The organism is Bartonella sp. SL317 (assembly GCF_059687655.1).
Window position 1 is genome coordinate 1,182,400 of record NZ_CM185144.1, and the last position, 230,686, is coordinate 1,413,085.

Annotated in this window: 172 protein-coding genes, 3 tRNA genes, 1 other RNA gene and 13 pseudogenes (2 of these 189 running past the window's edge); 111 read left to right on the forward strand and 78 right to left on the reverse strand. The window is 37.0% G+C overall.

All coding sequences use genetic code 11. From position 1 onward, the window contains the following. The 3 genes in view from AC6ER9_RS04970 to AC6ER9_RS04980 are tightly spaced (at most 9 nt apart) and all read right to left on the reverse strand, a layout consistent with a single transcriptional unit that may run on beyond the window. Nucleotides 1-647, reverse strand: partial view of a metal ABC transporter solute-binding protein, Zn/Mn family gene (locus tag AC6ER9_RS04970; protein WP_497073713.1) — the 5' portion only. 271 nt of this gene lie to the left of the window's left edge; only the first 647 of its 918 coding nucleotides appear in the window; it begins with the start codon at nt 645-647; the stop codon falls past the left edge of the window. 9 nt (nt 648-656) lie between these two features. Then, entirely contained in the window at nt 657-1,529 is an 873-nt protein-coding gene (locus tag AC6ER9_RS04975) for a metal ABC transporter permease (protein ID WP_497073714.1), read from the reverse strand. A 5-nt stretch (nt 1,530-1,534) separates the two neighbouring features. Then, nucleotides 1,535-2,287, reverse strand: a complete 753-nt coding sequence (locus AC6ER9_RS04980; protein WP_497073715.1) for an ABC transporter ATP-binding protein — start codon at nt 2,285-2,287, stop codon at nt 1,535-1,537. A 679-nt stretch (nt 2,288-2,966) separates the two neighbouring features. Between AC6ER9_RS04980 and nrdH the strand changes: the two genes are divergently transcribed. From nrdH to nrdF, 4 genes and pseudogenes are all read left to right on the forward strand, one after another. Next, on the forward strand, nt 2,967-3,191 hold the full coding sequence (gene nrdH / locus AC6ER9_RS04985; protein WP_005774163.1) for a glutaredoxin-like protein NrdH: 225 nt from the start codon (nt 2,967-2,969) through the stop codon (nt 3,189-3,191). Further along, on the forward strand, nt 3,191-3,589 hold the full coding sequence (nrdI, locus tag AC6ER9_RS04990) for a class Ib ribonucleoside-diphosphate reductase assembly flavoprotein NrdI (RefSeq protein ID WP_497073716.1): 399 nt from the start codon (nt 3,191-3,193) through the stop codon (nt 3,587-3,589). Before nrdH ends, nrdI begins: the two co-directional genes overlap by 1 nt. Then, on the forward strand, nt 3,571-5,721 hold the full coding sequence (nrdE, locus tag AC6ER9_RS04995) for a class 1b ribonucleoside-diphosphate reductase subunit alpha (protein ID WP_497073717.1): 2,151 nt from the start codon (nt 3,571-3,573) through the stop codon (nt 5,719-5,721). Before nrdI ends, nrdE begins: the two co-directional genes overlap by 19 nt. Nucleotides 5,722-5,732: 11 nt before the next feature. Beyond that, a pseudogene (nrdF, locus tag AC6ER9_RS05000) lies at nt 5,733-6,706 on the forward strand (class 1b ribonucleoside-diphosphate reductase subunit beta). Here the strand turns inward: nrdF and prmC are convergent. The 4 genes from prmC to secA form a co-directional block, all read right to left on the reverse strand. Beyond that, nucleotides 6,703-7,569: a peptide chain release factor N(5)-glutamine methyltransferase gene (gene prmC, locus AC6ER9_RS05005; protein WP_497073718.1), complete on the reverse strand. Its 867-nt coding sequence runs from the start codon at nt 7,567-7,569 to the stop codon at nt 6,703-6,705. The pseudogene nrdF and the gene prmC overlap by 4 nt on opposite strands. Then, complete coding sequence (gene prfA, locus AC6ER9_RS05010) at nt 7,566-8,642, reverse strand: peptide chain release factor 1 (RefSeq protein ID WP_497073719.1); 1,077 nt, start codon at nt 8,640-8,642, stop codon at nt 7,566-7,568. Before prfA ends, prmC begins: the two co-directional genes overlap by 4 nt. A 214-nt stretch (nt 8,643-8,856) precedes the next feature. Beyond that, complete coding sequence (locus AC6ER9_RS05015) at nt 8,857-9,354, reverse strand: Fur family transcriptional regulator (RefSeq protein WP_497073720.1); 498 nt, start codon at nt 9,352-9,354, stop codon at nt 8,857-8,859. After that, entirely contained in the window at nt 9,293-12,010 is a 2,718-nt protein-coding gene (secA, locus tag AC6ER9_RS05020; RefSeq protein ID WP_497073721.1) for a preprotein translocase subunit SecA, read from the reverse strand. The genes AC6ER9_RS05015 and secA overlap by 62 nt, the downstream gene beginning before the upstream one ends. A gap of 422 nt (nt 12,011-12,432) precedes the next feature. Between secA and AC6ER9_RS05025 the strand changes: the two genes are divergently transcribed. The 3 genes and pseudogenes from AC6ER9_RS05025 to mutT all read left to right on the forward strand — a co-directional run bounded on the left by AC6ER9_RS05025 (nt 12,433) and on the right by mutT (nt 15,306). Beyond that, nucleotides 12,433-13,386: a peptidylprolyl isomerase gene (locus AC6ER9_RS05025; RefSeq protein ID WP_497073722.1), complete on the forward strand. Its 954-nt coding sequence runs from the start codon at nt 12,433-12,435 to the stop codon at nt 13,384-13,386. A 140-nt stretch (nt 13,387-13,526) separates the two neighbouring features. Continuing rightward, nucleotides 13,527-14,757: pseudogene (gene argJ / locus AC6ER9_RS05030) on the forward strand (bifunctional glutamate N-acetyltransferase/amino-acid acetyltransferase ArgJ). 135 nt (nt 14,758-14,892) lie between these two features. Continuing rightward, nucleotides 14,893-15,306 (forward strand): 8-oxo-dGTP diphosphatase MutT, encoded by a 414-nt coding sequence (mutT, locus tag AC6ER9_RS05035; protein WP_497075282.1) that lies wholly within the window; start codon nt 14,893-14,895, stop codon nt 15,304-15,306. 1,264 nt (nt 15,307-16,570) lie between these two features. Here the strand turns inward: mutT and AC6ER9_RS05040 are convergent. The 4 genes from AC6ER9_RS05040 to AC6ER9_RS05055 form a co-directional block, all read right to left on the reverse strand. Further along, nucleotides 16,571-17,434, reverse strand: coding sequence for a C40 family peptidase (locus tag AC6ER9_RS05040; protein ID WP_497075283.1), 864 nt, complete (start codon nt 17,432-17,434; stop codon nt 16,571-16,573). 157 nt (nt 17,435-17,591) lie between these two features. Then, on the reverse strand, nt 17,592-18,959 hold the full coding sequence (locus AC6ER9_RS05045) for a leucyl aminopeptidase family protein (RefSeq protein ID WP_497073723.1): 1,368 nt from the start codon (nt 18,957-18,959) through the stop codon (nt 17,592-17,594). A gap of 13 nt (nt 18,960-18,972) precedes the next feature. Continuing rightward, nucleotides 18,973-19,917, reverse strand: a complete 945-nt coding sequence (coaA, locus tag AC6ER9_RS05050; RefSeq protein ID WP_497075284.1) for a type I pantothenate kinase — start codon at nt 19,915-19,917, stop codon at nt 18,973-18,975. A gap of 177 nt (nt 19,918-20,094) precedes the next feature. After that, nucleotides 20,095-21,084, reverse strand: a complete 990-nt coding sequence (locus AC6ER9_RS05055; RefSeq protein ID WP_497075285.1) for an asparaginase — start codon at nt 21,082-21,084, stop codon at nt 20,095-20,097. 220 nt (nt 21,085-21,304) lie between these two features. Here AC6ER9_RS05055 and hslV point away from each other — a divergent pair, with 220 nt between their 5' ends. Together hslV and hslU are read left to right on the forward strand one after the other, a co-directional pair. Then, on the forward strand, nt 21,305-21,886 hold the full coding sequence (gene hslV / locus AC6ER9_RS05060) for an ATP-dependent protease subunit HslV (RefSeq protein ID WP_497073724.1): 582 nt from the start codon (nt 21,305-21,307) through the stop codon (nt 21,884-21,886). Continuing rightward, nucleotides 21,887-23,197: an ATP-dependent protease ATPase subunit HslU gene (hslU, locus tag AC6ER9_RS05065; protein WP_497073725.1), complete on the forward strand. Its 1,311-nt coding sequence runs from the start codon at nt 21,887-21,889 to the stop codon at nt 23,195-23,197. Between the two features lie 18 nt (nt 23,198-23,215). Here hslU and AC6ER9_RS05070 read toward each other — a convergent pair whose 3' ends face one another. From AC6ER9_RS05070 to rpsO, 3 genes are all read right to left on the reverse strand, one after another. After that, a complete protein-coding gene (locus AC6ER9_RS05070; protein ID WP_497075286.1) occupies nt 23,216-24,211 on the reverse strand; it encodes a class I SAM-dependent methyltransferase in 996 nt (331 codons plus the stop codon). Between the two features lie 73 nt (nt 24,212-24,284). Next, nucleotides 24,285-26,480: a polyribonucleotide nucleotidyltransferase gene (gene pnp, locus AC6ER9_RS05075; RefSeq protein ID WP_497073726.1), complete on the reverse strand. Its 2,196-nt coding sequence runs from the start codon at nt 26,478-26,480 to the stop codon at nt 24,285-24,287. Between the two features lie 249 nt (nt 26,481-26,729). Beyond that, nucleotides 26,730-26,999 carry a 30S ribosomal protein S15 gene (gene rpsO / locus AC6ER9_RS05080; RefSeq protein WP_005774142.1) on the reverse strand — a complete coding sequence of 90 codons (270 nt, stop codon included), beginning with the start codon at nt 26,997-26,999 and terminating at the stop codon, nt 26,730-26,732. A 316-nt stretch (nt 27,000-27,315) separates the two neighbouring features. Between rpsO and AC6ER9_RS05085 the strand changes: the two genes are divergently transcribed. Further along, a complete protein-coding gene (locus tag AC6ER9_RS05085; RefSeq protein ID WP_497073727.1) occupies nt 27,316-28,944 on the forward strand; it encodes an MFS transporter in 1,629 nt (542 codons plus the stop codon). Nucleotides 28,945-30,315: 1,371 nt separating this feature from the next. Here the strand turns inward: AC6ER9_RS05085 and truB are convergent. The 24 genes and pseudogenes from truB to AC6ER9_RS05205 all read right to left on the reverse strand — a co-directional run bounded on the left by truB (nt 30,316) and on the right by AC6ER9_RS05205 (nt 55,889). Next, on the reverse strand, nt 30,316-31,278 hold the full coding sequence (gene truB, locus AC6ER9_RS05090) for a tRNA pseudouridine(55) synthase TruB (RefSeq protein ID WP_497073728.1): 963 nt from the start codon (nt 31,276-31,278) through the stop codon (nt 30,316-30,318). Between the two features lie 4 nt (nt 31,279-31,282). Then, nucleotides 31,283-31,687 carry a 30S ribosome-binding factor RbfA gene (gene rbfA, locus AC6ER9_RS05095; protein ID WP_497073729.1) on the reverse strand — a complete coding sequence of 135 codons (405 nt, stop codon included), beginning with the start codon at nt 31,685-31,687 and terminating at the stop codon, nt 31,283-31,285. Nucleotides 31,688-31,810: 123 nt separating this feature from the next. After that, nucleotides 31,811-34,345, reverse strand: coding sequence for a translation initiation factor IF-2 (gene infB / locus AC6ER9_RS05100; RefSeq protein ID WP_497073730.1), 2,535 nt, complete (start codon nt 34,343-34,345; stop codon nt 31,811-31,813). Beyond that, on the reverse strand, nt 34,342-34,977 hold the full coding sequence (locus AC6ER9_RS05105; RefSeq protein WP_497073731.1) for an RNA-binding protein: 636 nt from the start codon (nt 34,975-34,977) through the stop codon (nt 34,342-34,344). Before AC6ER9_RS05105 ends, infB begins: the two co-directional genes overlap by 4 nt. Further along, the gene (nusA, locus tag AC6ER9_RS05110) at nt 34,978-36,609 is read right to left on the reverse strand and encodes a transcription termination factor NusA (protein ID WP_497073732.1); all 1,632 of its coding nucleotides are present in this window, start codon (nt 36,607-36,609) and stop codon (nt 34,978-34,980) included. It lies immediately after the preceding gene. A gap of 47 nt (nt 36,610-36,656) precedes the next feature. Next, nucleotides 36,657-37,307, reverse strand: coding sequence for a ribosome maturation factor RimP (gene rimP / locus AC6ER9_RS05115; protein WP_497075287.1), 651 nt, complete (start codon nt 37,305-37,307; stop codon nt 36,657-36,659). A 127-nt stretch (nt 37,308-37,434) separates the two neighbouring features. Next, nucleotides 37,435-38,136 carry a tRNA (guanine(46)-N(7))-methyltransferase TrmB gene (locus AC6ER9_RS05120; RefSeq protein WP_497073733.1) on the reverse strand — a complete coding sequence of 234 codons (702 nt, stop codon included), beginning with the start codon at nt 38,134-38,136 and terminating at the stop codon, nt 37,435-37,437. After that, complete coding sequence (gene metK / locus AC6ER9_RS05125; protein ID WP_497073734.1) at nt 38,133-39,401, reverse strand: methionine adenosyltransferase; 1,269 nt, start codon at nt 39,399-39,401, stop codon at nt 38,133-38,135. The genes AC6ER9_RS05120 and metK overlap by 4 nt, the downstream gene beginning before the upstream one ends. Nucleotides 39,402-39,532: 131 nt before the next feature. Then, nucleotides 39,533-39,946 carry a helix-turn-helix domain-containing protein gene (locus AC6ER9_RS05130; RefSeq protein ID WP_497073735.1) on the reverse strand — a complete coding sequence of 138 codons (414 nt, stop codon included), beginning with the start codon at nt 39,944-39,946 and terminating at the stop codon, nt 39,533-39,535. Between the two features lie 147 nt (nt 39,947-40,093). Continuing rightward, complete coding sequence (gene lnt, locus AC6ER9_RS05135) at nt 40,094-41,728, reverse strand: apolipoprotein N-acyltransferase (protein WP_497073736.1); 1,635 nt, start codon at nt 41,726-41,728, stop codon at nt 40,094-40,096. Continuing rightward, nucleotides 41,691-42,701 (reverse strand): hemolysin family protein, encoded by a 1,011-nt coding sequence (locus tag AC6ER9_RS05140; protein WP_497073737.1) that lies wholly within the window; start codon nt 42,699-42,701, stop codon nt 41,691-41,693. Before AC6ER9_RS05140 ends, lnt begins: the two co-directional genes overlap by 38 nt. Nucleotides 42,702-42,785: 84 nt before the next feature. Continuing rightward, nucleotides 42,786-43,277, reverse strand: a complete 492-nt coding sequence (gene ybeY / locus AC6ER9_RS05145) for an rRNA maturation RNase YbeY (RefSeq protein ID WP_497073738.1) — start codon at nt 43,275-43,277, stop codon at nt 42,786-42,788. A 2-nt stretch (nt 43,278-43,279) separates the two neighbouring features. Further along, nucleotides 43,280-44,377: a PhoH family protein gene (locus tag AC6ER9_RS05150; protein ID WP_497075288.1), complete on the reverse strand. Its 1,098-nt coding sequence runs from the start codon at nt 44,375-44,377 to the stop codon at nt 43,280-43,282. A 162-nt stretch (nt 44,378-44,539) separates the two neighbouring features. Next, on the reverse strand, nt 44,540-45,916 hold the full coding sequence (gene miaB, locus AC6ER9_RS05155; RefSeq protein WP_497073739.1) for a tRNA (N6-isopentenyl adenosine(37)-C2)-methylthiotransferase MiaB: 1,377 nt from the start codon (nt 45,914-45,916) through the stop codon (nt 44,540-44,542). Nucleotides 45,917-45,947: 31 nt separating this feature from the next. Continuing rightward, on the reverse strand, nt 45,948-46,439 hold the full coding sequence (rimI, locus tag AC6ER9_RS05160) for a ribosomal protein S18-alanine N-acetyltransferase (protein WP_497073740.1): 492 nt from the start codon (nt 46,437-46,439) through the stop codon (nt 45,948-45,950). Nucleotides 46,440-46,442: 3 nt separating this feature from the next. After that, nucleotides 46,443-47,126: a tRNA (adenosine(37)-N6)-threonylcarbamoyltransferase complex dimerization subunit type 1 TsaB gene (gene tsaB, locus AC6ER9_RS05165; RefSeq protein WP_497073741.1), complete on the reverse strand. Its 684-nt coding sequence runs from the start codon at nt 47,124-47,126 to the stop codon at nt 46,443-46,445. A 642-nt stretch (nt 47,127-47,768) separates the two neighbouring features. Continuing rightward, nucleotides 47,769-48,797 carry a YeiH family protein gene (locus AC6ER9_RS05170; RefSeq protein WP_497075289.1) on the reverse strand — a complete coding sequence of 343 codons (1,029 nt, stop codon included), beginning with the start codon at nt 48,795-48,797 and terminating at the stop codon, nt 47,769-47,771. A gap of 48 nt (nt 48,798-48,845) precedes the next feature. Continuing rightward, nucleotides 48,846-49,450 (reverse strand): annotated as a pseudogene (recR, locus tag AC6ER9_RS05175) (recombination mediator RecR). Between the two features lie 30 nt (nt 49,451-49,480). Next, nucleotides 49,481-49,804, reverse strand: a complete 324-nt coding sequence (locus AC6ER9_RS05180; RefSeq protein ID WP_497073742.1) for a YbaB/EbfC family nucleoid-associated protein — start codon at nt 49,802-49,804, stop codon at nt 49,481-49,483. A gap of 14 nt (nt 49,805-49,818) precedes the next feature. Further along, nucleotides 49,819-51,753, reverse strand: coding sequence for a DNA polymerase III subunit gamma/tau (locus tag AC6ER9_RS05185; protein ID WP_497073743.1), 1,935 nt, complete (start codon nt 51,751-51,753; stop codon nt 49,819-49,821). Nucleotides 51,754-51,975: 222 nt separating this feature from the next. Then, nucleotides 51,976-52,073, reverse strand: an RNA gene (ffs, locus tag AC6ER9_RS05190) — signal recognition particle sRNA small type. A 1,228-nt stretch (nt 52,074-53,301) separates the two neighbouring features. Further along, the gene (locus AC6ER9_RS05195; RefSeq protein ID WP_497073744.1) at nt 53,302-53,709 is read right to left on the reverse strand and encodes a hypothetical protein; all 408 of its coding nucleotides are present in this window, start codon (nt 53,707-53,709) and stop codon (nt 53,302-53,304) included. Nucleotides 53,710-54,297: 588 nt separating this feature from the next. After that, a complete protein-coding gene (locus AC6ER9_RS05200) occupies nt 54,298-55,161 on the reverse strand; it encodes a prephenate dehydratase (protein ID WP_497073745.1) in 864 nt (287 codons plus the stop codon). Further along, nucleotides 55,158-55,889: a 3-deoxy-manno-octulosonate cytidylyltransferase gene (locus AC6ER9_RS05205; RefSeq protein WP_497073746.1), complete on the reverse strand. Its 732-nt coding sequence runs from the start codon at nt 55,887-55,889 to the stop codon at nt 55,158-55,160. Before AC6ER9_RS05205 ends, AC6ER9_RS05200 begins: the two co-directional genes overlap by 4 nt. 104 nt (nt 55,890-55,993) lie before the next feature. Between AC6ER9_RS05205 and AC6ER9_RS05210 the strand changes: the two genes are divergently transcribed. Next, entirely contained in the window at nt 55,994-56,557 is a 564-nt protein-coding gene (locus AC6ER9_RS05210; RefSeq protein WP_497073747.1) for a c-type cytochrome, read from the forward strand. Nucleotides 56,558-57,222: 665 nt separating this feature from the next. Here AC6ER9_RS05210 and AC6ER9_RS05215 read toward each other — a convergent pair. Together AC6ER9_RS05215 and AC6ER9_RS05220 are read right to left on the reverse strand one after the other, a co-directional pair. Further along, the gene (locus AC6ER9_RS05215; RefSeq protein WP_497073748.1) at nt 57,223-57,387 is read right to left on the reverse strand and encodes a hypothetical protein; all 165 of its coding nucleotides are present in this window, start codon (nt 57,385-57,387) and stop codon (nt 57,223-57,225) included. A 1,409-nt stretch (nt 57,388-58,796) separates the two neighbouring features. Beyond that, entirely contained in the window at nt 58,797-59,591 is a 795-nt protein-coding gene (locus AC6ER9_RS05220) for a molybdopterin-synthase adenylyltransferase MoeB (protein ID WP_497073749.1), read from the reverse strand. 87 nt (nt 59,592-59,678) lie between these two features. On the opposite strand from AC6ER9_RS05220, the gene gshB reads away from it, so the two are divergent. The 19 genes and pseudogenes from gshB to AC6ER9_RS05315 all read left to right on the forward strand — a co-directional run bounded on the left by gshB (nt 59,679) and on the right by AC6ER9_RS05315 (nt 88,749). Continuing rightward, a complete protein-coding gene (gshB, locus tag AC6ER9_RS05225; RefSeq protein ID WP_497073750.1) occupies nt 59,679-60,617 on the forward strand; it encodes a glutathione synthase in 939 nt (312 codons plus the stop codon). Between the two features lie 145 nt (nt 60,618-60,762). Continuing rightward, on the forward strand, nt 60,763-61,809 hold the full coding sequence (locus AC6ER9_RS05230) for a substrate-binding domain-containing protein (RefSeq protein WP_497073751.1): 1,047 nt from the start codon (nt 60,763-60,765) through the stop codon (nt 61,807-61,809). A 71-nt stretch (nt 61,810-61,880) separates the two neighbouring features. Then, nucleotides 61,881-63,341, forward strand: a complete 1,461-nt coding sequence (gene pstC, locus AC6ER9_RS05235) for a phosphate ABC transporter permease subunit PstC (RefSeq protein WP_497073752.1) — start codon at nt 61,881-61,883, stop codon at nt 63,339-63,341. Next, a complete protein-coding gene (gene pstA / locus AC6ER9_RS05240; protein ID WP_497073753.1) occupies nt 63,338-64,627 on the forward strand; it encodes a phosphate ABC transporter permease PstA in 1,290 nt (429 codons plus the stop codon). The genes pstC and pstA overlap by 4 nt, the downstream gene beginning before the upstream one ends. Nucleotides 64,628-64,678: 51 nt before the next feature. Then, the gene (gene pstB, locus AC6ER9_RS05245) at nt 64,679-65,437 is read left to right on the forward strand and encodes a phosphate ABC transporter ATP-binding protein PstB (protein WP_497073754.1); all 759 of its coding nucleotides are present in this window, start codon (nt 64,679-64,681) and stop codon (nt 65,435-65,437) included. Between the two features lie 21 nt (nt 65,438-65,458). Next, entirely contained in the window at nt 65,459-66,181 is a 723-nt protein-coding gene (gene phoU, locus AC6ER9_RS05250; RefSeq protein WP_497073755.1) for a phosphate signaling complex protein PhoU, read from the forward strand. A 587-nt stretch (nt 66,182-66,768) separates the two neighbouring features. After that, nucleotides 66,769-67,605: a cell wall hydrolase gene (locus tag AC6ER9_RS05255; RefSeq protein ID WP_497073756.1), complete on the forward strand. Its 837-nt coding sequence runs from the start codon at nt 66,769-66,771 to the stop codon at nt 67,603-67,605. A 177-nt stretch (nt 67,606-67,782) separates the two neighbouring features. Further along, nucleotides 67,783-69,030 carry an aminopeptidase gene (locus AC6ER9_RS05260; protein ID WP_497073757.1) on the forward strand — a complete coding sequence of 416 codons (1,248 nt, stop codon included), beginning with the start codon at nt 67,783-67,785 and terminating at the stop codon, nt 69,028-69,030. Nucleotides 69,031-69,325: 295 nt separating this feature from the next. Then, complete coding sequence (mutM, locus tag AC6ER9_RS05265) at nt 69,326-70,201, forward strand: bifunctional DNA-formamidopyrimidine glycosylase/DNA-(apurinic or apyrimidinic site) lyase (RefSeq protein ID WP_497073758.1); 876 nt, start codon at nt 69,326-69,328, stop codon at nt 70,199-70,201. A gap of 86 nt (nt 70,202-70,287) precedes the next feature. Beyond that, entirely contained in the window at nt 70,288-71,682 is a 1,395-nt protein-coding gene (locus AC6ER9_RS05270; protein ID WP_497073759.1) for a M20/M25/M40 family metallo-hydrolase, read from the forward strand. Beyond that, nucleotides 71,675-72,295: a ribonuclease D gene (locus tag AC6ER9_RS05275; RefSeq protein ID WP_497073760.1), complete on the forward strand. Its 621-nt coding sequence runs from the start codon at nt 71,675-71,677 to the stop codon at nt 72,293-72,295. Before AC6ER9_RS05270 ends, AC6ER9_RS05275 begins: the two co-directional genes overlap by 8 nt. A 1,665-nt stretch (nt 72,296-73,960) precedes the next feature. After that, nucleotides 73,961-74,281 (forward strand): hypothetical protein, encoded by a 321-nt coding sequence (locus AC6ER9_RS05280; protein WP_497073761.1) that lies wholly within the window; start codon nt 73,961-73,963, stop codon nt 74,279-74,281. 1,992 nt (nt 74,282-76,273) lie between these two features. Beyond that, nucleotides 76,274-77,106 (forward strand): annotated as a pseudogene (locus tag AC6ER9_RS05285) (outer membrane protein). A gap of 337 nt (nt 77,107-77,443) precedes the next feature. Then, complete coding sequence (locus tag AC6ER9_RS05290; protein ID WP_497073762.1) at nt 77,444-78,271, forward strand: outer membrane protein; 828 nt, start codon at nt 77,444-77,446, stop codon at nt 78,269-78,271. Between the two features lie 385 nt (nt 78,272-78,656). After that, nucleotides 78,657-79,481, forward strand: a pseudogene (locus AC6ER9_RS05295) (outer membrane protein). Between the two features lie 167 nt (nt 79,482-79,648). Then, nucleotides 79,649-80,533 (forward strand): outer membrane protein, encoded by an 885-nt coding sequence (locus AC6ER9_RS05300; RefSeq protein WP_497073763.1) that lies wholly within the window; start codon nt 79,649-79,651, stop codon nt 80,531-80,533. Nucleotides 80,534-83,395: 2,862 nt separating this feature from the next. Continuing rightward, on the forward strand, nt 83,396-84,916 hold the full coding sequence (locus AC6ER9_RS05305) for an outer membrane protein (protein ID WP_497073764.1): 1,521 nt from the start codon (nt 83,396-83,398) through the stop codon (nt 84,914-84,916). 248 nt (nt 84,917-85,164) lie between these two features. Further along, nucleotides 85,165-88,080 (forward strand): isoleucine--tRNA ligase, encoded by a 2,916-nt coding sequence (gene ileS, locus AC6ER9_RS05310; protein ID WP_497073765.1) that lies wholly within the window; start codon nt 85,165-85,167, stop codon nt 88,078-88,080. A 177-nt stretch (nt 88,081-88,257) separates the two neighbouring features. After that, nucleotides 88,258-88,749, forward strand: a complete 492-nt coding sequence (locus tag AC6ER9_RS05315; RefSeq protein WP_497073766.1) for a hypothetical protein — start codon at nt 88,258-88,260, stop codon at nt 88,747-88,749. Between the two features lie 911 nt (nt 88,750-89,660). On the opposite strand, the gene AC6ER9_RS05320 is transcribed toward AC6ER9_RS05315, so the two are convergent. After that, nucleotides 89,661-90,107: a nucleoside deaminase gene (locus AC6ER9_RS05320; RefSeq protein WP_497073767.1), complete on the reverse strand. Its 447-nt coding sequence runs from the start codon at nt 90,105-90,107 to the stop codon at nt 89,661-89,663. A 269-nt stretch (nt 90,108-90,376) separates the two neighbouring features. Here AC6ER9_RS05320 and AC6ER9_RS05325 point away from each other — a divergent pair, with 269 nt between their 5' ends. The 8 genes from AC6ER9_RS05325 (at nt 90,377) to lpxK (ending at nt 101,398) form a co-directional block, all read left to right on the forward strand. Next, nucleotides 90,377-91,777 (forward strand): pseudouridine synthase, encoded by a 1,401-nt coding sequence (locus AC6ER9_RS05325; protein WP_497073768.1) that lies wholly within the window; start codon nt 90,377-90,379, stop codon nt 91,775-91,777. Continuing rightward, the gene (rsmD, locus tag AC6ER9_RS05330) at nt 91,758-92,324 is read left to right on the forward strand and encodes a 16S rRNA (guanine(966)-N(2))-methyltransferase RsmD (protein WP_497073769.1); all 567 of its coding nucleotides are present in this window, start codon (nt 91,758-91,760) and stop codon (nt 92,322-92,324) included. Before AC6ER9_RS05325 ends, rsmD begins: the two co-directional genes overlap by 20 nt. Before the next feature lie 777 nt (nt 92,325-93,101). Further along, nucleotides 93,102-93,548 (forward strand): SRPBCC family protein, encoded by a 447-nt coding sequence (locus AC6ER9_RS05335; protein WP_497073770.1) that lies wholly within the window; start codon nt 93,102-93,104, stop codon nt 93,546-93,548. Between the two features lie 1,671 nt (nt 93,549-95,219). Beyond that, a complete protein-coding gene (locus AC6ER9_RS05340; protein ID WP_497073771.1) occupies nt 95,220-96,551 on the forward strand; it encodes a TldD/PmbA family protein in 1,332 nt (443 codons plus the stop codon). Further along, entirely contained in the window at nt 96,538-97,341 is an 804-nt protein-coding gene (locus AC6ER9_RS05345) for a 3'(2'),5'-bisphosphate nucleotidase CysQ (protein WP_497073772.1), read from the forward strand. The genes AC6ER9_RS05340 and AC6ER9_RS05345 overlap by 14 nt, the downstream gene beginning before the upstream one ends. Before the next feature lie 48 nt (nt 97,342-97,389). Further along, nucleotides 97,390-97,635, forward strand: coding sequence for a DUF4170 domain-containing protein (locus AC6ER9_RS05350; protein WP_497073773.1), 246 nt, complete (start codon nt 97,390-97,392; stop codon nt 97,633-97,635). Between the two features lie 1,419 nt (nt 97,636-99,054). Beyond that, nucleotides 99,055-100,377: a lipid IV(A) 3-deoxy-D-manno-octulosonic acid transferase gene (gene waaA / locus AC6ER9_RS05355; RefSeq protein WP_497073774.1), complete on the forward strand. Its 1,323-nt coding sequence runs from the start codon at nt 99,055-99,057 to the stop codon at nt 100,375-100,377. Then, nucleotides 100,367-101,398: a tetraacyldisaccharide 4'-kinase gene (lpxK, locus tag AC6ER9_RS05360; RefSeq protein ID WP_497073775.1), complete on the forward strand. Its 1,032-nt coding sequence runs from the start codon at nt 100,367-100,369 to the stop codon at nt 101,396-101,398. The genes waaA and lpxK overlap by 11 nt, the downstream gene beginning before the upstream one ends. Nucleotides 101,399-101,417: 19 nt before the next feature. Here lpxK and AC6ER9_RS05365 read toward each other — a convergent pair whose 3' ends face one another. Further along, nucleotides 101,418-101,654, reverse strand: coding sequence for a DUF2093 domain-containing protein (locus tag AC6ER9_RS05365; RefSeq protein ID WP_142415857.1), 237 nt, complete (start codon nt 101,652-101,654; stop codon nt 101,418-101,420). Nucleotides 101,655-101,762: 108 nt separating this feature from the next. Next, entirely contained in the window at nt 101,763-103,631 is a 1,869-nt protein-coding gene (gene mutL / locus AC6ER9_RS05370) for a DNA mismatch repair endonuclease MutL (RefSeq protein WP_497073776.1), read from the reverse strand. 272 nt (nt 103,632-103,903) lie between these two features. Here mutL and AC6ER9_RS05375 point away from each other — a divergent pair, with 272 nt between their 5' ends. Together AC6ER9_RS05375 and lldD are read left to right on the forward strand one after the other, a co-directional pair. Continuing rightward, complete coding sequence (locus AC6ER9_RS05375) at nt 103,904-104,992, forward strand: 2'-deoxycytidine 5'-triphosphate deaminase (RefSeq protein WP_497073777.1); 1,089 nt, start codon at nt 103,904-103,906, stop codon at nt 104,990-104,992. Nucleotides 104,993-105,856: 864 nt separating this feature from the next. After that, on the forward strand, nt 105,857-107,008 hold the full coding sequence (lldD, locus tag AC6ER9_RS05380; RefSeq protein WP_497073778.1) for an FMN-dependent L-lactate dehydrogenase LldD: 1,152 nt from the start codon (nt 105,857-105,859) through the stop codon (nt 107,006-107,008). A 1,903-nt stretch (nt 107,009-108,911) separates the two neighbouring features. On the opposite strand, the gene AC6ER9_RS05385 is transcribed toward lldD, so the two are convergent. The 4 genes from AC6ER9_RS05385 to AC6ER9_RS05400 form a co-directional block, all read right to left on the reverse strand. Then, nucleotides 108,912-109,139 (reverse strand): hypothetical protein, encoded by a 228-nt coding sequence (locus AC6ER9_RS05385; protein ID WP_497073779.1) that lies wholly within the window; start codon nt 109,137-109,139, stop codon nt 108,912-108,914. Then, nucleotides 109,136-109,798, reverse strand: coding sequence for a gene transfer agent endolysin BgtA (gene bgtA / locus AC6ER9_RS05390; RefSeq protein WP_497073780.1), 663 nt, complete (start codon nt 109,796-109,798; stop codon nt 109,136-109,138). The genes AC6ER9_RS05385 and bgtA overlap by 4 nt, the downstream gene beginning before the upstream one ends. 1,270 nt (nt 109,799-111,068) lie before the next feature. Continuing rightward, nucleotides 111,069-111,144, reverse strand: a tRNA-Thr gene (locus AC6ER9_RS05395). Between the two features lie 1,886 nt (nt 111,145-113,030). Beyond that, nucleotides 113,031-113,354, reverse strand: coding sequence for a hypothetical protein (locus AC6ER9_RS05400; protein WP_497073781.1), 324 nt, complete (start codon nt 113,352-113,354; stop codon nt 113,031-113,033). Nucleotides 113,355-113,535: 181 nt separating this feature from the next. On the opposite strand from AC6ER9_RS05400, the gene AC6ER9_RS05405 reads away from it, so the two are divergent. The 12 genes and pseudogenes from AC6ER9_RS05405 (at nt 113,536) to AC6ER9_RS05460 (ending at nt 121,249) form a co-directional block, all read left to right on the forward strand. Further along, nucleotides 113,536-114,963 (forward strand): amino acid permease, encoded by a 1,428-nt coding sequence (locus AC6ER9_RS05405; RefSeq protein WP_497073782.1) that lies wholly within the window; start codon nt 113,536-113,538, stop codon nt 114,961-114,963. Nucleotides 114,964-115,002: 39 nt separating this feature from the next. Further along, nucleotides 115,003-115,683: an energy-coupling factor ABC transporter ATP-binding protein gene (locus AC6ER9_RS05410; RefSeq protein ID WP_497073783.1), complete on the forward strand. Its 681-nt coding sequence runs from the start codon at nt 115,003-115,005 to the stop codon at nt 115,681-115,683. Next, nucleotides 115,680-116,319: pseudogene (locus tag AC6ER9_RS05415) on the forward strand (energy-coupling factor transporter transmembrane component T family protein). The gene AC6ER9_RS05410 and the pseudogene AC6ER9_RS05415 overlap by 4 nt, the downstream one beginning before the upstream one ends. A 16-nt stretch (nt 116,320-116,335) precedes the next feature. Continuing rightward, nucleotides 116,336-116,902, forward strand: coding sequence for a biotin transporter BioY (locus AC6ER9_RS05420; protein ID WP_497073784.1), 567 nt, complete (start codon nt 116,336-116,338; stop codon nt 116,900-116,902). Between the two features lie 93 nt (nt 116,903-116,995). Further along, nucleotides 116,996-117,277, forward strand: coding sequence for a hypothetical protein (locus tag AC6ER9_RS05425; RefSeq protein ID WP_497073785.1), 282 nt, complete (start codon nt 116,996-116,998; stop codon nt 117,275-117,277). 325 nt (nt 117,278-117,602) lie between these two features. Next, entirely contained in the window at nt 117,603-117,890 is a 288-nt protein-coding gene (locus tag AC6ER9_RS05430) for a hypothetical protein (protein ID WP_497073786.1), read from the forward strand. A 325-nt stretch (nt 117,891-118,215) separates the two neighbouring features. After that, nucleotides 118,216-118,497, forward strand: a complete 282-nt coding sequence (locus tag AC6ER9_RS05435) for a hypothetical protein (protein WP_497073787.1) — start codon at nt 118,216-118,218, stop codon at nt 118,495-118,497. 325 nt (nt 118,498-118,822) lie between these two features. After that, on the forward strand, nt 118,823-119,110 hold the full coding sequence (locus AC6ER9_RS05440; protein WP_497073788.1) for a hypothetical protein: 288 nt from the start codon (nt 118,823-118,825) through the stop codon (nt 119,108-119,110). Nucleotides 119,111-119,437: 327 nt separating this feature from the next. Next, nucleotides 119,438-119,746 (forward strand): hypothetical protein, encoded by a 309-nt coding sequence (locus AC6ER9_RS05445; RefSeq protein WP_497073789.1) that lies wholly within the window; start codon nt 119,438-119,440, stop codon nt 119,744-119,746. Nucleotides 119,747-120,105: 359 nt separating this feature from the next. Then, nucleotides 120,106-120,678, forward strand: a pseudogene (locus tag AC6ER9_RS05450) (lysozyme); the annotation flags it as partial. Nucleotides 120,679-120,733: 55 nt separating this feature from the next. After that, nucleotides 120,734-120,901 carry a hypothetical protein gene (locus AC6ER9_RS05455; protein ID WP_497073790.1) on the forward strand — a complete coding sequence of 56 codons (168 nt, stop codon included), beginning with the start codon at nt 120,734-120,736 and terminating at the stop codon, nt 120,899-120,901. 128 nt (nt 120,902-121,029) lie between these two features. Then, nucleotides 121,030-121,249: pseudogene (locus AC6ER9_RS05460) on the forward strand (hypothetical protein). 13 nt (nt 121,250-121,262) lie between these two features. Here AC6ER9_RS05460 and AC6ER9_RS05465 read toward each other — a convergent pair. Both AC6ER9_RS05465 and AC6ER9_RS05470 read right to left on the reverse strand, forming a co-directional pair. After that, on the reverse strand, nt 121,263-122,558 hold the full coding sequence (locus AC6ER9_RS05465; RefSeq protein ID WP_497073791.1) for a hypothetical protein: 1,296 nt from the start codon (nt 122,556-122,558) through the stop codon (nt 121,263-121,265). A 374-nt stretch (nt 122,559-122,932) separates the two neighbouring features. After that, a complete protein-coding gene (locus AC6ER9_RS05470) occupies nt 122,933-123,175 on the reverse strand; it encodes an ATP-binding protein (RefSeq protein ID WP_497073792.1) in 243 nt (80 codons plus the stop codon). An 81-nt stretch (nt 123,176-123,256) separates the two neighbouring features. Between AC6ER9_RS05470 and AC6ER9_RS05475 the strand changes: the two genes are divergently transcribed. Together AC6ER9_RS05475 and AC6ER9_RS05480 are read left to right on the forward strand one after the other, a co-directional pair. Beyond that, nucleotides 123,257-123,520, forward strand: coding sequence for a hypothetical protein (locus tag AC6ER9_RS05475; RefSeq protein ID WP_497073793.1), 264 nt, complete (start codon nt 123,257-123,259; stop codon nt 123,518-123,520). 13 nt (nt 123,521-123,533) lie between these two features. After that, nucleotides 123,534-123,835, forward strand: a pseudogene (locus tag AC6ER9_RS05480) (XRE family transcriptional regulator). Between the two features lie 160 nt (nt 123,836-123,995). Here AC6ER9_RS05480 and AC6ER9_RS05485 read toward each other — a convergent pair. Then, nucleotides 123,996-124,071: transfer RNA gene (locus tag AC6ER9_RS05485), tRNA-Phe, on the reverse strand. Nucleotides 124,072-124,471: 400 nt separating this feature from the next. Here AC6ER9_RS05485 and AC6ER9_RS05490 point away from each other — a divergent pair. The 3 genes from AC6ER9_RS05490 to AC6ER9_RS05500 all read left to right on the forward strand — a co-directional run bounded on the left by AC6ER9_RS05490 (nt 124,472) and on the right by AC6ER9_RS05500 (nt 128,965). Continuing rightward, nucleotides 124,472-125,635 (forward strand): phosphoserine transaminase, encoded by a 1,164-nt coding sequence (locus tag AC6ER9_RS05490; RefSeq protein WP_497073794.1) that lies wholly within the window; start codon nt 124,472-124,474, stop codon nt 125,633-125,635. A gap of 375 nt (nt 125,636-126,010) precedes the next feature. Then, nucleotides 126,011-127,300 carry an adenylosuccinate synthase gene (locus AC6ER9_RS05495; protein WP_497073795.1) on the forward strand — a complete coding sequence of 430 codons (1,290 nt, stop codon included), beginning with the start codon at nt 126,011-126,013 and terminating at the stop codon, nt 127,298-127,300. 240 nt (nt 127,301-127,540) lie between these two features. After that, nucleotides 127,541-128,965, forward strand: a complete 1,425-nt coding sequence (locus tag AC6ER9_RS05500) for a hypothetical protein (protein ID WP_497073796.1) — start codon at nt 127,541-127,543, stop codon at nt 128,963-128,965. Nucleotides 128,966-129,149: 184 nt separating this feature from the next. Here the strand turns inward: AC6ER9_RS05500 and rpoH are convergent, their stop codons facing one another. The 3 genes from rpoH to AC6ER9_RS05515 all read right to left on the reverse strand — a co-directional run bounded on the left by rpoH (nt 129,150) and on the right by AC6ER9_RS05515 (nt 132,647). Beyond that, on the reverse strand, nt 129,150-130,034 hold the full coding sequence (gene rpoH, locus AC6ER9_RS05505) for an RNA polymerase sigma factor RpoH (protein ID WP_497073798.1): 885 nt from the start codon (nt 130,032-130,034) through the stop codon (nt 129,150-129,152). Nucleotides 130,035-130,182: 148 nt separating this feature from the next. Further along, a complete protein-coding gene (locus tag AC6ER9_RS05510) occupies nt 130,183-131,187 on the reverse strand; it encodes an RluA family pseudouridine synthase (RefSeq protein ID WP_497073799.1) in 1,005 nt (334 codons plus the stop codon). 29 nt (nt 131,188-131,216) lie between these two features. After that, nucleotides 131,217-132,647: an aldehyde dehydrogenase family protein gene (locus tag AC6ER9_RS05515; RefSeq protein WP_497073800.1), complete on the reverse strand. Its 1,431-nt coding sequence runs from the start codon at nt 132,645-132,647 to the stop codon at nt 131,217-131,219. A 465-nt stretch (nt 132,648-133,112) separates the two neighbouring features. Between AC6ER9_RS05515 and AC6ER9_RS05520 the strand changes: the two genes are divergently transcribed. Next, nucleotides 133,113-135,707, forward strand: coding sequence for a DNA translocase FtsK (locus AC6ER9_RS05520; RefSeq protein ID WP_497073801.1), 2,595 nt, complete (start codon nt 133,113-133,115; stop codon nt 135,705-135,707). 1,086 nt (nt 135,708-136,793) lie between these two features. On the opposite strand, the gene AC6ER9_RS05525 is transcribed toward AC6ER9_RS05520, so the two are convergent. Genes AC6ER9_RS05525 through AC6ER9_RS05535 form a run of 3 tightly spaced genes read right to left on the reverse strand, consistent with a single transcriptional unit; the run spans nt 136,794 to nt 139,113 of the window. Further along, nucleotides 136,794-138,137: an MATE family efflux transporter gene (locus AC6ER9_RS05525; protein ID WP_497073802.1), complete on the reverse strand. Its 1,344-nt coding sequence runs from the start codon at nt 138,135-138,137 to the stop codon at nt 136,794-136,796. Continuing rightward, entirely contained in the window at nt 138,125-138,739 is a 615-nt protein-coding gene (locus tag AC6ER9_RS05530; RefSeq protein ID WP_497073803.1) for a hypothetical protein, read from the reverse strand. Before AC6ER9_RS05530 ends, AC6ER9_RS05525 begins: the two co-directional genes overlap by 13 nt. A 29-nt stretch (nt 138,740-138,768) precedes the next feature. Beyond that, complete coding sequence (locus AC6ER9_RS05535) at nt 138,769-139,113, reverse strand: hypothetical protein (protein WP_497073804.1); 345 nt, start codon at nt 139,111-139,113, stop codon at nt 138,769-138,771. Nucleotides 139,114-140,321: 1,208 nt separating this feature from the next. On the opposite strand from AC6ER9_RS05535, the gene AC6ER9_RS05540 reads away from it, so the two are divergent. Beyond that, nucleotides 140,322-142,028 (forward strand): PAS domain-containing sensor histidine kinase, encoded by a 1,707-nt coding sequence (locus AC6ER9_RS05540; protein ID WP_497073805.1) that lies wholly within the window; start codon nt 140,322-140,324, stop codon nt 142,026-142,028. A gap of 18 nt (nt 142,029-142,046) precedes the next feature. Here the strand turns inward: AC6ER9_RS05540 and mscL are convergent, their stop codons facing one another. Next, nucleotides 142,047-142,460: a large conductance mechanosensitive channel protein MscL gene (gene mscL / locus AC6ER9_RS05545; RefSeq protein WP_497073806.1), complete on the reverse strand. Its 414-nt coding sequence runs from the start codon at nt 142,458-142,460 to the stop codon at nt 142,047-142,049. Nucleotides 142,461-144,175: 1,715 nt separating this feature from the next. Here mscL and AC6ER9_RS05550 point away from each other — a divergent pair. Both AC6ER9_RS05550 and AC6ER9_RS05555 read left to right on the forward strand, forming a co-directional pair. Continuing rightward, nucleotides 144,176-145,258 carry a quinone-dependent dihydroorotate dehydrogenase gene (locus tag AC6ER9_RS05550; RefSeq protein ID WP_497073807.1) on the forward strand — a complete coding sequence of 361 codons (1,083 nt, stop codon included), beginning with the start codon at nt 144,176-144,178 and terminating at the stop codon, nt 145,256-145,258. Nucleotides 145,259-145,391: 133 nt separating this feature from the next. Beyond that, a tRNA-His gene (locus AC6ER9_RS05555) sits at nt 145,392-145,468 on the forward strand. 942 nt (nt 145,469-146,410) lie between these two features. Here the strand turns inward: AC6ER9_RS05555 and AC6ER9_RS05560 are convergent. Further along, complete coding sequence (locus AC6ER9_RS05560) at nt 146,411-146,914, reverse strand: hypothetical protein (protein WP_497073808.1); 504 nt, start codon at nt 146,912-146,914, stop codon at nt 146,411-146,413. Nucleotides 146,915-147,597: 683 nt separating this feature from the next. On the opposite strand from AC6ER9_RS05560, the gene AC6ER9_RS05565 reads away from it, so the two are divergent. Then, complete coding sequence (locus tag AC6ER9_RS05565) at nt 147,598-147,792, forward strand: hypothetical protein (RefSeq protein WP_497073809.1); 195 nt, start codon at nt 147,598-147,600, stop codon at nt 147,790-147,792. Nucleotides 147,793-148,410: 618 nt separating this feature from the next. On the opposite strand, the gene AC6ER9_RS05570 is transcribed toward AC6ER9_RS05565, so the two are convergent. Both AC6ER9_RS05570 and AC6ER9_RS05575 read right to left on the reverse strand, forming a co-directional pair. Beyond that, a complete protein-coding gene (locus AC6ER9_RS05570; protein WP_497073810.1) occupies nt 148,411-149,631 on the reverse strand; it encodes an MFS transporter in 1,221 nt (406 codons plus the stop codon). 10 nt (nt 149,632-149,641) lie between these two features. After that, nucleotides 149,642-151,063: a coproporphyrinogen-III oxidase family protein gene (locus AC6ER9_RS05575; RefSeq protein ID WP_497073811.1), complete on the reverse strand. Its 1,422-nt coding sequence runs from the start codon at nt 151,061-151,063 to the stop codon at nt 149,642-149,644. 328 nt (nt 151,064-151,391) lie between these two features. Between AC6ER9_RS05575 and AC6ER9_RS05580 the strand changes: the two genes are divergently transcribed. From AC6ER9_RS05580 to edd, 12 genes are all read left to right on the forward strand, one after another. Then, nucleotides 151,392-151,751, forward strand: coding sequence for a restriction endonuclease (locus AC6ER9_RS05580; RefSeq protein ID WP_497073812.1), 360 nt, complete (start codon nt 151,392-151,394; stop codon nt 151,749-151,751). 117 nt (nt 151,752-151,868) lie between these two features. Continuing rightward, nucleotides 151,869-153,116, forward strand: a complete 1,248-nt coding sequence (hemA, locus tag AC6ER9_RS05585; protein WP_497073813.1) for a 5-aminolevulinate synthase — start codon at nt 151,869-151,871, stop codon at nt 153,114-153,116. A 5-nt stretch (nt 153,117-153,121) separates the two neighbouring features. After that, nucleotides 153,122-153,625, forward strand: coding sequence for a GNAT family N-acetyltransferase (locus AC6ER9_RS05590; protein ID WP_497073814.1), 504 nt, complete (start codon nt 153,122-153,124; stop codon nt 153,623-153,625). Between the two features lie 4 nt (nt 153,626-153,629). Beyond that, the gene (locus tag AC6ER9_RS05595; protein ID WP_497073815.1) at nt 153,630-154,682 is read left to right on the forward strand and encodes a Gfo/Idh/MocA family oxidoreductase; all 1,053 of its coding nucleotides are present in this window, start codon (nt 153,630-153,632) and stop codon (nt 154,680-154,682) included. Between the two features lie 14 nt (nt 154,683-154,696). Continuing rightward, complete coding sequence (locus tag AC6ER9_RS05600; RefSeq protein WP_497073816.1) at nt 154,697-155,833, forward strand: MFS transporter; 1,137 nt, start codon at nt 154,697-154,699, stop codon at nt 155,831-155,833. A gap of 552 nt (nt 155,834-156,385) precedes the next feature. Further along, nucleotides 156,386-156,778 carry a hypothetical protein gene (locus AC6ER9_RS05605; RefSeq protein ID WP_497073817.1) on the forward strand — a complete coding sequence of 131 codons (393 nt, stop codon included), beginning with the start codon at nt 156,386-156,388 and terminating at the stop codon, nt 156,776-156,778. 325 nt (nt 156,779-157,103) lie between these two features. Continuing rightward, nucleotides 157,104-157,226: a hypothetical protein gene (locus AC6ER9_RS05610; protein WP_497073818.1), complete on the forward strand. Its 123-nt coding sequence runs from the start codon at nt 157,104-157,106 to the stop codon at nt 157,224-157,226. Nucleotides 157,227-157,373: 147 nt separating this feature from the next. Further along, nucleotides 157,374-158,801: a glutamine synthetase family protein gene (locus AC6ER9_RS05615; protein ID WP_497073819.1), complete on the forward strand. Its 1,428-nt coding sequence runs from the start codon at nt 157,374-157,376 to the stop codon at nt 158,799-158,801. Nucleotides 158,802-158,812: 11 nt separating this feature from the next. Next, nucleotides 158,813-160,096 (forward strand): NAD(P)/FAD-dependent oxidoreductase, encoded by a 1,284-nt coding sequence (locus AC6ER9_RS05620; RefSeq protein WP_497073820.1) that lies wholly within the window; start codon nt 158,813-158,815, stop codon nt 160,094-160,096. Between the two features lie 120 nt (nt 160,097-160,216). Beyond that, the gene (gene zwf / locus AC6ER9_RS05625; protein WP_497073821.1) at nt 160,217-161,689 is read left to right on the forward strand and encodes a glucose-6-phosphate dehydrogenase; all 1,473 of its coding nucleotides are present in this window, start codon (nt 160,217-160,219) and stop codon (nt 161,687-161,689) included. 10 nt (nt 161,690-161,699) lie between these two features. Beyond that, nucleotides 161,700-162,452: a 6-phosphogluconolactonase gene (gene pgl, locus AC6ER9_RS05630; protein ID WP_497073822.1), complete on the forward strand. Its 753-nt coding sequence runs from the start codon at nt 161,700-161,702 to the stop codon at nt 162,450-162,452. A 58-nt stretch (nt 162,453-162,510) separates the two neighbouring features. Further along, nucleotides 162,511-164,334: a phosphogluconate dehydratase gene (gene edd / locus AC6ER9_RS05635; protein WP_497073823.1), complete on the forward strand. Its 1,824-nt coding sequence runs from the start codon at nt 162,511-162,513 to the stop codon at nt 164,332-164,334. 63 nt (nt 164,335-164,397) lie between these two features. On the opposite strand, the gene folD is transcribed toward edd, so the two are convergent. Continuing rightward, nucleotides 164,398-165,297 carry a bifunctional methylenetetrahydrofolate dehydrogenase/methenyltetrahydrofolate cyclohydrolase FolD gene (folD, locus tag AC6ER9_RS05640; RefSeq protein ID WP_497073824.1) on the reverse strand — a complete coding sequence of 300 codons (900 nt, stop codon included), beginning with the start codon at nt 165,295-165,297 and terminating at the stop codon, nt 164,398-164,400. Between the two features lie 327 nt (nt 165,298-165,624). On the opposite strand from folD, the gene AC6ER9_RS05645 reads away from it, so the two are divergent. Next, nucleotides 165,625-167,502 carry an AsmA family protein gene (locus tag AC6ER9_RS05645; RefSeq protein WP_497073825.1) on the forward strand — a complete coding sequence of 626 codons (1,878 nt, stop codon included), beginning with the start codon at nt 165,625-165,627 and terminating at the stop codon, nt 167,500-167,502. A gap of 312 nt (nt 167,503-167,814) precedes the next feature. On the opposite strand, the gene AC6ER9_RS05650 is transcribed toward AC6ER9_RS05645, so the two are convergent. Beyond that, nucleotides 167,815-167,955: a hypothetical protein gene (locus AC6ER9_RS05650; protein ID WP_497073826.1), complete on the reverse strand. Its 141-nt coding sequence runs from the start codon at nt 167,953-167,955 to the stop codon at nt 167,815-167,817. Nucleotides 167,956-168,156: 201 nt separating this feature from the next. On the opposite strand from AC6ER9_RS05650, the gene AC6ER9_RS05655 reads away from it, so the two are divergent. Together AC6ER9_RS05655 and AC6ER9_RS05660 are read left to right on the forward strand one after the other, a co-directional pair. Beyond that, nucleotides 168,157-168,900, forward strand: coding sequence for a 16S rRNA (uracil(1498)-N(3))-methyltransferase (locus AC6ER9_RS05655; RefSeq protein ID WP_497073827.1), 744 nt, complete (start codon nt 168,157-168,159; stop codon nt 168,898-168,900). Nucleotides 168,901-168,968: 68 nt separating this feature from the next. Further along, nucleotides 168,969-170,342: a glutamate--cysteine ligase gene (locus AC6ER9_RS05660; protein WP_497073828.1), complete on the forward strand. Its 1,374-nt coding sequence runs from the start codon at nt 168,969-168,971 to the stop codon at nt 170,340-170,342. A 1,117-nt stretch (nt 170,343-171,459) separates the two neighbouring features. On the opposite strand, the pseudogene AC6ER9_RS05665 reads toward AC6ER9_RS05660, so the two are convergent. Continuing rightward, nucleotides 171,460-171,569: pseudogene (locus tag AC6ER9_RS05665) on the reverse strand (DnaJ domain-containing protein); the annotation flags it as partial. 588 nt (nt 171,570-172,157) lie between these two features. Continuing rightward, nucleotides 172,158-172,394, reverse strand: a complete 237-nt coding sequence (locus AC6ER9_RS05670; RefSeq protein WP_497073829.1) for a hypothetical protein — start codon at nt 172,392-172,394, stop codon at nt 172,158-172,160. A gap of 813 nt (nt 172,395-173,207) precedes the next feature. On the opposite strand from AC6ER9_RS05670, the gene AC6ER9_RS05675 reads away from it, so the two are divergent. Then, nucleotides 173,208-174,563 carry a cation:dicarboxylate symporter family transporter gene (locus AC6ER9_RS05675; RefSeq protein WP_497073830.1) on the forward strand — a complete coding sequence of 452 codons (1,356 nt, stop codon included), beginning with the start codon at nt 173,208-173,210 and terminating at the stop codon, nt 174,561-174,563. Nucleotides 174,564-174,570: 7 nt separating this feature from the next. Here AC6ER9_RS05675 and AC6ER9_RS05680 read toward each other — a convergent pair whose 3' ends face one another. After that, nucleotides 174,571-175,449 carry a methyltransferase domain-containing protein gene (locus AC6ER9_RS05680; protein WP_497073831.1) on the reverse strand — a complete coding sequence of 293 codons (879 nt, stop codon included), beginning with the start codon at nt 175,447-175,449 and terminating at the stop codon, nt 174,571-174,573. Between the two features lie 199 nt (nt 175,450-175,648). On the opposite strand from AC6ER9_RS05680, the gene AC6ER9_RS05685 reads away from it, so the two are divergent. Both AC6ER9_RS05685 and grxC read left to right on the forward strand, forming a co-directional pair. Further along, the gene (locus AC6ER9_RS05685; protein ID WP_497073832.1) at nt 175,649-176,434 is read left to right on the forward strand and encodes a ComF family protein; all 786 of its coding nucleotides are present in this window, start codon (nt 175,649-175,651) and stop codon (nt 176,432-176,434) included. 49 nt (nt 176,435-176,483) lie between these two features. Next, nucleotides 176,484-176,738, forward strand: a complete 255-nt coding sequence (grxC, locus tag AC6ER9_RS05690) for a glutaredoxin 3 (protein WP_497073834.1) — start codon at nt 176,484-176,486, stop codon at nt 176,736-176,738. A gap of 39 nt (nt 176,739-176,777) precedes the next feature. On the opposite strand, the gene ubiG is transcribed toward grxC, so the two are convergent. Continuing rightward, nucleotides 176,778-177,521 (reverse strand): bifunctional 2-polyprenyl-6-hydroxyphenol methylase/3-demethylubiquinol 3-O-methyltransferase UbiG, encoded by a 744-nt coding sequence (ubiG, locus tag AC6ER9_RS05695; protein WP_497073835.1) that lies wholly within the window; start codon nt 177,519-177,521, stop codon nt 176,778-176,780. Nucleotides 177,522-177,711: 190 nt separating this feature from the next. Here ubiG and AC6ER9_RS05700 point away from each other — a divergent pair, with 190 nt between their 5' ends. Both AC6ER9_RS05700 and tmk read left to right on the forward strand, forming a co-directional pair. Then, a complete protein-coding gene (locus tag AC6ER9_RS05700) occupies nt 177,712-178,968 on the forward strand; it encodes an aspartate kinase (RefSeq protein ID WP_497073836.1) in 1,257 nt (418 codons plus the stop codon). 558 nt (nt 178,969-179,526) lie between these two features. Next, complete coding sequence (tmk, locus tag AC6ER9_RS05705; RefSeq protein ID WP_497073837.1) at nt 179,527-180,186, forward strand: dTMP kinase; 660 nt, start codon at nt 179,527-179,529, stop codon at nt 180,184-180,186. 836 nt (nt 180,187-181,022) lie between these two features. Here tmk and nhaA read toward each other — a convergent pair. Then, complete coding sequence (nhaA, locus tag AC6ER9_RS05710) at nt 181,023-182,372, reverse strand: Na+/H+ antiporter NhaA (protein WP_497073838.1); 1,350 nt, start codon at nt 182,370-182,372, stop codon at nt 181,023-181,025. 149 nt (nt 182,373-182,521) lie between these two features. Further along, nucleotides 182,522-184,228: an aq_1923 C-terminal domain gene (locus tag AC6ER9_RS05715; protein ID WP_497073839.1), complete on the reverse strand. Its 1,707-nt coding sequence runs from the start codon at nt 184,226-184,228 to the stop codon at nt 182,522-182,524. A gap of 350 nt (nt 184,229-184,578) precedes the next feature. On the opposite strand from AC6ER9_RS05715, the gene AC6ER9_RS05720 reads away from it, so the two are divergent. From AC6ER9_RS05720 to AC6ER9_RS05755, 8 genes are all read left to right on the forward strand, one after another. Continuing rightward, on the forward strand, nt 184,579-186,351 hold the full coding sequence (locus AC6ER9_RS05720) for an SLC13 family permease (protein WP_497073840.1): 1,773 nt from the start codon (nt 184,579-184,581) through the stop codon (nt 186,349-186,351). Between the two features lie 582 nt (nt 186,352-186,933). Continuing rightward, nucleotides 186,934-187,605, forward strand: a complete 672-nt coding sequence (locus AC6ER9_RS05725) for a DUF2659 family protein (RefSeq protein WP_497073841.1) — start codon at nt 186,934-186,936, stop codon at nt 187,603-187,605. A gap of 4 nt (nt 187,606-187,609) precedes the next feature. Further along, the gene (der, locus tag AC6ER9_RS05730; protein ID WP_497073842.1) at nt 187,610-189,034 is read left to right on the forward strand and encodes a ribosome biogenesis GTPase Der; all 1,425 of its coding nucleotides are present in this window, start codon (nt 187,610-187,612) and stop codon (nt 189,032-189,034) included. A gap of 729 nt (nt 189,035-189,763) precedes the next feature. After that, the gene (locus tag AC6ER9_RS05735) at nt 189,764-190,198 is read left to right on the forward strand and encodes an AtpZ/AtpI family protein (RefSeq protein ID WP_497073843.1); all 435 of its coding nucleotides are present in this window, start codon (nt 189,764-189,766) and stop codon (nt 190,196-190,198) included. 7 nt (nt 190,199-190,205) lie between these two features. Further along, the gene (locus AC6ER9_RS05740) at nt 190,206-190,964 is read left to right on the forward strand and encodes a F0F1 ATP synthase subunit A (RefSeq protein ID WP_497073844.1); all 759 of its coding nucleotides are present in this window, start codon (nt 190,206-190,208) and stop codon (nt 190,962-190,964) included. A 50-nt stretch (nt 190,965-191,014) separates the two neighbouring features. Continuing rightward, nucleotides 191,015-191,245 carry a F0F1 ATP synthase subunit C gene (locus AC6ER9_RS05745; RefSeq protein WP_005773968.1) on the forward strand — a complete coding sequence of 77 codons (231 nt, stop codon included), beginning with the start codon at nt 191,015-191,017 and terminating at the stop codon, nt 191,243-191,245. 123 nt (nt 191,246-191,368) lie between these two features. Beyond that, nucleotides 191,369-191,935, forward strand: a complete 567-nt coding sequence (locus AC6ER9_RS05750; RefSeq protein ID WP_497073845.1) for a F0F1 ATP synthase subunit B — start codon at nt 191,369-191,371, stop codon at nt 191,933-191,935. Nucleotides 191,936-191,946: 11 nt separating this feature from the next. Further along, nucleotides 191,947-192,441 (forward strand): F0F1 ATP synthase subunit B, encoded by a 495-nt coding sequence (locus AC6ER9_RS05755; protein WP_497073846.1) that lies wholly within the window; start codon nt 191,947-191,949, stop codon nt 192,439-192,441. Between the two features lie 1,467 nt (nt 192,442-193,908). On the opposite strand, the gene glyS is transcribed toward AC6ER9_RS05755, so the two are convergent. The 4 genes from glyS to AC6ER9_RS05775 all read right to left on the reverse strand — a co-directional run bounded on the left by glyS (nt 193,909) and on the right by AC6ER9_RS05775 (nt 200,038). Next, the gene (gene glyS / locus AC6ER9_RS05760; protein ID WP_497073847.1) at nt 193,909-196,131 is read right to left on the reverse strand and encodes a glycine--tRNA ligase subunit beta; all 2,223 of its coding nucleotides are present in this window, start codon (nt 196,129-196,131) and stop codon (nt 193,909-193,911) included. Continuing rightward, nucleotides 196,131-197,072, reverse strand: coding sequence for a glycine--tRNA ligase subunit alpha (locus AC6ER9_RS05765; RefSeq protein WP_497073848.1), 942 nt, complete (start codon nt 197,070-197,072; stop codon nt 196,131-196,133). Before AC6ER9_RS05765 ends, glyS begins: the two co-directional genes overlap by 1 nt. 100 nt (nt 197,073-197,172) lie before the next feature. Continuing rightward, entirely contained in the window at nt 197,173-198,867 is a 1,695-nt protein-coding gene (locus AC6ER9_RS05770) for a tetratricopeptide repeat protein (RefSeq protein ID WP_497073849.1), read from the reverse strand. A 94-nt stretch (nt 198,868-198,961) separates the two neighbouring features. Further along, on the reverse strand, nt 198,962-200,038 hold the full coding sequence (locus tag AC6ER9_RS05775) for a polyprenyl synthetase family protein (protein WP_497075290.1): 1,077 nt from the start codon (nt 200,036-200,038) through the stop codon (nt 198,962-198,964). Between the two features lie 180 nt (nt 200,039-200,218). On the opposite strand from AC6ER9_RS05775, the gene AC6ER9_RS05780 reads away from it, so the two are divergent. The 7 genes from AC6ER9_RS05780 to AC6ER9_RS05810 all read left to right on the forward strand — a co-directional run bounded on the left by AC6ER9_RS05780 (nt 200,219) and on the right by AC6ER9_RS05810 (nt 207,072). Next, nucleotides 200,219-201,007, forward strand: a complete 789-nt coding sequence (locus AC6ER9_RS05780; protein ID WP_497073850.1) for a tRNA1(Val) (adenine(37)-N6)-methyltransferase — start codon at nt 200,219-200,221, stop codon at nt 201,005-201,007. A 187-nt stretch (nt 201,008-201,194) separates the two neighbouring features. Further along, nucleotides 201,195-202,043 carry a S49 family peptidase gene (locus AC6ER9_RS05785; protein WP_497073851.1) on the forward strand — a complete coding sequence of 283 codons (849 nt, stop codon included), beginning with the start codon at nt 201,195-201,197 and terminating at the stop codon, nt 202,041-202,043. Between the two features lie 236 nt (nt 202,044-202,279). Next, nucleotides 202,280-203,188: a 4-(cytidine 5'-diphospho)-2-C-methyl-D-erythritol kinase gene (locus AC6ER9_RS05790; protein ID WP_497073852.1), complete on the forward strand. Its 909-nt coding sequence runs from the start codon at nt 202,280-202,282 to the stop codon at nt 203,186-203,188. Between the two features lie 193 nt (nt 203,189-203,381). Beyond that, nucleotides 203,382-204,023: a ribonuclease HII gene (gene rnhB, locus AC6ER9_RS05795; RefSeq protein WP_497073853.1), complete on the forward strand. Its 642-nt coding sequence runs from the start codon at nt 203,382-203,384 to the stop codon at nt 204,021-204,023. Then, the gene (locus AC6ER9_RS05800; protein ID WP_497073854.1) at nt 204,020-204,982 is read left to right on the forward strand and encodes an L-threonylcarbamoyladenylate synthase; all 963 of its coding nucleotides are present in this window, start codon (nt 204,020-204,022) and stop codon (nt 204,980-204,982) included. The genes rnhB and AC6ER9_RS05800 overlap by 4 nt, the downstream gene beginning before the upstream one ends. 2 nt (nt 204,983-204,984) lie before the next feature. Continuing rightward, a complete protein-coding gene (locus AC6ER9_RS05805) occupies nt 204,985-206,394 on the forward strand; it encodes an FAD-binding oxidoreductase (protein ID WP_497073855.1) in 1,410 nt (469 codons plus the stop codon). A 150-nt stretch (nt 206,395-206,544) separates the two neighbouring features. After that, complete coding sequence (locus AC6ER9_RS05810) at nt 206,545-207,072, forward strand: DUF6101 family protein (protein WP_497073856.1); 528 nt, start codon at nt 206,545-206,547, stop codon at nt 207,070-207,072. A 983-nt stretch (nt 207,073-208,055) separates the two neighbouring features. Here the strand turns inward: AC6ER9_RS05810 and purD are convergent. After that, entirely contained in the window at nt 208,056-209,330 is a 1,275-nt protein-coding gene (gene purD / locus AC6ER9_RS05815; protein ID WP_497073857.1) for a phosphoribosylamine--glycine ligase, read from the reverse strand. Between the two features lie 89 nt (nt 209,331-209,419). Here purD and ubiA point away from each other — a divergent pair, with 89 nt between their 5' ends. Further along, a complete protein-coding gene (gene ubiA, locus AC6ER9_RS05820) occupies nt 209,420-210,424 on the forward strand; it encodes a 4-hydroxybenzoate octaprenyltransferase (protein WP_497073858.1) in 1,005 nt (334 codons plus the stop codon). Between the two features lie 549 nt (nt 210,425-210,973). Here ubiA and pdxH read toward each other — a convergent pair. After that, nucleotides 210,974-211,597, reverse strand: a complete 624-nt coding sequence (pdxH, locus tag AC6ER9_RS05825; RefSeq protein ID WP_497073859.1) for a pyridoxamine 5'-phosphate oxidase — start codon at nt 211,595-211,597, stop codon at nt 210,974-210,976. Between the two features lie 325 nt (nt 211,598-211,922). Here pdxH and AC6ER9_RS05830 point away from each other — a divergent pair. The 8 genes and pseudogenes from AC6ER9_RS05830 to AC6ER9_RS05865 all read left to right on the forward strand — a co-directional run bounded on the left by AC6ER9_RS05830 (nt 211,923) and on the right by AC6ER9_RS05865 (nt 220,540). Continuing rightward, a pseudogene (locus tag AC6ER9_RS05830) lies at nt 211,923-212,821 on the forward strand (DnaJ C-terminal domain-containing protein). Between the two features lie 128 nt (nt 212,822-212,949). Beyond that, on the forward strand, nt 212,950-213,768 hold the full coding sequence (gene fabI, locus AC6ER9_RS05835; RefSeq protein ID WP_497073860.1) for an enoyl-ACP reductase FabI: 819 nt from the start codon (nt 212,950-212,952) through the stop codon (nt 213,766-213,768). Between the two features lie 146 nt (nt 213,769-213,914). Next, entirely contained in the window at nt 213,915-215,003 is a 1,089-nt protein-coding gene (gene aroC, locus AC6ER9_RS05840) for a chorismate synthase (protein WP_497073861.1), read from the forward strand. Nucleotides 215,004-215,018: 15 nt separating this feature from the next. Beyond that, nucleotides 215,019-216,121: pseudogene (ribB, locus tag AC6ER9_RS05845) on the forward strand (3,4-dihydroxy-2-butanone-4-phosphate synthase). A 7-nt stretch (nt 216,122-216,128) separates the two neighbouring features. Then, nucleotides 216,129-216,383 (forward strand): exodeoxyribonuclease VII small subunit, encoded by a 255-nt coding sequence (locus AC6ER9_RS05850; protein WP_497073862.1) that lies wholly within the window; start codon nt 216,129-216,131, stop codon nt 216,381-216,383. A gap of 240 nt (nt 216,384-216,623) precedes the next feature. Continuing rightward, nucleotides 216,624-218,530 (forward strand): annotated as a pseudogene (dxs, locus tag AC6ER9_RS05855) (1-deoxy-D-xylulose-5-phosphate synthase). 16 nt (nt 218,531-218,546) lie between these two features. Next, nucleotides 218,547-219,293, forward strand: a complete 747-nt coding sequence (locus AC6ER9_RS05860) for a TlyA family RNA methyltransferase (RefSeq protein WP_497073863.1) — start codon at nt 218,547-218,549, stop codon at nt 219,291-219,293. After that, nucleotides 219,290-220,540: a class I SAM-dependent RNA methyltransferase gene (locus tag AC6ER9_RS05865; RefSeq protein WP_497073864.1), complete on the forward strand. Its 1,251-nt coding sequence runs from the start codon at nt 219,290-219,292 to the stop codon at nt 220,538-220,540. Before AC6ER9_RS05860 ends, AC6ER9_RS05865 begins: the two co-directional genes overlap by 4 nt. A 575-nt stretch (nt 220,541-221,115) precedes the next feature. On the opposite strand, the gene tldD is transcribed toward AC6ER9_RS05865, so the two are convergent. Both tldD and AC6ER9_RS05875 read right to left on the reverse strand, forming a co-directional pair. Further along, nucleotides 221,116-222,540, reverse strand: coding sequence for a metalloprotease TldD (tldD, locus tag AC6ER9_RS05870; RefSeq protein WP_497073865.1), 1,425 nt, complete (start codon nt 222,538-222,540; stop codon nt 221,116-221,118). Between the two features lie 110 nt (nt 222,541-222,650). Further along, complete coding sequence (locus AC6ER9_RS05875) at nt 222,651-223,190, reverse strand: invasion associated locus B family protein (RefSeq protein WP_497073866.1); 540 nt, start codon at nt 223,188-223,190, stop codon at nt 222,651-222,653. A 410-nt stretch (nt 223,191-223,600) separates the two neighbouring features. Here AC6ER9_RS05875 and cyoE point away from each other — a divergent pair, with 410 nt between their 5' ends. The 4 genes from cyoE to rnhA all read left to right on the forward strand — a co-directional run bounded on the left by cyoE (nt 223,601) and on the right by rnhA (nt 227,181). Further along, nucleotides 223,601-224,518 carry a heme o synthase gene (gene cyoE, locus AC6ER9_RS05880; protein ID WP_497073867.1) on the forward strand — a complete coding sequence of 306 codons (918 nt, stop codon included), beginning with the start codon at nt 223,601-223,603 and terminating at the stop codon, nt 224,516-224,518. A gap of 184 nt (nt 224,519-224,702) precedes the next feature. Further along, nucleotides 224,703-225,749: a 4-hydroxy-3-methylbut-2-enyl diphosphate reductase gene (gene ispH, locus AC6ER9_RS05885; RefSeq protein WP_497073868.1), complete on the forward strand. Its 1,047-nt coding sequence runs from the start codon at nt 224,703-224,705 to the stop codon at nt 225,747-225,749. After that, the gene (locus AC6ER9_RS05890) at nt 225,749-226,708 is read left to right on the forward strand and encodes a homoserine kinase (protein WP_497073869.1); all 960 of its coding nucleotides are present in this window, start codon (nt 225,749-225,751) and stop codon (nt 226,706-226,708) included. Before ispH ends, AC6ER9_RS05890 begins: the two co-directional genes overlap by 1 nt. Nucleotides 226,709-226,713: 5 nt before the next feature. Further along, nucleotides 226,714-227,181, forward strand: coding sequence for a ribonuclease HI (gene rnhA / locus AC6ER9_RS05895; RefSeq protein WP_497073870.1), 468 nt, complete (start codon nt 226,714-226,716; stop codon nt 227,179-227,181). A gap of 28 nt (nt 227,182-227,209) precedes the next feature. Here the strand turns inward: rnhA and AC6ER9_RS05900 are convergent, their stop codons facing one another. Next, entirely contained in the window at nt 227,210-228,088 is an 879-nt protein-coding gene (locus tag AC6ER9_RS05900) for a protein-disulfide reductase DsbD domain-containing protein (RefSeq protein ID WP_497073871.1), read from the reverse strand. A 71-nt stretch (nt 228,089-228,159) separates the two neighbouring features. Between AC6ER9_RS05900 and AC6ER9_RS05905 the strand changes: the two genes are divergently transcribed. Then, nucleotides 228,160-228,744: a YqgE/AlgH family protein gene (locus tag AC6ER9_RS05905; RefSeq protein WP_497073872.1), complete on the forward strand. Its 585-nt coding sequence runs from the start codon at nt 228,160-228,162 to the stop codon at nt 228,742-228,744. A 403-nt stretch (nt 228,745-229,147) separates the two neighbouring features. On the opposite strand, the gene AC6ER9_RS05910 is transcribed toward AC6ER9_RS05905, so the two are convergent. Then, nucleotides 229,148-230,686, reverse strand: partial view of an EAL domain-containing protein gene (locus AC6ER9_RS05910; protein WP_497073873.1) — the 3' portion only. Its footprint extends 1,347 nt past the window's final position; the window shows 1,539 of its 2,886 coding nt (coding positions 1,348-2,886); the start codon falls outside the window, past its right edge; the stop codon is at nt 229,148-229,150.

Here is a 230,686-nt window from a genome sequence, read left to right on the forward strand (position 1 = left end):
GCAAGGATAGTAAAGCCATATTCTTTGGCAAAATAGCCAAAGGCATCATGGGATGTGATAATGACACGTTTATCTTTAGGGATTGTGGCAATTTTTATTTTTAGAGTATCTTGTGCTGTTTTAAGTTTTTTGATGTAGGATTCGGCATTTTTATTGTAGTTGGTGCAGGATTGTGGATTAATTTTGCAAAAAGCAGCGGCGATATTCTTCACATAGATTTCGACATTGGGAATTGTTTGCCAAGCATGTGGATCAAGAGCGCTGTGATGGTGATGGGCATTATATTCTTGATTTTTCATTTCAAGAGGAGTGATGTTTGCACTAACCGCAACGAGAAGTGCTTTTGTCCCGCTTGCTGTAATAAGACGGTCAATAAACCCTTCTAAATGAAGTCCGTTGATAAAAATAATTTTAGCATTTTTAAGAGCTTGTGCATCATGGGGTGTCGGTTCATAATTGTGGGTATTTGCATTAGGACCCACAAAAGTGGTTATAGAGATATGATCGCCTCCTACATTTTTTACGAGATCTGCGAGAATAGAAAAGCTTGCCACAACTTTAATTTTATTATGTGCAAAAGCAGAGAATGGAGAAAGGGTAAGCAATAAAGCACCAAGCAGAAAAATTTTTTGAGTAAATCTAGACACAGCTTTTCCTTAAAGTGAGGAGGAAGTATAAAAGAGATGGGGAAACCATGTGACAATAAAACCACGTGGACTTATCAGACAAGAAACAAGATAAATAAATCCCGCGGCAATGATGATAGCAGGGCCGGAGGGAAGTGAAAGATGAAAAGAAAGCAAAAGGCCACATATGCTAGAAATGATTCCAAAAAGAATGGAAAGCACGCAGATAGGGACGAGCCGAGAAAACCAAAAACGAGCTGTAATTGCTGGAATCATCATAATGCCAACGGAAAGTAATGTTCCTAGTGATTGAAACCCCCCAACCAGATTCAACACCACGAGTCCAAGCAATGAAATATGAACATATTTACTCAATGGAGAGAGTGATTTAAAAAAGAGAGGGTCAAAGCTTTCTAAGACGAGTGCACGCCAGAAAATAAAAAGGCTGCAGAGTGTGATGAGCATTATGATGCTGATCAACCAAAGGGTTTGTGTATCAATTGCCAGAATCGATCCGAATAAGAGATGAAGTAGTTCAATAGTTGAATTTTTCAGTGAGATAATGATGACACCTGCTGCCAGCGCAATAAGGTAAAAGACGGTCATAGATGCATCTTCTTTCTGAAGACTATTTCGTGAAATTAAAATGGTTGCTAAGGCAACAATAATGCCAGCGAAAATACCACCAATTGTCATAGATATGAGGGAGAATCCGAAAATGAGAAAAGCAGTTGCAACACCAGGAAGAATAGCATGAGAGATAGCATCTCCTGTTAAACTCATTCCACGGAGCATCAAAAAAACACCAACAGGACAAGCGCTAATAGAGAGGAGAGTAGAACCAATAAGGGCGTTTTGCATAAAGTGAAAATCAACAAAGGGGGCAAGAAAAAATGCATACACGTAGATTATAACCTGAGACAGAGAGAATCATTAATAGGAGGGAGATTCTTTTGTGCACGAACACACGAAGAGTTGGATGTGAAAGAAGGCATGGCATGGTGAATTGTGTTGTCGAGAAACTGTGTTGTTTCTCCATAAAAAGCATTTTGTTGATTAATTTGAATCATTTGAGGAAAAAACTCTTGCACGATGAGAGGATCATGGAGGGCTGTCAGAATTGTGCGTCCTTGCTGTTGCCAATATGTAATCAGAGTAAGGAGATCTTTTTGGGTATGACGATCGACGCCATTGAAAGGTTCGTCAAGCAAAATGATATCGGCATCTTGTACAATGATACGTGCAAAAAGAGCGCGTTGTAATTGCCCACCTGATAATGTCTCAAGCGAACGGGTGGCAAGTGCTGTGAGTCCAACCATTTCAAGCGCATTTTGAATCTTAGAATCATAAGGACGCTGGTTTTTCCACAATCCACAAAAAGACCATAGTCCTGTTGTTACAAGTGTTTTCACATCAATTGGAAATGTTTGATCTATATCACATTGCTGAGCAAGATAAGCGATGCGGCTTTTTTTCGGTTTTGTAATTTTTCCTTTAAGAGGTTTAATCAACCCAGCGATGGCTTTTAGCAATGTTGATTTTCCAGCGCCGTTATCACCCGTTATTGCGATCAATGAACCCGCTTTTAACTTTGCTGAAAAGCCCTTAATTGCTATTCTATTTCCATATCCTAATGTTGCTTTATTGAAGTGCAGATCCATAATTTGTACCATCTTTACTTATTATTTTAGAGATTATGTAATAATATAACGTTTGTCAATAAAACGTTATATTATTACATCATTTTAAGTGTTGAATATTTTAGTGGGAAGATCGTGGACAATTCAAAATAATGGTCGAATTTTTCTTGACGAAAGAGAGAGTGTGTATACTATATATAGTATCAAAATGATTGGTGATTCTAAATAAGCACAAGAGAGGGTGTCAGTGTGTTTCGTTTGGTATCTAATTTATTTCCAACGTTATCGTAAAAGTTTGTTAAGCAAGGGTATAGTTGTGTTCTTGCTGCACTGTCTCTTTTGGAAGAATTTCTTTTCATTTTTGTAATTGATTTTTGCCGTAAAAGAGTAAAATAGAGCTCTTTAAAACGGTGGTTTAGGACGTTCGTTTTTTAGATAGCAGGAGGGAATTGTTTGCCAAGCAAAAGATTGTTTTATAACTGGGGAACTCCATTTAAGTTATAGAATAGTCTTTTATTCTCATCATAGTCTTTTAAGTTATTTGATGAGGGATTCTGTTATGTTCAGGAAGCTGTGTGTATTTGAAGATAATCACACGTTTTGCGTACAATTTCTGTTGGTTGTTATTCTTGAGTACCTATAAAATTATGAGATTGACTCTTTTAGAGTTGATTATTTTGGATTGTGAAAGTTGGAAAAAATGTCGATCACTATTTATAGCAAACCATCTTGTGTTCAATGTGATGCTACCCGTCGCGCGTTTGATGCAAAAGGCATTCATTATCGTGTTGTTGATATTTCCTGTGATGAACAAGCGTATAGTTTTGTTCAATCTCTGGGGTATCGTCAGGTCCCTGTCGTTGTTTGTGGTGAGAATCATTGGTCTGGTTTTAGGCCAGATATGATTAGTGGTCTTTGTGCTTAATGGGGCTTATTGTTTATTATTCGAGTGCAACGGGTAATACAGAACATTTTGTCTCGCAGCTTGGTCAACGACTCTTCAAAATTGATAAAAGAAAACCCTCTGCATTAGTTGGTGAACCTTATGTACTGGTGATTCCTACGTATGCAGATGGGGAAGGAAGAGGGGCAGTGCCCAAAGCCGTTATTCATTTTCTTAATGAAGCTGAGAACCGCAAGTTAATTCGTGGTGTCATTGGTGGTGGGAATCGTAATTTTGGTTGCTATTATAATTTAGCCAGTAAGATCATTGCTGAAAAATGTTGTGTCCCTTGCCTTTATCATTTTGAGCTGCGTGGAACTGATGAAGACGTTATTTGTGTAAAAAAGGGATTGGAAAGATTTTGGAAACAATTGGTATAAAACAGTCGCAGAAATCTGATCAGATTACTGATTATCATGCGCTGAATGCAATGCTTAATCTTTATGATGAAAATGGCCATATCCAATTTGATATAGATAGGCTTGCTGCACGGCAATATTTTCTTCAGCATGTTAATCAAAATACAGTTTTTTTTCATAACCTGAAGGAAAAAATAGATTACTTAATAGAAGAAGGTTATTATGAAAAAGCTTTATTTGAGCTTTATGATTTTTCTTTTATTAAAAAGCTTTTTAAACGTGCTTATGCATTTAAATTTCGTTTTCCGACCTTTCTAGGCGCATTTAAATACTATACCAGCTATACGCTAAAGACTTTTGATGGGAAGCGTTACCTTGAACGTTATGAAGATCGTGTTTGTCTTGTGGCTTTATATTTGGCACAAGGGAATAAAGCTCTTGCTGAAAGTTTTTTAGACGAGATTATTACAGGGCGTTTTCAACCTGCAACGCCAACATTTTTAAATGCTGGAAAAAAACAACGTGGTGAATTGGTTTCGTGCTTTTTACTCCGTGTTGAAGATAATATGGAATCGATAGGTCGTGCGGTTAATTCGGCTTTGCAGCTTTCAAAACGCGGTGGAGGTGTAGCGCTTTGTTTAACCAATTTGCGGGAGGCTGGAGCACCCATTAAGCAAATAGAAAATCAATCATCCGGTGTTCTACCCGTGATGAAACTTTTGGAAGATTCTTTTTCTTATGCCAATCAGCTTGGGGCACGCCAAGGGGCTGGAGCTGTTTATTTGCATGCACATCATTTAGATATTATGAAGTTTTTGGATACAAAGCGTGAAAATGCTGATGAAAAAGTGAGAATCAAAACGCTTTCTCTTGGTGTGGTTATTCCTGATATTACTTTTGAGCTTGCACGAAATAATGAGGATATGTACCTCTTCTCATCGTATGATATTGAGCGAGTGACAGGAAAACCCTTTAGCGATATTTCTTTAACAGAACATTATCGCTCTTTTGTTGATAATGCAAAGATTCGTAAAAAGAAAATAAGTGCACGCGTTTTTTTTCAGACATTAGCAGAAATTCAATTTGAGTCTGGTTATCCCTATATTTTATTTGAGGACACTGCCAATCGATCGAATCCGATCGCTGGGCGTATCAGTATGAGCAATTTATGTTCAGAAATTTTGCAGGTGAGTGAGGCAAGTGAACTGGAGACGGATTTAACCTACCGCACAATTGGAAGTGATATATCCTGTAATCTTGGATCAATGAATATTGCTAAAGCAATGGAAAGTCCTGATTTCGGACAGACTGTGGAATCTGCTGTTCGTTCTCTTACGGCGGTTTCGGATATGAGCAATATTGCTTGTGTGCCTTCCATTGCGAAAGGCAATGCTGAAAGTCATGCGATTGGTTTGGGGCAAATGAATTTACATGGGTTTCTAGCGCGTGAAAAGATCTATTATGGGTCTCTAGAAGCGATAGATTTTACGAATATCTATTTTTATATTGTGACCTATCACGCCATACGAGCTTCCAACTTAATTGCGCGCGAACGTCAAGAAGTATTTGCAGGATTTGAAAAATCAGCTTATGCAGATGGACGTTTTTTCGAAAAATATATTGAAAAAGAATGGAAACCGCAATTTGCGCTTGTGCAAGAACTTTTTGCACGGAATAATATTGTTATTCCAGATCAAAAGGATTGGCAGGAACTCAAAGAACGCGTTATTGAGTATGGGCTTTATAACCGAAATTTACAGGCAGTTCCCCCTACGGGATCTATCTCCTATATTAATCATGCTACCTCTTCGATTCATCCAATTGCTTCAAAAATTGAAATTCGCAAAGAGGGAAAAATTGGACGCGTTTATTATCCCGCTCCTTATATGGATAATACGAATTTAAATTTTTACCAAGATGCTTATGAGATTGGTCCTGAAAAAATTATTGATACCTATGCTGCTGCGACACAGCATGTTGATCAAGGTCTTTCATTAACACTGTTTTTTCCTGATACCGCGACCACACGTGATATTAATCGCGCACAAATTTATGCTTGGAAAAAAGGTATAAAGAGTATTTACTACGTACGGTTGCGGCAAGTCGCATTGAGTGGCACAGAGGTCGATGGCTGTGTTTCGTGCAGTTTATAGGAGGTCATTATATGACAAAGATTACAACTAAAAATCCTATTGTATCTGCTGTTAATTGGAATAGATTACACGATGAGAAAGATCTTGAAGTATGGAACCGCTTAACTGGAAATTTTTGGTTGCCTGAGAAGGTTCCACTGTCGAATGATATTCCCTCATGGTCAAGTTTAACCGAAGATGAACGTAAATTAACCATTCGTGTTTTTACGGGACTAACGCTTCTCGATACCATTCAAAATACCGTAGGCGCCATTTCATTGCTTGCTGATGCAATCACAGAGCATGAGGAAGCTGTTCTGACGAATATTGCCTTCATGGAAGCGGTTCATGCACGGTCTTATTCCTCTATTTTTTCAACCCTTTGTTCGACGGTAGAGGTTGATGATGCATTTAGATGGTCAGAAGAAAATATTCATTTGCAAAAAAAAGCGAGGTTAGTCCTTGAGCGTTATGAGGCCAATGATCCACTTAAGAAAAAAATTGCTTCAACTTTGCTGGAAAGCTTTTTATTTTATTCTGGTTTTTATTTGCCTATGTATTGGGCCAGTCGCGCTAAGTTGACCAATACAGCAGATCTCATTAGATTGATCATTCGTGATGAAGCGGTCCATGGTTATTATATAGGCTATAAATTTCAATTAGGCTATGCAAAGCTTGATGAAGCCAAAAGACAAGAAATTAAAGATTTTGCTTTTAACTTGCTCTTTGATCTTTACAATATCGAGTGCAAATATACTGAAGATCTTTATGATGCTCTTGGATTGACGGAAGATGTGAAAATTTTTCTCCATTATAATGCCAACAAAGCTTTAATGAACTTGGGTTTTGAAGCGCTTTTCCCCCAGAGGTTTGTCGTGTTAATCCTGCTATCTTGGCATCTTTATCACCAAACTCTGATGAAAATCATGACTTTTTTTCAGGGGCAGGTTCTTCCTATGTCATTGGCAAGGCGGTTGCGACCACGGATGATGATTGGGAATTTTAATGCCTGCATGCAAACAGAAGTGCGCGGGGTATCCTATTTAAATCTTTGCGTATTTCTAAACATTGAAAACCATTTTTTTCAAACAAATCGCAAACTTCTTTTTCTTGAGAATAACCAATTTCAACAGCAATATAACCGTTTTCTTTTAAGTAGTTAGCGGCACCATGGGCGAGCTTTCGATAAAAGTCAAGCCCATCTTCCCCTCCGATCAGAGCGCGCAATGGATCATGTAAGCGAACTTCTTTTGCAAGTCTTTTGATATCTTTTGCAGGAATATAGGGTGGATTGGAAACAATGAAATCAAAGCGACCTGTGACAGAATCAAACCAATTGCTGAGAAGAGGGGTGAAGCGATGGATTACTTCAGCATTTTTTGCATTTTTTGTCGCTGTTTTAAGGGCATCTTCAGAAATATCGACCGCTACTGCGTAAGATTGGGGAATTTGTTTAAGAATGGCAATCGCAATAGCACCACTGCCTGTTCCCATATCAAGGAGTATGGTTTTTTTCGAATTTTCGACCTGTTTTTTGAGGAAAGGGAGAACAAGATCGATGAGTGTTTCTGTATCCGGACGGGGTTCTAACGTTCCTTGAGACAATGCGAAAGGTATACCATAAAATTCTCTCATTCCTATAATGCGGTAGACCGGTTCGCCTGCAATTCGCCGTTGTACAGCCTGTTCTAGTTGTCTCATATGCTCACAAGACACATGCATATTGGGGTTAGAAATTCTTTCAGCAGTATTTGTTCCTGTTATCCATTCAACGAGTATTTTTGCATCGAGATCAGCTTCTAAAATTCCTTTTGTGCGCAATTTTTCTCGCACTTGTTGGATGACATTTTTGAAAGAATATTGGCTCAATGATTATCCATTTCCATCAGCAGTGTTGTTTGATGATCTGAAATGAGTGCATGAATAAGCTCATCAAGATCTCCTTCTAAGATTCGATCAAGCTTATAGAGGGTCAGATTAATACGGTGATCTGTGACGCGCCCTTGTGGAAAATTATAGGTACGAATACGCTCAGAGCGATCACCAGAACCAACTTGGCTTTTACGAGAAGCTGAACGTTCATTTTCCGCTTTTTGTCGTTCAATATCGAACAAACGTGCCCGTAAAATTTGAAGGGCTCGTGCTCGGTTTTGATGTTGTGATTTTTCTGCTTGTACGACCATAATTCCAGTTGGAATATGCGTGATACGAACAGCTGAATCCGTTGTGTTGACATGCTGTCCTCCTGCTCCAGATGCGCGCATTGTATCGATACGAATATCTTCCGGACGAATATCAATATCAATTTCTGCAGCCTCTGGAAGCACTGCAACGGTAGCAGCTGATGTATGGATACGTCCACCGGTTTCTGTTTCTGGGATACGTTGCACACGATGGACACCGGATTCATATTTCAATTTAGAAAAGACACCTTTTCCTGAAATGCTCGCAATAATCTCTTTGTATCCGCCAACGTCCCCCTCACTGAGTGAAATAACCTCTACTTTCCAATTGTGAGCATGGGCATAACGTTCATACATGCGGAAAAGATCACCAGAAAAAAGTGCAGCTTCTGAGCCACCTGTTCCTGCTCGAATTTCAACAATAGCACTTTTTTCATCAGCAACATCTTTAGGCAACAATAGAATTTGGAGCTCTTTTTCAAATTGTTCTACTTTTTTATATAAAGATGGCAGCTCCTCTTGGGCAAGGCTCCGCATCTCTATATCTGTTTTTTTATCGTTGATAATCGTTTCTAATTCTGTAATTTCTCCGTAAAGAGTATTTAATGCGCGTATAGAGGAAATAACGGGCTGTAGTTCTGCATATTCAGAAGCTAATTTGACATATGTTTCAGCATTTGGATTGGTCGTCATTTGACTTTCAATTATTTCAAAGCGCTTTTCAAGTTGTTTTATGCGATCTTGTGGCAAAGAAACCATGATAATATTGGCCTAATTTTTCATAATACAATTTTTATAATATTTTATTGCCATGCTTTTGTGTTATAACACTGACAATAAATTAGCGTATAGCATCATACAAAAAGGGGTAATAAAGCAGAAAAACTTTTTTGCCAATGAAAACTATTCTATTTTTGAGGTAAATTTTTATAAAATTCGATTTGCTAGAACGATTTCATCTCATAATATATCATCATCTCTTTAAGAGCTTTTTTCCATAAAGTTCAAGGCGATGATGAATGATATTATAGCCAAGGGATTTTGCAATTTCCTTTTGTAGCTTTTCAATAACATCAGAATGAAACTCGATAACTTGTCCTGTTTCTATATCAATGAGATGATCATGATGTTGCCCATCTGCTTGCTCAAAACGAGAGGGCCCACCATTAAAAGTATGGCGATGAATTGTTCCATTTCCTTCTAATGTTTTCATGGTTCGATAAACCGTTGAGAGTGAAATGCTCGAATCTATATTGTTTGCACGCTGAAAAATTTCAAATGCATTGGGATGATCATTTGTATCAGACAAAATATCAAGGATAATACGCCGTTGACGCGTTACCCTTAACCCAGCTGCACGCAATTCTTGCTCATAGTTTCGCTTTTTATTCATCTTCATTGTTGGCTTTTCAAACAAAGGCTCCATGACAGTGTTTGTATTTTTTCTCCGAACCGCAAGGACAACGCTCATTGCGTCCAACCTTTCCCCATGTGGTTACATCGTTGGGGTCACGGTCTTGTGGATTAACAAACCTATTTTCTTGTGCTCGTGCCCATGAGGGAGGTCCCTTTTCTGGATTTTGATCATTAAAGACAGAAGAATCAGCATCCGTCTGCTCAGACATGGTTGGTTCTGTGGGGGATTGAATAATTTCAAAGCGCATAAGCTTAGATGTGACAATTCGGCGCAAATTTCTTAACATATTTTGAAAAAGTTCAAATGACTCTGTCTTGTATTCATTAAGTGGATCCCGCTGCGCATAACCACGAAAACCAACAACAGAACGCAAATGGTCTAAACTCATCAGATGTTCACGCCATAAAGTGTCAATCGTTTCAAGCAAGACTGCTTTGTGAAAATAAGCCATAACCTCTGGAGTATAGCGTTCAGTACGCTCATCTTCAAGTTTTGTAACAGCCTCTGAGATACGCTCTAAAATTTGGTCCTCGGCAATTCCATCTTCTTTTGCCCATTCTTCCACTGGAAGCTCAAGATTGAAAAGTTCTTGAAGTTCTCCTTCGAGAGCTTTTATATCCCATTTTTCAGAATATGTTCCAGAGGGAATATAAGTCTCTACAAGATCTTCAACGACTTCATCGCGCATTTCATGGATCATTTCTGATAAATCATCTGCGTTCATGACCTCCATACGCTGTTCAAAAATAACCTTGCGTTGATCATTCATGACATCATCATATTTTAGCAGATTTTTACGAATTTCAAAGTTTCGTGCTTCGACCTTTTTTTGTGCTTTTTCAAGAGCTTTATTAATCCACGGATGAATAATAGCTTCATTTTCTTTCAATCCAAGTTTTTGCAGCATACTATCCATACGGTCTGAACCGAAGATGCGCATAAGATCATCTTGAAGAGAGAGAAAGAATTTTGAGCGACCAGGATCTCCCTGGCGACCGGAACGTCCACGAAGCTGATTATCAATACGACGGCTTTCATGACGTTCAGTCGCGATAACATAAAGTCCTCCAGCCGCTAAAGCTTTTTCTTTAAGTTGGTTGACATCTTTTTTGATTTCTTCAATTTTAGCTGTTCTCTCTGGTCCTTCGGGGATATCCTGTAATTCTTGTCGGATGCGCATTTCAACATTACCACCAAGCTGTATATCCGTACCGCGCCCTGCCATGTTAGTTGCGATGGTAAGAGCGCCAGGAACGCCTGCTTGCGCAATGATATATGCTTCTTGCTCGTGATAGCGAGCATTTAAGACTCTAAAATCGGGAATGCCCTCTTTTCGTAAACGCTCTGCTAATTGTTCTGACTTTTCAATAGAGGTTGTTCCAACAAGAATAGGCTGCTTTTTTTCGTGCGCTTGACGGATATCACGCACAATTGCTCGATATTTCTCTTCTGCTGTTCGATAAATTTCATCATCTTCGTCAAGGCGTTGTACGGGTAAATTGGTAGGAACTTCGACAACGTCAAGACCATAAATATTTCTGAATTCTTCGGCTTCTGTTGTTGCCGTTCCAGTCATTCCAGATAATTTTCTATACATACGAAAATAATTTTGGAAAGTAATAGAAGCAAGAGTCTGGTTTTCTGGTTGAATAGCAACATGCTCTTTAGCTTCTAACGCTTGATGAAGGCCTTCAGAATAACGTCGTCCGGGCATCATACGACCTGTAAATTCGTCAATAATAACGATTTCATCATTGCGAACAATGTAATCTTTATCGCGAACAAACAGTTTATGGGCTTTTAGAGCATTATTAACATGATGAACGATAGCAACATTTTCTATGTCATAAAGACTTTCACCTTTAAGATAGCCTGCTTGTTCGAGCATTTTTTCAATTTTTTCAGTACCAACTTCGGTAAAGGTCGTTGTTTTTTGCTTTTCATCTATTTCATAGTCCTCTGGACTTAAGGCTGGAATAAATGTATCAATAAGATTATAAAAGTCTGTACGATCTTCTAGAGGACCAGAAATAATAAGGGGGGTACGTGCTTCATCAATGAGGATCGAATCCACTTCATCGACAATTGCGTAATGATGTCCTCGTTGAACCATTTGACTATGATCGAAAGCCATATTATCACGCAAATAATCAAAACCTAGTTCATTATTTGTTGCATAGGTGATGTCACATGCATAGGCTTGTCTGCGGGCATCACTATCAAGGTCATGAAGAATTACACCCGTTGTAAGCCCTAGAAAACTAAAAATTTTTCCCATTGTTTCAGCATCACGACTGGCGAGATAATCATTTACTGTCACAACATGAACGCCTTTACCTTCTAATGCATTGAGATAAATCGGTAAAGTTGCCATTAATGTTTTACCTTCACCGGTACGCATCTCAGCGATACCACAGTCGTGAAGAACCATTCCACCAATAAGTTGTACGTCAAAAGGACGCATATCGTAAACACGTTTTGCGGCTTCACGAACTGTTGCAAACGCTTCGGGTAACAATAAATCAACAGTTTCACCTTCACGAAGACGTTTACGAAAAGCATCTGTTTTTTGGCAAAGCTGCTCATCACTTAATTTTACGAATTGTTCTTCTAAAGCATTAATTTGTGCAACTTTTTGGCGGAGTGCTTTGAGACGTCGCTCATGCGCTGAACCAAAAAATTTACGTGCAAAAACACCTAAATTGACCATCTCTGGCCCTTTCTTTTAATTGTTGTCACTCTTGCTGGGTAATTCATATGCTTTCCCCATACTCTACATTTTCTTTAAGCTTTCTTATATCATAAAATGCAGATGGTACCATTATACTTTCTGGTGTGCAATTTTTCACTTTAATTGTAAAGTAGAGATAAGAAGCGAAATGCGCTATGTCAACTTTAGGTATGCTGTTTAGCTGATACAATATAAAATAATTAAAGATACAATATGTCATTTTCACTATTATCATATGTTTTATCTGCATTAGATAGGGTTGGAGAAACCGAGATAAAAGGACAATTTTATACTTTATTAAAATAAAATTATTCATTTATTTCTCTATGTTTAAAGATTAAAGTGTTATGGTAAAGAAAATTGGAATCTTGAACCTGCCTTCATTTTTAAGGAGTATATTTATGAAATTTAACTTTATCACGCTGTTTTTAGCATCAACTTTATTGGCAAGTACAAGTTTAGGGGTTAGAGCCCAGGAAAATTTGAATTCATCGTCGAATGAGTTAAAGGCTTTGGAGAAAGCTTCTGAAAAAGCCGTTTCTCCTTCTCATGTTATGGCTGTTATTGATGGGAAAGATATTACAGCGGGTAAATTGGATGATTTAGCGCTTGAAATAAATCCTAATTTAGCACGTTTTCCTGATGAACAACGCCGTATGATGGTTTTAAAAGCTTATTTGGATATGCAAGCACTTGCAAAAGCAGCAAGAAGCAAAGGTCTTGATAAGACAGAAGCTTACGATGAACGTATGGCAGTTATGCGTGACAATGTTCTGCAACAGCTTTATTTTAAACAGACGATTGTTGACAAAATTTCGGATGCTGATTTGGAAGCTCTTTACAAAAAGGAGATTGCTGCTTTACCTAAAGAGGATGAAGTTAAAGCTCGTCATATTTTGGTCAAAACGAGAAAAGAAGCAGAATCTATCATTAAGCATTTAAATAAAGGCGAAAATTTTGAAGAGATTGCAAAGAAAAGTTCAACAGATGGTTCTGCTGCTGTTGGAGGTGATCTTGGTTATTTTAGCCATGGTCAAATGGTCAAGCCTTTTGAAGATGCTGCGTTTGGTTTAAAAGTTGGTGCATACACGAAACAGCCTGTTGAAAGTCCTTTTGGTTGGCATATTATTAAATTAGAAGATCGTCGTGTAAAACAACCTCCTGCATTTGATGATGTTAAAGAGATGTTGCGTGCACAGTTGATAAAAAAGCGTTATCAAGAACTCATTGTTGATTTGCGTAGCAAGATAGATGTGAAATATCCTGATCCTAATGTTGCAAAAATCATGGAATCGCTTAATCAAAATGGGTCGTTGCTTCCCGATGAGACATCCGATGAAGAAGATACGGAATAATAAGGAAAATAAGTAGATAGTCTTTTTAATAGAGAGTTTGCTAGGTTTATTTTTTTAAATCAGCAATTCTCTATAAAAGATTATTAATCTTGCAATTATTTTATTTGTTTTTATAAAACGCATTTTATAGAAGGCATATTGTGATTTTTAAAATATCTCCTTTGGCACCCCAAAACATCCAAGAGCTTTTCCCATTATCGGGTGTACGGATGGCAACAGCTAAAGCTGGGATTAAATATAAAGATCGTACAGATCTTCTTTTTATTGTATTCGATACCCCCGTGAGTGTGGCAGGTGTTTTTACACGTTCAAAATGTTCATCTGCCCCTGTAGAGCACTGTCGTGCATCGCTTTCCCATGGGGTTGCAAGGGGTGTTGTTGTGAATTCTGGAAATGCAAATGCTTTTACGGGTAGAAAAGGAAAAAATACAACCGATGAAATCATCTGTGCCGCAGCAAACACTTTAAAGGTGAGAAAAAATGAAATTTTTATAGCTTCTACAGGTATTATTGGGGAGCCAATGGATGCATCGGGTATTATAAATCTTTTACCCAGTATGGCAGAGACAGCAGAAGAGAACAATTGGTTGGAAGCTGCAAAAGCCATAATGACAACGGACACATTTCCAAAACTTGCTACGCGTACTTTTGATTGCGGGGGAGAGTATTAGCATTCATGGAATTGCAAAAGGTGCTGGTATGATTGCACCGGATATGGCAACAATGCTGTCGTTTGTGGTGAGTGATGCGACGATTCCTTCGGATATACTTCAATCCATGTTATCAGAAGCCGTTGAGGGTTCTTTCAATTCGATTACTGTTGATAGCGATACCTCAACTTCAGATACGCTTATGGTATTTGCGACAGGAAAAGAAAGTTTTGCTCCCCTTACAAGTCAATCTGATCCACGTTATAAGATTTTTTTGAAACAATTGGGTTCACTTCTGCATGAACTTGCGCTCCAAGTTGTGTGTGATGGTGAAGGTGCGCGTCATTTAATTGAAGTGAATGTGAGTGGTGCTACCACCAACAATGCAGCGAAAACGATTGCTTTATCCATTGCAAATTCACCGCTTGTAAAAACGGCTATTGCCGGTGAAGATGCAAATTGGGGGCGAGTCGTTATGGCAGTTGGAAAGGCCGGTGTCGAAGTTGATCGGGATCTGTTGACGATTTGGTTTGGTGAGCATCGTGTGGCAGTGAATGGCGAACGAGATCCTGCGTATTGTGAAAAGACAGTAGGTTCTTATATGCAAGGTCAACACATCACAATTCGTGTTGATATTGGTTTGGGTGAGGGCACAGCAACGGTTTGGTCTTGCGACTTAACAAAAGAGTACGTTATGATCAATAGCGATTATAGAAGTTAACGAATGCACTCTCTAAATATTTAATGGCTGATTATTTTTTAAAAAGAATGGAATATATGAATTCTTTTTAAGGTAAGGGAATATGATAAAAAGACAGTTCTATTCTCATGGGAGAGCGATATGAGTATAAGCGATATAGGTATCAAAAATTCCCTTCTTCTTGTTGTTGCCTGCGCACTGTTAGATCAAAATAATCGTGTTTTGCTTACCAAACGTCCTGAAGGAAAATCGCTGGCTGGTTTATGGGAGTTTCCAGGTGGAAAGGTTGAGCAAGGTGAAACTCCAGAAATCTCACTGATTCGTGAGCTAGAAGAAGAGCTTGGTGTGTATGTTCAGGCAAATAATTTACACCCTTTAACATTTGCGAGTCATAGCTATGAAAAATTTCACCTCTTAATGCCATTGTACCTTTGTAATCATTATAAAGGAGTTGCGCAAGGACGAGAGGGGCAGAGTTTAGAATGGGTTTTTATGAATGATCTTGATAAATATCCTATGCCTGATGCTGATAAACCATTGGTACAGGTATTAAAAAATCATCTTCTTTAATATGTTATAAGAAGAAAATATTGTTTAAATATAAGTATTGATTTATAAATTTTTATATTAACTGGGAAAGCCCAATCTCGTAAAATCTATTTATCCTCAATCAATCAAAACCATGTCTTTTGCATACTCCAAGCAGAGAGAGCTACGTGGATGAAATTATTTAAGAAAGACATGAAGTTCATTCTGAAAGAACGCTCTCCAACAGTCAAGGGGGTGTCGCAACATTAAGAATTTACCCAATTTATAATGGTGGTGTTAAATGTTTCATAAGCATAAAGATAGTAATGGATTTATACTTTTACGTATATTGTTGTGAGTTAGGCTTGGAGAGTACTGAGAGATATCAGGAGCATTTATTTCATGAAATATCGATGATAGGAGAAATTTCAAAGGATTCTTTAGAAGAAAATGCTTTGAATTTATTATGAGAGATTATTTTACATGACCAATAATTTAAGCGCCATCGTAATACAATGTAGTATAATAACATATTGTTTTATATCAGTAAATTTTTTTCTCTTGATGCTTTACGGTTATTCAATCAAAAAAGTTTCAATAACGTACAAAAGGTGATGTGTAATGTGAAAAACTATTTAAAAACGAATAAAATATACACTTTATTTCTCTATGGGCTTATAATGAACTATCTGATATTTTTATGAAAATTATATAGTGATCTGTCAATAAATTTTTATACTATTTAAAGATAGGTGGATATTCATAGAAGGTTCTCAATAAATATTGAATATGAGCTTTTGAAAAAATCAAAAGACATTTCTTTTGAGCAAGGAAGGCATACCCTTTGCTAATACAAGCGCCATGGCGTTGCATATTCACGAGCTTGTTTTTAAGACATATCTCTCAACATACCCAAGTCCCTTTCGCATTGGCGCTTGTGAAGGGCATAACGTTAAAGCCTCTATGGAAATAATAATAAAATAGCACCATCCTCTTAATGCTTAATATTCAAAGAGCATGCTGGTGCTATTTATGCTTTGATAGCCTCAATTTTGCGACAGCCTTTATATATTCGAAAGCATTCATAAGAGCTATTTTTCTTCTTAATCGTTTTTATTCATACACCACCCTTGCTTGTGATGCGCTAAGCGGATGATTTTGATGAATTCAACATCAAACAAATTTAAAATGAGATAATCTTACGCTATTTAAAAATCTTTCTCCGGATCAATGATAGATAATTATTATCAATCAATTTACTCTATAATTAAAATATTCAATAAATTGTTTTTATAGGAAATCTATATTAAGTTTCCTGAATTGGACGGCGTTTTGCGATGGGATATTTACCTTTTTTAGCGATACGGGTAATTGCCCCTTCCAATGGTTCTATCATAACGTCCATAGAAAAACCATTTGCGTGGATAATATTTTCATGATCAACCATAATAGCAACATGACCTTGCCAAAAAATCAAATCACCTCGTTGAAGTTTATCCGTATCTGTAAGAGGTTTGCCTATAGTTTCTCGCTGCATATCAGTATCACGTAAAACGATTTGATCAGTCATCATCATAGAGAGCTGGATGAGTCCTGAACAATCAATTCCAAAACCGCTGACACCACCCCAAAGATAAGGTGTCCGGATAAACATTTCAGCAACCGTAACATAATCTTCGTACACGCGTCCAATGGGACTAAGATGATTGCTAATGATTGCTTTTCCATTTTCAAGAATAGAATACAGCGTATCACGGACTTCAACTTCATCAACAACAGTCACTTTACTTCCCATGGATAAAGGATACTCCATTGGTCCACGCAAATCAGCTTGAAAATATTGAAAAGTACGTGGGATTGAAACGATATGTGTTTGCTGTACGGTTGATGTACAAAGCGCTTTTGTATCAATATAGCCAACATAATTATCTTTGAGGGATTGCGCCCACGACATAGTTTCTCCGTGTTCAAAGATAAGAAGTTCTTCTCCAAATAAACACTCTGTTTGCATTTCACTTTTTTTATTGTTTTCTTTAAACAGTCCAGCGACAGGGATATTAACACGTTTTTTTTCACCTTGCACAAAGCATTGTGCCGTAACTTCTGTTTCAAGACGTTTGTCTGCTAAATCTTCTCTAAATGCGTGTAATCTTGGATCTTTAGAGATCATTGCTTGACCTTTCATTTTATCTTTAAATGGGCCCATGATAACTTTGCAGGAAAAACTTCCCACCTTTAAATAAAATGCAAAACATAATTTAAAGTGATAAGACGATTCTTCTGAAACCTCAGAATTGTCCATCTTTGTGGAAATTTTGTGTCTAATTTTAGCTTTTAAAAATATTATAAAGGGCACGAATAGTTTGCGCTGATCCCCCCACGGGGTATCCTGGTTTTTCTTTTGGAACCCACCCAAAAAGATCGAAATGCGCAAAATGTTTAGCTTTTTCAACAAAAGAATTAAGAAATAAAGCAGCGACTATAGAGCCAGCAAAGCTATTTCCAGTTACATTGTTAAGATCAGCGATGGGTGATGATAACATCTCCTGGTAAGGTTTCCAAAGGGGCATTTGCCAAAGAGGATCAGAAACAGCGTGAGCAGATTCAGAAATTTGTTGTGCCCATATTGAATCATTACAATAAAATGCGGGAAGATCTGGTCCTAGTGCGATACGCGCTGCCCCCGTTAAAGTAGCCATGCAAAGCATGAATTCTGGACTCTCTTCATCACCATAGGCAAGTGCATCAGCAAGGACAAGTCGTCCTTCAGCATCTGTATTACCCACTTCAACATTTAAGCCTTTACGACTTTTAAGAATATCACCTGGTCGGTAAGCATTTGCAGAAATTGCATTTTCTACTGCTGGAATCAAAATACGTAGACGGAAAGGTAATTTTGCATCCATGATAAGTTTAGCTAATCCCAAAACGTTTGCTCCACCCCCCATGTCTTTTTTCATAAGCAACATGTTATTGGCTGATTTAATATCCAGTCCCCCTGTATCAAAAGTTACACCTTTTCCTACCAAAGTTATTTTAGGATGATGTTCTTGCCCCCAGTGTAACTCAATCAGCCGTGGTGCAGTGCTGCCTGCTCGTCCTACAGCATGAATCATCGGAAAGTTATGGGTTAAGAGCTCATCTCCACAGATACTTTGGACATGAGCACCATAGATTTTTCCTAGTTTTCGTGCTTCTTCCTCGAGTGTATCAGGATTCATATCATTGGCTGGAATATTAATAAGATCACGGACGAAAAAGACAGCTTCATAAATGCGTTGGAGTTCATTAAGATCAACGGCCTCATTAACATGAATGGATAATGATTTGAAAGAAGAGTTTTGACGATAACGATTAAATTGATAGCTTCCCAGTGCCAATCCAAGATAGGCATTTATTTCATCAGAGGTTTCACCTTCTAAATGCCATTGACCAGCAGGAAGTTTTTGAGCAAGCAAGCCTGTGATAAAGGGATCGCTCCCATTACCAATTCCAAATAAAACTTTTTTTAAATGTCCCGTTTCGTGAGGAACAAAGAGTATTTGGCCTGCTTTTCCAGTAAAATCATTAACTTTTATCCATGCTGTTGTTGAGGCATCAAGTGATAAGTTGGCAAGATTGCTTTGGTTTACCAAGATGATAGGGCAACTGTTATCAATACGTATTGAGCTAAAATGAATGGCGTTCTGGTGCATAGTTATGAGATCCTTATAGTCGTCTAAGTGCGACATACTCGACCAAATGATTTTTTCCCTTTCGTAGAATGAGATTAGACCGTGGTCGTGTTGGCAATATGTTTTCTTGTAAATTTTTTAAATTGATCGTTTGCCAAAGATCATCAGCGATTTTTGAGGCTTCTTTTTCATTAAGAAGGGCATAACGATGAAAATAGGATTCAGGATTTTGAAAAGCTGTTTTACACAAACGTTTAAAGCGCTCTAAATACCAGTGACGAATGACTTCTGTTTCGGCATCAACATAGATTGAAAAATCAAAAAAATCTGACACGAAAGGAATGACTTTTCCATCTTTAGGAAGATCACTGACCTGTAATACATTAATACCTTCAACAATTAAAATATCAGGACGATCAATGGTAATTGTCTGGTTTTCTAGAACATCATAGGTCATATGCGAATAAAGAGGGGCAGGGACATTCCCAATACCTGCTTTTATAGCCGAAAGAAAGCACAGCAACTTTTTAATGTCATAGGAATCAGGAAAACCTTTACGATTCATACGATTTTTTTGCTGTAAGATCGCGTTAGGATAGAGAAAACCATCCGTTGTGATGAGATCCACTTTAAGGCTAGATGTCCAACGTTTCAACAATTCTTGAAGAATACGAGCAGTGGTTGATTTTCCAACCGCTACAGAACCAGCAATTCCAATAATAAAAGGCGTTTTTTTACTCTCTTCTTGGTGGAGAAATTGCTGACGTTTGTGAAAAAGTTCCTGTACTGCTTCAACATGGCATGAGAGCAGACGGGATAAAGAAAGATAAATACGTTGGACTTCTTCAAGGTCGATGGGATCATCAATAGAGCGTAAACGCTTAATTTCATCAAAAGTCAAAGTAAGGGGTGTGTCCGCACGAAACACTGACCATTCTTGTGCAGTAAAGACGCGATAAGGGGAATATCGGTCAGAAATGCATTTGACCAGATTATCTTCCTGATTAATTTTTTGTATAGTCGTATCAATCATTTATATTTGTCTATATTTTGTGCCGCAGCAATCAATTAAGAACGGACAGGTGAATAACTTTGTGTTCAAATAAATTTTGTTTTGTATGCTCTCTTCTTCTTTAAGATAATAAATCATTTCTTGCTAGCTTATCGTCCAGTTATTCCAGTGTGCACGAATTTGTGTTAATGAGAGACCTTGTGCTAAAAAAGCCCATAAAAGGAGGCGCGCTTTTACGGCAGATAAATAACCAGACATGAGAGCACCAGAAGCAATCATATCTATTTCTGAGCCTTTATAGCCATAGGTTATACGAGTTGTTGAGCCATTACAACAACGACTAGCAATAATGATGGGTATTTTTTGTGCATATTGTTGTACAAGATCTGCTTCTTGAAAACTACAATGTCCTGCACCAAAACCAGCGATAACAAGTCCAGCATAATCCCCACTTTCAAGGCAAAGTTTCATTAATTTTGCATCAGATGATAAAGAGGAATGGAGGAGTGCAATTTGATGATCATGATTTTGGGGAAGTTCAAACGTTGTCGGGAAAAATTTTCGATCATTAAAATAAATGAGTTTTCCTTCTAAAATAGTTCCTAAAGTGCCTGCGAGGCCTGATTGAAATGTTTCAATTTTGACGGTATGGCTTTTATAGAGCCAATAAGGTGAATGAATTGTATCATTGATGACAACGAGAACGCCTCTGTTACGACTTTGTGGGGAAGCTGCAACACGTGTTGCTGCTAAAATATTAGCAGGTCCATCAGCGCCTGCCTCAAGAGGGGTGCGCATAGCACCGGTTATGATGAGTGGTTCAGCTTCCTTCCAATAAAGAGAAAGAAAAAAAGCTGTTTCTTCTAGAGTATCAGTTCCTTGCGTTAAAACAATCCCTGTTGCACCAGCCTTTATTTGCTGTTTTCCCCACTCGATTATTTCAAAAAGAATTTTAAAAGATAAAGATCCACTTGGTATTTGCATTAATGTTTGTGCATGAATATCAGCAACGCTATTTAAGTCAGGAACACTTTTTATGAGGGTATCTGAAGTTAAAGTTGGCTGCATGTGACCAAAACGATCAGCAGTCATTGCAATTGTTCCACCTAAGGTTCCTATGGCTATTTTTTTCATCATTTTCCTCTAAAAGGCACAAACTGTTTATAGAAAGCTACTTAGCAGTAATTTACATTGACAACAATGATATCATTTTTTCAATTTTAATAAATTGAGTTATGCTGAATCATTGTGTTTTGCTTTATGTGTTCTTAAATAGAACAATAGTAATTGAGTTTAATATTGTATGCAAAGCAATCAATATTAAAAAATAAAGTTAATATTAAGGAGCCTCCTTATGACAGAACATAAGCCAGACATAATGTATGGTACAACAATTATTACGGTACGAAAAGGTAACAAAGTGGTGATGGCTGGCGATGGTCAGGTTTCTCTTGGACAGACGATTATGAAAGGCAATGCACGTAAAGTTCGTCGTCTTGGGAAAAGTGGAGCGGTTATTGCTGGTTTTGCAGGTGCTACGGCAGATGCCTTCACATTATTGGAAAGGCTAGAAACAAAGCTTGAGCAATATCCTGATCAGCTTATGCGTGCATGTGTAGAGCTTGCGAAGGACTGGCGAACAGATCGCTATTTGCGTCGTCTTGAAGCAATGATGCTCGTGGCTGATAAGAAAGTAACTTTGGCTCTAACAGGGCTTGGTGATGTCTTAGAACCAGAAGATGGGGTTATGGCTATTGGTTCTGGAGGAAATTTTGCTCTTTCAGCAGCACGAGCACTCATCGACTTGGATTTGGATGCCGAAACGATTGCTCGTAAAGCGATGGCGATTGCCGCTAAAATTTGTGTTTACACCAATGATCATTTTACAATTGAAACATTGGATGCAGAATTATCTTCTTTAGAGAAAGCTATTTAAATGTGTGTTGTATTTTCCCCTCGTGAAACTGTTTCTGAACTTGATCGTTTTATTATTGGCCAAAATGATGCCAAACGTTCTGTAGCTATTGCACTGCGCAATCGGTGGCGTAGACAACAGCTTGATGAGCCGATGCGTGAAGAAGTTATGCCAAAAAATATTTTAATGATAGGGCCGACAGGTGTTGGTAAAACAGGGATTGCACGTCGATTAGCAAAACTTTCTGGAGCACCCTTCGTGAAAGTAGAAGCGACTAAATTTACTGAAGTTGGTTATGTGGGGCGCGACGTTGAACAAATTATTCGAGACCTTGTTGAAATTGCTGTTTCCCTTGTGCGTGAAAAAAAACGCGATGAAATAAAAGAAAAAGCTCACATGAATGCTGAGGAGCGTGTTTTAGATGCCCTTGTTGGTAAAACAGCAAGTCCTGCTACCCGTGATAGTTTTCGCAAAAAATTGCGTGAAGGTGAATTAGATGAGAAAGAGATTGAAATAGAAGTCGCCGATAATAATAGCAATAGTGCTTCAACCTTTGATATTCCTGGTATGCCTGGGGCGCAAATGGGGATTATGAATTTATCCGATATTTTGGGCAAAATGGGTAGTCGTACAAAAGTCCGTAAAACGACAGTAAGGGATGCTTTTAAACCGCTCATTGATGACGAATCTGAAAAACTCCTTGATCAGGAACAAATTATTCAAGAAGCGCTGCGTGTTGCTGAAAATGACGGTATTGTTTTTATCGACGAGATTGATAAAATTGCATCCAGAGATGGAGGCGCAAGTGCCGCAGTTTCACGTGAAGGTGTTCAACGTGATCTTTTGCCTTTGGTTGAAGGAACAACAATTGCGACAAAATATGGGCAAATTAAAACAGATCATATTCTTTTTATCGCCTCTGGTGCATTTCATGTTTCCAAACCCTCTGATTTATTACCGGAGCTTCAAGGGCGTTTGCCTATCCGCGTAGAACTCAACCCTTTAACAAGGGAAGATTTACGACGCATTCTAACAGAACCAGAAGCGAGTTTGATTAAACAATATATTGCTCTTATGGCAACAGAAGAGGTCCATTTGGAAATTACCGATGATGCAATTGACGCTTTAGCAGATATTGCTGTGGATTTAAATGCAAGGATTGAAAACATAGGGGCACGTCGCTTGCAAACGGTGATGGAGCGTGTTTTGGATGAGATTTCTTTCACGGCGCCCGATAAAGCTGGAACATCGTTTAAAATTGATGCTGCTTATGTGAAAAAATCTATTGGTGAACTTGCTGCTGATATCGATCTTTCCCGTTTTATTCTTTAGAGGTATCGCTTGTTTTGCTTATCTTTGTGCTTGGATAATTTTAAAGCCATGGGCTTGTTCATGTATCAACACTGTACGGAAAATATCTTTTAAGAGTGTTTCATAAGGGAGATGGCGGTTTGCAACAAGAAGCAGACTGCCATTTGGTTTTAGGCATTTTGCAGCATTTATAATAAAGTGTTTTCCTAAGGAAACATCTGTTTTTTGTTGTGTATGAAACGGTGGATTTGAAATGATTGTGTCATACATATTTGTGATAGGCTCATGTACAAGGTCATGCCAATAAAAGTGTATTGAAAAAGGAACTTTTATGGGATTAAGGTGCTGTTTTGCTGCTTTCAAAGCATTGTAATCGGCTTCATAAAGATCGAGAGTTTCCAGCTTTACATTGCTTTTAAGGGCAGCGTGAGAAAGATAGCCCCAGCCCGCTCCAAAATCAGCCGTTTTCCCAGAAATAATTTTGAGCATATAAGAAGCAAGTGCCGAAGATCCTAGATCAATACGACCGTGTGAGAACATACCAGGAGTGGTTTGAAAGTTATCAAAAGAAAGCGGTGGTGAGCGCCATTGGTCAATATTCTGTCGCTCTATTTTTTGAGGAACTTGTAGCCAAAATACAAGACCATGATTTTTAGACAATTTATCGGTAACGGGAACAATATTTTTAACCCATTTCATCATTGAAGCAGCACCAGCCGTTTTATTCCCACTGACCACAATCCATCCATTGGGTTTAACGCATTCTAATAAATCAAGAAAACAATTTTGGTTAAAACCACGATATTTTCCCAACTGTAAAAGTGCTCCATCATAGATCAAAGTTTTATCTATTTGAGGAGAGCAGTGAAATTTCGTGTCGACAAATTTTAAAAAATCTGGTCGCCAAGGCGTGATAATTTTTAAATTTTTGGCCCATTTTTGAGCAGGGATTTCCGTTAAACCGAAACTTATCCAACATTTGTTTGGATCTGGATAAGGGAGTGCTTGATTTTCAAAAGGTAAAAATAACAACACATATGGTTCTTTCAAAGAAAAATGCCACTCCAATGTTGGGATGGCATTTCATGATTACGATAAGAAGAAAAGATTACGCTTCTTTTTTCTTCCGACGGCGCTTATTTTCAGATTGTTTTTTTTCATCCATGCACTTTTCTTCTTTCACCGATTGATCATCGGTAATTTCCTTTCCGGTTTCTTGATCAATAACCTTCATTGATAAGCGAACTTTTCCACGCTCATCAAAGCCCATGAGTTTAACCCAAACTTTATCACCTTCTTTAACAACATCTGTTGTTTTTGTGACGCGTTCTGATGCCAGTTGAGAGATATGAACGAGTCCATCACGAGAACCAAAGAAGTTTATAAACGCACCAAAGTCTGCAGTTTTTACAACTGTTCCTTGGTAGATAGCGCCAACTTCGGGCTCATCGACAATAGAATGAATCCAGCGTTTTGCTGCTTCAATGGTTTTAGCATCAGCAGAAGCAATTTTAATGGTACCATCATCTTCAATATTAATTTTTGCTCCAGTTTGTTCCACAATTTCTCGAATAACCTTACCACCAGAGCCGATAACATCACGGATTTTATCGACAGAAATATTCATCACTTCAATTCGTGGAGAAAATTCACTCAGTTCAGCTCGTGCGCTGGTTAAAGCTTTTGCCATTTCGTTAAGAATATGGATTCGGCCACCTTTGGCTTGTTCCAGTGCGATTTTCATAATCTCTTCGGTAATACCGTCAATTTTGATGTCCATTTGCAAAGCAGTAATACCATTTTCTGTTCCTGCGACTTTAAAATCCATATCTCCAAGATGATCTTCATCGCCTAAAATATCAGACAGAACCGCAAAGCGCTCTCCTTCTTTAATCAAACCCATGGCAATACCTGCAACGGGGCGTGCTAAAGGAACACCAGCATCCATGAGAGCAAGTGATGTGCCACAAACCGTTGCCATAGAAGAAGATCCATTGGATTCAGTAATTTCTGAGACAGCACGAATGGTATAAGGAAAAGATTCTTTTGTTGGTAGCATGGGGTGAATGGCTCGCCATGCCAATTTACCGTGTCCAATTTCACGACGACCAGGAGAACCAAGGCGTCCTGTTTCACCCACTGAAAAAGGTGGAAAATTGTAATGGAGAAGGAATGTTTCCTTGTACATCCCTGTTAAGGCATCCACATATTGTTCATCTTCACCAGTCCCCAATGTCGCAACAACAATCGCTTGGGTTTCTCCGCGGGTAAAGAGTGCTGATCCATGTGTGCGGGGTAAAATACTTACTTCTGATTGGATAGGGCGCACGGTAGAAAGATTGCGTCCATCAATACGCCTTTCTGTATCAAGAATATTTCCACGAACAATTTTTGCTTGTAACTGTTTAAATACGGTTGCAATTTGATCTGTATTAAATTGACAGTCTTCTTCCGTTTCTGGCATAAATTTATTGATGATTTCTGTTTTTAATGCATCAATTGCGGTATAACGTTCTTGCTTATCAGTAATTGTGTAAGCTTTTCGTATATCCTGTTCTGCCATTTCCTGCATCGCTTTTTCAAGTTCAGAAAGATCTTCCGGAACAAAATCACGAGGATCTTTTGCAGCAACTTCAGCAAGCTTGATAATGGCATCAATGACAGGTTGAAGGCCTTTGTGACCAAACATCACAGCACCCAACATGATATCTTCCGGCAATTCTTGTGCTTCTGATTCAACCATCAATACAGCACTTTCTGTTCCAGCAACCACAAGATCAAGTTTTGATTCAGGCATTTCATCGATATGAGGATTGAGAACATATTGTCCGTTACAATAGCCAACGCGGGCACCCGCTATAGGTCCCATGAAAGGCACCCCCGACAGAGTCAATGCGGCAGAGGATGCAACCATTGCAAGGATATCGGGATTATTTTCAAGATCGTGCTGTATAACAGAAACAATGACTTGTGTATCATTTTTATACCCCTCAACGAAAAGGGGACGAATTGGACGATCAATCAAACGTGAAATCAAAGTTTCATTTTCACTTGGCCGACTTTCTCGTTTTAAATAGCCCCCAGGTATTCGACCAACAGCATAGGATTTTTCTTGATAATTAACGGTAAGTGGAAAAAAGTCCTGGTCTGGTTTTGGGTTTTTGGCCGATACAACGGTTGCTAAAACAATCGTTTCTCCATAGGTAGCAATCACTGCGCCATCAGCTTGACGCGCTATTTTCCCTGTTTCAAGGGTGAGCGGACGCCCAGCCCATTCAATTTCTATCTTGTGCGTTTTGAACATTTTTTATCCTTAATGACCAGTATTTAAATCTTTGATTGCTCACATTCTGGTTTTGCGTAGCATATTTTCAAGCTCTAGGATGGACAACAAGTTACTTTCATCTTTTTTGTGAGAAGAGAGGGATAAATCGCCTTAAATGTGAAATGATGAGCAGTCCTATCCCATAATAACGTGTCAGTTTTTTAAGTTTTTTGACTAAAAAAACATGTTGAAAAATGGGTGGTCTTTTTATACCACCCAATTTCTCTTTTAGCGACGCAAACCTAACTTTTTGATAAGTGTCTGATAACGATTTTGGTCAACTCCTTTAAGATAATCAAGAAGACGCCGGCGTTGAGACACCATCTTTAAAAGACCACGACGCGAATGATTATCTTTTTTGTGAGATTTAAAGTGGTTTGTTAAATTAGAAATACGTTCAGAAAGTACAGCAATCTGCACTTCTGGTGATCCTGTATCACCAACTTTATTTGCGTATTCTGCAACAAGAGCTTGTTTACGTTCAGCTGTAATCGACATCGTATCATCCTTTCAAAAAACGAAGAAACATAAAGCCACCCATAGCCGAGATGTCGTTCAGCTAGGGTCTACGAAGAAATAAGAAGAGTTGAATACTCTTACCTATTTTCGCTCTTATATAGGAAAGAAGGTTAAAATACTAGTCCTTTACAGCATTTTGAGATCTTTCTTTAAATAAAGGCTTTTGTTTTGAAATATTGATTTAAATAAAGTTTTATGAGAGTTTTTAAAGAATTATGCATCCTTTTGATACAAAGATTATAAGAGAGAGTGTGTGTGGTAACAAAAGTAATAAATACCGATTTGGAGGGAAAAGATGCAGAACATTTCAACATTAAGACTTTTTCGTAATTCGGTATTTCGAAATTTGTGGTCATCTACTCTTATTTCTAATTTAGGGGGACTGATACAGGCTGTTGGAGCAGGGTGGTTAATGGCGTTAATTAGTTCTTCGCATTCCATGGTTGGGCTTGTTCAAAGTGCGACAACGTTACCACTTGTTATGTTTTCTTTGATGGCAGGGGCATTAGCGGACAATTTTAATCGGCGTCAAATTATGTTGTGCGCACAGATTATGATGATGGTCATATCCATGAGTTTAGCTGTTTTAGCTTATATGGGACTTTTAACACCTTGGCTTTTGTTATGTTTTACGTTTTTAATTGGATGTGGCACAGCTTTTTATAATCCTTCTTGGCAAGCAACAATAGGAGATATTGTAAGTAGGGAAAATATTCCTGCTGCTGTGAGCTTGAATAGTGTTGGTTTTAATTTGATGCGAAGTGTTGGTCCTGCTATTGGGGGGGGCATCATTGCAACTTTGGGGGCATCTGCTGCTTTTTTGTTTAATGCTATAAGCTATATTCCTCTTATTGGTGCATTATTTTTCTGGAAATCGAATTATGAAAACAATTCATTGCCAAGAGAAAGACTGTTAGGGGCTGTCTCAGATGGTTTGCGTTATGTTGCGATGTCACCTAATCTCTTGAATATTATGGTTCGAGCGTTCTTTTTTGGCATAGGGGCTATTTCGATTTTAGCTCTTTTACCGATTGTGGCGCATAAAGTTCTGGGAGGAAGTGCCCTTCTTTATGGTACATTGCTTGGTTGTTTTGGGCTAGGAGCCATGACAGCAGGGATTACTAATGCATTTATACGGCATCATTTTCGTCCAGAAACCATTATTGTAAGTGCATTTATTGGTTTTGCTTTTTCTTGCTTTTTATTGGGAATAAGTCGTTCACTGATTTTAAGCCATATTGCTTTATTTCCTGCAGGCTTATGTTGGGTTTTGGCATTATCATTGTTTAATACATCTGTACAACTCTCTACACCACGATGGGTTGTAGCACGTGCTTTAGCGCTCTATCAAACGGCATCTTACGGGGGAATGGCTGTTGGAAGTGCAATTTGGGGCGCTTTAGCGGATGGTTATTCTCCAACAATTGCTTTGAGTATTTGTTCTCTATTCTTGATTTTTGGTGCTCTTGCGGGGGTAAAATTTAGAATTCAAGAAATTCCTGAGATAGATTTAAATCCTCTTGATCATTTTAGAGAGCCGGAACTCTTACTGGACCTAAAAGCAAGAAGTGGTCCGATCATGATAATGATCGATTATCAAATTCATGAAAATGATCTGGAAGAGTTTCTCAAAGTGATGACGCATCGACGCCATATTCGTTTACGTGATGGGGCGCGTCAATGGGTCCTTTTACGAGATCTTGAAAGACCTGAATATTGGACAGAGGCTTATCATATGCCCACATGGGTAGATTATTTACGTCACAATCATCGTCGTACAAAAGCGGATGCTGAAGTTAATAAGCGTTTGCGTCATTTAAATTGTGCCCCTAACGGTATAAGGGTGCACCGCATGATTGAACGACAGACAATACCTCAAGCCAATGAAATGCTTTTAAAAGCCTCTTCTGATCATCTTCCTTAAGGTGAGAGAAGTTTTTTTGTAAAGTATTAAATATGGTTATATTCTTTTGATCAATTGGTTAGTATAAGCACAAAAAATGAGTGATTTAATTATTAACCTATTCATTTATAATAATGTTTTATCATTTTTTTATATTAAATGATTATCTCAAAAATCTGAATCTTCTCTCACTTTAAATCTATTGATCTTATTTATATTGAAGTAATAAAAACCATTTTCTTGTACGTTACAAGTGAAGTAAGTATGATAAACACGATAGAAAAAGAAGGACTTTTGGTGAACGATGTTAATTGCCAAGGGGTTATTACTATCTTTTAAATCGAAAAATGGGATTATGATACCAGTTTGTATTTTTTCTTAAGTCTAAAAATGAGTGATGAGCAGTGAATTTTATGCACTTTAAAAACGCTGTTGTAAAATAGGCTGCGAGTGCAGAGAGAAATTTTTCTTAAATGTGTGAGGGAGAAGCACAACAGTTTTCTGTTTTGAGCTGTTTTACTTTGAATGAAGGATAACCCTGTTCAAAAAACGAGAACAATAAAAGTATCAGACAAGGCGCTATCTTCATTATTTAAAAGATAAAGTTGAACTAAAGGTGCGAAAATAACTCATTACCTTTAGAGTTTCATATTTTTCCAAAATGAATCTGTCTTACTTTCTCAAATAGATATATGCTTGGCTCATATTTGGTATAGAAAGTTAGAACTATTTACAAAATACTGAGTCATTTTAATTTTTTTTCAAACATACGGTAGAATTGGGGTTAAATATTGATTTACAAACAAGAGCAAAAATACAATTTTATCGGGTAAACAATGTTACGAAACAAAAAAATATATCAGCAATAGATTGGAGAGATATATCAATTTTTATTCGATACAAAAAATGATAAAATACTAATCTTTAAAATTGCTTATTCTTTACAGATGTTTTTACAAATCTTTTGCATAATATTTATAACGATGAGAGTGATAGCCGATTGTAAATATCATTATACTTGTATTTAAGTTTTAGGTTTTGAATCTCTTTATTTTAAATAAATGCTTTTAGAAAAAACAGATTATGTAGGTGTATATTATAATAATAATTTGTCGTATTTTATATTGAATGTAAGAGTCCAAATCATTTTTTTATACATTCCGAGGGTGGGGATAAAAGCGACAGAGAAAGAAAGGCTCTTATTAAATCGTATTTTAAATGCAAGGGATGTTGCAACATTAGGGGAAAGTGTATGGTGGTTTTATCTATAGCACGATCTTTAAATTTTGATCTGAATGAGATGAGTGTAGAGAAATGAAAAGCACCATATTTCTTTTAATTTGATAGAGAGCAATATCTTTTAACAAGAGCATAGCTATAAGAAAGAAACACTTAAATTGTGAAAATCCGCTTTGGTTTAAATAAACTTTTGTCGAGAGTGCCAATAGCAAGAAATTGTTCCTTATAGAGGAGACAAACCTCTTCTTCATCAAAAAGTGTTGTATGAGCACATAAAGGAATAGAATGTCCTCTCATAACTTTCTGTGCTTGGGTTTCAGTAAGCGGATAATGAGGGAGACAATCTAATGCAGCTCCCGTTTCAATGAGAAGTTCATCGAGTGTTGAGAAGTCTTTTTCAAAAAAACGCTCATTTTCATCTGTGGTATTTTTATTGAGCGATATTGCTGTTTTTAGTTCATCCCATGTAATGAGATCCTCTTCATCAAAAGGAGCAACGGCAATACGTCTTAAGTCAGCGATATGCCCATAGCATCCCAAATCCCGTCCCATATCACGTGCTAGCGAGCGTACATAAGTTCCTTTTCCGCAAGTTATTTCAAAGACAGAGCACTCTTTGCTAGGCATTTCTATTAATTTAAAAGTTTCTATTTCCACTTCACGAGGCGCAATTTCAACGACTTCCCCTTCACGGGCGAGATCATAGGCACGATTTCCAGCAATTTTGATGGCTGAAAATTGTGGAGGTGTTTGCAAAATAATACCAGTATATTGAGGAAGAAGAGCAAGTATTTCTTCTTGTGTTGGACGTTTGAAAGATGTTTTCGTTATTTCTCCTTCTAGATCATCTGTTGAACGCTCTTGCCCCCAAGCAATATGAAAACGGTAAGTTTTTTTGCCTTGCATCACGTAAGGAACAGTTTTGGTTGCTTCACCCAAAGCAATGGGAAGAAGACCAGAAGCAAGAGGATCAAGCGTCCCAGCATGTCCTGCTTTTTGTGCATGAAAGAGCCATTTGATTTGTGAGACAGCTTCTGTTGATTTCATTCCTTTTGGTTTATCAAATATGACCCAACCAGAAACAGGACGCCCTTTTTTCTTGCGTTGCCGTGCCATTTCTTTAATCCTCATCTTTATCACGATGAAGATCGCGCGCAACCTCAGGCGATCGGAGGAGGGCATCAATTTTTGAAAAGTTATCAAAACTATTATCAAGTCTAAAACGCAGCTCTGGCATATATTTCATTTGTCGCAATGCATGACTAATTTCTCCACGGAGAAAACGGCTATTTTTATTAAGAGTATCAACAACATCAGTATGAGAAGCATCTTTAAGCGTGCTGAGAGGTGATACAAAGCAAGTAGCAATTTTTAAATCTGGTGACATGCGTACTTCAGAAACAGAAATGACAATATTTTTTAAAACATCATCAAGCAAAATATTACGCTGTAGTATATGCGCGACTGCATGACGTACCTGCTCTGCTACTCTAAGCTGCCGTTGTGATGGCCCTGCATTTCTCATCGAAGCTTTACCCTTACTCCAAGCTCTCTTTTTTGACCATCCAAATAAGGAAAAAAGAGACACAGTGTATAGAATTTCAATAACTTTACTCTGTTTTAAAATGAGCAAAGTTATTGGATTATTTTATAATGTGCGATTAATATGTTCGATACGGAAGGTCTCAATGATGTCTCCTGCACGCATATCTTCATAATTTTCAAAGGCTATTCCGCATTCTTGACCACTCTGCACTTCATTGACTTCATCTTTAAAGCGTTTGAGTGTTTTTAATTTTCCCTCGTGAATAACGATATTATCGCGGATAAGGCGAACACCGGCTCCTCGTTCTATTTTACCTTCTGTAACACGACATCCAGCAACTTTTCCGATTTTTGTAATGTTAAAGACTTCTAGAATTTCGGCATTACCAAGGAAAGTTTCACGCTGTTCTGGTGAGAGCAACCCAGACATAGCCGCTTTGATATCATCCACAAGATCATAAATGATGTTATAATAACGAATTTCAATTCCTTGTGTTTTAGCAAAATCACGCGCTTGTTTATTGGCGCGAACATTAAACCCAATGACAGCTGAGTTAGAAGCTTCGGCAAGAGAAATATCACTTTCGGTAATTCCTCCCGCACCAGAATGTACAACACGTGCACGAACCTCATCATTTCCTAGTTTTTCCAATGCTGAAGCGATTGCTTCAATGGATCCTTGCACATCTCCTTTGATAATAAGAGAAAATTCCTTAACACCAGTCGTTTGCAATTTTGTCATCATCTGTTCAAGAGAACCACGCGAACCGGTTTGTCGAGCAACAGCTTTATCCCGCGCTAATCGCTGACGGTATTCAGAAATTTCGCGTGCTTTTGCTTCATGCGTGACAACAGCAAAACGGTCTCCAGCTTGGGGTGTTCCTTGCATGCCTAAAATTTCAATTGGTGTAGAGGGAACAGCTTCTTTGACATGGCGACCATGATCATCAATCAAAGCACGCACACGCCCCCATTCATTTCCTGCAACGATAATATCAGAAGGATGCAATGTCCCTTTTTGAACAAGAACGGTTGCAACAGATCCACGTCCGCGATCCAATTTAGCTTCAATGACAACGCCCTCTGCAGTTCGATGAGGATTTGCTTTCAGATCAAGCATTTCAGCTTGAAGAAGGATAGCATCAAGAAGTTTATCAAGGTTTTGACCCGTTTTAGCAGAAACTTCAACGTCCAAAGTTTCACCCCCCATTGTTTCAACAAATACTTCGTGTTGTAGAAGCTCTGTACGTACTTTTTGTGCATTCGCAGCTGGTTTATCAATTTTGTTGATTGCAACAATAATAGGCACACCAGCAGCTTTAGCATGATTAATTGATTCAATTGTTTGCGGCATGACACTATCATCAGCGGCGACAACGAGAACTGCAATATCGGTAACACGAGCTCCACGGGCACGCATAGCCGTAAATGCAGCATGTCCCGGTGTATCAATAAAGGTAATTTTTTGACCGTTTTGTTCTACTTGATAGGCCCCAATATGCTGGGTGATACCACCCGCTTCACCAGAAACAACATTGGCTTTGCGAATAGCATCTAGAAGAGAAGTTTTTCCGTGGTCAACATGGCCCATAATAGTTACAACAGGGGGACGTTGCTGCATGTTTTGGGGATTATCTGTTATGTTAAAGATACCTTCCTCTACGTCAGATTCTAAAACACGTTTCACTGTATGGCCAAATTCAACAGCGATGAGTTCGGCAACATCTGCATCAATAACATCGCCAGGCTTCATCATGTGTCCTTGTTTCATCAAGAATTTAATGACATCAACGGAACGCTCCGTCATACGTTGTGCGAGCTCTTGAATGGTAATTGTTTCAGGAAGAACAACTTCACGAGAAATTTTTTCTCTTGGTTCTTGGTTTTGTGCACGCTTAAACTTTTCTTGTCTGCGTCGCATTGCAGCCATTGAGCGTCCACGCGCACTTCCTTCTTCGTCCAGTGCACTATTAAGAGTTAGTTTTCCACGGCGCCGTTCATCAGCTCCTTTGACAACTTTTGGTGCACGTATTTCTGATTTACCAGGATTAGCACGACGGCTATGGTTATACCGCTCCTCCTCTTTATCTTCATCTATTTTGCGCTTTTCAATCGCTGTTGTATTTTTAGGCGCAACAGGAATCTTTACCTGTTCAATGAGAGGGGGTTCAGAGAGAACAGGTGAAATGTGTACCGGCTGTTTTTCTTCTTCTTGTTTGTGTTGTATTTCTTTTTCTTTAATTTCTTTCTGTAAAATTTCTTCACGCTCTTTAGCACGTTTTGCTTCTTCTTCGGCTTTTTCTCGCGTTATTCTTTCTTGGATATGTGCTTCTTCTAACGCGCGAAGTCTCGCTTCCATTTCAGCCGATGAAAGATTACTTTTAGCGACAGATTCTTGAGGTTTTTTTCCCTCAAAACGCGGTTTAGTGCGCTGGGAGGCTACATGCGGCTTTGTAATGGGCTGAAGGGTTTCAGTTTTTTCATCAGGTCGCGTAATTTTACGTCGTTTGGTTTCGACAACGACAGCCTTCGTACGGCCATGGCTAAAATTTTGTTTGACCGTGCTTGTTTCCAAGGCAGACCGCTTGAGAGTTAGTGTCTTCTTGCCTGTTATTTTGTCGTTGTTATTTTCACTCATTGTACTTCCTTCACGGCTTGAGCCGTCATCTCACCGAGCTTACTATCTTTGATATCACGATAGCTGATCAATTTATATGTTGTTTTGAGAAATCCTTCAGCAGCCTTTGTGTCCAATAAGGCTGCATGCATGACAGGATTAGAGCCAAAAGCCACGCGCATTTCATCACTTGTAAATAAAGATATGGTTTTTATTGTCCGATTTGTTTGTTGTTGTATTGTATGGATAGCTTGTGCAATTTTTCGTTTTCCATCTTCTGTTGTTTCTTTAGCATGAAGTACAAGAATAACTTGACCGGAGCGGATAGCAGCGTCAACCTTCATTGCTCCCATGACAACAGCTCCCGCTTTTCTTGCCAAAGAAAGGCTTGAAAGAGCTGCTTTGAGTAGAAGCGTATCAACAATATGCGCAAGATTAGGTACAACCTCAACATCTGTTTTAAAATTTTTATGAAAAGCTTTCTGTTTGATCGCTCTCTCAATAACAGAGTGATGGGCAGAAACCCAAACGCCACGCCCTGGTAAATTCGCTTTAAGATCAGGAACAATTTGATTATTGGGACCAACAACAAAACGGATCAGCGTTTGTGCTGAAGCATTTTGTCTGGTCACAATGCAAGTTCGTTCATTCATTTAAAGTGTATCCACATCCAAATCATCTGTTTTTTCATTTTCTGCAGAATTTTCATCTTCTACAGGACTTTCTGTAACAAGATCAGCCGGATCTATCCAGCCTGCTTGTACACGTGCGGCTAAAACCATAGCTTCTGCATCCGCGCGTGTAATGTCAAAGGGGGTTAAAATACCAGAAAAATTCTTTGTTTGACCTTCTTTGCGTTCTCTCCAACCAGCCAAATCATCAACGGCATAGCCTGCAAAATCTTCTATTGTTTTTACACCATCCTCACCTACAGCAACCAGCATAGCACTTGTCATTCCAGGAAGTGTTCGTAATTCGTCAGAAACGCCAAGATTTTTGCGTTTTTCATCAAGTTCTTTTTCTTTATGATCGAGATATTCGCGCGCCCGATTTTGAATTTCAGCAGCGGTATCATGGTCAAAACCATCAATGGAAGCAATTTCCTCAAGATTAATATAGGCGATTTCTTCAATAGAAGAAAAACCTTCTGATGCCATAACTTGTCCGATCATTTCGTCAACCTCTAAGGCTTCCATAAACAATTTACTTCGTTCAGTAAATTCTTTTTGACGATTTTCAGATTCTTCCTTTTCAGTTAAAATATCAATGTTCCATCCTGTTAGTTGCGAAGCTAAACGAACATTTTGTCCCCGTCGTCCAATAGCAAGGCTAAGTTGGTCATCCGGCACAATAACTTCAATCCGTTCAGCATCTTCATCAAGGATGATTTTAGAAACTTCAGCAGGTTGCAATGCATTAACAACAAATGTTGCAGCATCAGGCGACCAAGGAATAATATCAATTTTTTCGCCTTGTAACTCTGCAACAACAGCTTGTACACGGCTTCCTCGCATTCCCACACATGCGCCAACAGGGTCAATGGAACCATCGCGTGAAACAACAGCGATTTTGGCTCGTGAACCTGGATCACGAGCAACCGATTTTATTTCTATAATACCATCATAAATTTCTGGAACTTCCATGGTAAAAAGTTTGACCATAAATTGAGGATGTGTGCGTGAAAGGAAAATTTGTGGTCCACGTGTTTCACGGTGTACATCATTGACAAAGGCACGAATACGATCTCCATAGCGGAAGGATTCACGGGGGATTAATTCATCACGGCGTACAATAGCTTCACCACGTCCTAAATCAACGATAACATTCCCATATTCCACACGCTTGACTGTACCAGAAATAATTTCACCAACTTTATTTTTAAATTCTTCATATTGCTGATCACGCTCTGCGTCGCGTACTTTTTGTACAATAACCTGTTTAGCAGATTGTGCTGCGATACGTCCAAAATCCATAGGAGGTAAAGGATCAGCAAAAAAATCACCAATTTTTGCTTCTGCTTGACGTCTGAGCGCATCTGACAAAGTAATTTCCGTTGTATAGTCTTCAACGACATCAACGATTTTAAGCAGGCGTTGTAATTTAATTTCACCTGTTTTGACATTGATTTCAGCACGGATATTAGTTTCTTGACCATAACGAGAACGTGCTGCTTTTTGAATCGCATCAGCCATTGCAGAAATGACAATTTCACGGTCGATTGACTTTTCACGTGCAACAGCATCTGCAATTTGCAGAATTTCAAGCCTGTTAGCGCTTGTAGCCATCAATTTTCTCCTTCTTTGTGCCACACGACGGGTATTCCCCAGTGATATTATTTTTTGGAATTGAGCGTCTGTATTGAGTCGGTAGGATTATCTTCGTCAATGAGTTGTTGACTTAAATCTTTATTTTTTTTCAATGCATCGCGAATAAGCTCATCGGTAAGCACTAAATGCGCATTCATGATATCACAAAAGGAAATAGAGGTATACATGGCTTCTCCGTAAGCAGCTTTATCAGTATTTAAAATAAGTCCATCTTTCGTGATATTGGTAAGTGTTCCACGAAATTTTCGACGCCCATCAATGGCTATTTTGGTTTCAATTTTTGCAAGATGCCCCTGCCAATGAAAAAAATCAGATTTTCTTACCAATGGACGATCAATCCCAGGGGATGAAATTTCTAAATGATATTTGCGTTCAATCACATTTTCCACATCAAGGAGAGGGGAAACAGTTCGACTAACAGTTTCACAATCTTCTACGGTCAGAGAACCATCAGCCCGTTCAACCATAATTTGAAGTGTTAAACCATTTTGTCCAAGAAGCTTTACACGAACCAAACGAAACCCTAAAGGTTTCAGCAGTGGCATGACAAGAGTCCCAACCCGTGCTTCAATACCATCTTCTTCAAACAGGCGAGGTTCGTCAAGATTGCTTATTTTTTCCGTTTCGTTCATACATTTTATCCACGTTATTTTCATCAGTTTTATGATATTAAAAAAGAGCGGGTCCAACGACCCACTCTTCATCATAAGACCAAGAATTTAGCTATTAATACTCGTAAATTCAAAATTTTTCAAGTTGTTTATGAGAAAAGCATTTTATCGTTTATTTCTTGCTAAAGGTAAGGTAGGCAGGCGTTCGTCCTTCGCGCAAAGCTTTTGCTTCATAGCGGGTTCCTCTCCATAGCGGATAAGGGGTTTTCCAGTCTTGGGGGCTTTCTGCTTTCCACTCAAAGTGATCATGATGTGCACAATGATAAAGGGTCCAGTTTATATAACTGTCTATATCGCTAGCAAAACGAAAATTTTTCCCTACTTTAAGAACGCGAGCAAAACGGTTAAGATTTTTTATGTTGATGAAACGTCGTTTCCAGTGTTTCTTTTTCGGCCAAGGATCAGGATAGAAAAGATCTATTCCATCAAGCGAGTTATCCGGAAGCCAATCAAGCAGGCGTGTAGCATCATCATTATAGAGGCGAAGATGATTTTGATAGTGTGTATGCTGTTCAAGGGACAACAATATTTTAGCCATGCCATTGATAAAGGGCTCGATGCCGATAAAACCGGTTTGTGGAAAATATTCCATTTCATGGAGTAAATGTTCACCGCCACCAAAGCCGATTTCAAGTCGAATTTCTTTTACTTTACTCGTAAATAAGGATGTAAGGTTTAGGGGAGGAGGGACATTTAAATCAATATTCAAATTGGGCAGAAGTATTTTCAGACGTGCAAGTTGACTGTTTCGTAGCTGCTTTCCTTGTCGGCGTCCAAAAAAGGCTTCACTTTTGCGTGTATTATACTTAATCATGGTATTTTGATCATTGTTTGAAGCGTTTTCACGAGATCAGTTTTTTCCCATGAAAATGAACCATCATGCTTTGGCTTTCGCCCAAAGTGACCGTAAGCAGCTGTTTTTGTGTAGATTGGTTTATTAAGATCAAGATGTTTTCGAATTCCAGTAGGGGAAAGGTCCATTATTTTGCGAATAGCCGCTTCAATAATCTTCTCATCGACTTTTCCTGTTCCATGAAGGTTAAGATAAATCGATAAAGGTTGTGCAATACCAATTGCATAGGAGAGTTGAATGGTGCATCGTTCTGCTAAATGAGCCGCAACAATATTTTTAGCAAGATAACGTGCTGCATAGGCTGCGGAACGATCAACTTTTGTTGTATCTTTTCCTGAAAATGCACCGCCTCCATGGGGAGCTGCACCTCCGTAAGTGTCCACGATAATTTTACGTCCTGTTAATCCGGCATCGCTTTGCGGACCACCAATGACAAATTTTCCTGTTGGATTAATATACCAACGACATTGAGCTGAAATAGGGATATCATGTAAAGCTTGACGAATATAAGGTTCAATTACTGTAAAGACTTTATTGGAATCCCAACTTTCATCGAGGTGCTGCGTTGAAAGAACGATAGATGTCACCTCTATTGGTTTTCCGCCTTTATAGCGTATGGTTATTTGGCTTTTAGCATCTGGTCCTAATTTTCCAGTTTCGCCTTCTCCTTTATGGCGGGCTGCGGCAAGAAGTTTGAGAATCTTATGCGCATAATAAATTGGTGCAGGCATGAGGTCAGGCGTTTCACGGCAAGCATATCCAAACATGATACCTTGATCACCTGCTCCTTCTTCACCATTCCGATCTGTAGCATTATCAACACCTCTTGCAATGTCAGCGGATTGAGGGCGTAAAAGAACATCAATTTTCACAGTTTTCCAATGGAATCCTGCTTGTTCATAGCCAATGGAACGAATAGCACGGCGCGCTGCTGTACGAAAACGCGTAGGATTAATGAGAGGAAAGCCAGTCTCATCATAGATAAATTCTTTATTTTTATCTTTTTTTAAGAGTGTATTAGGAACACGCACTTCACCGGCGATAACAACACGGTTGACACTGACGAGAGTTTCACAAGCAACACGGACTAACCACGGATCAGTACCAGTCTTTTGTGCTTCTTTATAGATCATATCAACAATTTCATCGGAGATACGATCACAGATTTTATCAGGATGCCCTTCCGATACCGATTCGCTCGTAAAAAGATAATCTTGATGCGGCATAGGAACTCCTTCAAAAAAGAAAACCAACAATTCAACTAATTACCTACTAAAGCTGCTACGGTTTACCGAAACCACAGCAACTCGACAATGCAAATTTATATGAATAAGAAAGAAAAGATATAATTTTAATTTTATAGCTTATTTGTCAAATCTTCCTCAGAAAGTGCTTTTGCCAAGTCAATGATTTTTCGACGCACTTTAGCATCAGATATATTTGTAAAAGCCCGCATGAGCTGAATACCTTCGCTACTAGAACAAAAGTCCATAAAATTGTGATCACTTTCAGCAAAACCTTCTACTGGTTGAGAGGTAAGTCCCTTATCAAAAAAGTAAGAAACAGGAACATCCATAATTTCTGCTATTGCTTGAAGGCGACTAGCACCAATACGGTTTGTTCCTTTTTCATATTTTTGGATTTGCTGAAAAGTAATGCCTAATTTTTCACCTAGTTTTTCTTGAGTAAGTCCTAAAATATTACGACGTAAACGGATACGAGTTCCAACATAGATATCTATAGGGTCAGGTTTTTTTCTAGTTTCGGTCATAATGCAACTCTTTATTTCCAGCACTTTTCTTCTAAGCCAACATCAGATTTATACGAAGTTGATTTATCATATAATTAAATAATTATGTAATATTTTTCCCAATATTACTGGTACACGCAACATAATACCGTACAAGGAGAACTTGAATCATTTAAGTTGTTTTGTAAACCGAAAACCAATATAACACAATAGCATAAGGATGAATAAGATAAAAGTAGAGAAAGTTCTACATGTATTGTTTCCTATAGGGATAATGGGTGATGGAATCGGTAAGTCAATAATGCCCACAGCATTTTGTTGAAGAGCTGCAACGATTCGTCCATAAGAATCAATAACAGCTGATATTCCATTATTCGCTGCTCGTATGAGTGGGATACCTAATTCAATAGCACGAAGCTGTGCTTGTTGAAGATGTTGATAAGGTCCTGGTGTTACACCAAACCATGCATCATTTGTAACATTAATGATTGCTTGAGGCGGTAAGCCTTTAAAAGTCATTTCATGGGGAAATATTGCTTCATAACAAATCAAGGGTAAATAAGAAAATCCGTTTGGCATTGTAACAGTTGTACGCACATGTGCAGCACTATATCCACCAATATTATCAGCGAGAATATGCAAACCAATTTTTTTCAATAAATTCTGATAGGGAAGATACTCACCAAAAGGGACCAAATGAAGTTTATCGGAAGTGTATAAAATATCACCTTCAGCATTAATGACAGCAATTGTATTAAAATATTGTGTTTGGGAATGAGGGGGATCATCACTAGCGCGTACAGCTCCGATAATAGCCCATTGTTTAGGTTTTAAAAGAGAAGCAATGTGCATCGTGATAGGTGAGTTATCATAGAGAAGGTAAGGAACGGATGCTTCAGGCCAGACGATAAAATCAGGTTCTGGATTTTGACCAGTTATTGGTGTTGCACTCAGATTCATATGTGCTTCCAACATAGCTTCTCGTGTATTATCGCGCAATTTTATATTTTGTGGGATAGAAGGTTGAACAATGCGCACCCAATAATGATTTTTGGAATCATCAGTTATGTTTTTTGCTGTATGGAGACGATAAAACCCAAAACCACAGTGAATGAATATAAGTGATAAGCAAAGAGAAAGAGCAACCTTCTTTTTTTCATTTGTTAATAAAACTGTTGGCAAACTGTAGGTTAAGACAGCAAGAATATTCATCCCGTAAAGTCCCACAATTGCATCAGATTGCATGAACATCGGGGTTGGCATGGCTGTATAGCCAAGAGCATTCCATGGAAATCCTGTAAATAAGAACGCACGTAACCACTCGGCTAATCCTAGAGCAAAGGCTAAAACAAAAAAACGTGCTATTCCTTTTGTCCATAATAAACCAACAATGAAACCAGAAAAAAACCAATAAAGAGAAAGGTAGAGAGGAGGAAATACAATGGCTAGTGGTACGGCCCAACCAAAAGAATCTGGATCTGCCAACAAAGCATTGCAGAGCCACCAAAGTCCGCAAATAAAATAACTAAAACCAAATGTTCCACAACTTAAAGCATAGGTAAAAAAATATTTTTTATTTTTTGGGGAGGGACGTATTGAGTCGAGTAAAACAATAAAAATAGGAAAAGTTAGAAAGCAAAGAGGTGTTAAATAAAAGGGTGGAAGTGCAAAGGAAGTAAGAGCACCACATAGAAATATCCATGCCTGTCTCTTCCAGCCGGTAACAGAGATCAAAAAAACGATGAAATTATTTAAAGGCGCTCGACTATTCTTTAGGGATGGCATTGTTTTCAAGATTCTCATTTTCTGGAATGCGAAAAATGCGCAACCGCTTAATTCGGCGTTTATCAGCTTCTAAAATACGGAATTTATAGCCAGGGACAGCTTCGATAACTTCACCTTTTGCAGGAATACGATCAAGAATGGAGACAATTAAACCACCAATAGTATCAACCTCATCACCATATTCCCCTACAATAAAATCAGGTCCAAGAGCTTTTTCTACATCTTCTAGTTCGGTTCTTGCATCAACGAGCCATTTATTGTTGTGTTCGCGTACGATAGCATTGTCAACATTATCATGTTCATCTTCAATATCACCAACGACCAACTCAACAATATCCTCCATTGAAACGAGACCATCTGTTCCCCCATGTTCATCAATAACTAAAGCCATTTGTGTTCGTGTGGTTTGCATCCGTGTTAAGAGTTTGCTTGCAAGCATAGAACTGGGAACAAAGAGAACGGTTCGGATCAAATCTAATTCACCGATTGGGGTATGTAAATCTGTATGTTTTAATTGCTGTTCGTTTTTTGTTGGACTGATAATAAAGCAAGACATATAGTTCAAAATATCGCGGATATGGATCATGCCGCGCGGATCATCTAAAGTTTCAGCATAAACAGGTATGCGAGAATGACCAAATTTTGCGAAACATTTAAGGGCTTCTCCAAGAGAAGTGTTTATTTCTAATGCTTTGATTTCAGAACGAGGTATCATAACATCATCCACACGTGCTTCACGCAAGCGTAAAATATTATGCAACATAGTACGTTCTTCAGGTGAGAAGAGGGCAGTATCTTTTTCATTGTTAGTTGCAAGTGCAACGGTAAGATTATCGCGCAGTGATGTAGGTGCACAATTACGACCCCGTAAGAATGAAAACAAATGATTTATCAGGGAATATTTTTCTGTATGATTCGTCTGTTGAGAGGGATCTTTTTCATTATTAGAAGAAGTTTGACGACTATTTTGTGTATTTGTTTTGTTTGTCATGGTTTTGCAATCTTCTAAACTTTCTTTTTATAACAGGTGAATGAAGGGCTTTAATTGGTATGCTCGTAACATTGATTTTAAAAGTTAAATTTTATCATTTATAGATAATTCAGTATAAGGATCTTTTATGGAGAGCTTTTGTAGAATTTCTCTTTCAAGCGTTTCCATTTGATGTGCTTCATCATCGGTTTTATGGTCATAGCCAAGCAGATGCAAGACACCATGAACGATCATATGTGTTAAATGGTCTTGAAATATTTTTCCTTGTTTTTCTGCTTCGAGAACAACAGTTTCTCGCGCGATGATAACATCACCCATCATGGGGCCAGGAGGATTTCCAGCTTTAATTGGAAAAGCAGGAAAGGACAATACATTGGTAGATTTGTTTTTACCACGCCATTGTGCATTGATTTGTGCCATATGTTCATCATCCGTAAAAAGCAGGCTAATCTCGCTTACAACATTTTCCAATGAGACATGATGCATTGTCGTCGTTAATGCTTTTTCGGTGATATTATAAAGCATTTTCTCATCATTCCACCCTGCGCTTTTAACCATTATATCAATAGTAATCATGATCAATCAAATTCATTTTTTAATGTATTGCACGCGAGTGATTTTTTTTTATTTTGTATTTCAGAATCACGATCATAGGCATGAACGATAGCAGCAACAAGCGGGTGGCGTACAACATCTTTTTCATCAAAACGCACAATTGCAATATTTTCTACATTTGAAAGAATACGGATTGCTTCAATGAGACCTGATTTTTGGCCTATAGGCAAATCAATTTGGCTTACATCACCGGTAATAATCATACGTGTTCCTTCTCCAAGACGTGTGAGGAACATCTTCATTTGCATCGGTGTGGTATTTTGTGCCTCATCGAGAATAACGGCAGCATGGGCAAGCGTTCGCCCGCGCATAAAGGCAAGAGGAGCAATTTCTATGACACCAGAAGTTAAAATGCGTTCTATTTTTTCAGCAGGCATCATATCATAAAGAGCATCATAAAGTGGTCGTAAATAGGGGTCGACTTTTTCTTTGAGATCACCGGGAAGGAAACCCAGATGTTCTCCAGCTTCAACAGCAGGACGTGAGAGAATAATTCGCTCAATGATACCACGTTCTAGAAGCATTGCAGCATGAGCAACAGCAAGATATGTTTTTCCTGTTCCTGCTGGTCCTACACCAAATACAAGTTCAGTATGCTCCATCGCGCGTATATAAGCATCTTGTGTTGGAGTCCTTGCATGAATAATTTTTTTATGGGTACTCAACTTTGCTGGTATGGATTTCGGTACAGATTTTTTTGTTATTGTATCTTCTTTCTGCTTTTGTGGTATACTCGCCATAGCAATTACCCCTTTTATATCTGATAAAGCGAGCTCTTGATGTGTTTTGGCACGTTCATAAAGCTGCTGCAATATATATTGCGCACGTTTTATAACAGAAATATTTCCATGGATTAAGACTTCATTACCACGCGGATGAATACTAAGGCCGAGTTTTTTTTCTATATAAGCGAGATTTTCATCAAATTTACCAAAAACCACTTTTGCATATTTATTATTTTCGAAAATTAAAATAACTTGACTCGTATCTGAAGCGCTTTCTTGGTCCAAAGGATCAATTTTTTTTATGTCAGCATTTATTTTTTCAGTTGAAGCTTTCAGCCTATTCTCCATATCTATATAAATATTACATATTTTTCTGAGTAAACTTTATAAAAGACAAGTTTTCTTTCATAAAAATTCATATTTTAGATTTAATCATTTCCTTTAAAAATAAAAGAGTTTTCCAAAATATTTATTATGAACAAGGTTTTATAGGCATATTTATTTACTTGTCACTTCACCGACAAAACTGTTTGAGCTTGTATTTTTAATATGAATTTCTATCACACTACCTGTAGAGGCTTCTGTATCCACAACCACAGGTAAAAGCCAAGGAGACCGCCCCACCATTTGCCCTGAGTGACGCCCAGGTTTTTCAATAAGAACATCCGTTTTTTGACCAACCTTAGAACGCAAAAATGCATTTTGTTGCTCAAGAAGAAGGACTTGTAAATGTTGAAGACGAGCATCTTTTACAGATTCATCAACATGATTTTTCATTGTGGCTCCTACGGTTCCAGGACGGGGGGAATATTTAAAGGAATAAGCTGAACTGTATTGTACGTGTTGAATAAGTTTAATGGTTTCTTCAAAGTCTTCATCTGTTTCTCCTGGAAACCCTACAATAAAGTCGCCTGAAAAGGCAATATCCGGTCGTGCAGCGCGAATTTTTTCGATAATATGAAGATAATGAGCGCTTTTATGTTGACGGTTCATGGCTTTTAAGATGCGATCTGAACCGGATTGTACAGGCAGATGCAGGTAAGGCATTAACATATCAAGATCTCGATGTGCGGCAATAAGGCTATCATCCATGTCACGCGGGTGGCTGGTTGTATAACGCAGACGCTTTAAACCATCGAGTTTTGCAAGATGATAAAGAAGATCGCCAAGACGCCAAGTTTTACCATCAGCACTTTGTCCATGCCAACCATTAACATTTTGTCCAAGAAGCGTAATTTCTTTAACACCCGCTTCAATGAGTTGACGGGCTTCTTCGGTAATTTGTTCGACAGAGCGCGATATTTCAGCACCGCGTGTGTAAGGAACAACACAAAAAGTGCAAAATTTATCACACCCTTCCTGGACTGTTAAAAAGGCGCTAACACCCCGCTTTCTGACTGCACGTTTATTATGCGGCGGTAAATGAGCAAATTTATCTTCAACAGCATAATCCGTTTCGATAATTTTTTTGCCTTGTTTGGTTTTTTCTAATAATTCTGGCAAACGGTGATACATTTGCGGACCAATAACAAGATCCACTATTGGAGCCCGACGCAAAATTTCACTTCCCTCAGCTTGTGCAACACAACCTGTTACACCAACTGTCAATGGTTTATCAGGTGCTCGTTCTTGACGCATAACACGCAAGCGACCCAAATCAGAATAGAGTTTTTCTGCTGCTTTTTCGCGAATATGACAGGTATTAACAAGAATAAGATCGGCATCATTGGGTGTTTGTGTTGTCACATAGCCTTGAGCACTGAGACTATCAGTCATTCGTTGGCTATCGTAAACATTCATTTGACACCCATAGGTCTTGATAAAAACCTTTTTAGGAGCAACAGGAGGCGTATTTTTAGGATTTACTTTATTCATAGTATCTGTCTAAATGTTTTTTACATAAATCTCAATCTATTTGCTTAAAAGTTTTTTGCATAATGATTGCATCACCGCGACCATTTTTTGACGGATAGTAGGCAAGACGTTTAGAAATTTTTTGAAATTCGAAGCGTTTATAAAGATGTAAAGCAGAAAGGTTTGTGGATTCAACTTCCAAGAATAATTTTATAGCGTGCTTATCGCGAAGATAGCGAAGTGTATGATCGATAAGCAAAGTACCCATTCCTTGTTGACGATGATGAGGATGGACTGCAATTGTGATGATCTCTGCTTCATCAAGAATGAGACGGGATAGGCAAAAGCCTACAATTTGATCAGATTGATCAATGAGAAAGACTTTGTATCCAAAGATAGAGTGATCTGTTAAAAAGTTATCAAAAGCTTGTTTTCCCCAAGCAGGGGTAAAACAATATTGATGAATTTGGTGGAGAGAAACACTATCATTAACGTGTAGTGGAGCAATTCCAAAATGCTTTTTTGTCAATGAAACTTCGGACATATTTTATTTTCTTGGTAAAGCAAAATTGGTTTGTTGTTTTGCATCAGCACTGCGTAGATAGAGGGGACGAGGTGAGTTTTGTGGTTGTTTGTTTGCAGCAAGATAAGCATAGTTCACAATATCTGCTGCTTCGCAAGGGATTTTTTCTAGGATAATTTTTTCGTTTATTTTATAGTTTTTGATGTTCTCCATAACGATATCAGCCGCTGGACCAGTCAGTTGGGTTTTGTGGGGTAAGTCTTCGAGGATATTTTCAAGTGTTTTTAGTCTTGGTTCTCCCAAAGGAGTGAGATCATGATGGAAATTTTGATGGTAGAATCTCTCTCTTCCTGCTTCAATGACAACAGTAATTGCTGATGCAGTATTTGTACGGGTTGTAACTTGTGCTGCTAAAGCTTCAAGTGCACTCACTCCAATAGCTGGTACTTCAAGTGCTAATGCCAAAGCGCGTGCTGTAGCAACACCAACACGGACACCAGTAAACGATCCAGGTCCAACATTGACAGCAATACGCTCAACTTGATCAAGTGTCATATGAGTTTGTGTCATTATTTGTGTAATCTGCCCAATAAGTCTTTCAGCATGCCCTTTATTCATGCGCTCATTGATATGCGCAAGAACAGACTTATGATGAACGAGCGCAACAGCACAATAAATTGAAGCAGTATCGATAGCAAGAATAAGCATAAAATATTTTAATTGAATAAGACAATAAACAAAAGCTCTGTTGTATTTTAATCTTTTGTATCGTTGTATAGTTCATTTGTAAGAAAGTTGCTAGTACCAGTGAGAAACAATTTATAGAATAGGATAAGATGTTGATTTGATTCTTATTTATTTTTGTTATTAATATATCGATTTTGTACACGCTGTAAGATTCTAATTATACCCTTCATGGGGAATAGGGGCGTAAAAGGGAGTTGATGTGTCTTAAGAGTTTTTTTACCAGTATGTAAATGAGCAGCTTACATATGCTTTATTCTGTTTTGGGTGTTTTGCTTTTCGTAAGCGTTTTGACCTTATTAAAAAGTATATTTTGTCAATTTTTGATAAAAATTTTAGCTTTATGAAAGCAATGATGAAAGAAATTATATTATTTTTATGTATAATGTATTTTGATCTTCCTCTATTGCAAATCATTATGGCTTGAAAAGCCAGTTTGATAATCCTCATTGCATATCGAATATCACGGCTCTTCCAATTTTTCGTGTAGAATAATGGGCAATTTTCTTAAGTTTTATTGGTTTTATGAAAGAGCTGATTCAACATTGGTGTGTCTCTGGAGTAATTGTATGGTTATGCTCCGTTGAAAAAAGAAATAATAATATTTTAAAATCTTATATGATTTAGATCGTTCAATTGTATCATGATAAGGCTACAAATACCGAGAATAATTATGGAGCAGATTGAAGTAAAAATAACGCGCCATCCTGTTTTTTTTAATGAGTGTATATCAACGCCTAATCCTAATGCGGCCATTGAAATGACCGTGAACAATTGAGTAATAAATTTAATAGAACTGAGAGCTGTTTCAGGAATAAGACCACTTGAGCGGATCAGCATCATCGTAATAAAACCAATAATAAACCAAGGAACGAGAGTGCCTAAGCGAAAGTGTATTTGTTCTGATCTGTGATAGATGAGTGATAGGGCAAAAATAACAGGACCTAACATGAGAACGCGTACTAATTTAACAACAGTTGCAATTTGAACGCTGGCAAGAGAGACAGATGCGGTTGCTGCCAAAACTTGTGGTACAGCGTAAACCACCATGCCGGCAAGTATACCATATTGGTTAAATGATAAATTTAAAAGTGGATGTGCAAAAGGGAGACATAAAATAATAAGAATCCCCAAAAGAGCCGTAAAAGCAATTGATGCAGCAATCTCTTCATGTTTTGCTTTAATGACAGGGGCAACGGCAACAATGGCGGAGTTCCCACAAATAGCATTTCCGCAAGAAACCAGCATTGCCAAATGCTTAGAAAGACCGAAAACGCGACCGATGATAAAGCTTAAAATAATGGTTACAAATATAACGAATACAATGCTTGCAAGCAAACGCCAATCAGCGGAAAGCACAGCATGAATGCTAATGATTGTTCCTAAAAGAACAATAGCAACTTCAAGAAGTGTTTTGGCACAAAAAGTTATACCTTTTTGAAAATATGTTGGCATCGCAAGACAATTACGGATAACAGATCCTAAGAGAATTGCTAAAACAAGACTTTCAAGCCATGCTTGCCCAAAAAGCTGTTTTTCTAAAACTTCTAAACCATATGCTAAAGCTGATATAAGTAAACATACTAAAATACCAGGGAAAAAGTCGTTTAGAAGTGAGAGGTTTTTCTTCAGTATTTGAATATTCCTCATTATTAAAGAATTAAAGATTTAAATAAAAAACTTTTATAGGTTTGTTCTTGCTTGTACGGCTGCCGCTAAAGTGCCATCATCAAGATAATCGAGCTCGCCTCCTACAGGAACGCCATGAGCAAGTCGCGTAATTTTAACTGAAAAATTGGAAAGCTGATCGGTTATGTAGTGAGCGGTTGTTTGTCCTTCAACAGTTGCATTGACAGCAAGAATAACCTCCGTAATTGGGTTTTGTTCAACACGTTGTATTAAGGTGGCAATGTTGAGTTCGTCAGGACCTATTCCATCTAAAGGGGAGAGTCGTCCGCCTAATACATGATAACGTGCTGCTAAAGTTTTTGCGCGTTCAAGAGCCCACAGATCAGCAATGTCCTCCACAACAATGATTGTGGTATCATCACGTCGCGAATCTGTACAAATTGAACAAGGATTAATGGTATCGACATTTCCACAAACAGAACAAATGCCGACTTTTTCTATAGCGCCTTGTATTGCTGCTCCTAAAGGCTCCAGCAAAGTTTCCTTTTTTTTATAAGATGAAGTGCAGCACGACGCGCTGAACGTGGACCAAGACCTGGTATACGTGCTAAAATCTGAATGAGACGTTCAATCTCAGGTCCTGCAATGTATTTAGACATATTTTTATCTCACGGAAAAAATCCGATTCATTAAAATGGAAGTTTGAAACCTGATGGGAGTGGTAGTCCTGCTGTTATGCTTTTGGTTTTTTCTTCTATCAGGTTTTCAACTTTTGCTCTTGCTTCATTATAAGCTGCCATAACGAGGTCTTCAAGAATCTCAGCTTCTTCAGGATTGAGTAATGAAGGATCAATTTGAATTGCTGTTATAACATTTCTGCCATTTAAAGTAATCTCGACAAGACCACCCCCTGCAGCACCCATAGCTTGTATATTAGCCATTTCCGCTTGCATTTTTTGCATTTTTTCTTGCATGTCTTTGGTTTTTTTCATCATACTCATCATTTCACGCATAGGTATAGGTATCCTTATTCATCATTGTTATCATTTTCAAAGAGATCTGTATTTTTAAGTGTATAGGGGGGTAAATCAAGACCATTTTCTTCTTTATTGAGCCGAATATCGACAATTTTTGCTTCTGGGAAATGGTTGAGGATTTTCGCGATATCAGGATCTGTCTCTGCATTGGAAAAAAGAGTCTTTTGCATCGCGATACTTTCTTCTTGTAAGGTTGGACCGCCTCCTTCATTAACAAAAATTATCACATAGCGTTTTTCAGCCCATTGAGAGATCTTTTTTTCGATATCATGAGCAAGAAATTGAGGGGTATTTTCAGAAAGTCTTAAGGTAATATGCCCATTTTCAAAAGAAACAGGATGAACAAATTCTTTAACAAGGAGTTTGAAAGGCACGTCATTATGCTGTTCGGCTAATTTAACAATATCGTGTAAAGAATTAATCACGAGAGTTTTAGGTTCAGTAACCTCTCCTGTTGTTTGTGTGACAGAATGCGATAAAGTTGCATTCTTTTCAGAAAGATCAGTAGATTGAGAAGTCTCAAGAGTTTCTGTTATTTCAGGGGCGTTGGTGCCTTCAAGAGTTTTACTTTTAACGAAATCCTCTGGTTTTAAGGAGTGGTCTAATTGGTCTTTCAAAGATGTCGTTAAATCTGTTTTGTTTGGTAATGCATTTGAAACGTTTGAGGAGGCAGGGACATCAATTGTTGTTTCTTTTGTTATATTATTTGGACTTATTGATTCTTGATGAGAGGGGTTTGCAACAAACGTGAGAGGTGTTTTTTCTTGCGTAAGCTTTTTTAAAGCTTCATCAAGAGTGGGGAGATCAGCTGTGTGAGCAAGACGAATTAAAAGCATTTCAGTTGCTTGAAGTGGCCGTGCAGTTTGATTAACTTCTTGTAAGCCTTTGAGTAACATTTGCCAGTTTCGAGATAAAACAGGAACGGAAAGTTTTTTTGAAAAGTCTAAGCTTCTCAGACGTTGCTCTTCAGTCAGTGAAAAATCTTCCACTATTTCTGGTGTAAAACGTAAACGTGTAACCAGATGATTAAAATCAGCTAATTCTGTCAATATCGTAAGAGGATCAGCGCCTGCATCATATTGATTGCGTAATTCATGTAATGCATGGACAACATTACCCTTCATGATAAATTCAAAAAGATCAATAATACGTGCTTGATCTGCTAATCCTAGCATTGTACGCACTGCAGTGGCATTAACATTGCCATTGCTATGGGCAATGGCTTGATCAAAAATGGATAATGCATCACGGACAGAGCCTTCTGCGGCACGAACAATCATAGAGAGTGCTTGATCTTCTACTTCGACCTTTTCATATTGCGCAATTTGGCGCAAATGCGCACTCAAAGCTTTTGATTCAATCCGTCGTAAATCGAAACGTTGACAACGCGAAAGAATGGTAATAGGAACTTTGCGAATTTCTGTTGTGGCAAAAATAAACTTTACATGGGACGGTGGCTCTTCAAGAGTTTTCAACAAACCATTAAAGGCCTGCGTTGAGAGCATATGAACTTCATCGATAATATAAACCTTATAGCGCGCAGAAACAGGACGATAGCGTATTTGTTCAATAATTTCACGAATATCGTCAATGCCCGTATGAGAAGCGGCATCCATTTCTATAACATCAATATGACGTCCTTCTATAATCTGTGTGCAATGTTCACCAAGGGAGTCTAATAAAGTTGTTGGTTGATCAATATCTTTTGTTTTATAATTGAGCGCACGTGCCAAAATGCGTGCTGTTGTCGTTTTACCTACGCCGCGAATCCCTGTTAACATCCACGCTTGGGCAATACGACCTTTTTCAAAGGCATTGGTGAGAGTACGCACCATAGCTTCCTGACCAATGAGGTCAGAGAAGTTTTGAGGCCGATATTTACGAGCAAGAACACGATAGGCTGTTTCTACCGGTGCGTTTTCCATGAATGTTTCCAACTTCGAAGTTCTTCATGCGCACATTTTGATCATACACAAAGCATAGGTCAATAGTGCACTCTCATATAAAAGGATTTTTTCTCAATCAAATTATCTTTTATGGGATCATTGGCTAAAAAATGACAAAATCCGTTTACTTGCTGCACAAAAATGCCACTCTAAAGGTTAAATATATGCTAAAAGGTAGCACGAAATAACCTCTTCAGCAAAATAGGAGGCCGGCACGATGACCCGTACCAGAACTCGTTGGGGCTGCTTCTTTCCAGACCTGACCCAGTTGGCGAGTAGTTCGTCCACCACCAACCTCCCAAGTTTATATTGTCGATTTGGCATGAAAAATCAAGCTCAGAAACGAAAAATATCATAAGAACGAGAAATAATTTTTCTTTACGTTTAATTTAGGACATATAAACAACAAAGAAGACAAAGAAATACCATTTTCCACAGTAGAGTAGTCTTCAGATGATATTCAGTATAAAATATTTGCTTCGTTTAAAGTAATCAGGACGCATGATTACGTTCATTTTTCAAACCTGTAAGAGTTTTAGGGTAGATATTTCTGTTCTAAAATTACGAAATTAAGTCATGAAAAATTTGCAATAAAAAAAGCAAATAAAGCATAGAGATCACGCATGCGTTAAAGTAAGGAAGTTAGATGAAGAGTGCTGTTTTATGGATAATTTAAAATATTGATTGAATGATATTATTCCCTTATGCAAAATAGAGCACTCCAAACAGAACTTGATGTTATCTATTCATATATTTTTTAAGAAATATTTTTCTATGCTTCTAACACTATTTTACAACATTGCTCGTAAATAGTATACATACTGCCCTGAAGTGTAAACCCAGTGTAAATCTATTGTGCATTACCATCTGATTAATAATATAAAAATAGCTGGTCCCCTCATACTATTTACAACTCCCAATGTTGTGATCTCTTGCATTTTAAAGGATTTATAAGAGGCATTTTTATCTTTTTTCAATCGTTTTGACTCATACATCGCTTCCATTTATAGCTTTAAATAAAGAGATTTTTTCATAAGAAGAGAAAAGCGAGATAAACGGCTTCATATGCTTGAATGAATATGATTTAAAATAGAATTTAGTTTTTAGCACGAATAGCTCTGAAAAATGTGGTGCGGGTTGTCTGTATAGATCACAGTACGCGGTTATATGTTGGAATAGCTCTGTTCATTTTTCTAAGTCATTATATTGAGTAAAATGATAAACACACCTAATTTAAAAAATGTTACTATTCTTCTTAGTCTAAATGGTTTGTGTAAATGCATTTTATGATGCTTTAAGATGAATCTATTACGAAGGTAGAGCTTGTTTTACTGATTCAAAAATTAGCTTGATGGTAAAGAATACAGAACAATTTAAATTGCTACAAAAATTCTTTAACCATTTACTTTCTATCTCAATAAAAACTCTTCTCAAAATCCAGTTTTAATAATTCATCATGTGTTTGATTTTTAAAAAACTAAAAAGCAAGATAATTGGCTGAAACTTAGCTGTTGATGAGAAATATTATTAATCATAATCTCCTGTATCACAGTTTGTTCCAATAACTTTTTCCTTCGTAATATTTTTAAAAATATAATTCCCTGATGAAGGAAAGCTGACCTGAAGAGATTTTATATTTTTCAATGTAAAGATCTTCTTTTCTTTATCATGGGTTATTTTTTCATCATCATCCGCAACAATTTTCAATTTGTCTAAATCTGAAGGAACAGAGTACGATAAAGTAAAGGATACCTTTTTCGGATTAAATACCTCGCAAGAATATTCAGCTCCTTGATGGACGATATCGGAGGGGATAATCGTAACACTTTCATCTGGCGCAAAATCCCACTCTCTCTCGCCAAATCCAGCAAACGCAACACTAGAGCATGCGAGAATATTGGCAGCTAATAACCCTTGCGTGAAGATTTTTTTCATTATCCTCTCCTTTTTTCTTAAAGCTTAATGAAGCATAAATCAGTTTTTATAAATAGGAAAGTTCAAACGTCATACAAAGAATATGATTAAATGGCGAATATGATTAAAGGACATCTTATAGTTTTATAAAAAGAACGTTAAAAATCCGCTGAATTCAAGAGATTTGAATGATTTATCCTCTCAAATGTACTCTGATGATAAGTTGAGTTGTCTTTATGAGCTAATTTAGAAGTTCGTTATTTTTATTGGAATAAACTGCTATAGGAAATGAGATGTTTTCTGAAAGATATTTCTTTGTGAATGATAAAAAATGGAAAATATAAGTGCTTTCATTTTCGCTTATTGTTTTTCTTTACAGAGCTCTTTGTATGCGTTGAATTGCTATTTATCATAATGTCATGTGTTAAAAACATTATCGAAGTGATTTTATATTATGTTATTGGATGTTATGACTCTTTTTCTTTCTGCTTTAGCTTCATAATAAAGCGCGTTTAGCATAAAAAATGCGTTTCTCTAAGACACATTGCATGATAGGGCTCTTAGGATGTTTTTCGATATCAGCAAAAAATGATGGTGTTTTTGTTGCTTCTATACATGCGACGTTCGATCATTTTTTGCTGGATAAGTACCGATAATACGCAATTCGGCAGAAAAGAACAACAATTCTTCTAAGGCAAGTTTCATCATGGGGTCTTCAGGATGCCCTTCAATATCAACAAAGAATTGTGTTGCATTAAAATTTCCACCAATTTGATAGCTTTCTAATTTTGTCATATTGATGCCATTCGTTGCAAATCCTCCCATGGCTTTGTAGAGAGCAGCAGGGACATTACGCACTCGAAAAAGAAGACTGGTGATAATTTTTTCACCATTTGTAGGTTTGGGGACATGTCGTTTAGATCGTGAAAGAATGACAAAACGAGTAATATTATGAGGATTATCTTCAACATCTCTTTCAAGAATATCAAGCCCATAGAGTTCTGCTGAGATCAGAGGTGCTAAGGCTGCTTGTGAACGTTTAGCGCTTTTTTTAACAAATTTTGCAGCTCCAGCCGTGTCTTCAGAAACAACAGGTTTCCAACCATTATTTCGTATGATTTTTCGGCATTGTGCAAGGGCATGCGTATGGCTGTGAACGGTTTTAATTTCGTCATGGGCAACACCGGGCAAAACCATGAGTTGAAAATGGATAGGTAAAAAATATTCATCAACAATATAAAGAGATGATTGCGGTAAAAGATGATGAATGTCTGCAACGCGTCCAGCAAGAGTATTTTCAATAGGGATCATAGCAAGATCAGCTTTCCCACTTTCCACTAAATGAAGGGCGTCTTCAAAGGTAGCAGAGGGAACAGCTTCCATATGAGGAAACATATTGGAGCAAGCAATATGGGAATTAGCACCGTATTCCCCTTGGAAAGAGATTTTATTGTTTTTTTTGAGTGTTTTCATGCTAAAATCTTACGTACTCTATCGAGATCACGTTGTGTGTCCACACCTAAAGGAATCGTATCGACTATTTCCACATCGATACGCATATTATGTTCTAATGCACGTAATTGTTCAAGTCTTTCACGCATTTCAAGTGTAGAGGGTTTGAATGATACAAATTTCTCAAGTGCTTCGCGCCGATAAGCGTATAGTCCAATATGATGATAAAGAGGACCATCTCCATAAGGGGCTGTGGCGCGCGTGAAATAAAGAGCTCGCAGGCGATTTTGAGAAAGTGGTGTACCAATAATTTTGACGACATTGGGATCTCTTTTTTCATCTTCCTCGATGATTTGAGTTCCCAAGGTTGCAATATCGGTAAAACTATTTTCTAAAGGACGTAGCGCACTGATGATTTCATGAGGCATTATTGTTGGGAGATCACCTTGTATATTCAAAATAGCATTATAACGTTGTTCAGGGTCAATGCGCATTAAAGCCTCATAAATGCGATCAGAGCCAGACTTATGATCATCTCGTGTTATGAGATATTCATGTCCATATTCTGCAACTGCTTTAGCAATATCGTTATGATCTGTGGCAACGATTGTACGCCCTATTGCTGCTTTTTTAGCTTGTTCTACGACATGAACAATCATCGGTTTTCCTGCGATTTCAGCGAGGGCCTTTTGAGGAAGACGGGTTGAGCCTATACGGGCAGGAATAAGAATAATCGGTTCAAGAGCCATTGCAAGATTCCAAATGTCGCCTATGATACATTTATGATGTTGTGTGTTATAAAGAAAAAGCTTAAACTGAAAATGGTAATGAAACCGTGAACATTTGAGTTTTTATGAAACGCTCGAGAGCTGTCTATTTTATTTGCGCGTGTTTATGTGTGTTTGTCATTGTTGTGGGAATTTCTACACTCAGTGATATCGTTTATGACCATTCCACATCCGTTGAATATCGTCATACCGTTGCTCAGAATAATACATTTAAAGAAGAACAGAAAGAGCCCGTAGTTTCTCTATCACTTAATGATCGCCTTCAGCAAGGAAATCTTGAAAATGGGCGTAAAATTTTTCGTCAATGTGCCATATGCCATACTTATGGACGCAATCAAGCAGGGCGTGTTGGTCCAGTTCTTTGGGAGATTGTTAATCGTCCTTTGGCATCAACAGCAGGTTTTGCCTATTCACGGGCATTGCGTGCGCATTCTGATCAAAAATGGGATTTTGTAACGTTAGATCGTTATCTGCATTCTCCACGTCAAGCGTTTCCTGGGACCATTATGTCTTTCCGTGGCATTAAAAATGACCAAGATCGTGCCGATCTTTTGCTTTATTTACGTAGTTTATCTGATCATCCTGTTCCCATACCAATGGATAATAATAAAGCAAGCGAGCCAAACTGACTTATATTATAGATACTCATTTTAGAAAGAAGTTTTATTTTTTATAATTTAGTTTCAAGGTGTTATAAAAAATATGAATTGGTTTGTTTGTTAAAATTAGGATTCTATCTAACTATGTTAGAAGTTAAAAAGAGCGCCTTATTATTCTGTAATGTTTATTCTATGATGATACTAAGAGTGACGGATAACTTAACAGTCATATTTGTAATTGTGCATTTTACATCGAATGAGTTTATTGGAGTACGATGACACAAATATAAGTTAAAGGGCAATGATGTGGGAATAGGTGGTGAAAGTCTGGAAGATATTTTCCATTAGGTCTTCTGATAAGCTTGATCAATGATCCTTTTTTTTCTTTTAACAGTAATAATTGTTATTCTTTTTCCCATTATATTTTTGTTCACAAAGAATGATTTTTTAGAAGAAATAACGACGGTAACGCGTTATCATAATATGTGCACAAAGTTAGTAAATACATAGTTTTTATCTCCATATTTATTGCAATGAAATTTTCATTATAACTGTTCACTGTTTAACAGAGATTTATTGATTGATATTCTCTATTTGCTCAATGGTATAGGGTTTTTATAATATACATTATCGTCAATCGTATTACTCTTTTTTCTTTTTATTCTCTTTTGCTAAAGGGGATTGCTGATGAATTTTTAAGTATTGTTTCTTATAGGGATATCTCTCAAAGCACCTAGGCCTATTTCATGGCGCCGACTATGAATGGTATAAAGATAAAGCCATTGAGTACTGCCATCTTTACGCTTATGAAGGAGAAAACCGACATCATCACACATTTTGCCAGCTTTTGAGTGTTGCAAACCACTCCTTGGCACGTAAGGCGGCTTATAAGAGCTATTTTAAGTCCTTTCTTATACAGTTTTATCCCTACACTCATTTCGCTTGTAATGCGCATAATGCGTAAGCAAGTGATTTTGATTGATTCAAAGTCAACAGGTTTGGAGTAAGAAGATCTTACGATATTCGGGTTTCTCATTTAATATGCAAAGCAGTGAATTATCTTTATAAGTTAATATTTTACCTTATAGAAAAAATGCTATTTTTTATGATACTGAGGAAGAGTTTGAACAAATTTTCATTATAACCGGTTTTTATTCGTTTTTATTTACAACAAAATTGTATAGCTGGATGTTGTGACTACATGCGTAGTATTCTTGATAATATAGTTGTTGGGAATGAAACTTTAGCATTTCCTTTTTATTTTCAAAAGAAGAGAAGTATTTTTTAAAGAAAATGTATTCTATTGATATTAAGATGGTTTTTAAGAACCTTTTGCTTCACTTTTTCCCCATGTGCTTGTAAGCAAGATTATTGTTGAAGGATTATTAATTTATGAGCTACAGTTTCTTACTTCTGAATGTAATGATTGTGTGATTAAAGTCCTGCATGAGGTTGTTTTCGCTTCTTCTAGGCATCATTATTATCCCCATGTGTTTTTCTTGTGAATAGAGACAGCCGATTATTTTTATAGATACAATAAGCATGTAACAATTTGTTTTTAATGATAATTTGCTGTTTTGTATGTTGAATGAAAAACTCGAATAATGAAAAACTCGAATACTGTGGAATTCTCCCATTTCAAATTTGTTGACTTTGAATCAATCAAAATCATTTGTTTGCACGTCATAAGTGGGGTTGGCATGTGGTAAAAAGGATAGAAGAAAGGACTAAAAATAGCTTTTATAAGCCGCCTTACGTGCCAAGAGCTCTATTGTAATATTGGGATTTGCAAAGTGTGTGATGGTGCCAGCTTGCTTCTAAGCTGCATGATGAATAGATACATTTTCTCTTGAAGTTATGGTGCAAGTACAGATCATTGAACTTTTATAGCATCGATAACGAAAATATGATTTAAATTATTTATTTATAGATTATGGTTTGAAGCAAGTACTTTCATGTGAAGCAATTTTTATGTCTGAAGAGCCAAATGAAAATGATTGAGTAGAATTCTGCGGATTGTATTTTTATCCACCTTGAAAATTCTTTACACAAGAACATTGATGGCAGCTTCGTTTGCACAAGTCTTTAATTATTTGACATGAAATGACGCTGATAATTCATGATAGAGGAGATTTTTCTACAAAAGATCTTTAATGTGATAAACTTAATCATTCCCATTATTTACAGCATTTTGATGATTTTCGGTAAAACATTAGTGTTACAGTTTCAATATATATCACGAGAGGCTTGAAAATGAGTAGGGATAAAATCATGGTTCTCCATGATTATTCATAGCTATGGTATTTTCTCTGGAATTTGATCTTTTATAGGTAATAACATTAAATTGCGCTAATAGCCCATTATAGAGAAGAATCTTCCCTACGAGTGGTTCTCCGATGTTTGTGATTATTTTAATCGCTTCCATGGCTTGTAGGGTTCCAATAACGCCGGGTAACACACCAATGATTCCAGCTTCAGCACATGTTGGGATCGTATCGGGTGCTGGAGGAGTGGGGAATAAGTCGCGATAGTGAGGGTTATTGTCCTTATACGGCATAAGGACGGTTAGTGAGCCATTAAAACGCTCTACAGCGCCACTTATTAAGGGCTTTTTGCATTGGGCAGCGTGATCAGCAAGAAGATAGCGTGTGGTAAAATTATCACTTGCATCAACAATGATTTGGTAGGCATTAAGCAGTTTATCCACATTACTTTTTTCTAAGCGTAGGGTGTGTTTTTCAACCACAACATGGGGATTTATTGCTTTTATAGTGGTTTCAGCACTGTCTGTTTTGTTTTGGTTTATTGTATTTGTGTTATGAATAACTTGACGTTGTAAATTGGAAAGTGAAACAGTATCGTTATCGACAATTCCAAGGGTCCCAACACCTGCGGCAGCCAAATAAGTTAAGACAGGTGCCCCAAGACCACCAGCACCCACCACAAGAACACGCGCTTTTTTGAGCTTTTGTTGCCCCGCACCACCAATTTCAGGTAAAATGATGTGGCGTGCATAGCGTTCGATTTCTTCGTTATTGAATTTTGTCTCTGTTTCTTGTGTCATGAATTTTCTCTTGTCATCGTTCTTTTATTGTTTACTAAGTTTATGATGCATAGACCAGTCTGCTTTTAGAATAGGGAGGATTTATTTATGAAAATTGCCATTCAGATGGATCATATTTCAACGGTTCGGATTCAAGGAGATACAACATTTGCACTCGCTTTAGCAGCGCAAGAACGCGGACACTCTCTTTTCCATTATACACCAGATCGTTTATCTTTGTGCGATGGTTGTGTGATTGCACGACTAGAGCCATTAACGGTCTATGATAAAGAGGAAAATCATTATCAATTAGGAAAGCCTGTTCGTACAGAATTAAGAGATATGGATGTGGTTCTTTTGCGTCAAGATCCGCCTTTTGATCTCAACTATATCACCACGACACATTTGTTAGAACGTATTCATCCTAAAACACTTGTTGTGAATGATCCGGCATGGGTACGCAACAGTCCAGAAAAAATTTTTGTGACTGAATTTTCTGATTTGATGCCAGAAACATTAATTACCAAAGATATTGAAGAAATAACAGCTTTTAGAGAGACATTTGGCGATATTATTGTGAAACCACTTTATGGAAATGGGGGCGCTGGTGTTTTTTATTTAAAAAAAGATGATCACAATTTAGCATCGTTGTTGGAAATGTTTTCAGATATTTATCGCGAACCTTTCATTGTTCAGCGTTATTTAGAGGCAGTACGAAAAGGAGATAAACGGATTATTTTGCTTGATGGCACACCTGTTGGAGCCATTAATCGAGTTCCGACAAAAACAGATGTGCGCTCTAACATGCATGTTGGAGGTCGAGCAGAAAATGTTGCGTTAACAAAACGTGATTATGAAATTTGTGAACGCATTGGTCCAGCCTTAAAGAAACGTGGTCTTCTTTTTGTAGGGATTGATGTGATTGGAGATTATATAACAGAAATCAATGTAACGTCTCCTACGGGAATTCGTGAAATTAAGCGCTTCTGCGGTACAGATGTTGCTCATCTGTTTTGGGATGTTGTTGAGTTAAAATGTTCAAAGTAATTTGTTTGACAAAAAGCCAAAACATGGTTTTGTAAAAAAATGATCTATGTTGTTTTTTTATATTTGTTATGCTGCAAATGTGAATTAAAATAACCGTATGATATACATTAAGAGGCTTTGTTCTCAATTTTTAAGGAGTTTATAGATGAGCAGGGTATTATCAATTGGTGTGGGATTGATTTTTGTATTACTGCTGTCCGTAAATGGAGGCAAGGCACGCGATCAAATACAGATTACTGGCTCATCTACAGTTTTACCTTATCAAAAGATTGTTGCTGAGACATTTGGAGAAGTTTATCCGCATTTTAAGGTTCCGGTTATCGAATCGGGTGGGACAGGAGCTGGTATTAAGGAATTTTGCCATGGGATTGGGGAGAACACTGTTGATATCGTTAATGCTTCGCGGATAATGAAGCCTAGTGAATTACAGTCTTGTTTTGATGCTGGTGTGAAAGACGTTGGGGAAATACGTATTGGGTATGATGGCATTGTTTTTGCAACGGATATTAAAGGTCCTGATTGGAAATTACAGCCGATAGATGTTTATAAAGCCTTAGCTGCTCGCGTTATTATAGACGGAAAGTTGCAGTCCAATGATGTTTCGAAATGGAGTGCTGTCAATAGTGCTCTTCCTAATTGGACGATAGAAGCCTATATTCCTGGAGAGAAGCATGGAACTCGGGAAGTTTTTGAGGAAAAATTACTTGCTGTGGGCTGTAAAGAGAGTGGGGCAGTTGAGGTGATGAAGTCTTTAGGAATGGATGATAAGGAGATACACGCTGCTTGTGTCGTGGTCCGTAAGGATGGAAAAGCGGTTGATATTGATGGTGATTATTCTGAAACATTTGCGCGTCTAACTTCGAATAAAACAGGGGTTGGTATTTTGGGTTTGTCTTTTTATCAAAATAATGCTGATAGGCTAAAGGTTGCCGATATTAATGGTTTTGCGCCAACCGTTGAGACAATTTCTAGCGGACAATATCCAGTTTCTCGACCACTTTTTTTCTATATTAAGAAAGCACATTTAGATATTGTTCCAGGTTTGCGAGAGTATGTTGATTTTTTTCTTTCTGATCAAATGATTGGTCCGGATAGCCCTTTGGCTGAATATGGTTTGGTTGTTGCTCCTGAAAACGAGCGTCAAGCACAGCGTTATGATTTTTCTGCTGGTCGGGTAATGATGTTGAAATAATTTTGAGGAATAATTGGGTTTCCGGAGCTAAGCGTTTTGGGTGCTATTTTTTATAAAAACTGAAAGATAAAATGCGCATTTCCTTCATCGTTTTTTTGTTATTGCTTTTTGGGCTTTGTGGTTTTTGTATTTCTTATATGAAAGCCCGAAGTCTTGAATACAAACAACATAAAATGCATTCTCGGGCGTATTACTATGGCTGGTGGACTTTTTTGATTACCGTTATTCCAGCTTTTATTTTTTTAATTTTATGGGATTCGGGGAGTACAATTTATTTAGAATATAACGCCTCTCGAGAGCTTGGGGCTTATAGTGCGCATGTAACAGCACCTGTCAATCATGATCTGCTTTGGGAGGCACTTCGAAGTCTTGTTAAAATGATTCATCGTTTTGAAGGGGATCTTTCCATTGCATCCTATAAGGAAGTGCAAGCACAATTACTTGCGAAAGGATTAATTTTACCTCATGAGACATCGGAGGATATGTTCAAAATAGCACGGTCATGGATGTTTTCTTCTGAAAAGCTTCAATTTATTGGCCATGGTTTCCTTTTTGCTATTGCTTCCTTTGGTTTTATCTGTGGAATAGTACAAATTGCACCTCATCAACGTGCGCGCAATAAGGTTGAATCTTTAATTATTATTGGCTTGGCTTGTGCTTCTATCGTTGCTATTTTGACGACAATAGCCATTGCACTTTCTCTGTTCTTTCAGACAATAAGCTTTTTTCAGTCTGTGTCCTTTTCAAATTTCTTTTTCGGAACGGTTTGGGATCCACGTTTTTCCGCGAGTGGTTCAAGCGATGAAGGAGGACAATTTGGCTTAATACCGCTCCTTGCGGGTACACTTTATATCGCATTTGTTGCTATGCTTTTTGCTGTGCCTATAGGTCTATTTTCAGCTCTTTATATGGCCGAATATGCTTCTGCGCGATTGCGAGCAATTGTAAAACCGTTATTGGAAGTTCTTGCTGGTATCCCAACCATTGTTTATGGTTTTTTCGCTTTGAAGGTTGTCGGACCATTTTTACGTGATCTGTCTGCTTCTCTCTCAGATGGGGGTGGTTTTATTATGGCACAAAGTGTTTTGACCGCTGGCGTTGTGATGGGAATTATGTTGATACCTTTTGTTTCCTCTTTATCGGATGATGTTATTACGGCCGTTCCACGCATTTTACGTGAAGGTTCTTATGGTTTAGGAGCAACACAATCTGAAACAATAAAAAAAGTTGTTATACCCGCAGCACTTCCAGGGATTATGGGAGCCATTTTATTGACGGCATCGCGTGCAATTGGGGAAACAATGATTGTTGTATTGGCAGCAGGTGTTGCTGCAAACTTAACACTCAATCCTTTCGAAGCAATGACCACCATGACGGTTAAGATTGTTAATCAATTGACCGGTGATTTTGAGTTTAATTCTCCCCAAACTCTGGTGGCTTTTGCCTTGGGGATGACACTCTTTGTGATGACACTCTTGATGAATATTCTAGCTCTTTATATTGTGCGTAGATATCGGGAACAATATGAATGAATGAAAAAATTTTTCCTCGTCGCAATATTAGCCTTAAGCGTCGACATTGGGCTGAACGTCGTTTTCGTGCCTATGGTTTGAGTGCTATTTTTATTGGTTTATTTTTTTTATTTGCGCTTTTATGGTCTATCCTTAGTCAAGGCTATACAGCTTTTTTTCAAAGTGAAATGACATTATCGGTTTATTTGGATGAAAAAATCATTGATCCAAGTGGTCAACGTCAAATAAACCCACAAGTCCTAATAACAGCGAATTATCCACTTCTGGTACGAAATGCTTTAGCAAAAAAACTTGATGTAAATCAAAATGATCGAGCCTCTCTACGGGACATTAACCGTATGTTTTCAAAAGGTGTCCGTGTTCAACTGCGTGAAATGGTAATAAAAAATCCAAAATTAATTGGCACAATGCAAAAAGTTAAAGTTTTAGCAGCGGCAGATATTGATTCTGCTTATAAGGGGCAGATTGATCTGCATGTAGCAGAAAAAAACCGAAAAGTTTCTAATCAACAGGTGGAATGGATAAAACGTTTAGCGCATGATGGTACGCTTTATAAGACATTTAATATTGGTTTTTTTACATTTGGTGCTTCAAGTCGTCCTGAGACTGCGGGATTGGGTGTTGCGATCATTGGTTCTCTTTATATGATGGGCATCGTTTTATTGGTTTCACTCCCGATGGGCATAGCAACAGCTCTTTATTTGGAAGAATATGCACGTAAAAATAAATTTACAGATTTTATTGAAGTGAATATCAATAACCTTGCCGCTGTTCCTTCGATTGTCTTTGGTCTTTTAGGACTTGCTGTTTTTATTAATTTTTTAGGATTACCCCGTTCAGCCTCTTTTGTTGGTGGTTTTGTTTTAGCGCTCATGACTCTTCCCACGATCATTATTGCAACACGTTCTGCTCTGCGTGCTGTTCCTCTCTCTATTCGTGCGGCCGCTTTAGGGTTGGGGGCATCAAAAACACAAATGATTTTTCATCATGTTGTTCCTTTAGCTGCACCTGGTATTTTGACAGGCACAATTATTGGGGTAGCTCAAGCTTTGGGTGAAACAGCCCCATTGCTTTTGATTGGCATGGTTGCTTTTGTTGTTAATATTCCTACAACTCCCATGGAGCCGGCAACAGCTTTGCCGGTTCAAATTTTTATGTGGGCAGGTGAAGCAGAACGCGCTTTTGTTGAAAAGACATCGGGGGCTATTATTGTATTAATGATTTTTCTCGCGATCATGAATATTTCTGCGGTTTTTTTACGTCGACGATTTGAACGTCGCCAGTAATTTTAATAAAATAATAACTTCGATAAGATTTTCGTAAGGTGAGTTTTTGTCATGAAGATTAAAATGTGTGGTCAGGATGTAAAGGTTTCTTATGGAGACAAAGAAGCTCTTCACGGTGTTACTCTTGATATTCCTGAACATCAAGTCACTGCTTTGATTGGTCCATCAGGATGTGGAAAGTCGACTTTTTTGCGTTGTTTCAACCGTATGAATGATACGATTGAAGGGGCTAAAATAACGGGTCTTATTACTTTAGATGGGGAGAATATTTATGACCAGAAGATCGATGTTGTAGAATTACGTGCCCGTGTTGGAATGGTTTTTCAAAAGCCTAGTCCTTTTCCAAAGTCTATATTTGAAAATGTTGCTTATGGTCCACGCATTCATGGTTTAGTGAAAACGCGCTCTGAGCTGCATGATGTGGTTGAAAAGAGCTTGAGGCAAGCTGGTTTGTTTGAAGAAGTAAAAGACCGTCTTCATGATCTTGGAACAAGTTTATCCGGAGGACAACAACAACGTTTGTGTATTGCGCGTGCCATTGCGGTTAGTCCTGAAGTTATTTTGATGGATGAGCCTTGTTCAGCTCTTGATCCCATTGCGACGGCACGAATTGAAGAGCTTATTGATGCATTACGGCAAGATTATACAATTGTTATTGTAACACATTCCATGCAACAGGCAGCCCGTGTTTCTCAATATACGGCCATGTTTCATTTAGGGCATTTAGTAGAAGTTGGTGCAACTGAAATAATCTTCACCTCACCCAAAGAACAACGGACACAAGATTATATTACGGGGCGTTTTGGATAGGTGAATTGAGGAGTGTAAAATATGTCTATGAACCATATTGTTCGTTCTTATGATGCAGAACTAAAGTATCTAAAAGCAAGGATTACAGAAATGGGGTGCCATGCAGAAAGAATGATTGAACGTTCTGTTGCATCGGTTGTCTGTAGTGATCTTCAACTAGCAACAACAGTGATTGCTGATGATATGTTTTTAGATGAAGCAGAACGTGATATTGATGAAAAAGCGGTTGCTATTATTTGCAAACGTCAGCCGGTGGCTGTAGATCTGCGAGAAATTATTGGAGCCATTCGTATTTCTTCTGATCTTGAGCGCATTGGGGATATGGCCAAAAACATTGCTAAGAGGACTGTTGCCCTTTCAGAAATACGTCAATCTGCTTCCTTTTATTATGGGCTTGAAACAATTACATCTTTAGCACTCAATCAATTAAAAGAAGTCTTAAATGCTTATACGAGTCGCCTATTAGAGCGTGTTGATGCTGTGCGTGAGCGTGATGAGAAGATTGATGCTTTGTATACCTCTCTTTTTCGTGAGCTTTTAACGTATATGATGGAAGATATGCGCAATATTACGGTTTGTACGCATTTATTGTTTTGTTTAAAGAATATTGAAAGAATTGGTGATCATGTTACCAATATTGCTGAAATGTTGCATTATATTATAACGGGTCATCATATGTCTTCTGATCGTCCTCGCGATGACCTTACGTATAAAGTTGGTGTAGGTGAGAAGAAAATAGATTAAATTTTTCTTAAGTATCTAAAATAAGTTTGTAGATAAATTAAGCATTTTCGTAAAATATAGCTATAGAAAGAATATAATAACCATATTATGAAAAAAACAAAAGGCCACCACGAGGTCGTATAGCAGGGTATTGACTCTTGATTTGACATATTTGTATATTGAATGATATCATCGTTCGTATTGTGATCAGAGGGGATTTTTTCTGTTCATTTTGTTAAACTTTATATTAAGGGGATAGCTGTATTATTTTTATCAATATTGATGCTAAGAGTTTTGATGTTTCAATTTTTTTCGTATGTAGAATGAATGGGTTGTTTTTGAAAGTATCTTAATTTTATTGCGATGAAAATGTGAGGGGTATTATGGGTTGTGTTTGGCTATTAGGAATGACAGTATTGGTCTATAAATTGATATTTTTTTATTATTTATTTCACACAGATAGTTTTTGATTACCACTTGTATTAAAATTTTACTGAGTGATGACGATTAGTTGTATACTTTTTTGAGAGATACATTTAAAGCTTATTTCAAAGTGTGAAATAGCTCAGAGATTATAGGCCAGAGATTATAGGAATGTTTTGCATAAGATGAAAAAAAAATGTTGGGATGTTTTTGTTGCTTGTTGCGTATTGCCGTTGGTTACTGTGGGGTGTGCTGCAAATCATTTAGATGCGGGAAAAGTAAATAATAAGAGAACAAAAACAGTTTCATATCCATTGACAGAGCGCCAATGCCTTATGCGTGCGATGTACTTTGAATCAAATCGCTCAAGTCGTGAAGGAATGATTGCTGTTGGGACAGTTGTTATGAATCGTGTTAATTCAACTGCTTATCCCAAGACAATTTGTGGTGTTGTTGGCCAATATAAGCAGTTTGCTCCTGGCGTTTTAACGCGTCCTATGAGGGAGAAAGCATCTGTTGCTCGTGTAAGAGAGGCCGCTGACGCTGTTTTACGGGGGGAGCGAGATAAGAAGGTTAAACACGCTAAGTTTTTTCATACCGCAGGTTTGTCTTTTCCTTATAGAAACATGCACTATGTTCATGTTGCAGGGGGCAATGCTTTTTATGAAAAACGATCACGTGATGGATCACTTCAAGTTCCTACCAATAATCGTCCTTATGATGTTGCTTATGCTTTTGCTCAAGAACGTTCTGGTCATGTTCCAAACTTTATCGATGAAGGCTTAGAAAGTAAGGGAATAAAGGTAGAAAAAGGTGTATCTTCTTCGACAGAAGTAGCACAATCCAAGGCGGTACAGCTTAAGTCTTTTGCTATGGTTCGGCTTGATAAAGTTCCCATTCCAAGCTATGCACCTCAACATTTAGTTCAGAAAGAAGAAAATAAAGCGATTATGGCATTACCTTCATCCGATCAGTTAAATGCAATTGTTGCAATGTTAGAAAAGCGTCGTAGAAACTGGTAATTTTTTTCGCGACCAAAGAAGGAATATACAGCTATTGCGGCTTATGCATTAAGTAAATCCTTTAGCGATAGTGATACGTATAAATATACGTAGAGAAAATGAGCTCAAAGGCTTTGGAAAAACAATTTAGAATATGACAGCGTAAGGAACCTATTTATTTAAAGAAGGGTATTGGTAATGTATTTTGATATTCATGAGACAATTTCTCCTGAATTGCTTAATCGTCTTGCAGAAGTTACGGTAAAAGTAGGGCTTAATTTACAAGAGGGGCAGGATCTTGTTTTGACGGCTCCAGTTTCAGCATTACCTTTTGTTCGACGTATTGCCTATCATGCTTATAAGGTTGGTGCTGGTGTCATTACACCAATTTTTAGTGATGATATGTTATCGCTTACACGTTTTGAAAACGCCCATACGGCTAGTTTTGATTGTGCTCCTTCTTGGCTTTATGAAGGAATGGCGAAGGCTTTTGAAAATGGAGCTGCACGTTTAGCAATTGCTGGTGATAATCCTTTGCTCCTTTCCAATCAAGATTTTGATAAAGTTTCACGTTTGAATAAGGCAACTTCGCTGGCTTATCAACCTGCTCTCAAAAAAATATCAAATTTTTCTATCAATTGGTCGATTGTTGCTTACCCAACAATAGGATGGGCTGAAGCGATGTTTCCTTCTTTACCACTTAATGAGGCGGTAAAAAAATTAGCCGATGCAATTTTTTCTGCTTCACGTGTTACAGGAGAAGATCCGGTGCAGGCGTGGACTGTTCATAATGAAACTTTGAAGAAACGGTCATCTTGGCTTAATGAGCAGCGTTTTTCTGCTTTGCACTTTACAGGACCAGGGACTGATTTAACGGTTGGTTTGGCAGATGATCATGAATGGCAAGGGGGGGCGTCCGTTGCTCAAAATGGTGTTATTTGCAATCCCAATATTCCAACAGAGGAAGTTTTTACAACGCCTCATGCTCATAAGGTTGAAGGATTTGTTCGCTCAACAAAACCACTTTCCTACCAAGGAACATTGATTGATAATATTGAAGTGCGTTTTGACGCAGGGCGTATTATTGAGGCTCGTGCATCAACAGGTCAGGAAGTTTTACAGCAAGTTTTGCAAAGTGATGAGGGGGCAAGTCGATTGGGTGAAGTTGCTCTTGTGCCTCATTCTTCACCTATTTCTAAGAGTGATCTTCTTTTTTATAATACCCTATTTGATGAAAATGCAGCTTGTCATATTGCTTTAGGGCAATGTTATTCCAAATGCTTTTTAGATGGTGCATCATTGACACCAGAAGAGATTGCAGCACGTGGGGGTAATAAAAGCGTTATTCATATTGATTGGATGATTGGCTCTGGTGAAATTGACATAGATGGCATTAGGCAGGATGGTGGAAGAATTCCTATCTTTCGTAAGGGTGAATGGGCTTAATTCTGTTATGGTGTAAACACGTCATTCGAGATAGGGGATGTGTAGGCTTTCTGGACACGTTACGTATTTTTAGAGTACGTGTTGGATGTTCAAGGCAGGGCTTGAGAATGATCTTTTGTCAAGTGAATCACATGATTAAGAAGCTAAGAGAGCTCTATTCGATGAGGATTTGGGGTGTTTACCAGATAGGATGGGGATCTTCGCTCTTTAAGGATGGAGAGGTAGTCAATTTATTGGTGATATGATTGGAAAGTGCATCAATCATTAAAAAACGCATAATTATTAAAGGGGACTGATGCCAGAGCTTCCTGAAGTGGAGACAGTTCGTCGTGGACTTGAATCTGTTGTCACTGATGCAACGATAATCTCTGTTAAACTTAATCGTAGAGATTTGCGTTTTCCTTTTCCTGAGGCTTTTTCTGAGCGTCTTATTGGCAGAACAATTATAGAACTTGGTCGGCGTGCAAAATATTTATTATTCCATCTTTCTCAGGATGAAACAATTTTAAGCCATTTAGGAATGTCGGGCTCATGGCGTATAGAGAATGATCTTTTGAGAAAAGATTTTTCAAAGACGAGCAAATTGGTTAAGCATGATCATTTCATCATGGTTCTTCAAGCCAAGGATGGTGAAGTTTATCATCTTATTTATAATGATGTGCGTCGCTTTGGGTTTATACTTTTAGTTGATACAGACAAGCTTTCTGAACATCCGCTTTTAAATAAGTTAGGGCTTGAACCTATGAGTAATGCATTTTCTGGTCATTATTTACAAAAGGCTTTTGTTAATAAAAAAATGTCTCTCAAAGGGGCTTTACTTGATCAGTCTATCGTTGCGGGTCTTGGGAATATTTATGTTTGTGAGGCGCTTTGGTGGAGTCGCTTATCTCCACAGCGTTGTGCATTTACATTGGCATCAAAAAAACTACATGCACGTGAACTTGCAGATTCTTTAGCACAGAATATACGCAATGTAGTTTCTGAAGCTATTTTATCTGGTGGCTCTTCTTTACGTGATTATACGCATGTAGATGGTTCACTTGGTTATTTTCAACATGCTTTTTCGGTTTATGGACGAGAAGGTAAGGAATGTTTGGAATGCGGAACGCCTATACTCCGTATTTTACAGGCTGGGCGTTCAAGTTTTTACTGCTCACAATGTCAAAAATGAATAAGGTGTCTTGCAAAATCCGATAAGAAGCTTAAAGTCAAGATCTGACAATTATACGAAAATACAAGGCTTGAGAGGTTTTTTTTATGCTGAATAAAGTACTAACACATCTTGATGGGAATATAGAAAAGAGCCTTGAGCGCCTTTTTTCTCTTTTACGTTTTCAATCGGTTTCTACAGACTCTGCTTATAAGGATGAATGTCGTAAAGCAGCTGATTGGTTAGTAGAAGACTTAAAAAGCATTGGTTTTGAGGCTTCACGGCGTGATACACTGGGGCATCCAATGGTTGTGGGGCATCATCTAGGGCCTTCAGAGGATTGTTTACATGTATTGTTTTACGGACATTACGATGTTCAACCTGTTGATCCGCTAAATTTATGGGAAGATGATCCGTTTAATCCTTCCTTAAAAGAGAGAGATGGAGAAAAAGTTATTTGTGCTCGCGGAGCTTCTGATGACAAAGGTCAGTTGATGACTTTTATTGAAGCATGTCGTGCATATAAGAAAGAAACAGGACAGCTTCCTGTTAAGATTACTATTTTATTTGAGGGAGAAGAAGAATGTGCTTCCCCTTCTCTTATTCCTTTTTTAAAAGCAAATAAAGATGAACTTAAGGCAGATTATGCATTGGTTTGTGACACATCAATGTGGAACGCGGATACACCATCTATTGCTCTTTCTCTTCGGGGGGTTATGGCAGAAGAGATTATTATTACTGCAGCAAATCGTGATTTGCATTCCGGTTATTTTGGAGGAGTAGCAGCCAATCCCATTCGTATTTTAACTAAAATTTTGGCAGGACTTCATGATGAAAATAATAAGGTAACACTTCCTGGTTTTTATGATGGCGTAGAAGAAACACCTCCACATATTTTACAATCATGGAATGAGCTTGATTGTACTGCTGAAAGTTTTCTTGGTCCTATCGGTCTTTCTGTTCCAGCTGGTGAAAAAGGTAGGAGCATTTTAGAGCTTGTATGGGCACGCCCTACCATGGAATTTAATGGTATTAGTGGGGGATATGAAGGGGAAGGGATGAAAACGGTTATTGCTTCTCAAGCGAGTGCAAAAGTATCATGTCGTCTAGTCCATAAGCAAGATCCAGAGAAAATACGCCAAGCATTGCGTGATTATGTACGCGGTGCGATTCCTGCTGATTGTACGGTTGAATTTAAGAATCATGGCTCTTCTCCGGCACTTCAGCTTTCTGATACTTCATCTTATACCAAAGCGGCGAAGGATGCTTTATCACAAGAGTGGGAAGTTCCTGCTGTCTTGACAGCCATGGGGGGCTCGATTCCAATTGTTGCAGATTTTCGGTCAATTCTTGGTATGGAAACTCTTTTGGTTGGTTTTGGACTGGCTGATGATCGTATTCATTCGCCTAATGAAAAGTATAATCTAAAATCATTTCATAAGGGGCAGCGGTCTTGGGCACGTATTCTTACTGCTTTAGCAAATAGGAGGGTGAATGGCTGAGATTCGCGTTCATCAAGGTGATTTGCCAAACTTAGATAATTATAACACTGATGCCATTGCGATTGATACGGAGACTTTAGGGCTTCAACCACATCGTGATCGTTTATGTGTTGTTCAGATTTCTTCTGGAGATGGGACTGCTGATATTATACAGATTGCTAAAGGACAAAAGAGTGCGCCTCATTTGGTCAAGCTTCTTAAAGATAACGCAGTCACCAAGATATTCCATTTTGGACGTTTTGATCTTGCTATTTTAGCGCATACATTTGGCGTGATGCCGGAAGCCGTTTTTTGCACAAAGATTGCTTCAAAACTCACGCGTACTTATACAGATCGTCATGGATTGAAAGAAATTTGTAGTGAATTGCTAAATGTAAATATTTCTAAACAGCAACAATCTTCCGATTGGGCGGCAGAAACGTTATCACAGGCACAAATTGAATATGCTGCGTCGGATGTGTTATATTTGCATCGTTTAAAAGTTATATTTGAAGAACGTTTGAAACGCGAAGAGAGAGAAAGTGTTGCCAAAGCATGTTTTCAATTTTTGCCTATGAGAGCCAAGCTTGACCTTTTAGGGTGGTCTGAAGTTGATATTTTTGCGCATAGCTAACTTTAAACGTTTGCTTTTAAATAGATGAATTACTAATGCAAGAGGACAAAATACCTACATTATCGGCATTTTGTCCTCTTATTTTTTTGATGAGAGCCTTTTATAACAGAGTTACGTTATTTTAGTGGAAGTTTAGGCAATAAAAATGCATTTACGGTCGCATGTTTTTTTAGGCTCATTCTTTTTTGTGCCCATGTTTTTTATGTTTATAACGGTCTTTATTTGAAAAAAACAATTGTGAGGAGCGGTTTGGAACATACGCTAGGATTGGAGGGCTTCAATCTCTGAAATCGGTATATGGCTTAATTTTCAGAGAATATGAAGGAATCAATATAAAACTGATTTCCACTCTTACCATCCTTATATTCTGCTTTATGCTTTTCAAAAGTATTTAAAATAATATCTATTAAGTTACGGATATGACACATTTTTTCACGCTCTTTAATGGTATAAGTATTTGATTTATAATAATATAGTGTTATTCAACTTGAATAGGAAACCTGAATATTATAAGATTCTCTCATTCCCAATCTGTTCCATGTTGAATCAATTAAAACCATTTGCTTGCACAGAACAAATGGGGTGAGTATGTGGATAAATTTGTATAAGAAATGACTAAAAATACCTCTTATGAATCGTCTTACGTGTCAAGATTTGGTCCACACATTTTAGGGCTGGAAAATAGTGTGATAGTGCCGGCTTGTTACTCCATAAGCATAAAGATGGAGACTCTTTAAATGGGGAGACACTCTCTTCCATGTAAAACAGAATATATTTATGTTGCACATTAACGTACTTTTTTAAAAGAAATCTTTCTTAAGGCACGTCACACCCATTTCATGGTGGCATTCATGAATAATATAACAATAAAGCCCCTAATAATATGATATAAAATTTATTGAGCATTCCTATCTTTATGCTTGTGGAGTAACAAGCCAGTACCGTCACGTGACTTTGCTCCCCCAAATGTTGTAATCATTCTCGCTGTTTTTAATATTAAAGGCATTCATCAGAAGTATTTTTAGCCTTTTCTTGAGTGTTTTTTATTCATACACGCATCCACCTTGTAACATGCAAAAAATGGCTTTGGTTAATTCAATATGGAACAGATTGGGAATGAGAGAATTTTTGGTATCTAGAAGTATAACTTAATATGAATGATACTAAATTATCTTTATAAACCAATATGTTTTGTGTTTAATATATAAAGATTACCATGATTACACTAAACAATGCAAAGAATAACTTCCTAGAAAAATGTGTGAGAAATAAGTTAGCAGGAGCGTACTTTTTTATTTATGACATGTAAGCGAATAATTGTGCTTACATGTCATAAGTGGGTTTGAAATGAGAGAAGCTTACGATACTCAAAGCGCTCATTTAATTGGGGGGAGTTTTGAACTATATTTATAAATCAATATATTGATGTAATATTTGTGTCGTTTTCCCCCAAATGGTACTTTGTGCTTTTATTTATTAGCAAACGAATGATTTCTATGTTGGCTAAGCAGGCAAATTTGTATCTATTTAAACATTAAAATTCTCTAACACTTTGTTTTTTTTAGTAATTTCACTTTTTACTTATAAACATGCTATTTTTTCTGGAAATTGGCAATAAAGACACTAGGTAAAACCCATTATGGATATTTTAATGAGGTTAATTTTATGAATATAAAATATTTTATAACAACTTTTGCCACGTTTACTTCGATTTCTGTCGCTCAGAGCGCTTCTTTTTTAGCGTCTCAAAACCTTATACAGAGAGCATCTTCAGTGGCTTCTTCTATAGACTTTTTTTCAGCTAAACAGGCAAGTAAGGTTTTATCTGAAGTTTTTCAAATGGAACTTCCTTACATAAATAATAGCGAATGTGTAACAGCTGCTCAGTTAGCACCTGTGTCATATTCTGATAAAAACAGAGGTCCTAAAAAAAGGGTAGGTAAAAAAGTACGTCCAAGATTTTCACGAGGCCCAATGAGTTTCTAAAAAGTGAGAAAATAACATTGAGAACTTTCTTCTAAATTAAGAGCTTGGACTATGCTCGAGAGCTGAAGAGATGTTTTTTATCCCTTGAAAAGGGGGAGAGCTGTTTTTTTGCAAAGAGTAATGTGATTCTACACGGTAGAGATGCAACACACTGTGTATAAAGTATATTGATTTATAATGATTATTCATTGTGTTGCATATTGAATGAGAATACAGAATATCGTAAGTTTTTCTCATTTCAAACATGTTTCATGTTGAATGTATCAAAACTATTTTTTTGTATTTTACAAGCGTGATGAGGTGTGTGGAGTAAAACAATACAAAAAAGGATTCAAAATGCTTCTTATGAGGCGTCTTTAAGGATTAGGGATTGACGCAATTAAGGATTGGCAAAGTGCTGGGCGGGTACCGGTTCGCTCTTTCAGAAGTGTAAAGATAGGGCCGTGGATTTACCCTTATATCACTCATGTCTGCTGTCGTGAAATGGGGGTGGGGGCCTTAAGAGATGTCTCTTTAGAGGATGTCTTTTAACAACAAGTGTGCGAATACGCAACCTACAGGCGTTCTGACATCGGATAAAGATAGGGGTAGGGGGATTTCAGTGAAAACTGTATAATGGCAATCGCTTGTTACAAATTTATCGCTCTCTTACAAATTTCATGGGTTTAATAAACTTAGAAATTGAGCTTTTAAAGACGTAAATACCATTTAAGCGTGGCATTTAAACCGCTGTGAGGAGTCATTATTTTAAGGAAAGGATGAATCAGAGCAGAATGAGGTCCATAGAGTCTTCAGTTCAGTAAATCACATGAGCGAGAAACCAAGACAAACTCATTTGATAAAAATCTGGGTTGTTTAGAGAAAGAATCTGAGACAATAACGCGTTCCAAATCGAATAAGACGCCATGTGTGAAGGGATAACAAGATTTTTTAACTTAAACTTTTTATTTTTTAGGTATGCTTAAGTTGCACAATTAAAAACAATGCATTATTTGCCTATAATTCAATCATAGATATTTTTTTTGCCAAATTATTTACTCAATTGATGATTTTAAGAGCAAGGCTTATTTTAAAAACTTTAAGAAATATTTTTCATTTTTTCAGTGTTCGGAAGAGCTTATATATAAGTTTCAATTTTTATCATATTATTTTATCATATTAGTTGTCTGTTTTGAGGCGTTTTTTCAATTAAGTCTACAAAAGAATATGAAATAGAGAGCCTAAAAATAATTCTAAAGCTCTGAATAAGGATTTTCTATAAGGTTGAGAGAAGCAGTAAAATGGCAAGTAGATCAAAAGAATAAATACCTAAAGTCAAAATAAAGAGCAGGTGTGAGGAAATTTTATATGATCTTATTGCATAGGGTTATTCGGTATCTTGTTTATGGACGATACAAGCATCCTTTTTATAAAAAACAAAACAATTATATAGCCTTCACATTTGCTCATGTGAAGGGTGAAGCTAAAAACGTTATTTGTATAAATTTATTTGTATGAACCTAAATAGAAGGTTTGCATTTAACTGTTCTCAATAGTGTAATCGGTCCTTACTATTCTTAATATTGAGAGTGTTCATAAGAAGCATTTTTAGCTCTTTCTTAAACGATTTTATTTCCTTGTTCATTTGTGACGTACATGGAGGCAATTTTCGTTGTTTTAATATAAAGTGCTCAAAATGAAAGCATCTTCAATATAACAGACAAATTAATGTAAAAATTTCGTTATAAATCAGAACGTTATCTTTTTATAACGCGTAGCACCTGCTTTACATGGGAAATGATGCAATTTTTAAAAAATTTATAAAGACGAGAGAAAATTATTTGTGCATGGGCATCGTATCGTTCTTATTCATGAAAGATCAAGCAATTAAGGGCGCTGTGATTGGTTTTTTGTTTTTTTTATGAGTGTATCATTTTTGCTACAGATATCTAAAGCTTGGGCTCTATATGAAATAACGTGTTCAAATAAATATTTCAGCTATGGAGAGAAAATATGAATATGAAATGGTTAATAACAGCCTCTGCTTTTGCGTTTGTTTCAGTTTCAGCAGCGCAGGCAGCAGATGTTGTTGTTCCCCGAGTCCAACACCCGTTGCTCCTGTTATTGTTGCGCCAACTTTTTCTTGGACTGGTTTTTACTTTGGTGGGCAGATTGGTGGTTTTTCGGGTAAAACAAAGATGGATATTCTCGCTAAAGGACAAAAAATTCCATTAAGTAATGATTATTTGCCTAAACTATCTGGCTTTATAGGGGGGCTTTACGGAGGTTCCAATATTGATCTTGGCAACGGCCTCATTTTAGGTGTCGATACAGATATCATGTGGTCTAATAAAGATGACACGAAGACAGGAAAAACATATGTTATTGCTCCAAGACAAATCAATTATATTCAGAAGGTATTAAAAGAATCTGGAATTAATATTGGTAAAGATGCGCTTAAAGCTGGTGCTAAACGGACACACAGTTTCACTTTTAAAGAAAAGTGGGCTGGTGCGACACGTGTGCGTATTGGTTTTGCTGCTGAACGTATTATGCCTTATGTTGCGGGGGGTATTGCCTATACACAGCTTCAAGATACTGCATTGATTTCAATAACAGACAAAGATTCAAACAAAGTTATAGCTTCTGGTACTTTGTCTGATGAAACAAAGACTCTTGTTGGCTACACCCTTGGTGCGGGTGTTGATTTAGCAATGACCAATCATGTTATTGTCCGTGCGGAATATCGTTATTCAGATTTTGGTAAAAAGAAATTCTCAAATGATAAATATGAAACTTCTTACAAAACCAATGATTTCCGTGTAGGTGTTGCTTATAAATTTTAACAGGTGATCTGTTAAATAACGAAGAGGCTCTGTCAAAGACAAGGGTCTCTTGTTATTTTTGTTGCTATATTATCACACCCTCCATGTTTATTGTGGATGTGAAAAGGTATTTTTTAGATTTTATTAAAAGTATTTTAATAAACAGCAAATAAGATTAATATTTTAAATCAATAAGTTATTTATATATACAGTTTCCATTCTCTCGTATAAAACGAGGTTATGAAGTGTTTTTATCTTCAGCAAACTCTTCATTTCCTGTGACTGTATCATTTTTACTACAGCTTTTCTGCATTTAATCTTGTAGCACTGTCTCATAAATAAATTAGGAGCAAAGTTTATGAATATAAAATCTTTAGTAACAACTTCTGTCATTGCTATAGCAGCAGCTTCTGCAGCCCAAGCTGCTGATGTTATCGTCCCTCATGAAGCAGCCCCAGCAGCAGTTATTGCAGCAGCCCCTTCATTTTCTTGGACAGGTTTTTATATCGGTGGTCAAGTTGGAAACTTTTCAAGTAAAGTTGATACATTTGATTCACAATCAAAAAAGAAAACGACAGATAAAGACTCGAGACTTAAACCTTCTGGTTTCATGGGCGGTATCTATGTAGGTTCTAACGTCGATCTTGGCAATGGCCTCATTTTAGGTGTTGAAACCGATGCCGTTTGGGCAGGTCGCAAAGAAACAAAAGCCTCTTCAGAAGTCATTGGATCAACGAACCTTGCAGGTTTCCAAGATAAGCTTACAAAACTTAAAGCTACGGGAAAAGTTGATGAAATCACGGGGAATGACAAGCGTGTAGAGAGCAGCTTTCTAAAAGAAAAATGGTCTGGTGCTACACGTGTCCGTATTGGTTTTTCAGCCATTGATCGCATTATGCCTTATATTGCTGGTGGTGTTGCTTATACGCAGCTGCAGCTTGCCAGTTCTCTTAAGGCAGAAAAAACTGATGGTACTGAAGTCGCTTCTGCTAAAGTATATGATAAATCAAAAACCTTGGTTGGTTTCACCATTGGTGGTGGTGTTGACTTCGCAATGACAGACAATGTTTTGTTGCGTGCTGAATACCGTTACTCAGACTTTGGTAAAAAAGCATTTGAAAAGGACGGGGATAAAATCTCTTACAAAACCAATGACTTCCGTGTAGGTGTTGCCTACAAATTCTAATTTCGTAAAAAACGAAATGATGAATATAAAATAATTTATTATGAGGCTCTGTTTTAAACGGAGCCTCTGTTTTTTTCTATTTCTATCTTCTCTACAAACTCTGTCCTTATTGGGGGTGTAAAAAGGGTATTATTCAGATTTTCTTAAAAAAGATTTTCATAAACGATAGTCAATAATGACGCTGTAAGATCAATATCTCTTGTGTGTTCATAGCCTGCAACTTCTGGTGCGAACTAAGTTATAAAGTGTTGTAAGGGTATGGAAGCTGTGCAGTGATTTTATCTTCAGCAAGCTCCCCCTTTCCTGTAACCGCGTCATTTAAAAGGCAGCTTTTCTCTGTGTAATTTTGTAGCATTGTTTCATAAATAAATGAGGAGAAAAGTTTATAAATATAAAATCTTTAATAACAACTTTTGTCATTGCTATAGCAGCAGTTTCTATAGAATAAGCTGCAGATGTTATCATCCCTCGTAAAACAGCTCCAGCAGTTACTACAGCAGCCCCATCATTTTCTTAGGCAGGTTTTTATCGGTGGTCAAGTTGGAAATTTTTCAAGTAAAGTTGCGGCATTTGATTTAGAGACAAAAGAAAAAACGACAGATAAAGATAGGCTCCCTAAACTTTCAGATTTCATGGGGACGTCTCTGTAGGTTCTAACATAGATCTTGATCATGCCTTATTCTAGGACTTGAAACCGATGCCGTCTGGACAGAGCGAGGAGACAAGAAGACAACCTCAAAGATCTTTACATTTGATGAATTTGATGATTTGAATGATAAATGTGAAGATGTTGGTGTTATACTGGATGAAAATCAAAAGTTTAAAGAAGGCGACACGGTAGTGTAGAGTATTGGTCTCAAAGAAAAATGGTCTGGCGCTATACGCGTTCGTATTGGTTTTGCAGCTGTTGATTGCGTTATGTCTTATGTTGCTGGGGGGATTTCCTATGCGCAAATACAAGGTGTTGGTGGAGTTTTAGGAACAAAAAAGCAGGTAGATGGTAAACCAAGTAAAGAAGTCTTTGCGACAGTACTTGATAAAACAAAAACAATGGTTGGTTTTACTCTTGGGTGTTGGTGTTGATTTCGTAATGACAGACAATATATTATTACGTGCAGAATACCGTTACTCAGACTTTGGTAAAAAAGATGATCTTAAGCTAGGCTATAAAACCAATAATTTCCGTGTCCGTGTCGCTTACAAATTTTAGGCCTGTAAAATAAAATGATTAATAAAAAATAAATCTCTAAGAGTTTTTATCAAAAATAATTCTTTTATTTTATTTCCTTTTTATTTGTACGACTGTGACATTTTTACTACAGCTTTTCATCCTGTAATCTTGTAGCACTGTCTTATAAATAAACTAGGAGCAAAATTATGAATACAAAATCTTTAATAGCAACTTCTGTTGTCGCTTTGGTTTCCGCTTCTGCAGCACAAGCTGCTGATGTCATGATCCCTCATGAAACAGCCCCAGCCGTCATCGCAGCAGCCCCTTCATTTTCTTGGACAGGTTTTTATATCGGTGGTCAAGTTGGAAACTTTTCAAGTAAAACTAAAGTGACTATTCCAGGAGAAGACAGAAATCTTTTCAAAAAAGATAATACACCTAAGCCTTCTGGTTTCATGGGAGGTATTTATGCAGGCTCTAACATAGACCTTGGAAATGGCCTCATCCTCGGTGTTGAAACTGATGCCGTTTGGGCAGATCGTGAAAAAACAAAAACAGCACGTGAGTACACTCTTAATCCTACGGAAGCAGCAAGTTTTAATGCTGCCCTTAGAAAAGCTAAGGTTGAATTAGAAGGTAACCAAGCGTTTGAAGCAGGGGACCAGCTAACGGAAACGCACAGCTACAAAGAAAAGTGGTCTGGTGCGACACGCGTTCGTATTGGTTATGCTGCTTTTGACCGTATTATGCCTTATATTGCTGGGGGTATTGCCTATGCGCAGGTACAGGGCATTCAATCCGTTTCAGGAAAAGGCCAAAGAGACAAGCCTGTTCAGGCGAAAAATGCGGGGCAGGAGCCAGAAAAGAGTATGCAAACTGTAGATTTGACTGGTGGTACTTGGGCTGATGACACGAAGACAATGGTTGGTTTCACCATTGGTGGTGGTGTTGACTTTGCAATGACAGACAATGTGCTGCTGCGTGCTGAATACCGTTACTCTGATTTTGGTAAAAAGAAATTCGCAACCGATACACGTGAATTCCACTACAAAACCAATGACTTCCGTGTAGGTGTTGCTTACAAATTCTAATTTCATAAAAATAAAATTAGAAAAACAGAAAAAATACGAAGGCCTCGTTTAACGGGGCCTTTATTTTCTCTCTATTTGATCTCTCTTAATTTCTTTATATTTATATTATTTTGCGTCATAAGACTTTAAAAGAAAAAGTTTTTATATCATAGAGATGATAAATGGGTGTATATACATATTGATTTTAGAATGACTGATTTATAAAATTTTATAGTGCTACGACTATTCTACGAAACAAGTGGAAAGCGTTTCGTGAATCTCAGAAGTAGAAAAGATTATAATCAGTAATTCACTTTGATCTTCTTTTGTATACTATATTCCAGATGAGAGTGAGCGTATGATCTAATCCATTCATCATTATAACCAAAAGACAGTCTCTGTTAGAAAAATATGAAGTTTTAAAAATAGAAACCAGTTTCCGACTTTACCCTCTTTTTTGTCACTCAGCTTTATAGTTTTCAAAAGCACCTCGTATCTTTTAAATAATAAAGATTGTATATTTTTTTCAATATCTTACGCTTTTATTGACTATGTTCTTTAAAGGATATGATACATTGATTTATAATGATAATCTAGCGTTATCCAACTTGAATTAAAAGCTCGAATACCGTCAATTTCTCTCATTTCAAATCTATCTACACAGAATCAATCAAAGTTATTCATTTGCACGTCATAAGCATGGTAGGCATGTGGGGAAAACTGTACAAGAAAGGCATGCTTTTTCATAAACTGTCGAGAAGTTACAAGGTATTAATTTATAAAGATAATCTAGCGTTATCCAACTTGAATTAGAACTCCGAATACCGTCAGTTTCTCTCATTTCAAATTTATCTACACAGAATCAATCAAAGTTATTCATTTGCACGTCATAAGCGCGGCAGGTGTGTGGGGAAAACTGTACAAGAAAGGCATGCCTTTTCATAAACTGTCGAGAAGTTACAAGGTATTAATTTATAAAGATAATCTAGCATTATCTAACTTGAATTAAAAGCTCGAATACCATCAATTTCTCTCGTTTCAAATCTATCTACACAGAATCAATCAAAGTTATTCATTTGCACGTCATAAGCGGGGTAGGCATGTGGGGAAAACTATATAATAAAAAAGATTTTTATGAATCGTTTTAAATGCCAAGGTTTGTCGCCACTATTCTAGGGTTGGTAAATATAACGATGGTGCTGGCTTTTTCTTTCACTAGCGTAAAGTAAAGATGGTGGAGCTCAATAGATTTTATATTATTGGAGCTTTATCGGTATACCCTTCATTCATGGGGTTTGATGTGAAAAGAGGGTGATAACCTTGAGAGATGTTTCTTTAAAGCAAACCCGTGAATATGCAATACCCTATATTCTGTTTGGGGCGTTTTGTTTTACGTGCAGGTTGTACCCCCGTTAAAGACAGCAATAAACAAAAGCGTGAGGCAATAAGCGATCTCCATTATTTAAAAGACATGAGATGTTCTTGAAAGTCATAAAGCTGAATTAAAAAGTGATAGTAAAGATGGAAACTGGTTTTCATTTTTAAAATTTCATATTCTTTTCAAAGTAGGCTGTCTGTCTATTTCAGAGATTACATAAACAGAGAGATACGCAATATCCCTGTCCATATCTGGTATATAAAAGCTGGAATTGCTCGAACAGCATTGAATCGTTTCAATCTTTGTTTCAAATATGCTACTGCATTAGGATTGGTATTGAGTAAAAAGAAACAACAAAAGCACGTATTTTTTTTAGGAAAACAATGCCATAAAAAACAAAATATGCCAGTATATGAATTGGAGAGATATAAAATACTTTATAAAACATCAATCATAACACAACTGCTTTTACATCTGCTTATCCTTACAGGTGTTTGTACATGTTTTTTTTACATTATATATACGTGAAGATAAAATTTATGGGAATATATGAAACACCCCTCATACAAAATAAAATTCCCCAACAAAATACACTTGTGTTTCATATTTAAACACTGCCTCTAAAGAAATATTTGCTCAAAGCGCATTACATCCACTTCATGACAGTTCCATAAATGCTGTAAGACTTCTCCCCCTCAATATAATATAAAACCCATCAAGCTCCATCGTCTTTACGCGTAGGAAGTAATAAGCTGGCATCATAACATACTTGTACTAGCTTTAAAATGTCGCAGACCAAACCTTGGCTCTTTTCGACAGTTTATGAAAGGGTATGCCTTTCTTATACAGTTTTTATCCATATGACAGTCCCGCTTTTGATATGAAAGCCAAGTGATTTTGACTCATTCAGTATAAATAGTTTTGCAATGAGAAAACCCGATGTGCTTTGTATTCAACGTGCAAAACAATAAGTTGATTATTATCAATCAAAGTGATGTGTCTGGATGAAAATATTTCCACAAAGAATCTAAAATTTTTTTGTAATGTTGGACCTTAGGCTTTTGGATTTCTTAATTTAAGATACAAAATACTCATAGCTAAAGTATCAAAGAGATAGCATGCTGGCCAATAGGTAAAACTTTAATGATGTTTAATCTTAAAAAAGACAATGATTTGTTTCACTTTTTTGCGCTAGCATTGATTTTGCAATGCCAGAAAATGTTTTATTGTATACAGCATATCGTCATTTAGATTTCTATAAAAAGAAATTTGTAAAGAGTATAGTCCTTAACAGTCATGCGAAAATTTAATGCAGATGAATCCAATAGTAGGACACATATCTAGTGTAATTTAGTTTAGAAACTCTCATTGAATACAAAATTAAATGGTTCAGAAGTCTTATTTTCAAAATTTTTGTATTTTTTTGTGAGTGTGTCATTTTTGCTACAGATCTTTCAAAAAAGATGTTCTATATACATACCATTTTGGATATTTGGAGAGATTTTATGAATACAAAACGTTTAATAACAGCGTCTATTTTTTCTTTAATTTCAGCGTCTACAGCGCTTGCTGCCGATGTGATGATGCCTCGTCAGTCAGCACCATCGACTCCCTCTACCATTGTTGCACCTACTTTTTCATGGACAGGTCTTTATTTAGGTGTACAGGCTGGTGGTTTTTTAAGCAAAGGTGATATGGCTATTGTTGATCAAGAAAAGAGTTTCCCACTAGATAAAGAGTTCTCTCCTAAACTCTCTGGTTTTGCTGGTGGTTTCTATGCAGGCTCTAATATTGATCTCGGTGATAACTTTATTTTTGGTGTCGATACGGATTTAACGCTATCTGGTAAAAAACACACAAAGACTATTAACATAGGTGAATCTGATAACGCTACAGTAGAGAGTGCAGTCGTAAGATCCCGCAGATCAGCACCTTCAGCACCTTCAGTACAAACAGTGTCTCTAAGAACAGTACCATCAGCAGGGACAGGATCATCAGTAATGTCTGGCCCAACACGACCATCTTCAGGACAAGCAGGAGAAATGCAAGGAATATCAGGATCGGCATTACCACCAGCAGGACCAAGATCAGAAACAACATCTGGCGCACCAGCAGGGTCTAGAGCTTTAGTGACACCTGTAGCAACACCCGCCACTGGCACTTCAACGTCAACGACAGTATCAGGGAGCAGTGAGCCAATTACATTCACAATATCCTCTAACTCAGGGACAAGCCCAGTACAATTATCACCGGAATCATTAGGGCGATCAGATACAAGCGGGATGTCGGTGGGCCGTGTAAGTGTATCGCAGTCGGCGGCTAGACCATCTTCCAGCACAGGAGTAGGATTAGCAGGGGAGGCATCGCGCTCATTGGGAAAACCAGATACAAACCGAAGAGTCATTACAGGAGGGCGAACATTAAATAGTCCACCGCTTATTCTGGGTAGATCAGCTGTCTCTGATTCAGGGGCAGGCGCTTCCAGTGGAACGAGTGGAGCTCAAAGCGGAGGTCATCATGGTATCCGTGGTGGGCGTTCTAATCCGCATGGAGTACAAAGCACTCAAGCAGCGAATAAGGATGATTCCAATACATATGGTATAGAACAAATGAAAAGAATGGCTTCTGAACTTGGTCTTGATCAAGAGGATGAAGTTGAAGCTTTAAATCATACTTTCAAGCAAAATTGGGGTGGTGCTACACGAGTACGGATCGGTTTTGCTGCTGATCGCTTTATGCCTTATGTTGCTGGTGGTATTGCTTATGGGCAGTTCCAAGATACTGTATCGATATCCGTTAAGGGTGACGATGGAAATGTCGTTTCTTCTAAGAATTTAACCGATGAAACTAAGACAATGATTGGTTACACTCTTGGTGGTGGCGTTGATTTCGCGATGTTGGATAACGTGATTGTGCGTGCAGAATACCGTTACTCTGATTTTGGTAAAAAGAAATTTGCAAATGAAAAACTTGAGGTTAACTACAAAACCAATGATTTCCGTGTTGGTGTAGCTTATAAATTCTAATCTGTTTTACGAGTAAATTTCTAAGAGGCTTCACTATTGGTGGAGCCTTTATTTTTTTAAGCTCATTTTTTGGTTTCTTTTTTTGTGAATTTCATGATAAAGCCCATAAAGTGTGATGATATATTTTCTTGATTGCTGTTTAATACGAATGATAAGCTGGGCTTTCCCTATAGATAAAAACGAAGATTGCAGGATTCAGGGAAGTTATGCAAAAATGAAATCGTAAAAGTGGACAGGAATATTTCACAATGACTGTGAAAAATGAAACAATAGATTATTCAAAAACTCTTTATCTCCCACAGACAAATTTTCCTATGCGTGCAGGGCTTCCACAAAAAGAGCTTGAATTGATGGCGCGTTGGGAAAATATGGGGCTTTATGCGCAATTGCGTCAACAAGCAAAAGATCGTCCATTTTATATTCTTCATGATGGTCCGCCTTATGCAAATGGTCATATTCATATTGGACATGCTTTAAACAAAGTTTTAAAGGATGTGGTTGTTCGTTCATTCCAAATGCGGGGCTTTAATGCCAATTATGTTCCTGGTTGGGATTGTCATGGGCTTCCAATTGAATGGAAAATTGAGGAAAAGTATCGCGCACAAGGAAAAAATAAGGACGAGGTTCCTCTTAACGAGTTTCGTCAAGAATGTCGTGAATTTGCACAGCATTGGATGAGCGTTCAAAGTGAAGAATTTAAACGCCTTGGTGTCGTGGGAGATTTTAATACGCCTTATACGACAATGGCTTTTCAAGCAGAAGCACGCATTGCGCGTGAATTGATAAAATTTGCGATGTCGGATCAGATTTATCGTGGTTCCAAGCCTGTGATGTGGTCTGTTGTGGAGCGTACAGCTTTGGCAGAGGCAGAGATTGAGTATCATGATCATGAATCAGAGGTGATTTGGGTTAAGTTTCCTGTTTTTGAAACAAATTCTGATGATTTATATGGGGCTTATGTCGTTATTTGGACAACAACACCGTGGACCATTCCTGCTAACCGTGCGGTGAGTTATTCTTCGCAAATTTCTTATGGACTCTATGAAGTTGAAAGTGCTGAAAATGATTTTGGTCCTCAAGCGGGAGAAAAGCTTCTTTTTGCAGATGCGCTCGCTATGAGTTGTGCAGAAAAAGCTAAACTTGTTTTGAAACGTTTGCGTATTATTTCCGCTGATGAATTGAAAACTCTTGTTCTTTCTCATCCCCTTAAAGGTTTGGCTGGAGGATATAATTATAAGATTGCACTGCTTGAAGGCGCTCATGTAACAGAAAGTGCTGGTACAGGTTTTGTCCATACAGCACCAAGCCATGGGCGTGAGGACTTTGAAATTTGGAATGATTATAAATCTTTATTAGAGAAAGCGGGGATTGATTCATCAATACCCTTTCCTGTTGATGATGCAGGGTTTTATACGAAAGATGTTCTTGGGTTTGGACCGGATCGAGAAGGGGGGCCAGCACGTGTTATTGACGATAATGGAAAAATGGGTGATGCCAATAAAGAGGTCATTAACGCTTTAATTAATGCAGATCGATTATTTGCACGGGGGCGTTTAAAGCATTCCTATCCCCATAGTTGGCGCTCGAAAAAACCCATTATTTTTCGCAATACACCGCAATGGTTTATTTCAATGGATAAAGATTTTGGAGATGGTTCAACTTTACGCAGTCGGGCTTTGGAAGCTGTTTCAAAAACGCGTTTTGTGCCATCTTCTGGGCAAAACCGCCTTGCTTCTATGATAGAAGATCGTCCTGATTGGGTTCTATCACGGCAACGTTCTTGGGGAGTTCCTATTTGTATTTTTGCCAATGAGGATGGTGTTGTTTTAAAAGATGAAGGCGTGAATGAGCGTATTTTACGGGCTTTTGAAGCAGAAGGGGCAGATGCATGGTTTGCTGAAGGAGCGCGTGAACGTTTTTTAGGTGATCGTGCGCATGAGCCTTGGGGGCAGGTTTATGATATTTTGGATGTTTGGTTTGATTCTGGAGCAAGTCATAGCTTTGTGTTGGAAGATCGAGCGGATTTAAAGTGGCCGGCAGATGTTTATTTTGAAGGCTCTGATCAACATCGTGGTTGGTTCCAATCTTCTCTTTTGGAAAGCTGTGGGACACGTGTTTGTTCTCCCTATAAAACAGTGGTTACACACGGTTTTACTTTGGATGAAAATGGTAAAAAAATGTCTAAATCCTTAGGCAATACGGTTGTTCCACAAGAGATCATTAAAACATCTGGTGCTGATATTTTTCGTCTTTGGGTGATGACAACAGATTATTGGGAAGATCAGCGTTTAGGTAGGACAATTCTTCAGACAAATGTGGATTCATATCGTAAATTGCGCAATGCAATTCGCTGGATGCTTGGAACTTTAGCGTATGATGAAGGGGAAGAAATACCTTATGATGCACTACCAGATCTTGAGAAACTTATCTTACATCGGCTTTTTGAACTCAATCAACTGATTAATCAAGCCTATGATGCGTTTGATTTTAAAAAGATCATGCGTGCATTATTGGATTTTTCAATCATTGAGTTATCAGCATTTTATTTTGATATCCGTAAGGATTCTCTTTATTGTGACGCGCCTTCATCACAAAAACGTAAGGCTTCCTTACAGGTTGTTCGTGAAATTTTTGAGCATATGGTCATATGGCTTGCTCCAATGTTGCCTTTTACGATGGAAGAAGCTTGGTTGGAGCGTTATCCAGAAAGTCAGTCTGTGCATTTAGAACAGTTTCGCTTGGTCCCAGAAGAATGGCAAAACCAGTCTTTAGCTGAACGTTGGAAAAAAATTCGGCAGGTTCGTAAAGTTGTGACAGGTGCTTTGGAGCTTGAGCGCGCAGATAAGCGTATTGGATCTTCGTTAGAAGCAGCGCCCATTGTTTTTATTTCCAATCCAATTTTACGAGAGGCATTAGAAAGTGTGGATATGGCGGAGATTTGTATCACCAGTGCTTTCACAATTACGCAGGAGCCAATGCCTTCCGATGCTTTTACTTTGAATGATGTTGAAGGTGTCGGTGTCTTGCCAGAGAAAGCGGTGGGGAAAAAATGTGCTAGGTCATGGCGTTATACACAAGATGTCGGGAGTGATCCGTCTTATCCGTATGTCTCTGCCCGTGATGCAGCGGCTTTGCGGGAATTAAAAGCTCTTGGTAAGATTTAAAATTTTAGATAAAGGGAAAGAAATGCAAGTAGACTTCCCATATTGATAAATATAGTTTTTTGTGCTACGAGGTGAATACCGTTATTTTATCTTCAGGGGGGAAATTTGTGTATGGATCGTTCTCTCATAAATAGCGGGAGTATTAATCAGCCATATACTTAGGAGATGGAATAGGCAGTGAGAAAACGTGAAGTAAAAATATTTCCAATAGGAATTTTAAGTATAGGCTTTATTTTAACAGGGTGCAATTTATCTGCTCCTACCTATGGGACAAGTAAACCGGTTTCGATACAGTTTTTTGAAGATGTTGCTAATATTGCTTCATTAACACCAGTCAATAACAGCAGTCAGATTGTTATGAAGCCCCGCCCAGAACTTGTGATACCAAGTCCTAGCTCACGCAAATTTTTGCCGCTGCCACAACAAGATAGATCTGTCAATAAAATAGCAGCATCGAAACAGCATCAGGGAAATCCTTCTTTTCCTCACAAAGGATCGTCAGTTACGAGTACTGGTTTAGAAAATCCTTCACAGTTAAGTGCAAAACAACGACAAGAATATTTACGTCGTCAAAGAGCACAAGTTGGAAGTCCAAAATACCGTCGCTATCTTACGGAACCGCCTTTAAGTTATCGCCAACCAGCAAAGACTGCTCCTGTTGGTCGATAGAAGAAAGACGAAGGATTAAAGGGATATGCGGTATTCTTCCAAAACTTATGATACCAAGTTTGCACTTACAAAGAGCTTTTTTGTAAGAAGATCGTTATTTTTATGAAGTCGTAATATAGAAAATATAGCAATAGTATCGAGAGAGTGGTTTTGCATTTCTTTAACAAGAAGCCTTTCTCAAGGATCTCAAACCCATTTTACACCGTCACTGGTGTAGATGGTAAATGATAAATTTACAGTGCACCTCTATCTTTACGCTTGTGAAGGAGAAAGATGGTGTTATCCTTTTCTTCTGGCTCTTAATATCTAATAGGCCTTGGTTAAGATAATTCATGAAAAGGCATTTTTAGCCCTTTTTGTGCAATTTTTACCCATACGATAGCCCTGTTTATGATGTGTAAGCAAGTAAATTTGATTGATTCAATATAAACAGATTGAGAATGAGAGGATCTTACGATATTCGGATCTCTAGTCCAATATAAAACGCTAAATTATCATTATAAATAAATGCGTTATATAAAAAGTTCATTATCCCTCATCTTTATGCTTATGCAGGAGAAAGCTGGTGTTATTATTGTATTTTCCAGCCCCTAATGTTGCGACAGTTCTATTTGAGAACATCCATAAGAGATATTTTTAGTTTTTTCTAAATTGCTTTTTATCCAGATATAATTCTATTTGTGGTGTGTGAGAAAGAGATTCTTATTGATTCAATGTCATTTGAAATAAACGTATATCTACGATATTTTAGACTTTATATTTTATGTACAAAATAATGGATAATTTATAAATGAATGCATCATTTAATAGAAGCAATATGTAGTGTTGAAAGAGAAAAAATGCTTCGAAATAGCTTTTTTAAGAAATAGGATAGTTCTTAAAGAGTGAAAGTTATGGATGAAGAACTGTTTTTAGGATCGTTTTTGGATAAAAAAATCTTTAAGTAATTGAGCGGCTTCTTTTTCCTTAAAACCAGAATAAACCTCAGGTTTGTGATGACAAGTTGGTTGTTGATAAAAACGTGGGCCATTTTCTATAGCGCCTCCTTTGGGATCATTTATTGCATAATACAGACGTCGTATGCGTGCGAATGAAATGGCAGCAGCACACATAGCACAAGGTTCAAGTGTTACATAAAGATCACAATCAGGAAGCCTTTCGCTTTGCAGTGCTTCACAAGCCATACGGATGGCACGCATTTCTGCGTGTCCTGTAGGGTCATAGGCAGATTTTATAAAATTACCAGCGCGTGCGATGATAGCTTTTCCACGTGTAATGACAGCACCTACGGGAACCTCATCTTTTTTTGCAGCCCATTGCGCTTCCAAAAGGGCTATTTCCATGGGCGTTAAAGTCATAATGTTCTTTCTACTGAAATCATAGAGAATTTTAAGGTTTTTCGATAAGGAATGCTATGGAATGAATAATTTATTATTTTTTTATAATGAAAGGAATACCTTTATTTTTTAAAGTGTTTAAAACAAACTTGAAAGTCAAGGGATACATTATTGCTGTTATAAGGATAGAAAATGATAAATGATTGTGCTACTTGCTCGTTGCAGATAAGCGGTATGGTGCATGTAAATAATTTTCTGAACATACCGACAAAGATTGGTTTGAAACGCAAATGAATGAAAATAATGAGAGTGAACGGATTGCTAAAAGGTTAGCGCGTGCTGGCGTTGCTTCACGTCGAGATGCAGAAATGATGATTGTTGCAGGTCGTGTTTCTGTGAATGGTACAGTCGTGAAAACGCCTGCGTTTAATGTTAGCCGCTCTGATGTTATTAAAGTTGATGGCAAACTTTTACCCCCTATAGAACGAACGCGTTTATGGCTTTACCACAAGCCAGCAGGGCTTGTCACCACGAACCGTGATCCGGAAGGCAGACCTACAGTGTTTAGCAGTTTACCAAAAGAAATGCCGCGCGTTCTTTCTGTTGGAAGGCTTGACATTAACACGGAAGGGCTTTTGCTTTTAACCAATGATGGTGGCTTAGCGCGTGTATTAGAGCTTCCTGTAACAGGGTGGGTTCGTAAATATCGCGTCCGTGCCCATGGAAGAGTAAAGCAAAGTGCGCTGGATAACCTAAAAAATGGTATTGCGATTAATGGTATTTTCTATGGTTCAATTGAAGCCTCAATTGAACGGGAACAAGGGGCTAATATATGGCTTTCTGTCGCTTTGCGAGAAGGGAAAAATCGTGAAATAAAGAATGTTTTAGGGGCTTTGGGATTATCAGTTAATCGATTAATACGTGTTTCTTATGGTCCATTTCATCTCTCTGATTTAGAAGAAGGAGCCGTACAAGAATTAAAAGGTCGGATGTTACGAGATCAGTTGGGAGAGCGTTTGATTATGCAAGCCAATGCAGATTTTGATGCTCCTATTCTGAAACCCTTTTCAAATTCTCCAGTTGTTGCCGAAAAGAAAAGCCAGAAGGATGTTTCTGTTGCCAATGATGGTTGGGTTTTTTCAAGTGAAAAAGCGATACGACGCAGATCGAAAGATGGTTCTGTTGAGCATGGTCGCGCACGATTAAACGCAAAATCTTATGAAAATGTGAATAAGGGAAAAAGTGAGGAAGGAAAAGCAGAGAGGTTTCTCCCACGTTCTCGTCGTGCTAATGTTTGGATGGCTCCTGGTGCACGCCCGCAGAGTGCACGGAAGAAGTCTTCCTATAGTAAAGATAAATCGCATGATCATAAAAGTGATTTGACTGATAAAAAATCTTTTTATCGGGGCAAGGAAAAACGAAAAGACAATCACGTGCTGAAAGAGAAGGGGGGAGGTGTTGTTCAAAAAGGTGGCAAAACATCTTATGATGAAACGCGTACCTTTGGTAAGAAAGATCGCTTTTTAAAGGATAAAGAGAAAATGATAAAAGGTGATCTTGATGCGCGTTCTTTTGAGAGAAAGAAAAAGGTAGGATCGTTTAGTGGTGCTATGAAAAAGTCTAAACCACATCGTGATGGTGCAAAAACTTCGAAGCGATTTGGAGGGCCACGTGCGGATCATCGGCGGTAAATTTGCTGGGCGTGTTTTGTTTTCGCCTATTGATCAGTCGATTCGCCCAACGAGTGATCGTACGCGAGAAAGCCTTTTTAATATTCTTTCTAGCCGTGAAGAACAATTTTGGACCAATAAACGCATTCTTGATCTGTTTGCGGGTACTGGTGCTCTCGGCATTGAAGCACTTTCACGTGGAGCAAAGTCTGCTGTTTTTGTTGAGAACTCGGTTGAGGGGCGTGGGATTCTTCAAAAAAATATCGAAGCCTTTGAATTACAGTCGATAGGACGGATTTTGCGTCGTGATGCAACCAAACTTGGTAATATTGGAACAATGCTTCCATTTGATGTTATCTTCGCTGATCCTCCTTATAGCCGTTGTTTAGGTGAACGGGCTTTTGTAGAAGCTTTACGAGGGGGGTGGGCAAAAGCTGATACACTTTTCATACTTGAAGAAAAGAAAGATACAATGATTTATTTACCTGACGTTTTTTATCTAGATGATGAGCGTTTTTATGGTGAAACAGCAATACGTCTTTATAAATTACGATTGCTTACATCTTGAGAAAGCTTTTTTTATCCGATAGGATGAAAAAAGCGCTTTTTTACAGTTTTTTTTATTTTATATGGTTTCTTTAAAGGTTAAGGAGAAAATCAATAAAAGATTCTAATGTGAAAGAAAGTAATGGATTTTGATTTCATGATATTTTTGGGAGTTTTTTATAGCTCTAAGAGAAAACATTTTCGATATATGCTCTTTAATAATTAGAGAGATGTTCTCTAATCTTTTATCTAATTCAAAATTACTTTGAGGTGTAATATTATTGTATCTTAGTTAGTAATATATCTTGTTACTCGTTTTTATAAGTTATGGGCTATTTTATTAATTTCGGATAGATTACAAGTTCCAATGCGTTGTCAAGGCTTGAATGTTTCATGAACTATCGATGCATATTTCTTCTCCAATAGGAAATATATTGCGCGATAACAGTTATGATACTTTTTTGTTTCAGTTTTTCGATAGCACCTTAATTATCAATGGGTTATCAACAATTGAAAGTTTTAAGCAGTGTCATCTATATTGATATCTTAAATAATGCGTAGATTCTATCTTTGTTATTGTATGAACTTAAAACAGATATTTTTATTTAAGGCAGACAATAGTATTCATTTATACTGAACATTTGTGTGTTTATTTTATTAATATCGCTTGTTGAATTAATCATGACCTATTAAGGATATTTGAGAAGATTAAATATCTTATCATTATGCAGCTTTAAGCATAATTTATATATTACTCTTTTTCACGACAGATCAATGATTTTAAAAAGGGGAGATTATCATGTTTAAATGGATATATAGTGAAGAAATTAGTACACAAGCAAGTGCAGAGCAGATTTGGTCTATGTGGGAAGACGTAGCAACATGGCCTTTCTGGGATCATGAACTTGAATGGGTAGAACTTTCTGGAGCTTTCACAGAAGGGGCTGTGGGACGTATGAAACCTAAAAAAGGACCAACAGTAACTTTTACACTTGATAAAGTTATAAAAAATGTTTGTTTTTCTGATTATGCTAAACTTCCTCTTACACGCATGAGTTTTGATCATGAATATATTTGTTCAAAAAAATCTGGTTCTTCAAATAACAAAATTCGTCATACTGTAACAATGTCTGGCTTACTTTCTCCTTTCTTTGGAATGATTATTGGATCAAAAATTAAATTACATCTTCGCGATGCAATGATTGAAATGAGCAGACGTGCTCTTACTGAAAATAAAGCTATCTGATGTGTCTTCATAAAGAAGTTAATCTTGTAAAAAAGATGCAAAAAATTATAGTTTTGTTAGAATGAAATCGGTTATGCGTATATCACAAACCAAAGAGTTTTTAGTTAGCCGTTGAAATCGTGTCAAATCATCTTACGGGATTAATTTTTCCTTAAAGATTGTATAAGATTCATTGAACTTTATTGTATATATAAAAGCTTATAAGATGACTTTTGCATTGAAAATAAGAGTGTTTTAGAAGTTCACTGCTGCTCTTATGAAGCTGTCGATTGGTATTATCATGTAATATTTTCAGTTTCTAATAGTGCCACAACTTTTGCATTTTAGGGTATTCAGAAAAAGCATTTTGACTTTTTTGCAATAATTTTGATTCACACAAACCCTATTCATGATGTGTTAGAAAATAGTTATAATTTACTCAACGTGGGTATTTTAAATGGAGAAAACTTTATGTATTGGGCCTTTTTGCGCAAATGACAAAATAATAAATTATGATTATAAATCAAAGTATTGGTTTGAAAATCACAAAGGATTTTTTTGATCACTTTTTAGAGAGTACAGCTCTAAAAGATAAAATAGACACATACTTCATCTTCCTAAAAATGAATCTCATATTTATACGTTTTGTTTAAATGTTTTAAAAATTAAATTTTTTAAATACGTGGAGATATCACAGTTTCTACAAACGTTTTTGTATCTATTAAAACAATTATAAGTAATAAGGTTGCCAAAACTAATTGAGCAAATGTACTCATTACAAACTGAATTGAGAAATAGATACAAAGTTAAGTTTCATATAAAACTTTTATTACTTATCATTTTATGACGATGTCATATTTTTTTAATGGAGGGGTGAGAGGGAAAATCTTAAATCAAAATCTGTCCCATATCTTAGGATTTTTATTTCAAAAAAGAAAATTCTGTAAAATTATGCCTGCTTAATAACAAAGTAACAGATTAACAATGATTCATGAAAAAAGATGAAAGATCCTCGTCTAGACACACTCAACTTGAAAAGAACGTTATGATTATAACTTATTTTTAACAAATATAAAAAAAGGCGTTCTCTGTGACATTACTTATCATGGATAAAGAAGTTTATGACAGCTCATTTTGTTGAAATTATTTAATGAAAGAAAATATTTTTTACGCTGTTGATATTTTGTTTTATTGACAAGATTATTGTTCTCTTATGAGAGAGCTTATAGAAATAAAGAAGCATCCAAAAACATAGGTCTTTATTTATACTTGCTTGAGAATTAAAGAAAACTATAGGAATGAGGAAAGTTATTTGACCCTCAAAAGGGCATAAAGCGTGTGTTTTAGGTCGTTTTATGCTTTTTGAATTTTTAAGGATTTTTGCTTAAATCCAAGTCTTATTGTTAAGTCTTCTATTGATTTACGAGGTTTTCTGTTGATCTGATTGTAAGTGCAGATTTAGCTTTTAAAACGATAAGGATCCATGAGAAATCTTGAAACTGAAAAGATTTTACGACATATTGCACCTTTTCATACAGAAGCTAAAGGGAAATGATTTAATGCATTAAAAGAAAAAAATGCATGAAGCGTGCATAATTTTATAAATGAACATACAAGAATTATATTCTGATTTGTACAAATCAGTCAGAGTGTTTATCAAGATGAATAATAAAATATTTTAGGGAGTCTATAATGACTAACAAGAACCAGATTGAAAAAGCTGTGTCATTGGTTGAAGCAGCAAAGCGTTCTGGGGCGGATGCTGCTGATGCGGTTATTGTTCATGCACATTCCACCAGTGTATCTGTTCGTTTTGGGAAAGTGGAATCAACAGAAGCAGCTGAGAGCAATGATTTTACTCTAAGGGTTTTTGTTGGAAAAAAAGTAGCAAGTGTTTCTGCTAATTTAGCGTTTTATCCGCAAGAACTCGCAGAACGTGCTGTTGCGATGGCTAAAGCTTCTCCCGATAATTTATTTGAAGGTTTAGCAGATAAAGAGTGCTTGGTTAAGAATCCTAAAGATCTTGATCTTTTTGATGATTTTGTACCGAGCAGTCATTTTTTAACAGAAGATGCTTTAAAAACGGAAGCAGCAGCTCTTGATATTAAAGGCGTAAGCAATTCTGGCGGCGCTGCAACAGCTTATGGCCGTAGTGGGTTTATTCTTGTGACCAGCGATGGTTTTTGTCAAGCCTATCGCTCCAGTTGCTTTTCACGTTCTTGTAGTGCTCTTGCAGGGGAAGGGACACAGATGGAGCGGGATTATGATTATACAACGGCCTTACATTTTTCTGATTTAGAGGCCGCAGAAACTGTAGGCAAAAATGCAGGGATTGGGGCTGTTAGACGTTTAGGAGCAGTTCGTGCAGCGACAGGGGGTGTTGATGTTATTTTTGATCCACGTACAGCTCGTGGGATTGCAGGACATATCGCATCTATGGTCAATGGAGCCTCTGTGGCTCGTAAAACGAGTCTTTTACAGGATTTTTTGGGCAAGTCAGTCATGAAGTCTAATGTTAATGTCACCGATCAACCTTTGCGATTACGTGGAAATGCTTCCCATCCTTTTGATGGTGAAGGGGTAGAGGGGCAAACACTTAATATTATTGAAAATGGTATTTTAAAAAACTGGCTTCTTTCATCATCCACAGCACGTGAATTGGGGCTTAAAACAAATGGACACGGTGCACGTTCAGGGGCGTTGGTGCAGCCGACACGTACTAACTTTGCTATTGAGCCGAGTTTAATATCACCTTGCGATATGATCAAAGGTTTGCAGAGTGGATTTTATGTGACAGAATTATTCGGCCATGGCATTGATTTTGTTACCGGTCAGTATAGTCGTGGCGCTTCTGGTTTTTGGATTGAAAATGGTGAAATTGCTTATCCGGTGAGTGAAGTAACGCTGGGTTCTGATTTGCTTCATATGTTAGCACATTTAACACCTGCCAATGATATTGATCGGCGTTATAGTACAGCGGCACCAACATTGTTAATTGAAGGGATGACACTTGCAGGAAAATAACACGCATCATTCTTCTGATTTAAATCTTTTGCGTGACGTTTGTCGAGAGGCAGGAGATTTAGCAATGCGCTATTTTGGATGCACGTTGGATGTTTGGATTAAAGAGGGTAATTCTCCGGTCAGTGAGGCAGATTTTGCTGTTGATCATTTTTTAAAAGAGAAACTTCTTGGGGCACGTCCAGATTATGGATGGATTTCAGAAGAAACAAAAGATAATCGAGAAAAACAAGGTTATGAACGCTCCTTTGTGGTTGATCCTATTGATGGAACACGTGGTTTTCTTTCAGGGAGTCCTTATTGGTGTATTTCGGTTGCTATTATTGAAAATGGGCGCCCTATTGTGGGGGTTTTACAATGTCCAGTTCAAGGAGATGTTTATGCAGCTGTCATGGGTGGAGGGGCAACATTAAATGGGATAAAACTTCCTCGTTTAGCCTCGAAAGCTCATCGAAAATATAAAGTTTCGATTGATAAATCGCTCGCACAAAAGTTACCAGATGATTTTCTCAATCAAATCAGTTTTTACCATTATCTTCCTTCTCTTGCTTATCGTCTTGTTCTTGTTGCTCAAGATGAGATTGATATTGTATTGGTTCGTCCCAATTGTCATGAGTGGGATATTGCTGCTGCTGATCTTATTTTGCAGGAGTGTGGGGGGTGTTTTTTATCGCTTGATGCCCCTTTACTATCTTATGGAATTGAACCTTATCAATATGGACTTTTAATTGCTGGTAAAAATAATTGCTGTCAGGATATGATAGGTGTTGTTCGTCAAGCAAAGTTAGTTTAATCACATAAAAAAAAGCGCTAAAATTATCTGAATGATATGGAGGCACATATGACTGAAGCCAACGAAAAAAAACAATATTTACACCTTGTATTTGGTGGTGAATTAAAAAATCTTAAGAGTAATCAATTTAAGAATCCTGATGATTTAGATGTGGTTGGTATTTTTTCAAATTATCAATCCGCTCAAGAAGCATGGCAGGCAAAGGCGCAAAGCAGTGTCGATAATGCATTACAACGCTATTACATTGTAGACTTGCATCAGTTTCTTGATACTGAATCAGGCGATGCAGAGTAAAGCTTGAATATTGATAGCTTGTCGATTGTCTGACATTTCTTGATCGTGCTCTTATCGGTATATCCTTTAAGTAAAATAGAATTCTTAAAAACAGAAAATGCCTGTTTTTAAGAATTCATATGCTTTTTGAAAAGAAATATGTCAGAGGACATGTGACGTTGATTTTATAACAATACGAATGAAGGATATAACATAAAATCTTTTATAGAGTATTTAAAATCCAGTTCGCATTATCATCTTTACGCTTAATAAAAGTGCAAGAGAGCCCACCAAGTTATTCACAACAATAGTATTGTTGTGAAAAAATATTGCTCAAAGCAACCTATGATTATACTGCGAATAGTCACTGTGCTCTTAAAGGGGATATAAGATATTAATACGTTAAAACTGATAAAAGAGTAGCACTGCTAATGAAGCCAATCGCTCCTTTGTTTGGGATCATTGGCAGTCTTACTTATCCCCTACTTATCCAGTGCAATGGTTTCAACGAGTTATTATTGTAAACTTAAAATCCATGAAAATCATGAGAAATTGACCGAAATTGGAAACTTAGAGAAACTGAATAGATTTATGAATTGCATCTATCTCAGCAGAGCCTCTTGAGTATTTTCTTAAAATGACAGTTGATAAGTTAATCATTTTATTCAGTTGATTATATACAATCCTAAAAGGAATATTTATTGGCTCTTTTCTAAAAAAGAGGCATTAAAAATTTTATTTTAATTTCTTAAATATTTTTAAGAAATTAACTCTTAAACAAGATTAGTTTTTTCTCAATTGCTTTTAGGAGACTTGTACCATAATCTAAAATAATATCCCTAGTCCTTTCGAAAGTTCTATTTAAAGGTTAGTTTTACATATTTATTTATATAGGTTGCAATATCTGTACATTTTTTTATTGACAACACCTAAATATCTAAAAATAAACTATTCTTATTTTAAATACTCACCTTTAAAAGATCGTAGGTTTCTTAACGAAGATATAGTTTAATGATTCACTAAAACTATGAGAAGTATTTTTTAAGAGGTTTGAAAAAATTGATAAAACCTATGTCATAAATTGTATTGTATTTATCCATTATATTGTAAAATTATAATCTATTGAAATATAAATTTGTTATTTTTGACTAAGATTTTTTAGGGTGCAGAATGAAATAATAAAGTCGATATAACTAATACAGTTTCATTAAAATGGATGTAAAAAATGTGTATTTATACTGATAAGAAAATATAATAGAAACATGGGGATAAAATTGTATGTCTTTTCCTTATAGTATCTTTAATTTTCTCATGGAGAAAATGTTTTTTATCTAAGATATAGATGGTATTAAAAAATATGGATGCCCCAATGGTGTTGATAAGTTTTTTAACAAAATAAGCCTATAGATATATCAAGACAGCTGGATGAGGTGATTTTAAATGGTAGAATTAAAGACACATGCGGCTCTTTTAACTTATCGAATCATTGGTTTTTGCTTATGTCCTGTTATTCCTTTTTATTTGTTTTTTCGTGCAATCCGTGGAAAAGAAGAATGGTGTCGCAAAAAAGAGCGTTTAGGGAAAAGTTCTCTTGTACGTCCCCAAGGTTCGTTAGTTTGGTTGCATGCAGCAAGTGTTGGAGAAACACTTGCACTTGTTCCACTTATTAATCATATTTTATCATTAAAAATTAATGTTTTATTGACAACAGGAACCGTGACATCTTCCTCTCTTGTCAAAAAGCATTTTGGTAACCGATTGATTCATCAATATGCTCCTTTGGATTTAGATTTTGCAGTGCGCCGTTTTATTCGTCATTGGAAGCCTGATCTCGTTTTGATTTGTGAATCAGAAATTTGGCCTCTGCGTATTAAAGAACTTGCCAAAATGCGTATTCCGCAGATTTTGGTTAATGCCCATATGTCTGAACGTTCTTTTAAAGCTTGGCAAAAGCGGCGTTTTCTTGCCAAATATATTTTTAAAGAGATTGATTTGGCCATTGGGCAGAATGAAAGAGATGCCACTTATTACCATACACTTGGCGTAAAATCTGTTACGTTTTCTGGTAATCTCAAGGCTGATGTGTTTATGGTTGAAGATCAAGCATTGCTTGCACGTTATCGTAATGCTATCGGCAATCGCCCAGTTTGGGCAGCGGTTTCAACCCATGAAGGGGAAGAGGAGATTGCTTTTGAGGTTCATAAGATTATTAAAAATTACTTGCCAGATTTATTAACAATTATTGTTCCTCGTCATCCTGAACGTTTAGAAGATCTTATTAGGAAATGTGATAATCAGAGTTTACATTTTATTCGTAGAAGCAGAAATGCTGTTCCAGATAAGAATACCGATATTTTATGGGGAGATACCATTGGAGAAATGGGACTTTTTCTTCGCTTATCGAAAGTTTCTTTCGTTGGTAAATCGTTATGTGGAAAGGGGGGACATAATCCATTGGAATTGGCTTTTCTTGGATCCGCTATTTTGACGGGGCCTCATGTTTCAAATTTTCAAGAGATGTTTGAAAAATTTTTAGCACGTGATGCAGCATATATGGTTGAAGATACAAAACAGCTTGCGATTCAGGTCTATAGGCTTTTAACAAATGAAACATCGCGACAAGAAATGGTTGATAGGGCTCATGAAGTGGCAACAGCTATGGCAGGTGCACTTGAGCGAACATTAAAGATTTTAGATCCGTTTTTACAACCTCTTGTCATACAAACAGGTTTAAGTCAGTGTCAGGGTAGATATGCCTATTAGTGCTCCTCATTTTTGGTGGAAAAATAAAAGTTTTTTGCGTTTGTTATTCACTCCAATTTCATGGGGATATGGTTATTTTTCACGTCGTTTTATGAAAAGACAGCCGCCCGTGATTGATCTTCCGGTTTTATGTATTGGAAATTTTACATGTGGTGGTGCAGGTAAAACGCCGGTTGTTATTGCTTTTGCCAAAGTGGCTAAAGAACTTGGTTTCATCCCTGGTGTTGTATCACGTGGTTATGGTGGAGCCGTTAAAGGAGTGCATCTTGTAAATGAGAAATATGACACTGCACGCGATGTTGGAGATGAGGCCCTTTTACTGGCACGGCATGCTTTTGTCGCTGTATCGGCTAATCGTTATGCAGCGGCACAACGGCTAAAAAAAGAGGGATGTGATCTTATTTTAATGGATGATGGTTTTCAAAGCCGTCGCCTTTATACGGATTATGCGTTACTTGTTGTTGATGCGCTGCGCGGTTTTGGTAATGGCGCTGTCTTTCCAGCAGGACCTTTACGTGTACCATTAAAAACGCAGTTTTCTTTTATGGATAGTGTTTTATTAATTGGTGACTCAGATGCGTATGATAATGTTTCTTTCCTTGTTGCGCGTACTGGCAAGCCTTTGCATCGTGCTCATCTTAAGGCAAGTGCCTCTGATGCGGTTGCAGGAAAATCATTTTTGGCATTTGCAGGGATCGGCAATCCAGATAAATTCTTTCAGTCCATTAAAGAATTGTCTGGTTATGTGGTGCAAACTTATACCTATCCAGATCACTATTTTTTCACCGATAAAAATTTAACAAGCCTTATACAAAAGGCCCAAATGCACAATTTATGGCTGGCGACAACTGCTAAAGATTATATCCGTATACAGACAACTCATGAGCAAAAAGATTTTAAAAATCTTATTGTTTTTGATGTGGATGTCGATTTTGTTCAAGAAGACTTCTGTCATATGCTCCTTGAAGAGGTCATAATGCGCTTTAAAAAACGTTCCCTTGACTTAAAAAGTAAAGGCTAAATTTATAGCTTTAAAGGGGTTACTTTTCTTGTGTTTCTAACAATTTCTTGAGATATGGATTGCATTCAAGTTCGCGCTGATAGGAAATTTCACAACTGGCATATGCTTCTTGCCGGTGATGATTCCAATATTTTAAATCATCGATAGGGATTTTCTGTCCGCTAACAGCACAAATGGTATAGGTTCCGTATTCTACAATGTCATATCCGTTATTAGAATAACGAACTTTTGCTTCGCGTTCACCATTAGAAAACATTTTAATTCCTTTTTACTTAATATTACTATTTAAAAAAAATTCCATAAGATATATTATAAAATCAAAAGTGGATTAAAAAATATTTTTCTTATTCAAAATAATAAGAGCTTATTTTCTGCCAAAAAGCCGTTCTATATCCGCTAATTTGAGTTCAATATAAGTCGGTCGGCCATGATTGCATGTACTTGTGTTGGGTGTTGCTTCCATTTGTCGTAACAGTGTATTCATTTCTTCGGGACGTAAAAGGCGCCCTGATCGTATTGAACCGTGGCAGGCCATCGTTGCTGCAACATAGTCAAGCATTGCTTTTAAATTATTTGTTGTATCATATTCAGCGGCTTCATCGGCAAGATCTTTAATAAGGGCTTGTACGTTAATCTCTCCTAACATGGAAGGTGTCTCGCGTACAACAATTGCTCCAGGCCCAAACGGTTCTATCCCTAAACCAAATTTTTTTAAAGCTTCTTTGTGTGTTAAAAGGCATGTTGCATCCTCTTCAGAAAGTTCTACGATTTCAGGAATGAGTAATAATTGTGAAGGAAGTGGTTTGGCATAAAGTGCATTTTTGAGGGCTTCATAAACCAACCGTTCGTGAGCAGCATGCTGATCGACAATAATCAAACTATCTTGAGTTTGCGCGATAATATAATTTTTATGGATTTGTGCTCTAGCCGCGCCTAATGGATAAGATAATTCTTCTGATGAAGGTATTGTGCTTGGAATGTAGGCCTCTCCACTTGGTGTATTTAAGCCTTCCATAAGAGGAGCAGCGTCTTCTTTAAAACTAAAAGAGCTTGTACTATCCAAGGGCTTGTGCATCATTGAAGCGGTGGCAGAATGATAAGGCTGTGGGTTATATGAAGAGGATTGGTAAGCATTTTTAAAATTGCCCAAAGGCTGTTGTGTTAATGGTTTTTGTGCCACTGGTTTTTGTGTTTGAAAAGCAGCCAACATTGCTTCAGAACGGGTTGAAGTAGGACGAATGCCAGCGTGTTGTAATGCTTCACGAATGGCTCCAACGATTAAACCACGAATTAATCCTGGATCACGGAATCTGACATCAGCTTTGGCTGGATGGACATTAACATCCACCTCAGCAGGTGGAAGGTCAATAAAAAGAATAGCGACAGGATAACGATCGCGTGTCATGACATCAGCATAAGCCCCTCGGATAGCACCCCATAGAAATTTATCACGTACGGGACGCCCATTAACATACGCAAATTGGTGCAGGCTGTTATTTCGGTTGAAAGATGGCAAACACGCAAACCCCGTTAAGCGCACGGATTCGCGTTCAGCATTTAGTGCGATACTGTTAGGAGCAAATTCTTTTCCCATAATTTGGGTAATACGTTGTAATTGTCCTTGAGTATTATTTTCTGTCGCAGACAGTTCTATAGAGGTTCTGTCTAGTCCTGAAAGAGAAAAGCGAATATGTGGAAATGCGATAGCAATTCGCTTAATCATGTCACTAATCGCATTTGTTTCAGCACGATCAGTTTTCATAAATTTTAATCGTGCAGGCGTAACAAAGAAAAGGTCGCGAACTTCAACAATTGTTCCCAGATTTGCAGCGGCTGGTTTGGGGCCTACAATTTTCCCTGCTGTAACGGAAATTTCAGCGGCATTCTCGGCTTCGTTTGTTCGTGAAGTGAGCTTGAGTTTAGCAACAGAACCAATAGAAGGAAGGGCTTCTCCTCTAAACCCAAGAAAGCAGATATTGTGCACGTCATCGGTAATCTTTGAGGTACAATGGCGAGAAACGGCCAAAGTTAATTGATCTGCCGGAATCCCACAACCATTATCACAGACTTTGATAAAATTTTTGCCACCATTTGCTGTAATAATTTCAATGCGCGTTGCACCGGCATCAATAGCATTTTCAACAAGTTCTTTGACAACATTTGCTGGCCGTTCAATAACTTCACCAGCGGCAATTTGATTAATAATATTTTCGCTAAGATGGCGTATAATCATAATAAATTCTAACAGGGTTCTTAAGGGGTTTGTAGAAAATTATGATAGCATCATTTGTGCAACATTCAAGAATAAGAGGGGTTGAGAAGTATTATTTCTAAATGCTTCTTATTTTTTCGAGAGCACATTATACCAAATATTTTTCATTATTCGAAGTATTAACAAATTAGTTGGAAAAAATAGAAAAATCGTTTTTATCATCCTAAAATAGCTTGCACCAATTTATCATCTAGGTCAAAAAAGAAACAGTATAAAAAGGGAAGGCAATATATATGGCGTGTATGAGCGGTATTTTAGCAGATAGTGATATACAAGCTTTGATTGATAATAACTTTCTCAAAGCTCAGTATCCATTTGATAGATCTCAAATACAACCCGCAAGTCTTGATCTTCGTTTAGGAGAAAAAGCTTATCGTATACGTGCTTCCTTTATGCCGGGTCTTGATGCAAAAGTTTCGGATAAGCTTGAACGGTTAAAGTTACATGAGTTTGATTTACGAAATGGTGCTGTTTTGGAAACGGGGTGTGTTTATATTGTTCCACTTTTGGAAAATTTGGCCTTACCGGAATCTTTATCGGCTATTGCCAATCCAAAAAGCTCTACGGGACGATTAGATATTTTTACACGGGTTATTACGGATAATGCTCAAGAGTTTGATAAAATTTGTGCTGGTTATCATGGTCCGCTTTATCTGGAAATTAGTCCACGAACATTTCCAGTTTTGGTGCGTACAGGTTCGCATTTATCACAGCTTCGATTTAGAAAAGGACAAAGTTATTTAAATGAAACTGAGCTTCATGCTTTGCAAAAGCAAGAAACGCTGATATCGGATGATCTTCCTAATATTAGCGCTGGTGGTATTGGACTTTCCATTAATTTAAAAGGAGATGAAAACGGGCTTATCGGTTATCGTGGTAAACATCATACAAGTGTTATTGATATTGATAAACGTGCTGTTGCTCACGTTTTAGATTTTTGGGAACCACTGTTTGATCGTGGTCAAAACGAACTGATTCTTGATCCTGATGAATTTTACATTTTAGTTTCACGAGAATCTGTTCATGTGCCCCCGCTGTATGCTGCAGAAATGACCCCCTTTGATCCATTAGTGGGGGAGTTTAGGGTGCATTATGCAGGTTTTTTTGATCCAGGATTTGGGCATAGGGAAGCAGGAGGAAAAGGAGCAAAAGCGGTTTTAGAAGTGCGGAGCCATGAAGTTCCATTTATCCTAGAGCATGGTCAAATTGTTGGCCGTTTGGTCTATGAGCATATGCTTAATCGACCCTCCACCCTTTATGGACAGGATGTTGGTTCACATTATCAAGCACAGGGTTTAAAGTTATCCAAGCATTTTAAATGAGCTGAAAACTATGAATTTTGATAAAATGCAGTAGGAAATGCCTTTTAAGCAAAAAAATTTTTCTTCACAAAACCTACACTATCATACATTCTACTTTTAGTCTCCAAGCTTATGACATACCTTGTGTTTGAGAGGATATGAGGGATATTTTTTAAATTTTTACCCATACGAGCTCCGTTCATGACGCGAAAAAATAGTTTCAAATGTTTCATTGTCAAAAGATCTAAAATGAAAGAATTTAATTATATTCAATATGTATTATGATAATAAATCAATAGGTTAATAAAATTTGATATAACGGTGAGGTCTTCGCTTTTTAAAACAAACATGTAAGCGTTCGATTTTGCTATTAACTTCATTTTTCTAGGATATAAATGCCTAGTATATTTTATTCCGTATGAAATTGCTTATTAAGAGCCAGTAAATAATTTTTATACAGTTCAGTAATAATTTTTTATCTTTTTGGGGAAGATGTTTTATAATTAATAACAATGATCTCTCCATTCTTATAAACGATAATGTAAAGAATCTTTAGAAGGAGAAACGATTTTAAATTATAATGAATAAAGTGGTGAATTAGGGGCTCTCGAAGAAATATTTTTTTACAGAAAGTATAATATTTCAATTGTACATGAACAATCTATGCGTAAATCCGTTATTGATACCGATTCATACTGTGAAGTTTTAAATTTTGGAAAAGAGAAAAAAAGACGTTGTTTTTATCAATTAGTTTTTTTAGAAAGTTGCAATCCCTGTTACCTTTATTTTCCAATTTGGGGAGATTATCGAATAGGAGGGATAAGGGGAGCTCTTGTATATTTTAGAATATCTGCTTTTTGTCATTTAGGAACAATGGTGCCATCAATGATTATTTCTTCAACATTTGATTATCGTAAGGCAGCAAAGCGTCGGCTTCCTCCTTTTCTTTTTCATTATATTGATGGTGGAGCTTATGCTGAGGAAACGATGCGGCGTAATTGTACAGATCTTCAAGCACTTGCGCTACGTCAAAGGATTCTTAGGCAGATTGGTGTCGTTGATCTTTCCACCAAGATTTTTGATCAAAAATTTGATTTGCCGATTATACTTGCACCTGTTGGGTTAACGGGCATGTATGCACGCCGTGGTGAAGTGCAAGCAGCACGTGCAGCCGTTGCAAAAGGCATTCCTTTTACCCTATCATCTGTTTCAGTTTGTCCCATTGCGGAAGTGCAGGAAGCGGTTGGAGGAGAATTTTGGTTCCAGCTTTATGTTCTCAAAGATCGCGGTTTCATGCGTGATGCATTAGAGCGAGCTTGGGCATCTGGTGTGCGCACGTTGGTTTTTACAGTTGATATGCCAGTTCCTGGTGCACGTTATCGTGATGCACATTCCGGAATGTCTGGTCCTTATGCTGGGTTACGCCGCCTTTTACAAGCTTTTACGCATCCACATTGGGCTTGGAGTGTTGGCATTATGGGGCGTCCCCATGATCTTGGAAATGTTTCCACTTATCTCAAAAAGAAGATTGCATTGGACGATTATGTTGGTTGGCTTGGAAAAAATTTTGATCCATCAATTGGTTGGCATGATCTACAATGGATTAGAGATTTCTGGAAGGGAAAAATGATTCTAAAAGGTATCCTTGATCCAGAAGATGCGCGAGAAGCAGTACAATTTGGTGCTGATGGGATTGTTGTTTCCAATCATGGCGGGCGTCAACTTGACGGTGTCTTATCAACGGCACAGGCATTACCCGCAATTGCGGATACTGTAAAGAATGATTTAGTTATTTTAGTGGATTCTGGTGTACGTTCTGGGCTCGACGTTGTACGCATGATCGCACAAGGCGCGGATGCTGTTATGATTGGTCGTGCTTTTGTTTATGCGCTCGCAGCAGCAGGTGAGAAAGGTGTTGTTCACCTGCTTGATCTTTTCGCAAATGAAATGCGGGTAGCTATGATACTGACTGGTGCTCAGACACTCAAAGATATCACACGCAAAAGTTTAGTAAATACAGATGCCTTTGAGCAATAAAAGCAATATTATTCCATACTGCTTTTAGAAAAAGAAAGCCTTTTTTATAAAGGAGTATATTTGTGTATTTCACAGATATGTTGACAGTTAACGTTAAAGAGAAAGGTCAAAATTCTTCTCTGTAATACGATAAAAAGTATCCAATATTTGCAATACTAAGTAAAGAAAAAATCTCAATAATCATAAATACAGAAAAAGCACAAACGACACAATATACACCTTGTATTAATTTTTTAACTTATGATACTACTAAATATCTCAATACCCATAATAAAATTTATTACACTAATACTAAATATCGCTAATAGCACTTTTTCTCTCCTATTTATAAACATATAATGCATTAACTAATTTGTTTATATTTATATAAAAATAAATTTATAAAATGTTATTAAACTTTATTTTGCTTTATAATTAAACACATAAAATATATATTAATTTTTTAACCCACAGTGATATTCTTAAACCCATACAACATCTCAATACCTATAACAAATTGTAGTACAGTAACAGTAAATATCGCTAAACCTACTAGCATTTTTTCTCTCCTATTTATAAACATATAATGCATTAACTAATTTGTTTATATTTATATAAAAATAAATTTATAAAATGTTATTAAACTTTATTTTGCTTTATAATTAAACACATAAAATATATATTAATTTTTTAACCAAGAGTGATATTCTTAACTCCAAGTGATATTCTTAAGCCCATACAACACCTCAAGACTTATAATATATTGTAGTGCAGTAACAGTAAATATCGCAAAACCTACTAGCATTTTTTCTTTCCTATTTATAAACATATAATGCATTAACTAATTTGTTTATATTATATAAAAATAAATTTATAAAAAGCTATTAAAATTTATTTTGTTTTATAATAAAACACATAAAACATTATATTAATTTTTTATAAAAGTCAATATGTATTATTAGTAAGATATAGTTCTAATAAAAATGGGATAGGTTCTATAATCTTTATAGTATTTAAGTTTTTTATTGCTAATATTATGAAGCACGGCAGCTCGCAAGATATTAGAAATGAGCATCTCAAAGAAGACAATAATCCTATTCTATTTTAGGGATAAACTATTTTAAAACAAAAAAAGCAAAACTTTTCAATAAGTTGCACAGGAAGCTTTTAAAAGTAGAAAAGATCGGTTAAAAAATAAAGGTAAAATAAGGCTTAGTGTTCATTAGAATTGCATATAATTCCTTACATAGGGAGATACCTATAGAAAAATTAATAGCTAATACCATTCGCAGTATTTTTACGCTACTTTAGCGCGGGAAAGAAGATACAGTGTGGAAGTATTTAGCTTATCTTCAACATCATGATGGTAAAAAGCTGACATAACATCATATAAAAAGCCAATATTCCCGTACAGTTCTGTGAGTTTGTGTTTTTAAGTGCTAGCACTCGAGATATAATTTTTCTTAAAGATAGCTCCCTTTTTATATCATCAGATCTTTGAACGATAACCACAGGATAATCCATCATACTTTGCTCATCTTATCTGAATAAGACAACAGAAATTCCCTCAAAATATATTAATACACGCAATCATTTTACGTAAACACAACGGGTTGAATCCTTTGACTATAAATTGAGCAGCTTGACCACTCTCAATAAACCAAATAGACATATTAAGCACCCTAACTCTTTAAAGGGCTGCTTATTTTAATATGAATGCGCTAACTTTTTTCAAATTTCTTTACTGATAATATTTTCAAAGGAATTACATTTTTATCACTTTATTTCTCGTTTATGTTTCCAACCACACACACGTTTACCTTGTTCATTATGTTTTAGAATATCTTTCGCTAAATCAGGGCTGATGACACTGATGTCTTGTTGATTCAAATAAATTGGTAGCCATCCAATACAAGAAGTTCGCTCATTCGTCGCGCAACCAGTTAGAAAGCTTATTACGAACATCAGCATCACTTTTTTTATTAACTTCATTTTCTACCTCAAGCCGTGTTGTCGCTATCTTAAAAGATTCCTCTGTTTGTTTTTGCTTTACAACTTTCTTCCCGAGAAAAAAAGCTTTCACAACAGCTATAAGGACAGCTGCTATGATCCCGTACGTCATCGTCATATATTTTTTTATCCATAAAATCATAGACGGTGTTCCTGAAAACGCTTAGCAACATATATCATCGCTGTACAAGCAGCTAAAACCATAATACCTGCCAAAGTCCATTGGACAGGACCATTTCCTACAAAAATTCCTCCAAGCCCTGAAAAAGAACCTATGATGGGTGCAAGAGCTTCTATTTTGTAAATGCCTGTCACCCCCTCTGATTCTACGACATGATAATTGGGGGCAATATGAGCTCCTTTCGCCCATAATCCTGCTTCAGCTGCTCGACGATTGACAAGACCTTGGATACGTTTCCCACCTACTCTTGTCCATTTTTGCAACTCAGTTGGTACCGTTTCATACTCACCTTTATTGAGCTTTTTTAAAAGTGTAGATTTGTAAAAAGCTTCCACTCCTACATTATAGGAGAATGATACTAATGCTGCAAATTGTTCATCATTTAAAGGAACCGTAACAGCTTTTTTAACAGCGGCCTCATACTCCCTCAAGTCCTGATAAAGAATTTTTTCAGCTTCTTTTTCCGTAATTTGCATGTCTTTATGGACATCGGGGGCACCAGCTGCACTTGTATGTCCATAACCAATTGTCCATATACCACCGGAATCTTCATAGGCACTTAAACGCAAGCCTTCCAATTGCTTAATCAATGCAATCCCTTCCTTTGATATTTTTCGCATTATCCTTAATCCTATAAAAAACCTACAAAAGCAGGATACAAGTTCAAAATTTACACCTACTCAATTTTAAAACACAAAACAGTAAAGAGTTTAATTGAACTAAAATCACTAAACTGAAATATTATAAAACCTCATATCATTTTTATAAGAACAAATACTATATTAAGCACTGTTCATTTTGTATTAATTAGTTTTCTTTTTAGCCTAAATACGATAATTTTTAATAAACCAACTTATAACCAGTTATTTCGCCTATAAATATAATAAGTAACGAAATAATTAGAATTTATTTTTAAATAATTTTAAAATAAATAATCCATACCACAGAAATTTCTATAAAAACAATAAAGATACCTTATGGTTAAATATCACATCACCAATTATTTTAGAATCAATTAAATTTAACACGTAATGTATTATATATATATTTAATCAAGAAAGCTATAATTAATTTAATTATTATTGATTTTCCTCTAATTGTAATTGCTTAATTTAAAAAAAAACATATCTGCATGGAGGATTTTAAATAAACTGTTAAATAAGCTTTATATGAATAAATATATTTATATAAAACATAATGGATATTTATCTCTCTTATAGTATTTTTCCAGCTGAAATAATATATTAGAGGAGCATATTCAATATATAGATCAATGATATTTGATGTTTTTTTTAAGAATATTGTACTGTAATAAATTTGAACGATAGCCTTGGTTAGTACATAAATAACATCTTTGTTCTCTTCATATAAATCGTTGTGTGTGTGGTGTTCGGGTTAATGGTATTATCTTTGTTTGCAGTTGCATTGGCTACGTTTCAGCAACATCTGAAACAAATTAACAAAGCTGTTGAAATCTTTTTAGGTACAATAATACAAAGGATACGAAAGATTTTGATAAAAGCTTCTTGAAGTTATGGGAGGGAAAATTCTCTTTTCAGCATTTTCATCTATTTATGTAATATAAAAATAAAATGATCTTTGATGATAGCGATAGGTAATATGTCACAATCCGTGAATATGAAAAGTTTTTTCGTGTATCCACACAACGATTCGTACTTGGGGTTTTCAAAGCGCTACTTCCAGATTCATATAAATAAGGCAAAGCTATGAGGCTGAGAAAAAACTTTAGCCTTTTACGCAAAAGAAAAATATGGAGAAAATAACAACAAATTAGATAAAGTTGTATAAACTACAACAGGTGGACTGAAAGGTAGCCTAAAAAAGGTGATTAAATAAATAATCTATATATTCAGTATTAACAGCAAAAAATGGTGCCGCATGCCGGATTCGAACCAGCGACCCCATCATTACGAATGATGTGCTCTACCAACTGAGCTAATGCGGCATAAGCTTATAGTTCAATAAGAAAAAACTAGTTCGAGGGTAATAACCAAAAGTACACATAAAAGCAAGTATGCATTTTTTTCACAATTTATAAATATATGTATGATAATCATTGAAGTAGAAAAGAGGAATGAAAAAATTGAAAGCAGATCAAAGCAGATCAGTGCTCTTCGAACTTAATGCTGTAAAATGCTTTTTAATTTACGATCGTCTTTAAATCAATAAGTTATTAGAAAAACACATCTTTAAGGTGGAAAAAATGTCAGGATATCTTCGTAAAAATTAAAATATTTACTGATTTTAAAAAAGGAAGAAAATGGTTGAATTAAGTCATTAGAAAAATAAAAGCTATCATTTTTTATGATGTGAAGATAAGTAGAATTGGTTAACAAGTTGTTTTTCATTAAAAAATAGCTTTATAACTTTATTTATAAAAAAACAGCAGCCCCGATTTATATTTATAATAGATAAAACAACAGCATAAAAAAACATGTACCCATAAAAAACGGTACTGTTCTCAATAGGGTCCGTACGACAGGTAGGCAAGTTTTTTTGGATAAAATTTATTTATTGGGTTTATATTATATTTTAAGAGCCGTTTTTCTGTTGTTGTTTAATTTTTTTCAAAAGATACTCCATCATCTCCATTTACAGAGCTTATTTAAAGTTTTATTTATTGTTAAAACCATCAATCAAATTCTACCCTTTAGTGTATTATAAATTTGGCTTTGAGTAACATGGCTTTTTAGACAAGAAAGAATTATAATTTATTTTGTTGATAATTATAATCAAATTGTATATTTTATTGCAATCAAAATATGCATAGCCTCGTTTCATAGTAAAAATATTTCGAAATTTAATTATCGGGACGTTTATCTCATGAAACGCACTGTTTTATCAGTAGTTTTGTTTTCTGCTTTTTTCAGTATTATCTCCAGTAACGGCTAATGCACTTCCGGTGGGAGATGGATGGGGGAATGAGAGGAGGTAGTGACAAACATATAAAAGGAAAAGCGATTGGATCAGCGGAGAAAGAAGTTCTTGAACAGCTTATTGTTTCTGAAAGAATTCGCTTCTTTAAATATGAGCATGACAAATTTTCTCTTCTAAAGAGTGAGTATTGCACTTTTTAGTTTGTGCTTAGCTTTTGGGGATTGGATAGTAAGCGGATTATTTGTAAAGACATTGATCTGAAGACACGTATGGGCTACGAATAGAAGGCATGCTCTATTCAATAGTTAATAGAGAGATAGGAGCTCTTTATAAAAAAGTACATATTATTGTACAGGGTGTATAGCTTTACAAGCTGGTATCATCATCGTTATATTTGCTAGCTCTTAATGTTGCGAAGGGTCTTGGTATGTAAGACGATTCATAAGAGCCATTTTTAGTCTTTTCTTATACAGTTTAATTTATACAGCTCTCCTCGTTTGTAACGGGCAAACGAATGGTTTTTATTGTTTCAACATAAAAGAGATTTGAAATGAGAAAACCTTAGGTTATTTAAGGTCTCCAATATAAATAAGTGATAAACTATCATTATAAATAAATATGTTGATTTATGTAAGAAAGGTTTTTGTATAGTATAAAGCAGCAGCAATAGAAAAATTGAAATATATCGAAATCTTTAGATTTTTCTGCACAGAATTTTTTTATAAGCGGGAGTTAAATTTATTCGCTTATTTCTTTAAAATGATGCCAATGAAACGATATTATCGATTAGAAATTATGAGTGGGTGTATATTGATATAATAAAGCGTTTTAGTCTATTTTTATGATCAAATAATTTTTAGCGGTGTTGATATAGGGGGAGGTGTTTTTAGCTATACTGATGTGTATCGTACAGAGGATTCTAGAAGTCTTTTTCAAGCTTAAATGTGATCTTTGTTATATGTATAGAATATTCTTTCCAAAAGGTTTTTGTTTTTCGTAAGTTAAGATACAAAATACTATTGCTAAAGCACCAAAGGCTGCCCATGCTGGTAAATAAGTGAGAGTAATGCAAATGGAGGATAGAAAATCAGGCATTATCGTGCATAGAGATTGATGAAGGTTATCGTCATCTGTTTGCAGAAGATTTACTAGAATTTTATTAAGGGGGGTTATTGTCCAATGTGATGTGATGATAGAGTGTGCATTATCAATAACCAATGCTATGATTGTTAGTGTAACGAAAATAAAAGCCATTAATCTGAATAAAGAGCGAAGCATATTTCTTCCTGTAGTTTTAATGGAACATTCTCATAATGCATAGAAAGAAGGGGAGTTGCATTATGACAAAAAAATAGATTTATGTTCTCTTTTATAATTTCTATTGAAAAAAAATATATCGAAGATATTATCAGCTCCCTTTATAAATATTACCATCATTATCGAGGGGGAGTGCAGAATAATGCTTAAAGATGCGAATAATGAGTTGAAGCGTAATCTTCAGAATCGCCATGTTCAAATGATTGCTTTGGGTGGCGTTATCGGTACAGGTCTTTTTTATGGTTCAACGGAATCTATAAAATTGGCTGGTCCTTCGGCTATTCTAGCTTATCTTTTCGGAGGACTTATTATTTATTTCATCATGCGAATGCTTGGTGAAATGTCAGTAGAAGAACCAACATCGGGTGCTTTTAGTTTTTTTGCTTATAAATATTGGGGGAGTTTAGCGGGTTTTATATCAGGTTGGAATTATTGGTTTCTTTATATTCTCGTCAGTATGACCGAACTTACAGTGATTGGATTTTATCTTGATCATTGGATTCTGATTGATCATTGGAAGTCTTCTTTCATTGTTCTTTTATGTGTGACATTGATCAATTTATTGAATGTTCGTTTTTATGGAGAATTTGAATTTGGTTGTGCTTTAATCAAAGTTGCAGCTGTGATTGGTATGATTATTTTTGGGATTTTTCTCATTGTCACTGGAGTAGGGGAAAATCAAGCGAGTATCCATTATCTTTGGGATCACGGCGGTTTTTTCCCTTATGGAGCTATAGGGGTTGTTTTGGCGACTTCTGTCGTAATGTTTTCTTTTGGAGGAACCGAGCTTATTGGTATTGCTGCTGGAGAAACATCTAATCCACAAAAAACAATTCCGGCGGCTATTCGTCAAGTTATGTGGAGAATTATAATTTTTTATGTCGGTTCTATCAGCGTTATTATGATAATCAGTCCTTGGAATATGATTGGAAAAGATGGTAGTCCTTTTGTTACAATTTTTGAAACTGTGGGGATTCCCGCTGCGGGTCATATTTTGAATTTTGTAGTTATTATGGCGGCTATTTCTGTTTACAATAGTGGAATTTATTCTAATGGTCGTATGCTTTATAGTTTAGCTATACAAAAAAATGCACCACGTATTTTCAGTAAACTGAGTGCTGCTCGTGTTCCTTATATTGCAATCCTTTTTTCATCGTTATGTACAGCAATAATCGTTGTTATTAATGCTCTCGTTCCTGATAATAGTTTTATGCGAATTATGGCTCTTGCAACTGCAGCCGCGCTTATTACTTGGGCTATGATTGTTATTGTTCATTTGAAATTTCGAAAAGCCCATAAGAACAGAAAAGAAAGCTTTATTTATCCGTTTGGTTTATATCCTTACGCTAACTATCTTTGCTTATGCTTTCTTGTTTTGTTATTTTGTATAATGTTTATAAGTGGTTTTGGAAAAAATGGATTAATGGCTCGACTGTTGGATATGGTAGGAATAAGAATACCTTTTCTTGAAACATATATTCCTATACAGATGCCTGATATGAGTTTGGCAGTTATTATTATTCCTCTATGGTGCTTATTTTTACTTTTAGGCTATAAGCTTAAGCGATAACAATAGAGGATAATATAGAGGGTTTGATTGGAATAAACCTTGGGAATTATAAAATTTGATCAGGTGACACAAGTCTTTGGTGAGTTGTGTGTTTTAAAGAATATTACTGTACAACTTACTGAAAGACGAATTGCCATTATTGGTGCAAATGGTTCTGGAAAAAGCACGTTTGTTCGTCTTATAAATGGGCTCCAATTACCATCTCATGGTTTTGTAAGCGTTGATGGGCTTGATACCAAACGCGACGCAAAAGCAGTAAAACGCAAAGTTGGATTTGTTTTTCAAAACCCTGATAATCAGATTGTTTTGCCCTTAGTGGAAGAAGATTTATCCTTTGGTCTTAAAAATTTGAAGCTTAGTAAGGGTGAAATTAAGGAGCGTGTAGATGAAATTTTACAGCGCTATGAACTTCAAGACTTTAGAAATCACGCTGTTCATTTATTAAGTGGTGGGCAAAAACAACTTGTTGCTATTTCCAGTGTGGTTGCCATGAAACCAGATTACATTATTTTTGATGAGCCTACGACATTACTCGATTTACGAAATAAGTACCGCGTTACGCAAGTGATAGAAGAATTACCACAAACGGCAATAGTTGTATCGCATGATTTGGAGTTTTTGAAAAGTTTCGATAGAGTACTTGTTTTTGATAGGGGAGAAATAGTAATCGATGATGTACCTTTTGTTGCTATAAAAGAATATATAAGAAGAATGTCATGATCGGTTTATATCTTCCAAAAGACACATTTATTCACAGGCTTAGTCCTAAAGTAAAGCTATTATTTCTTATAGTATGTGGAACTTTTATAATAATGGTTTCATCTATACCACTTCTTGGACTCTTTTTATTATTCGTTGCCTTACTCTACAGATTTGCCAAGGTTCCTTTTAGCACTGTGGTAAAGCAGTTTAAATCGATGGGATTGCTTTTAGTTCTTCTGTTTGTATTTCAGGCTACTTTTAACAGTTGGCTTACGGGAGTTGAAGTCGTATTACGTCTTATTATCCTCTTTTTTTTATCATCACTTATTTCACTCACAACAAAAGTTTCAGATATGGTGGAGGCAATTGAAACAGGGCTTCAACCCTTTCGTTGTTTTGGTCTAAATCCATCAAAAGTGAGTATGGTTATCTCTATGGCGATCAGGTTTATTCCTCTTTTGAGTGAAAAATTTAATGAGGTGCGTGAAGCACAGAAAGCACGGGGGCTTAATACTAACATTATTGCTCTTGCAATACCTTTAATTATACGAACTATAAGAATGGCTTCAGAAGTAGCTGAGGCATTGGAAGCACGCTCTTATGATGGTTGATATTGTTGACGCTGTCTCTCATAATCATCAAAGTGTCTCATAATGAAAAGAATAATCTAATGAATACAAAAGACTTAGTTTATATTGCTTTATTTGCCGCTATTTATGCTGTTTTGGGCTTCTTTCCTCCCATTTATCTTCCTTTTTTTCTAGGTGTACCGATTACAGCTCAGTCGATGGGACCGATGTTAGCAGGATCTATACTTGGGGCTAAAAGGGGAGCTCTCGCATCACTTCTTTTCCTTGTTCTTGTTGCAATTGGATTGCCTTTATTGCCTGGTGGACGTGGTGGAATTGGCGTTTTTTCAGGGGTTACGAGTGGCTATCTCATTAGTTTTCCTTTCGCTGCATTTTTTATTGGTTTACTGGTTGAATTATTTTGGAAGAGATTAAACTTTCTACTCTTATTCCTGATAAATACTGTGGGTGGTATAGGGGTTGTCTATGCTTTTGGTATTCCATGGACAGCGTATATGACACAAGTATCTTTGCTGACAGTTTTTATGGGTTCATTAGTTTTTTTAATTGGTGGTTTTTTGAAAGTGCTGATTGCATCCTTTGTAGCACTTATCATTAAAAAAACTGTTCCTCTCATTCATTCCGAGAAAGGGCTTGCTGATGCTTGAATGAAATTTTTTATTTTAGATATATAGACACAAAATGAAAATTATGTTAATTCCACTATGAACTTTATTAGTGGAGGTAAATTATAAATATTTATGACTATAAGATATTTCTTTTCCATATGTGCTATATCATTAATTGCTTTATCTTCTGTAAAAGCATCTGAATCTACAACTTTTCAACGAGAAACATCTGTTGTTACTACTTATGATATTTCTACATCAGATTTACTTTTTAGTAAACAGAGTGATTCTTTATTAAAAAAAGTAATTATACCAGCGCATCCTGGTTATCTTTCTACATTTTGGAGCTATGTTGGAAGACTAAAACGCATGCTTTTTAGTCTCTTTAAGGCTAAGCCTATGAAATGTACATGATTCAACACTTTCCATATTTAAATGGTAGGGTGTTTAAAATTTTTAAGAGAAGAAAATAATTTTATCACCAATATAATAAATAAAAATATATATAGGTATCTACAAATAATAAATTAAGTAACTTAATTCTATTATTTTCTAATAAACAGGTTTTGAATGAGAGCATTTTACGATATTCGGGTCTCTCATTCAATATGAATAACACTATGTTATTATAATGAATCAATGTGCTATCCGAATAAAATGACATTATCACTGAAGTTGACAATGCTTTTCAAATATTTTGCATTATAAACTTTATCAATGGAGGTAAATTATAAATATTATGACTATAAGATATTTCTTTTTCATATGTGCTATATCATTATTTGCTTTATCTTCTGTAAAAGCATCTGAATCTACAACTTTTCAACGAGAAACATCTGTTGTTACTACTTATGATATTTCTACATCTGATTTACTTTTTAGTAAACAGAGTGATTCTTTATTAAAAAAAGTAATTTCACCAGCGCATCCTGGTTATCTTAAAGTATCTGGTAATTTTAATGGGTTTTGGAGCTATTTTCAAAAAGTACAATTCATGTTTCGTATTCTCTTTGGTAAATCTAAATGATTCAACACTTTCCATATTCAAATGGTAGGGTGTTTAAAATTTTTAAGAGAAAAAAATAATTTTATCACCAATATAATAAATAAAAATATATATAGGTATCTACAAATAATAAATTAAGTAACTTAATTCTATTATTTTCTAATAAACAGGTTTTGAATGAGAGCATTTTACGATATTCGGGTCTCTCATTCAATATGAATAACACTATGTTATTATAATGAATCAATGTGCTATCCGAATAAAATGACATTATCACTGAAGTTGACAATGCTTTTCAAATATTTTGCATTATAAACTTTATCAATGGAGGTAAATTATAAATATTATGACTATAAGATATTTCTTTTTCATATGTGCTATATCATTATTTGCTTTATCTTCTGTAAAAGCATCTGAATCTACAACTTTTCAACGAGAAACATCTGTTGTTACTACTTATGATATTTCTACATCTGATTTACTTTTTAGTAAACAGAGTGATTCTTTATTAAAAAAAGTAATTATACCAGCGCATCCTAGTGATTCTAAGGTACTTTGGAGCTTTTTTAAAAAACCAAAATGCATGCTTTTAAAGCTCTTTAAGGCTAAGCCTATGAAATGTACATGATTCAACACTTTCCATATTTAAATGGTAGGGTGTTTAAAATTTTTAAGAGAAGAAAATAATTTTATCACCAATATAATAAATAAAAATATATATAGGTATCTACAAATAATAAATTAAGTAACTTAATTCTATTATTTTCTAATAAACAGGTTTTGAATGAGAGCATTTTACGATATTCGGGTCTCTCATTCAATATGAATAACACTATGTTATTATAATGAATCAATGTGCTATCCGAATAAAATGACATTATCACTGAAGTTGACAATGCTTTTCAAATGTTTTGCATTATAAACTTTATCAATGGAGGTAAATTATAAATATTATGACTATAAGATATTTCTTTTTCATATGTGCTATATCATTATTTGCTTTATCTTCTGTAAAAGCATCTGAATCTACAACTTTTCAACGAGAAACATCTGTTATTACTACTTATGATATTTCTGAATCAGATTTACTTTTTAGTAAACAGAGTGATTCTTTATTAAAAAAAGTAATTTCACCAGCGCATCCTGGTTATCTTAAAGTATCTGGTAATTTTAATGGATTTTGGAGCTATTTTCAAAAAGTACAATTCATGTTTCGTATTCTCTTTGGTAAATCTAGATGATTCAACACTTTCCATATTCAAATGGTAGGGTGTTTAAAATTTTTAAGAGAAAAAAATAATTTTATCACCAATATAATAAATAAAAATATATATATAGGCATCTACAAATAATAAATTAAGTAACTTAATTCTATTATTTTCTAATAAACAGGTTTTGAATGAGAGCATTCTACGATATTCGGGTCTCTCATTCAATATGAATAACACTATGTTATTATAATGAATCAATGTGCTATCCGAATAAAATGACATTATCACTGAAGTTGACAATGCTTTTCAAATGTTTTGCATTATGAACTTTATCAATGGAGGTAAATTATAAATATTATGACTATAAGATATTTCTTTTTCATATGTGCTATATCATTATTTGCTTTATCCTCTGTAAAAGCATCTGAATCTACAACTTTTCAACGAGAAACATCTGTTATTACTACTTATGATATTTCTACATCAGATTTACTTTTTAGTAAACAGAGTGATTCTTTATTTAATAAAATAATTTTACCGGCGCATCCTAGTGATCATAATGTATTTTGGAAAAATACGATAATTTTTTCTAAAACAGCAAAACGTGTGTGTGCTGATTTAGGAATGTATTTATATTATTCAATATTTTCTATATTCGGATGGTAGAGTAATTTTTAAGAGAATAAAATAATCTTATAATCAATATAATATATGTATATATTTATAAAATAATAATTTAAATAACTTAGTATTTATATTATTTTCTAATAGATAGGTTTTGAATGAGAATATTTTACGATATTTGGATCTCTCGCTCAATATAAAGAACACTATATTATTATAAGAAATCAATGTGCTATCCGAAAAAATGATATTATCATTGAAGTTGATGATACCTTTCAAATCTTTTGCGTTGAATTGAGAAGAAATTGGTGTGAAATATCTCTAAAAATATAGTTTTTTTATCCTCAAGAGTCGGAACCATAGTGTTTCGATGGCATCATATTGTACGACTTTAATTTTGTACAATAGATTATGGTCATACCAGCAATATCGGTCAACCGCTTGTAAAAAAAGGCATGCGTATCACACAAGAGCAAGCAGAAGAAATCCTTTGTGAAGACTTAAAGAAATTTGAGAAGACGGTAGAGGAATCGGTGACGGTTTCATTAACGAATTGCCAATTCGCGGCATTGGTATCGTTTTGCTATAACGTAGGAACAAGATTTTTTTGCAAGTCAACGTTTTTGAAGAAGCTTAATCAAGGGGATTATGAAACGGTTCCTAGTGAATTACAGAAGTGGAATAAAGTGGGGGGTAAGACTCTTGCTGGTTTAGCTAATCGACAAGCAGCAGAAGCTGGTTTGTGGGCGAAAGGGTCTTACATTGCTTCAAATTATCAACGGGTAGAAACGAAGGAGAGAAAAGGTCTTTTAAAGATAGAAGCATTAGCGCCGATCATAGGGTCTTGTTCTGGATTTGGAGGTTTGTTGGTAGGCAATGGACCCATTCAATGGGTGTTAGCAGAGATTATGGTTTTAGCCGCTTGTACAGGACTTGTTATTGTTGCCAAGCGGTTTAAGGAACTGGGCTTATGATTTTTGGTTCAAAAGAAATCTGTCTCTTTTGTTAGCGGCTTTAGCCGTTTTTTTAATGGCTTTAGCCAAAGCATTTCACCTTGGCAAGAAGAGCGAACGGCAGAAGCAAACAGAGCATGCTTTAAAGACCGCAAGGACCCGTTTTGAGGTAGAAAATGAAGTTAATCAAAAAACTTATGTTGATGTACGCTCTGCTTTGTCTCGTTGGGTGTGCGGCAAATAGGTCTATTTCTTGTGTTGGTTGGTTACCAATTTATTTAGACGGGAAAGATATCAAGAACATCAGTTCCAACCTAGCAAGAGATATCTTGAAACATAATCAACAGGGAGCACGCTTATGTGGTTGGCAAAATGAGTAGAAAACAAAGTAATCAAGAACAAGATCTCACAGAGACAGAACAACGGCTGCTTCATGAGATGATAGAAACATATTGAGGCGTAAAGATGATGTCACGTATCATAAAGTGGCTAGCCCTCATTGTCTTTAATGTTTGTCATGGATTTTTCTCGTTTCATGGACGCGCTAAACAATCACTTCTCACACTTTAAAAAATGGATAACTAGGAGTTAAAAACTTAATCGGTTTATATTGTTTTATGACGTAAAGAATCCTTTTTAATAATATCCATAAAGGTGCTACTTCTTAATCTTGCGTTCTCTAAAAGAATTTTTGGAGATACAACTTGTATGCAAGCGTTGAAATCAGACCAATAATTCCGATAATATTCTCCTTCTGGGGAAAAAACTTTAGTCAAATGATTTGTAACACATAAAATTTGTGAAAAAGCGTCATCTATTTCAGCAATGAGATAAAGGTACATTTCCTCAACACTATGTTTCTGAAGTGTGTCGGCATAATACATTAATTGAGCAACGCCTGTATTTTTATAATCTGCTACAGGGCTTTTAAACTCTATTAAGACAGCTTGTCTTTCTTCTTCAGAATCAAAATATAAAGCTATATCAGGTCGACTCGATAATCCTTTATTATTTTTTTCAGCATCATCAGCATCAAGTGAAGCTTTATTAGCTTTTGAAAGGAAGTTCTTTATATTCTTCTCACTTTGTAAATAACTGTAGCCCATTAAGGCGTCATCAAGTATCCATAAATTATTCTTTTCCAATGCTAAAGGTAAGTTTTTATCAGCAGTATATTGTTGTGGAACAAATAAATTATGAATATCTTTTTCCAAAGTTTTAGGTTGTAATAGATTAGAAAATTGGCACAGAATATCGTTTCTGAATTGAATATATTGGATTAGTTCTAGACTAGCAAATTTTTGTGCTGTTTTAAAAATATCTTTTGGTATTCCTTTACCTTCACGAAGCGTTCTTTTGAATGCTAGCTTTTTTGTTGAGCATTTTTTCTCTGCTTTTTCAATCAATGAATCTTCTGTAGAGATACCTCCAATTACATCTTTTATGTCTAAAAATTCTACTAAGTAAGGATATTCTTCAGAAACCTTTTGGAAAAGAGCAATTTTTTCTTCTTTAATTTTTGGGAAGTGATAGTTAATTATTTCATCTAGAATATGCTCTAACTTTTTATTAATATCACCCCAAATTAGTTGTGTTTCTAAGTCAGGTTGTTTGTCATCAATATCAAAACAGTTTCTTTCGTCGTTAACACGCTTATTCAGAACATGAGATTCCAACAAAAATACCATTATAACATTTTTTATTGGTTGAATTTTGCTAAACTCTGAAAAAGGCATAACAGTACGACTATGAGCACAGTAGAATGCTTTTATTTCATCACTATAGTTTTCATTATTTTCAAAATAATAAGAAAGGGTAAAAGGAATATTTCGAAGACCAATATTGAAAGTTTTAACTTCTAAATAAGGTAAATCTTGTGTACTTATTGTGCTCTTCTTCAAGCTTTCTAAATTTTCTGCGTTTCTAATTTATATAAGTCCTCTAAATCTTCCGCTTCATGTACATAAAAGTTGATTTTAATATCTTTTTCTTTATTTAAAAAAAGTACAGGAAGAAGATGATAATAAATTTCATCACGAACGATGCTTATATTTAAATCATTGTGTTTATAAGGGGTTTCAAAAAATAATTGTGTCGTCCACCATTTATCTTATTTACTATTTTCTTTCTTAAAAAAATCTTGTGTAAAATCTGGAGTGAAATTTAATGAAACTCGGACACTATTTTCACTTTTATTAAAACTCGTAATTTCAACTTTTTCAAATACTTTTAAGTAAGTAATACGTCTCCTTTACATCCTTTTTCAATTTTATAATCACTTTATATAGGTAGAAAAAGATTTGATATTTTCTGTTGTAAAACCATCTCCATTATCAAAAACGCTTACCGCAAAAACCGGTTGATCCTGCCATAAATCTTTGTTGCCATAAAGTTGGAATAAAATATCAATTTGCGTTGCATGTGCTTGTATAGAGTTAACGATAGCTTCCTTAAGAACTGTAATTATATTTGTTTTTTGAGAAAGATCACGGATTATAGCCTTAAGATTGACAAGCATAAGTACACCAATAAGCTTTTTATTCTATTTATTTTACTGAAGGAGGTAAAAGTTCCCTTTATAAAGCATATAAATAGTTATATGCTTCATGATGGTCTTTGTATAGAGACATTAGACGATATTTTACTTATGTTCAGCAAAGGTATTCAAGGCAAATTTGTCTTGAGTCTAAATAATTGCGATGCTGTAAGAGCAATTTTCAAAGATTTTGACCTTTTAGAAATGGAGATTATTTTGGATATCCGGAATGGTCAAAAAACACTTCGAAAAGAAGTTCTGATTCGCAATAATTTAGGAGAGTTTCAAAAAGGTTTGTTAGAATCAGAAGGAATATTTCTTCTCTAACAGGACTTTTTATATAATTACATCCTTTGGTAAAATCTTACGTAAACTTCGCATTGATCATTCAGAACACCTCTTAGATATGACTAAGAAGTTAGACGTCTCTATAGCATTTTTATCTTCAGTTAAGATTGGCAAAAATCTGTACCGGTTGGTATGAAAGACAAAATCATAGAACTCTTAGATCAAGAGACAGCTTTTTCGTTAAGAAAAGAATCCTATGTTTGTCGTAAGAGTTTCACAATGAAATCTTCTAATTCATTTAAACGTGAAGCTGTTGGCATGTTAGTTCGAAACTTAGAGAATTTTTCGCAATAAGACGCAGCAAAATTAAAAAAATTATTGGAGAAATTCGATGAAAAAAGAAGCGCCCTATAGAGGCATGTTGCCAAATCATATTCCTTTACTTTTATTTAGATATCCCTAAGTTCTTAAAACATATATGAAATCAGTAAGTTATAGGGTAGATAAAAGAAGATGGTGCCCAGACGCGGATTCGAACCACGGACACGCGGATTTTCAGTCCGCTGCTCTACCTACTGAGCTATCTGGGCACGCTTTATAAAAAATATAAAGCGCTTGCGGTTATAACATTAAAATTTTCTCTGTCCAGTCATCAAAAGAAAAATAATTGATTTTTTAATAAGTTTATCTCCTTATGCTAAAAAGTTATCAATAAATCTTTATCATAAAATAAACTTGATAGGTATGTTGTGATGCGTTAGGGTATGATTATCAAAATGCTATTTTATTATGGTGGTTATACTAAAAAAATAAAAGAATCAATTGATAAGCATGATTAAGAAAGATTTTTTTATAAAGTTTGTGTGAATTTTAAGCCCGCGAAATAATAGAGAACATTTTTGAATTTTTTAAAAAGGACTATTGATTAGCCTTTATAATGGTTTGTTTTTCTTTATTAAAGAAAGCACGAGATCTAAAAGGGGAGAAATAATGATAATGTTACAAAAACCAAGTAGTCGTCCCAAAAATACTAATTTTTCTTCAGGTCCTTGTAGTAAACGGCCTGGTTGGACTCTTGATGTTCTTAAAAATGCATTAGTTGGGCGTTCGCATAGATCGAGAGAAGCAGAATTAAAACTTGCTGAAGTTGTTAATTTAACACGTGAGATTCTTGAGGTTCCCTCTGATCATCATATAGGAATTATTCCAGGTTCAGATACCGGTGCTGTGGAGGCTTCCCTATGGTCTCTGTTAGGTGAGCGTGGCATTGATATGGCGGCGTGGGAAAGTTTTGGATTGGGGTGGAATAAAGATGTTGTTGAGCAATTAAAGCTTTCTGATGTACGTCGTTTTGAGGCTCCATATGGTGAAATACCAGATTTAACACAACTTGATTTTGATCGTGATGTTGTTTTTACATGGAATGGGACAACTTCTGGTGTGCGTGTTCCTAATGCGGATTTCATTCCAGATAAGAGGGCAGGATTGACCATTTGTGATGCAACATCTGCAGCTTTTGCGCAATATCTTGATTTTTCAAAATTAGATGTGGTTACTTTTTCGTGGCAAAAAGTTTTGGGAGGTGAAGCAGCTCATGGTATGATAATTTTAAGTCCTCGTGCTGTTGAGAGGCTTGAGAATCATGTTCCAGCTTGGCCCATGCCTCAACTTTTCTATATGACAAAAAATGGAAAGCTGAACGAAGATATTTTTAAAGGAAAGATAATTAATACGCCTTCCATGCTTTGTGTTGAGGATTTTCTTGATGGATTGAAGTGGGCAAAGTCTCTAGGAGGTGCAGCGGCATTAAGAGAACGGGTTGAGAAAAACTTTTCTGTGCTTGATGCTTTTGTTCGCAAAACACCATGGTTAGAATATTTGGCAAAAGATCCTAAAGTGCGTTCTAACACATCTATTTGTTTAGATATTGTGGATCCAGTGGTTACAGCTTTGGATACAGAAAAGCGCGTATCTTTTATAAAAGCGGTCGTCAATCGTCTTGATGAAGAAGGGGTTGCTTATGATATCGGTTCGTATCGCGATGCTCCTCCTGGGCTTCGAATTTGGGCGGGTATAACAATTGAGGCCTCTGATCTTGAAATTTTAACACAATGGCTTGAATGGGCGTTCCAGATTGAAAAAGCACAGCTTTAAATAATTCTGGGTGATTTTCATACCGCGTTTTTAAAAAGAAAAAGGATACGAAAGATTATGATGATCTTTCGTATTTTTGTATCAGACAAAAAAAATCTAAGTCATTGATATAAATTGTAAAAAATTAAGAGGAAAAATGCATTCTTTGTCAGGGGGGTAAAGCACAAGTTAAAATCTCTAATTTTTTACTTTTTGTAGAGAAAATAACAGATTTAGAATATTTTGGTCTTTGCTTATCTTTGTTATTATAAAATTTAATTACTTGAAGATTGAGAAAAATCTGAAATGAAGAGTCGCACTTACTCTAAGGTTTCGCTATAAGGAAATATTTGTTTTTGGATGCTGGTTTTTTGACCAAACACGACGGAGAAAGTTATGGCCAATGTAGTTGTTGTCGGTACACAATGGGGAGATGAAGGCAAAGGTAAAATTGTAGATTGGTTGTCTGAGAGAGCAGATATCGTAGTGAGATATCAGGGGGGGCATAATGCTGGTCATACATTAGTTATTGATGGAGTTAGTTATAAATTATCACTTTTACCATCTGGTTTAGTTCGTGGGAAGTTATCAATTATTGGCAACGGTGTCGTTGTTGATCCTCATCATTTTGTTGAAGAATTAAAAAAGCTATCTGATCAGGGTGTAAATATTACACCAGAAATTTTAAAGATTGCTGAAAATGCCCCTTTAATTCTTTCTTTACATCGTGATCTTGATGCAATTCGAGAAAGTGGTTTATCAGGTTTAAAGATTGGGACAACAAAGCGTGGTATTGGACCGGCTTATGAAGATAAGGTGGGACGCCGTGCTATCCGAGTGATGGATTTAGCGGAAAAAGATACGCTTATGGCTAAAATTGAGCGGCTTTTGAGACATCATAATGCTTTGCGTCGTGGGATGGGCGTTGCAGAGATTGATTCTCAGGCACTTTATGATGAGTTGATGCAAGTTGCGGATAAAGTTCTACCCTTTATGGATTGTACGTGGCGTCTGTTAGATGAGGGGTATCAGAAGGGAAAGCACATTCTTTTTGAAGGAGCACAAGGTGCTTTACTTGATAATGATTTTGGAACTTATCCTTATGTAACATCATCGAATACAGTTGCTGGGCAGGCCTGTACAGGATCAGGGATGGGGCCTAGAGTCATTCATTATGTTTTGGGTATTGCAAAAGCTTATACCACACGTGTTGGAGAAGGACCGTTTCCGACAGAGCAAATAAATGATATTGGTGAGTTTCTTGGGACGCGTGGGCATGAATTTGGTGTTGTAACGGGTCGAAAGCGTCGATGTGGTTGGTTTGATGCTGTTTTAGTCCGTCAGATGGTAGCAATTTGTGGTGTTCGAGGTATCGCATTGACAAAACTTGATGTTTTAGATGGTTTGGATGAAATAAAAATTTGTATTGGTTATGAGCTTGATGGTAAAAAGATTGATTATTTACCTTCTTCCATGGGAGCTCAAGCCCGTGTGAAACCTATTTATGAAACATTAGAAGGTTGGAAGGAAAAAACAGCCCATGCATTAAGATGGGAAGATTTACCAGTGAAGGCTGTTAAATATATACGCTATATTGAAGAACTGATTAAGACAAAAGTAGCTTTATTATCGACGAGTCCGGAACGTGAAGACACTATTCTGATTACAGATCCCTTTGCAAATTGATGATTGTTTTTAGGCTTCTATATAGATTCTTTATTTATTTCTGTATCTTTTAACAAGGAGTATTTTAAAGAACACGTGAGAAAAAGGTGTAAAATAACATTGTTTATTTTTCATATTCATTTTACATTATTACGGTAGTTGTATCATTGTAAGTGATAATCAATTTATGAGGCCAAAATAAAGATATTTTGGCCTGAGTACTGGGGTTTCTTTTCTCAGTTTAAGAGAGATTATAGAGGAATGGTAGATTTCGTTGGAATCTTAAAAAAGGCAATTAATGCACAAAATAATGTTACACCACAAGTGCGTAAGCGGATTTATAAACGGGCTATCGAAACATTAGAACATCAATTTGTAACAGTAAAAATACCACAAGCAACAGCAGATGAACAAAGAAAGGTTCTTAAAAGTGCTATTGCAACTGTTGAAGAAGAATATTTAGCTGTTGAAAAGGAACTGCTTTCTTCAGCTATTGGGTGGAATTCAACAAATATAACAGAAGATAAGAAATATACAAAAGAAGCTATAATAACAAAGAATAATGAATTTTCAGAGATAAATACCAAAAGAGAGCAGCAGGATTTTGTTAACCCTTCAAAGGATAACAGGGGATCTGACGAGCCTTGTGTATCAGATATTCCAGGAGCAGAGCCTGTTAATATGGAGGTTTATTCGCCTTCTGAACATATTAACCGCAGCGTGTTAAAGGCTTCTTCTTTGCAAGAAGATAATCCACATATTGTTTCACATATTTTTTCCCAGGCTTTACGTCGTGCTAATAAATCATTGGTGAAAAGGCGTATTGTGATAAGTGCTGTTTCTGTTGTGAGTTTTGTTGTTTTAATTGTGGGTATTTTGTTTATTGGTGAGCGTGTATTTGTATCAAATGATCATCAGTTATTAGGAGAGAATCTTCAAGCTTCTCATGGATTACCAAAGGTACTTTCGGGTAAGAGAAAATTAACACAACGTTTATTAGAGGATGGGAGTGAAGTTGATGTTGGTTTAAAGCAAGCGGTAGATTCTTCTAATGAAGAAGGAATCTCAGCTGTTGTTGCCAGCAATTTACCATCGCTTGAAAAATCAGGGGAAGCTGTTTTTTATCAAGCACGTACAAATTATGATGTAGAAAAAGTAGCAACGGGAAGTGCTCGCTGGACGCTTATAAGGGAATCTTATGTAAAGGGGGCTCCAGAAGAAATGGCTATACAAGGTGATATAACAATTCCCGATGAAGGACTGTCATTACGATTAATTCTACGTCGTAATACCGATCGGTCATTTCCAGCGGCCTATATTATGGACCTTATTTTTACTCTTTCTGATACATTTTCAGGTAAAGCGATCAGCAATGTTCAGGCATTAACCTTTAAAGCAAGTGAACAATCCATTGGGCAGGCTTTAACAAAAGCTATTTCTGCAAAGATTAACGATGACTTTTTTCTTGTTGCATTAAGCGGTAATCATCCATTCCTAGATCGAAATTTACAAATGATGAGAGAGTTAAATTGGATGCGTTTGGTATTAACGGATAAAAATGGACGTATAAATGAATTAACCTTTGCAAAAGGACCAAAAGGTGAGTCTATTTTTCACGACGTTATTGGAAAATGGCTTGCACAACAAGATAAGTTAACAGTTCTTGGTGAGAAAAATAAAACATAGATGAAAAATAAGATAAAAAGCTATTTTTCACTATTCATCTTTAAAAAGAACTCAGGTAAAGATCATACATCAAGCATTAAAAGAATTCGAGACGTTCTTTATACGTACAAAGCCAATAGATGCTTTTTTCATTTCCTAATTTAAAAATGCGCAAACAATTGGCTTCATACTTAATTTTAGAGTTTTACACTTGATTTTGCGATAAAGCAGAATCTTTGATGGAATTTTGTACTTTTTCAAATGCACGCATTTCAATTTGTCTTACTCGTTCTCGACTAATATTAAATTCACCAGAGAGCTCTTCCAGAGTTAAGGGAACATCATTTAAACGACGCGCTTTGAATATACGCTTTTCGCGTTCATTGAGATTGTTCATAGCATTAACAAGCATGGAACGACGACTTTCCAATTCACTTTTTTCAATTAAAATCTGTTCCTGATTATTAGATTCATCCACTAACCAATCTTGCAACTCACTGTTTTCTCCTTCTTTTGTACGAAGGGGTGCGTTGAGTGAAGTGTCACCACTAAGCCGGCGATTCATTGATACAACTTCATCTTCTGAAACATTCAACTGAGTCGCAATTTCTTTTACTTGTTCTACATTGAGATCACCGCTATCAAGGGCTTGAAGTTTACTTTTTAACTTACGAAGGTTGAAGAACAAGCGCTTTTGATTGGCTGTTGTTCCCATCTTTACCAAACTCCAAGACCGCAACACATATTCTTGGATTGAAGCTTTAATCCACCATATTGCATAGGTTGCAAGACGAAAGCCCCGTTCTGGTTCAAAACGTTTAACAGCTTGCATAAGCCCAACATTGCCTTCTGAGATGACTTCCCCCATGGGCAGTCCATAACCTCGATATCCCATTGCAATTTTAGCGACAAGCCGCAAATGACTGGTCACTAGACTATGCGCTGCTTTTAAATCATTATGCTCACGATAACGTTGAGCGAGCATATACTCTTCTTTTGGTTCAAGCATTGGAAAACGACGCACTTCTTCCAAGTAGCGGTTTAATCCACCATCACCTATTGTTACTGATAACAAATTCATATGGGCCATATAGCACCCTCCTTTTGTATGAATTCCCTTATAAGGCAAATTCAATGTTTCAGATAGTCAATATCCTTCTCACATCACTTTAGCATATTTTTTAATTTTGTTCAAAAAAAGATATTTTATTCTTGAAATCTTGAGAAAGAAAAAAGTTTCAATTCATTTTTTTAAAGTGCTTAATAAGTGTAGCCATATCTTGAGGCAGTGGTGCAGAAAACGACATAACTTTACAGGTAAAAGGATGTTCAAAAGTAAGACTTACTGCATGGAGTGCTTGTCGGTTGAATTGATCGATGGCATTTTTAAGAGTGGGATTAAGGATGTTTGATTTTGTTTTAAAAGCATTTCCATAAACTGTATCACCTACGAGTGGATGTCCGATATGGGCCATATGAACACGGATTTGATGGGTACGTCCGGTTTCCAGACGACATTCCAGAAGGCTAGCAAAAGACGTTGAGTCTTCATGAGGACCATATTTTTCAAGCAGAGAAAAATGTGTAACAGCATGACGCGCATAAGGGGTTTGATTATGGACGACAGCTTGCTTTGTTCGATTATGGGGTGAACGACCAAGTGATGCATCAATTGTCCAGACATTGCGGTGAGGTGTTCCCCAAATCAAGGCATGATAGCGTCGATCTAATGGGCAGGTACGTCCATGATCAGAAAATTGAGCACTGAGACTTTTGTGAGCCAGATCATTTTTTGCAATAACCATAACACCGCTTGTATTTTTATCAAGGCGATGGACAATGCCAGGGCGCTTAACTCCACCGATACCCGATAAACTATTTCCACAGTGGTAAATAAGGGCATTAACCAATGTACCAGTCCAATTGCCATTGCCAGGATGAACAACAAGACCGGCTGGTTTGTTAATAACAATGACATAATCGTCTTCAAAAAGGATGTCCAATGCAATGGCTTCAGCGCTAGGTTCTGGATCACGAAGGTCAGGCATTGCCAATTCAATTATTTGGTTAGGTCTTAATTTTGTTTTTGGTTCCTTTATGAATTGACCATCAACTTTAAGACAGCCTTCACGGATGAGGGTTTGCAAACGTGAACGTGAGAGCACATCATGGTATTGTTTTGCCAACCACTGATCAAGACGTTGCCCAAGAGCACCTTCATCCGTTATCTTTTGTATGACCATACGATTCCTATTAAGTTTTTAATAAGATTTTACCAATATGAAATGGCTTTGCTATCGAGAAATTCTTTAATTCCCCAATGTCCTCCTTCACGGGCGCGTCCAGAAAATTTTACACCTCCAAAATAACTCCCATCAGGTAATCCATGTCCGTTGACTTCTACCATACCGGATCGTACTTGTGCCGCAATACGACGACATTTTTCGCGATCTTGTGATTGAATATAGTTTGTAAGACCATATTCAGTATCATTTGCTAAAGCGACAGCTTCTTCTTCTGTACTAAAGGCAATAATCGAGAGAACGGGACCAAAGATTTCTTCTTTGAAAATACGCATATGAGGCTTTACATCAGTAAAGACTGTTGGACGAACATAATAACCGCGTTCCATCCCTATAGGTAAACCAGTTCCACCTGCAACAAGAGTTGCTCCTTCATCAATTCCTGATTGGATAAGGTCTTGAATTTTGTCATATTGTTTTTTTGAAACGACAGGTCCAATATGATTTCCCTCTTGGCTATTTTCTCCTACTTTTGTTGTTTCTGCAATATCTTTCGCTATTTTTATGGCCTTATCATAGATGCTTTGTTCCACGATCATACGAGTCGGTGCATTACAACTTTGTCCACTATTATAAAAGCAACCTTGTACACCACGTTGAACCGCATCTGAGTCGGCATCAGCAAAGATAATGTTCGCTCCTTTTCCTCCAAGTTCTAAACTGACTCTTTTTAAAGTAGCACTAGCATTTTTAGAGATATCTTTTCCTGCTCTGGTTGACCCCGTAAAGCTAATCATTTCTAAATCAGGATGTGCTGAGAGGTAAGAGCCAACAGTTGCACCATCCCCATTGATTAAATTAAAAACACCAGCAGGAAGCGCGGCTTCATCTAGAATTTCAGCAAAAAGCATAGCAGAGAGAGGCGCAATTTCAGAGGGTTTTAGCACCATGGTACAGCCGGCCAAGAGAGCAGGGATAACTTTAAGAGTCACTTGGTTCATGGGCCAATTCCATGGCGTAATTAATCCTACGACGCCGATAGGGTCGTAGTGAAGGATTGCTTGCTCATTTCCCTTTATTAAAGTTTCTTGGAAGGAAAACTCTTTATAAGCTTCGATAAAGTCGCGAATATGGGAACTTCCCCTTGCGGTTTGTGCATTAAGCGCCATATCAATCGGTGCTCCCATTTCCATTGAAATGGTTTTTGCCATGTCTTTGGAACGCTTTTCATAAATTTCTTGAATTTTTTCAACGTATCCAAGACGTTCTCTTGGTGATGTTTTTTTCCATTTTTGAAACGCTTCTTTTGCCGCGTTAATTGCTTTATCAGCATCTGTTGTACTTCCAAGGCTAATGACAGCACAAGCCTCTTCTGTTGATGGATTAATGACGTCAAAATCGTGAGGTGTGCTTGGGTTATCCCATAGACCATTGATATAAAATTGCCGTTTATTAAACATAATTCACTCCCTTTGTTGTATTTGTGTTTATGTAATTATGATTGTCTTAGTCTACGCCTTTTTAAATGAGGATAACAAGGATAATCTTATGAAAATGCCAGAAATTAAATTGTACGATGATCATCAAACATGGAAGTTAAATAGAGTAATGTTTCTATAACTGTTTGTCTTATTGGAACTAATTGTTGTTATTAAATAGGGTGAAAAGAGGGGGAGACAGTTTTCTTAACGCTTTTTATCAGGAAGTTTTCTTCAAAATAAAAGGAATAGGAGCTGTGTAACATTATAAACGGGACAATTTATATCGTAAATATGGAGAAGGAATATTGATGAAGTATTCTGGCATTATTTTTTACATTAAAAAGTAATCAACAGCAAAAGGTTATTAACCTTCATATGATAGATTCTATTAATTCTTTTTGAACAGGTTATTTTTTTTCATTGCTATAAATTTGTTGGGTGCCCATGCATAACTCGAAAACAAAATCTCTTTCTACGTCTTCTTTTTCTGATGATGGTACGCAAAGTGTATCAAGAGAAGATTTATCGCTTAAGATTACTGAGATATTTCCTTATCCGGAAGTATGGAAAAAGGCATTTACTCTCGGAAAAAATGTCCGTTTTACGCGAACTCCAGAAGTTGAGATTTTACGTCGTCGTATAGAAACAGATCCAGTTTTTGCAAAACAGTTTAAAATTTTTACAAAGCAAGATCGAAAAAAAATTACAGATATTGTACCTTGTAATAAGAAAACAACACATATTCCATCGACAAAAAAAGTCATTAATCCCCAATCGATAGAGAATAAAACGTCAGTTTGTCATTCAACAGTTTTAAAGCAGTTGTCGCAACAAGCTATGAGCATACCATCAGAAAATACCCGCCTTGAGGAAGATAAACAAGAGCATGAGTTACAGGTGGAAAATGTGCTACAAAAAATAAAACCTGCTTTACACCTTTCCGATGATGCATTTTTTGAGTGGGGATCTTTGATATTTGAACATGTGGATACTCAAACGTCCAAAGAGGAGGAGACAGCGATTGATACAACAAATGAAATCATACCTGATATCCCCTCTGCTTTTGATGAATCAATAACGGCTCTTTACCGTGTTCTTGAATACCGCTTTCCGCAACTCTATGATTCTATTACATCAGAATCTCCAGCAGAAAGGATGCGAGGTGTTGAGAAAATTTCTGATTTAATGAATACAAATAATGATACTATGAAGGAGTCTAAAGAGTGTCATTCTAAGCTTTCTGTTGAAGATTCTGCTCATATGTCAAATGATATTGAGGTGTTAAGTGATACGGGGGATGCTATAGAAACTGAAGAACACCATAATATTGTTGCTCATGATACTATCGATTGTATAACAAAGGATGTCACAAAGGATCCAAAAGACTTGTCTGCGATGCAATCACAGGGCAAAACTAAAACATCGCAATCTGCCTGCGCTGCATTGGATAATTACACATCATTAGACGATTATAATTCTACTTTTATAAAAAATAGTCAATCTATTGACGATGATGTTTATGAATTTCCTCCGATCAGTTTATTACAGAAACCTATTTTTCATGAAGGGATGATGATTTCTCAGGAAACATTAGAACGTGGTGCTGGACTTTTGGAAAGTGTTTTGGAAGATTTTGGCATTAAGGGTGAAGTTATCCATGTTCATCCAGGGCCAGTGGTAACAATGTATGAGTTTGAGCCCGCTGCGGGTGTAAAGTCATCGCGCGTTATTAATCTTTCTGATGATATTGCACGTTCTATGTCTGCCATTTCCACACGCGTTGCTGTCATTCCTGGACGCAATGTTATTGGGATTGAGTTGCCCAATGCGGTTCGTGAAACTGTTTATTTACGAGAATTAATCCAAACACGTTCTTTTCGTGAAAGTGAGTTTAAACTTGCTCTTGCTTTGGGGAAAGGGATTAATGGTAAACCTGTTATTGCAGAATTAGCAAAAATGCCGCATCTTTTAGTTGCAGGAACAACAGGATCAGGAAAATCTGTTGCAATTAATACAATGATTTTGTCGATTCTTTATCGTATGACACCCCAGCAGTGTCGTTTGATCATGGTTGATCCTAAAATGTTAGAGCTTTCTGTTTATGATGGCATACCACATCTTTTAACACCCGTTGTAACAGACCCTAAAAAAGCGGTAACCGCTTTAAAATGGGCCGTTCGAGAAATGGAAGAGCGTTATCGCAAGATGGCAAAATTAGGAGTGCGTAATATTGATGGTTTTAATGCACGCGTTGCACTTGCGGCTCAAAAAGGTGAAACGATCATGTGTACTGTAAAGTCGGGTTTTGATAAAGAAACAGGTGAAATGCTTTATCATGAAGAAGCTATGGATCTGACGCAGCTTCCTTATATTGTCGTTATTGTTGATGAGATGGCTGATCTCATGATGGTGGCAGGGAAAGAAATTGAGAATGCCATTCAGCGTTTAGCGCAAATGGCGCGTGCGGCAGGTATTCACCTTATTATGGCGACGCAGCGTCCTTCTGTGGATGTTATCACGGGGACAATTAAAGCAAACTTTCCTACTCGCATTTCTTTTCAGGTCACATCAAAAATTGATAGTCGTACGATCTTAGGTGAACAAGGTGCTGAAACGCTTTTAGGTCAAGGAGATATGCTTCATATGGCAGGTGGGGGACGTATTGTGCGCGTTCATGGACCTTTTGTTTCTGATGAAGAGGTTGAATCGGTTGTTGCACATCTTAAAATGCAAGGAAAACCTGATTATTTAGCAACGATCACGGATAATGAAGACGCAAACAATGAGGATGTGTCTGCTGATTCAGCGGCTGAAGTTTTTGAAGAAGAAAATTTTGATGAAGAAGGTGAGAAACTGTATAACCAAGCTGTAAAGATTGTTATGCGTGATAAAAAATGTTCAACATCTTATATTCAGCGCCGACTTTCAATCGGTTATAATAAAGCGGCTTCTCTTGTTGAGCGTATGGAAGAAAAAGGCATCGTGGGAGCCGCTAATCATGTTGGAAAACGTGAAATTCTACTCAATGAAGGAAAATAAAAAAATACATCCAAAAATACGTGGTTTTTAAAATGTCTTATAGTCATTATTTAAAGAGCGAATACGTGTTTAATTTTTCAAATCAGATGTGATTATCTATTTATTTTTTTGAGAGTCATATTAAAAAATTGAGTAAAGCGTAATAAAGCAATCTTGTGATTGCAAATGCGGAGAACAAACTGATACAAAAGGGTGAAGATCTTTACAACATTTATAAATGATCTAGAATGTAAGGAAATAAAATAAATCTTTATATGAGCGCAGATTATTTTTGTTTTCTTTTTTGATTGCAAAAAAAATCTCTGATCGAATGATGTACCGGTATATTTTTTCTTTTTCATGAGGGAAATTAAAGGTGATTGACAAATTGTTCCTAAAACTTGTGTAGGTTGGCCCTTACCTACATTCATGAATAGTTTTGAAGAACCCTGCTAGCTTATTTCTTGCTCCTTGACCATTATCGACTATATGATCACCTTCATGTCCTCATTTTATAGATATCAAATCAATTTTATTACGATGCGTATTGCAGCGATTGTTTTATCATCTGTATGAGAGCCAAAAACATGAAAAACACGCACCAATTTTGACAATAAGGTAAGCTGCTCAATCAACCTACACGAAAATACATGTGCAGACGAATGTCCCCATAAAATACCATATTCCAAGTTTATCCATATGATACTCCTTTTTAAAAATTGTACCGATGACTTATCATAATAACAATCTCAAAATACATATTTAACCTTTATCTGAATAACTTAATTGTAGCACGATTGATATTACTTAGTAAATTTTTAGATTATTCCCCAACGGCGTATAAAGATAGGTACGTTTTTCTCGTCATTTTTTACGGTATTAAATTCTTCCAATTAAACTTACACTTAATTAAAGCTGAAAGTTTCTTATAAACCCATATTATTTAAAAAAATCAACAGATCACATTGATGACCATAATCAAAGGCACTTTTTTAATATGAAGCAAGTTTTATAACTTCTCTTGTTATCTACATAGAAATAAATAACCTCTATGGATAGTGATTAGCTATATCTTTACAGCAAGTGCTTACAGCACTTTTATAACACTCAATCCGTCTCCAAAAGAGGATTGCCTTTTATTAAATAATCCACGCGCATATAATTAAAGAGAGAAACAATTAAACTTGCACTAATCATGCCAAGCCAATAACCCATAAAGCCATATTTTAAAAAATGTGCCATGAATGCTCCCCCAAATAAGCCTATCCCCCAATAGCTGATTATTACAACAATTGTTGGACAAAACGTATCAAGCAAACCCACAAGTATGCCATTGAGCATGGCTCCTAAAGTGCCAAAAGCAAAAGACAATAAGATAAACGGAAGCAACTCCCAAGAGAAAACAATAACGTGGACCGAAGAAATATCAAAGATGATTGTAAGAATGAATTCATAAGAGAGATAAACAATCCCTGATAAAAAAAAGACATAAGCTATAGCAAAAATTGTGATACTCATACGTAACTGTTTTAGAGCCATATGATTCCCATCGGCTCGATACCACGCTGCTATAGTCGCAGCTGCACTGGAAATCCCCAAAGCCACCACAGAAATAAGCATATCAAGACGCATTCCAATCGTATGCGCAGCCAAAGCTTCGACCCCATAAGCTGTAATCATGAAGGCAATGACAGAAGGAAAGCCCTCCGCAATAAGAATACGCATACCAATGGGAAGCCCTACGAGCAGTAATTGTATTATTCGTGAAATTTCTAACTTTGGTCTTAAATAATTAAAATGAAAGGAACGAAAAGTAGAATTGCGGGACAGAATTATTGCTACTGCCATAACAATCAAAATACGGATCAAACTACTTGCAATCCCAGCACCAAAGACACCAAATCCGCTTGAAGGACCTATACCCAAAATAAGCGACAAAGAGATAAGAAAATTAATAGGGATAGCTGCAAGCATAACAAAAGTTAAGGGCTTTGGATGACCAATCGCTGAAAGTAATCCACGGCTATTCACATAAAGATAAAAAAACACCACCCCTATAGCAGCGCCACTATTATATTCCTGCGCTATATTGGCAATTGCCTCATCTTGTCCGAGAAGACACAAAATATTCTTAGTGTTGAATAAAATGATCATACTCATCATTCCAACCAAAAGGGAAAGCCATATTCCTTGATCAAACCATGCCTTTAATGCATCTCTATCTTGTTTGCGAAAGCTTTCCGCAAGTTTTGGTGCAACTGCGGTAATAATCCCTAATCCCAACAACATAACAAAACTAAACATACTCAGAGCCAACATTGTACCACTCAAGGCTTTAACGCCTAAATGCGCCACAAGTGCCGCATCCGTGAAGGAAATCATCATCTGAGATATAAAACCAATAGCCAGTGGAATGCCAAGAAAGAGCAATTGCTTCATCACAATAAACATTGTGAAATACCCTTCCCTGTTGAAGGGCATATTAAGCCTGGATCTTTTAAAAACGTATTGATTTTTTCCGTCAAGTCTTTCCATCGCAAATCTTGCGTAAAAGATGCATAATGAGAATTCATTAAGTTAAGAGGAGATGCCCAGTTTTTAAAAGAGAAGCGCAATGTGCCTTTATTGTTTTTTTGGGCTTCATGCCATGCGTTTTTTTGTACAACATTATGCCCCCAAGCAGTTATAATCGTTGATAAAATATCCGCAGCAAGCCTTTGTTCATCCTGCACATCCATTTTCAGTATTTTTAATAAAATTTTTTGGAAAATTTCTTGGTACAAAACTTGATATGCTCCCCCCCAAAAACAAATTCTTTGCAATAAAGAACTGTTGAAAAATATAAAAAATAAACGAGGAACTAATCGTCCTGTTCGAAAATTTTGTACAATGGAATTAGTTTCAAAATCAATACGCACTCCAAAACGATCTGAATATAAAGCACCATCTCTTAACTGGAGAGGTCGTACACGTCCCCCAACCGATAGCCAAAATAGATCCGTGGCAATAGGAATGAAATTTTTCCATAGCCCTTGTGACTCTAGTTTAAGCAATTCAACCAGTTTTGCTAATCATCCATCATCTATAAGACGTTGCATAAAACTATAGGCCGCTCCAATAATTCTATTGCGTATATGGCAAAAAATGGTTCTCGTAATGTGATAGTAGAAATATTATGCCCCTGCCTAAATTGCTCAAAGACGTATTCATGAAGATTATTAATGTGCGTTACAATAGCTGTTTTAGTATTTAGTAAATATTCTGGAAAAGTTGCTTTCAGAAACTGCCTACACAGCCAAGATTGAACTTCTGATGATAAAGCAATATCATCTTGGTATTCGCCTAACACTTTTCTTAGCCAATCGTCACCGAGGCATTTTAAAAAATCTATAGGATGTATCATCCATTCGAAGCCAAGCTGGGCCACAACGAGCCTATTCTTCTAGAGTTACAGTTGAACAAGTAAACATTATATTGGTGAAATTTTCCATAAGTTCGTGACCACGGATTAAAAATGTTATTGTAGAACTAAAATCAAGATCAAACATCAAGCAATAATGAGGCCCAATTTGGATTACTGGATTCTGTAAAATTTCATCATGTGTTTGTTGTGTTCGTTGTGCTCCCCAGCGTTGTTTGATTTTAGAATATAAGCATTCAGTAAAAAAATTTCCTCTTCCTAGGCTAAGGAGCCAATGGATTTTAGGTGGTGAGCATTATGAAGTACTAAGGCAGTTATCATTGAATGAAAAATAAAAATCAATATTTATCAGATAAAATGGCATTAAACAGCATACACGCGTGATAGCCTCTATGGTGAAAAAGGTTTTGGAGGATTATGGAGAGCATCATAAGAAGAATAGTGCTCAATATCTGTTGCATTGGGTGATGTAAAGCGCTCCGTTAAATTAATTAGTGTTGGGGAGTATTGGCTCAAGTTAAGGTGTTTTTATGAGACTTATATTTTGAGTTTTTATAGATTTAATATGTTGAATTATTATAATAATTTATTGCTCTTCATAGAGAAAAGTCTCAAATATCGTTAGATTCTCTTATTTGAAATCTGTTTATGTTGTAATAGTCAAAATCAGTTTTTTGTGCAAAATAAGGAGAGTTAACGTGGAGATAAAAACATAAAAAAGGAATAAAAATGTTACTTATGACCACATTTCCAATACCAAGCATATTGATAACATTTAAGGATTAGACGAGTATAATGATGGTGCGAGCAAGCTCTTTCATTAATATAAAATGGTAAGACCGAATGCCTTTATATCCTTTATGAAGATCTTGATACTCCATCATTTACAGATGCTGTCATAAAATAAGCTTTGAATAAGATGTCTCTTTAAGACAAGCATATGAATGCGCAAAACACATATATTTTTCTGGAGTACTACTTTATATGAGGGGCATATTTCTATTATTATTATAACAAGTTTCATTACAATAATAGGTGAATAAGTAACAATGTTGGAGGATTCTTTTTACTCTTATTTTGTTGGTGAAATAGTCAAAATTTTGCTACAGATAACTGATAATGAGGTACCAAGATATTTCAACCAGCAGCAGGTATTTATAAGTAAATGAGCATTATTCGTTTGAGAGTCAAGCCAACAATTTTTTAATTTTAATATGTCATTAAAAGCAGATAAATCAAAGCAAAATACAAATAAATTAGCATGTAAGAAAGAAGCTTTTCATTTTACACCAGAGCTTTTGCCACGGCCTTTTACGTGGGAAATTGATAGCAACGGTTTATTTTGTGAAGTTTCAAAAGAACTCGCTGAAGTTGTTGGTCCTCTCTCTTCCTCTATTTTAGGATTTAGTTTTCATGAGCTTGCTCATCGATTTAATGATGAGCGATATCGTGTTCTCAGTCGTTTTATTGAAGCGGCTATGCCTTGGGGTAAAGAGATTGTTCAATGGCCAGTTGATGGTTGCACACAGTGGCTTGATGTTGAATTGTCGGCTTTGCCAATTTTTGATGTTCAAAAGCAACTTAAGGGATTTCGTGGCTTTGGTGTTTTAAAAATACAAAAAAAAGTTCAAGAAAAAAGAGATGAAATGCTGGAGACGAAAATGCCGTGTCTTACGGAGATAGAACGTTCAGCTTTTCATGAAATTGCAGAACACTTACGTGATGGATTGAATTCATCGCTAGAAGAAGAAAATTTTGTTGAAGAAACAGCGTTTCAGTTACCATATACAGGAATATTGCCGGTAAATGCTATAGAACAAGCGCTCATAAAAGAACCCGCTGCGGTTTTATCGTTGTTGAATACAGCAACAGATGGTGTTTTATGGTTAGATGAACAGGGTGTTATTCAATCAGCAAATAGGGCAGCTTTAGCATTGATGGGGTATGAAATAAATGAACTACAAGGACAGCCATTCTCTTCATTATTTACTTTAAAAAGCCGGCTCTTGGTTGAAGAATATTTTAAATTAATTCGTATGAAGGAGGAAAATCATGTTTTAAATCGCAATGAAACAGCTGATTTAATGAGAAAAGATCATCAAAATATAACTGTTCTTATAACGATTGTATTTTTGGCACAGCAAAGCAATTATGCTGTTATGTTGCGTGATATAACAAAAATAGTGTCCTTAGGAGAAAAAAAAGCAGAAGAGAATAAAATCGTTGGCGTTGTGCATGAAATACGAACACCTTTGAATGCTCTTATTGGTTTTGCGGAAATTATGAGAGAGGGTCGTTTTGGTTCGATAGAAAATGAGCGTTATCATGGATATTTGCGTGATATTATCTCCTCTGGAAAACATATATTATCTCTGATCAATCAATTACTAGAATGTTCGAAAGCAAATTATTCTGGTTCTAATAACCAGATGAGTTCCTCCCTTATTTCTGAAACATTTGATGTGATATCTTGTTTACGTGCGACGATAGCTTTTCTTGAAACTCAAGCCAATCATAACGGCGTTATCATGCGCATTGTTGCTCCACCTCATGTTCCATGTATTCCTGTATCACAACAAATGTTTCGCCAGATTATATGGAATCTTCTTTCCAATGCCATTCGTTTTACACCTTTGGGTGGACAGATTATTGTTCATGTTTCTTATAGAAAAGAACGTGTAAAAATTTCAGTGAGTGATAATGGTTTAGGCATGAGCGAAGAAGAAATTGCACAGGCCTTGCAGCCTTATGGTCAAATAGAGCGCAAAGATGGCCGTTCTGGTGATAGTGCTTTTATGGGAACAGGCTTAGGCCTTCCGATGTGTAAGGAAATGGTAGAAGAAAGTGGGGGAGAATTTCTATTGTTCTCAAAACCCAATCATGGAACAACAGTGGAAATGTTTTTTCCTCATGTTCCATGATGTAAATTTTGTATAAAGTTATTTTTTCTTAGCCAAAAGATCTCTAATTTCTGTTAAAAGTTGTTCTTCTGAAGAGACTTTTTGGGGCGGGCTTTCTTCTTCTTCTTTTCTACGGATTTTATTCATAGCTTTAACAAAGAAAAAAAGAACCCAAGCAATAATGAGAAAATTGATCAATAAAGTGATAAAGTGTCCATAGCTAATGGTTGCTCCAGCTGCTTTAGCGGCACTCAATGTCGCTTGTTTTTCACCAGCAAGTTGAATAAACATATTAGAAAAATCAATTCCACCTGTAATAAGTCCAATAATTGGCATAAAAATATCATTGACAATTGAATTGACTAAGCCACCAAAAGCGCCTCCGATAATCACACCAATAGCAAGGTCAATCATATTACCTTTTAGGGCAAATTCTTTGAATTCTTTAAGCATTGCGTTTTCCCCTTTATGTAAGCGATATACGGTAATTTACTTACCGCTTTTGATGAAAAAGGAAAGGGCAGATTTTATTTTTAAGATTATAATACAAATATTAATATTATTTTCCAAAAATTTTATGAGATTTAATCAAGAGCTCTACGAAGTTTACTTTAATACATAGATTTTGTAGAGAAAAGCTTTTTTGATAAAAACTGTATCTGTACTTTTCAATGAAAAGTTGAAAATTAGGCTTAAGTTATATGTCTTCTCAACATCTTTATGATAACATTTAATAAAGAGAGATTTTAAAGGATATCACAAAGTTAGTAATGTTGAAAATTGACTCATCAGAAAGCTTCGCTAATGAAATATTATTTATTGAGCTAAAAAAAGAATTGAGAATAAAAAATTATACCTCAGACATAATGAGAAAAAGGGATAGATGAAATTAAGAGTAAGACTTATACTTTCATTCTTTCTTAATCCAGCAAGCAACAGAGCCACTAGGAGCGCAATCTTATCTAAAAGCTATGCTATGATTGAAAGTAATCATAATTTTAGTAATAAGACAATATATTGATTTATAATGATAAATCATCATTTTTAACTTAAATCATAACGCCGAATATCGTAAGATTTTCTTATCACAATCCCTCCCATATTAAATTAAATAAAATCACGTTCTTGAATGGCATAAATGGGGCTGGTGTATTGATAAAAATAATTAGAGGAAGAATTAAAATGCCTCTTATGAAGCGTCTCAAGCGCTAAGAGCTGTAGAAACGTTGGGAATGAGCAAAGTGTGTGATCGTGCTAGCTTGTTGTACCATGAGCGTAAATATGGTTGTGTTCTATAAGTTTTATACACTTACACTTCATGGGGGCTTTATCTTTATACCCTCCATGGGCAGTGTTGCGAAATGGGTTGAAACATGAAGAAAGGCTTCTTTAAAGAAAGCACGTGAATGAGCAATCCAGTGTCGTTCTGTTTTATATGAGGGGCGTGCCTCTATTGAACCACATTTTCATCTGTTGGAAGACTGTATGAATTTATAGGTATTAAAGTGATAGGGGTTGAAAGCCACAGGTATGATCGGAGTTGTTTTATGATCAATTATCATCACTTAGACCATATGTTAGACTGGGCACCTGTAGATGAAAAATCGTAATTATCGCATCAGTAATGAAAAAGAAACAACATAGATTTTTCAAAATTTCATCAATACAGTACAAATATCCGGACATTATGCTGCTAAAAATGGCAAACAATCACATGCATGTGGATGGTTTTACGGACTGTGTATTCTCAATATGCTAGTAGAACAATAAATAGTGTGATAGAGCAAACTTTATTTCTGTTGTTACACAAAGGAATCTTTGGAATAGAGATAATTTTCTTTCATGAGAACTGTACGCTTACCTGAAAAATATCACAAGGTATAGCGATGAAGATCTATTGATGTCTCAATTCATACAGGAATTTTACATTTTATAGGATTGGCATACATATTTAATTCTCTGAACAATGGTAAAAACGAAGAACATTTTTTCAAGAATAATTTTTTCTGTTCAGGGATCAAAAAATTCACATGAATGATGACGATGTGCTTCATTTTTTATAGAGGAGAATATTATTTGGATAATATATTCTCTTTATCGGTGATTTTTTGTGTTAAAAGATGTAGGTGAGGTGCAGTGGATCATTTTTATGTTTTGGAGAAGGATTGATGAGTTTTTTTCGTTGCATTGGCCGTTCTGCTTTATTTATGTTGGATCCAGAGCATGCACACCGTTTAGCGATTGTCGGATTAAAAAGTGGATTAAATAGCTGTCAAAAGGTTGTCGATAAACGATTGTCTGTAACAATTGCAGGGCTTGAATTTAAAAATTTTATTGGTCTTGCTGCGGGGTTTGATAAAAATGCAGAGGTTGTTGATGAAATTCTTCGTTTAGGATTTGGTTTTACTGAAATTGGGACAGTGACACCAAAGCCCCAGATTGGAAATCCTAAACCACGGCTTTTTCGTTTAAAAGAAGATGAAGCAATTATTAATAGAATGGGTTTTAATAATGACGGGCATCAAGTTGTTTACAACAGACTGCTGACATGTAAAAAAGCGGGTATTGTAGGGATAAATATTGGAGCCAATAAGGATACGGTTAATAAGATTGACGATTATACTGTTGGCATTGCTCATTTTTATGATGTTGCGGATTATTTTACGGTTAATATTTCTTCTCCTAATACGCCAGGTTTGCGTGATTTACAGGCTCGTGATAGTTTGCATCTTTTGTTGAGAGCAGTGTCGCAAGCACGAAAGGAGCAAGAGAAAAGACATGGATTCTCGATTCCCATTTTTTTAAAAATTGCTCCCGATTTATCAGAGAAAGAATTGGATGATATTGCTGAAGCAATAAAGCTTTCGGATTTTGATGGACTTATTGTTTCCAATACGACTCTTTCACGCCAAGGTCTTAACAATAGTCATTTCAGTCATGAAGAGGGGGGGCTTTCTGGACGTCCACTTTTTGAGCTCTCTACAATTGTGCTTGCAAAAATGCGTCAAAAGCTAGGGAAGGAGATTGCAATTATTGGCGTTGGCGGTGTAAAGGATGCTGAAACCGCTTTGGAAAAAGTAAAAGCAGGTGCAGATTTAATACAGTTATATAGTGGGATGGTTTATGAAGGTCCAAATCTTGCCATAACGATTTTGAAAGAGATTTTGCAGATGATGCAACAAGATGGTGTTGATAACATAAAAAGCTATCGTGATCACCGTCTTGAGCATTGGGCAAAATTTCCTTTGTAAAAGATTTTTCTTCACAAAAAATTGCGAGATTTTTTTTTAGGGGCTTGCAAACTTTGTTGATCTTCCTTATGTCACGTAAGCAGAGAATAAATGTTTACAAAATCGTGAACAATTATGATAGGTTTTCTTTTATGCGGTTGTAGCTCAGTTGGTTAGAGCGCTGGTTTGTGGCACCAGAGGTCGTAGGTTCAAATCCCACCAACCGTACCATTTATCTTGTTACAACTTTTCTAATTCTTATTTAGTGCGATTTTTGCTGTGGTTAAAAGTCATAGTTATCGGTCTTTTTTGCATTTGAGCCGTCATAGAGCAAAGACTTTGCGCGGGTGATTTTATGCGTTTTCTGCCAAAAATGGCTAATTTGTCTAAAAGAGCGGAGACTTTGTTGCAGAAGATCTCTGCTTATTTTCCCCTTGGTTTTCAAGCTATTATAAAAATAGCACTTTCTGGAGTTCGAATACAGCTCATGGAGTGCAAGCGATGCATCGGTGCTAACATTCTCTTTAAAAACACACAGGTAATTACAACCAGCTTTAAAAAACAGTCTTACCAATGAAATTCTAGCTAGAGAGTTGCGTGCACAACGCAATAATGACACACTGATTCCCGCAAGTGTACTTCACATATTGTACGCGTAGCCTGTATGGAGGCCGCCGCTCCTAAATACTCAGACGTAATGCTACAGGGTTGTACAGTGACCGCAGTTGCACCCTTAAACACCGGTTCCTACCATATCATAATGCTTGAAAAAGCATCATGCCATCATAGCAACCGCTTTACGTATGGGGTCCACAACATAACTCTACAAACTGTTGACGCATTGCCAAGCTAAGAGTTTTCTTGCCCACCTACGCCAATGAGGCCATCACTATCCTCTTTTTGAATCGTAAAACAAAATGATTTACCATTAGCGATAAACCATCTGCTCAAAGTCCAACTAGTTTAAACGCGTAGCATTTCTAAACCTTTAGGCTCGCTCTGCCCCCAAGGGGGGATATCGTCAGATCTATCACTTCCGTTACATATTCACGCGCTGGGACAAGAATCTGAAACTATGAGGCAACGCTGCGTTTGTATGCAGCGTTGTTGTTAAGAATAAGCTTCTATTGAGATAGTTCTGATAGGAAGTCCCTACAACGAATGATATAGGGATTAATTTGGATTCTTTCGAAATGTTATATATAAATTTAATGTGCCTCCCCAAAACACACCAGCAGTGAACCCATTTAAAAGACCAAAAAGAAGGTTAAAATTAAATGCATGTTCCAAATCAGGTTCAACCTTGAGAAAAACAATCAATGTGAATTTGATGACAAAAGCGATAAGAATAAATATCAGTGTCAACGACGTACCGGGCCGAATAATTAAATTCGTTCCCTCTTTGATTTTTAAACGCGGAGTGGCACGCCAGAGCAACCAGCCAACGCCAATGCCGATCATCAGCCCCGCCGACATTGAGATTTCTCCCCAGAGCGGAAACGCCAACTTGTTAATCACATCGCTTCCGCCCAAAAAAAGAAAGACTAACGGCAATAGAAAAAGGCGGTAAACCCCCATTTCCCTATCTTTCAATGCGATTATTCCCCACGCTATGAGAAAAATAAGCAAACCCCAGACCCATAAAGGGGTTCCGGTCAGAATATTAAACAATGACATATTATGCTCCATTATGTTTGATGCGATAAAAATATTGCATCATATTAGGAAAATATTTAGAAAAAAGAATACCAGCACAAATTAAACCCATAGTGACTAACCAAATCTGGGGGGGCATGCAAAAAAAGCCACTAGAAGACCATTGGCAAAAAAGATGATTACCCAAATACATGTAATATATTTATTGATGAGATAAAATAGGATATGTTTGCGTTTTTCTTCAGAAACACCAGCACTGGCATAAAAAATGGTAAAGGGTTTCTCTACCAGCAAGCTAATCAATGAAACCAGAGCAAGTGACAGATAGAAAAAACTGCACAGTACCATTTTTATTGGTACAATTACTCTCATTTTTCTTGCTTCCTTTTAAAAAATTTACGACTATGGCTTTTTATCGTGTCAGCGATAACAGAGTAAAGACTTTTCTCTCGTGTTTTCCCTTTTTTTTCAAAAAAGCCAAAGCACTTTAATAAGCAGAGATCTTATCTAAAAAGATATTTTTTAGATTTATTGCTTTATTTTCAATGGAATAGATAATTTCTACTTTTGAGTGTGCAAGTGCACCTGATGATGAATAAGATGCGAACTCGTAATGGGCCGCGCAGTAGGTTTATAGTAAAAACAAGCTTAGTTAGGCATAGAGTTGGAAGACACTGTCATTATTGGGGGTGGAGTCCTAGATTGTGCTTGGCTATGCCGCATGTGAAGCAATTTTAAATTTACCTGTAGTGATATGTCGTCAAATTGGAGATTCAGCTCCTTTCTTCATCAAAAATATGACAGTATTAGAAAATAGTCATATTTTGAATGGACTTGTGCCAATTGATAAGCTGACTGATAATGTTCGTAAGCGCCATAACAGTGCACAAGAAAACTAAATAGAAAATTGCCGTCTTTAATTATGCAAAACAGCGTACCAACTTAGAGTGCAAAATTATTGTTCTTGCAAAACAAGGTAAAAAAGCAAAATGATCAAAGGGTGGTAATGTAGATCTAGCTAATTTTCATAAGCGAAAAAAAATAAAACAAACACGAGAAACTTAAAAAAATAAAGAGAACAATTTATACGACACTTTGTATAAAAGTACATTTGCAGAGGACACAGAAATAAATAGGATAAAAGCAATAGCGACGTACAAAAGAAACATTCATAGACATTTTATACTAAGCGTAACGGAGAAGTGCCAAGATAAGTATAATAGCGGGTGACAGATTAACTGGAATACAAGTGGGTATTGTGAGGGCGGAGTTTTGGGTTAAGAATTGCGCTTCATACGCTATAAATTCTCTGCACCTTTCATATAGGCGTTGAGATCATCGCTCAATGCAATGTAAGGGGGCTGTTTTGCTTGTAGCGCTTGTTTGTCTGCTTCCATAGTATCGCTGGCTCTATCAGTTACATTATGGTGATAATTTCTTCGTCCAAAAAACAGATCAATCGATTGCGTAATAGGGTATGTGTGCCTTTTCCGACCGTGTCTTTTTTTAAGCAGCTGTTATCTCGTGGCAGGGTTGGGTGTGTCTATATGATCAGCCTGCCAAAGAAATGGAAGCGTTATCGCGATAGCCACCAATAGGAGTCCAGCGATAAAGGTGGCAGCAAACTGCAATGATATAAAAGAACCAAGGACGCCGATCAAAAAGCTTCCGACCGGCATTCCAGCATAGCCGATTACCCGAAAAGCAGAATTAGCTCGCCCGAGAAGTTGCTTTGGTGTGAGGCGCTGCCTGAAGGCAGTAACAGCAATAAACCATAAGCTTGCTCCAACGCCAGCGATAAAGGTGATGCCCCATACGACGACAGCACTTTTTGAAAAGGCTGGAATCAGCAGCAAGATAACCGTTCCTAAACCGTCAGTGAGAACAGCTAGGCGCACCGGTGCATAGCGTATACGCGGCGCAAATAAGGCACCTGCCATTGTACCAAGTGCATAGGCTGCAAACATCACGCCATATTGGCTGCTATGGAGGCCCAGATACCGATCGTCGGTAACGAAGAAGATGAACGAGGTTAGGAATGCTCCAAAGACTACCGATAGAAAGAATGTAAGTAATGTAAGGGAGGTGAGATGCCGATTTGAAAAAATGAAATGAAAGCCGGCAATGATATAACGGAAAGTGATGTTTTCTTTATCAAGTGCTAGCGATGTCGGAACAGCACGGCGAGTGGTAAAAATCAACGTGATAAAAAGCGCAATTAACAGGCCGAGAAATACCAGTGTGCTATGCGCTAAAATGCTGCTTGTTATGATAGGGGCAAGAAAAGAGGAGACCCCGAAATCTAAAAACAAGACAATTGAGTAGAAGGTCATCAATCGCTCTCCCTCCATGATAAGTGGTGGAATCGTCATGATATAAGCTTCGGCAGAAACGACGATGAACCCAGCAATGGTTGCATAGAAGAAAATTTGTTCGGCTGGAGCAATCTGTATGATAAGCATTACGAACAGTATAATATGCATTAGCATGAAGATGAGGAGAGCTGAGGTGGCAAGTTTTATCTTATCGCAGCGATCAAGTAAAGTGCCTGCAAGGATGCCGAAAATTGGCCACGCTAATGAGAAGAGACCTTGCGCCCAACTGACTCCGACGACGCCATATCCAGATTGCCGTGCTAAGAGCGGGATGGCAGTGCGTAAAGCACCGCTGAGTAAGGCGAGCAGACTAACGGTTAGGCAAAAATAGCGTATGTCCTTATTGGCAAAAAGCGTGAACATTCTTTTCTCCTTAAGATGCCACACAGATTTCCGCAGGTCCATCAAGTACGTCGGTTGTATTCAGCATGTTTGCGACATAGTCGTCCAAGACATTCCTGTCTTCCTGAGGGAGAAGGAAATATATGAGATTGGAATACCACTGCCAACCACGCTGAGTTAGCTGGAGATCGTTATCACTTTCTGCGATAAGACCTGCGCCTATAAGCTGTTGTAGGTTATTGTATACAAAAGAGGGGAGTGCGGTCCAGTCAATTCTTTCTTTTTGGACATAGCCGTTATAAGGTAGCCGCATACACAAAGCCTTGGAGGCTTGTTGCTCCGCTGATACCCAATTGTAGTATACTTTGGATTTGCCTTTAAGTTGTATGTCAGTAATGTATCCGCTTCGACTGGGATTGGTTCGTGTGACGAGTGAGCCGAGAAGCGACATTGCTGACGCCCCGAAGCCAACCACATAATCGTCATGATAACCATGCAAATATTTGTGATAGCGAAAATAATTAGCTGAACTCGTTTGAGCAAGCGTTAGAGGAGTATTATTGGAAATTTTGATATAGGAATGCCCATTGCACGGTGCATAGCCGCAGCTGCGCATAACGATGTCACTAAATAAGCGAAGCATCTGTCGATGCTGTAGGCTGGATGGTTTTAGCCCTTTTTGTGCGTAAGACTTATGCAGTTGCGACGTGATAGCTAGATTGTTGATTGCGTAGAGGTTGATGGTTTCAGGGTGAAGCTCGCTTGCTTGCTTCAAATCGTATAATAGTTCTTCGGCTTTCTGGTTGTGCATGCCATATAGTAGGTCGAAACCAACATGTCCAATTATCTCTTGTGACCAAGCCACGGTATTTTTGATTTGTTCACGTGTTGAGGTGAGGTTAAACAATAATCGGAAACGCTCAATGAAACTCTGTACACCGAAACTGATCCGGTTAACGCCGATCTCACGGGCTGCATAAAGTTTATCACGTGTGACGCTTTTCGGTTCGCTTTCCAGTGTAAACTCGGCTAAGGAAGAGAGCTCAAATTCGTCATGCAATACTTTTCCGATGTGTCGGATATTATCTGCGGACAAGAGCGAGGGTGTGCCACCCCCTATATAGATGCTGCGGATGGGACCTCTAAGCGAGCGAATGAAATTTCCTTTGTTTCTGATCTCTGTGGTAAGCGCTGACATATAAGCTTCGATTTGCTTAACATGCTTATAGGCTCCTTTCTGAAAGGGACAGAAGGAACAAATGGTTTCGCAAAAGGGAATATGCAAATAAAGAGAAATAGTACGCGCTCGTGGAATTCTCTTACTTTGCGCTAGCTTATTAAAGTCTAGGTAATCATAAGATTCATTTGAAATAGTGCGAAACAGCGGATATATGAAATTGTAAATCGGCTTGAGTTGATCGAACTTCACAAAAGGATGATCCACGAGTTTCATAGGTTACCTCCCCCAATTTCTTACCTCGCAATATATTATTGACGGGCGACTAGTGATCCAATCGCCCGAGTGTATTACCAAAGATTGCTACGGAACATAATGAATCCCCCTTTTGTAGAAGTCATATGTGCTACACATATAACTTGTTATATGAACAGGCTAGCTTGTTTAAGAGGCAATATAAAGATAAAAAATATCTATTTATAAAAAACTTTCTCTTGCAATCTTATGGACTGATATTGTAATTGGCATTCTATTTTACGTGATTGGGCTATGAATGCCTAGAGCGAGAAAAAGCAGGGTCTTTTAATGGACATGCGGGGCATCATTGGTATGGTGCTGGGACTTAGGATTTTTGTCTGGTCATGAAATATCATTAGTGCAAAGAGATGGTTTTCAAATAGCCATTCCCATTAGTTCTTACACATCAGATTGGGCGGTGTTAGAGTGTGATGGCGAACAAAAGCTTTATTTTGTGCTGGAGACAAAAGGAACAAACAGCGAGTTTGATTTGCGCCTTAAAGAATTGATGAAGATCAAATGCGGCAAAGCCCATTTTGAAGCTTTAAAGACGGGCGTCGCCTATAATGAAAGCCCCGTGACCAACTGGCCCGCCTATAAGCGCGGGGTAGGGGGAGAGCTGAAGGCAGGCGTAAATGGCGCTAATGCTGCAACTATGCATGCATAAAACGCCACAATCGCCGCACAATAGGGGGAAGTTATAGAGAAGGGCTGGTGGCGGTGATGTATGCTGTTTTTAAAATAAATGTGTTGCGCTAATCTTAAAATGTTGTAGCCTATAGGTGTGGGTCGTGTATCAAACAAGGCGCGGGGAGAATTCCAGATGTATGATGCTTTTTTTTCTGAGAGAATAGCTTCTTTAAAAGCTAACGGAAACTATCGAACCTTTTATGATATTAATAGGCTTTGCGGGAGCTATCCAGATGCTAGGACCTCTAATGGTTTTGATAAAACGGTGAAGGTTTGGTGTAGTAATGATTATCTGGGTATGTCTCAGAATCAAGCTGTTTTGCAAAGTATGCATGATGCGATTAATCAATATGGTGCAGGAGCTGGCGGTTCGCGGAATATAGGTGGAAATTACGCTGTTTTGTGTGAGTTGGAGGCTAGTCTTGCACAGTGGCACGAAAAAACTGCGGCTCTAGTTTTTCCGACAGGCTATACATCGAATGATGCTACATTGCATGCTATTTTACAGTTATTGCCCGACTGTATCGTGTTTTCTGATGAGAAAAATCATGCTTCCTTAATTAATGGGATAAAGCGCTCTGGTGTAGAGAAAATGGTTTTTAAGCATAATGATGTTTTAGAACTTGAAAAAGCGCTAAAAAGAGTGCCTCTAGAGCGGCCAAAAGTTATAGTGTTTGAGTCTATATACTCTATGGATGGAGATGTAGGGCCTATCGTAGATATTGTTGAGTTGGCAAAAAAATATAATTGCTTGACGTTTTTGGATGAAGTGCATGCTGTCGGCATGTATGGTCCTAACGGTGCTGGTATGGCAGCAAAATTAGGTATCGCCGATCAGATCGATATCATTCAGTCGACTCTAGCCAAAGCTATCGGTGTTTTAGGTGGTTATATAGCTGGATCAACGGAAGCTGTTGATGCGGTGCGTTCATTTGCTCCAGGGTTTATTTTTACAACAGCGATGCCACCGTGTATTGCGGCAGGTTGTTTAACAAGTGTTGAGCATTTAAAAAAATCGCAAAGCGAAAGAAGGCAATTACATGAAAAAACGCAGCTGCTGAGGCAACAGTTGAAAGTACGGAAAATTCCAGTGTTACAGGCAAGTCAAACACATATACTCCCTGTGATAATTGGTTCAGCAAAAAAATGTACTTTAGCTGCGCAAGAGTTATGCGATAAGTTTAATATTTATTTGCAGCCGATAAACGCTCCATCTGTTCCTGTGGGAACAGAGCGTTTTCGGGTTAATGTTACTCCTAACCATACGAGCGCTGATATAGAATATTTGGCAGAATCTCTAGAGCAGATATTTTATACCTATGATATAGCTTTTGCGGAGTGATGTATATGGCAGAGGAAGACTCTTTTTATATTAAGGCGGCTGAGCCTGCGCATATTGAGCGGTTGGTCGAGTTACGCTCTCTCTTATTAGATGTCGGGCAGGGGCTTTATGTGTCACAGTCTGCGGAGGAAGCAAAAATATGGAAAGACAGCTATCGTCACTGGTTACAGCAATATTTTCACAGTCAGGGTAGCCATAAAAATTTAGTTGTGGCTCTTGGTTGTGGCTCTGCTGTGATAGGCTGCGTCACTGCAATTATTGATGACCGACCGCCGAGTATTGGGTGTCTAAACGGTAAAACAGGGTGGATTCAGTCGGTCGTTGTTGAGCCAAGTTGGCGAAAAAAAGGTGTGGCCTTTAAAATGCTGCAAGCGCAATTGGCTTGGTTAGCTGCTGCAGGCGTTCAAAGCGTGTTTTTGTCTTCTACAATATCTGCTCAGGATTTTTATAAAAAAAGTGGATGGAGTGATACTGGAGAACCCTTACTCTATAAAAGGCTAGGAGAATGATCGGATGAAGGTTTTGATAGTTGGAATGGGTTATGCGGGAAGACGCTATCTCCGTGCGTGGAAAAATGTAGCACAAAAGAAACAAATCCCTTTAGAAGTGGCCTACCATTCTAGATGTAATAAGAACAATGGTGTTAAGTATTATGATTGTTTAACCGATGCTTTAGCTGATTTTTGCCCAGATGTTTTGGTTGTCACTGTTACTGATGGTCGGCATTATGAGATTATAGAACAGTTAACCGATTATAAAGGGTTTGTTATTTGTGAAAAACCTTTTGTTGGTCATGAGGATTCTCTCGTAGACGCTAGCGCTAAACTCGTACAGTGTTCAGGTTTTTGTTTAGATATGGTAGAGAGATATTCTGCCGTGAGCAGTCTTTTAAGAAACTATATCAGTGAGTATAATCTGGAGCCTATGCGCTGTACTTTTCATTGGGGCAATGATCGATTATGGGATGGTCGGCCTACAAGTGGTGTTTCCAGTGAAATAATTCACCCTATAGATCTTGTCCAATGGATTTGTAAACGGCGCTTGGTTCTCAATAAGGTAATAGCCGTAGAATCTGATTTTGCTGTTGGATCTACGCTTAAATTAGATAGTGCATTCATACTTGCTCAATTAGGCACGGAAGCAGTTTGCACGGGTTACAGCAGTTTTGTAAATGTAATTACAAAAAGAACATTAAGTTTTATATTTAGGGGTGGAGCAGGTGGTATCGTCTTCGCTCGTGTTATATATGATGATCCCGATTGGGATCACGATTATCTCAAAATTTGGGAAAAGGATAAGGAATACGCGCCATTATTAGAGGAGCATATTGTTGGTTCGTCCGCAGGATCATCAGATCACCAGATTATGAAGCTTATGAGGCAAGTAGAAGATGTGATGGATTTTGTTCATAGTGGCAGAAAACCAGCTGTGGAGTTTGCTGATCTTACTGCCGCGATTGATTTGCAAACAATGTTAAATGATATGAATAGTCAACCAAGTTGTTGCACGTCTCCTACTTTTTTAGTGAACGGGCATAAAAGGGTTATCGATTATCATAATTCTTAAGCTAGAAGGTTCTCATGCTTAAAATTCTTTTTATTTCGCTGGCTATGTTTGCATTGGGTTTAGATGCTTATGTCGTTGCTGGTCTTCTTCCTCAAATTGCCGTCAGCTTTGATTTGAGTGAAGCGGCGGCCGGGCAAGCTGTCACGATTTTTACACTTTGTTATGCGCTTTCTGCTCCTTTTTTTACTTTGCTTTTTGCCATTAAAGAGGCAAGGAAAACTCTGCTTTATGCACTGCTTGTTTTTCTTGTCGCTAATGGTGTAAGCGCGTGTGCAACCAACTATACAATACTACTTTTTTCTCGTGCTATTGCTGGTTTAGGGGCTGGTTTGTTTTCACCTATAGCTATGGTGGCCGCTACGCAGCTCGTCGCTGTTGAGAAAAAGGGACGCGCTTTAGGTTTGACTCTAGGGGGCATGAGTTGTGGAACGGTATTGGGCGTGCCACTTGGTTTATTGATTAGCGATTATTTTAGCTGGCATGCTAGTTTTGGGTTGGTGGTTTTGGTTTCAATGATAGCTTTTGCTGGGCTATGGTGGGGTGTGCCACGCCTCGTAATTGCTGCCCCAGCGTCTGTAAAAGAAAGAATAGCGGTCTTATCGGATAAAAGAATTTTTATTACAGTTCTTATTACTTTTCTGACAGCAGTTGCGAGTTTAGGTGCTTACACTTACCTGAGTCCTATTATTACTAGCTCCGTATCCAATGTTGACATGGTTGTTGCTTTTTGGGTTTGGGGCGTAGGTGGCGTCTTTGGGAGTTTTTCTATAGGTTATTTAATTGATAAAACAAAAGGTACGCCTTTACTATTATTAGCGCTTCTCTCACTCATGGCCATAGCGATTTTTTCTTTGTATTTTATGCAATATTTGCATAGTATTTTATTTTTACCATTGTTTATTTGGGGAATGACCGGATGGGCGTCTTTGGCGCCGCAACAGCATAGTTTGTTAGCGTATCAACCACAACATAGTAATGCTGCGTTAGCGCTTAATAGCTCCTGTAATTATCTTGGTAGTGCGGTGGGTGCCTTATTAGGTGGGCTGATTGGATCATTTTTATCGTACAGCTACATACCTTTGTTCGCTACCTTTATTCTTATCGTAGCGCTTTTATTAAAGATTATGTTAATAAGGCGCCTAGAGACATGAGTTGTGGTGCTGTCAAGCGTGGCTTGTTGCTTAGTTGTATAGTTGATTAATCTAAGCGGCACTTGTGGGTGAGAAATAAGGCTCTGTACTTTTAATACCAAGGGATAGCCTAGCGATGCCGTAATTAGGTAAAGATATATTATACAGCGAGACTCTTACGTTAATTTGAGCTGTGTTGGGGTAAAAGTCTTCTTTAGACAAAAGTGCGTTGCCCTTGCACATATTATTTATTCGGCGAGGTTTGGGAGGCCTTTAAAGTTAGCACTGATCTCAGCGCAGTTCACAGAAATTACGAAAAACATTAACACCTTTCTGAGTATTTAGCGCGATTTTTTCTTAAAATGTAGAACGTTCGAACCGATGTAACGCTTGCAGTACCATTTATCTTGTTACAACTTTCCTAATTCTTAATTTAGTGCGATTTTTGTTGTGGTTAAAAGTCGCAGTTATCGATCTTTTTTGCATTTGAGCCGTCACAGAGGAAAGACCTTGCGCGGGTGATTTTATGCGTTTTTTGCCAAAATGGCCAATTTGTCTAAAAGAGCGGAGGCTTTGTTGCATGCAAGAGAAGCTTTGGCTCATTTAGTGACCTCAAAAATTGGATTATATTATATATTGATATGTGGTTTTATTATTGCTGCGTTGCAGCCAATATTTCATTTTTGGCAACCTTTTATTTTTGGACAAACAGGAGCCTTAGACAATGTAACAGGAAAGACTAAAATTCTTATTCTTGGCTTGTGCTTTGTGTCTTATAGTTTTGTTAAATACTTATTTAATCGCTTTGTAATTAAATATCTTATGCAAAAATATGCTCTTATGGCGATAACTTTATACTCTCTCGTTTTAAGTGCTGTTGTCATGCTTGCTCTGCTTCTCGTTGCAAACAGTTGGGCTCCTATTATTTTATTCACCATATTTCACAGTTTTTTTCTGTCCCTGTAACGCAGTTTGAAGCAGAATTTTTTAAACATATTCAACAAAAAAATGCGAATACGATTTTATCCATTGTTAGTTTTCTTGCACGTATTTTTGGTATTTTAGCGCTTATGTTGATTGGTTGGCGAATAATGTTGGTATAGCAGCAGCTTTTTGTTTCGTCTTGCTTTGTATATGTTTCATTATCCCACTTAATTTGGCTTGGCTTTATACAGATAAAAAGTTAATAAAAGACAAGGAGGTTTGGGGGAGGTTTGGGGGAGGTTTGAGGGTAAAGATACAGTTGAATAGAGCTTTGCCTATGACTGACGTAAAGACATAGGGAAAAAATATGTGTAGGTCATCTTATATGGATTTAGTCGAAATTAATAGCTTTCCATCGCCTTTAGGAGAGATGCTTACCGATTTAAATGCACCAAATGATTATGCCGCTATTAGCCAGAAATATAAGTAGCCTAAATGATGATAAGGTCAATTTTACCTTGATAGAAGGTATAGATTCTATAAAAATTAAGTTGATTAAGATTTTTTGTATGACATTTATACATGGGGTGGTACACATGAATTGTGGGACTTGATTGTTTTTTTAGATGGTGTGTTTATGGCTGTGAAAAATGGTAAACAAATAAAAAACAAGGGATCTAAGCCTGTCGCGCGTTTTCTTAAAAATTTACGGGGTGTGAGCAATTGGGAACAAGTTTTACAATGGCTTGCTTTCCGTAAGGTAGAGGATATCGAATGTATTACGCCTGATCAAGCAGGGGTGCCGCGTGGGAAGATGATGCTTTCTAAAAAATTTACATCGGAAACATCATTAGCATTGCCTTCAGCGGTTTTTATGGCAACAATTTCAGGAGATTATCCTGAAGATGGTCATGGCTTTGAATATCCAAAAACTGATGGCGATTTGCGTCTTGAGCCTGACTTATCGACGTTAAGTATTGTACCATGGGAAGATGCTCCAACAGCACAAGTGATTTGTGATCTTGTATATCAAAATGGACAGATCGTCGATTATACTCCACGAAATGTTTTGCGAAAAGTGGTCAGCTTTTATACGCAAATGGATCTAAAGCCGATTGTTTCACCAGAAATTGAGTTTTATTTAGTAGAAAAAAATCCTGATCCTGATTATCCTTTAGTTCCTCCCGTTGGTCGTTCTGGACGTTCAATTGGTGGAGGACAGGGCTATTCGATTGCCGGTGTGAATGAGTTTGATGAATTCATTGATGATATTTATCAATTTTCAGAGGCGCAAGGATTGGAGATTGATACGCTTATTCACGAGGAAGGGGCAGGTCAGTTTGAAATCAATTTACGCCATGGTGATCCAATTGAATTGGCTGATCAAGTTTTTATGTTCAAACGCACAATTCGTGAAGCAGCACTGAAACATAATATGTATGCAACTTTTATGGCCAAACCCATTCAAGGACAACCGGGGTCTGCGATGCATATTCATCAATCGGTTGTTGATAAGAAGACAGGTATGAATATTTTTACACGAGAAGATGGTAAAGAAAGCGCTTGTTTTCGCCATTTTATTGGTGGATTGCAAAAACATATGCCAGGAGTTCTTGTGATGCTTGCGCCTTATGTCAACTCTTATCGACGTCTTATGCCGGATGTTTCCGCACCTGTTAATTTGCGATGGGGCTATGATAATCGTACCACAGCATTTCGTGTTCCTCGTTCTGCTCCTCAAGCGCGCCGTGTCGAGAATAGACTTCCTTCATCAGATGCGAATCCTTATTTAGCTCTTGCAGCTTCTTTGGCTTGTGGTCTCATTGGTTTACAGCAAAAAATTAAACCCGATGAGCCAACGACAAATAATGTCAATGCTGATAATATTGAGTTACCACGTGGACTCATTGAAGCTGTCAACTTATTTGAGCAAGATACAGAAATACGTGCTATTCTAGGAGATATGTTTGTTAGTACTTATGCTGCAATCAAACGACAAGAGTTTGAAACTTTTATGGAAGTGATTAGCCCGTGGGAGCGTGAATATCTCTTGCTTAATGTTTGAGGTTTATCACGATGATTGATAGTAATCCAATCTCTCCAGGTGTTTCTTGGTATGAAGATACTTTAAAAGATCGCCCCTCTTATCCTTCTTTTTATGAAAATAGACAGTGTGATGTGGTCGTTATTGGAGGTGGATTGACAGGGCTTTCAGCTGCGTATCATTTAGCAAATGCTGGGGTGGATGTTGTTTTATTTGAAGCATCACGTTTTGGTGATGGTGCTTCAGGGCGCAATGGTGGGCAACTGGGGACGGGGCAACGGCAATGGGTCGAAACATTAGAGAAAAAATATGGTTTTGAGCGAAGCAAAGCACTGTTTGATTTAGCTGAAGAGGCTAAAAGAGATATCTTATCTTGGTGTTTAGACCCTGATTTTCAATGCGAATTTATGGCAGGACAGCTTTCTGTAACCCATAAAAGGCGTGAGCTTCTCTCTTATCAACGGCATATTGAGGTCATGCAGCGTTATGGTTATCATGCGCTTACTTTTATGGATAGGGCTGAAACAGTAAGGCGCCTTGGTTCGTCTTTTTATTGTGGGGGTATTTATGATGCGGATACCGGCCATATAAATCCCTTAAAACTCATTATTGGGTTGGCAAAAAAAGCCAAGGATGCTGGAGCGAATCTTTATGAGAAGACACAAGTAACGAGCGTGAAGAGAAAGAGGGCTCATTGGGAAGTGATAACAGAAAAAGGCCGTATAACAGCGGAGCATGTTTTATTGGCAACAAACGGGTATAAACTTGGTCTAGAGCGTTTTGTTGAAAAAAACATTGTTTCTATTCGCTCATATATTGGAGCAACGGAACCATTACCAAAGAACAGTTCAATTCTCGTGAAAGGTGAATCGGTTGATGATTCCCGTTTTATGGTTCGCTATTTTCGCAAAAGCATTGATAATCGTCTCTTATTTGGTGGCGTAGAAAGTTACAATAATAAGTATCCTACAAATTTAGATGAACGTATAAAACAGCAAATTATTGAAATTTATCCTCAATTAAGTTCTATCAATTTAAGTCATCGTTGGGGAGCAACGGTTGCCATCACGGTTGAGCGCATGCCCTATGTTCGCCAACTTTTCTCAAGGATGACTTATTGTGGTGGTTATTCAGGGCATGGTGTTATGTTGGCTCCTTTCATGGGAAAATTATATGCAGAATGGTTGACTGGGCAACATGAACGTTTTGCTCATTTTAAAGACTTAAAGATTTCATCTTTTCCAGGGGGAAGAGTTTTGCGTTATCCGCTCATATTTTTAGCAATGCGTTGGTTTTCCCTAATGGATCGTTTTTAAGAGAAACATTGATTAAAATTTAGGAAATTAATGGCTTATTTAGGTTCTGTCTGCTTTAATAATGGGAGCTTTTATAAATGATACAGTATTTCATACTCGAATGGAAAAATAAATAAGTTCATGGTGCGTAAAATTACTCCAGTTTCTTCCTTTGATTGTATTGTTTTTGGTGGCAATGGTGATTTGGCCTCGCGCAAACTTTTACCGGCTCTCTATCATTGTCAATGTGTTGGGCAATTTAGTGAGCCAACACGTATTATTGGAGTTTCGCGTACTTCCTTAAGTCGTGAAGAATATCAAAATTTTGTTCGTTCATCTTTAGAAAAACATATTCATAGGGAAGACCTCAATTCAACAGAACTCGATCGTTTTCTTGCACGTTTAACCTACATTTCTGTTGATATTTCCTCAAGTCGAGGGTGGGAAGATTTAGCACGGCTTTTGTCACAAGATTCAGCGGATATTCGCGCTTTTTATTTGGCTGTTGGTTCATCACTTTTTGCTGATATTGCGATGAAGTTGGGGAAAAGCAATTTGGTGACACCGCAAACGCGAGTTATCATTGAAAAACCAATTGGTTATAGTGCACAAACAGCTGTTGCACTTAACGATGCATTTGCAAGCGTTTTTAATGAAGAGCAAATCTTCCGCATTGATCATTATCTTGGGAAGGAAACGGTTCAAAATTTAATGGCATTGCGGTTTGTTAATACACTTTATGAACCGCTATGGAATTCCAACTATATTGATCATATTCAAATAACCGTTGCTGAATCATTAGGGTTAGAGGGACGTACAGAATATTATGAGAGTACAGGTGCTCTACGCGATATGGTTCAAAACCATATGCTACAATTACTTTGTTTGGTTGCGATGGAAGTACCATTTACCAACAGTGCAAATGCTGTGCGTGATGAAAAATTGAAAGTTTTGCATTCTTTAACACCTCTTGATGTGCATAATATAGAGCAGAATACGGTGCGTGGGCAGTATCTTGCTGGTCTAACAAATGGTGTATCTGTAAAGTCTTATTGTGATGATCTGGGAAGAGTAAGTGAGAGCGAAACATTTGTTGCACTTAAGGTTAAGATTGATAACTGGCGTTGGGCCGATACGCCTTTTTATTTACGAACAGGTAAGCGTATGTTTACCCGAATGTCTGAAATTGTTGTCGTTTTTAAACCTATTCCTCATAATATTTTTAATGTGGGTTTAGATGAGATTTTTTCTAATCGGCTCGTTATTCGTCTCCAACCAGATGAAGGTGTCAAACAATGGTTGATGATTAAGGATCCAAGTTATGGCGGTATGCGGTTTCGTCATATTCCATTAGACATGAGTTTTGCTTCCGCATTTTCTCAGCGTAACCCTGATGCTTATGAACGTTTATTGATGGATGTTATTCGTGGAGATCAAACACTCTTTATGCGTCGTGACGAAGTTGAAGCGGCTTGGCATTGGATTGATCCAATCATTGAGGGGTGGGAAGCAATAAAACAGCCGGTTCACGGTTATAGTGCTGGTTCATGGGGCCCCACTGCTGCGAAAACTCTTATGGAACGTGATGGACGTATCTGGAACAATTTAGTTTAGAGCAATAAGTATGTATAAAATGAATATTGATCGTTTAGATTTTGAAACTCCTCAGACTTTAGCTTTGGCATTAGCAGACCGCGTAGCCGCAGAGCTTAGTGTGTCTGTTCTGGAGCGCAATAGAGCCGTTTTAGCGGTGTCTGGTGGTAAAACACCGGAATTGTTTTTTCATTATTTATCAAAAGCAGATATTGATTGGCAAAATATCATTATTACTTTGGTTGATGAACGTTTTGTCCCTCCACACGATGAACGTTCAAATGAACATATGGTACGGAGTCATTTGTTACAAAACTTTGCCGCAAAAGCGCGTTTTGTAGGACTTTATCATAAAGCAATTACTGTTGAGCTTGCTGCTTTTTCAGCGGCAAGTCGCGTTAATACTTTGCCTAAACCCTTTGATGTTGTTGTTTTAGGAATGGGAGTTGATGGACATACGGCTTCTTTTTTTCCTAATGCTGATCGTTTAAAACAAGCGCTTGATCTTCAAACCCAAGCTCTTGTTTTACCCCTTCATGCCAAGAGTGCTGTTGAACCAAGACTCTCACTCACTTTGCCAGTTATTATGCAATCTCGTTGTATTATTCTTCATTTTGAAGGGTTTGAAAAACGCGATTGTTTTGAAGCAGCTTGTAAAGATGGATCTGAAATGGAAATGCCTATCCGAGCGATTTTGCGCAATTCTCCTCATCTGGTGCAGGTTTACTGGTCGCCTGCAGAAAATGAAATAAGTGAATCAGAATATGAAAAACAAGCTGAATAGAAACGTAATCTCTCTTTAATGAAAGAGAGAAAACATTAATGAAAGGGGGGAAGTGAATATGGCACTTTCTACGACAATTGCCACGGTTACACGAAGAATTTATGAACGCTCTCTACCAACACGAGAAATTTATTTAGATCGTATTGCAAAAGCGCAGGCTCATCGCCCCAAGCGGAGTTTTTTGGGATGTGCTAATCAGGCGCATGATTTTGCTGCTTGTGGTGCAATAGATAAAGAGCGTTTGAAGGGAAATATTGTTGGAAATATTGGTATTATTACTGCCTATAACGATATACTTTCAGCGCATCAACCTTTTGAAAAGTTTCCTCATTTAATTAAAGAGACGGCGCGTATGGTTGGTGGTGTTGCACAGGTTGCAGGGGGGGTTCCTGCGATGTGTGATGGTGTTACGCAGGGGAATGTGGGGATGGAACTTTCCCTTTTTTCGCGTGAAGTGATTGCAATGGCGACAGCTATAAGCTTATCACACGATGTCTTTGATGCTGCATTGTATCTTGGGGTATGTGATAAAATTGTACCAGGTTTATTGATTGGTGCACTCACATTTGGTCACTTACCAGGAATTTTTATACCCGCTGGTCCTATGACAACGGGTCAAGGTAATGATGAAAAAGCAAAAATACGTCAACTTTATGCGGAAAATAAAATAGATCGCCAAACATTGCTGGAATCAGAAGCCCGCTCTTATCATGGACCAGGGACATGCACATTTTATGGAACTGCAAATTCAAATCAGATCATCCTAGAGATGATGGGGCTCCATATGCCAGGAAGCTCTTTCATCAATGCCAATACACCATTGCGTGATGCTTTAACAAAGGAAGCCACAAAGCGTGTACTTGAAATGACAGCTCTTGGTGATCATTATAAGCCACTTGGTATGATCATTGATGAGCGTTCTTTTGTGAATGCCATTGTAGGATTAAATGCAACAGGAGGTTCTACCAATCATACAATTCATTTGATTGCTATAGCAGCAGCTTGTGGTATTCAATTGACATGGCATGATATTGCAGAAATTTCATGCCATGTGCCTCTTTTAGCACGAATTTATCCTAACGGTTTGGCTGATATCAATCATTTTCATGCCGCAGGAGGAGTAGGATTTATTATTCGCGAGCTCATTGAGGCTGGGTTACTCCATGAAGATATTTCTACAGTTTTTGGTAAAGATCTCAATGCTTATGCAATTGAAGCAAAGCTTTCTGCTGATGGCAGTGTGGTTCGTGAAGCGGCTCTTAAGGAAAGTGGTAATCATAAGGTGTTAACAGGGTGGAGAAAACCATTTCAGCCTGATGGTGGTCTTCGTGTTTTATCGGGAGATTTGGGAACAGCTATTATAAAAGTTTCAGCTGTTAAACCAGAATATTGGCAGATTAAAGCACCAGTTCTTGTTTTTAATGATCAAGAGGAACTCCAAAAATCTTTTAAATCTGGAGCGTTGCATGATAAAGATTTTATCGCTGTTATTCGCTACCAAGGACCAAAAGCCAATGGGATGCCAGAGCTTCATAAGTTAACAACCATTTTAGGCGTTTTACAAGATCGCGGTCAAAGGATAGCGCTGATAACGGATGGTCGTATGTCAGGCGCATCAGGGAAAGTTCCTGCTGCAATTCATGTGACACCAGAGGCTGTGGATAATGGTCCCATTGCGCGTTTACAAAATGGTGATATTGTTTTCCTTGATGCACGCGAGGGCAAATTAACGCTCTTGGAAGACTTAGAAAAATTTAATACACGCACAATCACGCCTCCGGATCTTGCAAAAAATGAACAGGGTATTGGACGTGAACTCTTTCACGTTTTTCGTCAATCAGTTAATCGTGCAGATCAAGGAGCATCTGTTTTCATGACATGAGGAATGCAAAAAATAAGCTCACTCAAATGCAATGAAACCACGTGCAATGAATCGTTAAAATTCCTAGAATTTCGGTATAGGAAGACTGTGTAATCGCGCGGCAGCCTTGAGTGTATTAACCATCAGCATGGCAATAGTCATTGGTCCAACGCCTCCTGGAACTGGGGTAATTGCCGCTGCTTTTTCTTTGACGTTTTCAAAATCGACATCTCCAACAAGACGCGTTTTCTCTACACCCTTTTCTGGTGCAGCAACGCGGTTAATACCAACATCAATAACAATTGCACCCTTTTTTACCCAATCTTTTTTAATCATTTGAGGACGGCCTACAGCTGCGACGAGAATATCAGCGCTGCGACACACATCATCAATATCTCGAGTCCGACTATGGGCAATTGTCACGGTGGCATTCGCTGCTGTTAAAAGAGCAGCCATAGGTTTGCCAACAATATTAGAGCGTCCAACAACGACAGCATCAAGTCCAGATAAATCCCGTCCACAGTGTTGTTCAATCATCATCATAGCACCCGCTGGTGTACAGGGAATAATAGCATCTTCAAGTGCATTTGCAGCAAGTTTTCCTATATTGACATAATGAAAACCATCAACATCCTTTTGGAAAGCAACGGCTTGTGTTATGCGGTTTGTATTAATGTGGGCTGGGAGAGGCAGCTGTACCAAAATACCATGAATTTTTGGATCAGAATTTAATGTTGTAATAAGTTGAAGGAGGTCTTTTTCTTGTGTTTGCTGAGAAACAACATGTTTGACGGACAGAAATCCACATTCTTCGGCTTTTTTATTTTTTGAGGCGACATAGACTTTACTTGCGGGATCATCCCCAACAATAATAACAGCAATACCAGGTTGTATATTATAACTATTGCGGAGTTTTTCTGTTTCAGCCTTAACTTTTACAATAATCTCTTCAGCAAGTTTTTTTCCGTCGATAATATTATTCATGAGAGATATCCTTTCGGTAAGGCTGTTTGTTTTTTTGTAAAGCATTTTCTAATAATAGGATAGAGTTTAATAGCAATATTCATGTAAGAACAGTAAGAATGGTTTGATAATGTTGTGGATTTATAGTTTTAGAAGACTTTTAAATAATTGCTTTATAAAAAAGCAGCAACATTGCTGTTTGAATAAACTTTGGATAAAGAACAAAATAAAGAATAAAATAATGAAGATATAAAATGGATATGGTGAATTATCAGGTTATCACAAAACTTTTAACGATCATTTAAATTTGTTTTTAGGCGGTTATAGGGGGAAGTATAGAGGAATATTGTGCGCATCAGAATAAAGTTTTTGAGCGGAATTTTTATTACAATTCTCTTTTTATTTGGAGTGGGGATTCTCATATTACCTTATCTTATCTCTACGGATGCGATTCGTGTTCGTTTAGCGCAAGAGTTGAGCACATGGACAGGTTATAATGTGCAATTGCGTGATCCACCACGGTTAAATCTTTTTCCTTATCCCAAAGCATTTCTCTCTGGCGTTAGTTTAACATCAAAAATAGGGGACGTTGCACCATTAATGGAAGTTGAATCAATAGAAGTTGATCTTTCTGTCGTCGATCTTCTTTGGGGGCGTGTTTCCTTTTCAGAGACGCGGCTTGTGCGTCCTCAATTTGTTATGGAAAAGCCCATTAAAACAATGGCAGATTTTTTCGATCGTTTTTCTCGCTCACAAGGAGCTTTAGGATTAGCTATACGCAAGGCGCGTGAAATATTAAAACATAACCCTGAGCATCCAGAGATAGAGCACCTTTTAAAACAACCTTTTGGGCGGGTTATTATTGAAAATGGTGCGCTTGTGTATCACGATAGTTTTTCGGGAGTAGCAGAAAAAATAACAGGATTAAATGCAACTTTAGATTGGCCAGAATCGACTCAAGAAATACGATTACGCGCAGATGCTCGTTGGCGTGGAGAATTTACAAAATTATCAATTGCTACTTCTCAAGCATTGCTGCTTTTAGCTGGAGGCAAAAGCCAGATTAGGGCAAGTCTTAATTCTGTACGTGGGGGGATAACTTTTACGGGACAGGTTCGATTATCTGAATATTATATTTTTGACGGAAAGGTGTCAATGCGTTCTCCGGGATGGAATCAGACTTTGACTTGGGTTGGAGAAAATCAGTTTTGGGGACATAGATTAAAAATACCTATTGTATGGGAATCTCAATTTTTAGCGCGCCCAATGCATATCCAAATGAGCAATGTTACATTTAAGATGGGGAAAGCCAATGCACGAGGGGCTTTGGAACTTGATTTTCAAGATGAGGTACCAAATGTCATGGGCTCTTTAGCCTTTGATAACTTGGACTTTAATCTTTTAAGCTCAATGTTTTTTTCGGTTGAAAAGAAAAATTCATTCTTTGATATGACGCTTTTTGATCGTATTGGGGTTGATATACGGCTTTCTGCACCACAAGCAAAAATAGAAAATATTTCATTCACAAATTTAGCTGCTGCTATACAAATAAAAAATGGGCATGGGATTTTTGATCTTGGACATGCGAATATTTGGGGGGGAACCATTCAAAGTAATATTGAAGTTACACCAGCTGGACAGAAAGTACGTATAGGAGGAAATGTTTCAGGAGCTTCCATCAATACGCAGGAGGCCTTAGGAGTCTTAGGATTTATTCCATTTGTACAAAGCCAAACGAATTTTACCGCAACAATACAAACACTTGCGGATTCTTGGATGGAGGTTTTTACAAAAATGCAGGGTGAACTAACCCTGAAGATGTCTTCTGGTCGGCTTTTAGGATATGATTTGAATGAGTTACAAACAGAACTTTCAAACAAAAACCAATTCCTTTTAGCGAATAATGATTCTCTCTCAACAACTTTTGATCACTGGAATATTCAGACAAGCTTTTCAGAAGGTACGATGAAAGTCACAGAGTCATTGATGCGTACAGAGGACTTGAGTTTATCTATTCATGGAATTGTTGAAACTGCTATTTTTCAAGAGCAACAGAATGAATTGATATTACAGGCACAATTACGCAAAAATCATCGATCAGAAACTTTATGTAAAGATGTCCAATGTCTCGCTAACAGCCTTGAACGGCCTTTTACATTCTCCCTAAGCTTTAAAAGACAAAGTCATGGTAATTTTTGGGTTTCAAAAGAAATTGATACAGATTGAGCATTGTTTTCCATCTGTATAACATGATATTTTATAATGATAATTTATTTCTTTACGGTTTAAAATTGTTTTTAAATTTAAATAAGAGATTCCAATATTGCCAGATTCTCTTCGTGATGAAGTAATAAAAGTTATCTTCTCTGTTATAGGTGTGGTTAATATATAGATAAACGATTGAAGAGAGGAATAAAACGACCTCTCTATAGATTTTTTGGAATACAAGAGATTGATAATATGAGTGCAAAGTTTATAAAGTTTTCGAAAAAACATTTTGTTTGCACTAAACTTTGAAGGTATATGGGTCGATACTTCTTAAATCTGAGAAGAAATACCATAGCCATCTTCGGTAACTGTATGCTTTCCATCTGCTCCAACAGAACCAATTCCCACCGTAATCAAAATAAAGGTTAAGAGGGTTGTAATCGTAATAATGGTAGCTTTTTTAGCAGACATATCTTTCCTCCACTGATGCATCAATGACTGAATGGTGTATTATTTAAACTTTTATGAAAGAAGAATCACTTAAACGATCCATTGGTTCCTATAATTATCTCATAAAGCTAAAAAACTCTATAATTCTTTAAGATATTATAGTTCTATAGATATATTTTTCTTCATTTTTTTGATGACGAGAGTGAGCATTGGCAAGATTTTATGCGCATAAATTATAAACTTAAAAGATTATTTATCCAGAATCCATTGATTTTGAATGAAAAAATAAAGATAGAGGGAGCCCAAGCTTCTTATCTTGTGCATGTTTTGCGGATGAAAGAAGGAGCGGAAATTTTACTTTTTAATGGACAGGATGGTGAGTGGCTTGCTAAACTTATCATTGTTCAGAAAAAATTTGTTGTGGTTCAGCTTATTCATCAAGAAAGATTACAAACGACACATTCCAATCTTATTTATTGTTTTGCGCCACTCAAAAACGCGCGGTTGGATTATATGGTGCAGAAAGCTGTTGAAATGGGGGTATCGATTTTGCAGCCTGTTATAACGCATCATACGCAGGTTACGCGTATCAATATAGCGCGTATGGAAGCCAATGTTATTGAAGCTTCTGAACAATGTGGCATTTTATCTCTCCCTGAATGCGTGCCGGCTTTATCATTAGCTAAGCTTTTAGCATGTTGGGATGAGACACAGACTTTATTCTTTTGTGATGAAGAGCAACAACCGCATAATCCATTATCCTCTTTTGAAAAGCATGACGTTACAAGGCCTGGTGTTCTTATTGGACCGGAAGGTGGATTTAGTGAAGAAGAGCGGAGTCTTTTAAAAAAACATCCTTTTGTGGTTCCAATATCATTAGGTCCACGTATTTTACGCGCTGATACTGCCGCTGTTGCTGCTTTGGCTCTTCTTAATGCTACTGTGGGAGATTGGTCAGTGGATTGAGAAATCTGTAAAATCATTCTAAACAATTCATTTAAGATGATGATACTAATGATAGGATACGATAAGTTATGGCGCTTGATATAACGGATAAAAGTGAAGTTTATAACTTAGATTCCTTGGTTAGCTATTTCCAAGGGGGGTATAAGGCAGAAGATGATTGGCGTATTGGTACGGAACATGAAAAATTTCCGTTTTATAAAAAAGGTTTTCTTCCTGTTCCTTATGAAGGTGAGAGGGGAATCCGAGCGCTTTTAGAGGGGATGCAAAGTGCTTTAGGATGGAAAGCTATTTTAGATGAAGAGAATATTATTGGGCTTGTAGGGTCAGTTGATCAGGGGGCTATTTCTTTGGAACCTGGAGGGCAGTTTGAATTATCTGGTGCTCCCCTAAAATCAGTAGGTCATACCTATCAGGAGTTGATGAAGCATTTAGCTCTTCTCAAAAAAATTGCAGAACCATTGGGTATTGGTTTTTTGGGGATGGGGGCTAGTCCAAAGTGGACGTTAGCTGAAACACCGAAAATGCCTAAATCACGTTATCAGATTATGACGGATTATATGCCGAAAGTTGGACATAATGGGCTTAATATGATGTACCGCACATCAACAGTTCAGGTTAATCTTGATTTTTCATCTGAAAGTGATATGCGGCGAAAAATGCAAGTATCCATGAAGTTACAGTCCATTGCAACTGCATTATTTGCAAGTTCACCTTTTGCTGAAGGACGTCCAAATGGATTTTTGTCATGGCGTTCTGAAATTTGGCGTGATACGGATAATCAGAGGACCGGCGTTCTTCCCTTTATATTTTCTGAACATTTTGGTTTTGCTGATTACGTTGAATGGGCCCTTGATGTTCCCATGTATTTTGTTTTACGCGATGGCCGCTATTATGATTGTACACATATAACGTTTCGTCAGTTTATGAATGGAGCATTAAAAGGACAAGTTGCAAATTCAATTCCAAACATGGGAGATTGGATTAATCACTTATCAACGTTATTTCCTGAAGTCCGCTTAAAAAGATTTTTAGAAATGAGAGGCGCTGATTGTGGTTCTTGGAAGCGCATCTGTGCATTGTCTGCTTTTTGGGTTGGGCTTCTTTATGATAGAGAAGCACTTCATGAGGCAGAGGCTTTGACAAAAGATTGGTATTTTGAAGAAGTTTTAGAGATGCGTCAACGCGTTCCTAAAGAAGGGCTAAGAACGCCTTTTCGTCAAACCATTATTTTAGAATTAGCCCGTCAAGCTCTTGCTATTGCACGCAAGGGCTTAAAAAATCGCGAACAATATGATGCGAATGGTTTTGATGAAACAAAGTTTCTTAATCCTTTAGAAGAAGTTGTTGCAACGGGACAAACTGATGCTGAAAAGTTATTGTCCTATTACCATTCTATTTGGAATGAGTTTATAGAACCTGTATTTGTAGAATGTGCCTATTAAATTTGAGATAAAGAAACTTTGTACTTTTTAAAAAATACATATCATTGTAGTGGCTCATTCCTCTTTTAGAATAGGGCAGAAAATAATTTTTTTTACTTTTAAATAAAGGGATAAAAATGCTATTTATGTCCAATAGTTTTATTGACTGTTAAAATAGTAAATTATTATAAATCAATGTTCTATGCTTATATGAAAGAGCATTTTATTATACAAACATGATGATATCGATTTTTTAGTAAGCTAAAAAAATAATAGAAAAATACCGATGATCTACGTATGTATAACTCAAATTTATTTTTTAGTGAGTACTGATAAAATAAGCGTTTTTAATCATATAAAAGAGCTATCATACAAATTTCTAAAGGATTTGGTATAGAGCAATAAAAAGATCATCTTTAGAGAGGCATAAGAAATTGTAGTTTCTTCATAGCTAAGAAATAATTATTTTCGTACAAAGGGCTATAGAGTGAAAAATACTATTCTTCTTGATAAGGATGCAAGAGATAAAGAGGTTGCACTTTTGCAATGAATGAGCGTTTGGATGTGCATAAAAATACAACATCTCTATAGCAGTATAATCTTTATCATTATGAGCGTAACTTATTATAGTTGATCAGTTATTCCTCATATATTGTGAATTTACTATAAGGCTGCTTTTAATGCTTTAAATTGTAATTTTCATACAAGGTATAATAGTTGTAGTTTTTTTATTTTAAGCATATATCATTAGTATTTTTCATTACCTAAAAATTTGTCACAGCATATAGAAAGAATTACGAATATTTTTCAATAAATAAAGCAAAAAAATAATGGCTATTTCTAAAGCAATTTCTGAATAATTAAAGACCTTAAGATTCTCAAATATACGACACTCAGATAAAAAATAAATGCATTTCTATGCACGAGAAAAATAGTACTAGAGCTCAGAAAAATAAAGGATAAAAAAACGATTATTTCTATAAATATTGTAGTTATTACTAATTCAAAAAATATATACATATATTTATAATATTTTTACTATTTTTTAGATCTTTTTCTTTGTATCTATTATTTTTTAATTATTTATAGTTATTATTTTAAAAAGTTTCATAATAGAATTGATCATAAGAAGCTCTTTTTTAAGGCTTTCATAAGCTTCATATATTTTTTTGAATTTTTTTCTGCGTCTCTATTTCCTAAATTGCGATCAGGATTGTATTGCATTGCTAATTTACGAAAAGCAGTTTTTTAGCTAAATATATAAAGTACGCTTTTTAATTTTGGAGTTGTTTCCATTTTTAATTAACAATATATTAATTTATAATGATAATTCACCATTATTTATATTAAAAGTGTCTTAAATATTGTAGGATTCTCTCATTTCAAATCTGTTTATATTGAAGAAATTCAAAGTCATTTATTTACGCGACATAAGAAGGGGATGTCTGGATAAAAGTTATTAAAGAATAGAATAAAAAATGACTTTTATGTTTTTTTTAATGCAAAGCTTGTCATATATTTTAAATTAGAAAATCGTATGATGGCACTGCCGTACACCTTCATAAAAATTAAAATAGTGATATTATACTCTTTACAGGTGTTATCATGAAATAGGATGAACAAACATTGAGAGATGATTCTTTAAAATAAGAGCATTAATATTCTACGTAAGTGTATTCTGTGTGATCGCATGAGAGATAACCGTTATCCTTTCTTGATTATTTTTTTCACAAAACAGCAAAATACCCACAAAAAATCTATTTATGGTAGTGTTTTAAAATATCCAATGATAAAGTTTAATTTGTTATTCCATTAAATATATTCTAAAATAACCTCTTATCTTGTTGCAGATGTTACAGATTCTATTTTACGCTTAAACATTTTTATATATTCTTTTGCTATTTCATCTTTTTCGCGATATTCTGAAACTCTATCATTTTGATTAAGATATAACTGATAAAGTTCGTCGTACTCATTCAAGTCGTTCGCTTTTGTGTATCCAAGCGATATTAATACAGCAAACAACAATATCAATAGGGAAGATAAAACAATAAATGTTACGGTACGTTTCATGAGTAATTTAACTCGCTTCTTTGATAAATAGATCGATATTGAATACGTCTATTATAATGGTTGATATCATTTAATTTAGTTAGATCGATAGGATATATGGCATTTTTGTTGTTATTATAGTTTTAGATTGTATTAATAAATATTGTGCATTAAAAGTTGTGTTTTAGTTCAATAGACATTGTAGTTTTTAAAGCTTTCACATGTGCGATTTTTTTTGTTATTGAAAGGGTATATTTTTAGGTCTATAAAAAGAATTTCGAAAATCAAAAAACTTTCCTTAAAAAAGCTCTCATTAAGAGAAGGGAAAGGATATATTAAGAGCTATTTTCAATAAAATAATTATATTTGGAGTGGTGATCAAAGCCTTTGAAATGCAGTACATAAAATTGGCAAGAGGGGTTTTTGATGGTATATTCTCCAGAAAAATCATGAATGTTCGGTTGTTAATGAATCAATAGTTTCAGAAGGCTCTTTTCGATTCAAAGGGTAAAAGAGAGTAATGAGGACATGAATAGGATAAGCTATGTTGGAATTATTCATTATTAAGCTGTAATGAATACTATTTATATTTCTCTTTTTTAACTATTTTATGAGAGCGTGATTTTTAAAGCGTGGGGAAAAAAATTTATTTATTTTCTTTCAATTGTTATTCGTAGATAAAAAATTCTTTTTTAATCTATAAATTAAAAAATAATGATTTTTCAGGATTTTTATAAGCTTTATACTTTAATTCAAATATCATGCATTGATTTTGAATTATGTATATTATTTCCATCAATCATAATAATAATGGGCATAGACTGGGCAGCGACAATGACATTTAATTTTTTCATCAATTTTTTTCTATTTATTATTTTTTTATTGTGGGTTGCTCAAAGTAAGAGAATGCAATGGAGCCTTTCACGTCGTGTTATGCTAGGGCTTATCCTTGGTTTGATTTTGGGAAGTATTTTTCAGTTTTTTTATGGAGAGGGTGAAGCCACTTTATTAAAATCTGTTGAATGGTTTAACATTGTTGGTGAAGGCTATGTCTTGTTATTACAAATGGTTGTTATGCCGCTAGTTTTTGTCTCTATTGTTTCAGCGGTTGCTCATTTAGATTCTGTTTATGCTGTTGGAAGGATGAGTATCATAACGATTTCAATATTGCTTATTACAACGGCTCTTTCAGCGTTAGTTGGTATTTTGGTTGTGAATTTCTTTGGATTAACCGCAAATGGTTTGGTGCATGAAGGGCAAAATGTTTCTGCTCTTCTTGGAGATCGTATTTCTCAACTTGGAGATATGAATATACCAAAGATGATTTTGTCTATGATTCCTAAAAATCCCTTTGCTGAATTGAGTGGAGCTAAACGTACGTCAATTATCAGTGTCGTTATTTTTGCATCATTTTTAGGAGCATCGGTTCTTCTTTTAAAGAAAGATGAGCCAGAAAAAGGAGAAAAAGCGCTTTTATTTATTCAAGTAGCACAAGCTTGGATTATGCGGTTAGTTCGTATTGTGATTGCTTTGACGCCTTATGGTATTTTTGCTCTTATGACGAAAGTAGGAGCAACTTCGCATATTTCAGATATTTTAAATTTATTGTTTTTTGTCATTGCCTCTTATGTCGCTATTATTTTAATTTTTGGAGTTCATGGTGTATTGCTGGGCATTTCTGGGGTTAATCCTTTTCGTTTTTTCAAAAAAGTTTTACCGGTTTTAACATTTGCTTTTAGCAGCCGTTCAAGTGCTGCAAGTATTCCTTTGAATATTGAAGCGCAAACACAGTGGATTGGTGTACCACAATCTATTGCGAGTTTTGCAGCTTCTTTTGGGGCAACAATTGGACAAAATGGTTGTGCCGGTCTTTATCCAGCGATGCTTGCGACCATGATTGCACCGACCGTGGGGATTAATCCTCTTGATCCTGCGTGGATTGCTACACTTATTGGCGTTGTAACGTTGAGTTCTATTGGTGTTGCTGGTGTTGGGGGAGGAGCTATTTTTGCTGCATTGATTGTCTTACCAATTATGGGGCTCCCTGTTACTTTGGTCGCTGTACTCATCTCTATTGAACCGCTCATTGATATGGGACGTACGGCTCTAAATGTGAGCGATTCGATGGTTGCTGGAACGATCACCAGTCAGATGTTGCGGACAACGGATCAAAGTCTTTTAAAAAAGTGATTTTAGGTTATGTTTTTTTGGATTGTAAAACATCCGTAAGAGATATTTGCGCAGTACCAGGTTGTAAGGGTTTTTGTTGATTGGGGTGAGGCGCCCAACCAGAAAGCCATATAAAAGAAAAATGTGCACGAATACGTCCATCAGGATCACTAAATTTTTGTGCATAAATCTCAGCGGCACGGAGGAAAAAGCGTTTGGAGACAGGGCGCCTTGAACGCTTAATGAGGGCATTTTGCATTCCCATCGCTTTAAGATCGTGCATAAGGTCAAACATTGTCTTATAACGTATTGTGATATCTTCAACGTCTGCTACAGGCAGAGCAAATCCAACACGCTGTAAAAGAGCGCCTGCATCACGAATGTCGGCAAAAGGATAGACCCTAGGGCTTGCTCCACCATAGATCTCAATTTCAGCCTGTATAAGGCATTCACGGAGTTCTTTAAGCGTATCAGCTCCCGCCATAACAGCCAGAAATAAACCATCTGGTTTAAGAATATTTTTTATTTGGCTTAGAACACCAGGGGTATCATTCGTTAATTGTAATGAAAGAAGTGAAACAATAAGATCGCAGTAATTTTGAGGCAAATCCAGAAATTCTCGATGGCGTAAATGAAATTTTTTATCATCGCTTTGATAAATTCTATCGGTTTCAATACGTTCTATAGAACAAACTTTTCCAGATTTCATGAGAGCTTGTGTGGCAAGGTGTGTATGGCTGTGTAAATCGAGCGCTAATGTAAAGAGGCGATCAACAGTGCTAAGGCGTTTATAGAGATCTTCTGCCATGAGAGAGAGTAAAAAGTCATCTCCTTTTTTTGCTTTTTGGAAGGCGCGTTTGCGGAATTGTTCAATGCGGTTATGATCAAAAATTAAAGGATGCGACATATTGTGGAACACTTTCGATCTATAAAAGAATATATTTTGAAAAGGTTCATGTTTGTGGAAGCTCTGTCAAGTTTATAATGTGAAAGAAAAATAAATTTATGGAAGGTTAAGAGTTTTTAAAGAAATTAAAATTATAAATTGAGGAAATATACAAAGGAACTTTTGTTCTGTGGGGAAACTGTAAAAGCCTAAATTTATAATGTTTTACTTTCGAGAAGCGGCTTTAAATAGCGGGGATATACTAAGTCAGTTCATTGAACGTTTTAAAGCGATGCTTTATCCACCAATTTGTCCTGGATGTAAGCAAAATGTTTCTACTTATGGGACCATTTGTCCGGAATGTTGGAAAGACCTTCAATTTATTACGAAACCTTATTGTCCTGTTATGGGGATTCCTTTTGTTTGCGATATGGGTGATGGTTTTCTTAGTGGTGAAGCGCTTCGTAATTCTTACCCTTTTTCACGTGTTCGCTCAGTCATTGTTCATGAAGGGCTTGCACAAACTTTAGTAACGCGCTTAAAATACGGTGATCATATAGAATTGGCACCCTTTATGGCCAATTGGATGATGTTTGCTGGACGTGAGGTTATTGATGAGTGTGATGTTATTATTCCTATTCCATTGCATTTTCGTCGTTTTTGGGAGAGACGTTATAATCAATCTGCCGAGCTTGCACGTTATATTGCAGCATCAAAAAAAAAGGTTTTAAAACCGGGTTGGCTTGTTCGTTGTCGGCATACGCGTCCACAGGTTAGTCTTTCTTCAAAAGAGAGAAAACTTAATGTAAAAAATGCTTTTAAGGTTTCAGATAAGGTTAAAAAATATCTCAAAGGGCGCTCTATTTTACTGATTGATGATGTTTTTACAACGGGAGCAACGGTTACGGCAGCAGCAGCTGCATTAAAATATGCGGGTGCACGACAGGTTGATGTGCTAACATTTTCGCGTGTCCTTAAAGAAGATTCTATTTTTCCCTCTTCTTAGAGGGAACTAAAAGTGAATATTATTAAAAAAATATTGGAGGATAATACTTATGAAAGAGATAATCATTTATACACGTCCTAATTGCCCTTATTGCATAAAAGCACGTGATTTATTTGATAAAAAAGGCGTAAAATATACAGATATTGATGCTTCCACATCTCTTCGTCAAGAAATGGTACAGCGCGCAAATGGACGCAATACATTTCCACAAATTTTTATAGGTGATTATCACGTTGGTGGTTGTGATGACCTTTATGCTTTAGAAGCTGAGGGAAAACTCAATTCTTTATTACAAGGCATATAATCGTTGTAAATGATATCTCCTTAAGATTATGGCATATCCTTAAGGCCGTTTTGCGAGAAGGAGATAGTTAACATCCATGTCTTTTGAGCGATTCCAGCTGTCATTGAATAGATTATAAGTAATCCCTATCTCATCAATGACAGTCAGAGCATTTTTTGATAAGAAATTTTTAAGCTCTTGGGGTTTTAGAAATTTTTTATAATCATGGGTTCCTTTAGGGAGCCAATGGAGGATATATTCAGCGCCTATAATAGCGAGCCCCCATGCTTTCCACGTGCGGTTGAGTGTTGCGACAAACATCAACCCTTGTGGTTTTAGCATTTTTGCTGTCGCTTTTATGAAGAGATCAACGTCAGCGACATGTTCAACAACTTCCATATTAAGGATGATATCAAATTTTTCTCCTTCATTAGCGAGCGCTTCTGCTGTTGTAACGCGATAGTCAATTGAAAGGTTATTTTGAGCGGCATGGATTTTTGCGACTTCAATATTCGTTTGTGCAGCATCAACGCCTACGACCATAGCGCCAAGACGTGCCATAGGTTCACATAACAAGCCTCCTCCACAGCCAATATCAAGAATTTTCAAATTATCAAAGGGCGTCAGTGAAGCAGGGTCACGATTAAACTCTAAACAGATTTTTTCTCTGATGTAAGCAAGGCGTGTTGGATTAAATTGATGAAGAGGCCGAAATTTTCCTTGTGGATTCCACCATTCTGTAGCAATCCGTGAAAAGTGATCAATTTCACTTTGATCAATAGTGGTTGGAGTTTCCTCTATCATGGTGCCTTCCTTTTATTTTTAACGATTAAGTCACGGAGACTTTATATCAAGTTAAGAGCGATTAATATAATCATAATGCAACTTGCACAAATGATCGATATTCGCTATGTCGAGAAAATGGTTAGTTGATAGAGCATCTTATTCTCATCTATCATGCGAAATAAAAGATGTAAGGTTAAGAGTGTTATTAATGGCGCGCATTGTCATGAAATTTGGGGGAACGTCTGTCGCAAACATTGAATGTATTCATAATGTTGCACGGCATGTCAAAAGGGAAGTGGATGCAGGCAATGAGGTTGCTGTTGTCGTATCTGCGATGGCGGGTAAAACCAATGAGCTTGTCCAGTGGACATGTGATGCTTCCCCCATACATAAGGATACGCGTGAATATGACCTTGTGGTTGCTGCTGGTGAACAGGTTACTTCAGGTTTGCTGGCATTGACACTTCAAGCAATGGGTGTGAATGCACGTTCATGGCTTGGTTGGCAGATTCCTATTCATACAGACAATGCACATGGTCGGGCACGGATTACTGATATTGATGGCTCTTTTTTAATAGAGCGTTTTCAGGAAGGGCAGGTTGCCGTTATTGCTGGTTTTCAGGGAGTAACCCAGGATAATCGGATTTCTACCTTAGGGCGTGGAGGATCAGATACAAGCGCTGTTGCTATAGCGGCGGCTGTACAAGCTGATCGATGTGATATTTATACAGATGTGGATGGTGTTTATACAACGGATCCACGTATAGAACCGAAAGCGCGTCGGCTACCAAAAGTAGCTTTTGAAGAAATGTTGGAAATGGCGTCTTTAGGGGCAAAAGTTTTACAGGTTCGTTCTGTTGAATTGGCTATGGTTCATAAGGTTCGTACCTTTGTACGTTCAAGTTTTGAGGATCCTGATGCATTAGGCATGGAGGATCCAGTGAGTTCTTCTGGAACACTTATTTGTGATGAGGATGAAATCGTGGAACAACAAAATGTCACTGGTATTGCGTTTGCTAAGGATGAAGCGCAAATTTCGCTACGTCGGCTTGCTGATCGTCCAGGAATTTCGGCAGCAATTTTTGGTCCTTTGGCTGAAGAGTGTATTAATGTTGATATGATTGTGCAAAATATTTCTGAAGATGGCTCAAAAACGGATATGACTTTTACTGTACCATCAGCAGATGTAGAAAAAGCCGTTGCACTTCTTGAGAAAAATCGCAAAGAAATTGGATTTGATGTTCTCCAATTTGAAAGAGACCTTGCCAAAATATCTGTGATTGGTATTGGAATGCGCAGCCATGCAGGTGTTGCCGCCACAGCATTTAAGGCTTTGGCTGAAAAGGGTATTAATATTCAAGCAATCACAACTTCCGAGATTAAGATTTCTGTTTTGATTGATAGCGCTTATACTGAACTTGCGGTGAGAACATTACATGCTGTTTATGGACTGGATAAGAGTTAAGTATTTTTAAACGCTCAATTTTAAAAACATAAATTTTTAATAGGTATGAATGATTTGTTCTATCAACATAATTTATATTTTTAATTTAAATGAGAATAATGAATACCGTGAAATTCTTTCATTGAAGATTTCCTGATAATATTATGATGAAGCGAAAAAATGTTTTCTTTCGTATTATAAGCAAGATTGGTATAGGAATAAAAACTATTTAAGAGATAATATAAAATACTTCTTATAAATCATTTAGATATAAGATAAAGGAAAATAAGAATTGTTTGTAAGTTAAGTATTTTTCAGAGAAGAAAAATGCACTAGGTATATGTCCTGAAAGAGGATTTATACTTCATAATCAACATCATAGAGCTTATGGAGTTTTTTAGTTGCTTCAAAATTAAAAATATTATCCTAGCAGTCAATCAGTTATAAAAAATTTTAATCCCTTGTGCTGAAGAGGATGGTGCTCTTGATATCATACCTCTGATAGCAAGAGATAAAATGCTTTACCTCTAAACAAAAGGGTTTTAGATGTAAAATGATATAAATTATGAATGGAGAGAAATGTATCTTAATAAAGATATTTATAATTCCATGTGGTCTTGGAAGCCATATTCTGGTTCTTTTGTTGCTTTATGTGGATTTGATGGGAGTGGAAAGACTACTCAAGCACAAGAAATTTCTCGCCATTACTCACAAGAAAAACATATAATACAAACTTTTCAACCCAGTCACTGGTATAGAAATAATCAAGAGGTGAGAGGTTATTTAGAGAGTGGAAAACCAATTGATTCATTGTTTTTAGCGCTTTTAGCCGCAACAGATAGACGAAAGCATACGCTTGAAATTATCGAACCTTCCTTAACTTCATCGCAAAATTTATTAATCAGCGATCGATATGTTTATTCTAGTCTTGCTTATTTCTACGCTCGAGGACTTTCTCTTGAAAGTGTGATTAAATTAAATCAATCTATTCCAAGACCTCATATCACATTTTATCTTCATTTACCGTCTGCTGCTATTATCGAACGATTGCAAAAAAGGGATGGTTTAGCCTTAAAATACGAAGAAAAACGCTCATTTATTGAAAAAGTTTCTGAAGTATATCAGCTTTTATCAGAAATAGACGAACGATTTATCGTTATTGATGGAACTGCTTCTATTTCTTTAATTCATAAGCAAATACGACACCATATAGACAAGGCTTGTTTTGACGATGAATAAAACTATACCCATTGATGAATATCATTTTAAAAATTTATCTATACTCCTTTATGAGCTAGTTTAGATTTTACACCTAGAGCTTTAAAAGGTCTGCTTACGATAATTTAAGCGTTTTGAAAAAATATTATATATCTTAATATTTTTATGAGCTGACAGGTAATCATTAAACAGCAACACACTTTTTTGAAAAATTCAAAGGAGGGAAATTATTCAAAAAGCTTATCAATTTCTGCTCTGATCATGATATTTTCATTCTTTGAGATACTCATATGGCGATATAAGAACGCGCTGTAGAGACAAGCACAAATATATTGGAGTACAGAGAATAAGATAAGGACAGAAGCGATAATAACAGAAACTACTTTTTTAAAGTTTAATATTCCGATCTCTAACAAATAAAACAACCAGAGACAATTCTGAATATTTTTATGAGGATCTTCAAATTATTGTTCATTTGATCAATAAGAATATAAGGTAAAGATACTCTAGCAAGCAACTACACATCCATTTCTAGGATTATAGGCAAAACCTTGATTATGCTAAAAGATTAGTCCAACAAAGCAGATGATTGTTTTAAAGAAACATCTCTCAACGTATCCAAACTTATTTCGCGTTGGTTACCGGTGAATAGCATAATAATAAAGTCATTAAACATTGATACCTTTACGTTTGTGAAGAAACAAGCTGGTACCATCACATTATTTGCCAGCTCTAGAATGTTGCAAGCCCTTGATACTTAAGATTCTTCATAAAAGGCGTTTTTAGTTCTGGTTTTAAAAGTTCTCCCCATACAGCTACCCCATTTTGAAGTGCAAGGGAATGGTTTTTATTGAGCATTATGAAAGTTTTTTATTGCGCTTAATATAAATAAATCCATACCCCAGACCAATAAGAGCAGATAAACCAGAGCCACAAAGAACCCCAATTTTTGCCGCATCGAGCAAAATAATATCTTTAAAGGCGAGCATTGAAACAAAGATAGACATTGTAAAGCCAATTCCTGCTAAAAAACCGATAAGTAAAATGCCTGCCCATGTCATTTGAGGAGGGAGGCGGCATAATCCTGATTTTACGGCGAGATAACTGGCTGTAATAATGCCAAGGGGCTTACCAACGAAAAGACCAATGACAACACCAAGAATAATTAAGAATGATTTGTCAGAAGAAAGGTCAAAGTTTGCAAAACTTACGCCCGCATTTGCGAAGGCAAAAATCGGCATGATACCGTAGGCAACCCATGGGTGCAATATTTTTTGAACGCGTGTTACTGGAGCAATCATAGCACGCTGTCCTTTACGCATTTTTTTCAGTGCAGTTGAAATATGGTGGAGATCTGTTTTTGCATTTTTTTCTTGGAGAATTTGCATAGCGTTGCTGAGCATGGTGAGTGGTGCAACAAGCGTGCGGGTAGGAAAAACAGGGGTCATCATACCTAAGATAACACCAGCAAGTGATGGATGAACGCCTGTTATCATTAAACCCCACCAGATGATTGCACCAGGTAACGTGTAAAGCCATGCTGATGCAAGTCCAATCCACTGAAAAAAGAGTACCAAAGCAATACCTGCTCCTGCAATCATTAAACCACTAGGATCAATGTTAGTAGAGTAGAAAAAAGCAATAATGAGAACAGCGATAATGTCATCAATAATCGCTAAAGACAAAAGAATGATATGAAGGTTAGAAGGGATTTTTTTTCCAAGAAGAGCCAAAATACCTAGAGCAAAAGCAATATCTGTTGCTGTTGGGACAGCCCAACCGTGGATATGCCCACCGTTAGAGTTGAAGATGAAATAAATGATTGCAGGGACACAAACGCCACCTATTGCCGCAATAATTGGTAAAATTGCTTGTTTAAAATCAGCAAGAGCACCTTCATGAATTTCGCGTCGAATTTCCATGCCTGCGACAAGAAAGAAAATAGTCATAAGGGCATCATTAACCCAGAAATGTAAATCCCATGAAAGAGTGAAATGACCCAAACTAAAGCCAAGAGGTGTATGCCAAAAAGATTCATAGAGATCAGCATATTGAGAATTAGCAAAAATGAGTGCAGAAGCAGCAGCAAGTAAAAGAACAATACCACTCAAAGCTTCAATATGGAGAAAACGCTCGATAGCGGAAAGCGCTTGATTAGTAACACGAGAAGCGCGATTAGGCAGACGATTTGAAGATAAATCAGACATGGACAACTCCGACTATCGGCAATTTTATGATTCTATATTTTTTGTGTAAGAGACTCTATCATGGTGTTTTCTGTATCATATAAAAATAAAAAGAGAAATAAAGTTCTGAAGTTTATAAAGAAGATCATCATGATTAAAGCATACTATTTTTAAGGTGATGCTTCATTTTTAATAGCGAGATCTACTTTACTTAAAACCTTGGATAGATCATTTTTTAGAGCGGATTCAAGGTCAACCATTGTGAGCCCTTTATTATCTTTTGCTTTAATTTTAACGATCAATGTTTGCGGGTTTTTAGCAAATTCACCTAAAGATTTTGAAATTTTTTCTGCTTCGTCATGGTTTTTTAGCAATATTTTTGGGGTTTGCGTCATTATTAAATAGAAATCGTCGTAGAGTTCCTTTTTAAGGTCATGTTGGCTGTCATTAAGGTTTTTCGCAAGATAAGAAAAAAGCTCATTAATGAAACCGGCATCCCTATATTTTATATCAATTTCATTGATGCCAAGGCCTTGAGAAGCAGCAATCATGATATTTTGTTGACCAGAAAAAAGCGTTTCATCAACACCAATAACTTTAGCTGATATGTTTCCAGATCCAACGTCTTTCATATTGAAAGACATTGCATCAAGAAAGAGCATACGTTTTTTTTCATCGTAAGAAATATCAATTTTTCCTGAAATATCAATTTGTTCAAATCCTATCTTTTTTAAAAATTCTAAATCTTTTTCATTCATTTTTTTAGGTAGAACGGAAAGGTTATTGAGAGAAAGAAAAAGCTTTTTGGGGATAGGATGTTTCCATAAGCTTGGTTTAAAGTGGAATGATTCTAAAGTTGCTTTCAATGATGGGATATCAACGGTGACATTATCAACTTTGGCATCTGCTGAGGTAATGGCGAGCAGTATGTTTAGCAAGAGACCATTTTGTGCTGCTTTTTCTGCAATTTTATTATTCTCTTTTCTTGCATTAAGATAAGCTTTGACTAATTTTTCAGGGGTTTGTTCAAGCGGTTTCATCTTGAGACCAGATGTTTTAAATTGGCCGAGGGAGAAAGTGCTATTTTTTTCTGCTTCTTCAAAAATATCGACACTGATATTGCTCATAGAAATAGGGCCAGTGACGGTTTTTCCTTTATTGAGAACGTTATTTGTTCCGAAAATGAGAGAATAGGCATAATTGATGTCAATGTCTTGGGCTTTTATTGTATCACTTTTAGCTGTCAGCTGCATCTGTTTATTACCATTGACTGCAACCGTTTTAAGATCCATATTTTTGAGGCTAACGGAACGGATATGGCCGCCTTTAAAATCAGAAAGCTGAAAATTCTTAAATTCAATCGTTTCTGTGCGTTTTTTTTCATTTTCTATAGAAAGTTGTATATTTGGTGCAGTAATTGAAGCAAGACTAATACGCATCACTGATTGTAAAAGATGTGATGTGATTGTTCTATCTTTTCCTTTTATGTATACACTTTTAAGAGAAATTTGCGGAATTTTTACATGAATATTATTATACTTTAAATCAACATTATAAAATGTAAAAGTTCCAGGAATAAAAGAAAGAGGAGGACGGGCAGAAATGGCACCAATTTTAAGTGATATACCAGCCGGAACGGGGAGTATAACATTTTTCAAATTGACTTTACCCAGAATGGTGACTTCAGATTTTTTTGCTTTTATGGAACGGCGCGCTATCTCTTTTTTTACAAAACTGTCAAGATAGGGTTTTGCAATATAAAATCCACCAACAACTATATTTGCCAAGATAGCAAAAAATCCAACAATGTAAGCGAGCCAATATTTTAGATAATTTTGATACCCACTATTACGATTGACCATTCTTTCTTCTTTCATTTTTATCACTCTTTAAAGAGTGAAGATAAACTCTTTTAAGCAACGACAAATGTTAAAATATAGCGTGTACCAGTTTCAACAGTCATCTATTTTCTATATTAGAATTATTCTCATCTTTTTTGCAATATCACTTTGTCAACTTTTATCGATTTTCTTTGGATTTGGAATGTTATAAAAAAGCATGCATAATTTAAGGAGAGGTAAGTTTATACACATCATATTTTTTATCACTTTAAATTATCCTAAAATATCCCTATTTCTGCTTTTATCTTGCTGCTGTTTATAGGAACATTTAAAACATAAAAGATATGTTTTTGTTCATGATGATTTAATGGGGAGAGCTAAGTGTTATGACAGAAAATCAAATAATGGCCTTTTTGATTATTGGTCTCATGATGGTTGTTTTTATTTGGGATCGATTTCGGTATGATCTTGTCGCTATTTGTACATTATTAATAGCGTGTGCTCTTGGTCTTGTCAGCCCAAAGGAAGCTTTTAGCGGTTTTAGTAATGATATTGTTATTATCGTGGGGAGTGTGTTTGTTGTCAGTACAGCTGTATCACGCTCTGGTGTCATGGAATTTATTATTCAACGAATATGGCCAGATGTGAAATCGGTGCGTCTTCAATTAGCTTTTTTGGTTCTTTCTGTTGTCCTATTATCAATGTTTGTTAAAAATATTGGTGCTTTAGCTATTATGCTTCCGATCGCTTTTCAGTTTGCTCGTCGTTCTCAGGTTTCTCCTTCTGTCTTTTTAATGCCTATGGCCTTTGGTTCTTTGTTAGGGGGGCTTATGACACAGATAGGAACATCACCCAATGTTGTTATTTCAGCGATGCAAGAACGTTTAGCAGGAACACCTTTTACGATGTTTGATTTTACACCAGTTGGTGCGGTTATTGCGGCGGTTGGTGTCTTATATTTGGTCTTTTTTTATTGGCTTTTGCCTGTGCGTGTGCGTTCAGGTGGATCGTTTGATGATGCCATTGATATTCGTAATTATGTTGCAGAAGTGCACATTCCAATAAATTCACCGATTGTGGGGAAAAGTATTGTTGATTTGGTTAAGCCATCAAGTGGTGATGTTATGGTGCTTCAAATTATCAGAAACAAAGTATCGATTTCACCATTGCCAGATTTTGTTTTGTCTGAAAACGATATTATTTTGCTGGAAGGGTCGCACACAGGAATAGATAGTGTGATGAATTCTGCTCGTTTAGAGTTTTCTAAGGAGCGAACTCTTTCTAAACGTGATAAAGACAGTGATATTGATATTATTGAAGCGGTTATCACGCATAACTCGCCTCTTATTGGCATTAGTGCGAAAGAATTTTCTCTATTTGATCACTATAATGTCAATTTGCTTGCTTTAAGTCGTCAACATGAAAGAGTGCGAGGAAGACTTGATGATATTATTTTCCATCTTGGGGATGTGATTGTTTTGCAAGGACAAGATGCGGTTATTCCAAATCTATTAAGGGAATTGAAATGTTTACCCCTAGCAAAACGCAATATTGTGTTTGGAAATTTACGACATGGTTTTATATCTTTAGCCATTTTATTTATAGCCATTATTTTTACAGCTTTTCATATTGTTCCAGTTGCTTTTTCTTTTTTTTCTGCTGCTGCTGCAATGGTTATCTTTCGCGTTTTACCCGCGCGTGATCTGTATCAGGCATTAGATGGTCCAATATTAGTCCTATTAGCGGCTCTTATTCCGGTGAGTGAAGCGTTAGAAAAAACAGGATGTACAGACCTTATTGGTCAATGGTTGAGCCAACTGGCAATATTTTTCCCGCCCTCTGGTGCTTTAGCACTGATGTTGGTAACAGCCATGTTGGTCACACCATTTTTGAATAATGCAGCAACGGTTATGATGGTCGCTCCCATAGCATCAAGTTTTGCGCATTCTCTTCATTATAAACCTGAAGCTTTTTTGATGGCGGTGGCCATTGGTGCGGGGTGTGAGTTTCTTACACCTATTGGACATCAAAGTAATATGCTTGTGATGGCGCCAGGAGGATATCGTTTTAGTGATTATCCACGTCTGGGGGCTCCATTAGCGGTGTTGATCATTATTGTTGCTGTTCCTATGCTTATGTGGGTTTGGCCATTACAATAAGATGCTTTTCAAAAGCCTTGAGTATCAATTACGAAAAGGTTTTAATCGTATGAAGATGAAGAGAGGTATCTTTTGTGTAAAAAAATCTTTGAAGTTTGGGGAACGTGTTTTTAATAACACTCTAGTATTTTTTCAGCTAGGTGATAATTTTTTATTTGGTCTTAGTCAGAAAACTTTGGCTATCGTTTTTGGTAAAGATTGTGCATGTTTAATACAACTTTAAAACCAAAGATAAGGTATCAGTTTTTTAAAGGACTTTAAAAAATTATCTTTGGTATACATTGAATTAGGAAAGAATGATTAATACTATCAACAAGCATGTGAGAATATTAAGGTCATAATCTTTTTTATAAGACTCAAAGTTTATAAGACACAAGGGATGTAAAAGCAGTCATGCGAACCAAAAGGGCTTTTACATCGTTTTTGATTAAGAGAGTTGCAAAAATATAATTGATTTTGTTACATGTCGATTTGAAATAAATAAATGAACAATGTAGAGATTTTTCGTTAATTTAGGACTACCATCTTTGTCCCTTTATGCGTAAAAGTGTAGAAAGTAAATTTTTTTACAAGGTATATTATATGTCGTATGATAGTTTTATTGCTGAAGTTAATGCAGAGTTTCGTCAGGAAAAGGCGCTTGCTTTTTGGAGACGTTATGGTTTTTCAATTATTGGGGCGATTATTCTTTTCATATTGATGATAGTTATTTATCAAGTTTATCATCATATGCAAATAAAGAAAGCCAGCCATATTGGTGATGCATTTGTCAAAAGTCTTAATTTTGCGGATACACGTGATTTTGATAAGGCAATAAAGCAATTGGAGAGTGTTAAAAACTCTAATTTCGGGGCATATCCTTTTCTTGCCCGTTTGCGGGAGGCTTCTTTACGCATGGAGCAAGGTGATCTTATCAAGTCGATGGAGATCTTTGATTCTGTTGCAGCGGATGAGAAAGCACCGCAGATTTTGCGGAAAGTAGCGAAAATTCGATCAGCCTATATTTTAGTTGATACAGGGACCTTGGATGATGTCAAAAAGCGTGTAAAAGATATGGCAAATGATATTGATCCTATGCGTCTATCTGCACGAGAGGCTTTAGGCTTAGCTGCTTATAAAGCAGGGGAGATTGATGAGGCCGTTGATTATTTTCAGAAAATTTCTGCAGATAGTGCGTTGGGATCAAAAATAACAGATAGGGCTCGAATGATGCTTGAGCTTATGCAAGCTGAGGGCAAGACAAATAAGGAATAAATCGATGAGCCTTACCATTGCTATCGTTGGTCGTCCCAATGTTGGGAAATCAACACTTTTTAATCGTTTGGTTGGGCAAAAATTGGCTTTGGTTGATGATAAGCCGAGTGTAACACGTGATCGGCGCATTCATGCGGCAAAACTTCAAGATCTACGTTTTGATGTGATTGATACAGCTGGGTTGGAAGAAGCTGGAGATCATACACTTGAGGGGCGGATGCGTTCTCAGACAAAAGCTGCGATTGATGAGGCAGATCTTGTTTTGTTCTTATTTGATGCAAAGAGCGGAATAACACCGAGTGATTTAAATTTTGCTTCATTAGTTCGCAAATCAGGAAAACCGATTGTTCTTGTTGCCAATAAGTCTGAGTCAAAAGCGGCAACAGGGGGAGAGTATGAGGCATGGTCATTGGGTTTGGGGGAGCCGTGTCCAATATCGGCTGAACATGGTTTGGGACTGAGTGATCTTCGTGATGCCATTATAGACGCTGTTGGGTTAGAGCGCGCTTTTGGCAACAACAAAGAAGAAGATATAATGATACAGCCAGCGTCTAGTGGGTATGATGTCAATTCTTCGGAAGAAGAGGGGCTTATTTACGATGAAAGTAAGCCTATTCGAATTGCCATTGCGGGGCGGCCCAATACAGGGAAATCCACCCTGATCAATAGTATGTTGAAGCAAGATCGGTTGTTAACAGGACCAGAAGCAGGGTTAACACGCGATTCTATTTCTGTCGATTGGGAATGGCGTGGTCGTCATATTAAACTTTTTGATACTGCGGGTTTACGTCGAAAATCAAAAATTCAAGAAAAATTAGAAAAACTATCGGTCGCTGATACTTTGCGTGCTATTCGTTTTGCAGAAGTGGTGGTCATTGTTTTTGATGCAACAATACCTTTTGAAAAGCAGGATTTACAAATTGTTGATCTTGTGATTCGTGAAGGGCGTGTTCCAGTTATTGCTTTCAATAAGTGGGATCTTATTGAAAATAGTCAGGCTACATTAATTGATTTGCATGAAAAATGCGCACGATTTCTCCCTCAAGTTCGCGGTTTGAGGGCTATTCCTTTATCGGGACAATATGGTCAAGGAATTGATAAACTCATGGAAAATATCATGATGATGCACCGCGTGTGGAATCGTCGCATTTCCACGGCTAAATTAAATCAGTGGCTTGAAACTGTTGTAACACATCATCCACCACCTGCAATTTCGGGGCGTCGACTTAAGGTTAAGTATATTACACAGGTGAAAACACGTCCTCCTGGCTTTATGATTTCTTGCTCGCGCCCCAAAGTCATGCCCCAATCGTATTTGCGTTATCTTGTCAATGGATTACGTGAAGCGTTTGATATGTTTGGTATTCCAGTTCGTTTATCATTACGAGCCTCTGATAATCCTTTTGCGACACGTTCTAAAAAGAAATGAGACTTCTTTTATTTTAAAGTGAATGAAATTTACCGAACTTTAAAAATAAGCTTTTCCGTTGTTTAGAGTGTTTTAACTATAGAAAATGAATTGATAACCTCAACAAACGATTATCATCTTTCTCTTCATAAAAGGAAAAAATTCCCTATTTACTAAGGTTATTAATCATCAGAGCATTATAGAGCTTTCTCGTTTTAATTATTTTTTGATAAAGATTCTTTACTTGCATGTTATAGAAGAATTTAATCGGAAATATTTCAGGAAGAGCATATAATCCTCTTAAGGGATTATTCTAATGCAAAAACAGAAGCGCTATGAGGAGAGGGGAATACAATGAGGATGCTCGTTTGAAAAGAATCTTGAAATTATCTTTTAATTTTCAATATTTTTTCAAGACGAGATCTATTACAACATTGGCAGTTAGCAAAGTGTTTGATGGTGCTGGTTTGTCACTTCATAAGTTATGAGAATAATCCTATGAGCTTTATATTATCATGGAGGCTTTTACCCATTTACGGATGTTGTCATGAAACTGGTTTGGAAATTTTAAGAAGTATCTTTTTAAAAAAGCACATGAATTGAAAAAATGTGTTATTTATACGATAAAATTTATACGATAAATTGTGATAGATTTCTTTTAATATCTTGACGAATAAATTCGGGAACAATATGATGCACACGATTTTATGAGATGCATTTTCACTTTGCTTTTTGATTAGGGAGCCAATAATGGCTATGGGCGAAAAACCCGTTACAAGCCGCAAAGAGGCTGAAGAGAGAAAGCAGAGAGAGTGTTTTCATTCAGAAGATTTGAAATGTCGTAGTAAGAACTTAAGCGTGGCTTTAGTGCGCAAACAAGCATTAAAGAAGAAAGAACATAAGAATAAGCGGGGAAAGTCACAAGGAAGGATGGCAGATGCAATTAAACTTTCCAGTGAGTTTCTGGCAAGTGTTATCGTTGGTGTTATTTTGGGGTTAGGGTTTGATAGGTTAACAGGTTCATGGCCTTGGGGATTGGTATTTTTCCTCTTCCTTGGCTTTGCTGCTGGCATATTGAATATTCTTCGTGCTGTGGGGACTATTCCCTCCAGTCAGTTAGGGAAAAAAGGCGCATTGCGCCAAGATGAACAAGATAAAGAGGCCCATAAGAGGTCCGATAAATGAGGTTGAAGTGACGGCGCACGCTCCAGATCCTATTCATCAGTTTGAGGTTTCACGGCTGATTAATATTTCCATAGGGAATATAGATTTATCCTTTACAAATGTATCGTTGTTTACTGTCATTACCGTTGTTGTAACTTCTATTTTTCTCTTCCTTTCATCCTCAAGTCGTGGATTGGTTCCAACGCGCATGCAATCTCTTTCAGAAATGGCCTATGAGTTTGTCGCATCGACTTTGCGAGAATCATCTGGTTCGCAGGGAATGCAGTTTTTCCCTTTAGTTTTTTCTCTTTTTACTTTTATCTTAGTGGCTAACTTTATTGGTCTTTTTCCTTATTTTTATACGGTGACCTCACAGATCATGATCACGTTTTCGTTGGCAATGGTGGTTATTTTGACGGTGATTGGTTATGGCTTTTATAAACATGGAGTCAGTTTTTTAAAACTGTTTGTTCCCAGTGGGGTTCCTGTTGTTGTTTTACCTCTCGTAACAATGATTGAGATTATTTCTTTTCTCTCTCGCCCCATCAGTCTTTCACTTCGTCTTTTTGCGAATATGCTTGCTGGTCATATTACGCTCAAAGTATTTTCGGGGTTTGTTGTTTCAATGATTGGGGTGGGAATCGTAGGTATTGGTGGTTCGGTTTTGCCTCTTATTATGACTGTAGCGATTACGGCTCTTGAGTTTTTGGTTGCATTTCTTCAGGCTTATGTCTTTACAGTTTTAACATGTATGTATCTTAATGATGCAATTCATCCAGGACATTAAACTGGCGGATTTCCGTCGGAGAGTACAATTTTGCTTTAAAGGAGAATAATATGGAAATGGTGCTTGCTGCAAAATATATTGGAGCTGGTCTTGCTTGCTTTGGTATGGCTGGAACAGCTTTAGGACTTGGTAATATTTTTGGAAGCTATCTTTCTGGTGCGTTACGTAATCCATCAGCAGCCGATAGTCAGTTTGGACGTCTCGTCTTTGGTTTTGCTGTGACAGAAGCTTTGGGTATTTTTTCATTGCTTATTGCTTTGTTACTTCTTTTTGGGGTTTGATCGTCATCAAAAGGGTATGTTTGTTCTCGCTATGAGGAAAAATTTACCCTTTTAGCTCTTAACCGGAAAAATGTACGTTATCATTGGTTATAGAGGGTTAAGCTATTTAAGGGATGAAGGAAGATGTTTGTTTCCAGCGCTTATGCACAGAATACTGAAACGTCGATAGAACATATCAAGCAAGTGGCAGAGCATGCAAATCGTGTGTTTCCACCTTTTGATTTTGTTCATTTTAGTTCGCATTTTTTCTGGTTGGCCATTTCTTTCGGACTTTTTTATCTGTTTATCTCTCGTGTGATTGCGCCGCGTATTGGTGGTGTTATTGAAACACGTCGAGATCGAATTGCCTCTGATTTAGATCAGGCAATGCGCATGAAACAGGAAGCAGATACTGTTGTTGAAACTTATGAGCGTGAATTAGCACAAGCGCGTCTGAAAGCTCACACGATAGCACAAGCGGCTGGTGAAGAATTAAAACAAAAGGCTGAGCTTGAACGGAAGGAAATTGAGGAGAGTTTAGAAAAAAAACTTGCAGATGCTGAAAAACAGATAGCAAAAATTCGGGATAAAGCAATGCAAAATGTTGGTTCTATCGCTGAAGAAGTTGCCCTTGAAATTGTGAAAAAATTGATTGATGTTGATATCAGTAAAGAGGCTGTTCGTTCAGTTGTTAAAACTGTGGATTATTGAGGAAGACAAAGATGAGTGATACTTTTTGGGCTTTTGTTGGGTTAGTTCTTTTTTTAGCTCTTTTAGTCTATTTCCAAATTCCACAGAAAATTATACACCATCTTGATGCACGTGCGAAGCGTATCAAAGAGGAGCTTGATGAAGCTTTGCGTCTTCGCGAAGAGGCGCAGGAAATATTAGCTGAATATCAACGCAAACATGCAGAAGCAGAAAAAGATGCGCAAGAAATTATCGCAGCGGCAAAGCATGAAGTTGAATCTGTTATTGCTGAGGCTCGTAAAAAAGCAGAAGAATATGTAAAAAACCGCAATAAATTGGCAGAGCAAAAAATTGCTCAAGCAGAAGCCGATGCAGTACGCATGGTTTCTTCATCGGCTATCGATTTAGCAGTTTCTACGGCACGTATCCTTATGGCAAAGGAATTAGATGCTAACAGGACAGATGGACTCGTTAAAGAAGCTCTTTCAAAAGAAACATTAAACAAAATGAAAACACATCTTAATTAATAGTATTTTAGAGATAAAAAGCTGCTTTTTTAGGTGCATAATTTTTTCAATATTAAATGTTTTATCTATTATGTTGTGATAGCTAGTCTTGAATGGGGTAGGCATTGAATTTAGAGAATTCATATTCTCTAGCTTAGATTTGTCTTTTTATTTTACTTATGAAGATTATAATTAGGCGTGCCATTGTTTAGGTTTTTACGAAACAATCAGCAAACACTGTGATTATGTTATAAGTTAAGATATTGTGACGATTTTTACATGAGGCAACTGCTTTTATGTTTAGCGGTTTTATGGAAAACAGCTTTCATATTTTTCAAGAAATCTTTTTATCTGTTGTTATCTCTCTTATGAAGACAATTCTGACTCATGATGGGAGAGTTTAAAGTAAAAATTTTTTATTCTATATTCTCAGTATGAGAAAGCGATAAATTGATGATTATAAATCAATAAATTTGTTTCTCGATGATTTAATCAATCATTACAAAGTGTCGTTTATACTTGGGATTTTACGATTTTTTAAAGTGACCTCAAAATTTATAGAGAAATGTTTTTAAATGGAAGCACGTTTTTTATAAAAAACAGATACTTTAACATGCTATATATTGATTTATAATGATAATTTACTGCCGTTCAATTTGAATGAGAACCTTGAATACGGTAAGATTTTTTCATTTCAAATCTGTGCCATGTTGAATCGAGCAAAATCATTTTTTTGCATGTTACAGGCAGGGGGTGATTTGTAGAAAAATTGTACAAGAAAGGATTATTTCTTATCAGTCGTCTCAAGTACTTAAGAGTTGTCGGCATTGGTTATTTGATAAAAATGATGTATGACGGTGCTTGCACGCTTCTTTTATAAGCGTAAAGATAGCTGGACTCAACGGGCTTTATCATTATGGACGCTGTCGAAAAATGGGGCTAGGTGGCTGAAGAAATGTTTCTTTAAAGAAGACTGTGAATAAGAACCCCAAAGGCATCTTAACTTACAGAATACAGATGTTCTACACATTGATATGTTTATTTTAAAAGGATATTTCTCAACACATGTTCCTTCTTTATTTTACAACAACATCTGTGAATAATCGCATCCTTCTGTAGAGTATATAAAATCTATGAGGCATCATCATTGTTTCATTTAAAAAATGCGAACTGACAGCATTTATATTATTTGGCTAATTCTTCTTATTTTGCAACAATATTTGGCATAGCTCATGGGGAGAGCTTTAACTCCTTTTCAATATGTTGCGCGATGCAATAAGGGCGCTTATGGTGTGTTGTAAGAGAGCGGTTTTAATTAATTCAATATAAACAGATTTAAAATGCAAGAATCCTACGGTATCCAATTGTATTATTCAATATAAGATGATGATATACAATTCTAATCAATAGCTCATATAATATTTTGAAATATCCATTAATAAAAAATTTATCTCTATTATTTTTATTCGTTAACAGAACATTTTTGTTTTAAAGGACAAGTTTCGAGAAATCTGCAACCGCTTGTGTAAGCGTGTAGGTACGTTTGAGAAGAGCAAGACGATTAGCGCGCACATTAAGGTTTTTATCGTTCACCAATACTCTCTCAAAAAATAGATCAATGACTTTTCCAAGTGGTACGAGCACACTGAGCGCGATCGATAAATTTATTGCATTGATAGGATTAAGAATCTTTTTTTCTATTTCACAGACTGTATGATAGAGCTGCTTTTCTTCTTCCTCCACAAAGAGTTCAGGATTAATTTCATTTGCGATCGTTGTGCTTTTTTGAAATTCATTTTCAAGAATATTCGCAGTCCGTTTTACAGAGGCTACAAAGCTCATTCCGTCATTTGTATTGATAAAAGCAATCAGCGACTCGACACGGCGTGCAACCAATAAAAAATCATCAGAATCTTTATTTAAAACGGCTTCAAGGGCATCATAACGAGCCCCTTCCTCTTTTAGATAGATTTTCAGACGGTCATGAAAAAAGAATAACAGATCTGATAAAATATAGTCTGTTTTTTCAGGAAGTAGATTTTGCCATTGTGAATTTTCGCTTTGAGAAATTTCATATTTATTTTTTTGTTGTAAGAAAAGATTCGCTGCAAACTGAAACAGTGGCATAAGATCGATTTGCCAGTCGCATGAAAGGACAAGCCTAATAATTCCTAAGGCTGCTCGTCTTAACGCATAGGGATCTTTTGAGCCTGTTGGTTTTTCATTAATGAGCCAAAAGCCAACAAGCATGTCAATTTTGTCGGCGAGCATAACCGTTATAGCAAGAGGTTCTTGCGGAAGACGATCTGTTGGTCCTTGAGGTTTATAATGCTCTTCAATGGCTTCAGCTACACGAGGATCTTCCCCTTGAAGAAGGGCATATTTTTTCCCCATTATCCCTTGTAGTTCAGGAAATTCTCCGACAATTTCTGTTTGCAAATCAGCTTTTGCAAGGATGGCTGCACGTTTTGCTAAAAGAGGCTCTGCTTGTATCAAAGGGGCAATTTTTTGCGTGAGTTTAGCAATCCGTTTTACTCTTGCACCTTGCGTCCCTAATTTGGCATGAAAAGTTACATTCAAATGATCAAGTCGCGCCATTCTTTGATCGAGAGGTTTCTTTATATCAAGATCAAATTTTTTTATAGAAGATTCTAAATGTTGAATATCGGGCAAATCACGCTGATCTGTTTGCCAAAAATAGAGTGCATCAGAAAGACGGGCACGGACAACCTTACTATTTCCTTTTGAAATTTCTTTGCCTTCATCATTTGCAAGAATATTAGAAACGAGAATAAAATGATGAGAAAGTTTTACTTTTTCTCCTTGTTTACGGGTGACAAAACATTTTTGATTGGCTCGAATGGTCAAGCGAATAATTTCTGGAGGAATATCAAGAAATGATTTGTCAAAGTTCCCCATAAGGATAACAGGCCATTCAACAAGACCAGAAACTTCTTCTAAGAGGGCATCGTCCTGAACCAGTTCTAAACCGTTTGCAAAACAAAGATTTTGGGCATCTGCTAAAATAATATTTTTTCGTCTTTCGGCATCTAGGATGACTTTGTGGGTTTCAAGTTTCGTCACATAATCATCAAAGCGACGTACTTGGAATGGCTTTCCATCACTTAAGAAACGATGACCATAAGTAAGATTACTGCTTTTAAGAGAACCAATTGTAAACGGAATAATATGCGTTTCACCAATTTCTGGTCCGAAGACGCAAAGAATATTTTGTAAAGGTCGAATCCACTTTAGAGCACCACTTTTTGCGGAATCTTTTCCCCAACGCATCGATTTTGGCCACGGAAAGTTGCGGATAATGTTCGGTAAAATATCTGCAATAATTTCTTCTGCTGCACGGCCTTTTTTTACAATTTTAGCAATATAAAAATCACCTTTTTTGTCATCATGTCCAATCTGGGCTTCAGAAATATCGTTAAGCCCCGTTGCACGCAAGAAACCATCAATGGCTTTCTGTGGTGACTTTGTAGAGGGACCTTTGCGTTCCTCATGGATATCTTTTGAACGTATAGAAAGTCCGCGTATGTCCAATGTTAGTCGACGAGGTGTCCAATATTCACGAGCTGCTTTATAGGTCAACCCAGCATTCACAAGTTGATCTGTAACAGCTTTTTTAAGATCAGCAGCCGCTTTTCGTTGCATACGTGCAGGGATTTCTTCACTGAAAAGTTCAAGAAGAAGATCAGACATTAGGCCTCTCCAGTGTATATTTGTCCAGCTTCTGTGAGTAAGAAGGCTTCCCCACAACGGCGCGCGAGATCACGAACGCGAAGAATGTAATTTTGTCGTTCGGTTACAGAAATAACGCCACGTGCTTGCAAAAGATTAAAGATATGACTCGCTTTAATACATTGATCATAGGCAGGAAAAACACAGCGATGGAATGTATTTTCTTTATTGGGGATTCCTGCATTAAGAAGTGCATTGCATTCGCGTTCAGCATCGATAAAATGCTGGTGAAGCAATTTTGTATCAGCAAATTCGAAGTTATAATATGAATATTCCTGCTCTGCCTGTAGAAAAATATCTCTATAACTTATTTTGTTTTCTTCTTCCAAACCATTAAAGTTAAGGTCATAGACATTATCAACCCCTTGAATATACATTGCTAGACGCTCAAGACCATATGTGAGTTCTCCTGAAACTGGAGTGCATTCAATGCCGCAAACTTGTTGAAAATAAGTAAATTGAGAGATTTCCATCCCATCGCACCAACATTCCCATCCCAGCCCCCAAGCGCCAAGGGTTGGACTTTCCCAATCATCTTCAACAAAGCGAATATCATGCAGTTTTGTATCAAGCCCGATCGCTTGTAGCGATTTGATATAAAGTTCTTGTAGATTAGGCGGAGAGGGTTTGAGAAGAACTTGGAATTGATAATAGTGTTGTAAACGATTTGGATTTTTACCATATCGGCCATCTGTTGGACGTCGAGAGGGTTGGACATAAGCGACCTTCCAAGGCCGTGGACCTAGAGAGCGTAGTGTGGTTGCTGGATGAAAAGTTCCAGCGCCGACTTCCATATCGTAAGGTTGCAAAATGGCACATCCATAGTGAGCCCAATAATTTTGCAAAGTTAAGATTAGTCCTTGAAAAGAACGTTTAGGGTTAAGGTGCTCAGGCAGTTTCACGCTTTATACTCTTTAAATATTGAATAATACAGATAGCGATTAAAGAAACCTTAGTTTCTATGACATCTATTATTTCATGTGGTTTACGGTTAAGCATCATTTATTGCAAACCAAATTTCAACTTTTCTTGAATTTGTTTAGAATTTTCTGGTTGTCCGTCAATTGCATGATTCCATTGAAATATGGCCTCCCGTTTACGCCCAACTTTCCAATAGGCATCTCCTAAATGATCATTCAATGTTGGATCTTCTGGTTGTAGTCTGACAGCCTTTTCTAATATTTGCACTGCTTCGTTATATTCTTTTAATTTATAATAAGCCCATCCTAAAGAATCGAGTATATAACTATTATGAGCTTGCAAAGCAGAAGCTTTTTTCAGCATGTAGAGCGATTCTTCAAGCTTCTCACCTCTCTCCACAAGGGAATAGGCTAAATAATTAAGAACTTGGGGTTGGTTTGGAAAAAATTCAAGGGCTTTTCGCAAGTCAATTTCTGCTTTTGGCCATTTTTTTAGACGTTCAAAAGCAATACCACGTTGATAAAAAAGCTTCCAATCATCTTGCTGAAAGTTTTTTACTTGGGCAATAGCATGGTCTAGAGTTTTCGTGGCTTCCAGAAAATTATTGTTCTGCATATAAAAAGCAACAAGTGTTATCAAAATGTTACGATCATTAGGAAACTTTTTATTTAACAATGTGAGCAACTTTATTGCTTCTTTGTAATTATTGTTATTGGCAAGAAGGAACGCAAGATGAAGTTGACCATCTTTGTAATAAGGTGATTTAGGGGATAAAGCGCGATAAAGTTTAATAGCTTGATGAGGATCACCCAATTTAGCAGAAATTTGTGCGAGCTGAAAGAGTATTGCGTCATTTTGAGGGTATAAGGTGAAAGATAATTGTTTTAAAATACGTGCAATGCGCCCTGAGTTTTGGGAGTTGAGAGATGTTCCAAAATTATACAATACCTCGGCTGCTCCTTGTTGAGGTGTTTTAATCGACCTTTCTAAGAAAGCATTCTTTTCAATTTTTTCTCGAAAGTTTTTAAGGACATCTCGACCTGACAACATTTGTTCGCCATGCTGGATTGTCTGAAGAGCTTGGTTGTGCATATTATGGCGCAATTGGAATGAGGCATAGGCTGCAATAATACGTTCATAGGTATTAGGAGCGGTAAGAGTCCCCTGTTTGTTATTTAGTGCTTTAATGAAATATTTTTTTGCATCTTGTGGATGTTCTGCAAGGTCGCTCATAAGTGCTAGATGATAGGATATAAAAAGATCATACCAAACTGGCTCTTTGAGCTTCTTAAGCTCAGTGATTGCTTGAGATTTTTGTCCAGATCCAAATGTAATCCAAGCACTGATGAGTTCAAATATTGGGTTATTGGATGTTGGTCGTTCTTTTAATTGCAGGAGGAGCTTGGCATTCTTATAATCTTTTTTGATGAGACTTTCTATTGACAATGTTAGGGAAACAAAGGGCGTTATAACATCTTGCTCTTTGAGCTTTTTGGCTTGTTGTACAGCTCCTTTAAAGTCTCCCACCGAGAGCATAGCTTCAAGGAGCTCTTTTTGTGTTTCAATGTTGTTGGGTTGATAGACGAGTGCCTGTTTAAAATAATTGATGGCGAGGTCTGTTTTATTTTCATGATTTGCAACCATTCCAGCGAGATATGCACCTGTAAATGAGGTTGTGTGAGTCGCTGTGCTTATTTTACTGTAGGTAGGGGATAGCATCAGCATGATACCCACAATAAAGAGGGTAAAAATTCGGACTACCGTTGCAGAACACATGGAGCTAATCCTTTTCAAGATAATCAATTGATTGTGTCGTTTATAGATCATATCTCATTACTTTGTTGATAAATACTGTGATTCTTGCAAAGAATCAGTTTATGCGCGCAATACAAAACTCAACAGTTTCAACCAGAGCATTGTGAGCAGAATTTTCATTCATAGGAATAAGAGCATCAATAGCATGTTTTCCATAGATACGTGCTTGTTCTATGGTATCTGCAATGCTATTATATTTCTCCATTAAGTATTGTGCATGTGCGAAGGCTTCGTTATTGCTATTACCGTCTTCAAGCGCTTGTTTCCAGAAAGCTTTTTCAGCCATATTTCCACGCTCATATGCGAGAATAACAGGCATCGTGATTTTCCCTTCTCTAAAATCATCGCCTATATTTTTTCCTAAATTTTGAGCACTACCACTATAATCAAGGGCATCATCAATCAATTGGAAAGCTAAACCTAAGGATGTTCCATATTCACGTAATGCAGAACGTTCTTTGTTGCCATAACCAGCAATAATGGGGCCTACTTCAGCAGCTGCTGAAAAAAGTGCTGCAGTTTTTGCATTGATGATTTTAAGATAGTCTGAAGGACTGGTTTTGATATTTTTTGCGGCAGAAAGTTGCAAAACTTCTCCTTCAGCAATAATTGCAGCAGCGTTTGCTAGAACAGAAAGCGCTTCCATGGAACCGACATCAACCATCATTTTAAAAGCTTGTCCTAACAGAAAATCTCCAACAAGGACACTTGCTTGATTTCCCCAAATCATCCGTGCCGTAGATTTTCCACGTCGCAAATTACTTTCATCAACCACGTCATCATGTAACAATGTTGCTGTGTGCATAAATTCAACAGCTGTTGCGAGTTTTATATGCCCATCACTTTGATAACCGAACATATGAGTAGAAGCGAGTGTGATCATTGGGCGTAATCGTTTTCCACCTGATGAAATAAGATGGTTAGAAATTTCAGGAATCATTTCAACTTCTGATTTTGCCATAGAGAGAATAAATTGATTGACGCGCTCCATATCTTGTTGCGTAAGATTAACAAGAGATTGCAGAGAAATTTGATTATTTCTTATTGGTTCTGGTTTGATAGCTACACTCAATATATTTACTCCTAGAGTATTGCAATGGATATATATAAAAATTATTTTATTGACTAGCATAAAGGGGGTTTTGTTTTGACTCAAGCTTTTGATCGCGCATTAGAGTGTAAGTTTCGAATGAAATTGGCAAGAAATGTTTTTTTAGCCAGCGTAATATTGTTGTTATGAAATGATAAAAAAATTAAAACAGCAGTTGGAGGATAAAAGTGCGGTTTATAAAGGTGAGCATTAGGCTTTTAAATGGATAAAACAACGAATCAGAGTGGTGAAACAATAGACAGTTTTCATCGTGGGAGATTTTATTTAGTTCAACCCCATAAACAGGGACATCGTTCTGGAATGGATGCGATGTTATTAGCCAGTTTGGTTCCAAGTCATTTAAAGGGTAAGGTTGTTGATTTAGGGGCAGGTAGTGGAGCTGCAGGGTTGGCTGTTGCTTCGCGTTGTTTGAAAGTTCACGTTACCTTAGTTGAACGTTCCGCTTTTATGGTATCGTATGCTGAAAAAACGCTTATGCTCAAACAAAATGAACAACTTACTAACCGAATTTGTTTGCTAGAAGCCGATGTTACCTTTAAAGGGAAGGATCGTATAAAAGCAGGTTTGATAGATAATAGTTTTGACTTTGCGATTATGAATCCACCTTTTAATAATCCTACTGATCGCAAAACACCTGATAAACAAAAATCTGAAGCACATGTGATGCCTGAAGCAATGTTTGATAACTGGTTACGCAGTGCAGCAGCTATTGTTAAACCAGGAGGATACTTAGGGCTCATCGCACGTCCACAATCACTGACAGATATTTTACGCGCTTTAGAAGGGCGCTTTGGGGGTATTTGTATTATTCCTGTGCATGCACGTGCAAAAACAGCAGCAATTCGCCTTTTATTTTATGCAAAACGAGGAAGCAGAGCAGCCTTATCTATTTTACCGGCATTGGTTATCCATGAAAATAATGACCATACGTTTTCGCCACAGATTGATGCGATTAATAACGGATATATAAGCTTGTGGGAACTTTTGTAATGGTCTCTTGTGTTTTTAAGTTTATTATTTAAAGTCTAAACTTTGTTATTAGGGAGGTTTAATTGGGTGAAATTATATTTTTGGTTGTCATGTGGGGCTTGATTGGCGCTTTTGGGTGCTATCGTGTCCTTCCTTTTTTGTGTCCTTGCCTATTTAATTGTTCTTAAATTAAGGAGATTTTGTTTTGATGGATGTTATCAAAAATCTTATTCCACGGTGTTTTTCTTCCAGTAAACTTGAAATTCCTGTTGTTCGCCTTCAAGGGGCTATTATGGATTCATCAACATCTGTATCACGTACGCTTTCCCTTAGCAGATATGCAAATGTTTTAGAGAAGGCTTTTGCATACAAGAAAGCACCGGCTGTTGCACTTATCATTAATTCTCCTGGTGGTTCTCCTGTACAGTCGCGTTTTATCTTCAAGCGTATCCGTGACTTGGCAGAAGAAAAAAATAAAAAAGTTCTTGTGTTTGTTGAAGATATCGCAGCCTCTGGTGGTTATATGATTGCTTGTGCGGGAGATGAAATTTTTGCTGATCCTTCTTCGATTGTGGGTTCCATTGGGGTGGTTTCATCTTCCTTCGGTTTTCCGGAACTTTTGAAGAAAATTGGTGTCGAGCGTCGTGTATACACAGCAGGAAAAAACAAAGTTTCATTAGATCCATTTCAGCCGGAAAAAAAGGCGGATATTGAGCATTTGAAATCTCTCCAACTTGAAGTGCATCAAACTTTTATCGATTTAGTTAAAGAACGGCGTGCTGCAAAATTATCAAATGATCCAAATATTTTTACGGGCATGTTTTGGAGTGGCAAAAAAAGTGTTGAACTTGGTTTGATTGACGGATTAAATGATGTACGTTCTGTTATTAAGAAGCGTTTTGGTAATGAGGCAAAACTTCGATTTATTACACTTCCAAAAAGTTTTTTAGGACCTAAGCCCCCTTCCGGAGTGACAGCTCATACGGTTTATACAGCCATTGATAGTGCATTGATGGCAGCAGAAGAGCGGGCACTTTGGCAGCGTTACGGTTTGTGAGGAAAAGGATTATTCAAACGAGAGGGGAGTTTGTTTCAAAACAGATGTTAGAAAAAAAGGCTTGAAATGATATGAATGAGAATATGTCATTTATTTTATATGAGAGTTCTTCATAATATGTATTGTTTATTTAGAAAAAAATTTAAGAATATTTCGAATTGTTATAGGGTGGGTGCTCATATGGGTACAAGGGGAATATTCGTAAAAGCACCCTCTACAGGTGGATATGACGTCATATGATACCAAATGTACAAGCTGCATTTCAAAAACATTCTTATGTGTTTACACCCATTAAATTGAATTTAGCTCTGCATGTTGTAGGGCAACGTGCTGATGGTTATCATTTTATAGAAAGTTTAGTTTATTTTAGTCTTAGCGGTGATTGTCTACATTATGCGTCTTGTGAAAGTGATCAGTTTGTTTTAACGGGACCGTTTTCAAAAGAACTTGTTTCTCATTCAGACAATTTGGTTGTTCGCGCACGGGATTTGATGCATAAGACTTTTCCTGAAAGGGCTCAACCTGCTTTTTTTCGCCTTGTAAAGACACTTCCTATTGCTTCAGGCGTTGGTGGTGGCTCAGGTGATGCCGCAGGGGTTATTAGCATATTACGTCAACAATGGAATCTTGATTGTTCTTGTGAAAAACTAGCAAAGATGAGTTTAGTTCTTGGCGCTGATGTTCCTATGTGTCTTTTTGCATTGGAATATCAGCAGCCACTTTTGGTTAAAGGGATTGGTCAAGAGATTATACGACTAAAAGACGCTTGTTCTCTTGCGATAGTCTTGGTTAATCATGGACAAGAGATTTCAACACAAGCTGTTTTTAAAGCATTAGACAAGCACCATCATCCTCCTTTAAAAATTGATCCAGTCGCTTTAAAGAGCGTTGATTCATTGGTTGAAGCTTTACAAGAAACGCGAAATGATCTTTTTGCTCCGGCATTAAAAATGGCACCTCAGCTCGCTAAAGTATTATCTATATTAGATGAATGTGGCTCTCTTTTTTCTCGTATGTCTGGAACGGGGGCAACGTGTTTTGGTATTTTTAAAAATCAACAAGCAGCACAACAGGCTGCTCTTTTTATCAAATCAACGTACAAAAATTGGTTTGTAAAACCAATCATGACTTTGGGAACTATTTGAGAAGTAACGGTAAAAGATTTTATTTTTTATACACAATGGGGAGATAAGCAAAGGAATGTATTTCCTGTTTTTTAAATCTTTTATGCAAGAATTCATAAAGTGTTTGAAGAGCTATTGAAAGCTGTGACGCTTGCAAGAAATAAGCAGGTTGCAGAAATAGGTGGATGTTTTTTGTATTTGTGATTGATCAAAGATGTTTAATTTGCCGCTTCAACCAAATTTTTTGTGTGAATTAGATTTGCAAAACCAGGGTTTTTTGCATATAGCTGGGGTGGATGAAGTAGGACGAGGTCCTCTCGCTGGACCGGTGGTAACGGCCGCAGTTATTTTGGATAAAGATCATATTCCTGATGGCTTAAATGATTCAAAAAAACTCTCTTTTCTTCAACGGAGTAAACTTTATTATGAAATTTTGCAAAGTGCTTTAGCGATTTCGATTGCTAGTCTTTGTGCTCGTACCATTGATCAATCTAATATTAGAAAAGCAACCTTAGAAGCCATGCGTCGTTGTATTACAGGATTAGCTATTCCAGCTCACTATGTCCTTATTGATGGACGTGATATTCCCTCTCAACTGCCTTGTCCCGCAACGGCATTGATTAAGGGTGATCAGCGGTCCGTTTCAATTGCAGCCGCATCGATCATTGCGAAAGTAACGCGTGATCGGATGATGGAATGTGCTGGACGGGTTTATAAAGGGTATGGTTTAGAGAAGCATGTAGGGTATGGGACACTCGCTCATCGTACAGCTCTTGATAAAAATGGTCCAATTGTAGGATTACATCGTTATAGTTTTGCGCCACTCAAAGAGCGTTATAGGAATGATGTGTCATGACGACTCGTCTACTCAATAGTGTTTCGATAAAAGAAGCAATAGCGCTTCTTGAACAAGGTCTGTTAGTAGCGTTACCAACGGAAACTGTTTATGGATTAGCGGGCGATGCAACCAATGGAAAAGCACTCTCTTCTATTTTTTCTACAAAAAAACGTCCGCAATTTAATCCTCTTATTGCGCATGTCAGTGGTATTGAAATGGCAGAGCGCTATGTTGAAATTGATTTTCTTTCGCGTCGATTAATGGAGGTATTTTGGCCAGGTCCTTTGACATTGGTTTTACCTTTAAAAGAACAGCATAATATCCATCCTTTAACAACTGCCGGTTTGAATACATTGGCTATTCGTTTTCCAGACAGTCGTTTTGCAGAAATTGTACAATGTTTTGGCCGTCCACTTGCTGCACCTAGTGCGAATCAATCAGGGTGTCTTAGTCCTACTTCGGCTGAGGCTGTTTTTGCATCTTTGGGGGAAGCTGTTCCTTTGATATTGGATGGAGGCCCCTCTCAAATAGGACTTGAATCAACAATTATTAAGATTTGTGGTGAAGATATTTATCTTTTGCGTCCAGGGGGGCTTGCGGCTGATAAAATTGAAGAAGTTGTGGGAAAGCCTTTAAAACGGATAGATCAAAGAGCGGCGATTGAAGCTCCAGGGATGTTAAAGTCACATTATGCTCCCAATGCTGCGGTTCGTTTGAATGTAGAAAAGGTGGAAAAGGGCGAAGCGCTTTTAGCATTTGGTCCAAAACGCGTTATGGGGGTTGAAAATGCCGCTTTTATTTTAAACCTTAGTGAAGAAGGAAAGTTGGAAGAGGCAGCTTCTCATTTGTTTCAATACATGAAGGAACTGGATTCATTTAAAGTGAGATGTATTGCCGTAGAACCTATTCCATCGTATGGATTAGGGGAGGCTATCAATGATCGTCTTATACGCGCTGCAGCTCCAAGGGAGGAATGAACATGGAGCAGGAATTAATTGAGAGGTTTAAAGAAATTGTTGGCACCAAGCATGCTATAACAGATCAGGCGTTGATTGCACCCTATTTGCTTGAGGAGCGAGGGCTTTTTCATGGAAAAACCCCCTTACTTTTACGTCCATCTTCACCGCAAGAAATCTCATTGATTATGCAGCTTGCGAGCCAAACACGCACACCAATTGTCCCTCAGGGGGGAAACACAGGGCTTGTGGGGGGGCAGCAACCAGATGAAAGAGGGAAGAGCGTTCTTTTATCCATGGAGCGATTAAATAAGATTAGAACGATGAATCTTGAGGGGAATTTTATTATTGTAGAAGCTGGGGTTGTTTTACAGGATTTACAAAAAAAAGTGGATGAATCAGGGCGTTTTTTCCCTCTTTCTTTGGCATCTGAAAGTTCTTGCCAAATAGGGGGAAATCTTTCGTCGAATGCTGGAGGGACAGCTGTTTTAGCCTATGGCAATATGCGTGATCTTTGTCTTGGTTTGGAAGTTGTTTTACCAGATGGCCGACTTTTGGATGATTTGCGCTTTGTTAAAAAAGACAATAGCGGTTACGATTTAAAAAATCTTTTTATTGGTGCGGAAGGGACGCTAGGCATTATAACCGCAGCCGTTTTAAAGATTTTTCCGAAAGTAAAAGGAAAATCCGTGTCTTTGGTAGGGTTACATAGTCCAGCAAAGGCTTTAGAGTTTTTATCTCTGGCTCAAGAGTATGGAGGAGGGATGGTAACGGGTTTTGAGCTTATGGGAGATCTCAGTTTGCAAATGGCTTTAGATTATAAGATGTGTGAGAACTCTCCTCTCCAGCAGAAACATGAATGGTATGTGTTGATGAACATTTCATCGTTGCAAGGGAGTGATGAGGCGTTATCTGTGTTGAATATTATTCTAGAAAAAGCTTTAAAGAATGCAGTGATAGAAGATGCAGTTATTGCGCAATCTTTAAAACAGCAAGATTTTTTTTGGCAATTGCGTGAAGCCATATCACCAGCACAGAAATTAGCGGGAGGATCTATTAAGCATGATATTGCCGTACCACTTGCCTCCATTCCTGATTTTATTGCTGAGGCAGCACATATTGTTGAAGAGATTTCTCCAGGGGCACGGGTGGTTTGCTTTGGACACATGGGCGATGGAAATTTGCATTATAATATTACGCAACCCATTGGTGCTGATCCTAAAGTCTTTTTGAAATTATGGTCAAAAATGAATCATCACATTCATCGTTTAGTGATGGACTATAAAGGTGCATTTTCTGCTGAGCATGGAATTGGTCAGCTTAAGCGTGAAGAACTTCGTTCTTTTAAATCGCCAGTCGCATTGGATATTATGCAAGGGATTAAAAAGGCACTTGATCCTTTAGGGATAATGAATCCTAGAAAAGTCTTATAATTCAAGAATAATGAATTTTATCATGTATTTTTGTTTAGATTTTAATAACCAAAAAAGAAACCAGTTGTTTTTTATTCAAACTTTTAATAATTCAATGAGGAAAAGCTGCTAAAAGGTGTGTGTTATTTAAGATAAATTGGGACACTATATATGGCTAATCAATGCTTTAATCAGGCAAAAGCGGTGCTTGAATTTCGGTTAGATCCGTGCCATTTGCCACAAACGACAGCATATTTTTCACCCAAAACGGGCAATCAGGTTATTTGTTCGTTAAATGAGCGCGGTGTTTTTTTTAAAACGGATAAGTCTTCAAGCTTATCGCATTTAGTACCTCCTTATCATTTCAAAGGAATTGCAGCACGTACCGTAAAAACGCGTTCAGGAGAAAGAGCAGTTGTATTAGAGCTATTTCATGCTGATGAAGAATCTTGTATTCCACTTTTGGTTTCTAGAGATTTGAATAATGTTCTTTTAGATTGGCGATTATGGGCGGATACTTATGGCCTTCCCATGCTTATGATTAATGAAGATAATCGCATCGTTATTGTCAAAGATCGCTCTGATTTACATCGATTTTTTTGCACAACGCGGCATTCTAAACAAAAGCGTTTTTTACTTCGTTATAGCAATCCGTTAGGTTTGCGTTTGGTAATTGCGAATCGCATTGCATTCCAGTAATATTAGCGTGTATTGATTATTTTAGTTTTATGCGAGCACGAGCGTTTTTCTTGTTTCTTGTTGCGCTATGAGATTTCGTTGTTCGGAGCGCTGATATAAGGTGTGTAAGCTTCACACATGATGCGTTTTTAGAAGATGTGATTGAATATTCTTAAGTTTTTCTATTGGTCTTTATGTGAGAGAAGTGCATGAGTGAGAACTAAAAGGAATCCACTCAATAAGAGATCTAACTTTTAACAAATCAAATAGGATAGGAGTTTTTATTCTTCTGGGCGGGGAGGAAGTTAATGCTTGTAACCAAACTGTGAATGAGAAATTTTTGACAATAACATTTTCAGCAAGGATACAATTTGTATATCCATTTTTGTTGTTAAAACAGCAACACTTTTTTCAGATAGGGGAGTTTTCACAACAATGGAATAATTTTTTGTTTTTATTACATCATTAAAGCAGGAATAGCTTTCTTTGAGTATTTTTTAAATTTTCTTTTTTATAAAGCAAGTTATTGATTTATAAAGATAATGAAACATTTTATTATCTCGAATGAGAGTGACAAATATAATATTTTCATTTCATTTATTTCTTCTAATAAAAATCATTTTTTTGCATGTTACCGGAAGGGGATGTTTGTGTGAATGAAAACCATTAAATAAAGAGCAAAAACGTTCTGATAAATTTTTTAGATAACAAGGGGTATCGTAACATTGGGTGTTGGCTCCAATAACGGTATCAGTTTTTGTTTTTATTCAATAGAGATGATGAGGTGGATTTATATTCTTTACGGTTAATAGTGTGAAATGGAAGAAAGAGCATGAGAGATATTACTGCTTTTTGCGCAAATAACATGAAGTGTGTTCTTTAGGTATTTTATTCTTAAGGAAAATATACGCGCTTTTTCCAAAGTTATGGCCAACGCAAAGAAAATAAAAATGCGTGTATCATGCTCTTAGGTATAAGAATCAAATCGAAGAAGGCCAAAAGATTTAGTTTTCTCGCGCAACGGCGCGCCATCCGATATCACGACGAACAAAGCCTTCTGGCCAATCAATACAATCAACAGCTTCATAAGCTCGTTTTTGTGCGCTCGTAATCGTTTTTCCTGTTGCTGTTATATTGAGAACACGTCCACCATTTGCAATAAGTTCTCCATTGCGCAAAGTGGTACCAGCGTGAAAAACTTTCACATCGGGAAGCGCGTTTACTTTATCAACATTACGGATAAGAGTCCCTTTTTGAGGAGAGCCTGGATAACCATTAGCAGCCATAACAACGGTAAGAGCCATTTTTTCAGACCACTGGAGAGGTTTATTTTCAAGATTTCCTTGAGCTGCGGCAAGAAAAATCGGCAGAATATCATCTTTGAGACGCATCATTAAAACTTGACATTCAGGATCACCGAATCGTACGTTAAATTCAATGAGTTCGGGGCCTCTTTGCGTTATCATCAATCCAACGAAGAGAATGCCTTTAAAGGGGGCGCCCATTTCGTTCATGCTTTTTAAAGCGGGTTCAACAATTTCCTTAAGGGTACGATTTACCATTTCTTCGGTCATGATGGGCGCTGGTGAATAAGCCCCCATACCACCAGTATTTGCGCCAGTATCTCCATCACCCACACGCTTATGATCTTGAGCAGATCCAAAGGGAAGCGCAATTTTACCATCACAAAGACAAAAGAAGCTTGCTTCTTCACCTTCAAGAAAAGCTTCCACAACAATTTTGTTTTCTACATTGCAGGAGGAACTTTTAAAGCAGGCATCAACGGCCTTTAATGCTTCTTCCATGGTTGTTGCAACCACGACACCTTTTCCAGCTGCTAAGCCATCAGCTTTAATGACAATGGGAACACCTTGTTGATGAATGTAAGCTTTGGCTTTATCAGCATCATTAAAGCATTGGTAGCTTCCTGTAGGAATGTTATTCTTACGGCATAAATCTTTTGTGAAAGCTTTGGAACCTTCCAGTTGAGCTGCTTTTTGAGTCGGACCAAAGACACAGATATTAGCGCTATTAAGAGAGTTTGTGATACCTGCAACCAATGGTGCTTCTGGTCCTACAATGACAAGATCAATAGAATGTTTTTTACAAAACTCAATAACAAGGGAGTGATCATTAATATCTAAATTAATATTTTCACCAAATTCTATTGTTGCAGGATTTCCAGGAGCGCAATATAATTTTGTGAGCAGTGGTGACGCTGCAATTTTCCATGCTAAAGCATGTTCTCGTCCGCCTGAGCCAATAAGAAGAATGTTCATTGCTTGCTCCTCTCATAAAAGATGATAATTTCATCTTCTTCTCATAAGAATGAAATGTCTCTATCGCAAGACTAAAGGTAAATCATTTGATGAAAAAAAATAAAAATATTCCTCATGTTCAGTCCTATGATACCCAAGGGCGGGTTATGGATGCCTCTTCCAAACAATGGGTCTATAATTTTCTTCCTAGTTCTTTATGGTTTTATGCGCAATTGGCGCGTTGGGATCGGCCTATCGGATGGCAATTGTTGATGTGGCCTTGTTTTTGGTCAACAACAATGGCTTTTCTCTCTTATGACATGCATTATGAGTCTCTTTTATCAATGTTTTTTCATTGGGCTTGGTATCTTTTTCTTTTTTTTCTGGGATCCATCGCTATGCGAGGGGCAGGGTGCACTTGGAATGATCTTATTGATCATAAAATCGATTCTCAAGTAGAGCGAACACGTTCTCGCCCATTACCGACAGGTCATGTAAGTCGGTTTCAAGCAAAAATTTTTATACTTGTACAATGTTTGGTTGGTTTAGGGGTTTTATCACAATTTAATAGGTTTAGTTTTTTTCTAGGTATTTCATCATTGATAGCGGTTGCGTTTTATCCTTTTATGAAACGCGTAACCTATTGGCCACAGTTTTTTTTAGGGGTTGCATTTAATTGGGGGGCATTAATGGGGTGGGCTGTTGTGTTTGGAAATTTAAGCTGGGCACCCATTTTACTTTATGTGGGATCAATCTTGTGGACGATAGGATACGATACAATTTACGCACATCAAGATAAAGAAGATGATGCGACGATAGGTGTTCGTTCTACAGCGCTTCTCTTTGGTAAGGGAACAAAGCATGCTTTAGTTTTTTTGTACGGTGGTTTTGTTATATTTGTGAGTTTAGCATTTTATTTGGCTAAAGTACCTCTATTAAGTTTTTTGGGAGTTTTCCTAGCAAGCATCCATATGTTTATTCAAATTAAAGTTATTGATATAGACAATAGTTCACAATGCCTCAGGCTTTTCAAATCTAATTCGCTTATTGGTTTTGTAATTTTTGCTGGTTTAGTATGCGGTGGTCTATGGAGGATATTTTATTCTGCAGTTTAATGATACATTAGATAAAGTCAGATATGCTGTGATAATGAGGAGAGGAATGAAAATTCAAAGATACTTTCATTGATTTTAAAGTTTCTAATTTTTTGAATTTTCAAAGTTTATTTGTACTTTATGATGAATTTTGTTCAGATCTTTCTGGTTAGAAATAACAATCTTGTCAAAGTTTATTGAAATCAAAATAGACTTTTAAGAGGAATGAACAAGTTTTTAATTGAAAGTGCACTTTCTATTTATTCATTAGAATCAAAATATAGATGATAACTTAATTATTCTAGGCTTCCTTTGAAGATCACAGTTTTTCTTACCAGAAGTTCAAAATTAAGATTATCGTTTTGCTGAATACAGAATTTTCTCTTCAATGAGTTTATCGCTAACCTAACTTCAAGCGATAGAGAATATTATCAACCAACCTTTATCGTAAAAATAAAATTCTTCTTTAAATGAAATAAATCATCTCTTTTTATAATTTTGCAAATAGAAAATAATCGCTTAACTGTTAGGAAGAACTTCATAACGATGAAGCTTGAAGGATTTAAGGATTTAAGGATAGAGTTTTTGTCTTTCCCAATTGTTGTCTTCAACACAGTCGCGTGTAAAAAGGAGACGATCATGTAAACGAAAAGGGCGATCAGACCAGAATTCTATAGAAAGGGGTTTGACGCGAAAGCCAGACCAATAAGGGGGGCGTGGAATATTGCCTACAGCATAGCGCGCCGTATATTGAGCAATTGCTTTTTCGAGTACAAAACGATTTTCTAAGGGGTGAGACTGTTTCGATGCCCATGCACCAATTCGGCTGCCACGAGGGCGCGATTGGAAATAGGAATCGGCTTCCTGTTGACTGACTTTTTCAACAATTCCTCTTATTCTGACCTGACGACGGAGCGATTTCCAATGAAATCCTAGGGATGCTTTCATTGATTTCAAAATTTCTTGTCCTTTACAGCTTTCATAATTGGTATAGAAGACGAAACCTTGAGGACTGTAGTCTTTGAGGAGCACCATACGAACATTAGGGAGTCCTGTTTCATCAACTGTTGCAAGTGCCATAGCATTCGGATCATTTATTTCACTTATCGTTGCCTCTTCAAGCCACTTTGCAAAAAGTTCAAAAGGTTTTTGCATTTGCATAAAATGATCATCTGTTGGTATTTTATTGCTCATAGTGTCTCCAAATGTCAGTAAGCATGAGCATTGTCTCATTTATCAAGAAGCAAGGTAGCATTTTTTCTTATTTTCAAAAAGCCAATGTCTTCATAGATATTTTTCATGAGTATTTTTATGGTATCCGCGTTATTTTTATCTTTAGCATAGATGATAATGAACTATATTAAATAAATATCTCATTTTATCTGGTATTTTAGTTTTTTGATAGACATATAAAGAAAAGAAGAAATTATTCTTTAGAATGGATTGATGAATCTGTAAGGAATACTGAGCAACGTATCTGTTGATATTTTGAAAACGAAAAAATTGAAAAGAGGACAATATGCGTGATCCCTACACGATCCTAGGTGTGGCGCGTACCGCAAAACCGCAAGAGATTAAATCGGCATTTAGAAGATTAGCAAAGAAGTATCATCCAGACCACAATAAAGATGATGCAAAGGCTAAAGAAAAGTTTGCTGAAATTAATCAAGCTTATGAGATTATAGGTGATAAAGATAAAAAAGCACAATTTGACCGCGGTGAAATTGATATGGAAGGCAAACCGCTTTATCAAGCTTATGGTGCTGGTGAAAATTTTAGCAATAGACAAAATCCCTTTTCAGGAAGAGCGAGAGGATTTGATTTTTCCTCTTCTGGGGGGAAGGTTTTGATGCGAGTGATATTTTTCGCGATCTGTTTGGAGGCGGTAGTTTTTCAAATTCCACACATCGTAATCGTCCTCAACAAGGAGCCCATATTCGCGCTAATCTTACCATAACATTAGAGCAGATGGTTGGCGCCGAAAAGGTGGAAGTTGTTTTCCCACATGGAAAAAAATTAAAAATTAAACTTCCAGATTATATTGAGGACGGGCAAACTATTCGTTTAAAAGGTCAAGGAGAAGAAGTGCCTCATGGGCAAGCAGGAGATGCGTTGATAACCATTCAAATTCAGAAACATCCTCGTTTTCGGGTTGAAGGAAGGATACTCCATCTTGATTTGCCGGTTTCTCTTAAACATGCTGTTTTGGGAGCAAAAGAAGAAGTTGAGACCTTGGAGGGACGTGTGGTTTTAACGATTCCTGCTTGGTCAAGTTCTGATCGCGTTTTGCGCTTGAAAGGAAAAGGGCTTCGTTTAAAAAATGGTATAAGAGATGATCTTTATGTGCATGTTCGCATTATGTTGCCGGAAGATAAAAATGCTGCGCTAGAACAGTTTTTGCAAACGCAAAAAGACTAATTTTAAAATTTTTTATATATAAAAGCGTCGTTTTTGTTTGATTTTAATCCAATTACTTGAAGAAAAAGTTGACCTGTGTCATAGGCAGATGAATAATATTAATTTTAAGTAACAATGGGGCAGTGCTAATGGCTAAGGGTAATGGTTTATTGTACGGTAAGCGTGGTTTGATTTTGGGATTGGCCAATAATCGCTCCATCGCTTGGGGAATTGCTAAAGCAGCGAGTGCTGCGGGGGCAGAGCTTGCTTTTACCTATCAGGGTGAGGCAATGAAAAAGCGTGTTGAGCCTTTGGCTGAGGAATTAAAGGGAGTTGTCGTGGGACATTGCGATGTTTCTGACAGTGCCTCTATTGATACGGTTTTTAGCGCCATAGAAAAGAAATGGGGTAAACTCGATTTTTTAGTTCATGCGATTGGTTTTTCAGATAAAGATGAGTTAAGTGGTCGTTATATTGATATCAGCGAATCAAATTTTATGATGACCATGAATATTTCCGTTTATTCGCTAACAGCTTTAACAAAGCGTGCAGAAAAATTGATGCCAGATGGTGGTTCAATCTTAACACTGACCTATTATGGGGCGGAAAAGGTTGTTCCCAATTATAATGTCATGGGGGTTGCCAAAGCAGCTCTTGAAGCGAGCGTGAAATATTTAGCGGTGGATTTAGGACCCCAAAATATTCGTGTTAATGCGATATCTGCTGGACCCATTAAAACGTTGGCAGCTTCAGGGATTGGTGATTTCCGTTATATTCTAAAATGGAATGAATATAATGCTCCCTTACGTCGTACGGTAACAATTGAAGAGGTGGGTGATTCTGCTCTTTACTTGCTTTCAGATTTGTCTCGTTCTGTTACCGGTGAAGTTCATCATGTTGATTCGGGTTATAATATCATTGGTATGAAAGCCGTTGATGCACCAGATATTTCCGTTGTTAAAGAATAAGTTTGGTTTATAGGGTTGTATTGGACCGTGGTGCTTTGATCAAATTGAAAGCGGCCAAGGATATTTTTGAAGTAAAGAGCTATCTTATATAGAGCTCAACATCTGTTGTCATTGTGAATATTTGACAGAGAAACGGGTCTTTTTTCATGTCGCATAATACATTTGGTCATTTGTTTCGTGTAACAACATGGGGTGAAAGTCATGGGACTGCTCTTGGTTGTGTCATTGATGGTTGTCCCCCCAGAATTATTTTTACGCTTGCAGAAATTCAAGCTTATCTCGATAAGCGTAGACCGGGGCAATCTTTATATACAACGCAACGCCGAGAGCAAGATCAAGTAGAAATCCTTTCAGGAGCGATTGCTCAGGAAGACGGGACAACATTCGTTACAACAGGCACACCAATTTCTCTGTTGATTCGAAATACAGATCAACGCTCTCAAGATTATGGAGAAATTGCTTATCAATATCGTCCTGGTCATGCCGATTATACTTATGATGTTAAATATGGTATTCGTGATTTTCGAGGGGGAGGGCGTGCTTCAGCACGTGAGACCGCAGCGCGTGTTGCAGCTGGTGCTTTTGCACGTAAAATTATTCCGGGTTTGATTGTACGAGGAGCGGTCATCGCTATTGGTCCTCATAACATTAATCGTGATCGTTGGGATTGGTCAGAAGTTGAGAACAATCCTTTTTTTACCCCAGATGCAGAGATGGTTCAGGTTTTTAGTGATTATATCCGTAAAATCCGTAAAGAGGGTACATCTGTTGGTGCGGTTGTTGAGATTGTTGCAGAAAATGTTCCGGCAGGTTTAGGAGCCCCTATTTACGCCAAACTGGATCAAGACATTGCATCCTTGCTTATGTCCATTAATGCGGTCAAAGGGGTTGAAATCGGTGATGGTTTTGCGGCAGCCCGCTTGAGAGGAGAAGAAAATGCCGATGAAATGCGGATGGGAAATGATGGAAAACCACTTTTTTTATCTAATCATGCTGGGGGTATTTTAGGGGGAATATCGAGTGGACAGCCAATAGTTGCTCGTTTTGCTGTCAAACCTACGTCATCAATTTTAACGCCTCGTCGCTCTGTGGATGTTGATGGTCATGATGTAGACGTTATAACGAAGGGACGCCATGACCCATGTGTTGGGATTCGTGCCGTTCCTGTTGGTGAAGCGATGGTTGCTTGTTCTCTTGCTGACCATTATTTAAGACATCGTGGTCAAGTTGGGTGATTGAGAAGGTGAATAATGGCGTATGATGAAGAAAAAATTGTCTCAGCACTGAAAGCTTTTGAACGTGGTGAAATTGTTGTGGTGACAGATGATAATGACCGTGAAAATGAAGGTGATTTAACGGTTGCTGCAGCGCATTGTACAGAAGAAAAGATGGCATTTATTCTTCGTCACACAACAGGTATTGTGTGTACACCTATGCCAAAAGAAGAAGCACAACGATTTAATCTTGCTCTTATGGTGCGAGATAATGACTCAGCACACAGGACACAATTTACTGTTACTGTTGATTATAAACACGGCATAACAACAGGGATTTCAGCGCACGATCGTACATTGGCGGTGCGTAATCTAGCAAATTCAAATGTAGGGGCGGATGATTTTGTTCGTCCAGGGCATATTTTTCCTCTGATTGCGCATGAAGGGGGCGTTCTCATGCGTTCCGGTCATACGGAAGCTGCTGTTGATTTATGTAAATTAACTGGTTTACCGCCGGTTGGTGTTATTGGTGAGTTAGTCAATGATGATGGTAGTGTTAAACATGGCGATCAGATTACAGAATTTGTACAAGAACATCAGTTGCATATCATAACGGTGGCAGATTTAATTGCTTACCGCCAACGTAAAGAAATATTGATCAAGCATGTTGGAGAAATGCCGATTAAAACACCTGTTGGTCCTGCTCTTGTTCAAAGCTATCAACTCCCTTGGGAAACCATTCAGCATATTGCCATTATTTTTGGTGATATTCGTGGGGGGAGGATATTCCTGTGCATTTACATCATGAGAACATTATCAATGATGTTTTTTGTCAATCTTCAGATATCATGGTAATGATGCGACGTATGATGGAAAAAGAAAAACGTGGTGTATTGGTTTATTTGCGTGAAGGATCTGTGATAAAATCAACGATTGGCATTCAAAACATGGCAAGAGAGAGTTCAGAAAACCATGTGCAGGCTATTGAACGTGAAGAAGAATGGCGAAAAATTGGTTTAGGATCACAAATTTTAAAATATTTAGGAATAGGCTCTGTTATTGTTTATACTTTTAAAGAGCATCATTATATAGGTTTAGAAAGTTTTGGAATTCGTATATCCAAAACAGATATTTTTTGAGGTTCATATGACAAAAGAGATACAAGAGGGAGGTATTTCAATTTTAAGCTTTGAGCAAGCGCTTAAGCAACTTGAAGTTATCGTTGAAAAATTGGAACGTGGCGATGTGCCTTTGGAACAATCTATTGATATTTATGAACGGGGTGAAGCGCTGAAAAAACATTGTGAAAAACTTTTGAAGGTTGCTGAAGAAAAAGTTGAAAAAATTCAGCTTTCACAGGAAGGTTCTCCGGAAGGAATAGAACCACTTGATGCGCAATAATATTAAATATTTTGGGATAGTTATTTCGGGACTTAATAGATGTACTAATCTTGGTTTATGGAAAACAAATTTTATTGATTTCTTGTTTTATACAATAAATTAAAAATGAGAAAAATCATCAATCATCTCAAAGAGAGAAAAGTATTTTTCAGTAAAAAAGATGAAAAGCTTTCAATAAAAGAGTAGAGAAGATATTATTGTTTTGTCCTCTTACATCTCAGATAATAGGAAGGATTTTTTTTGTCTCAGGTCTTAACACCATTGCTTGACCGTATTTGTTTTCCGCAAGATTTACGGGCATTGCCTGAATCTGATTTGGCACAGTTGGCTGATGAGTTGCGCGCTGAAACAATTGATGCGGTTTCTGTAACAGGTGGTCATCTTGGGGCGGGACTTGGTGTTGTTGAGCTCACTATTGCATTACATTATATTTTCAATACACCAGAGGATAGGATTATTTGGGATGTTGGTCATCAAACCTATCCGCACAAAATTTTAACGGGGCGTAGAGAAAAAATTCGTACATTACGTCAAGAGGGGGGCTATCAGGTTTCACAAAACGTTCAGAAAGTGTGTATGATCCATTTGGAGCGGGGCATTCATCTACTTCTATTTCTGCAGGTCTTGGCATGGCGGTGGCGAGTGCTTTGAAAGCGGAAACAAAACGCAATATCATTGCTGTCATTGGTGATGGTGCAATGTCTGCCGGCATGGCTTATGAAGCAATGAATAACGCTGGTGCTTTGGATGCACGTTTGATTGTCGTTTTGAATGATAACGATATGTCTATCGCACCGCCTACAGGAGCTATGAGTGCCCATCTTGCACGGTTAGTATCTCGCCCTTCTTATCGTCATTTGCGTGAACGCGTAAAAGTATTGAGCGAAAAATTGCCAAAGTTTTTTTTAGATAAGGCACGTCGTTCAGAGGAATTCGCGCGTGGCCTTTTGGTTGGGGGAACTTTATTTGATGAACTTGGTTTTTATTATGTTGGCCCTATAGATGGGCACAATTTGGGGCATTTATTGCCTGTTTTAAAAAATGTTCGTGAATGTCCTCATGGTCCTGTTTTGGTTCATGTCATAACCCATAAGGGGAAGGGATATCCGCCTGCGGAAGCCTCATCTGATAAATATCATGGTGTTAATCGTTTTAATGTTACAACAGGAAAACAGGTTAAAGCATCAAGCAATATTCTACCCTATACGAAGGTATTTTCTAAAGCTTTAATAGAAGAAGCTTGCCATGATGATAAGATTGTTGGCATAACAGCAGCAATGCCAACGGGGACAGGACTTGATGCTTTTGCAGAAAAGTTTCCTGAAAAGATGTTTGATGTTGGGATTGCTGAACAACATGCCGTAACTTTTGCGGCAGGACTTGCTTGTGAAGGATATAAGCCTTTTGTTGCAATTTACTCTACTTTTTTACAACGTGCTTATGATCAAATTATTCATGATGTATCCATTCAAAAGTTACCGGTACGTTTTGCCATTGATAGAGCAGGTTTTGTAGGGGCAGATGGTGCAACGCATGCCGGCAGTTTTGATATTGTTTTTTTGGCGACACTTCCTCAGTTTGTCGTTATGGCGCCTTCAGATGAACTTGAACTGATGCATATGGTGCGTACAGCGGCAGCTTATGATCAGGGCCCCATTTCTTTTCGTTATCCGCGTGGTGAAGGTATTGGTATAGATTTACCACAACGTGGTGAGGTATTAGAGATTGGAAAAGGACGTGTTCTACGTGAAGGAACTAGGATCGCTCTGGTTTGTTTTGGAACACGGATGTCAGAAGTGTTGCGCGCTGCTGATATGTTAGAAGCTAAAGGGTTATCGACAACGGTTGCAGATGCACGGTTTGCAAAACCTTTGGATAAGGATTTAATGCGTCGTTTAGCACGTGAGCATGAAGTATTGGTAACCATTGAAGAAGGGGCAATCGGTGGATTTGGAGCGCATTTATTACAATTTTTAGCGCAAGAAGGGCTCTTAGAGCATGGTTTGAAAGTTCGTACACTCAAACTTCCTGATGAATATTTGAATCATGGTTCACCAGAAAAAGTTCTCTCAACTATCGGTCTTGATGCTATGGGTATTATCAATACGGTGTTGATGGCTTTGGGACGCGAGATTCGAATGGAATAGAAAATTCGAGTATGAGATGGCTTCCAGAAAAAGGCTCGATATTCTTTTAGTTGAAAAAAACTTTTTTAAGACACGATCCCGCGCACGTGATGCTGTTATGCGTCAAACCGTTAAAGTTAATGGTGAAATCATCTTTAAAGCGGGGCAAACTTTTTTTGATAATGCAGAGATTGTTGTTTGTGATCCAGCGCAGAGTTATGTTTCACGGGCAGCATTAAAATTGATTGCTGCACTTGATGTATTTCCGATTGTAACGGATAAAGTGACGGCTATTGATGTTGGTGCATCAACTGGTGGTTTCACACAAGTTCTTTTAGAGCGTGGAGCAGCGCATGTTATTGCTGTTGATGTTGGGCATCATCAATTTGATAAACGTTTATTGGGCAATAGTGCGATAACCTTATTAGAAGGTTTGAATGTTAGAAACTTTCAAAAGAAACATTTAGGTGGGCGGGAAATTGATCTTATTGTTTCAGATGTTAGCTTTATTTCTCTCAAACTTGCATTACCTCCTATTTTATCTTTAGCTAAGAAGGGTGCTCAAGCTGTTTTACTGGTAAAGCCCCAATTTGAGGTTGGCCGTCAATATCTTGGTAAGGGTGGGATATTAAAAGATCCATCAATGGCTAGAGAAACTGCTGAAAATCTTTTTGATTGGCTCAATATACAAACGGGATGGCATGCAAAAGCTTTACTTCCTTCCCCTATTACAGGTGGGGATGGCAATGTGGAATATTTACTATTCGGAGAAAAACAACAGTGAATGACAATGTCATCATCGATCATATAGGAGCAAATGGTTATGGTACGGCTAAAACGTCGCACGGCTTTGTTTATGTTCCTTTTACTTTGCCAGGAGAGCATGCTGAAATTATTGTTCATGGAAAATATGCGACATGTATAGCATTAAAAGAAAAATCACCAGAACGCATTGATGCTCTTTGTCAGCATTTTGGAGAATGTGGAGGCTGTAGTCTTCAACATTGGCGTGCTGATGCTTATCGCATGTGGAAACGACAATTGGTTGTTGATGCGCTTAAAAAATATGGAATTAATAGCGTTGTTGCACCTTTAATAGAATGTAAACCCTATAGTCGACGGCGGATAACGCTAACAGCATCCATGACTCCACAAGGTCAAAAAGTTGGTTTTAACCGTTCTCTTTCTCATGAGATTGTGGCTGTTGAGGAATGTCCAGTAAGCCATCCAGAACTTATTTCTCAGTTGCATAATATCAGAGAGCTCTGTGCTTTTCTAAGCAACTTTGTCAAACGGTTTCATGTCACGATAACACACGTTGAAAATGGTTTAGATGTTGCTTTAAGCGGTTGTATTGTACACCAATCACTGCGTCAGAAAATGATCAATGTTGCTCTTTCATCTAGGATAACACGTTTATCTGTTGACGGTGAAGTTTTGATTGAACGAGAAAAACCAGTAATTTATTTTGGAGATGTCCGTGTGGAATTTCCTTCTGGTGGTTTTCTTCAAGCAACCTGTGAAGCTGAAAATATAATGGGTAATATTATTTTGACTCATTTAAAAAACGCAAAGAATGCTCTTGATTTGTTTTCTGGGGTAGGAACATTTACTTTGCGTATGGCAAAAAAGATGAATGTTCATGCAATAGAAAATGATGAGAGTGCATTAAGAAATTTAAGTTCAGCCGCCCGTTTTGCAACTGGTTTAAAAACAGTCACCTGTGAAAGGCGTGATCTTTTCCGCCATCCACTTTCTGTAAAGGAGCTTGAATGTTTTGAGAGTGTTGTTTTTGATCCTCCTCGTGCTGGGGCAGAGCAACAAGTTCGTGAACTAGCAAAGGCAACAATACCCCGTGTTGTGGCAATTTCGTGTAATCCTGCTACATTTGCGCGTGATCTATCTCTTCTTGTTGCAGGCGGGTATGAAGTAGAAAGAATCATACCAATTGATCAATTTTTATGGTCACCCCATGTTGAAGCTGTTGCTATTTTGAGCAAAAAGAAAAAGAGAAAGGGCTGGAAGCTCTAACCTGATTTTTTTACAGCCATGAAGATTTTATAGAAAAATTTACTTGAGAATTATTATAAAATCTCTCCAAAATTTGTCGATAACAATAACCTTTTTCATTGAATAAAGAGCACTTGAATATAGAAGACTTTCCTATTTGAAGTTTTTTTATGATGAAATATGAAAAACAGTATTTTATGCAATATAAAGGACAGTATTCCCCTACACAAAAGATGAACATATTATAAAAAAAGTATGTTTGTGGGTATATCTGAACAAGCCGGCTCCATTATATTTGCCATCTCCCAATGACGTGATAGCCTTTGGCATGTAGAGCGGTTCATGAGAGGTATGCCTCTCTTATACAGTTTCGCTCCACATGGCTCTTGTCGCTTGTAACGTACAAACCAAGGACTTTTATTGATTCAACATACATAGATTCAAAATAAGAAAATCTTAGGGTATTCGAGGGGCTAAGTTAAATTGAATAAAAATAAATTATTTTTATAAATCAATATGTTGCATCAAAAATATTTTTCCTCATAAACCATCTTAATAAACAAGAAGAAGAAAATCTTTGGAAAAAATAAGCAAGCTTATTCATTTATCAGCGCAGTTCCACCAATTGTCATATTATTAATTCGCAAATGAGGCTGCCCAACACCAACAGGAACATTTTGTCCTGCTTTTCCGCACATACCAATACCATTATCCAATTTACTATCATTTCCAATCATTGTAATGCGTTGCATAGCATCTGGACCATTTCCAATAAGAGTTGCTCCTTTGATTGGTGCACCAATTTTACCATTTTCTACTCGGTATGCTTCAGTACATTCAAAGACGAATTTCCCAGAAGTAATATCAACTTGTCCTCCACCAAATGAAACAGCATAAATACCATTTTTTAAGGAAGAAAGGATTTCTTCTGGTGTTTTATCTCCTCCTAGCATGAGTGTATTGGTCATTCGTGGCATTGGGGCATGTGCATAGGATTCACGCCGTCCATTTCCTGTTGATTGTCCCCCCATAAGCCGTGCATTAAGCCTATCTTGCATAAAACCAACGAGTTTTCCATCTTCAATGAGAACGTTATATCCTGAAGGGGTTCCCTCATCATCGATAGTAAGTGAACCACGGCATTGCGGAATTGTTCCATCATCCACAACTGTAACACCTTTTGCTGCAACTTGTTGTCCTAAAAGTCCAGCAAAAGCAGAGGTTTTTTTGCGGTTAAAATCACCTTCTAAACCATGCCCCACGGCTTCATGGAGCATAACGCCAGGCCATCCATTGGCTAAAACAACATCAAATGTTCCAGCTGGTGCTGCTTCTGCTTCTAAATTTGTTAAAGCCATACGTAAGGCTTCATCCGCGGCTTTTTTCCAATTATCTTCACGAATAAATTGCTCAAATGCTTGTCGCCCTCCACAGCCATAAAAGCCATTTTCACGTCGATTGCCTTCAGCGGCAACCACAGATATAGAAAGTCGCACAAGGGGCCGAATATCACGAATCAAATGTCCATCTGCCCGTAAAATTTCGACATGCTGTAGTGAGCCAGAAAGAGAAACAGTTACTTGATGCAATTTATCATTTTTAGCCCGTAAATAGGCATCAATTTTTTGCAAAAGAGCACTTTTTTCTTCAAAAGATGGAGTATCCAGAGGATTATGCGGTTGATAAAGTCTCTTATTTGTTTGTTGAGGGGCTATGCTATAAGATCCTGCATGATTATTATAGGTAACAGCTTTAGCTGCTTCACTCGCGCGTTTGAGTGCAGCAGCTGATAATTCACTAGAATGTGCATATCCAGTTGCCTCTCCAGCAACGACGCGAAGACCAAACCCCATATCTTGATGGAAAGAGCCGTTTTTAAGCTGTCCATTATCAAATAAAAGAGCTTCGCTTTCTGTATACTCGAGGTAAAGCTCGCCATCATCAGCATGATGAAGCGTTTCCTCTACCAGCGACTGAACTTTAGAGGAAGCAATATCAAAATGATCAATCAGCGATTTCATAAGAATTATCCTATTTTTATTGAGGGCTCAGAAGATTTTTATTGATCTAACTTAAGAAGCTCTTAAAACATATGATGAGATTTTAATTGTCCAATGTATGTTAATTTCATTCATGTGGGTAGGGCTGCATAGGCTTCACTGAGGCCCTGAAGATCAACAAGACCTCCAATTCCTTGTTCAGGGGTTGTAAAGATAAGATAGGTTGCCATTTTTCCTTTTAAAAAGAGTTGCAATATGTTTTCTTTCAGAAAAGCTTCAGCAACACAATTATCACCAAGACAACGACGATATTCCATTCTTCCCATATTCTTATCATCAATTTTAATTCCAATACCGGGACGTAACTCAACGCGAATCGGAACAAAAACACGCATTAAAGCTCCTTGCTTTTGAGGAAGTTTATAAAATGTAATGCGTAAGGTAATATCATGGCGCCCTTGGGTATGGACATTTTGTATAGCTTCACATTGCATATTTGGTGTTCCTGGTGGCAAAGCACAAACCTTTGTCCATGCACCATAGGTTTGTGGAGTAGGCACATTTTGCGTATAGGGTGTTTGTGCAAGAGCATGATTAATCAAACCACCATAAAGTATGTGAAGAACAGCACCAATAAAAAAAGTTTTTTTAAGTAATTTATAAAGTATCACAGAAAATCCTATCCGATTCAACACACACAATCATGCATAGATTTGCATAAAAAAATGAATTCCTCACGTAAAAACTATAACACAAAACCAGTATTTACCCAAATATATTCATCTCTATGCAAGAAAACAAAGAGAAATGAGGGACAAGAACATTTTATAGGAGATAAATTTTCAGCATGGCTTTATAATGCTAGGTAGGATACATTTATAATATAAGAGAGTGTATTGATTTAAAAAATGTATTTTTGTTGCAAATATTCCTACCTATTTTAAGGGGGGATACAAGAAGGGTATACCGTATTTTCTCAAAAATATGATTGGTTTTAATGGGTTATTGCTATACGCTAGATAATGTTTGCCAAATAATATTTGTTTGTGAATGACAGAAATGAAAAAGGGTTTTGAGTGGAATGTCTGTTTCAGAAGAGTTATCGGTTGCGAAGGGGCAGTCAACGCCACCAAAATCCAGTATCGGTGATTATATCACATTATTAAAGCCACGTGTTATGTCACTTGTGGTCTTTACAGCATTGGTTGGTTTGGTGGTGTCTCCTGTTCCCATCAATCCGTGGTATGGTTTTTTAGCAATCTTATGTATTGCTGCTGGCGGCGGCGGTGCGGGGGCACTGAATATGTGGTATGATGCTGACATAGATGCTGTGATGGAACGGACCAAAAAGCGTCCTATTCCTATGGGTAAAATCAGCCCCCAAAAGGCATTTATTTTTGGTATGGTTTTGTCTCTGCTTTCGGTATTGGTTATGGGGAGCTTCATTAATTGGTTTTCGGCATTTTTTCTGGCTTTTACAATTTTCTTTTATGTCGTTATCTATACGATTTGGTTAAAGCGTATTACACCACAAAATATTGTTATTGGGGGTGCTTCTGGGGCTTTTCCACCAATGATCGGATGGGCTGTCACAACTGGGACAGTGAGTTTTGATAGCTTTTTATTATTTTTAATCATTTTTATGTGGACCCCCCCTCATTTTTGGGCCCTCTCTTTATTTTCATCTCTTGATTATGAGGCAGCAGGTGTTCCTATGATGCCTAATGTACGAGGTGAATACTCAACAAAAAAACAGATCTTATTTTATACGATTTTAATGGTACTGTGCGCTATTGCTCCTTGCTTTACGGGTCTTGGTGGAATTTTTTATGGTATCTTTTCGACAATTTTAGGCATTATTTTTATTTATTTTGCCTATCGTTTGTTGAAAGCTGATACACATGATGAAACTGTTTTGATGGCTAAAAAAACGTTTTTCTTTTCGTTACTTTATTTAGCAGCTATCTTTGGAGCTCTTTTGATTGAATATTTTGTTTGATATTCAATCATTCTTTAGTCGTATAAAAGAAAATTTTAAAAGAGCTTTGCTGCAAGAAAATGTTGTAAATAGAGTGTGTTCCTATGCAAAAGATGGTATTGCGCATTTTTTTACATTACTTATTCGTGTATAACGATAGGTTGTTTGAATACGAGACTAAAGCTGTAGAGATTAAGGATGATGTATGTCTGGACTTCCCCCTTTAACGATACGTCTTTGTGGGCCCCGTGGATTTTGTGCAGGGGTTGATCGTGCTATCCAGATTGTTCTCCTTGCATTAAAAAAATACAGTGCTCCCGTATATGTTCGTCATGAAATTGTACACAACCGCTACGTAGTTGAGGGATTACAGCAACGGGGTGCTGTTTTTGTTGAAGAACTTGATGAGATTCCAGAAGAACATCGCAAGCAACCGGTTGTTTTTTCTGCCCATGGTGTCCCAAAATCTGTCTCAGAAGAAGCACGGCATTATAATTTGTTTTATCTTGATGCAACATGTCCGTTGGTCTCGAAAGTTCACAAACAAGCAATAAGGCATCAACGTCATGGTCGCCATGTTATATTGATTGGTCATGCTGGCCATCCTGAGGTGATAGGAACAATGGGACAGCTTGAAGAAGGAGCTGTGACGCTTATTGAAACGATAGAAGATGCTTTGCATTATCACCCCAATGATCCAGATAAATTAGGATTTGTTACACAAACAACGCTTTCTGTTGAAGATACAGCAGGAATTCTGGATGTATTAAAACGACGTTTTCCTACATTAGCAGCTCCAGCAGCTGAGTCAATTTGTTATGCTACAACGAATAGACAAGATGCGGTTAAAGCAGCAGCAAAGGGGAGTGATTTGTTTTTGATTGTGGGGGCACCCAATTCTTCTAATTCACGACGTTTGGTAGAGGTTGCCGAAAAGTCTGGTGCGCGGCAAGCTATTTTAGTTCAACGCGCTGATGAAATTAATTTTGAAAACCTAAAAGCTCTTTCTGTTGTTAGTCTTTCAGCAGGGGCTTCAGCGCCTGAAATTATTATTGATGAAATTATTGCAGCATTTCGTGCGCATTATGAGGTAACAATAGAACTAGCTGAAACACTGGTGGAAACGGAAAGATTTTTAGTGAGTCGTGAATTACGTGATGTTATTTTAACATCTCAGGATATGGCATTTGTAAATGGTCAAGCAAAAAATGAAAATCAGAATACAGATATATCTACAACGAAAGCAGAATAATGGCCGTTTATACAAATATTCATCCAAATGATTTAAAAGCATTTTTAACACGCTATGCAATAGGGTCGCTTTTGTCTTATCAAGGGATAGAGGAGGGGATTGAAAATTCTAACTTTATGCTGGAGACAACACAAGGGCAGTTTATTTTAACACTTTATGAAAAGCGTATTTCAAAAGATGATTTACCTTTTTTTTGCCGCTTAATGCAGCATTTAGGACAGCGTGGAATTCCTTGTCCACAACCTCTTATTCAAAATGATGGAACAATGATCGGTGAACTAGCAGGACGCCCTGCTGCTATTATTACTTTTCTGGAAGGAGAGTGGATCCGACAGCCCAATATAGGTCATTGTGGCGAAGTAGGTAGGGGGTTAGCACAATTGCATTTAGCAGGACAGGACTTTACCCTCAGTCGTAAAAATACGCTTTCTGTTATGGACTGGCAAGTATTATGGCAACGTTGTCAAAATACAGAAGATGCATTGTTAAAAGAATTTGGACAAAAAATTGAGTTTGAATTGGCTTTTTTACAAGAAAATTGGCCGTTCAATTTACCAACAGGCATTATTCACGCAGATTTATTTAATGATAACGTCTTTTTTGTGAATCATCGTCTTTCTGGTATGATAGATTTCTATTTTGCTTGTAATGACTTTTTTTCTTATGATTTAGCAATCTGTTTAAATGCTTGGTGCTTTGAGCCTGATTATTCCTATAATCTTACCAAAGCACGTAAGTTATTGGAAAACTATCAAAAAATAAGACCATTGATCCCTTTAGAATTGGAAAAGATTGTTTTATTGGCTCGTGGTGCTTCTTTACGTTTTTTACTCACGCGTCTTTATGATTGGTTTAATACACCGCCTGATAGCTTTGTTATTAGGAAAGATCCATGGGAATATTGGCACAAACTTTGTTTTTTCAGTCATGTAAATTCGCTTAGTGAATTAGGTTTGTAAATTTTATGGCAACTCAACAAAAGGTCGTTGAAATTTATACAGATGGTGCTTGCTCCGGAAACCCTGGAGTCGGAGGTTGGGGAGCAATTTTACGCTGGAATAGTCATGAACGTGAGCTTTATGGTGGTAAGGCCCACACAACAAACAATCAAATGGAACTCATGGCGGCAATTTGCGCATTAAAGGCGCTTAAAGAGCCTTGTTCGGTCGATCTTTATACAGATTCAGTTTATGTGCGTAATGGTATATCTAAGTGGCTTGAAGGTTGGAAAAAAAATAATTGGCGCACTGCATCAAAAAGTCCTGTGAAAAATGTGGAGTTATGGCAGGCTCTTGAAGATGCTTGTTCTTGTCATACGGTCAGATGGCACTGGGTAAAAGGGCATGCAGGACACCCAGAGAATGAACGCGCTGATGCTCTTGCGCGCAAAGCAATTACTGAATATCGCGAAAATGGACGTTTTTTGACATAATTGCTGCTTGAGAAGCTTTGCTCTTCTATCATGGGATAGCAAGAGGGGGTGATTGTGTATGGAATATAAATATTCCACTTAAAGCGTGATCTTTAAAAGAAACTGTATAAAAAATTTTTTGATCTGTTTTCTCTGGTACGAAATAGAGTGGAGCGCTAAAGAGCGAATATTTTGCATTATCACTGATTTTTTTGGCTGCTCCAATTTGCATTTCCCCTCCATCTAAAAAGAGAGAGGAAGGTGCGGTTTTGTTATTGTTGTGTATTTTTATAAGGAGGGTATTGTTATTTTTTTTGGCGCTTATTTTTAGGGTATTTTGCATCATGCGTGGCAAAGAATCTTGGGCATTTTTTAACAAGGAAGCGGGAATGGGGTTGTTTTTTAGAGAAGATGACAAAAAATCAAAGTTAACAGTCAATGGAAGGCAGATTTTATGGCATAATCCAAGAGTGAAAGTACCATTTAAATTTTTGCTTGAAGAAGATAGATTAAAGGGCAATATCACTTTATTTTTATAGCCTAATGACCAATCATTTTCTGTTTCAAAAAGCTGTGGAGTAGGATAAAAGATTTCATAAGAAACCTGTTGGTTAAAATTAAAGAAGGGGGCCATTCCTGAATTACCTGGATTACGCCAATATGTTTTCCATCCTGGTTTAAGCACAATTTCAATAAATCCTTCTCTCATTCCAGAAGGAGAAGGTTCAGTGATTGCTAAGCGGATACGTCCCCCCTCTGATTTCTGCCAAGAGGTTGCAAAAAGCTGGAGTTCTTGTTCTGTTTGAGCCTTTATAGGAATATTAAGTAATTCTAAAACGATGAATGTTAAGATTAAAGTAACGAAAATCCTTTTATAAAAGAAAGCTGCGATATTTTGTAAATTTATAAATATGTAACTTTTTTTCATTTGAGTTTTATTTTCCTAGTGTAATAAATGAACAAACTTTTATCGTGTAAATTATGGAGAATAACAGATTAATGAAGCAGTGTAATGGCTTTTTGGGTGGACAATTACTCATAGCAATGCCTGGGATGAATGACAAACGCTTTATTCGTTCTGTTATTTATATTTGTGCGCATTCTGATACCGGTGCGATGGGCATTATTCTTAATCAATTGCATCATATTGATTTTCCAGAGCTTTTGCTTCATCTTGGTGTCATCGACAGTGGACAAAAAAAAGGTCTTTCTGAATCAGTAAAACAGTTTCCAGTTCGCTATGGGGGGCCTGTTGATCCTTTGCGTGGTTTTGTCCTTCATTCAGATGATTATGCGTGTGAAGAAACTGTTTTTATTGCAGATAAGGTCTGCTTTACTGCGACAACTGATATATTAAAAGCGATCAGTTGTGAACAAGGTCCACAGCATGCACTGGTAGCGTTAGGCTATGCCGGATGGAAAGCTGGTCAACTTGAGGAAGAAATCTCTACAAACGGTTGGTTAATCAGTTCTACATCCCCTAGTTTTCTTTTTGAAAGTGATTTAAGTTGCAAATATGATAAGAGTTTAACACGCATGGGGATTGATCCAACCTATCTTGCTTCCGTAATGGGGCACGCGTAAAGTTTTTTCTCAGCCTTTCAATTTTATACGTTATTCCATTCCTTATGTTTTTCTTTTAAAGAAATAACCCTTAGTGCGCTCAATCCCATTTCTCAATGGGTGCTTGTAAGTGGTATAATAGTAAATCCGTTAAACCCTCGTCTTTACGCTTGTGACGCAACAAGCTGGCAGCATCATTGCACACTCATTGTCAGCCCTAAAATGTTACTGACAAGCTCTTGGCGTTTCTCAACAATTCAAGAAAAGGCATTTTTACTGCTTCTTTTTAATAGTTTTTTAGTCACACGGCTCTCCCCATCTGGCAACGTACAAGCGACATGGTTTTGATTGATTCAACATGAGAGAATCTTATGATATTCAGAGTTTTAATCCAAGTTGAATAACGATAAAGCATCCTTATAAATCAGTTTGTTGATTTATAAGGGAAATGGCTTTGAACGAGAGTAATTAATTCTTCTATGGCAATTGGTTTTGTTACAAGTGTGCTTTGAACATATTTACAGCCCTCTTGACGAAGGAAGATCGCTTCTTTTTCATTTTCAACACCTTCTGCGATAATTTGCAAGTTAAGATCTATTGCCATATTAATGATAGATTTAAGAACAAGTTTCTTTTTGAGTGAGTCAATTGAGATAAGTGAACGATCAAGTTTAACCATGTCAAACGGATAACGCACAAGATAGGTCAGTGACGAATAACCTGTTCCAAAATTATCGAGTGCAAGATTCATTCCCAGTGCTTTAATTTGTTCGAGAAAGTGCGCTGATTGTTCAGGATTATTTCTTAAAACAAATTCAGATATTTCAATCATCAAACGCCCTTTGTGGAGCGGATTGCGAAGCAAAGAGGCACGCAGTTGACTGATAAAACGAGAATGAATCATTTCTGCGCTTGGTAAATTAATTGAAATAAAGAAAGACTGTTGGGAGAATTTTTCTTCTACATTTATAAGATCGACAATGGCATTATCGATGATAAATTGTGACAAATCCATAACCATTTGTTCATTTTCTACGATCTTTATGAAATCAGAGACATTTAATTTTCCATAAGTTGGATGATGCCATTCTACAATTGTTTCAAAACCAATAATATGTCCGTCTGATAAATTAAGAATAGGATGATAGAGGATTTTCATCTCATGGCGTTTTATGGCATAATGAATATCCTTTTCCAGCGTATTATGTTCAAGACCCAAAGTGCGAAAGTTAGGACGAAAAGGTTCAATATGGTTTCCACCCATTTGTTTTGCACGAATCATCGCTAATTCACTATCATTAAAAATATCTTTAGCTGTTGATCGGCTTTCACTCCATGTAACCAATCCGATAGACGTTGAAAGGACTATTTTGTTTTCTGAAAGTGAAATAGGGGCTGAAATTGTTTTGTGCAAATGATCTGCGAACGCTGCAATTTTTTGTGGTTCATTTTCACTGAGTAAAATAATTGCAAAACGATCTGCTGAAAGACGCGATAAAGTATCTTGAAAGTTAATAAGGCGATTTAAACGACGGGCGATTATAAGCAATACAGTATCCCCAACAGCTACGCCTAATTTACGATTAATTTGACGAAAATTATCAAAATCAATCATAAAGACGGTTGGTCTAATTTTGATATTTGCTTTTGCCAAAGAGGTATAATTTTGTAGTCTATCAAAGAAAATCTGTTGGTTAGGAAGGCCGGTTAAGCTATCATGGATTGCATCATGCAATAAGCGTTCTTCAGATTTTTTATGGTTCGTAATATTGACAATGGTTCCGATGATACGTGTAATTTTTCCATCTTTTTGCATAGCTGGACGTGCACGAAGAGAAAACCAATGATAATAACCTCCACCGGAAGAAAGCCGAAAAATTTGATCAATGCGTCCTTTTTTATTTTTAAGAATAATATCCAATACGGCTTGAAAGCGCTCACGATCATCATAGTGTAAGGCTGA

Coding starts and splice junctions, on each gene's coding strand:
- mutL (WP_497073776.1), bottom strand. CDS start 103,631: ATGATTATACGCCATCTTAGCGAAAATATTATTAATCAAATTGCCGCT.
- prfA (WP_497073719.1), bottom strand. CDS start 8,642: ATGGTTTCTTTGCCACAAGATCGCATAAAACAACTTGAAAAGCGCTTT.
- ispH (WP_497073868.1), top strand. CDS start 224,703: ATGTCTGGACTTCCCCCTTTAACGATACGTCTTTGTGGGCCCCGTGGA.
- folD (WP_497073824.1), bottom strand. CDS start 165,297: ATGAATAATATTATCGACGGAAAAAAACTTGCTGAAGAGATTATTGTA.
- rnhA (WP_497073870.1), top strand. CDS start 226,714: ATGGCAACTCAACAAAAGGTCGTTGAAATTTATACAGATGGTGCTTGC.
- AC6ER9_RS05500 (WP_497073796.1), top strand. CDS start 127,541: ATGGTAGATTTCGTTGGAATCTTAAAAAAGGCAATTAATGCACAAAAT.
- AC6ER9_RS05890 (WP_497073869.1), top strand. CDS start 225,749: ATGGCCGTTTATACAAATATTCATCCAAATGATTTAAAAGCATTTTTA.
- mutM (WP_497073758.1), top strand. CDS start 69,326: ATGCCAGAGCTTCCTGAAGTGGAGACAGTTCGTCGTGGACTTGAATCT.
- pstA (WP_497073753.1), top strand. CDS start 63,338: ATGAATGAAAAAATTTTTCCTCGTCGCAATATTAGCCTTAAGCGTCGA.
- miaB (WP_497073739.1), bottom strand. CDS start 45,916: ATGAATAAAGTAAATCCTAAAAATACGCCTCCTGTTGCTCCTAAAAAG.
- AC6ER9_RS05230 (WP_497073751.1), top strand. CDS start 60,763: ATGAGCAGGGTATTATCAATTGGTGTGGGATTGATTTTTGTATTACTG.
- AC6ER9_RS05335 (WP_497073770.1), top strand. CDS start 93,102: ATGTTTAAATGGATATATAGTGAAGAAATTAGTACACAAGCAAGTGCA.
- AC6ER9_RS05200 (WP_497073745.1), bottom strand. CDS start 55,161: ATGAAAACACTCAAAAAAAACAATAAAATCTCTTTCCAAGGGGAATAC.
- AC6ER9_RS05770 (WP_497073849.1), bottom strand. CDS start 198,867: ATGTGTTCTGCAACGGTAGTCCGAATTTTTACCCTCTTTATTGTGGGT.
- AC6ER9_RS05725 (WP_497073841.1), top strand. CDS start 186,934: ATGTCGTATGATAGTTTTATTGCTGAAGTTAATGCAGAGTTTCGTCAG.
- AC6ER9_RS05525 (WP_497073802.1), bottom strand. CDS start 138,137: ATGTTTATTGTGATGAAGCAATTGCTCTTTCTTGGCATTCCACTGGCT.
- cyoE (WP_497073867.1), top strand. CDS start 223,601: ATGTCTGTTTCAGAAGAGTTATCGGTTGCGAAGGGGCAGTCAACGCCA.
- AC6ER9_RS05260 (WP_497073757.1), top strand. CDS start 67,783: ATGTATTTTGATATTCATGAGACAATTTCTCCTGAATTGCTTAATCGT.
- der (WP_497073842.1), top strand. CDS start 187,610: ATGAGCCTTACCATTGCTATCGTTGGTCGTCCCAATGTTGGGAAATCA.
- AC6ER9_RS05270 (WP_497073759.1), top strand. CDS start 70,288: ATGCTGAATAAAGTACTAACACATCTTGATGGGAATATAGAAAAGAGC.
- AC6ER9_RS05320 (WP_497073767.1), bottom strand. CDS start 90,107: ATGACTTTAACGCCCATGGAAATAGCCCTTTTGGAAGCGCAATGGGCT.
- AC6ER9_RS05510 (WP_497073799.1), bottom strand. CDS start 131,187: ATGGTCATACAAAAGATAACGGATGAAGGTGCTCTTGGGCAACGTCTT.
- AC6ER9_RS05780 (WP_497073850.1), top strand. CDS start 200,219: ATGGATAAAACAACGAATCAGAGTGGTGAAACAATAGACAGTTTTCAT.
- tsaB (WP_497073741.1), bottom strand. CDS start 47,126: ATGCTTATTCTTGCTATCGATACTGCTTCAATTTATTGTGCTGTTGCG.
- AC6ER9_RS05425 (WP_497073785.1), top strand. CDS start 116,996: ATGACTATAAGATATTTCTTTTCCATATGTGCTATATCATTAATTGCT.
- AC6ER9_RS05445 (WP_497073789.1), top strand. CDS start 119,438: ATGACTATAAGATATTTCTTTTTCATATGTGCTATATCATTATTTGCT.
- AC6ER9_RS05615 (WP_497073819.1), top strand. CDS start 157,374: ATGGCTGTGAAAAATGGTAAACAAATAAAAAACAAGGGATCTAAGCCT.
- rpoH (WP_497073798.1), bottom strand. CDS start 130,034: ATGGCCCATATGAATTTGTTATCAGTAACAATAGGTGATGGTGGATTA.
- lldD (WP_497073778.1), top strand. CDS start 105,857: ATGATTATTTCTTCAACATTTGATTATCGTAAGGCAGCAAAGCGTCGG.
- AC6ER9_RS05595 (WP_497073815.1), top strand. CDS start 153,630: ATGAAGGTTTTGATAGTTGGAATGGGTTATGCGGGAAGACGCTATCTC.
- AC6ER9_RS05105 (WP_497073731.1), bottom strand. CDS start 34,977: ATGAATGAACGAACTTGCATTGTGACCAGACAAAATGCTTCAGCACAA.
- AC6ER9_RS05495 (WP_497073795.1), top strand. CDS start 126,011: ATGGCCAATGTAGTTGTTGTCGGTACACAATGGGGAGATGAAGGCAAA.
- infB (WP_497073730.1), bottom strand. CDS start 34,345: ATGAGTGAAAATAACAACGACAAAATAACAGGCAAGAAGACACTAACT.
- pgl (WP_497073822.1), top strand. CDS start 161,700: ATGTATAAAATGAATATTGATCGTTTAGATTTTGAAACTCCTCAGACT.
- AC6ER9_RS05680 (WP_497073831.1), bottom strand. CDS start 175,449: ATGTCGCATCCTTTAATTTTTGATCATAACCGCATTGAACAATTCCGC.
- zwf (WP_497073821.1), top strand. CDS start 160,217: ATGGTGCGTAAAATTACTCCAGTTTCTTCCTTTGATTGTATTGTTTTT.
- rimI (WP_497073740.1), bottom strand. CDS start 46,439: ATGTCCGAAGTTTCATTGACAAAAAAGCATTTTGGAATTGCTCCACTA.
- AC6ER9_RS05385 (WP_497073779.1), bottom strand. CDS start 109,139: ATGATTTTATGGATAAAAAAATATATGACGATGACGTACGGGATCATA.
- AC6ER9_RS05620 (WP_497073820.1), top strand. CDS start 158,813: ATGATTGATAGTAATCCAATCTCTCCAGGTGTTTCTTGGTATGAAGAT.
- rbfA (WP_497073729.1), bottom strand. CDS start 31,687: ATGAGAAATGCAGGGCCATCACAACGGCAGCTTAGAGTAGCAGAGCAG.
- ileS (WP_497073765.1), top strand. CDS start 85,165: ATGACTGTGAAAAATGAAACAATAGATTATTCAAAAACTCTTTATCTC.
- AC6ER9_RS05455 (WP_497073790.1), top strand. CDS start 120,734: ATGGCTTTAGCCAAAGCATTTCACCTTGGCAAGAAGAGCGAACGGCAG.
- AC6ER9_RS05720 (WP_497073840.1), top strand. CDS start 184,579: ATGACAGAAAATCAAATAATGGCCTTTTTGATTATTGGTCTCATGATG.
- AC6ER9_RS05490 (WP_497073794.1), top strand. CDS start 124,472: ATGATAATGTTACAAAAACCAAGTAGTCGTCCCAAAAATACTAATTTT.
- AC6ER9_RS04980 (WP_497073715.1), bottom strand. CDS start 2,287: ATGGATCTGCACTTCAATAAAGCAACATTAGGATATGGAAATAGAATA.
- hslU (WP_497073725.1), top strand. CDS start 21,887: ATGTGTGTTGTATTTTCCCCTCGTGAAACTGTTTCTGAACTTGATCGT.
- bgtA (WP_497073780.1), bottom strand. CDS start 109,798: ATGCGAAAAATATCAAAGGAAGGGATTGCATTGATTAAGCAATTGGAA.
- AC6ER9_RS05670 (WP_497073829.1), bottom strand. CDS start 172,394: ATGAAACGTACCGTAACATTTATTGTTTTATCTTCCCTATTGATATTG.
- AC6ER9_RS05685 (WP_497073832.1), top strand. CDS start 175,649: ATGTTTTACTTTCGAGAAGCGGCTTTAAATAGCGGGGATATACTAAGT.
- AC6ER9_RS05405 (WP_497073782.1), top strand. CDS start 113,536: ATGCTTAAAGATGCGAATAATGAGTTGAAGCGTAATCTTCAGAATCGC.
- AC6ER9_RS05715 (WP_497073839.1), bottom strand. CDS start 184,228: ATGAAAGAAGAAAGAATGGTCAATCGTAATAGTGGGTATCAAAATTAT.
- AC6ER9_RS05860 (WP_497073863.1), top strand. CDS start 218,547: ATGGCTTCCAGAAAAAGGCTCGATATTCTTTTAGTTGAAAAAAACTTT.
- ubiG (WP_497073835.1), bottom strand. CDS start 177,521: ATGATAGAGGAAACTCCAACCACTATTGATCAAAGTGAAATTGATCAC.
- AC6ER9_RS05025 (WP_497073722.1), top strand. CDS start 12,433: ATGAAATTTAACTTTATCACGCTGTTTTTAGCATCAACTTTATTGGCA.
- AC6ER9_RS05475 (WP_497073793.1), top strand. CDS start 123,257: ATGCTTCATGATGGTCTTTGTATAGAGACATTAGACGATATTTTACTT.
- ubiA (WP_497073858.1), top strand. CDS start 209,420: ATGAAAAAAAATAAAAATATTCCTCATGTTCAGTCCTATGATACCCAA.
- AC6ER9_RS05340 (WP_497073771.1), top strand. CDS start 95,220: ATGACTAACAAGAACCAGATTGAAAAAGCTGTGTCATTGGTTGAAGCA.
- fabI (WP_497073860.1), top strand. CDS start 212,950: ATGGCTAAGGGTAATGGTTTATTGTACGGTAAGCGTGGTTTGATTTTG.
- truB (WP_497073728.1), bottom strand. CDS start 31,278: ATGGCACGGCAACGCAAGAAAAAAGGGCGTCCTGTTTCTGGTTGGGTC.
- aroC (WP_497073861.1), top strand. CDS start 213,915: ATGTCGCATAATACATTTGGTCATTTGTTTCGTGTAACAACATGGGGT.
- AC6ER9_RS05560 (WP_497073808.1), bottom strand. CDS start 146,914: ATGTCATTGTTTAATATTCTGACCGGAACCCCTTTATGGGTCTGGGGT.
- AC6ER9_RS05220 (WP_497073749.1), bottom strand. CDS start 59,591: ATGACACAAGAAACAGAGACAAAATTCAATAACGAAGAAATCGAACGC.
- AC6ER9_RS05540 (WP_497073805.1), top strand. CDS start 140,322: ATGTCATTAAAAGCAGATAAATCAAAGCAAAATACAAATAAATTAGCA.
- AC6ER9_RS05430 (WP_497073786.1), top strand. CDS start 117,603: ATGACTATAAGATATTTCTTTTTCATATGTGCTATATCATTATTTGCT.
- waaA (WP_497073774.1), top strand. CDS start 99,055: ATGGTAGAATTAAAGACACATGCGGCTCTTTTAACTTATCGAATCATT.
- edd (WP_497073823.1), top strand. CDS start 162,511: ATGGCACTTTCTACGACAATTGCCACGGTTACACGAAGAATTTATGAA.
- AC6ER9_RS05650 (WP_497073826.1), bottom strand. CDS start 167,955: ATGTCTGCTAAAAAAGCTACCATTATTACGATTACAACCCTCTTAACC.
- AC6ER9_RS05675 (WP_497073830.1), top strand. CDS start 173,208: ATGACATTTAATTTTTTCATCAATTTTTTTCTATTTATTATTTTTTTA.
- AC6ER9_RS05180 (WP_497073742.1), bottom strand. CDS start 49,804: ATGCGTGAAATGATGAGTATGATGAAAAAAACCAAAGACATGCAAGAA.
- AC6ER9_RS05130 (WP_497073735.1), bottom strand. CDS start 39,946: ATGACCGAAACTAGAAAAAAACCTGACCCTATAGATATCTATGTTGGA.
- AC6ER9_RS05055 (WP_497075285.1), bottom strand. CDS start 21,084: ATGAAAAAAATAGCCATAGGAACCTTAGGTGGAACAATTGCAATGACT.
- ybeY (WP_497073738.1), bottom strand. CDS start 43,277: ATGATTACTATTGATATAATGGTTAAAAGCGCAGGGTGGAATGATGAG.
- AC6ER9_RS05255 (WP_497073756.1), top strand. CDS start 66,769: ATGAAAAAAAAATGTTGGGATGTTTTTGTTGCTTGTTGCGTATTGCCG.
- AC6ER9_RS05015 (WP_497073720.1), bottom strand. CDS start 9,354: ATGAGCGTTGTCCTTGCGGTTCGGAGAAAAAATACAAACACTGTCATG.
- AC6ER9_RS05440 (WP_497073788.1), top strand. CDS start 118,823: ATGACTATAAGATATTTCTTTTTCATATGTGCTATATCATTATTTGCT.
- AC6ER9_RS05045 (WP_497073723.1), bottom strand. CDS start 18,959: ATGCACCAGAACGCCATTCATTTTAGCTCAATACGTATTGATAACAGT.
- hslV (WP_497073724.1), top strand. CDS start 21,305: ATGACAGAACATAAGCCAGACATAATGTATGGTACAACAATTATTACG.
- nhaA (WP_497073838.1), bottom strand. CDS start 182,372: ATGTCTGATTTATCTTCAAATCGTCTGCCTAATCGCGCTTCTCGTGTT.
- AC6ER9_RS05700 (WP_497073836.1), top strand. CDS start 177,712: ATGGCGCGCATTGTCATGAAATTTGGGGGAACGTCTGTCGCAAACATT.
- purD (WP_497073857.1), bottom strand. CDS start 209,330: ATGAACATTCTTCTTATTGGCTCAGGCGGACGAGAACATGCTTTAGCA.
- AC6ER9_RS05755 (WP_497073846.1), top strand. CDS start 191,947: ATGAGTGATACTTTTTGGGCTTTTGTTGGGTTAGTTCTTTTTTTAGCT.
- AC6ER9_RS05040 (WP_497075283.1), bottom strand. CDS start 17,434: ATGATCTCTAAAGATCCAAGATTACACGCATTTAGAGAAGATTTAGCA.
- AC6ER9_RS05610 (WP_497073818.1), top strand. CDS start 157,104: ATGTGTAGGTCATCTTATATGGATTTAGTCGAAATTAATAGCTTTCCA.
- gshB (WP_497073750.1), top strand. CDS start 59,679: ATGAAAATTGCCATTCAGATGGATCATATTTCAACGGTTCGGATTCAA.
- lnt (WP_497073736.1), bottom strand. CDS start 41,728: ATGAGAATCTTGAAAACAATGCCATCCCTAAAGAATAGTCGAGCGCCT.
- AC6ER9_RS05570 (WP_497073810.1), bottom strand. CDS start 149,631: ATGTTCACGCTTTTTGCCAATAAGGACATACGCTATTTTTGCCTAACC.
- AC6ER9_RS05515 (WP_497073800.1), bottom strand. CDS start 132,647: ATGTTTAATAAACGGCAATTTTATATCAATGGTCTATGGGATAACCCA.
- AC6ER9_RS05375 (WP_497073777.1), top strand. CDS start 103,904: ATGGCGTGTATGAGCGGTATTTTAGCAGATAGTGATATACAAGCTTTG.
- AC6ER9_RS05775 (WP_497075290.1), bottom strand. CDS start 200,038: ATGCTAGTCAATAAAATAATTTTTATATATATCCATTGCAATACTCTA.
- AC6ER9_RS05590 (WP_497073814.1), top strand. CDS start 153,122: ATGGCAGAGGAAGACTCTTTTTATATTAAGGCGGCTGAGCCTGCGCAT.
- AC6ER9_RS05280 (WP_497073761.1), top strand. CDS start 73,961: ATGAATATAAAATATTTTATAACAACTTTTGCCACGTTTACTTCGATT.
- rnhB (WP_497073853.1), top strand. CDS start 203,382: ATGTTTAATTTGCCGCTTCAACCAAATTTTTTGTGTGAATTAGATTTG.
- AC6ER9_RS05185 (WP_497073743.1), bottom strand. CDS start 51,753: ATGGAAAACGCACCGGTAGAAACAGCCTATCGTGTTCTTGCTCGTAAA.
- AC6ER9_RS05735 (WP_497073843.1), top strand. CDS start 189,764: ATGGCTATGGGCGAAAAACCCGTTACAAGCCGCAAAGAGGCTGAAGAG.
- AC6ER9_RS05325 (WP_497073768.1), top strand. CDS start 90,377: ATGAATGAAAATAATGAGAGTGAACGGATTGCTAAAAGGTTAGCGCGT.
- pnp (WP_497073726.1), bottom strand. CDS start 26,480: ATGTTCAAAACGCACAAGATAGAAATTGAATGGGCTGGGCGTCCGCTC.
- mscL (WP_497073806.1), bottom strand. CDS start 142,460: ATGCTTAAAGAATTCAAAGAATTTGCCCTAAAAGGTAATATGATTGAC.
- AC6ER9_RS05350 (WP_497073773.1), top strand. CDS start 97,390: ATGACTGAAGCCAACGAAAAAAAACAATATTTACACCTTGTATTTGGT.
- phoU (WP_497073755.1), top strand. CDS start 65,459: ATGTCTATGAACCATATTGTTCGTTCTTATGATGCAGAACTAAAGTAT.
- AC6ER9_RS05520 (WP_497073801.1), top strand. CDS start 133,113: ATGCATAACTCGAAAACAAAATCTCTTTCTACGTCTTCTTTTTCTGAT.
- AC6ER9_RS05275 (WP_497073760.1), top strand. CDS start 71,675: ATGGCTGAGATTCGCGTTCATCAAGGTGATTTGCCAAACTTAGATAAT.
- AC6ER9_RS05810 (WP_497073856.1), top strand. CDS start 206,545: ATGGCTAATCAATGCTTTAATCAGGCAAAAGCGGTGCTTGAATTTCGG.
- AC6ER9_RS05660 (WP_497073828.1), top strand. CDS start 168,969: ATGGCGCTTGATATAACGGATAAAAGTGAAGTTTATAACTTAGATTCC.
- AC6ER9_RS05655 (WP_497073827.1), top strand. CDS start 168,157: ATGCGCATAAATTATAAACTTAAAAGATTATTTATCCAGAATCCATTG.
- rpsO (WP_005774142.1), bottom strand. CDS start 26,999: ATGTCGATTACAGCTGAACGTAAACAAGCTCTTGTTGCAGAATACGCA.
- pdxH (WP_497073859.1), bottom strand. CDS start 211,597: ATGAGCAATAAAATACCAACAGATGATCATTTTATGCAAATGCAAAAA.
- metK (WP_497073734.1), bottom strand. CDS start 39,401: ATGCCGCATCAAGATTATCTTTTTACGAGCGAATCGGTATCGGAAGGG.
- AC6ER9_RS05400 (WP_497073781.1), bottom strand. CDS start 113,354: ATGCTTCGCTCTTTATTCAGATTAATGGCTTTTATTTTCGTTACACTA.
- AC6ER9_RS05205 (WP_497073746.1), bottom strand. CDS start 55,889: ATGGCTCTTGAACCGATTATTCTTATTCCTGCCCGTATAGGCTCAACC.
- AC6ER9_RS05290 (WP_497073762.1), top strand. CDS start 77,444: ATGAATATAAAATCTTTAGTAACAACTTCTGTCATTGCTATAGCAGCA.
- pstC (WP_497073752.1), top strand. CDS start 61,881: ATGCGCATTTCCTTCATCGTTTTTTTGTTATTGCTTTTTGGGCTTTGT.
- AC6ER9_RS05550 (WP_497073807.1), top strand. CDS start 144,176: ATGAGTTTTTTTCGTTGCATTGGCCGTTCTGCTTTATTTATGTTGGAT.
- AC6ER9_RS05365 (WP_142415857.1), bottom strand. CDS start 101,654: ATGTTTTCTAATGGTGAACGCGAAGCAAAAGTTCGTTATTCTAATAAC.
- AC6ER9_RS05120 (WP_497073733.1), bottom strand. CDS start 38,136: ATGATTAAGTATAATACACGCAAAAGTGAAGCCTTTTTTGGACGCCGA.
- nusA (WP_497073732.1), bottom strand. CDS start 36,609: ATGGCTACAAGCGCTAACAGGCTTGAAATTCTGCAAATTGCAGATGCT.
- nrdH (WP_005774163.1), top strand. CDS start 2,967: ATGTCGATCACTATTTATAGCAAACCATCTTGTGTTCAATGTGATGCT.
- AC6ER9_RS05750 (WP_497073845.1), top strand. CDS start 191,369: ATGTTTGTTTCCAGCGCTTATGCACAGAATACTGAAACGTCGATAGAA.
- AC6ER9_RS05300 (WP_497073763.1), top strand. CDS start 79,649: ATGAATACAAAATCTTTAATAGCAACTTCTGTTGTCGCTTTGGTTTCC.
- AC6ER9_RS05785 (WP_497073851.1), top strand. CDS start 201,195: ATGGATGTTATCAAAAATCTTATTCCACGGTGTTTTTCTTCCAGTAAA.
- AC6ER9_RS05195 (WP_497073744.1), bottom strand. CDS start 53,709: ATGAAAAAAATCTTCACGCAAGGGTTATTAGCTGCCAATATTCTCGCA.
- AC6ER9_RS05805 (WP_497073855.1), top strand. CDS start 204,985: ATGGAGCAGGAATTAATTGAGAGGTTTAAAGAAATTGTTGGCACCAAG.
- secA (WP_497073721.1), bottom strand. CDS start 12,010: ATGGTCAATTTAGGTGTTTTTGCACGTAAATTTTTTGGTTCAGCGCAT.
- AC6ER9_RS05140 (WP_497073737.1), bottom strand. CDS start 42,701: ATGACAAACAAAACAAATACACAAAATAGTCGTCAAACTTCTTCTAAT.
- AC6ER9_RS05085 (WP_497073727.1), top strand. CDS start 27,316: ATGCAGAACATTTCAACATTAAGACTTTTTCGTAATTCGGTATTTCGA.
- tldD (WP_497073865.1), bottom strand. CDS start 222,540: ATGAAATCGCTGATTGATCATTTTGATATTGCTTCCTCTAAAGTTCAG.
- AC6ER9_RS05800 (WP_497073854.1), top strand. CDS start 204,020: ATGACGACTCGTCTACTCAATAGTGTTTCGATAAAAGAAGCAATAGCG.
- AC6ER9_RS05435 (WP_497073787.1), top strand. CDS start 118,216: ATGACTATAAGATATTTCTTTTTCATATGTGCTATATCATTATTTGCT.
- AC6ER9_RS05790 (WP_497073852.1), top strand. CDS start 202,280: ATGATACCAAATGTACAAGCTGCATTTCAAAAACATTCTTATGTGTTT.
- pstB (WP_497073754.1), top strand. CDS start 64,679: ATGAAGATTAAAATGTGTGGTCAGGATGTAAAGGTTTCTTATGGAGAC.
- AC6ER9_RS05575 (WP_497073811.1), bottom strand. CDS start 151,063: ATGAAACTCGTGGATCATCCTTTTGTGAAGTTCGATCAACTCAAGCCG.
- AC6ER9_RS05470 (WP_497073792.1), bottom strand. CDS start 123,175: ATGCTTGTCAATCTTAAGGCTATAATCCGTGATCTTTCTCAAAAAACA.
- AC6ER9_RS05420 (WP_497073784.1), top strand. CDS start 116,336: ATGAATACAAAAGACTTAGTTTATATTGCTTTATTTGCCGCTATTTAT.
- lpxK (WP_497073775.1), top strand. CDS start 100,367: ATGCCTATTAGTGCTCCTCATTTTTGGTGGAAAAATAAAAGTTTTTTG.
- AC6ER9_RS05745 (WP_005773968.1), top strand. CDS start 191,015: ATGGAAATGGTGCTTGCTGCAAAATATATTGGAGCTGGTCTTGCTTGC.
- AC6ER9_RS05850 (WP_497073862.1), top strand. CDS start 216,129: ATGACAAAAGAGATACAAGAGGGAGGTATTTCAATTTTAAGCTTTGAG.
- rimP (WP_497075287.1), bottom strand. CDS start 37,307: ATGAAAATAACGTGGATAAAATGTATGAACGAAACGGAAAAAATAAGC.
- glyS (WP_497073847.1), bottom strand. CDS start 196,131: ATGTCTGATCTTCTTCTTGAACTTTTCAGTGAAGAAATCCCTGCACGT.
- tmk (WP_497073837.1), top strand. CDS start 179,527: ATGTATCTTAATAAAGATATTTATAATTCCATGTGGTCTTGGAAGCCA.
- AC6ER9_RS05210 (WP_497073747.1), top strand. CDS start 55,994: ATGAAACGCTCGAGAGCTGTCTATTTTATTTGCGCGTGTTTATGTGTG.
- AC6ER9_RS05900 (WP_497073871.1), bottom strand. CDS start 228,088: ATGAAAAAAAGTTACATATTTATAAATTTACAAAATATCGCAGCTTTC.
- AC6ER9_RS05600 (WP_497073816.1), top strand. CDS start 154,697: ATGCTTAAAATTCTTTTTATTTCGCTGGCTATGTTTGCATTGGGTTTA.
- AC6ER9_RS05305 (WP_497073764.1), top strand. CDS start 83,396: ATGAATACAAAACGTTTAATAACAGCGTCTATTTTTTCTTTAATTTCA.
- AC6ER9_RS05905 (WP_497073872.1), top strand. CDS start 228,160: ATGAAGCAGTGTAATGGCTTTTTGGGTGGACAATTACTCATAGCAATG.
- nrdI (WP_497073716.1), top strand. CDS start 3,191: ATGGGGCTTATTGTTTATTATTCGAGTGCAACGGGTAATACAGAACAT.
- grxC (WP_497073834.1), top strand. CDS start 176,484: ATGAAAGAGATAATCATTTATACACGTCCTAATTGCCCTTATTGCATA.